General features: G+C 56.7%; 187 protein-coding genes, 5 tRNA genes and 1 other RNA gene (1 of these 193 cut by a window edge). 59 read left to right on the top strand and 134 right to left on the bottom strand.

Features of this window, described 5'->3' with window-relative positions; genetic code table 11:
• On the bottom strand, positions 1-744 hold the 5' portion of the coding sequence (udp, locus tag LC417_RS20055) for a uridine phosphorylase (protein WP_223566275.1). The gene continues 18 nt to the left of window position 1, outside the view; 744 of the gene's 762 nt are visible here — the first part of the coding sequence; its start codon is at positions 742-744; its stop codon lies off the left edge, out of view.
• A 303-nt stretch (positions 745-1,047) separates the two neighbouring features.
• Between udp and LC417_RS20050 the strand changes: the two genes are divergently transcribed.
• The gene (locus LC417_RS20050) at positions 1,048-1,881 is read left to right on the top strand and encodes a dienelactone hydrolase family protein (RefSeq protein ID WP_010671680.1); all 834 of its coding nucleotides are present in this window, start codon (positions 1,048-1,050) and stop codon (positions 1,879-1,881) included.
• 54 nt (positions 1,882-1,935) lie between these two features.
• Here LC417_RS20050 and metE read toward each other — a convergent pair whose 3' ends face one another.
• Positions 1,936-4,206 carry a 5-methyltetrahydropteroyltriglutamate--homocysteine S-methyltransferase gene (metE, locus tag LC417_RS20045; protein WP_223566274.1) on the bottom strand — a complete coding sequence of 757 codons (2,271 nt, stop codon included), beginning with the start codon at positions 4,204-4,206 and terminating at the stop codon, positions 1,936-1,938.
• A gap of 144 nt (positions 4,207-4,350) precedes the next feature.
• On the opposite strand from metE, the gene metR reads away from it, so the two are divergent.
• Both metR and LC417_RS20035 read left to right on the top strand, forming a co-directional pair.
• Positions 4,351-5,277: an HTH-type transcriptional regulator MetR gene (metR, locus tag LC417_RS20040; protein WP_010257274.1), complete on the top strand. Its 927-nt coding sequence runs from the start codon at positions 4,351-4,353 to the stop codon at positions 5,275-5,277.
• Positions 5,278-5,360: 83 nt separating this feature from the next.
• On the top strand, positions 5,361-5,840 hold the full coding sequence (locus tag LC417_RS20035; protein ID WP_010257278.1) for a DUF1456 family protein: 480 nt from the start codon (positions 5,361-5,363) through the stop codon (positions 5,838-5,840).
• A gap of 511 nt (positions 5,841-6,351) precedes the next feature.
• Here the strand turns inward: LC417_RS20035 and LC417_RS20030 are convergent.
• On the bottom strand, positions 6,352-7,215 hold the full coding sequence (locus tag LC417_RS20030; protein ID WP_033767564.1) for a carboxylate/amino acid/amine transporter: 864 nt from the start codon (positions 7,213-7,215) through the stop codon (positions 6,352-6,354).
• 374 nt (positions 7,216-7,589) lie between these two features.
• On the opposite strand from LC417_RS20030, the gene glpT reads away from it, so the two are divergent.
• A complete protein-coding gene (gene glpT, locus LC417_RS20025) occupies positions 7,590-8,930 on the top strand; it encodes a glycerol-3-phosphate transporter (protein ID WP_010257284.1) in 1,341 nt (446 codons plus the stop codon).
• Positions 8,931-8,979: 49 nt separating this feature from the next.
• Here the strand turns inward: glpT and yigL are convergent, their stop codons facing one another.
• Together yigL and pldB are read right to left on the bottom strand one after the other, a co-directional pair.
• On the bottom strand, positions 8,980-9,780 hold the full coding sequence (gene yigL / locus LC417_RS20020; protein WP_010257286.1) for a sugar/pyridoxal phosphate phosphatase YigL: 801 nt from the start codon (positions 9,778-9,780) through the stop codon (positions 8,980-8,982).
• Between the two features lie 52 nt (positions 9,781-9,832).
• Entirely contained in the window at positions 9,833-10,825 is a 993-nt protein-coding gene (gene pldB, locus LC417_RS20015; protein WP_010257288.1) for a lysophospholipase L2, read from the bottom strand.
• Between the two features lie 112 nt (positions 10,826-10,937).
• On the opposite strand from pldB, the gene rhtB reads away from it, so the two are divergent.
• A complete protein-coding gene (rhtB, locus tag LC417_RS20010) occupies positions 10,938-11,561 on the top strand; it encodes a homoserine/homoserine lactone efflux protein (RefSeq protein WP_010257290.1) in 624 nt (207 codons plus the stop codon).
• A gap of 53 nt (positions 11,562-11,614) precedes the next feature.
• Here rhtB and LC417_RS20005 read toward each other — a convergent pair whose 3' ends face one another.
• The 4 genes from LC417_RS20005 to pldA all read right to left on the bottom strand — a co-directional run bounded on the left by LC417_RS20005 (position 11,615) and on the right by pldA (position 16,016).
• On the bottom strand, positions 11,615-12,424 hold the full coding sequence (locus tag LC417_RS20005; RefSeq protein WP_223566282.1) for a DUF1460 domain-containing protein: 810 nt from the start codon (positions 12,422-12,424) through the stop codon (positions 11,615-11,617).
• Positions 12,425-12,647: 223 nt separating this feature from the next.
• Entirely contained in the window at positions 12,648-13,271 is a 624-nt protein-coding gene (gene rhtC / locus LC417_RS20000) for a threonine export protein RhtC (protein ID WP_010257296.1), read from the bottom strand.
• A gap of 12 nt (positions 13,272-13,283) precedes the next feature.
• A complete protein-coding gene (gene recQ, locus LC417_RS19995) occupies positions 13,284-15,113 on the bottom strand; it encodes an ATP-dependent DNA helicase RecQ (protein WP_010257299.1) in 1,830 nt (609 codons plus the stop codon).
• Between the two features lie 24 nt (positions 15,114-15,137).
• On the bottom strand, positions 15,138-16,016 hold the full coding sequence (gene pldA / locus LC417_RS19990; RefSeq protein WP_010257301.1) for a phospholipase A: 879 nt from the start codon (positions 16,014-16,016) through the stop codon (positions 15,138-15,140).
• 194 nt (positions 16,017-16,210) lie between these two features.
• Between pldA and LC417_RS19985 the strand changes: the two genes are divergently transcribed.
• Both LC417_RS19985 and rarD read left to right on the top strand, forming a co-directional pair.
• Complete coding sequence (locus tag LC417_RS19985) at positions 16,211-16,681, top strand: thioesterase family protein (protein ID WP_010257304.1); 471 nt, start codon at positions 16,211-16,213, stop codon at positions 16,679-16,681.
• Positions 16,682-16,704: 23 nt separating this feature from the next.
• A complete protein-coding gene (gene rarD / locus LC417_RS19980) occupies positions 16,705-17,604 on the top strand; it encodes an EamA family transporter RarD (RefSeq protein ID WP_010257306.1) in 900 nt (299 codons plus the stop codon).
• Here rarD and LC417_RS19975 read toward each other — a convergent pair.
• The 10 genes from LC417_RS19975 to LC417_RS19935 all read right to left on the bottom strand — a co-directional run bounded on the left by LC417_RS19975 (position 17,575) and on the right by LC417_RS19935 (position 28,371).
• Entirely contained in the window at positions 17,575-18,627 is a 1,053-nt protein-coding gene (locus LC417_RS19975; RefSeq protein ID WP_223566273.1) for an AbrB family transcriptional regulator, read from the bottom strand. The two genes, rarD and LC417_RS19975, sit on opposite strands and share 30 nt — an antisense overlap.
• 97 nt (positions 18,628-18,724) lie before the next feature.
• Complete coding sequence (corA, locus tag LC417_RS19970; RefSeq protein ID WP_223566272.1) at positions 18,725-19,678, bottom strand: magnesium/cobalt transporter CorA; 954 nt, start codon at positions 19,676-19,678, stop codon at positions 18,725-18,727.
• 176 nt (positions 19,679-19,854) lie between these two features.
• Positions 19,855-19,911, bottom strand: a complete 57-nt coding sequence (gene ysgD / locus LC417_RS22620; protein ID WP_353748370.1) for a YsgD/CorL family protein — start codon at positions 19,909-19,911, stop codon at positions 19,855-19,857.
• Between the two features lie 67 nt (positions 19,912-19,978).
• Positions 19,979-22,141 carry a DNA helicase II gene (gene uvrD, locus LC417_RS19965; RefSeq protein WP_010257313.1) on the bottom strand — a complete coding sequence of 721 codons (2,163 nt, stop codon included), beginning with the start codon at positions 22,139-22,141 and terminating at the stop codon, positions 19,979-19,981.
• A gap of 154 nt (positions 22,142-22,295) precedes the next feature.
• A complete protein-coding gene (yigB, locus tag LC417_RS19960) occupies positions 22,296-23,012 on the bottom strand; it encodes a 5-amino-6-(5-phospho-D-ribitylamino)uracil phosphatase YigB (protein WP_022624864.1) in 717 nt (238 codons plus the stop codon).
• Positions 23,009-23,914, bottom strand: a complete 906-nt coding sequence (gene xerC, locus LC417_RS19955) for a tyrosine recombinase XerC (RefSeq protein WP_050680557.1) — start codon at positions 23,912-23,914, stop codon at positions 23,009-23,011. The genes yigB and xerC overlap by 4 nt, the downstream gene beginning before the upstream one ends.
• Positions 23,911-24,615 (bottom strand): DUF484 domain-containing protein, encoded by a 705-nt coding sequence (locus tag LC417_RS19950; RefSeq protein WP_010257324.1) that lies wholly within the window; start codon positions 24,613-24,615, stop codon positions 23,911-23,913. Before LC417_RS19950 ends, xerC begins: the two co-directional genes overlap by 4 nt.
• Positions 24,612-25,436: a diaminopimelate epimerase gene (gene dapF / locus LC417_RS19945; protein ID WP_192033975.1), complete on the bottom strand. Its 825-nt coding sequence runs from the start codon at positions 25,434-25,436 to the stop codon at positions 24,612-24,614. Before dapF ends, LC417_RS19950 begins: the two co-directional genes overlap by 4 nt.
• A gap of 28 nt (positions 25,437-25,464) precedes the next feature.
• Positions 25,465-25,665: a lipoprotein gene (locus LC417_RS19940; RefSeq protein WP_010257328.1), complete on the bottom strand. Its 201-nt coding sequence runs from the start codon at positions 25,663-25,665 to the stop codon at positions 25,465-25,467.
• Positions 25,666-25,812: 147 nt separating this feature from the next.
• Entirely contained in the window at positions 25,813-28,371 is a 2,559-nt protein-coding gene (locus tag LC417_RS19935; protein WP_010257330.1) for a class I adenylate cyclase, read from the bottom strand.
• Positions 28,372-28,686: 315 nt separating this feature from the next.
• On the opposite strand from LC417_RS19935, the gene hemC reads away from it, so the two are divergent.
• The 4 genes from hemC to hemY are packed head-to-tail and all read left to right on the top strand — an operon-like array spanning position 28,687 to position 32,711.
• Positions 28,687-29,628, top strand: a complete 942-nt coding sequence (hemC, locus tag LC417_RS19930; protein ID WP_033780891.1) for a hydroxymethylbilane synthase — start codon at positions 28,687-28,689, stop codon at positions 29,626-29,628.
• Positions 29,625-30,353, top strand: a complete 729-nt coding sequence (gene hemD / locus LC417_RS19925) for a uroporphyrinogen-III synthase (protein WP_033767572.1) — start codon at positions 29,625-29,627, stop codon at positions 30,351-30,353. The genes hemC and hemD overlap by 4 nt, the downstream gene beginning before the upstream one ends.
• Before the next feature lie 25 nt (positions 30,354-30,378).
• Positions 30,379-31,512 (top strand): uroporphyrinogen-III C-methyltransferase, encoded by a 1,134-nt coding sequence (gene hemX / locus LC417_RS19920; RefSeq protein ID WP_010257336.1) that lies wholly within the window; start codon positions 30,379-30,381, stop codon positions 31,510-31,512.
• Positions 31,513-31,514: 2 nt separating this feature from the next.
• On the top strand, positions 31,515-32,711 hold the full coding sequence (gene hemY / locus LC417_RS19915) for a protoheme IX biogenesis protein HemY (RefSeq protein WP_223566271.1): 1,197 nt from the start codon (positions 31,515-31,517) through the stop codon (positions 32,709-32,711).
• Between the two features lie 1,111 nt (positions 32,712-33,822).
• Here the strand turns inward: hemY and LC417_RS19910 are convergent.
• The 19 genes from LC417_RS19910 to trxA form a co-directional block, all read right to left on the bottom strand.
• Positions 33,823-33,952: non-coding RNA, RtT sRNA (locus LC417_RS19910), on the bottom strand.
• 31 nt (positions 33,953-33,983) lie between these two features.
• Positions 33,984-34,060, bottom strand: a tRNA-Pro gene (locus tag LC417_RS19905).
• Positions 34,061-34,080: 20 nt separating this feature from the next.
• Positions 34,081-34,167 (bottom strand) — tRNA-Leu (locus LC417_RS19900).
• A 16-nt stretch (positions 34,168-34,183) separates the two neighbouring features.
• Positions 34,184-34,259 (bottom strand) — tRNA-His (locus tag LC417_RS19895).
• 98 nt (positions 34,260-34,357) lie between these two features.
• Positions 34,358-34,434, bottom strand: a tRNA-Arg gene (locus tag LC417_RS19890).
• Between the two features lie 158 nt (positions 34,435-34,592).
• Positions 34,593-35,333: a lipopolysaccharide N-acetylmannosaminouronosyltransferase gene (wecG, locus tag LC417_RS19885; RefSeq protein WP_010671671.1), complete on the bottom strand. Its 741-nt coding sequence runs from the start codon at positions 35,331-35,333 to the stop codon at positions 34,593-34,595.
• 25 nt (positions 35,334-35,358) lie between these two features.
• Positions 35,359-36,702: an ECA oligosaccharide polymerase gene (gene wzyE, locus LC417_RS19880; protein WP_033767575.1), complete on the bottom strand. Its 1,344-nt coding sequence runs from the start codon at positions 36,700-36,702 to the stop codon at positions 35,359-35,361.
• Positions 36,699-37,766 carry a TDP-N-acetylfucosamine:lipid II N-acetylfucosaminyltransferase gene (locus tag LC417_RS19875; RefSeq protein WP_154210636.1) on the bottom strand — a complete coding sequence of 356 codons (1,068 nt, stop codon included), beginning with the start codon at positions 37,764-37,766 and terminating at the stop codon, positions 36,699-36,701. The genes wzyE and LC417_RS19875 overlap by 4 nt, the downstream gene beginning before the upstream one ends.
• On the bottom strand, positions 37,763-39,013 hold the full coding sequence (gene wzxE / locus LC417_RS19870; RefSeq protein ID WP_062759456.1) for a lipid III flippase WzxE: 1,251 nt from the start codon (positions 39,011-39,013) through the stop codon (positions 37,763-37,765). Before wzxE ends, LC417_RS19875 begins: the two co-directional genes overlap by 4 nt.
• Positions 39,013-40,143, bottom strand: a complete 1,131-nt coding sequence (gene rffA, locus LC417_RS19865; RefSeq protein WP_010257349.1) for a dTDP-4-amino-4,6-dideoxygalactose transaminase — start codon at positions 40,141-40,143, stop codon at positions 39,013-39,015. The genes wzxE and rffA overlap by 1 nt, the downstream gene beginning before the upstream one ends.
• Positions 40,130-40,837 carry a dTDP-4-amino-4,6-dideoxy-D-galactose acyltransferase gene (rffC, locus tag LC417_RS19860; protein ID WP_111534681.1) on the bottom strand — a complete coding sequence of 236 codons (708 nt, stop codon included), beginning with the start codon at positions 40,835-40,837 and terminating at the stop codon, positions 40,130-40,132. The genes rffA and rffC overlap by 14 nt, the downstream gene beginning before the upstream one ends.
• Positions 40,815-41,696 carry a glucose-1-phosphate thymidylyltransferase RfbA gene (gene rfbA, locus LC417_RS19855; RefSeq protein ID WP_223566270.1) on the bottom strand — a complete coding sequence of 294 codons (882 nt, stop codon included), beginning with the start codon at positions 41,694-41,696 and terminating at the stop codon, positions 40,815-40,817. Before rfbA ends, rffC begins: the two co-directional genes overlap by 23 nt.
• 19 nt (positions 41,697-41,715) lie before the next feature.
• Complete coding sequence (gene rffG, locus LC417_RS19850) at positions 41,716-42,786, bottom strand: dTDP-glucose 4,6-dehydratase (protein ID WP_010257359.1); 1,071 nt, start codon at positions 42,784-42,786, stop codon at positions 41,716-41,718.
• Positions 42,783-44,042: a UDP-N-acetyl-D-mannosamine dehydrogenase gene (wecC, locus tag LC417_RS19845; protein ID WP_223566269.1), complete on the bottom strand. Its 1,260-nt coding sequence runs from the start codon at positions 44,040-44,042 to the stop codon at positions 42,783-42,785. Before wecC ends, rffG begins: the two co-directional genes overlap by 4 nt.
• Complete coding sequence (wecB, locus tag LC417_RS19840; protein WP_010257363.1) at positions 44,039-45,169, bottom strand: non-hydrolyzing UDP-N-acetylglucosamine 2-epimerase; 1,131 nt, start codon at positions 45,167-45,169, stop codon at positions 44,039-44,041. Before wecB ends, wecC begins: the two co-directional genes overlap by 4 nt.
• A gap of 10 nt (positions 45,170-45,179) precedes the next feature.
• Positions 45,180-46,229, bottom strand: coding sequence for an ECA polysaccharide chain length modulation protein (gene wzzE / locus LC417_RS19835; RefSeq protein ID WP_050680429.1), 1,050 nt, complete (start codon positions 46,227-46,229; stop codon positions 45,180-45,182).
• A gap of 27 nt (positions 46,230-46,256) precedes the next feature.
• Positions 46,257-47,342, bottom strand: coding sequence for a UDP-N-acetylglucosamine--undecaprenyl-phosphate N-acetylglucosaminephosphotransferase (wecA, locus tag LC417_RS19830; protein WP_022624853.1), 1,086 nt, complete (start codon positions 47,340-47,342; stop codon positions 46,257-46,259).
• A 280-nt stretch (positions 47,343-47,622) separates the two neighbouring features.
• Complete coding sequence (rho, locus tag LC417_RS19825) at positions 47,623-48,882, bottom strand: transcription termination factor Rho (RefSeq protein ID WP_010257369.1); 1,260 nt, start codon at positions 48,880-48,882, stop codon at positions 47,623-47,625.
• Between the two features lie 352 nt (positions 48,883-49,234).
• Positions 49,235-49,567, bottom strand: a complete 333-nt coding sequence (trxA, locus tag LC417_RS19820) for a thioredoxin TrxA (RefSeq protein WP_003851963.1) — start codon at positions 49,565-49,567, stop codon at positions 49,235-49,237.
• A gap of 117 nt (positions 49,568-49,684) precedes the next feature.
• On the opposite strand from trxA, the gene rhlB reads away from it, so the two are divergent.
• On the top strand, positions 49,685-50,977 hold the full coding sequence (gene rhlB / locus LC417_RS19815) for an ATP-dependent RNA helicase RhlB (protein WP_022624852.1): 1,293 nt from the start codon (positions 49,685-49,687) through the stop codon (positions 50,975-50,977).
• A gap of 7 nt (positions 50,978-50,984) precedes the next feature.
• The gene (gene gppA / locus LC417_RS19810) at positions 50,985-52,469 is read left to right on the top strand and encodes a guanosine-5'-triphosphate,3'-diphosphate diphosphatase (RefSeq protein WP_010671664.1); all 1,485 of its coding nucleotides are present in this window, start codon (positions 50,985-50,987) and stop codon (positions 52,467-52,469) included.
• 43 nt (positions 52,470-52,512) lie between these two features.
• On the opposite strand, the gene rep is transcribed toward gppA, so the two are convergent.
• On the bottom strand, positions 52,513-54,534 hold the full coding sequence (gene rep / locus LC417_RS19805) for a DNA helicase Rep (protein WP_010257384.1): 2,022 nt from the start codon (positions 54,532-54,534) through the stop codon (positions 52,513-52,515).
• Between the two features lie 75 nt (positions 54,535-54,609).
• Here rep and ppiC point away from each other — a divergent pair, with 75 nt between their 5' ends.
• Positions 54,610-54,891, top strand: a complete 282-nt coding sequence (ppiC, locus tag LC417_RS19800; protein ID WP_010671663.1) for a peptidylprolyl isomerase PpiC — start codon at positions 54,610-54,612, stop codon at positions 54,889-54,891.
• On the opposite strand, the gene LC417_RS19795 is transcribed toward ppiC, so the two are convergent.
• Positions 54,892-56,952: an AsmA family protein gene (locus LC417_RS19795; protein WP_223566268.1), complete on the bottom strand. Its 2,061-nt coding sequence runs from the start codon at positions 56,950-56,952 to the stop codon at positions 54,892-54,894.
• A gap of 284 nt (positions 56,953-57,236) precedes the next feature.
• Here LC417_RS19795 and LC417_RS19790 point away from each other — a divergent pair, with 284 nt between their 5' ends.
• Together LC417_RS19790 and LC417_RS19785 are read left to right on the top strand one after the other, a co-directional pair.
• Complete coding sequence (locus LC417_RS19790; protein ID WP_062759462.1) at positions 57,237-58,169, top strand: sugar kinase; 933 nt, start codon at positions 57,237-57,239, stop codon at positions 58,167-58,169.
• 523 nt (positions 58,170-58,692) lie between these two features.
• On the top strand, positions 58,693-59,565 hold the full coding sequence (locus tag LC417_RS19785; protein ID WP_010671660.1) for an alpha/beta hydrolase: 873 nt from the start codon (positions 58,693-58,695) through the stop codon (positions 59,563-59,565).
• 2 nt (positions 59,566-59,567) lie between these two features.
• Here the strand turns inward: LC417_RS19785 and LC417_RS19780 are convergent, their stop codons facing one another.
• The 8 genes from LC417_RS19780 to bcsR all read right to left on the bottom strand — a co-directional run bounded on the left by LC417_RS19780 (position 59,568) and on the right by bcsR (position 74,224).
• Positions 59,568-61,058: a pitrilysin family protein gene (locus tag LC417_RS19780; RefSeq protein ID WP_010257399.1), complete on the bottom strand. Its 1,491-nt coding sequence runs from the start codon at positions 61,056-61,058 to the stop codon at positions 59,568-59,570.
• A gap of 246 nt (positions 61,059-61,304) precedes the next feature.
• The gene (locus tag LC417_RS19775; protein ID WP_010257403.1) at positions 61,305-62,594 is read right to left on the bottom strand and encodes a dicarboxylate/amino acid:cation symporter; all 1,290 of its coding nucleotides are present in this window, start codon (positions 62,592-62,594) and stop codon (positions 61,305-61,307) included.
• A gap of 225 nt (positions 62,595-62,819) precedes the next feature.
• On the bottom strand, positions 62,820-64,826 hold the full coding sequence (gene hmsP / locus LC417_RS19770) for a biofilm formation regulator HmsP (protein ID WP_223566267.1): 2,007 nt from the start codon (positions 64,824-64,826) through the stop codon (positions 62,820-62,822).
• A gap of 116 nt (positions 64,827-64,942) precedes the next feature.
• Positions 64,943-68,410, bottom strand: a complete 3,468-nt coding sequence (bcsC, locus tag LC417_RS19765; RefSeq protein ID WP_223566266.1) for a cellulose synthase complex outer membrane protein BcsC — start codon at positions 68,408-68,410, stop codon at positions 64,943-64,945.
• The gene (gene bcsB / locus LC417_RS19760) at positions 68,403-70,691 is read right to left on the bottom strand and encodes a cellulose biosynthesis cyclic di-GMP-binding regulatory protein BcsB (RefSeq protein ID WP_223566265.1); all 2,289 of its coding nucleotides are present in this window, start codon (positions 70,689-70,691) and stop codon (positions 68,403-68,405) included. The genes bcsC and bcsB (LC417_RS19760) overlap by 8 nt, the downstream gene beginning before the upstream one ends.
• Positions 70,692-70,695: 4 nt before the next feature.
• Positions 70,696-73,299 carry a UDP-forming cellulose synthase catalytic subunit gene (gene bcsA, locus LC417_RS19755; protein WP_033780842.1) on the bottom strand — a complete coding sequence of 868 codons (2,604 nt, stop codon included), beginning with the start codon at positions 73,297-73,299 and terminating at the stop codon, positions 70,696-70,698.
• Positions 73,296-74,027: a cellulose biosynthesis protein BcsQ gene (gene bcsQ, locus LC417_RS19750; RefSeq protein WP_010257415.1), complete on the bottom strand. Its 732-nt coding sequence runs from the start codon at positions 74,025-74,027 to the stop codon at positions 73,296-73,298. The genes bcsA (LC417_RS19755) and bcsQ (LC417_RS19750) overlap by 4 nt, the downstream gene beginning before the upstream one ends.
• Positions 74,027-74,224 (bottom strand): cellulose biosynthesis protein BcsR, encoded by a 198-nt coding sequence (gene bcsR / locus LC417_RS19745; RefSeq protein WP_010257416.1) that lies wholly within the window; start codon positions 74,222-74,224, stop codon positions 74,027-74,029. Before bcsR ends, bcsQ (LC417_RS19750) begins: the two co-directional genes overlap by 1 nt.
• Before the next feature lie 200 nt (positions 74,225-74,424).
• On the opposite strand from bcsR, the gene bcsE reads away from it, so the two are divergent.
• From bcsE to bcsG, 3 genes are read left to right on the top strand one after another with little or no spacing between them, the layout of a single operon-like run.
• The gene (gene bcsE, locus LC417_RS19740) at positions 74,425-75,960 is read left to right on the top strand and encodes a cellulose biosynthesis protein BcsE (RefSeq protein WP_223566264.1); all 1,536 of its coding nucleotides are present in this window, start codon (positions 74,425-74,427) and stop codon (positions 75,958-75,960) included.
• Positions 75,960-76,148: a cellulose biosynthesis protein BcsF gene (gene bcsF, locus LC417_RS19735; RefSeq protein ID WP_010257418.1), complete on the top strand. Its 189-nt coding sequence runs from the start codon at positions 75,960-75,962 to the stop codon at positions 76,146-76,148. Before bcsE ends, bcsF begins: the two co-directional genes overlap by 1 nt.
• Entirely contained in the window at positions 76,148-77,809 is a 1,662-nt protein-coding gene (gene bcsG, locus LC417_RS19730) for a cellulose biosynthesis protein BcsG (RefSeq protein WP_045140902.1), read from the top strand. The genes bcsF and bcsG overlap by 1 nt, the downstream gene beginning before the upstream one ends.
• A 128-nt stretch (positions 77,810-77,937) precedes the next feature.
• On the opposite strand, the gene LC417_RS19725 is transcribed toward bcsG, so the two are convergent.
• From LC417_RS19725 to LC417_RS19650, 16 genes are all read right to left on the bottom strand, one after another.
• The gene (locus tag LC417_RS19725) at positions 77,938-78,945 is read right to left on the bottom strand and encodes a glycosyl hydrolase family 8 (RefSeq protein ID WP_031590334.1); all 1,008 of its coding nucleotides are present in this window, start codon (positions 78,943-78,945) and stop codon (positions 77,938-77,940) included.
• Between the two features lie 8 nt (positions 78,946-78,953).
• On the bottom strand, positions 78,954-79,397 hold the full coding sequence (bcsD, locus tag LC417_RS19720) for a cellulose biosynthesis protein BcsD (protein ID WP_052271852.1): 444 nt from the start codon (positions 79,395-79,397) through the stop codon (positions 78,954-78,956).
• A complete protein-coding gene (locus LC417_RS19715; protein ID WP_223566263.1) occupies positions 79,397-83,212 on the bottom strand; it encodes a cellulose biosynthesis protein BcsC in 3,816 nt (1,271 codons plus the stop codon). Before LC417_RS19715 ends, bcsD begins: the two co-directional genes overlap by 1 nt.
• 11 nt (positions 83,213-83,223) lie before the next feature.
• On the bottom strand, positions 83,224-86,238 hold the full coding sequence (gene bcsB / locus LC417_RS19710) for a cellulose biosynthesis cyclic di-GMP-binding regulatory protein BcsB (RefSeq protein ID WP_223566262.1): 3,015 nt from the start codon (positions 86,236-86,238) through the stop codon (positions 83,224-83,226).
• Positions 86,235-88,346, bottom strand: coding sequence for a UDP-forming cellulose synthase catalytic subunit (bcsA, locus tag LC417_RS19705; RefSeq protein WP_223566261.1), 2,112 nt, complete (start codon positions 88,344-88,346; stop codon positions 86,235-86,237). The genes bcsB (LC417_RS19710) and bcsA (LC417_RS19705) overlap by 4 nt, the downstream gene beginning before the upstream one ends.
• Before the next feature lie 49 nt (positions 88,347-88,395).
• A complete protein-coding gene (gene bcsQ / locus LC417_RS19700) occupies positions 88,396-89,199 on the bottom strand; it encodes a cellulose biosynthesis protein BcsQ (RefSeq protein ID WP_010671647.1) in 804 nt (267 codons plus the stop codon).
• Positions 89,190-89,780 carry a cellulose biosynthesis protein BcsO gene (gene bcsO / locus LC417_RS19695; protein WP_223566260.1) on the bottom strand — a complete coding sequence of 197 codons (591 nt, stop codon included), beginning with the start codon at positions 89,778-89,780 and terminating at the stop codon, positions 89,190-89,192. The genes bcsQ (LC417_RS19700) and bcsO overlap by 10 nt, the downstream gene beginning before the upstream one ends.
• 785 nt (positions 89,781-90,565) lie before the next feature.
• Positions 90,566-91,588 carry a dipeptide ABC transporter ATP-binding subunit DppF gene (gene dppF / locus LC417_RS19690; RefSeq protein WP_010671644.1) on the bottom strand — a complete coding sequence of 341 codons (1,023 nt, stop codon included), beginning with the start codon at positions 91,586-91,588 and terminating at the stop codon, positions 90,566-90,568.
• Entirely contained in the window at positions 91,578-92,564 is a 987-nt protein-coding gene (gene dppD, locus LC417_RS19685) for a dipeptide ABC transporter ATP-binding protein (RefSeq protein WP_010257423.1), read from the bottom strand. Before dppD ends, dppF begins: the two co-directional genes overlap by 11 nt.
• A 12-nt stretch (positions 92,565-92,576) precedes the next feature.
• Positions 92,577-93,479 (bottom strand): dipeptide ABC transporter permease DppC, encoded by a 903-nt coding sequence (gene dppC / locus LC417_RS19680; protein WP_010671643.1) that lies wholly within the window; start codon positions 93,477-93,479, stop codon positions 92,577-92,579.
• Between the two features lie 9 nt (positions 93,480-93,488).
• Positions 93,489-94,508, bottom strand: coding sequence for a dipeptide ABC transporter permease DppB (gene dppB / locus LC417_RS19675; protein WP_022624833.1), 1,020 nt, complete (start codon positions 94,506-94,508; stop codon positions 93,489-93,491).
• A gap of 171 nt (positions 94,509-94,679) precedes the next feature.
• Entirely contained in the window at positions 94,680-96,290 is a 1,611-nt protein-coding gene (gene dppA, locus LC417_RS19670) for a dipeptide ABC transporter periplasmic-binding protein DppA (protein WP_010671642.1), read from the bottom strand.
• A gap of 1,131 nt (positions 96,291-97,421) precedes the next feature.
• Positions 97,422-97,498, bottom strand: a tRNA-Pro gene (locus tag LC417_RS19665).
• A 125-nt stretch (positions 97,499-97,623) separates the two neighbouring features.
• Complete coding sequence (gene eptB / locus LC417_RS19660; protein WP_010257429.1) at positions 97,624-99,315, bottom strand: kdo(2)-lipid A phosphoethanolamine 7''-transferase; 1,692 nt, start codon at positions 99,313-99,315, stop codon at positions 97,624-97,626.
• A gap of 321 nt (positions 99,316-99,636) precedes the next feature.
• Complete coding sequence (locus tag LC417_RS19655) at positions 99,637-100,065, bottom strand: organic hydroperoxide resistance protein (RefSeq protein WP_010257431.1); 429 nt, start codon at positions 100,063-100,065, stop codon at positions 99,637-99,639.
• Positions 100,066-100,160: 95 nt separating this feature from the next.
• Positions 100,161-100,625 carry a MarR family winged helix-turn-helix transcriptional regulator gene (locus LC417_RS19650; protein WP_010671641.1) on the bottom strand — a complete coding sequence of 155 codons (465 nt, stop codon included), beginning with the start codon at positions 100,623-100,625 and terminating at the stop codon, positions 100,161-100,163.
• A 62-nt stretch (positions 100,626-100,687) separates the two neighbouring features.
• Between LC417_RS19650 and LC417_RS19645 the strand changes: the two genes are divergently transcribed.
• Positions 100,688-101,281 carry an HD domain-containing protein gene (locus LC417_RS19645; RefSeq protein ID WP_223566259.1) on the top strand — a complete coding sequence of 198 codons (594 nt, stop codon included), beginning with the start codon at positions 100,688-100,690 and terminating at the stop codon, positions 101,279-101,281.
• Between the two features lie 41 nt (positions 101,282-101,322).
• On the opposite strand, the gene LC417_RS19640 is transcribed toward LC417_RS19645, so the two are convergent.
• Positions 101,323-101,619 carry an HTH-type transcriptional regulator gene (locus LC417_RS19640; RefSeq protein ID WP_010257438.1) on the bottom strand — a complete coding sequence of 99 codons (297 nt, stop codon included), beginning with the start codon at positions 101,617-101,619 and terminating at the stop codon, positions 101,323-101,325.
• A 734-nt stretch (positions 101,620-102,353) separates the two neighbouring features.
• Between LC417_RS19640 and LC417_RS19635 the strand changes: the two genes are divergently transcribed.
• The 6 genes from LC417_RS19635 (at position 102,354) to LC417_RS19610 (ending at position 109,594) form a co-directional block, all read left to right on the top strand.
• Positions 102,354-103,952: a gamma-glutamyltransferase family protein gene (locus LC417_RS19635; RefSeq protein ID WP_010257440.1), complete on the top strand. Its 1,599-nt coding sequence runs from the start codon at positions 102,354-102,356 to the stop codon at positions 103,950-103,952.
• A 237-nt stretch (positions 103,953-104,189) separates the two neighbouring features.
• Complete coding sequence (locus tag LC417_RS19630; RefSeq protein WP_010257443.1) at positions 104,190-104,906, top strand: DUF3053 domain-containing protein; 717 nt, start codon at positions 104,190-104,192, stop codon at positions 104,904-104,906.
• Positions 104,907-105,338: 432 nt separating this feature from the next.
• Positions 105,339-107,273: a PTS mannitol transporter subunit IICBA gene (locus tag LC417_RS19625; RefSeq protein ID WP_010257448.1), complete on the top strand. Its 1,935-nt coding sequence runs from the start codon at positions 105,339-105,341 to the stop codon at positions 107,271-107,273.
• A gap of 96 nt (positions 107,274-107,369) precedes the next feature.
• Positions 107,370-108,518, top strand: a complete 1,149-nt coding sequence (mtlD, locus tag LC417_RS19620; RefSeq protein ID WP_223566258.1) for a mannitol-1-phosphate 5-dehydrogenase — start codon at positions 107,370-107,372, stop codon at positions 108,516-108,518.
• Positions 108,519-108,582: 64 nt separating this feature from the next.
• Positions 108,583-109,128, top strand: coding sequence for a mannitol operon repressor MtlR (gene mtlR / locus LC417_RS19615; protein ID WP_171820345.1), 546 nt, complete (start codon positions 108,583-108,585; stop codon positions 109,126-109,128).
• 103 nt (positions 109,129-109,231) lie between these two features.
• The gene (locus LC417_RS19610; protein ID WP_003848030.1) at positions 109,232-109,594 is read left to right on the top strand and encodes a YibL family ribosome-associated protein; all 363 of its coding nucleotides are present in this window, start codon (positions 109,232-109,234) and stop codon (positions 109,592-109,594) included.
• Between the two features lie 8 nt (positions 109,595-109,602).
• Here the strand turns inward: LC417_RS19610 and LC417_RS19605 are convergent, their stop codons facing one another.
• The 3 genes from LC417_RS19605 to LC417_RS19595 all read right to left on the bottom strand — a co-directional run bounded on the left by LC417_RS19605 (position 109,603) and on the right by LC417_RS19595 (position 113,024).
• Positions 109,603-110,571, bottom strand: a complete 969-nt coding sequence (locus LC417_RS19605; RefSeq protein WP_022624830.1) for a VirK/YbjX family protein — start codon at positions 110,569-110,571, stop codon at positions 109,603-109,605.
• 212 nt (positions 110,572-110,783) lie between these two features.
• Positions 110,784-111,401, bottom strand: a complete 618-nt coding sequence (gene sodA, locus LC417_RS19600; protein ID WP_008926407.1) for a superoxide dismutase [Mn] — start codon at positions 111,399-111,401, stop codon at positions 110,784-110,786.
• A gap of 282 nt (positions 111,402-111,683) precedes the next feature.
• Positions 111,684-113,024, bottom strand: a complete 1,341-nt coding sequence (locus LC417_RS19595; protein WP_223566257.1) for an aspartate aminotransferase family protein — start codon at positions 113,022-113,024, stop codon at positions 111,684-111,686.
• 207 nt (positions 113,025-113,231) lie between these two features.
• On the opposite strand from LC417_RS19595, the gene LC417_RS19590 reads away from it, so the two are divergent.
• A complete protein-coding gene (locus tag LC417_RS19590; protein WP_022624828.1) occupies positions 113,232-114,008 on the top strand; it encodes a DeoR/GlpR family DNA-binding transcription regulator in 777 nt (258 codons plus the stop codon).
• On the opposite strand, the gene fdhD is transcribed toward LC417_RS19590, so the two are convergent.
• Complete coding sequence (fdhD, locus tag LC417_RS19585; RefSeq protein WP_010257467.1) at positions 114,005-114,829, bottom strand: formate dehydrogenase accessory sulfurtransferase FdhD; 825 nt, start codon at positions 114,827-114,829, stop codon at positions 114,005-114,007. The genes LC417_RS19590 and fdhD overlap by 4 nt on opposite strands.
• Before the next feature lie 404 nt (positions 114,830-115,233).
• On the opposite strand from fdhD, the gene fdnG reads away from it, so the two are divergent.
• The 5 genes from fdnG to LC417_RS19560 are packed head-to-tail and all read left to right on the top strand — an operon-like array spanning position 115,234 to position 121,393.
• Complete coding sequence (gene fdnG / locus LC417_RS19580) at positions 115,234-118,284, top strand: formate dehydrogenase-N subunit alpha (RefSeq protein WP_223566256.1); 3,051 nt, start codon at positions 115,234-115,236, stop codon at positions 118,282-118,284.
• Positions 118,285-118,296: 12 nt separating this feature from the next.
• Complete coding sequence (fdxH, locus tag LC417_RS19575; RefSeq protein ID WP_010257476.1) at positions 118,297-119,196, top strand: formate dehydrogenase subunit beta; 900 nt, start codon at positions 118,297-118,299, stop codon at positions 119,194-119,196.
• Positions 119,196-119,837 carry a formate dehydrogenase cytochrome b556 subunit gene (gene fdoI, locus LC417_RS19570; protein ID WP_010257478.1) on the top strand — a complete coding sequence of 214 codons (642 nt, stop codon included), beginning with the start codon at positions 119,196-119,198 and terminating at the stop codon, positions 119,835-119,837. Before fdxH ends, fdoI begins: the two co-directional genes overlap by 1 nt.
• Positions 119,837-120,760: a formate dehydrogenase accessory protein FdhE gene (gene fdhE / locus LC417_RS19565; RefSeq protein ID WP_052270951.1), complete on the top strand. Its 924-nt coding sequence runs from the start codon at positions 119,837-119,839 to the stop codon at positions 120,758-120,760. The genes fdoI and fdhE overlap by 1 nt, the downstream gene beginning before the upstream one ends.
• Before the next feature lie 21 nt (positions 120,761-120,781).
• Positions 120,782-121,393 carry a glutathione S-transferase gene (locus tag LC417_RS19560; RefSeq protein WP_010257484.1) on the top strand — a complete coding sequence of 204 codons (612 nt, stop codon included), beginning with the start codon at positions 120,782-120,784 and terminating at the stop codon, positions 121,391-121,393.
• Positions 121,394-121,528: 135 nt separating this feature from the next.
• Here the strand turns inward: LC417_RS19560 and LC417_RS19555 are convergent, their stop codons facing one another.
• Entirely contained in the window at positions 121,529-121,828 is a 300-nt protein-coding gene (locus tag LC417_RS19555; RefSeq protein WP_010257487.1) for a type II toxin-antitoxin system RelE/ParE family toxin, read from the bottom strand.
• Positions 121,825-122,109 (bottom strand): damage-inducible protein J, encoded by a 285-nt coding sequence (locus LC417_RS19550; RefSeq protein ID WP_122459548.1) that lies wholly within the window; start codon positions 122,107-122,109, stop codon positions 121,825-121,827. The genes LC417_RS19555 and LC417_RS19550 overlap by 4 nt, the downstream gene beginning before the upstream one ends.
• A gap of 369 nt (positions 122,110-122,478) precedes the next feature.
• On the opposite strand from LC417_RS19550, the gene LC417_RS19545 reads away from it, so the two are divergent.
• Complete coding sequence (locus LC417_RS19545; RefSeq protein ID WP_064690451.1) at positions 122,479-122,712, top strand: SymE family type I addiction module toxin; 234 nt, start codon at positions 122,479-122,481, stop codon at positions 122,710-122,712.
• Positions 122,713-122,759: 47 nt separating this feature from the next.
• Here the strand turns inward: LC417_RS19545 and LC417_RS19540 are convergent, their stop codons facing one another.
• The 7 genes from LC417_RS19540 to glyQ all read right to left on the bottom strand — a co-directional run bounded on the left by LC417_RS19540 (position 122,760) and on the right by glyQ (position 141,269).
• The gene (locus LC417_RS19540) at positions 122,760-123,062 is read right to left on the bottom strand and encodes a lipase chaperone (protein WP_060681419.1); all 303 of its coding nucleotides are present in this window, start codon (positions 123,060-123,062) and stop codon (positions 122,760-122,762) included.
• Positions 123,049-124,827 carry a VENN motif pre-toxin domain-containing protein gene (locus tag LC417_RS22490; protein ID WP_374197803.1) on the bottom strand — a complete coding sequence of 593 codons (1,779 nt, stop codon included), beginning with the start codon at positions 124,825-124,827 and terminating at the stop codon, positions 123,049-123,051. The genes LC417_RS19540 and LC417_RS22490 overlap by 14 nt, the downstream gene beginning before the upstream one ends.
• Positions 124,828-125,004: 177 nt before the next feature.
• Positions 125,005-125,391, bottom strand: coding sequence for a hypothetical protein (locus LC417_RS19525; protein WP_223566255.1), 387 nt, complete (start codon positions 125,389-125,391; stop codon positions 125,005-125,007).
• A 298-nt stretch (positions 125,392-125,689) separates the two neighbouring features.
• Positions 125,690-136,111: a hemagglutinin repeat-containing protein gene (locus LC417_RS19520; RefSeq protein WP_223566254.1), complete on the bottom strand. Its 10,422-nt coding sequence runs from the start codon at positions 136,109-136,111 to the stop codon at positions 125,690-125,692.
• Positions 136,112-136,169: 58 nt separating this feature from the next.
• Entirely contained in the window at positions 136,170-137,900 is a 1,731-nt protein-coding gene (locus tag LC417_RS19515; protein ID WP_223566253.1) for a ShlB/FhaC/HecB family hemolysin secretion/activation protein, read from the bottom strand.
• 378 nt (positions 137,901-138,278) lie between these two features.
• Positions 138,279-140,348: a glycine--tRNA ligase subunit beta gene (gene glyS / locus LC417_RS19510; RefSeq protein ID WP_223566252.1), complete on the bottom strand. Its 2,070-nt coding sequence runs from the start codon at positions 140,346-140,348 to the stop codon at positions 138,279-138,281.
• Positions 140,349-140,357: 9 nt separating this feature from the next.
• The gene (gene glyQ, locus LC417_RS19505) at positions 140,358-141,269 is read right to left on the bottom strand and encodes a glycine--tRNA ligase subunit alpha (protein ID WP_010258942.1); all 912 of its coding nucleotides are present in this window, start codon (positions 141,267-141,269) and stop codon (positions 140,358-140,360) included.
• Positions 141,270-141,490: 221 nt separating this feature from the next.
• Between glyQ and LC417_RS19500 the strand changes: the two genes are divergently transcribed.
• Positions 141,491-142,486, top strand: a complete 996-nt coding sequence (locus LC417_RS19500; RefSeq protein WP_010671618.1) for an acyltransferase — start codon at positions 141,491-141,493, stop codon at positions 142,484-142,486.
• Here the strand turns inward: LC417_RS19500 and LC417_RS19495 are convergent.
• Both LC417_RS19495 and yieH read right to left on the bottom strand, forming a co-directional pair.
• On the bottom strand, positions 142,471-143,403 hold the full coding sequence (locus LC417_RS19495) for a GlxA family transcriptional regulator (protein WP_223566251.1): 933 nt from the start codon (positions 143,401-143,403) through the stop codon (positions 142,471-142,473). The genes LC417_RS19500 and LC417_RS19495 overlap by 16 nt on opposite strands.
• 11 nt (positions 143,404-143,414) lie before the next feature.
• Positions 143,415-144,074, bottom strand: a complete 660-nt coding sequence (gene yieH / locus LC417_RS19490; protein WP_010258939.1) for a 6-phosphogluconate phosphatase — start codon at positions 144,072-144,074, stop codon at positions 143,415-143,417.
• A 152-nt stretch (positions 144,075-144,226) separates the two neighbouring features.
• Between yieH and LC417_RS19485 the strand changes: the two genes are divergently transcribed.
• Positions 144,227-145,540 (top strand): NCS2 family permease, encoded by a 1,314-nt coding sequence (locus LC417_RS19485; RefSeq protein WP_010258938.1) that lies wholly within the window; start codon positions 144,227-144,229, stop codon positions 145,538-145,540.
• 36 nt (positions 145,541-145,576) lie between these two features.
• Here LC417_RS19485 and LC417_RS19480 read toward each other — a convergent pair whose 3' ends face one another.
• From LC417_RS19480 to rpmH, 7 genes are all read right to left on the bottom strand, one after another.
• On the bottom strand, positions 145,577-146,326 hold the full coding sequence (locus LC417_RS19480) for a 4'-phosphopantetheinyl transferase superfamily protein (protein ID WP_010258937.1): 750 nt from the start codon (positions 146,324-146,326) through the stop codon (positions 145,577-145,579).
• A gap of 169 nt (positions 146,327-146,495) precedes the next feature.
• Positions 146,496-147,086, bottom strand: a complete 591-nt coding sequence (locus LC417_RS19475; RefSeq protein ID WP_010258936.1) for a malonic semialdehyde reductase — start codon at positions 147,084-147,086, stop codon at positions 146,496-146,498.
• Between the two features lie 265 nt (positions 147,087-147,351).
• Positions 147,352-148,716, bottom strand: a complete 1,365-nt coding sequence (mnmE, locus tag LC417_RS19470) for a tRNA uridine-5-carboxymethylaminomethyl(34) synthesis GTPase MnmE (protein WP_010258935.1) — start codon at positions 148,714-148,716, stop codon at positions 147,352-147,354.
• A 92-nt stretch (positions 148,717-148,808) separates the two neighbouring features.
• Positions 148,809-150,455, bottom strand: coding sequence for a membrane protein insertase YidC (yidC, locus tag LC417_RS19465; RefSeq protein ID WP_010258933.1), 1,647 nt, complete (start codon positions 150,453-150,455; stop codon positions 148,809-148,811).
• A 2-nt stretch (positions 150,456-150,457) separates the two neighbouring features.
• On the bottom strand, positions 150,458-150,715 hold the full coding sequence (yidD, locus tag LC417_RS19460) for a membrane protein insertion efficiency factor YidD (RefSeq protein WP_008926397.1): 258 nt from the start codon (positions 150,713-150,715) through the stop codon (positions 150,458-150,460).
• Positions 150,679-151,038 (bottom strand): ribonuclease P protein component, encoded by a 360-nt coding sequence (gene rnpA / locus LC417_RS19455; RefSeq protein ID WP_008926396.1) that lies wholly within the window; start codon positions 151,036-151,038, stop codon positions 150,679-150,681. Before rnpA ends, yidD begins: the two co-directional genes overlap by 37 nt.
• 14 nt (positions 151,039-151,052) lie before the next feature.
• Positions 151,053-151,193, bottom strand: a complete 141-nt coding sequence (rpmH, locus tag LC417_RS19450; RefSeq protein ID WP_003849659.1) for a 50S ribosomal protein L34 — start codon at positions 151,191-151,193, stop codon at positions 151,053-151,055.
• A gap of 597 nt (positions 151,194-151,790) precedes the next feature.
• Here rpmH and dnaA point away from each other — a divergent pair.
• From dnaA to LC417_RS19415, 7 genes are all read left to right on the top strand, one after another.
• Entirely contained in the window at positions 151,791-153,206 is a 1,416-nt protein-coding gene (gene dnaA, locus LC417_RS19445; RefSeq protein ID WP_223566250.1) for a chromosomal replication initiator protein DnaA, read from the top strand.
• Between the two features lie 4 nt (positions 153,207-153,210).
• Complete coding sequence (gene dnaN, locus LC417_RS19440; protein WP_010258930.1) at positions 153,211-154,311, top strand: DNA polymerase III subunit beta; 1,101 nt, start codon at positions 153,211-153,213, stop codon at positions 154,309-154,311.
• 314 nt (positions 154,312-154,625) lie between these two features.
• A complete protein-coding gene (gene recF / locus LC417_RS19435) occupies positions 154,626-155,711 on the top strand; it encodes a DNA replication/repair protein RecF (RefSeq protein WP_010258927.1) in 1,086 nt (361 codons plus the stop codon).
• An 18-nt stretch (positions 155,712-155,729) separates the two neighbouring features.
• The gene (gyrB, locus tag LC417_RS19430; RefSeq protein ID WP_223566249.1) at positions 155,730-158,138 is read left to right on the top strand and encodes a DNA topoisomerase (ATP-hydrolyzing) subunit B; all 2,409 of its coding nucleotides are present in this window, start codon (positions 155,730-155,732) and stop codon (positions 158,136-158,138) included.
• Between the two features lie 192 nt (positions 158,139-158,330).
• A complete protein-coding gene (locus tag LC417_RS19425) occupies positions 158,331-158,810 on the top strand; it encodes a YhcH/YjgK/YiaL family protein (RefSeq protein ID WP_010258925.1) in 480 nt (159 codons plus the stop codon).
• Positions 158,811-158,909: 99 nt separating this feature from the next.
• Positions 158,910-159,719, top strand: coding sequence for a sugar-phosphatase (yidA, locus tag LC417_RS19420; protein WP_010258924.1), 810 nt, complete (start codon positions 158,910-158,912; stop codon positions 159,717-159,719).
• Positions 159,720-159,834: 115 nt separating this feature from the next.
• Entirely contained in the window at positions 159,835-161,094 is a 1,260-nt protein-coding gene (locus LC417_RS19415; RefSeq protein WP_223566248.1) for a DUF3748 domain-containing protein, read from the top strand.
• Here LC417_RS19415 and LC417_RS19410 read toward each other — a convergent pair.
• Positions 161,069-161,437 (bottom strand): YceK/YidQ family lipoprotein, encoded by a 369-nt coding sequence (locus tag LC417_RS19410; protein ID WP_223564587.1) that lies wholly within the window; start codon positions 161,435-161,437, stop codon positions 161,069-161,071. The two genes, LC417_RS19415 and LC417_RS19410, sit on opposite strands and share 26 nt — an antisense overlap.
• A 290-nt stretch (positions 161,438-161,727) precedes the next feature.
• Here LC417_RS19410 and ibpA point away from each other — a divergent pair, with 290 nt between their 5' ends.
• A complete protein-coding gene (ibpA, locus tag LC417_RS19405; protein ID WP_010258920.1) occupies positions 161,728-162,144 on the top strand; it encodes a small heat shock chaperone IbpA in 417 nt (138 codons plus the stop codon).
• A gap of 81 nt (positions 162,145-162,225) precedes the next feature.
• On the opposite strand, the gene LC417_RS19400 is transcribed toward ibpA, so the two are convergent.
• The 6 genes from LC417_RS19400 to LC417_RS19375 are packed head-to-tail and all read right to left on the bottom strand — an operon-like array spanning position 162,226 to position 167,948.
• Complete coding sequence (locus LC417_RS19400; RefSeq protein WP_223566247.1) at positions 162,226-163,137, bottom strand: EamA family transporter; 912 nt, start codon at positions 163,135-163,137, stop codon at positions 162,226-162,228.
• Positions 163,138-163,158: 21 nt separating this feature from the next.
• Positions 163,159-163,659 carry a YbaK/EbsC family protein gene (locus tag LC417_RS19395; RefSeq protein WP_010258916.1) on the bottom strand — a complete coding sequence of 167 codons (501 nt, stop codon included), beginning with the start codon at positions 163,657-163,659 and terminating at the stop codon, positions 163,159-163,161.
• 29 nt (positions 163,660-163,688) lie between these two features.
• Entirely contained in the window at positions 163,689-164,489 is an 801-nt protein-coding gene (locus LC417_RS19390; RefSeq protein ID WP_223566246.1) for a hypothetical protein, read from the bottom strand.
• 5 nt (positions 164,490-164,494) lie between these two features.
• Entirely contained in the window at positions 164,495-165,202 is a 708-nt protein-coding gene (locus tag LC417_RS19385; RefSeq protein ID WP_022624802.1) for a class II glutamine amidotransferase, read from the bottom strand.
• A complete protein-coding gene (locus LC417_RS19380; protein ID WP_187508262.1) occupies positions 165,190-166,464 on the bottom strand; it encodes an acetyl-CoA carboxylase biotin carboxylase subunit family protein in 1,275 nt (424 codons plus the stop codon). Before LC417_RS19380 ends, LC417_RS19385 begins: the two co-directional genes overlap by 13 nt.
• Before the next feature lie 17 nt (positions 166,465-166,481).
• Positions 166,482-167,948: a hypothetical protein gene (locus tag LC417_RS19375; protein ID WP_111534705.1), complete on the bottom strand. Its 1,467-nt coding sequence runs from the start codon at positions 167,946-167,948 to the stop codon at positions 166,482-166,484.
• A 167-nt stretch (positions 167,949-168,115) separates the two neighbouring features.
• On the opposite strand from LC417_RS19375, the gene LC417_RS19370 reads away from it, so the two are divergent.
• Positions 168,116-169,567: a PLP-dependent aminotransferase family protein gene (locus tag LC417_RS19370; RefSeq protein ID WP_010258912.1), complete on the top strand. Its 1,452-nt coding sequence runs from the start codon at positions 168,116-168,118 to the stop codon at positions 169,565-169,567.
• Here LC417_RS19370 and LC417_RS19365 read toward each other — a convergent pair.
• The 9 genes from LC417_RS19365 to LC417_RS19325 all read right to left on the bottom strand — a co-directional run bounded on the left by LC417_RS19365 (position 169,564) and on the right by LC417_RS19325 (position 178,668).
• Entirely contained in the window at positions 169,564-170,814 is a 1,251-nt protein-coding gene (locus tag LC417_RS19365) for a valine--pyruvate transaminase (protein ID WP_223566245.1), read from the bottom strand. The two genes, LC417_RS19370 and LC417_RS19365, sit on opposite strands and share 4 nt — an antisense overlap.
• 81 nt (positions 170,815-170,895) lie before the next feature.
• The gene (gene ghrB, locus LC417_RS19360) at positions 170,896-171,870 is read right to left on the bottom strand and encodes a glyoxylate/hydroxypyruvate reductase GhrB (protein ID WP_010671603.1); all 975 of its coding nucleotides are present in this window, start codon (positions 171,868-171,870) and stop codon (positions 170,896-170,898) included.
• 74 nt (positions 171,871-171,944) lie between these two features.
• Positions 171,945-173,225, bottom strand: a complete 1,281-nt coding sequence (locus LC417_RS19355) for an MFS transporter (protein WP_010258909.1) — start codon at positions 173,223-173,225, stop codon at positions 171,945-171,947.
• A gap of 32 nt (positions 173,226-173,257) precedes the next feature.
• On the bottom strand, positions 173,258-174,223 hold the full coding sequence (locus LC417_RS19350; protein WP_223566244.1) for a sugar kinase: 966 nt from the start codon (positions 174,221-174,223) through the stop codon (positions 173,258-173,260).
• Between the two features lie 9 nt (positions 174,224-174,232).
• Positions 174,233-174,982, bottom strand: coding sequence for a sugar phosphate isomerase/epimerase (locus tag LC417_RS19345; RefSeq protein WP_223566243.1), 750 nt, complete (start codon positions 174,980-174,982; stop codon positions 174,233-174,235).
• 139 nt (positions 174,983-175,121) lie between these two features.
• Positions 175,122-176,147, bottom strand: coding sequence for a LacI family DNA-binding transcriptional regulator (locus LC417_RS19340; RefSeq protein ID WP_010258906.1), 1,026 nt, complete (start codon positions 176,145-176,147; stop codon positions 175,122-175,124).
• A gap of 65 nt (positions 176,148-176,212) precedes the next feature.
• Positions 176,213-177,193 (bottom strand): LacI family DNA-binding transcriptional regulator, encoded by a 981-nt coding sequence (locus tag LC417_RS19335; RefSeq protein ID WP_129063207.1) that lies wholly within the window; start codon positions 177,191-177,193, stop codon positions 176,213-176,215.
• A 135-nt stretch (positions 177,194-177,328) separates the two neighbouring features.
• On the bottom strand, positions 177,329-177,991 hold the full coding sequence (locus LC417_RS19330) for an OmpA family lipoprotein (RefSeq protein WP_010258904.1): 663 nt from the start codon (positions 177,989-177,991) through the stop codon (positions 177,329-177,331).
• Positions 177,992-178,101: 110 nt separating this feature from the next.
• Positions 178,102-178,668, bottom strand: coding sequence for a DNA-3-methyladenine glycosylase I (locus LC417_RS19325; protein ID WP_033773192.1), 567 nt, complete (start codon positions 178,666-178,668; stop codon positions 178,102-178,104).
• Between the two features lie 153 nt (positions 178,669-178,821).
• On the opposite strand from LC417_RS19325, the gene LC417_RS19320 reads away from it, so the two are divergent.
• The 5 genes from LC417_RS19320 to LC417_RS19300 all read left to right on the top strand — a co-directional run bounded on the left by LC417_RS19320 (position 178,822) and on the right by LC417_RS19300 (position 183,091).
• Positions 178,822-179,508: an autotransporter gene (locus LC417_RS19320; protein WP_010258902.1), complete on the top strand. Its 687-nt coding sequence runs from the start codon at positions 178,822-178,824 to the stop codon at positions 179,506-179,508.
• A 75-nt stretch (positions 179,509-179,583) separates the two neighbouring features.
• Positions 179,584-180,264: a hypothetical protein gene (locus LC417_RS19315; protein WP_010671597.1), complete on the top strand. Its 681-nt coding sequence runs from the start codon at positions 179,584-179,586 to the stop codon at positions 180,262-180,264.
• A gap of 111 nt (positions 180,265-180,375) precedes the next feature.
• Positions 180,376-180,912, top strand: a complete 537-nt coding sequence (gene dnaT / locus LC417_RS19310; RefSeq protein WP_010258900.1) for a primosomal protein DnaT — start codon at positions 180,376-180,378, stop codon at positions 180,910-180,912.
• The gene (gene dnaC, locus LC417_RS19305; protein WP_010258898.1) at positions 180,912-181,652 is read left to right on the top strand and encodes a DNA replication protein DnaC; all 741 of its coding nucleotides are present in this window, start codon (positions 180,912-180,914) and stop codon (positions 181,650-181,652) included. Before dnaT ends, dnaC begins: the two co-directional genes overlap by 1 nt.
• A gap of 305 nt (positions 181,653-181,957) precedes the next feature.
• The gene (locus LC417_RS19300) at positions 181,958-183,091 is read left to right on the top strand and encodes an ROK family transcriptional regulator (protein WP_022624794.1); all 1,134 of its coding nucleotides are present in this window, start codon (positions 181,958-181,960) and stop codon (positions 183,089-183,091) included.
• Between the two features lie 58 nt (positions 183,092-183,149).
• On the opposite strand, the gene xylR is transcribed toward LC417_RS19300, so the two are convergent.
• The 4 genes from xylR to xylF form a co-directional block, all read right to left on the bottom strand.
• Positions 183,150-184,328, bottom strand: coding sequence for a D-xylose utilization transcriptional activator XylR (gene xylR / locus LC417_RS19295; RefSeq protein ID WP_010672192.1), 1,179 nt, complete (start codon positions 184,326-184,328; stop codon positions 183,150-183,152).
• Positions 184,329-184,421: 93 nt separating this feature from the next.
• Positions 184,422-185,606 (bottom strand): xylose ABC transporter permease XylH, encoded by a 1,185-nt coding sequence (gene xylH / locus LC417_RS19290; protein WP_052270968.1) that lies wholly within the window; start codon positions 185,604-185,606, stop codon positions 184,422-184,424.
• The gene (locus LC417_RS19285) at positions 185,599-187,119 is read right to left on the bottom strand and encodes a xylose ABC transporter ATP-binding protein (RefSeq protein ID WP_187505935.1); all 1,521 of its coding nucleotides are present in this window, start codon (positions 187,117-187,119) and stop codon (positions 185,599-185,601) included. Before LC417_RS19285 ends, xylH begins: the two co-directional genes overlap by 8 nt.
• A gap of 28 nt (positions 187,120-187,147) precedes the next feature.
• Positions 187,148-188,140, bottom strand: coding sequence for a D-xylose ABC transporter substrate-binding protein (xylF, locus tag LC417_RS19280; protein ID WP_010258888.1), 993 nt, complete (start codon positions 188,138-188,140; stop codon positions 187,148-187,150).
• A gap of 344 nt (positions 188,141-188,484) precedes the next feature.
• Here xylF and xylA point away from each other — a divergent pair, with 344 nt between their 5' ends.
• The gene (gene xylA / locus LC417_RS19275) at positions 188,485-189,807 is read left to right on the top strand and encodes a xylose isomerase (protein ID WP_010258886.1); all 1,323 of its coding nucleotides are present in this window, start codon (positions 188,485-188,487) and stop codon (positions 189,805-189,807) included.
• Between the two features lie 17 nt (positions 189,808-189,824).
• Entirely contained in the window at positions 189,825-191,267 is a 1,443-nt protein-coding gene (xylB, locus tag LC417_RS19270) for a xylulokinase (RefSeq protein ID WP_223566242.1), read from the top strand.
• Between the two features lie 166 nt (positions 191,268-191,433).
• Here xylB and LC417_RS19265 read toward each other — a convergent pair whose 3' ends face one another.
• From LC417_RS19265 to ravA, 24 genes are all read right to left on the bottom strand, one after another.
• Positions 191,434-192,672, bottom strand: coding sequence for an MFS transporter (locus tag LC417_RS19265; protein WP_187508256.1), 1,239 nt, complete (start codon positions 192,670-192,672; stop codon positions 191,434-191,436).
• A gap of 107 nt (positions 192,673-192,779) precedes the next feature.
• Positions 192,780-193,514, bottom strand: a complete 735-nt coding sequence (gene phoU, locus LC417_RS19260; protein ID WP_010258881.1) for a phosphate signaling complex protein PhoU — start codon at positions 193,512-193,514, stop codon at positions 192,780-192,782.
• A 17-nt stretch (positions 193,515-193,531) separates the two neighbouring features.
• The gene (gene pstB, locus LC417_RS19255; RefSeq protein WP_010258879.1) at positions 193,532-194,305 is read right to left on the bottom strand and encodes a phosphate ABC transporter ATP-binding protein PstB; all 774 of its coding nucleotides are present in this window, start codon (positions 194,303-194,305) and stop codon (positions 193,532-193,534) included.
• Between the two features lie 44 nt (positions 194,306-194,349).
• A complete protein-coding gene (pstA, locus tag LC417_RS19250; RefSeq protein ID WP_033759314.1) occupies positions 194,350-195,240 on the bottom strand; it encodes a phosphate ABC transporter permease PstA in 891 nt (296 codons plus the stop codon).
• A complete protein-coding gene (pstC, locus tag LC417_RS19245) occupies positions 195,237-196,199 on the bottom strand; it encodes a phosphate ABC transporter permease PstC (RefSeq protein ID WP_022624789.1) in 963 nt (320 codons plus the stop codon). The genes pstA and pstC overlap by 4 nt, the downstream gene beginning before the upstream one ends.
• A gap of 87 nt (positions 196,200-196,286) precedes the next feature.
• A complete protein-coding gene (pstS, locus tag LC417_RS19240; protein ID WP_010258875.1) occupies positions 196,287-197,330 on the bottom strand; it encodes a phosphate ABC transporter substrate-binding protein PstS in 1,044 nt (347 codons plus the stop codon).
• A 165-nt stretch (positions 197,331-197,495) separates the two neighbouring features.
• Complete coding sequence (gene glmS / locus LC417_RS19235; protein WP_010672188.1) at positions 197,496-199,325, bottom strand: glutamine--fructose-6-phosphate transaminase (isomerizing); 1,830 nt, start codon at positions 199,323-199,325, stop codon at positions 197,496-197,498.
• Positions 199,326-199,478: 153 nt separating this feature from the next.
• Entirely contained in the window at positions 199,479-200,849 is a 1,371-nt protein-coding gene (gene glmU, locus LC417_RS19230) for a bifunctional UDP-N-acetylglucosamine diphosphorylase/glucosamine-1-phosphate N-acetyltransferase GlmU (protein WP_010258872.1), read from the bottom strand.
• Between the two features lie 160 nt (positions 200,850-201,009).
• Complete coding sequence (locus LC417_RS19225) at positions 201,010-201,429, bottom strand: F0F1 ATP synthase subunit epsilon (RefSeq protein WP_010258871.1); 420 nt, start codon at positions 201,427-201,429, stop codon at positions 201,010-201,012.
• Positions 201,430-201,453: 24 nt separating this feature from the next.
• Entirely contained in the window at positions 201,454-202,851 is a 1,398-nt protein-coding gene (atpD, locus tag LC417_RS19220; RefSeq protein ID WP_010258870.1) for a F0F1 ATP synthase subunit beta, read from the bottom strand.
• Between the two features lie 30 nt (positions 202,852-202,881).
• Positions 202,882-203,748: a F0F1 ATP synthase subunit gamma gene (atpG, locus tag LC417_RS19215; RefSeq protein ID WP_010258869.1), complete on the bottom strand. Its 867-nt coding sequence runs from the start codon at positions 203,746-203,748 to the stop codon at positions 202,882-202,884.
• 52 nt (positions 203,749-203,800) lie between these two features.
• The gene (gene atpA / locus LC417_RS19210) at positions 203,801-205,342 is read right to left on the bottom strand and encodes a F0F1 ATP synthase subunit alpha (RefSeq protein WP_010258868.1); all 1,542 of its coding nucleotides are present in this window, start codon (positions 205,340-205,342) and stop codon (positions 203,801-203,803) included.
• Between the two features lie 14 nt (positions 205,343-205,356).
• The gene (gene atpH, locus LC417_RS19205) at positions 205,357-205,890 is read right to left on the bottom strand and encodes a F0F1 ATP synthase subunit delta (RefSeq protein ID WP_003849530.1); all 534 of its coding nucleotides are present in this window, start codon (positions 205,888-205,890) and stop codon (positions 205,357-205,359) included.
• 14 nt (positions 205,891-205,904) lie between these two features.
• Positions 205,905-206,375, bottom strand: coding sequence for a F0F1 ATP synthase subunit B (atpF, locus tag LC417_RS19200; protein WP_003849528.1), 471 nt, complete (start codon positions 206,373-206,375; stop codon positions 205,905-205,907).
• Between the two features lie 105 nt (positions 206,376-206,480).
• A complete protein-coding gene (gene atpE / locus LC417_RS19195) occupies positions 206,481-206,720 on the bottom strand; it encodes a F0F1 ATP synthase subunit C (protein ID WP_003849523.1) in 240 nt (79 codons plus the stop codon).
• Between the two features lie 105 nt (positions 206,721-206,825).
• Positions 206,826-207,644 carry a F0F1 ATP synthase subunit A gene (gene atpB, locus LC417_RS19190; protein WP_010258863.1) on the bottom strand — a complete coding sequence of 273 codons (819 nt, stop codon included), beginning with the start codon at positions 207,642-207,644 and terminating at the stop codon, positions 206,826-206,828.
• 8 nt (positions 207,645-207,652) lie between these two features.
• Positions 207,653-208,033, bottom strand: a complete 381-nt coding sequence (atpI, locus tag LC417_RS19185) for a F0F1 ATP synthase subunit I (protein WP_010258861.1) — start codon at positions 208,031-208,033, stop codon at positions 207,653-207,655.
• A 711-nt stretch (positions 208,034-208,744) separates the two neighbouring features.
• Positions 208,745-209,362, bottom strand: a complete 618-nt coding sequence (rsmG, locus tag LC417_RS19180; protein ID WP_010258859.1) for a 16S rRNA (guanine(527)-N(7))-methyltransferase RsmG — start codon at positions 209,360-209,362, stop codon at positions 208,745-208,747.
• 48 nt (positions 209,363-209,410) lie between these two features.
• Complete coding sequence (mnmG, locus tag LC417_RS19175) at positions 209,411-211,300, bottom strand: tRNA uridine-5-carboxymethylaminomethyl(34) synthesis enzyme MnmG (RefSeq protein ID WP_223566241.1); 1,890 nt, start codon at positions 211,298-211,300, stop codon at positions 209,411-209,413.
• Between the two features lie 432 nt (positions 211,301-211,732).
• Positions 211,733-212,173: an FMN-binding protein MioC gene (gene mioC, locus LC417_RS19170; RefSeq protein ID WP_010258855.1), complete on the bottom strand. Its 441-nt coding sequence runs from the start codon at positions 212,171-212,173 to the stop codon at positions 211,733-211,735.
• Between the two features lie 155 nt (positions 212,174-212,328).
• Positions 212,329-212,790, bottom strand: coding sequence for a transcriptional regulator AsnC (gene asnC, locus LC417_RS19165; protein WP_003849496.1), 462 nt, complete (start codon positions 212,788-212,790; stop codon positions 212,329-212,331).
• A 103-nt stretch (positions 212,791-212,893) separates the two neighbouring features.
• A complete protein-coding gene (ovoA, locus tag LC417_RS19160; protein ID WP_223566240.1) occupies positions 212,894-215,032 on the bottom strand; it encodes a 5-histidylcysteine sulfoxide synthase in 2,139 nt (712 codons plus the stop codon).
• 71 nt (positions 215,033-215,103) lie between these two features.
• The gene (gene viaA / locus LC417_RS19155; protein WP_033759308.1) at positions 215,104-216,564 is read right to left on the bottom strand and encodes an ATPase RavA stimulator ViaA; all 1,461 of its coding nucleotides are present in this window, start codon (positions 216,562-216,564) and stop codon (positions 215,104-215,106) included.
• Positions 216,561-218,057, bottom strand: coding sequence for an ATPase RavA (ravA, locus tag LC417_RS19150; protein ID WP_010258850.1), 1,497 nt, complete (start codon positions 218,055-218,057; stop codon positions 216,561-216,563). The genes viaA and ravA overlap by 4 nt, the downstream gene beginning before the upstream one ends.
• A gap of 291 nt (positions 218,058-218,348) precedes the next feature.
• On the opposite strand from ravA, the gene kup reads away from it, so the two are divergent.
• Positions 218,349-220,217: a low affinity potassium transporter Kup gene (kup, locus tag LC417_RS19145; protein WP_010258849.1), complete on the top strand. Its 1,869-nt coding sequence runs from the start codon at positions 218,349-218,351 to the stop codon at positions 220,215-220,217.
• A 15-nt stretch (positions 220,218-220,232) separates the two neighbouring features.
• On the opposite strand, the gene qseC is transcribed toward kup, so the two are convergent.
• On the bottom strand, positions 220,233-221,588 hold the full coding sequence (gene qseC, locus LC417_RS19140) for a quorum sensing histidine kinase QseC (RefSeq protein WP_223566239.1): 1,356 nt from the start codon (positions 221,586-221,588) through the stop codon (positions 220,233-220,235).
• Positions 221,576-222,247 (bottom strand): quorum sensing response regulator transcription factor QseB, encoded by a 672-nt coding sequence (qseB, locus tag LC417_RS19135; RefSeq protein WP_010258847.1) that lies wholly within the window; start codon positions 222,245-222,247, stop codon positions 221,576-221,578. The genes qseC and qseB overlap by 13 nt, the downstream gene beginning before the upstream one ends.
• Positions 222,248-222,409: 162 nt before the next feature.
• On the opposite strand from qseB, the gene LC417_RS19130 reads away from it, so the two are divergent.
• From LC417_RS19130 to rbsR, 7 genes are all read left to right on the top strand, one after another.
• Positions 222,410-222,817: a YgiW/YdeI family stress tolerance OB fold protein gene (locus LC417_RS19130; protein WP_010258845.1), complete on the top strand. Its 408-nt coding sequence runs from the start codon at positions 222,410-222,412 to the stop codon at positions 222,815-222,817.
• Between the two features lie 182 nt (positions 222,818-222,999).
• Positions 223,000-223,419: a D-ribose pyranase gene (gene rbsD / locus LC417_RS19125; protein ID WP_223566238.1), complete on the top strand. Its 420-nt coding sequence runs from the start codon at positions 223,000-223,002 to the stop codon at positions 223,417-223,419.
• 7 nt (positions 223,420-223,426) lie between these two features.
• Complete coding sequence (rbsA, locus tag LC417_RS19120; protein WP_223566237.1) at positions 223,427-224,935, top strand: ribose ABC transporter ATP-binding protein RbsA; 1,509 nt, start codon at positions 223,427-223,429, stop codon at positions 224,933-224,935.
• Positions 224,932-225,903 (top strand): ribose ABC transporter permease, encoded by a 972-nt coding sequence (gene rbsC, locus LC417_RS19115; RefSeq protein WP_010258841.1) that lies wholly within the window; start codon positions 224,932-224,934, stop codon positions 225,901-225,903. Before rbsA ends, rbsC begins: the two co-directional genes overlap by 4 nt.
• A 25-nt stretch (positions 225,904-225,928) precedes the next feature.
• A complete protein-coding gene (gene rbsB / locus LC417_RS19110; RefSeq protein ID WP_031590976.1) occupies positions 225,929-226,804 on the top strand; it encodes a ribose ABC transporter substrate-binding protein RbsB in 876 nt (291 codons plus the stop codon).
• Positions 226,805-226,866: 62 nt separating this feature from the next.
• Positions 226,867-227,796: a ribokinase gene (gene rbsK / locus LC417_RS19105; RefSeq protein WP_187484595.1), complete on the top strand. Its 930-nt coding sequence runs from the start codon at positions 226,867-226,869 to the stop codon at positions 227,794-227,796.
• A 13-nt stretch (positions 227,797-227,809) separates the two neighbouring features.
• Positions 227,810-228,793 (top strand): ribose operon transcriptional repressor RbsR, encoded by a 984-nt coding sequence (rbsR, locus tag LC417_RS19100; protein ID WP_033744275.1) that lies wholly within the window; start codon positions 227,810-227,812, stop codon positions 228,791-228,793.
• Here the strand turns inward: rbsR and mdtD are convergent.
• The gene (gene mdtD / locus LC417_RS19095; RefSeq protein WP_010258829.1) at positions 228,790-230,190 is read right to left on the bottom strand and encodes a multidrug transporter subunit MdtD; all 1,401 of its coding nucleotides are present in this window, start codon (positions 230,188-230,190) and stop codon (positions 228,790-228,792) included. The two genes, rbsR and mdtD, sit on opposite strands and share 4 nt — an antisense overlap.
• Positions 230,191-230,686: the final 496 nt, after the last annotated feature.

Raw genomic sequence — 230,686 nt, 5'->3', positions numbered from 1 at the left:
CGCTTCGACCACAATCTTCACTGCGTCACTTTCTGTCTGTTTCATGGTGACCGCATCCGGGATCTCTTTCTGAGTGCGGTTCACAATCACGCCCGCCACCATGCCGGCTCGCAGACCCTGGCTGGCGCACATGGTTAACAGTGTAGCGGATTCCATCTCATAGTTGAGAACGCCCATATCCTGCCACTCTTTCATCGATCCCCTGAAGCGACTGACTATGCGGCCCGAGACGGTGTCGTAGCGCTCCTGACCCGGATAGAAGGTGTCAGAAGAGGCCGTGATGCCAATATGTGTTTTCGCGCCACAGGCTTCTGCGGCGGCAACCAGCGCGGTGGTGCAGGCGAAATCAGCCACTGCCGGAAACTCCATCGGCGCAAAATGCAGGCTGGCCCCGTCCAGGCGAACGGATGCGGTGGTCACCAGCACATCGCCGACATTGATATGCGGCTGGATAGCGCCCGTGGTACCGACACGCAGGAAGGTACGTACGCCAAGCTGTGCCAGCTCTTCGACCGCAATCGAGGTCGACGGACCGCCAATGCCGGTTGAGCAGACCACGACCGGCTTACCATCAATTTTTGCCAGCCAGGAGGTAAATTCACGGTGTGAGGCGAGATGCGTGGCATCTTCCATCAGTCCGGCAATTTTCTTCACGCGCTCCGGATCGCCCGGCACAATCGCCAGGGTGGCGCCCTGCAGATCGGCTTTGGTCAGGCCAAGATGGAAAACGTCAGACTGTGTCATTTTCAGACTCCTGTTAAGGGAAGGTAGCGCGCCACTCTACGCCAGCACGCCCAATAAATATGTGACAACATTCACTTAAGAAAATGAAAGTTACATTTCCCGAAAGATAAATTGTGACGACAATCACACAATAGCATCTTCCTGGTGCGGATAGCTCTCGGTGGGGCTGTGTCAGGGTCTGCGCAATGTTAAAGAGAAGGATGATTTTATTCGCTGCTGATTCTGTGACCCGACACCTGGCGCATACGCTTTCCGGCCAGGCTATAGTTACGTGATTGCGCAAATGCTTGCACGGAGAGAATAATGAAACCCAGTGATAATATGGCACAAAAACCGGCGACGGGCGGCTTTGCCCCTGCCGTGCAGCCCACCGCCTCCACCACCATCATTACCGACAGCCCGGCGATTCACGCGGGTGAAACCTCAGTGCCCAGTCAGGGCGAAAACATGCCGGCATTCTTTGCAAAACCCCAGTCAGCGGAAGGCCCGTGGCCAGTCGTACTGGTCGTGCAGGAGATCTTTGGTGTGCATGAACACATCCGGGATATCTGCCGCCGCCTGGCGCTGGAAGGCTATCTGGCGATTGCGCCTGAGCTCTATTTCCGCGAGGGCGATCCCGCTGAGTATAACGATATCCCGACGCTGTTCAGCGAGCTGGTCAGCAAAGTGCCTGACAGCCAAGTGCTGGCCGATCTCGATCATGCCGCCAACTGGGCCGCACGCAACGGCGGCGATATTCGTCGCATGGGCATCACCGGTTTTTGCTGGGGTGGTCGCATTAGCTGGCTCTACGCCGCGCATAACCCGCAACTGCGCGCCGCCGTGGCGTGGTATGGACGACTGACCGGTGAGCGCACGCTGAAGCAGCAGAAGCATCCTATTGATATTGCGGTCGATCTGAATGCGCCAGTATTAGGTTTGTATGGTGGCCAGGATGAGGGTATCCCGCTGGAGAGCGTCGAGCAGATGCGTCAGGCACTGCATGCCGCCAATGCAACCGCAGAGATCATCGTCTATCCCGAAGCGGGCCATGCCTTTAATGCTGACTATCGTGCAAGCTACCATGCTGAATCTGCCAATGATGGCTGGCAGCGGATGCTGGCCTGGTTCAGGCAGTATGGTGTTGCATCGCAGTAAATGAAAAAGGGGCGCTTATGCGCCCCTGATTTTTCGTCCACCAGACCCGATTCCCTACGCCGTTTCTCCACGCAATTTCTTCGCCGCCGTCACCATGTTCGCCAGCGCCTGACGCGTTTCCGTCCAGCCCCGTGTTTTCAAACCGCAGTCCGGGTTCACCCACAGACGCGCTTCCGGAATACGTTTCGCCGCCTTAAGCAACAGTGCTTCTATCCACTCCACGCTGGGGACGTTAGGCGAATGGATGTCGTAGACGCCGGGGCCAATTTCATTCGGGTAGTCGAAGTTTTCAAACGCCTCCAGCAGGTCCATGTCAGATCGCGAGGTTTCGATGGTGATCACATCGGCATCCAGCGCCGCGATAGCGTCCATGATGTCGTTGAACTCGCAGTAACACATATGGGTGTGAATCTGGGTTTCATCCCGCGCCACCGCCGCATTCAGTCGGAAGGCCTCCACCGCCCAGTTCAGGTATGCGGCCCATTCAGACTGGTGCAGTGGCAGACCTTCACGCAGCGCAGGCTCATCAATCTGGATAATCCCGATGCCCGCATTCTCCAGGTCTTCGACTTCATCACGCAGCGCCAGCGCGATCTGTTTCGCGATGGTTTCACGTGACACATCTTCACGCGGGAATGACCAGCAGAGGATGGTTACCGGACCGGTCAGCATCCCTTTTACCGGCTTGTTGGTCAGCGACTGGGCATATCTGGCCCACTCAACGGTGATCGCCTCCGGACGACTGACATCGCCAATAATGACAGGCGGTTTCACACAGCGTGAACCGTAGCTCTGAACCCAGCCATTCTGTGTGAAGACAAACCCCTCCAGATGTTCGCCGAAGTACTCAACCATGTCGTTACGTTCCGCTTCACCGTGCACCAGCACATCCAGCCCCAGCCGCTCTTGTTCGAGAATCGCCTGCTTAATATGCTCCGCGATGCCGGTGCGGTAATGGTTGCTGTCGAGCCGGCCCTGTTTAAAGTCGAGGCGCAGGCCGCGAATTTCAGTGGTCTGTGGAAAAGAGCCGATGGTGGTGGTAGGCCAGGCTGGCAGATTGAAACGCTGACGCTGCAGGACCGCCCGCACCGGATAAGCGCTCTGGCGTTCACTGTGCTGTGAGGTAATGGCCTGCAGACGCTGGCCCACCGCCGCATTATGCACGCGGCGGGAGTGAGCGCGGGCGTGTACCGGTGCGCTCCAGGCTTCCAGCGCCGTCGCATCGTTGTTGTTGAGTGCCTGACTCAGCAGTGATAGCTCGGCACATTTCTGCAGCGCAAAGGCGAACCAGCTTTTGACTTCATCATCCAGACGGGTCTCGACGCTCAGGTCGATAGGGCTATGCAGCAGCGAGCAGGAGGAGCCGATCCACACCTGTTCACGCGCTCTGGTCAGCGGTTGCAAGCGGCTGAACCAGCGGCTCAGATCGGCGCGCCAGACGTTGCGTCCGTTGATCACGCCGAGCGACAGCAGCCAGCTGGCGGGCAGTTGCTGATTCAGTTGCTGAATATCATCACGGCCATGGACCAGATCGACATGCAGCCCCTGCACCGGCAGCGCACGAATCACATCAATGTTCTGGCCGATGCTGTCAAAATAGGTGGTCAGCAGCAGTTTGCTGTGACCCTGCAGTGCGTCATACGCCGGCTGGAAAGCTTCGCGCCACGTCTGCGGCAGCTCCAGTGCCAGAGCGGGTTCATCAATCTGTACCCATTCGATGCCGCGCTTTGCCAGTTCCGCCAGCACCTGCTGATAGACCGGCAGAATCCCCTCCAGCAGCGACAGACGTTCAAACGGCTCACCCTTCACTTTACCCAGCCACAGATACGTCACCGGCCCCAGCAGTACTGGCTTGATGTTGTGTCCCAGCGCCAGTGCCTCATCCACCTCGTCCAGCAGTTGGGTCCAGGTCAGTTTAAACGTCTGACCCTGGGTAAATTCCGGCACCATGTAGTGATAGTTGGTGTTAAACCATTTGGTCATTTCTGCCGCCGCCGCAGGCTCACCGGTCGGCGCACGACCGCGTCCCAGGCGGAACAGGGTGTCGAGATCCACTGTGCCGGCTTTGTTCTGATGACGCGCGGGCACGTTACCCAGCATCAGGCTGGTGGTCAGCACATGGTCATACCAGGCGAAATCGCCGACCGGCAGCAGATCGACGCCCGCCTCTTTCTGTTGTTGCCAGTGTCGTGCACGCAGCTCACGGCCCGTCGCCAGTAATGCCTGCTGCGTGCTGTCGCCAGCCCAGTAGCTCTCCAGCGCTTTTTTCAGTTCACGGCGCAGGCCAATACGGGGAAAGCCGAGGGTATGGTTCAGGATAGTCATGTGCTGTTCTCCAGATAATCTTTCACTTTGGCTTAAATGGGCAGCCAAAGATGTTTAGCCGTCCAGATGTTTACACTGCTATACTCTGCGGGTACTGTATATTGCTCAAGCGCAATATGTTCATTTTCGATGTGAAGGACTCTCATGATCGAACTCAAGCACCTGCGGACGCTTCAGGCTCTGCGCAATACGGGCTCGCTGGCGGCGGCGGCGGCCCAGCTTCATCAGACGCAATCGGCGTTGTCTCATCAGTTCAGCGATCTGGAGCAGCGGCTGGGATTCCGCCTGTTCGTGCGTAAAAGTCAGCCGCTGCGCTTTACGCCGCAGGGCGATATTCTGCTGCAGCTGGCAGAGCAGGTGCTGCCGCAGATTCAGCAGGCATTGCAGGCCTGCCATGAGCCGCATCAGACCACGCTGCGGGTGGCGATAGAGTGTCATAGCTGCATCCAGTGGCTGACTCCCGCGCTGGATAAATTCCGCCAGAGCTGGCCGCAGGTGGTGATGGATTTCAAATCGGGCGTAACCTTTGATCCTCAACCCGCCCTGCAACAGGGTGAGCTGGATGTGGTGCTGACCTCCGATATCCTGGCGCGCTCGGGTCTGTTCTACTCCCCGATGTTTGATTATGAAGTGCGGCTGGTGCTGGCAACGGATCACCCGCTGGCGAAGGTTGAGCAGATTTCGCCGGAAGATCTAGCCGATGAGGTGTTGATGATCTATCCGGTGCAGCGTCAGCGTCTGGATATCTGGCGTCACTTCCTGCAGCCCGCAGGCGTCAGTCCGGCACTGAAAAGTGTGGATAATACCCTGCTGATGATTCAGATGGTCTCGGCACGTATGGGGATTGCCGCGCTGCCGCACTGGGTGGTGGAGAGTTTTGAGAAGCAGGGTCTGGTGGTCACCCGCACGCTGGGCGATGGCCTGTGGAGCCGTCTTTATGCGGCCGTGCGCGAAGGGGAGCAACGTCAGCCGGTGCTGGAAGCGTTTATCCGCTTTGCCCGTCAGCACGCCTGTGAGCATCTGCCTTTTGTGCGCGACGCCGCGCTGCCCGGTGCGGTGTTGCAGCGATAATCTGGCGGGCACAAACCTGCGCGAAGGCGGGCAAAATCCCCTATAATGCGCAGCCTGTCGACTGACCACGAGAAGATTTCACCATGACTAACAATGATATTCTGCGCAGCGTGCGCTATATGCTCAACCTGAGCGATGCCAAAATGGTGGAGATTTTTGCGCTGGCGCAATGTGACGTGCCGCTGGCGGATATTCAGGCGTGGCTGAAAAAAGATGACGATGCTGCGTTCCGTCCCTGCCCCGATGTGCTGATGGGTTATTTCCTGAATGGCCTGATCTTCTACCGTCGCGGCAAAAGTGAAGATGCGCCCGCGCCGTCGATTGAGCGCAAGATGACCAATAACATCTTCATGAGAAAGCTGCGTATCGCTTTTGATCTGAAAACCACCGACATCCCTGATGTACTGAAACGCGTGAATTTTACCGTTTCACAGGCTGAGATTGGTGCGATTTTCCGCAAACCTGATCATAAGAACTATCGCGAATGCGGCGATCAGATTCTGCGTAACTTCCTGAAAGGGCTGGCGATGATTCAGCGTCCTAAGAGTGAAAAGCCTGCTTAACGTCTGTGGCTGATCGCTTCGGGTACCTGCGTGGTCAGAAGTGGCGCATCTGATCGCAAAGAAAGCCTGCATCCATGCAGCACGGCCTCGCCATCCCTGGCTCGGACGCTTTGCTCCTCAGTTGCGCCACCTCTTCCCTTAAGCTTCTTCATGGCTTTTTAATTAGCAACACCAGGCCAGCCCTGGGGAGTGAAAGCGGGTCATCGGTGGAGCGTTCGTCGCAGGGGAAAAAAGCGCCGGGAGCATTTCTGAACCATCCTGGAAGATTCCTTCGCGATCGCACACGCCAGCTCCATCGCGAATGCTCTACGTTTCAGCGCGCCATCCCCTCCTTCATATTCGCTCTGAGCCCTTGGTTCAACTGCGATGATGCTGTTAAGTCTCCAGGGCTGGCGCGTCTGAAGAGCGAAGCGTCCGGGCCAGGGATGGCCCGGCCGATCCACAGGGATGTGAGATTCCTTCGTGATCGGACGCGCCAGCCCGGGAGGCCGCTCCCATGCAACAGCCCTGTTTATGATCGGTCACCGCGCCCCACCACCCAGCGCTTATGCACCCACAACGAGGCGAGGATCACCATTGCGCCCGCTATAAAGCTTGGCCAGTGCGGTTTCTCCTGCCAGATAGCCAGATTCACCAGCAGCCCGGCAGGAACGTGCATGTTATTCATAATGCCCAGCGTGCCGGCATCGACCTGGGTCGCACCATAATTCCACATAAAATAGCCGAGACCGGAAGCCGCAATGCCCAGCCAGACCAGAATGCCCCACTGCAATGAGGTGGTCGGCAACTTCTGCGGATTGCCCCAGGCGCACCAGGCGATCACCGCAATCAACACCGCACCCAGATAGAACCAGGAGAAGGCGGTGTGCTGCGGCATCGGGCGGGTCTCCTGCAGACGCTTATAGCCCACCATTCCCGCCGCAAAGCAAATGTTTGCCAGTTGCACTAACAGCAGACCAAACCAGAAATGATCGCTGACTTTGTCATAGCGAATAATGGCCGCACCCGCCACAGCCAGCAGTGCACTGAAGATATAGCCGATGCGCAGTGGACGACGGCTGATCAGATCGTAAATCAGCGTCACATAAAGCGGCGTCATCACCGTAAACAGCAGGAATTCCGACACGCTAAGGTAGAGATAGGCTTCGAAACTCAGCAGATACATCACGCCCAGCTGCAGCATCCCGACCAGCATGTAAAGCAACAGCGTTGAAGGGCGATGACCACGCCAGCGCAGGAAAGGTAAAAATACCAGCGCAGCCAGCGCCAGTCGCATCAGTACAGAGAACCAGCTGTCCACCTGCCCGGCAAGGTATTCGCCAATCAGACTGAACGAAAAGGCCCACAGAATGGTGGTAATAATCAATAAAAACACGGTGACGACCCCGAAATTAACAGGCCGTCAGTGTAAACAATGTGCTGCCATCAGGCTGTGAAATCTGGTTGACATCTGATTACAAACCAGGCGATCAGAATGTCCATCGGTAAAGGACTCTCGCCTCCTGACATAACTGTCTGCATAAAGATCTTTCAGCCAGATAAAATGCGCGAAATGATCCATCGCATGATCACTTCCGCTCCAGAATGTAATAAAAGTGTAACAAATGTGTCATTCATCACAGTAACGTTGCGCAACTAACACTATTCTTTGCGCGAAATGGAACATTCTGCGTCCATTTTCTTCTGCTCTTTTCCTGCCCCAACCTGCTGGGAATTAAAAACCATAATGTGCCCTGGAGGGCCTCACTGATGCTGAGCATTTTTAAACCTGCACCACGTCAGCCGCAGGTGGCGGAGGATCACGTTGATCCGCTCTACCGTCGTCTGCGCTGGCAAATTTTCATCGGGATCTTCTTTGGTTACGCCGCCTACTATCTGGTCAGAAAAAACTTCGCACTCGCCATGCCCTACCTGGTAGAGCAGGGTTTTTCACGTGGCGATCTCGGTTTTGCCTTATCCGGCATATCCATCGCCTACGGCTTTTCAAAATTCATCATGGGATCGGTCTCTGACCGCTCAAACCCGCGCGTCTTCTTACCGGCAGGCCTGATTCTGGCCGCGACAGTGATGCTGATCATGGGATTCGTTCCCTGGGCCACCTCCAGCATTATGGTGATGTTCGTGCTGCTGTTTATCTGCGGCTGGTTCCAGGGCATGGGCTGGCCACCTTGTGGACGTACCATGGTTCACTGGTGGTCGCAGAAAGAGCGCGGCAGGATCGTTTCGGTCTGGAACTGCGCCCATAATGTCGGCGGCGGTATTCCGCCTCTGCTGTTCCTGCTCGGTATGGCGTGGTTCAACGACTGGAAAGCGGCACTCTATATGCCGGCATTTGGCGCCATCGCCATTGCGATTCTGGCCTTTGCGCTGATGCGTGATACGCCGCAATCCTGTGGTCTGCCACCGATTGAAGAGTACAAAAACGACTATCCGCCCGACTATGATGCCAGCCACGAAGAGGAGCTGACGGCTAAACAGATCTTCATGAAATATGTGCTGCCGAACAAGCTGCTGTGGTACATCGCGCTGGCCAACGTGTTTGTTTATCTGCTGCGCTACGGCATTCTCGACTGGTCGCCGACCTATCTCAGAGAAGTAAAACACTTCACGCTGGATAAATCGTCGTGGGCTTACTTCCTGTATGAGTATGCGGGGATCCCCGGAACGCTGCTGTGCGGCTGGATGTCGGACAAAGTGTTCCGCGGTAATCGCGGTGCGACCGGGGTGTTCTTTATGACGCTGGTAACCATCGCGACCGTGATCTACTGGCTTAACCCGGCGGGCAATCCTGGCGTCGATATGGCCTGTATGATTGTGATTGGCTTCCTGATCTACGGTCCGGTGATGCTGATTGGTCTGCACGCGCTGGAGCTGGCCCCGAAAAAAGCGGCGGGGACGGCGGCGGGCTTCACCGGCCTGTTCGGCTATCTGGGTGGATCGGTGGCGGCCAGCGCCATTGTCGGTTACACCGTCGATTACTTCGGCTGGGACGGCGGCTTCATGGTGATGATTGCTGGCTGTGTGCTGGCGGTTATCCTGCTGTTACTGACCATGGTCAGCGAACACAAACACAAAAAGACTCCTGCCTGACGGCAATAAAAAAGGGCCGGATATCCGGCCCTTTTTTTGCGCTGACGGCTTAAGCAAGATAGAGCGTGCGCAGCGTCTGCGGCACGGCATCATCGGCATTTGAACCGATCACATCCAGCTCCGGCAGCGTATCTTTCAACCGCTGATGGGCGTTCTGCATGATAAATCCCTTACCCGCCATGCTCAGCATCTCCACATCGTTCATGCCGTCGCCAAAGGCGATACAGCTTTCCAGTGAATGGCCCAGCGTTTTCGCGACCGCTTCCAGCGCATGCCCTTTCGACACGCCGCCCGCCATCACTTCCAGACAGGTAGGCAGTGAGAAACTGACGTTAACCCGATCGCCCCAGCGCGCTTCAATCGCCTGTTCCATCGGGATCAGATGCTCGGGATTTTCGCAGGTGAAAAAGACCTTGCTGATATTATCGGTTGGCAGCAGACCCGGCTCATAGACCTGATAGTTGAACACCGACTCGCGGAAATAGTCCTGCTCAGCCGGGCTTGAGCGGCTGACAAACCACTCATCGTCGCGGTAAACGTGGGTCAGGATATCGCTGTGATGATATTGCAGGCCAAACAGATCGCTGGCGATATCCTCATCCAGATTATGACTGAACACCAGTTCGCCCTCTGCGTTGTGCACGCGCGCGCCGTTTGAGGTGATCATATAGGCCGGAATCGCCAGGCTGTCGCGCATCTGTCCGACATCGATATGATGACGGCCGGTGGCGAATATAAAGTGAATATCTTTCGCGACCAGCTGCTGCAGCGTTTCACGCGCAAAAGGGGTCAGACGATGTTCGGGAGAAAGCAGCGTGCCATCCAGATCGGATGCAACGATGTGATACATGAAAACCTCGGGTATCTGGTTCTGCCGGCCTTAACCGGTCGGATAAATAACGTCAGTGGTGCGAGGAAAAGAAGTCGACCACTGCATTGAGTGCTTCGGCGCGCATCTCATCCTTTTCAAACAGGATCTCATGACGCGCACCGTCGATCACCCGTGGTTTATTGCCCTCACACGGATGACCCGCCGCCGCCATCGCAGCACAAAAAAGGTCCTGCGAACGATTGTCGACCACCCGATCATCGCTGGCCTGTAACAGCAGCAGTGGCGTGGTGATCTTATCGACCTGACTGATGATGTTGCGACCTGCATGGATGCCTTCACGTACCCAATGGTAGGTTGGCCCGCCAACGCGAATCGCCGGATCGTCCGCATAAAAGCGCAGATTTCGCCGGTAACGCTCGGTGCTGTGCGTCAGCCGGTTAATGCCAAACGGATGCGCACGCCAGCGGCCGGTGCCGAGCGCATAGCCATCGCGCATCGCCGGACGCTTCTCCGCCCAGTCCAGGATCCGATGGGCCAGAAAAGAGGGCAACGGTAAAGCAATGCCAAACATCGGCGCCACCAGCGCGACCGCATGAAACGCCTGCGGCTGACGCGCCAGAAACAGCGTTAAGATTGCGCCGCCCATGGAGTGAGCCAGCGCATAGCGCTGCTGGTAGTGACCGCTGATAATCTCTTTCAGATAGAGCGTTTCAAGGTCGTCGACATAATGGGTAAATTCCGCCACGTGACCGCGGTGTGAATCTTCCAGCAGGCGATCGGAACGCCCCTGACCGCGATGGTCAAGGATCACCACATCAAATCCGCAGTGAAACAGATCGTACGCCAGCTCAGGATATTTTATGTAACTCTCGATGCGTCCCGGCACAATCAGGATCACACGCTTGTGTTGCGGTGATGTGAAGCGGACGTAGCGCAGCGTCAGATTACCCACGCCGGTAAACTCAAGCTCTTCGCGGCTGTGCCAGAAATCGAGCAGTGGCCCGGTAGCGAAGGCAGCAAAGGCTTTTTCTCGTCGCAGCCAGCTGGCTTTGTGTTGATTCATTCGCCCTCCTGATGACCGGATAAAGAGTCCTGAATGCCATGCGCAGGCCGTAGCGCCGCGCTTATTTCTGGCGTATTGTGTCACAATTCCGCTACTAAAGAGAGCCTGACCCATGACCATCGAATGGTGGCTGACCTATCTGCTTACCACTACAATTCTCAGCCTGTCGCCCGGTTCCGGCGCAATCAACACCATGAGTACCGGTATCAGCCACGGCTATCGCGGCACGGTGGCCTCTATCTCCGGTTTGCAGGTCGGCCTGGCGCTGCATATCGTGCTGGTCGGCATCGGTCTGGGCGCGCTGTTTTCTCAGTCGCTGCTGGCGTTTGAGATTCTGAAATGGGCCGGTGCGGCCTATCTGGTCTGGCTGGGTATTCAGCAGTGGCGCTCAGCGGGTGGCATTGATCTGGATGCAGTCGCCAGAGCGATGCCGCGTCGTCGCCTGTTCAAACGCGCCGTGCTGGTTAACCTGACCAACCCGAAAAGTATCGTCTTTCTCGCCGCCCTGTTCCCGCAATTTATTCAGCCGCATCAGCCGCTATTTATGCAGTATCTGGTGCTGGGCGTCACCACCGTTGTGGTCGATATCATCGTGATGATTGGCTACGCCACGCTGGCAACGCGGATTGCGGGCTGGATTAAGGGACCAAAACAGATGAAGTTAATGAACCGCATTTTTGGCGGGCTGTTTATGGCAGTAGGCGCGCTGCTGGCCAGCGCCAGAAAAATCGCTTAACGTCTGACGCGCCGAATTCGGCGCGAAAGATTATCCCTTCTTCCCTGGCCCCGCTACGGCGCTGTCAGTGGAACCGCACGCAACACAATGATGCCCGGCTTCGAACGCATATATTCCCTGAACGGCGCATCGACAACTTTTCGATTAACGGCCAGCGAAGAGGCGTTCCTGAACCACAAGCGGCCATCATGCCGGACAGCAATCCCCACATGCGTAACATCCAGGCTCTGACTGGTGGCGTAAACCCCCACGTAATCGCCGGTCTGAATTTGCTTCAGCACCTGCGGTGTGATCGCCCGGGCCGGAATGTAAGTGACAGGACGTGCAATCACACCCAGACCGGGCACCTGTTCTGCTCCGCTGGCCTGACGATTCAGGTGCTTCACCACCGTCACCGTATCCGGGCTAAGAGTGCGGGTCACGTCATCGGCATTGCGCGGGCTATCGGCAAACCAGTCGGAAAAAAAGTGGCGACGATTCCGGTAGCTGACCTCACCGCCAGCGTAGCGGGTCCGAATCAGGTTAGCCTCAAAGCTGGCACGATCGTGGCTGCGGCTCAGCGCCTGCACGTAATCAAGCAGCGTGTAACAATCCACACCGTTGAAATTGATCACCAGCGCTTCCGGACGCGTGGGAGAACCGATCAGCGTATCCGCTTCATAGGGTGTTCCGAGAAACGTCGCAGAGATCCGGCTAATCCTTTCGCCCTGCATCTGATCGACATCGGACAGCGTCTGCATCAGGATCGAGGTGACCTCATCGGTCTGGCCCGGCTCTGGCGCAGGATTGCGGGCGGCATCAGGCGAGGCGCAGGCGCTGATACAGGCCGTCATCAACACCAGTAATATGAACTTCACTCTCATCATCCTCTCCATAAACGTTGCGCCTGCTTCCCGACTTTAATGGAGATATGGATATGAATGATTAATAAAGAGTGACGATTTATCTGCGGTTGCAACAGCAAAACTCCCTGAGCCCTGGAATGTGACATCCGTCACACAAGCGAACTCTCTGGAGGAAGCGACAGCAAGGGAGGTTTCTGCCGGAGGCGCAACGCGCACGCCGGCATAAGGGCTGAAACGGAGATTAACGCGAAAGAATCAGGTGGATACCAAAACCGGCAAACAGTACGCCGGCCATGCCATCGACCCATTTCGCCAGTCGCTGATACTTAGCGCGGATCCAAGGCAGCGCAAAAATCGCCGCCACCAGGGTAAACCAGGCAAAAGTTTCACCGACAATCAGCAGGAACAGACCCCAGCGCTCCGCCGAACCGACATCGTCGCCAACAAACAGCGAGAAGACGCTGCCGAAGTAGATAATGGCTTTAGGATTCGACAGGTTCGTCAGCAGGCCTTTGAGAAAGCTCATGCCGCGTTTCGGCAACGCAACCACCGGCTCATCCTGCTGCGGCTGTTTATGACGCTGACGTGCCGAGCACATCAGCTGCCAGCCCATCCACAACAGATAAAGTCCACCGCCGACCATGATGATCTGATGCAGCCAGGCCATTTTTTCCAGAATCAGATGCAGCCCCATCAGCGCCACACCCGCCCAGACCACAATGCCCAGCGTAATGCCCAGTACACCCATCATCGCCTCTTTGCGCGAGCGGCTGGCGGCAGTCTGTGACACGAAAAAGAAATCGGGGCCGGGGCTCATCAGCGCCACCAGATGCACCAGCGCCACAGTGGCGAATAACATCAGCATAATCAGTGTCCTTTACTCTTCATCATCAAGATGCTCTTTGATCATCACCAGGAAAGGTTTGCCAAAGCGCTCCAGTTTGCGGTGACCCACGCCGTTGACGCTGAGCATCTCGGACGCGCTGACCGGCATCTGTTCTGCCATCTCTATCAGTGTGGCGTCATTGAACACCACGTAAGGCGGAATATTCTCTTCATCGGCGATCGCTTTTCGCAGCTTACGCAGCTTGGCGAACAGTTTGCGATCGTAGTTGCCACCGTGAAACTTCGCCGGACTGCTGCTTTTTGTTTTTGCGGTGATTAAACGCGGCACCGCCAGCATCAGTGGCACTTCACCACGCAGCACCGGCCGCGCCGCTTCGGTGAGCTGCAGAGCCGAATGCATAGCGATGTTCTGCGTCACCAGCCCCAGATGGATTAGCTGACGTAACACGCTCACCCAATGTTCGTGGCTCTGATCTTTGCCCAGTCCATAGACCGGCAGTTTGTCATGACCCTGCTCACGGATACGCTGATTGTTGGACCCGCGCAGCACCTCAACGATATAGCCCATACCAAAACGCTGACCCACGCGGTAGATGCCGGAGAGGGCTTTTTGCGCTTCAACCAGGCCGTCATAACGTTTAGGTGGGTCAAGACAGATATCGCAGTTATCGCACGGCTGCTGGCGGCCCTCGCCAAAATAGTTCAGCAGCACCAGACGGCGGCAGGTCTGCGCTTCAGCAAACGCGCCCATGGCGTTGAGTTTGTGACGCTCAATATCCTGCAGCGGTCCGGGCACTTTCTCTTCCAGACATTTACGCAGCCAGGCCATATCGGCCGGGTCGTAAAGCATCATCGCTTCGGCAGGCAGACCATCACGTCCGGCCCGCCCGGTTTCCTGATAATAGGACTCAATGTTGCGCGGGATATCGAAGTGGACCACAAAACGGACGTTGGGCTTGTTGATGCCCATGCCAAAGGCCACCGTCGCCACCACGATTTGCAGATCGTCACGCTGAAACGCTTCCTGCACCCGGCCACGCTGCTCGCTGTCGATACCGGCGTGGTAGGCTCCAACGCTGAAGCCCCGGCTTTGCAGTCGCGCGGCGGTGTCTTCCACCTTCGCCCGGCTGTTGCAGTAGATAATGCCGCACTTGCCGCGCTGATCCTGAACGTAACGCAGTAGCTGATCGGTGGGTTTAAATTTCTCCACCAGCGTGTAGCGAATATTGGGGCGGTCAAAGCTGCTGATCTGGATCAGCGGATCCTGCATATGCAGCAGGTTAACGATGTCGTTGCGGGTGGTTTCATCTGCGGTCGCGGTCAGCGCCATTACCGGTAATTCCGGGAAGCGCTGACGCATCTTGCCGAGGGCGCCATATTCCGGGCGGAAATCGTGGCCCCACTGGGAAATACAGTGCGCTTCATCCACCGCCAGCATCGCCGGTTGCCAGTGCGCCAGACTGTCCAGGAAGTTATCCATCATCAGGCGTTCCGGGGCGATGTAGAGCAGCTTAACCCGACCGGTTCGGCAGTCGGCCATCACCGTCTGCTGCTGATCGCGCGTCATGGTGGAGTTGAGATACGCCGCCGCCACGCCGTTTGCCAGCAGCTGATCGACCTGATCTTTCATCAGCGAGATCAGCGGCGACACCACCAGCGTCAGCCCCTCGCGCACCAGCGCAGGGATCTGATAACAGAGCGATTTACCACCGCCGGTGGGCATCACCACCAGACAATCGCGCCCGCTCAGCGCCTCATTGATGATCGTCTGCTGACCGGGACGAAAATGCTGGTAGCCGAAGGTATCCTGCAATACCTGCTGCGCCAGCGCTTCCTGATTAAGAACTGCCGAGGTTGCCACGCGATTCCTGTCTTTCGTTATGGATTAGAACAAGTCGTTAAGTGTTACACCCACACCCAGACGCGTCTGGCGATGGTTGTAATCGATCAGTGATTCACCGTAACCGCTAAACACCTGAGTATAGAAGCGAACGTGCTCAGTGATAGGGTAGCTCCAGCCCAGGGTCGCGCCGCCATAACCGCTGTTCCAGTTATAGTTGCCCTCTACGCTGAAGATATTGTCGCCGAGCTTATAGCCCAGACGGGTGCGGTAGTAACCCATATATTTGGTGATATCAGGATTATCATCGCTGTTCGCCCCTTCAGGGATGCGATACCAGGGTTTGATTTCCGCCAGGAAGTTACCATTCTCTGCCATCAGACGCGCATAGACGCGGTTCCAGCTGCGCGAGGTGGGATCGCTTCGTCCATTGGATTGGTGATTCAGACCCACTTCGACATCACGCAGTGTCCAGCCCGCCAGCGAATAGTCGGTCGCCCAGCCCAGGAAAATCTGCGGCTCATAGTTGGTCTCACGGAATGGCGATGACTCAGCGCTATTCGACAGCTGCCACCAGGAACGCTGGGTGTAAGAGGCTGCCAGCACCGAGTTGTCGCCCAGAATACCGCGCCACAGCGGAAACGCCAGGCTGAGCTGGAATTTCACTTCATCTTTGCGGGCATTCTCTCCCCAGTTATAGGAGGAGATCGCCTCTTTATTGAGGTCGCTGGTATAGGTATAAAGCAGATAGTTGTTCTCGTAAGGATAGAGAACAAACGGGTTGTCATGCTTCTCCAGCAGGTTAGCAATAATGCTGCCCTGAACCTGTGGCGCGTCATGAACCTCTTTAATATGGGCTTCATCCGCCTGCGCCAGCGCAGGAAATATCAACATTGCCGCCAGCAAGGCGCGATGCTTACGCATAAAATTCTCCGGTGAGCAGCTGCGTATCAAAGTAACTGAAAGGGTGTCGTAAAAAGCAGGCCATTCTACACGCAAATGGCAGTGAGCATGAGTGCTGATTTCTTAAACTGGAAACACCCTCGCAGGCGGCATAGAATACACAACTCATTCATGTTCCGCGCCCCTCTGGCCCGATTTTTTCAGGACACATCATCATGTCATCACCCGTGCTGACACAGCAGGACGCTCGCCAGCTGGTCGGCGAAATTTTCGTTTATCACATGCCGTTTAATCAGGCACTGGGCCTGGAACTGATGCGCCTTGACGCAGACTACGCAGAGATCAGCTTCAATAACAAAACCATGCTGGTGGGCAACCAGGCGCAGCAGATTCTGCACGGCGGCGTTATCGCGTCGGTACTGGATGTGGCGGCGGGCATGGTCTGCGTCAGTAATGCGTTAACCCGTCAGGAAAGCATCAGCGAAGCGGATCTGCGCCAGCGTCTGTCACGCATGGGCACCATTGATATGCGCGTCGACTATCTGCGTCCCGGACGCGGCGAACGCTTCACCGCCACCAGCAGCCTGCTGCGCGCCGGTAACAAAGTCGCCGTGGCGCGCGTGGAACTGCACAATCAACAGGGCGATTATATCGCCACGGCTACCGCCACCTATCTTATCGGCTAACCACACCATTGAATGGATCGCATATGGATACGCAACAAACCCGCCAGGGCGTTGGCTTTGCACTGGGCGCTTACTTTATCTGGGGCATTGCGCCCGCTTATTTCAAACTGGTAAAGCAGGTTCCCGCCACGGAAATCATGACGCACCGGGTGATCTGGTCTGCACTGTTTATGCTGTTACTGATTACCCTGAGCCGCAGCTGGCCCGGCGTTCGCAGCGTGTTGCGCCAGCCTAAAAAAGTGCTGCTGCTGGCGCTGACGGCCGTGACTATCGGCGGCAACTGGCTGCTGTTTATCTGGGCAGTCAACAATCAGCATATGCTGGAAGCCAGCCTGGGCTACTTTATTAACCCGCTGATCAACGTGGTGTTCGGCATGCTGTTTTTGCGCGAACGGTTTCGCCGCTTGCAGTGGCTCGCCGTGCTGCTGGCCACCGTCGGCGTACTGGTGCAGCTGTGGCAGTTTGGCTCGTTACCGATTATCGCGCTGGGTCTGGCGCTGAGCTTCGCCCTGTATGGCCTGGTGCGCAAAAAGATTCAGGTCGATGCGCAGAGCGGCATGCTGATTGAAACTCTGTGGCTGTTTCCGCTGGCGGCGATTTACCTGTTTGGCTTTGCCGACAGTGCCACCAGCCACTTATCCGCCAACCCACTGAGTCTCAACCTGAAGCTGATAGCGGCGGGCATTGTAACCACCATTCCACTGATGCTGTTTGCGGCAGCCTGCAGCCGTCTGCGACTTTCCACCGTAGGCTTCTTTCAGTATCTCGGCCCGACGCTGATGTTTGTGCTGGCGGTCGCGTTTTACGGTGAGACCATCACGCCAGACAAGATGGTGACTTTTGGCTTTATCTGGCTGGCGCTGCTGGTATTTGTCTGCGATGCGGTGGCGTTTTCATTCCGTTCCCGTTCGCGCATAGCGTGAAATAAAGCGCGCTAAAGCCGGGCCGGTCAGCAGGATGGTAAACAGACGCAACGTCTGCAACGCCATTACAAACGCCATGTTGACCTGGGTTCCCGCCGCAATGATCGCCACCGTGTCCAGCCCGCCTGGACTGGTGGCGAGATAGGCCGTCATCAGATCGATATCCAGCATTCGCGTCAGCATCCACGCCAGCCCGCCACACAACAGCATCAGCCCGAAGATCGAGGCCAGCATCTGCGGCAGCGTGCGCAGTGCCAGCAGAAAAATCGGGCGGGTGAAACGTAATCCCACGCTCCAGCCAATCAGTGCATAGGCCACGGCCAGCAGCCATTCCGGCACCTGTAACACCGCGATGTCGCTACTGTGCAGTGCTGCGCCCGCCAGCGCAGGCAGCAGCAGCGCGCCAGAAGGAATGCGCAGTCGGGTGCCCAGCCACGCGCCCGTCAGCATCACCACCAGGGTGATAACAAAGCCATGATTCAGCGGTGGAAACCAGAGCAGCGAGACGCTGTGCGCCTCAACGCCCAGTCCGATGCGCGCCACCAGCGCGGCCGCCGAGGCGACAAACAGCACCCGCAGATACTGCATAAATGCGACCAGCCGCACGTCAGCGCCAAAGTCACCCGCCATCGCCACCATGGCCGATGCACCGCCCGGCGACGATCCCCATGCGCCGGTCGGGCCAGGCAGATGACTGAAGCGCACCAGCAGAAAACCTGACAGGCCGCTGGCCGCCAGCGTCAGCAGCAGCACCGTCAGCACGATCGGCCAGTCCTGAATCAGCGGTGCCAGAATCGAAGGCGACAGACTCTGCGCAATCATGCAGCCCAGTACGGCCTGAGCGAGCAGGAACAGCCGTTTATCAATTCGCAGCGTGGCACCCGACAGCCCCATCACTACACCCACAATCATCGGTCCCAGTAACAGCGCAGCGGGCACATGAAAATAGTGCAGCACCGCGCCAAGCAATACCGAGATCAGCAGCAGCAGCGTCCACTGCGCGCGCAACGAAAAAGCGTCCATAAGAAGTTAATAATTTGTAAAAACAGGAGGGTAAGATTACGCAGAAATGGAGACAGGAGCCAGCAGAACGGGCCATCTCAGATGGCCCGTTCTTATTTTAAAGCCAGTTTTTACGCTTGAAATAGAGATAAGGCGCCAGTCCGGCCAGAATCATCAGGCCGATCGCGGCCGGATAACCAAAGCTCCACTTCAGTTCCGGCATAAACTCAAAGTTCATCCCATAGCTGGAGGCCACCAGCGTCGGCGGCAGAAACACCACGGAGACCACCGAGAAGATCTTGATGATGCGGTTCTGCTCGATGTTGATGAAACCCATCGCCGCCTGCATCAGGAAGTTGACCTTCTGGAACAGTGATTCGTTATGTGGCAGCAGCGATTCGATATCGCGCAGAATTTCACGCGCCTGCTCCAGCTGATTGCCCGGCAAACGTGCTTTGCGTACCAGGAAGTTCAGGGCGCGCTGGGTATCCATCAGACAGAGACGCACCTTCCAGCCGATATCTTCCAGTTCCGCTAATCGCGACAGCGCCTGATCGTACTCTTCGCCCTGCTGACCTTCCATGATCACCCGGCTGAGTTTCTCCAGTGCGCTGTAGATGTTCTCGATTTCGTCCGCCAGCTGCTCGATTTTGGTTTCAAACAGGTCGAGCAGCAGCTCAAAGGCATTGCCGTCGATCAGGGTCTGATTACGGGCGCGCATGCGATAGAGACGGAACGCAGGCAGCTCACGTTCGCGCAGCGTGTAGAGACGGCCTTCACGGATGGTGAACGCCACGGTGGAGTTACCGGCGTGATCGTCAGCATCTTCATAGAAGAAGAAGGAGTGGATATGCAGACCATCTTCATCTTCGAAGAAGCGTGCCGAGGCCTCGATATCCTCCAGCTCAGGCCGTGTTGCCAGACTCTGGCCTAGCTCAAATTGCACGCGATCACGTTCGCCCTCTTCCGGCTCGATTAGATCGACCCAGACAGAGGTCGTCAGTTTGTCGTTTTCGTCTTCCAGCTCCAGTCGCGTCAGGCGGCTGTGATCCAGTTTAAATGCGCTCAGCATAGCAATACTCCCCATTGCAGACTAAATGGGACAAGGCAGTCCGCCGTTCCTCAACATGGAACGGGCAGCCTGAACACGGAAACAGAGTTTCAGAGATAAATCAGTGCTGACTCGCGACGGAATCATAAAGGGAGGTCGCTGATAACCGCTAAGGCTACCCGCGTAAAGAGGTAGCCTTAGATGTTATTCCTGGAATCCAGGTCATTGAGCCAGCATCGACTGGGCGTGTCCAAGGCATTGTCCTCTCATGATAATAGTGGGCGCATGTTACGCTGAGACGAAAAAGCCGTCAACCGCACGCTAAAGCGTTTCAAGCTTCGCGTAAGCCGCCACCAGCCACTTGATTCCCTGCCCCTGAAACGCCACCTGAAGACGGCTATGCTCGCCGCTGCCTTCCAGATTAATGATGGTGCCTTCGCCAAATTTTGCGTGATGAACACGCTGACCCAGCGCGAATCCACTGTCATTTTTGGTCACCGGGGCCCCCATCCGCTGATGGTTTACCGGACGGCTGACGCTGGCGCGCAGACGCACTTCTTCTATGCACGCTTCGGGCAGTTCGCCGATAAAACGGGACGGCCGGTGATACACTTCCTTACCATAGAGTCGGCGGGTCTCGGCGTAGGTCAGCGTCAGCTTGAGCATCGCACGGGTCACGCCGACATAAGCCAGACGACGTTCCTCCTCCAGCCGGCCACCTTCATCCAGTGACATCTGGCTCGGGAACATGCCCTCTTCCATGCCGACGATAAACACCTGGCTGAACTCCAGCCCTTTTGCCGAGTGGAGCGTCATCAGCTGAACCGCATCCTGCCATTTGTCTGCCTGGCCTTCGCCCGCTTCCAGCGCGGCGTGGGATAAAAAGGCCTGCAGTGGCATCAGATCTTCATCTTCATCCTGATAGCTGAACTGCCGCGTAGCGGTCACCAGCTCCTCAAGGTTTTCGATACGCGCCTGGCCCTTCTCACCTTTTTCCTGCTCATACATCAGCCACAGGCCAGAGTCTTTGATGACCCGGTCGGTCTGAACATGCAGCGGTAACTCGGCGGTTTCGGTTGCCAGTGAATCAACCAGTTCACAGAAGCGTTGCAGCGCAGACGCGGCCCGGCCAGCCAGCGCACGGCTTTGCAGCAGTTCACGCGTTGCCTGCCACAGCGTCATCTGACGTTCACGGGCCGTCTGACGCACCACGTCGAGCGTGCGATCGCCCACGCCGCGCGTCGGGGTATTCACCACGCGTTCAAATGCCGCGTCGTCATTGCGGTTCGCCATCAGACGCAGATAGGAGAGCGCATCTTTGATCTCCTGACGTTCGAAGAAGCGCATGCCGCCATAAATACGGTACGGCATGCTGCTTTGCAGCAGCGCCTCTTCCAGCACACGCGACTGGGCGTTGCTGCGATAGAGAATGGCGCAGTCGTTGAGCGCGCCGCCGTTCTCCATCCAGACTTTGATGCGGTTGACCACGAAGCGTGCTTCATCCAGCTCATTAAAGGCGCAGTAGATCGAGATCGGTTCGCCATCGCTGCCTTCGGTCCACAGCTCTTTACCCAGGCGACCATTGTTGTTAGCGATCAGGGCGTTGGCGGCTTTCAGGATGTTATTGGTTGAGCGGTAGTTCTGCTCCAGACGGATCGTTTCCGCGCCGGGGAAATCCTGCAGAAAGCGCTGAATATTCTCGACCTGTGCGCCGCGCCAGCCGTAGATCGACTGGTCATCATCGCCCACGATGATCACCCGGCCACTGTCGCCCGCCAGCATCCGAATCCAGGCATACTGAATGTTGTTGGTATCCTGGAACTCATCCACCAGCACGTTGGTAAAGCGTTCGCGGTAGTGATTAAGAATGTGTGGCTTGTTGAGCCATAACTCATGGGCGCGCAGCAACAGCTCGGCAAAGTCGACTAAACCGGCGCGATCACAGGCTTCCTGATAGGCCTGATAGATGCGCAGCCAGGTCTGCTCAATCGGATTGCCGTAGCTTTCGATATGCTTTGGTCGCAGGCCTTCATCTTTTTTACCATTGATGTACCACATGCCCTGACGCGCAGGCCACTGTTTGTCATCAAGGTTCATTGATTTGATCAGGCGCTTGAGCAGACGTAGCTGATCTTCGCTGTCGAGGATCTGAAAATCCTGTGGCAGACCGGCGTCAAGATGGTGGGCGCGCAGTAAGCGGTGCGCCAGACCGTGGAAGGTTCCGATCCACATTCCGCCCTGACTGGTGCCGATCAGATGCTCGATACGGTGACGCATCTCCGCTGCCGCTTTGTTGGTAAAGGTCACCGCCATAATCGAATAGGGTGAGCAGTTCTCCACCGACATCAGCCAGGCAATGCGATGCACCAGCACCCGCGTTTTACCACTGCCCGCGCCTGCCAGCACCAGCAGGTTACTGCGCGGTGCCGCAACGGCAGCGCGCTGATTGTCATTCAAACCATCGAGCAGTTCAGAAACGTCCATAAGCACCGATTACCAAAGAAAAAAACGCCATCGTCACACTGATTATTCCGCCTGCCGCAAGGCATTATCGCTGCCAGTCAGGCGGCGATACAGGTGCCGGATAAGGGACGGCGGCAAAACAAAAAGTGGAGACGACTGGATAAATTTACAGCCATTATAGCAGTGAGGTGAGTGATGCCAACCGCGAAATTTCGACATGCGGCAACAGGCGCGCATCCGGGATATGCATCAGGTTGCCCTGCCGCAGGTTAATCCAGCAGGCCTGCAGCCCGCAGCGCAGTGAGCCCGCCACGTCGGTGGTCAGGTCATCACCCACGTGCAGAATATGGTGTGGCGCGATATCAAGGCGTTGCGCGGCAAGCTGATACATATCCTGCCACGGCTTGGCGCGCCCGTCTGGCCCGGCCCGCAGCGTGAAGCGGAAGTATTCTGCAATGCCCATTTTTTCCGGGCAGGCGTTGCCGTTGGTGACCGCCACCAGCGGGATTTTCTCCGCCAGGGCTTTCAGCGTCTGGTGCGTCTCATCCGGCATCTCGACCTGACTCCGCCACTGATGGAAGACCGCCATCACTTCTGCCGCGCCCGCGGTGGCTTCAGCAGCAGAGAGGCCGATATTCAGCATCGCCAGCTCAACCGAACGGCGTCGCCACTCCGAAACATCATGATAGATATCAGGTTCGCGCTGCAGCAGCTCATCGCGCAACTGCTGATAATCCTGCGGCGTGAAGTCACGCAGCGCCGGATGAAAAGCCTGCAACGCGGCATGGGACTCCAGCGTGGTACGACGGATGACCGGGTAGTTATCGTAGAGTGTGTCATCAAGGTCGAAGGTCATGGCTTTTATGGCCGACAGCGGACGATAAAACTTCATTCGTTCTTTCCTCGTTTGGCGCGGGGATGCGCAGCGTCATACACCGAAGCCAGATGCTGGAAGTCGAGATGGGTGTAGATCTGGGTCGTCGACAGGTTTGCATGACCCAGCAACTCCTGCACGGCGCGCAGGTCACCGCTGGATTCCAGCAGATGCGTGGCAAAAGAGTGTCGTAGCTTATGCGGATGGATATGGCTGGCCACGCCCTGTCGGATGCCCCATTCGGCAAAGCGTTTCTGCACGTTGCGTGGCGAGATGCGGTTGCCGCGCGTGGAAAGAAACAGCGCATCATCCTGGCCGCCAAAGGTTTCACGCAGCGGCAGCCAGTGCTGGATCCAGGTGACTGCCGTGCGACCAATCGGTATCCGGCGCTCTTTGCTGCCCTTACCGACTACCCACACTTCGCCTGAATCGAGATCGACGTGGCGACAATCCATATTCACCAGTTCAGAGAGACGCAAACCGCCGCCATACATCACTTCCAGCATCGCCCGGTCGCGCACCGCCAGCGGATCGCTAAGGTCGATCTCCAGCAGCTGATTTACTTCATCAACATCAATGTTTTTAGGCAGATGGCGTGCTTTACGCGGCGTCATCACCCCTTTGGCCGGGTTGGCAGAAAGCAAACCCTGGCTCACCTGCCAGTCGAGAAAACTGCGCAGGGCGGAGAGCCGCAGCGCGAGGCTGCTGGCGGCCAGTCCGGCGCGACGGCTGCGCGCCGCCATGCTGCGCACCTGCGCCGGTTCCAGCTGCGCCCAGCTGCTCAGCTTCATCTCATCAGCAATCGCCACCAGCGCGGCAAGCTGGCGCGCATAGCTGCTCTGGGTTAACGGACTGAGCTGGCGCTCCACTTTCAGGTAGCGCAGAAATCCGTCGACGGCCTCCTGCAGCGCGCTGCTCATGCGCGTTCAACCCAGCGGGAGAGCAGATCAGGCATCATCTGCGACAGATGCTGCAACAGCAGTGTCCCCATGCCCGATTGATAGTGCTGGCTGTCACGACTGCTGAACACCAGCACGCCGAGATCGCCCTCCTCACCCATTAGCGACATGGCAACCGACCCGATCGCTTTGGCCTGCGGCAACAGCAGCAGCAGTTCCGGCCCATTAATGTTGCCAAGATAGTGATGCTGGTTACCGAAGCGCTGAATACGCAGCGGTTCAAACGCCTGACGCGAGAGGCTCAGCTGAAAGAAATCGGAGGGCGCGCCCAGCAGCCATTTATCACTGAACAGCCGCACATTGGCACCCGCCAGGCCCAGCTCACGCGCCCAGCGATGCAGACGGTTGAGCATATCCTGCAGCGAGTCAGCCGCGGCCAGATGGCTCTCCAGCGACAGCAGACGGTCAAACAGTTCGTGGTTAGCGCTGGCCTGCTCCATCAGCAGTGTGATCTCTTCTTCCAGCCGCTGAATATGGTTGCGTTGCCGCGCCATATGCCATTCGACCAGAGAGACGCTGCCACGCACCGGATGCGGCACGGCCATCTGTTCAACTGCACGGGCATTGCGGATAAAGAAATCGGGATTCTGCCGCAGATAATCACTGACGGCCTGATCGTCCAGCAGAACCGAACTGTCAGCCTGCTCTTCGATATTTTTCATAGATGAATAAACCCATCGTAGACGTGTGTCGCAGGCCCGGTCATATAGAGCGGCTGACCGGCGCCTTTCCAGGTGATGTGCAGCGTTCCGCCAGGCAGGTCGACACGCACTTTGCCTGCCAGAATGCCCTGCTGAATGCCACATGCAACGGCAGCACAGGCGCCGCTGCCGCACGCCTGCGTTTCACCCGCTCCGCGTTCGTAGACGCGCAGGCGGATATGTTCGGGATTGATGATCTCCATAAAACCGACATTGACGCGATCCGGGAAGCGTTCATGACTCTCCAGAATCGGACCCAGCAGTTCAACCTGCGCGGTTTTGACACTTTCGACCTGGATAACGCAGTGCGGGTTGCCCATCGACACCGCACCCAGCATCACCGTCTGTTCGGCCACGCGCAGCAGATAGAGATTTTCGGCTTTGTTGGCACGGAACGGCACCTGCTGAGGCTCAAAGTTTGGCTCGCCCATGTTCACGCGCACCTGGTCGTCAGGCGTGACGGTCAACACCATGCGGCCATTCTGCGTACTGACCCGGATGTCACTTTTGTTGGTCAGCCCTTTCAGCTGAACAAAGCGGGCAAAGCAGCGCGCACCGTTGCCGCACTGTGCGACTTCACTGCCGTCAGCGTTGAAAATGCGATAGTGGAAATCGAGATCGGGATCGTAAGGCGGTTCAACAATCAGCAGTTGATCAAAACCGATCCCCAGATGACGATCGGCCAGCCGGCGGATCAATTCCGGCGAAAAGAAGACGTTTTGTGTCACCGCATCCACAACCATAAAATCGTTGCCGAGACCGTGCATTTTGGAGAACTGCATTTTTTGCTCCGCCGGATAAGCCATCAGATTAGTTCGCTTTTACGCCTGAATTGCCGGTAACCAGCCCGCCGACATCGGCTTTAGAGGCATCCGCTTTCTGGCGGTCGGTTGGGGCTTGTTGTTTCTTCGGCTGATCCTTCGGCGGGAAGTAGAGCGGTCCTTTCAGACCACAACCTGCAAGGCTGATTACTGCCAGTGTCATGGCCAACAGGCTTATTACTTTCTTCATTCTTTATGCTCTTCATGTCCTTTACCTGGATGCTTATCATCGCAGTTGAAGGTGGAAAAGCAACAGGAAATGCCCGCAAATAGCGTGAAGCGGGTGACAAGCCGGGAAGATAGCGGCCACCTGCAGAGCGCAGGCAGCCCGTCAGCATCAGTGCACCTGATAGCGTGGCTGATAGTCGCTGTTGTCGTTGTCAGGCTGCGAGGTACACAGCTGCGTCAGCGTCTGGCTACGGAACGGAATCACCTGGAATCGCTCACCGGTGTTCACAATCTGGTAGAACTGCGGCAGGTTGAAGTTGATAAAGCTCGAACCATAGGTAAAGCGATCGTGCGATGAGGAGTAGAACCGGCTGACATCGCGCACCAGCTCCTCTTTACTGCCTTCACAGTGATGATAGACCTCAACCCGATTGGTCTCATCGAGGATGTAGATATTGAAGCCGCGCTCATCAGTGGTGTTTTCAAAGAAGAACTGAATAATGCCTTCGCTGGCATACCCATTGACCACCGGTGGCAGCGGCGTCTGATTCGTTTCGACTTTGATCGACAGTCCGTGCAGCTTGTTGTTGGAGATCGCGCCATAAAACTCAACCGCGTTTTCCAGCTTCTGCACTGAAACGCTCATGCGTTCAAAGAACAGGCCCCAGGTCTCGCCCGCCATACGCAGCGCTTTAAAGCGACCCGGCTCCTGACGTGTGCTGGAGAGGCGCAGCTCAATGCATTCTGAGACCAGCTGCTGTACCCGCGTCCGGATCAGACCGCGCAGATGCTGGCTGTAGCAGAACACTTCCACCGTATCGGGCGGTGCAGCATCCTGATGCATCTTGCCGAGAATGGTTTTCAGCCCTTCGATCATCGCCTGTTCGCCGCTGAAGTGCAGCGTACGCACCTCATTCCAGGAGTTGCGATAGAGCAGATCGATGCTGCCAATCAGGCACTGCTGCTGCTGACCAAAACTAAAGACATCCAGCTTACGGAAGTCGAAGTGCACCACCTGATTGCGGAAGGCCGCCGTCGGATCGTGTTCAAGGTTAACAATAATCGCAAGGTGCCGGATTTCGCATGGACTGTAGAGCGCTTTTGGCGTCGGCGAGGGCAGACGCAGCGGGAAGTGGCTGGAAACATCGTTAACCAGCTCCTGCAGACGCGCCAGATCGCAAACCTCATTGCCTTTAATATGCAGCCGGGTTTTACGGGTCAGCAGTCCATTGAACCACGCCCACGCCACCAGCTTGTTCAGGTAACGGTTATATTCCAGCGGCTGATGGCTGATAATCGAATCCATGTCCGGCGCCTGGTTATAGAGATACCAGCCGGAACGGTTGGCGCGGCCAGGCGGCACATGAATAAAGGTCAGATTGGGTTCGGAGAGATCGGGCGAAATCTGCGGATTCACCAGCGTCACTTTGCCCGGCAGCGCTTCAAACGCAGCATACAGTTTACGGGTCAACACACCGATATCCTGCGGGCTGGCGCTGACGCTTAAGTTATTGCGACGGGCAAAGCGGATCAGATTGCGATAACTCTGCATCATCGCATCCAGCAATTCATTATGGGCTTCGCGCACCCGCTCGATTTTCCACTCAGCGCGATTATCCAGAATGGCAATCTTCTCTTCGTTCCAGCCCCACTCTTTGACCAGCTGCGATAAAATTTCGCGACGCCAGCCGGTGCGGTGCTGATGATCTTCGGTGCTGAGCTTTTCACACACTTTGAGGTAGAAACAGCGACGCACCAGGTCAAGACGCGGCTGATCGTCAACGCTGGTCAGATAGTGCGTAACGCGCTCCAGCATCATGCAGTAAGGATCAAGCCCGAAGCAGATGATTTCACCGTCATGCAGGCGCTGTTTGATATCCATCGCCAGTAGCTGCGTATTCGGGTATTCCCAGCTGTAGGCTTCCAGCAGCAGCGTTTTCAGTACGGCTTTATACGGGGAGTCGATGCTTTTATAGAGCTGCCACAGGCTGGCGCCGAAATACTCTTCCGCCGACAGCGTGCCGAGGCCGCCAAGATCGAGCCACTCATTAGGGGTCAGCACGCCTTTGGCGTAGAGCGACATTACGTAGTCGTCGTAATTGTGCTCTTCTTCGCCCGGCACCATATTCCACAGGATGCGTTTACCCGCCATACGAACTGCCGTACGGTAGAACTCATCCAGCAGTAAAATGTGTTGTGTTGAACCGCAATCTTCACCGCCCAGACTGCCGCTTTCGTTGTGGCGGAAGCGGTTCTCATCAATCAGAAAGAAACTCACCTCTACGCCCATTGAAACGCACCACTTCTGCAGCAGCGTACATTTGCGCTGCAGATTCAGACGCTCTTCATTATCAAGCCAGGATTGATGGCAGACCCAGATATCGAGATCCGAGACGCTGTTCTGGCCGACAGATGAGGTGCTGCCCATAGAATAGATCGCCGTAATCGGCATTTCGCCTTTCGGCGCATCGGCATGACGCAGATCGCTGTCGCCGGTGAGATCGGCCAGCAGCTGACGCTGATTTTCATCAGGCGTGAAGAAGCTGATGCCATGTGGAACGCTACCTTCAAGGTAACCCGGCATCTGCGGATGTTGATAATGTAATAAGGTTGGCAGCAGACTGTAGACGCGCTGAAAAGCGGGTCCCATAGCAGCCAGCGCACGATCAACGCGCAGCTGGTTGATTGCATCCAGTCTCTGTTTCAGTGTCTCAATGTAGAGGTACAAGACGTTTCGCCTGATTGTCCCAGTGTTTAAGCACCCTGTTTCCACACTCTGCCGCTTATAAAGTAAAAAAGTGGGCAGATAATTGCTGGAAACGTGATCAATCTAACACCCTGCAGATTGACCGTAAAGAAAGTTGCGCTACCTGACAGTTTAGCACGTTCTTACCAGCTTCCCGCCTTTTCAGCTCTGGTTCCCACGTTATGGCTTAATAAACCGGCCTGAAACCGCACGCAGGCCGTTTTCAATCCGTTGAAACTGACAGTCTTCACCCAGAGATGATAGGATATTCAGTGAACGATAAAAATGGTTAACAGCATGTTAGACAAAATTTTCAGAATTGCTACAAGACAAAGCCCGCTCGCATTATGGCAGGCACATTATGTACAGCAACGACTCATGAGTGCCCATCCGGGACTGCGCGTTGAGCTGGTGCCTATGGTCACGAAAGGTGACATTATCCTTGATACGCCGCTGGCAAAAGTGGGTGGCAAAGGGCTGTTTGTCAAAGAGCTTGAGCTGGCGATGCAGGATGGCCGTGCCGATATGGCGGTGCACTCGATGAAGGATGTGCCGGTCAATTTCCCGGAAGGTCTGGGCCTGGTAACCATCTGCGAGCGCGACGATCCGCGCGATGCGTTCGTTTCTCATCATTATGACTCCATCGACGCGCTGCCACAGGGTGCCATTGTCGGCACGTCCAGCCTGCGCCGTCAGTGCCAGATTAGTGCGCGCCGTCCGGATCTGGTGATCCGCTCGCTGCGAGGCAATGTCGGCACCCGCCTCGGCAAGCTTGATGCCGGAGAGTATGACGCGATTATTCTTGCTGTCGCCGGGCTGAAACGCCTGGGGCTGGAAGATCGCATTCGTCAGGCGATGCCTGCCGAAGTTTCCCTGCCCGCCGTGGGTCAGGGTGCGGTCGGCATTGAATGCCGTCTGGACGACACCACCTTAATTGGCCTGTTGCAGGCGCTGAATCACGATGACACCGAAGTCTGTGTCCGAGCGGAGCGCGCCATGAATACCCGTTTAGAGGGTGGCTGCCAGGTGCCAATCGGCAGTTTCGCGGTGCTGGAAGGCGATGACCTCTGGCTGCGCGGCATGGTCGGCGCACCGGATGGCCGGGTCATGGTCAGCGGCGAACGCCGTGGTCCCCGCGCTCAGGCTGAACAGATGGGTATTTCACTGGCCGATGAACTGCTGAATGGCGGCGCGCGTGAAATCCTGAAAGAAGTTTACCAGGGGCAGCCGCCGGCATGACCATTCTGGTGACGCGCCCGGAACCCGCAGCGGCAGAGCTGGTGTCACGCCTGCATGCCCTTGGCAAACAGGCGTGGAGCCTGCCGCTGATAGAATTTGCGCCGGGCGCTGATCTCACCTCTCTGCCACAAAAGCTCGCAGCACTTCGCCCTGGCGACCTGGTTTTTATCCTTTCTCAGCAGGTTATACATTACGCACAACACACCGTCACAGCATGGCCCGCTGAGCTGGACTATTATGCAATTGGTCGCAGCACCGCCCTGGCGTTTCATACCGCCAGCGGACAGCAGGTGACCTGGCCTCATGCGCATGAAACCAGTGAAGAATTGATCCGGCTGAATACCCTTCAGCAGGTTGCCGGTAAACGTGCGCTGATCCTGCGTGGCGATCCCGGACGCGAGTTGCTGGCTCAGACGTTAACCCGGCGAGGTGCTGAGGTGTCGTTTGCAGCCTGTTATCAGCGCTGCCAGAAGTATTATGATGGACCCGTTGAAGGACGCCGCTGGCGCGATCGCGGTGTCTCCGTGCTGGTGGTGACCAGCGGTGAAATGTTACAACAGCTTTTTTCGCTGTTCCCCGCAGTTGATCGCGAGGAATGGCTGCTCAACTGCCGACTGGTTGTCGTCAGTGAACGTTTGGCTACCCTGGCCGCAGGATTGGGTTGGCAGGATATTCAGGTAGCCGATGGTGCCGATAACGATGCGCTGCTGCGCGCGTTACGCTGAACTTTAACAATGGGATGTGCCACATATGACGGAACAAAAAGACTCCTCCGCCATGGTTGAAGAAACCACCCCAGCGGTCGACCGCTCTCCTTCCAGCAACAGCACACCACCGCGTAATGCGAAAAATGGTGGCATGGTGCTGGGTGCAGTTGCGATTGTCATTGCGCTGGCGATTGGTGCGGGTTTATACCTTAACGGGAAACATCAGGCTGATTTACAGGCACAAACCAATCAGAAGCTGAGCGAACAATTAAGCGCGTTGCAACAGCAGGCCAGCAGCGACAAACAGCAGCTGACTCAGCAACTGAGCGGCGCTGAAACCGCGTTGCAGACAGCCCAGACACAGCAGAACGCGTCAGCAAAAGAGCTGGAAACCCTGCGTGAAAAAGTGGCCGTGATTTCTGGCAACGACGTGCGCAGCTGGTTGCTGGCACAGGCGGACTATCTGGTGAAACTGGCTGGCCGCAAACTCTGGAGCGACCAGGATGTCACCACCGCCGCTGCACTGCTGAAAAGCGCCGATGCCAGCCTGGCCGACATGAACGATCCCAGCGTCATGAATGTGCGTCGTGCGCTGACCCAGGATATCAGTAACCTCTCTTCGGTTACGCAGGTCGATTATGACGGCGTGATCCTCAAACTGAACCAGTTGTCGAACAACGTTGATAATCTGCGTCTGGCCGATAATGACAGCGATGATGCGCCGATGGACAGCGATGGCGGTGAACTGTCAGGTTCCGTGCGCGAATGGCGTCAGAATCTGGTGAAAAGCTGGCATAACTTTATGGATGATTTTATTACCATCCGCCGCCGCGATAACACCGCCCAGCCGCTGCTGGCACCTAATCAGGATGTTTACCTGCGTGAGAATATCCGCTCGCGTCTGCTGATTGCTGCTCAGGCGGTACCGCGTCATCAGGATGAGATTTATAAACAATCTATCGACACCGTGTCCGCGTGGGTTCGCGCCTGGTACGACACCAATGATGCCGCTACCAAAGCCTTCCTTGCCCAGCTGGATGAGCTGAGCCAGCAGAACATCAATATGGATCTGCCGGATAACCTGGAAAGTCAGCCGTTGCTGGAACAGCTGATGCAGACCCGCGTCCGGAACCTGTTAGCGCAACCTTCTGCCGCTGCTAATCAGCAGGGAGGCTAAGCATGCTTAAGGTATTTATCCTCTTTATCCTGCTGATTGCTGGCGTGGTGCTGGGACCGATGATTGCTGGTCATCAGGGTTACGTGCTGATTCAGACCGATAACTGGAACATCGAAACCAGCGTCACCGGCCTGGTCATTATCCTCATCCTCAGCCTGCTGGTGATTCTGGCCGTGGAATGGCTGCTGCGCCGCGTGCTGCACACCGGCGCGCGTACCCGTGGCTGGTTTACCGGACGTAAACGCCGTCGCGCCCAGCGTCATACTCAGTCGGCACTGATGAAGCTGGCAGAAGGCGATCACCGTCAGGTGGAAAAACTGCTTTCTAAAGATGCCGATCACGCTGATGTGCCAGTGGCGAACTACCTGCTGGCAGCAGAAGCTGCGCAACAGCGTGGTGATGAAGTCCGTGCCAATCAGCATCTTGAACGTGCTGCAGAGCTGTCGGAGAGCAACACTATTCCGGTAGAAATTGCCCGCGCACGTATTCAGCTGGCACGTAACGAAGATCATGCTGCGCGTCATAGCATTGACCGTCTGCTGGAAGTGGCACCGCGTCATCCTGAAGTGCTGCGCCTGGCCGAACAGGCGTATGTCCGTACTGGTGCCTGGAGTGCATTGCTGGATATTCTGCCCGCCATGCAGAAGGCGCAGGTCGGCGATGAGCTGCATCGTGATGCATTACAGCAGCAGGCCTGGCTGGGTCTGATGAATCAGGCGATGGCCGACCAGGGCAGCGATGGGCTGAAGCGCTGGTGGAACGATCTGAGCCGCAAAACCCGTCAGGAAACGACGCTGCAGGTGGCCATGGCGGATCATTTGATTGAATGCAACGATCACGACACCGCGCAATCGATCGTGCTGGAGGGCCTCAAGCGTCATTATGACGATCGTCTGGTACTGCTGATGCCTCGCATCAAAAGCGGTAATCCGGAAGCGCTGGAGAAAGTATTGCGCCAGCAAATCAAACAACACGGCGCAACACCGCTGCTGCTCAGTACGCTGGGGCAGTTGCTGATGCGTCATGGTGAATGGCAGCAGGCTGCTGAGGCACTGCAGCAGGCGCTGGCACAGCGTCCTGACGCGTTTGATTATGCATGGCTGGCGGATGTTTATGATCGTCTGCGTCGCCCGGAAGAAGCGGCGAAGATGCGTCGTGAAGGGTTGTTGCTCACCTTGAAGAACAATCCCAACGCCTGATCCTCTTTTCATACCTGATAAAGCCGGGCTTGCCCGGCTTTTTTGTGCCCGCAATCTGCCAGCACGCTTTCGCAGGCAAAAAAAAACACCTGCCAGTGGCAGGTGTAAGATCAGGTCGGTAAGACAACCGGGAGGTACCTGACTCAACGTGGTGTCTGTTAACCCTGTAAGGCTTTCGCGATACAGGCAGGCAGACAACAGGTACCTAAAATTGGCTCTGCATCATTCCCAGGTTTATGTAGCATCAGCAGACATAAGAGGTGGAATGAGCATCTACAGCAGAAGTATTGCACAAACCGTGCCAGGTTTATGATTATTTTTAAAATCACAATAAATCAGCAGGTTAAATAATTAGCTCAAAACTTCATTCAACAGGCCTTTCGGGAAATGTCGGTATCCAGCGACAGCTGGCATTTTCTCTGTCTCTGAATGGAGACAGCAAGGCAAATCTCTCTGTGAAATCAACAATAACAATGACTTATTTGTCGGCAATTCACGACGCTGTTGCTCCTGTTTAAGCAACTTTATCTGACAACTGGCGAAATCAAGGGTGAGCTGGCATCAAAGGATTAGCTAACAAGCAGCCCGCTCTCACTGCTGTGCGGGCTTCAGGGAGGCATACGCCTTACGCAAAGACGTCAAAAGACGCCATCCTCAGCGCGGGCGATTACGCACCTCATCCCTGAGGTGCGCCCGTAGTCGGGCCAACGCTTTGCGTTGTTCAAAAACGCTCCTGGCGTTTTTATCCGGGCGGCGCGATGCTTTGCTACAGGCGTATGCTCCCTTCGCTTCACGTATGGCAGACGCATCTGATACTTACAAGGACGCTTCAGACAAATGACAGATCTAAACCCGGATGCATCTGACCACAGCGCATAAGCTCAACGCGCAGGGAGCATGGTCAGAAGAGGAAAGCGTCCCACGCCAGGGACGGCGTGGGCCGAGCGGCCATGGATGGCTTAAGCGACTTTCCGATCTGACCATGTTCTCTTCGCAGGCTCGGATTTACAGCAAACTTATTTAGCTGTACCCACCTAAACCTCCTTCGGAGGTCCTCATCCTCTTTTCTGCAGACGAAAAAAAACCTGTCTTTTCAGACAGGTTTCTAAAATGGTCGGCGAGAGAGGATTACTCTGCTCTGCGAGCAGCGCCCTTCGGGCCGTTGCTGAAGCAACGTTGTCTCGCTACGCTCGGCTCAAACCTCCTTCGGAGGTCCTCATCCTCTTTTCTGCAGACGAAAAAAAACCTGTCTTTTCAGACAGGTTTCTAAAATGGTCGGCGAGAGAGGATTCGAACCTCCGACCCACTGGTCCCAAACCAGTTGCGCTACCAAGCTGCGCTACTCGCCGATTTTTTTAACTGTTTTGCCTGGTGCGAAGAGAGGGACTTGAACCCTCACGTCCGTTAAGACACTAACACCTGAAGCTAGCGCGTCTACCAATTCCGCCACCTTCGCGTTTCCCAGCAAAATCTGGGGTGGCTAATGGGACTCGAACCCACGACAACTGGAATCACAATCCAGGGCTCTACCAACTGAGCTATAGCCACCACAATACTTAATGTCACAAGTTAAAAACCTGCAGCATTTAAATCTCTACTGCCAACCGCGGTAAATCAACCACCGAAGCTCATGCGCACAAACGATATGGCGCGCCCGACAGGATTCGAACCTGAGACCTCTGCCTCCGGAGGGCAGCGCTCTATCCAGCTGAGCTACGGGCGCGTAGCGCCGTTGCGGATGTGCATACTAGAGATAAGCGCCCATCGTGTCTAGTGCTTTTTAAATAAAAAGACGCGTTTGATTACGCTTTGTGCATTTTGTCGACAAATAGTGCATTTCCACTCTCACAACGCGTAAAAATGCGGCATTTATCAGCAATATCAGAGATCGCCACGCCAGTGATAGCGCAAATATTTAAGCAGTTTTAATTGCCGGCGCAGGCGGCCAGGCTGCCGAATCAGACGATAGAGCCACTCCAGACCCAGCCGCTGCCAGATCTCAGGCGCTCGCTTCACATGGCCGGTGAAAACATCGTACGTTCCACCCACGCCCATATAGAGCGCATCAGGCCAGTGCGCACGGCACGCCAGCATCAATAGCTCCTGACGGGGCGACCCCAGCGCTACAGTCACCAGCTTCGCGCCGCTGGCCGCAATCCGGGCAAACAGCGCATCCTGATCGGCTGGCGCAAAATAGCCGTCCTGCGCCCCGACAATATTCACATTCCACTGACGACGTAGCTTATCGCAGGTTTCATCCAGCACCTGCTGACGACCGCCGATAAGAAATACAGGCGTCCCTTCCCGCCCGGCGCGTTCCATCAGCGCTTCCCATAAATCAGCACCCGCAATGCGCTGCACCGACGCGTGTGGATACTTTTTACGAATCGAGCGCACAATGCTGATGCCATCGGCGTACGCATACTCCGCCTGCGCTAACAGCGTGCGTAATCCCTCATCCCGCTCAGCGGTCAGGATCTTCTCCGCATTAATCGCCACTAAAATACCGCTGCGTACGCTGTGCGGCGGCATCAGAAAATTCACCGCCGACGGCATGTTTTCGAAGCCATACAACTCAACGCCGCGAATCCGGTACTGCGGCGTCTCAGTTAACTTTGTCATATCTTCCGTCAATCCCAGAGGCTACTCAGAGCGGGCTGTGCAACACCCGCCTGCTGCGGTCGCGAATCAAACCTGCGCGATCCAGTAACCAGAAAAGTAATTTAGCCATGCCCAGACAGGCAGCAAAAATGATGCAGAAAAACACCACGCGTGAACCGAACGCATCAAGGCCTTCGCGTGCCAGCACGATCATGTTAAAGACCGCGCCAAAACAGAAGCTTTGCAGGATGGCGCCGGTGTAACGGTTGGTCTCAAGACAGCCACGCTGATAGATCGCATCAAAGGCTTTTATAATCATCCCTACCGCGACCGCACCGATCGGAATCGCCCAGACGCCGCCCATTACCACCAGCGACCCTATCAGCGTGGGTGAAATCGCCAGGCCAGAATGGTTGTTCAGCACTTCCCAGGTGAAGTAGTTAGCACTGTTTAACACTGCCAGCGGCCGATCCGGCCAGAGCCAGGTCGGAATGAAAACGTAGAAATCACGCCACAGCGGTGCCAGCCCCTGAAACTCAATTCTGGCGTAGTTATCCAGCAGCAAGGCGAGATTCTCCCACGGCGAGAAGGTATCACGCGTCAGATACAGAAAGGTATAGAACGCTTCATCGCCCATAACGTCGAGGTTATAGCGGCGCAGTGCCAGCCAGAACATTCCTGCAATCGCCAGCACGCCCGCCGTCGCCAGCATCCACAAAGTGATCCAGCCACGGGTAATCCCGATAAACAGGAACAGGGCAAACGCAATAATGATATTGGCTCGGGTACCGCCCACCAGCGCGTAGGTCAGTAAACCAAAGGCAACGGTCACCACCAGGAACAGCAGCCAGTTGCGGCGCGTCGGGCTCAAAAAGTAGGGGATCAGCATCGCCGGAATAAAGAAATAGAAGAAGCGCTTAAGCGCTACACCCGACACTTCACTGGAAAAAATCTGGTTATAGGCGGTCAGGCGGAACAGCAGAAAACCGTTATGAATGAAGAACACCGTCACCGTACCCAGCGCCACCAGCGCCAGGATCACGCAGGTCAGATGGGTTTCGACGCGATTCATCTGCAGCCAGGGCTTCGCCGGAGACGCGCTGGCGGGTTTCAGTCGCACTTTATAGCTGACGTAATAAATGGCGTAAAACGCCGTGGCCGACAGCAGCGCCTCCAGCAGGTTCTCAACCGGCACCACTTCAACATTAAAGCGAAACACCAGCACGGAGGTCAGCGGGAAGCCGAAGTAAAAGGTCAGTAAGAACAGCAGCGTGAAGAACAGATGAAAGTTAAAACGGACGCGCTTAAACTCCCGCCAGGTCAGGGTCAGGATAAAAACCAGCGACAGCAGATAGACCACCAGCAGGCCGCCAAACTGCATAAGACTCATGACAACTCCCCTTCGCTGAGCTGTAACGCGGCCCGCCAGCCCGCCAGATAACCCGGCGCAAAAAAGGCGATAGCCTGTTTATCACAGCTCATCAGCTGACGACGTGCCTCGGCGATCACCGCAGGCGACAGCGTATCTTCACTGAACAATACCGGAAGCTGCTGCTCTGCCACATCACGCCAGAATGGATTTTTGCGGGTCAGGACAAACGGCACGTTGGCCTGAATCAGCAGGCAGAGTGTTCCCACCCCTTGCTGACGTTCAAACATAAAATAGCCGACATGGCAGCGCGCCAGCAGGGCTAAGTAATCATCAAACGCCAGGTTTTCACGCATCAGATTCACCTGCCCGTTTGGGAACAGCGCATCGGCAGCGGCCTGAATCTGGCTGATATAAGCCTCATTACCTGGCGGATAGCCCAAAGGGACCTCGATACGCACCTGCTCGCCAAACTGCGCGTGAATCGCTTTTAAACCTTCGATATGCCGGTTACTCGGATCGCCCGAGTTGCCCAGCAACAGCGTAAAAGGCTCCGACGGGACAGATTCAACGGCTGCGGCGGGCATTCTGGTGGGAAAATAGAGCAGTGAACCGGGTACGCGCCGATGGCGCTGCTGATAGTGATGCAGGTCGCCCCGGGTCGCAAAAACCTGTGCAACCCGCCCCTGCGCTATCCGGCGGACCAGATAGAACAGACGGAACTTCAGGCTGCGCGAATCTTCATAAAGATCGGCGCCCCAGACGTGCCAGAAGAGCTGTGAACGACGCAGCTTACCGCTGAGTAACGCCAGCCAGATCCACGGGTTAAACTGTCCGTGGCAGAAAAAACGCTGCTGACGATTTCTGGCCCGTTGCAGTACCGCCTGCGCCAGCACTTTCTTGCTGGTAAAGCACTCGATCTGCAACGCACTGAACGGCGCCAGGCTCTCGGGCTGCTGCGTCACCACCATAAAATGGCGTGGCGCAGCCGCAGGCTGCTCAACGCTGAGTACGTCGTTGAAAAAGCGCAGCACCGTAAGATTGTGGTGGGGAATGTCCGATCCCAAAACGTGAATTAAAGTCATTTTTTCCGGCAGTAAACAATAAAAGCGCCACAACACAGGGCAAAGTAAGCCATATAGGTAAACATATAGGCCTGCGCCGCACCCGTCGCGCCATGTAACGGGATCAACCAGCGTGAAAACAAGGTCAGCAACAGGAACTGGCTGATCTCAGTCAGAACATAAAAGCGCAGCGAGGCTTTGGCGATAACCAGATATCCGAAAACATAGGCGCCGACCTTAAAAACATCGCCGCACAGCTGCCAGACAAAGAGATCGCGCATCCCGCGAAACGCTTCAGAAAACAGCAGGCTGATGGCGAAATCGCGCAGTACCCAGACACCCAGGCTGGCAACCGCCACGGCGGGCAGGACAAAGCGCAGTGCACGGCCAATCTCGCGCGCGATGTCGCGTTTATTATCCAGCCGCGCCAGCGTCGGCAGCAGCCAGACGCTAAACGTCGCGGTAATAAATTGCAGATAGGCATCGGAAATGCTGGTGACGCCCTGCCACAATCCGACCTGTGCCCAGCCCTGCTGCGCCGCCAGCAGATTACGCATCAGCACCCAGGCGACCGGCAGGGTCACGGCGGTGATCAGCGCCATCAGCGTATATTTTGCCAGATTACGGGCCAGCTCAGGATGCCATTGCGGACGCAGCCAGCTAAGCGGCAGCGGCGCACGGCGCTTCAGCATCAGGAGTGCAGGCAGCAGCAGCAAAGCCGGCACCAGTGCCAGCCCGGTCAGCGCACCCTGATAGCCACCCAGCCACCAGCAGAGCAGATAGCCTGCCACGCCAATCAGGCTGCCGAGAATCAGCGCCAGCGCATTACCGCGCGCGTCGCGATAGCCCTTCAGCAGTGCAAGGGTAAAGTTGGCCCAGGCGATGCCGAGCTGAAGAAAGGCCACCACGCGGATGACGCCCTGATAGCGATCGTGACCAAACAGCGCGATGCTGATGGGTGCCGCCGCCAGCAGAAACAGCAGCGCCAGCACACCGGAAAAGCCCAGTACCATGGTTGATGCCGTGCCCACCATCGCCCGCAATTGCTCGGGCTGCTGCTGATACTGCGCCACATAGGTGGTGACGCCATTAAAGATGCCTGCGCCCGCCAGCACGCCCAGCACGGTGATCAACTGACGGAAGTTCCCCGCCTGGCCGACACCCTCGGGTCCGAAGCTGACCGCCAGCAGTTTGACGACCAGCAGGCCGGCCACAATTTTTACCAGCGTGGACGATGCGGTCCACACTGAGGCTCTGGCTAATGACATCAGGAAAAGAAGCTCAGCAGTGAGCTGATAACCGTGCTCTGATTGTTATCCGACAGGTTATAAAACAGCGGCAGACGCAGCAGGCGTTCACTTTCCCGCGTGGTAAAGCGATCGTCGCCGACAAACTGCGAGAACCGCTCACCGGCGGGCGAACTGTGCAGCGGAATATAGTGAAACACCGTCAGTATCTCGGCTTCTTTCATCCAGTTTATCAGCGCCTGACGATCGTCCTGATCGCGCAGTTTGATGTAGAACATGTGCGCATTGTGTTCACAGCTGGCGGGGATTACCGGCAGGCTGATGCGTCCCTGAGCCGCCAGCGGCTGCAGCGCATCGTAGTAACGCTGCCAGATGCGTAACCGCTGCTGGTTGATACCTTCAGCGGCTTCCAGCTGCGCCCAGAGATAGGCTGCCTGCAGATCGGCCATCAGATAGCTCGATCCCATATCGCGCCAGGTGTATTTATCGACCTGACCCCGGAAGAACTGGCTGCGGTTGGTGCCTTTTTCCCGCACGATCTCGGCGCGCTCGACCAGGCTGGCGTCGTTAATGAGCGTCGCGCCACCTTCGCCGCCGGCGGTGTAGTTCTTGGTTTCGTGGAAACTGAAGCAGCCAATATGACCGATGGTGCCGAGCGCACGACCTTTGTAGCGTGACATCACGCCCTGCGCCGCATCTTCAATCACAAACAGCTTATGCTTTGCCGCCAGCGCCATAATGGTGTCCATTTCACAGGCCACGCCTGCGTAATGCACCGGCACAATGGCGCGGGTTTTTTCAGTGATGGCCGCTTCGATCAGCGTTTCATCAATGTTCATGGTGTCCGGGCGCACATCGACAAACACAATGCGGGCGCCGCGCAGCACAAAGGCGTTGGCGGTAGAGACAAAGGTGTAGCTCGGCATAATCACTTCATCGCCGGGCTGCAGATCGATTAACAGCGCCGCCATCTCCAGCGAAGCGGTACAGGAGGGGGTCAGCAGCACTTTTTTGCTGCCAAACCGCTGCTCCATCCACTGCTGACAGCGACGGGTAAATCCACCATCGCCGCACAGCTTGCCGCTGTTCATCGCCGACTGCATATACTCAATTTCTGTGCCCACAATCGGGGGCGCATTAAATGGAATCATGACCTTTCCTGTAAAACCAGTACGCGGTGCTGTCGAGCCGGGCACCGCTGCGTAAATAGAGGCGCATTGCCGTGAGATTGCTGAGCTGGGTAGCAACCCGAAGCTGAGCCAGCTGTCGTACCCGCGCCCAGTCTGCCGCCGCCAGCATCAGTCGCTGACCCAGCCCCTGGCCCTGCGCGTCGGGCAGTACGCCCAGCAGGCCAATGCGGGCATCGCCATCCACCGCGCGCAGCGAAACAAATCCCTGCAGCTGACCCGCGGCATCGCTTGCCACCAGACACTGATCGTCAAACGCCCCGCGTACCGCATTTTCAATCCACTGCGCATAGAAGCGTCCGCTGGCGTCCGGCGCATACCAGGGCGCGCGAAAACGACTCTGGCTGAAGAGCTGTGAGGCAGCATCGCGCAGTAGCGGAATCTGGGCTTCGCGCGCGATGCGAATTCCCGCCTGCCGTTCAGTCTGTTTCACCGCCAGCGCCAGATCTGCCTCGCCTTCTGCCAGCCGGAACTGGTGCTGCTGCAGCGTATCAATCAGCGCCGTCTCGCTGGCAGCGACTTTCATCTGCATCAGCGCACAGGGATGACGCAGCGCCTGTTCCAGCGGGATGTCACCTTGCGGCTCCAGCCGCACGGTATCAACACCGAAGAATGCGCTCTCCCAGCTAAGGGGATTAATATTGACGTGGACGGGCATGTAATAAATCCAGCAGGTATTGGCCGTAGCCGGTTTTTGTCAGCGCTTCACCCGCGGCCCGCAGCTGGTCATCACTCAGCCAGCTGTTGCGCCAGGCAATCTCTTCCAGGCAGGCAATTTTAAAGCCCTGACGTTTTTCCACCGTCTGCACAAACATGCTGGCTTCCACCAGGCTGTCGTGCGTGCCGGTATCCAGCCAGGCAAAACCTCGTCCCAGCAGTTCGACCGTCAGCTCACCACGCTCCAGATACATCTGGTTAATGGCCGTGATTTCCAGCTCGCCCCGCGCTGAGGGTTTCACCTGTTTCGCGAATTCAATAACCTGATTGTCATAAAAATAGAGCCCGGTTACTGCCCAGCGCGATTTCGGCTGCTGTGGTTTCTCTTCAATCGAGATCGCCTTGAAGTTATCGTCAAACTCCACCACGCCGAAACGTTCCGGGTCCATGACCTGATAGCCGAACACCGTTGCGCCACGATTCTTTTCAACAACTTTGCGGAGCTTGGGGCTGAAGCCCTGGCCAAAATAGAGGTTATCACCCAGAACCAGGCAGCAATTATCCTCGCCGATAAAGGATTCGCCGATGATAAAGGCCTGCGCCAGCCCATCGGGACTTGGCTGCACCGCATAGCTGAGGCGTATCCCAAATTCACTGCCATCGCCCAGCAGCCGTTCAAACTGCGCCCGATCTTCCGGCGTGGTAATTAACAGGATGTCGCGAATACCCGCCAGCATCAGCACGGAGAGCGGATAGTAGATCATCGGTTTGTCGTAAACCGGCAGAAGTTGCTTTGATACTGCACGGGTTATCGGGTGTAACCGCGTGCCCGACCCTCCCGCTAAAATGATGCCTTTCATCGCTGCTCCTTACGCGGGTTTATTGCGATAAGCCAAGGCGTTCGCCCTGATAGCGGCCATCCAGAATAGCCTGCCACCAGGTGGGATTGGCCAGATACCATGCCACGGTTTTACGCATGCCGCTTTCAAAGGTTTCCTGCGGTACCCAGCCAAGTTCATGCGCGATTTTACTGGCATCAATGGCATAGCGCTGATCGTGACCGGGGCGGTCAGTGACATAGGTAATCAGGTCGCGGTAATGCGCCAGCCCGGCAGGTTTCTGCTCTGCGGCCAGCTCTTCAAGCAGGCTGCAGATAGTTTCAACCACCTCAATATTGCGTCGCTCGTTATGGCCGCCAATATTATAAGTTTCGCCTGGCTTGCCATGGCTGACCACCTGATAGAGTGCGCGGGCGTGATCTTCGACGTAGAGCCAGTCACGAATCTGCTGTCCGTTGCCGTAAACCGGTAAGGCTTTCCCGGCCAGCGCATTGATGATGGTCAGCGGGATCAGCTTCTCCGGGAAATGGCAGGGGCCGTAGTTATTTGAACAGTTGGTGACCAGCGTGGGCAGACCGTAAGTGCGCAGCCAGGCTCGCACTAAATGGTCGCTGCTGGCCTTGCTGGCGGCGTAAGGACTGCTTGGCGCATAGGGTGTGGTTTCGGTGAAGTAAGCCTGGCTGTCGTGCAGATCGCCAAAGACTTCATCTGTCGAGATATGGTGGAACAGAAAGGCGGTTTTGCGCGCGTTATCCAGGTTTTGCCAGTAAAAACGCGCGGCTTCCAGCAACTGATAAGTCCCGACAATATTGGTCTCGATAAAGGCTACCGGCCCGTCAATCGAACGATCCACATGGCTTTCAGCCGCAAGATGCATCACACAGTCTGGCTGATGACGGGTAAACACCTGATCAAGTGCCGGGCGATCGCAGATATCGACCTGCTCAAAATGAAAGCGGGGCGAGTCGGCAACGCTGGCGAGTGACGCCAGATTTCCGGCGTAGCTGAGTTTATCGACCACCACCACCTGATGTTCGGTTTCTGCGATCAGAAAGCGCACCAGTGCAGAACCGATAAACCCGGCACCGCCCGTGATCAGAAAACGCCTCATCGCCACACACCTTTGGTGTCGACAATCCAGTTCTGCTGAACGCTGGCGCCATCAATGGCGCGGAAGGCGCGGTGATCGACCAGCATCACCAGAATATCGGCCTGTTCCAGCGCCTGCCCGGCAGAGACCAGCACGGCTTTGTCGGCCAGTGCGTCAGCAAGCTGCTCAATATGGGGTTCAACCACCCAGGTGGTGCCGCTGTGCCACTCTGCAATTTTCTGTGCCACGCCCACCGCCGGGCTTTCGCGCAGGTCGTCAATATTGGGTTTAAAGGCCAGGCCAAAGCAGGCGATGGTGATATCGCTGGCGCGCTTGCCGGTCTGTGTCAGGCAGTCCGCCAGCGCGGTTTTCACCTGGTCCAGCACCCACTGAGGCTTGGCGTCATTGACCTCGCGCGCGGTGCGGATCAGGCGGGCTAATTCAGGATTCTGCGCCACGATGAACCAGGGATCGACGGCGATACAGTGACCGCCGACGCCTGGACCCGGCTGCAGAATGTTGACGCGCGGATGGCGATTCGCCAGCGCAATCAGCTCCCAGACGTTAATCCCCTGATCGGCACAAATCAGCGACAGCTCATTGGCAAAGGCGATATTCACGTCACGGAAGCTGTTTTCTGTCAGCTTACACATCTCGGCGGTTCGGGCGTTGGTTTCAACGCATTCGCCTTTTAAAAACAGCCGATAAAGCTCGCTGGCGCGGGCGGAACAGGCTGGCGTCATGCCGCCAATCACCCGGTCGTTGTTAATCAGCTCAACCATCACCTGACCAGGCAGCACGCGCTCCGGACAGTAGGCAACAAAAATATCGGGCGTATCGCCGTGCTGAGGAAAGCGCAGGTCGGGACGCGCCGCCGCCAGCCAGTCGGCCATCTGTTCGGTGCTGCCCACCGGTGAGGTCGACTCCAGAATCACCAGGTCGCCCTTTTTCAGTACCGGCGCAATCGACTCCGCCGCGGCTTTCACAAAGCGCAGATCGGGCTGATGCTCATCTTTAAAAGGGGTCGGTACGGCGATAAGAAAAGCGTCGGCGGCTTCCGGCTGCGTGGTGGCGCGCAGATCGCCACGCGTAACAGCCGCATGCACCACCTGATCTAAATCGGGTTCCACGATATGGATCGCGCCACGATTGATGGTTTCAACGGCGCGCGCATTGATATCCACGCCCACCACTTTTTTTCCCTTTAAGGCAAAAACGGCTGCCGTCGGCAGCCCAATGTATCCCAGTCCAATCACGGAGATGGTTTCAAAACTCATAATTCGGCTCGGTTATCTTTTAAGGCTTGTAAAATACGACCACAGGCTTTGCCATCGCCATACGGATTATGGGCGTGGCTCATCGCCTGCCAGGCAGCGTCGTCAGTCAGCAAGCTGCTGACCTCCGCCACGATTCGGGCGATATCGGTCCCCACCAGTTTGACGGTGCCGGCGTCGACCGCTTCAGGCCGCTCGGTGGTGTCACGCATCACCAGCACCGGTTTACCCAGCGAAGGCGCTTCCTCCTGAATGCCACCGGAGTCGGTAAGGATGAGCCAGGCGCGGTTCATCAGCCAGACAAAAGGCAGATACTCCTGCGGTTCAATCAGAATGATATTCTCAATGCCGCTGAGAATCCGGTTTACCGGCTCGCTGACATTGGGATTAAGGTGCACCGGATAGACAATCTGCGCCTCGGGATGCTGGCGGGCAATCTGCGCCAGCGCGCTGCAGATACGTTCAAAGCCGCCACCAAAGCTTTCGCGACGATGTCCGGTGACCAGCACCAGTTTCTTATCCGGGTCGAGAAACGGATAGCGCGCCGCCAGTTGTGCATTCAGATTGCTGTCATCCAGCACCCTGTCGCGAACCCACAGCAGCGCATCAATGACCGTATTGCCGGTCACGATAATGCGCGCATCGGGCAGATTTTCCTGCAACAGATTCTGACGCGATCGGGAGGTGGGGGTGAAATGCAGATGGGCAAGATGACCGGTAAGTTTACGGTTACCCTCTTCCGGCCATGGCGAGGCGAGATCGCCGGTACGCAGACCGGCCTCCACATGCCCGACCGGAATCTGATGATAAAATGCCGCCAGGCTCGCCGCCAGTGTGGTGGTGGTGTCACCATGCACCAGCACGATGTCCGGTTTGAAGTCGAGCAGGACGGTTTTCATGCCCTCTAAAATGCGGCAGGTGATCTCGGTCAGCCCCTGCTCGGGACGCATAATATTGAGATCATAGTCCGGCTGCAGCTTGAACAGGCGCAGCACCTGATCGAGCATTTCGCGATGCTGTGCGGTGACGCACAGTCGCGATTCGAAAGCGGGATCCTGCGCCAGCGCCTGAACCAGCGGTGCCATTTTGATCGCTTCGGGACGAGTACCAAATACCGTCAGAACTTTCACACTGTTTCTCTCACTCATGCGTGTCTGACATCAGACGCGGACGACGTGCCAGCGCCACTCCCGCGCCTGTTAATGCCCCAATGGCACCCCACATAATCATCATGAACAGACGTCGCGGGCTGTCACGTGATACCGGCTCTTCCGGCGTACGCAGATAACGGTAGGTCTGGAACTGGCTGTTCAGTTTTGGCCCGGTCTGCAGCGTGGTCAGCATTGCTCTGTTCTGATCATAGCTGATATCAAAATCCGGACCGGTAGCGCGCAGCGTATCCAGCTGTCCCTGTAAAACGGGCTGGCCCAGCAGAAACAGGTCGCTGTCTGCCAGATTTTCACCCGCTTCTCGCGTCTGTTTCTCATTGATGCCCTGCTGGCTGGCGATCTTCAGCGCCTGTTCCAGCCGATGCTGCTGGCGCTGAAACACCGCATTAGCCACATCTTCCTGACGTTTCACCTGCGCCTGCAACTGGTCGGTACGCGCCCGCCAGGCACCTTTTAGCTCATCATTCAGATGACGCGCGGCGCGCTCACTGGCATAGGCGATGTACTGACGCAGCAGATTATTGGCGTCGCCAGCGGTTTCCGCTTTGAGTTTGACGTTATCGGGCAGGTTATGTGCCGCGTCAGCGGGCGTGAACAGGATATTGCCGATCATATCGTCGAGCAGCGCGGCATCATTATGCGCATTGCCGGTTTTACGACTCTTGTAATAATCCGTTTGCTGCCAGAACTCACGACGCGTATCCCAGGAGGCAAGCTGCATGGTGAACTCCTGATAAACCTGATCCATCACCGTAGGTGAAGGTGCGGCCAGGGTTAAGGCGTTGTTGCGCACATCCAGATTGGTCAGGAATTGCTGCTGCGCATAGTAAGAACCCAGCATGTTCACCGTCGGACGATCGGTGATCGCCGTGGTGCTCCAGACCTGTTTCAGCAGCAGCGTGGCCAGCCAGGCGACCAGAGCAAACAGCAGCGCCAGCCCGATAATCCAGCGCTTGCCACGCCATAAACGGCAGCAAAAGCTGCGAATATCCAGTTCGTTGTCCACAACGTCAGAAGGCATGGCAGAGGTATCCTTTATCAGCTCTTTTCAGGGTAATTTGTTTTTTGCTTCGCGATGATGGCTCAGACGGCGCTTAATGCGGCGGACACGTCGCGCCACGCGCCACGCATGTTTGAGGCAGTAGCCGTAAACCATAAACGCGCCCAGGAACAGCAGCAGCATCACCCACTCCGGGATAAATGCCAGATATTCACCCAGCACACCGATACCGGCGAGAATGGCCGCCGCAACGGTAATCAGCACAAAGGCCTGACGTGAGGTAAAACCGGCACGCATAATCAGATGGTGGATGTGCTGACGATCAGCCGAGAACGGACTCATGCCTTTACGCAGGCGACGATACATAATCGCCACCATATCCATCAGGGGAATGGCGATAAGCCACAGTGCGGTAACGGGCGTAATGGGATGGCTCAGACCCTGCGTCGTTTCCAGCAGAATCCAGATAATGGTGAACCCGATCATGGTGCTGCCGGCATCGCCCATAAAAACTTTGAAGCGACGGCCAAGGAAGCCGAGGTTAAGCAGGATATAGGGCAGCGTGGCGGCAATCATCGCAAAACACCACATCGCGAGGCTGGTCTGGCCGTCGAAGTAGAGGATGATCCCCATGGCGGCAAAAGTGACCGAGGAGAGTCCGCCCAGCAGACCATCGATCCCATCCACCATATTAAAGGCGTTGATCGCGGCCCAGACGGCAAACAGCGTCAGCACATAACCGAAGGGCCCCACGATAAGCTCGAACGGGCCGACGATAAAGCCCAGGCTAAGCAGATAGAGTTTTGCGCCAAACATCATCACCAGTGCGACAATCGCCTGCACCACCGCGCGGATCTTGACGCTGATATCGAAACGGTCATCCAGTGCGCCAACCAGCACCAGAACACCGGCGCAGCCCAGATAGAGCAGCGCGTGAGGCAGATAGTAGTTGGTAATGGCAAACGTGAAGCAGATACCTGCGAACACAGAAATGCCGCCCACCAACGGAATCGCGCCATGATGGCGTTTACGTGAGTTAGGCTTATCAACTAAACCAATTTTTTTAGCTGCTTTTCGAGCAAAAAAGAGGAAAGCCAGGGAAAAGAGAAAAATTAAACCAAGCTCAGTACTCATAGTGAGTAAATTCACGTTAAACGCTCTCAGCTAACATCCCGCACAACAATACGCGAAAAAACGCGCCTATCGCTGTGTCGGATTCCGAATTCTGCATAAAGAGACAGACGAACGGTCAAAAGTTCGCCATCGCTACCACAGTCATTATAAATGCTCCTGCCAGTGTTCAATCCTATAGCTCACAAATGAAAAACGCCACGTTGAGACGTGGCGTGAGGTCGATTTTCTGCGCATCTGGACTAAAAAAGCCGAATCTGTGGTTCGGCCAGGCAGTATCGGATTAAGAACGCTTCATCATATCGAAGAATTCATCATTAGTTTTGGTCATCGCCAGCTTGTTGATGAGGAATTCCATTGCGTCGATTTCGCCCATTGGGTGAATAATCTTACGCAGGATCCACATCTTCTGCAGCTCTTCCTGAGAGGTGAGCAGCTCTTCTTTACGCGTACCAGAGCGGTTGTAATCAATCGCCGGGAAGACGCGTTTTTCAGCGATTTTACGGGCGAGATGCAGTTCCATGTTACCGGTACCTTTAAACTCTTCGTAAATCACTTCATCCATCTTCGAACCGGTATCAACCAGCGCGGTCGCGATGATGGTCAGGCTACCGCCCTCTTCCACGTTACGTGCAGCACCAAAGAAACGCTTTGGACGATGCAGGGCGTTGGCATCCACACCACCGGTCAGGACTTTACCTGAAGCAGGAACCACGGTGTTGTAAGCACGTGCCAGACGTGTAATGGAGTCGAGCAGGATGATGACATCTTTTTTGTGCTCAACCAGACGCTTGGCCTTCTCGATCACCATTTCAGCAACCTGAACGTGGCGTGAAGCTGGCTCATCGAAGGTTGAGGCGATAACTTCGCCTTTCACCAGACGCTGCATCTCGGTGACTTCTTCCGGGCGCTCATCGATCAGCAGTACCATCAGGGTACAGTCCGGATAGTTGTGCGCCAGGCTCTGCGCGATGTTCTGCAGCAGCATGGTTTTACCGGCTTTCGGTGGTGCAACAATCAGACCACGCTGGCCACGACCAATTGGCGATGCCAGATCCAGTACGCGAGCGGTTAAATCTTCCGTTGAGCCATTACCCCGCTCCATACGCAGACGTTTATTTGCGTGCAGCGGCGTGAGGTTTTCGAACAGAATCTTATTACGCGCATTTTCCGGCTTGTCGTAGTTAACTTCGTTAACTTTCAGCAGCGCAAAATAACGTTCACCCTCTTTCGGTGGACGGATTTTGCCAGAGATGGTGTCACCAGTGCGGAGGTTGAAGCGGCGGATTTGACTAGGGGAAACGTAGATATCATCAGGGCCGGCGAGGTAGGAGCTGTCTCCGGAACGGAGGAATCCAAATCCATCCTGAAGGATCTCCAGCACGCCATCACCGAAGATGTCTTCGCCGCTTTTCGCGTGCTGCTTCAGGATTGAAAAGATAATGTCCTGCTTGCGCATACGAGCCTGGTTTTCCAGTCCCATATTTTCGCCGAGAGTAACCAGCTCAGCAACCGGCGTATTCTTTAATTCGGTAAGATTCATAGTGATGGGTTCTTAAACTCGGGGTAATACTCGGAATGTTTGTCGTGAATGGTATGGCAACTAATCCATGCCGTTAATGGCTCTTTTCGGCTCTTCCTGACGATCATCGTATGGAATGGCGATCGGTATGCAGGGAGATGTCCGAATGTGATGCCAGAGTTGGAGCTAACCGTAAGATTGCTGAACCGTTCTATCTTTATAAGGTACAGGGCGACAGGGTTCAACAAGGGAAAACTTTTAGATGCTAACTACAAGGTAAGTTCGTAATGCAGTGCTGGTAAATTAGCACGCCTGAAAGCGAACGTCCAGCAGCAGGAGATAAATTCACCACTGCCGGACATTCAGCCCTGAATTACGCCAGGTTGGCGTTCAGGAACTCTTTCAGCTGGCCTTTAGACAGCGCGCCCACTTTGGTCGCGGCGACTTCGCCATTTTTAAACAGCAGCAGCGTCGGGATACCACGAATGCCATACTTCGGTGCCGTGCCTGGGTTATCATCAATATTCAGCTTAGCGATGGTCAGCTTGCCATCATACTCTTCTGCAACTTCATCAAGGATTGGCGCGATCATTTTGCAAGGACCGCACCATTCAGCCCAGAAATCTACCAGTGTAACGCCGTCGGCTTTCAGCACGTCGGTGTCGAAACTGTCATCAGTCAGATGAACGATTTTATCGCTGCTCATGTTTTACTCCACAAGATTATGCCTGGCGAATTGGCGTAAAATATACCAATGTTGGTTGACTTTATTTCATCGGATACGCTTTCGTAAAGCGATAGTAAGCTGATATTCTACCACACTATGAGCAAAACACACTTAACTGAACAGAAGTTTTCCGACTTCGCCCTGCACCCAAAAGTGGTGGAAGCCCTTGATACTAAAGGCTTTCAATACTGCACGCCGATTCAGGCGTTAGCTCTGCCTTTTACGCTTTCAGGGCGTGATGTTGCAGGCCAGGCGCAAACCGGTACCGGCAAAACGATGGCGTTTCTGACGTCAACGTTTCATCATCTTCTCTCTCATCCTGCGGCGGAAGGTCGTCAGGTTAACCAGCCACGGGCATTAATTCTTGCGCCGACGCGTGAACTTGCTGTGCAGATTCATGCAGATGCAGAACCCCTTACCGCCTCAACCGGCCTGAAACTGGGTCTCGCCTATGGCGGAGACGGTTATGACAAACAGCTTAAAGTGCTGGAGCAGGGCGTTGATATTCTGGTGGCTACCACCGGTCGCCTGATCGACTACGCGAAACAGAATCACGTCAACCTCGGTGCTATTCAGGTCATGGTGCTGGACGAAGCCGATCGTATGTTCGATCTCGGCTTTATTAAAGATATTCGCTGGCTGTTCCGTCGCATGCCGCCGGCGACTCAGCGTCTGAGCATGCTGTTCTCGGCGACCCTCTCCTACCGCGTCCGTGAACTGGCGTTTGAGCACATGAACAGTGCTGAATATGTGGAAGTGGAACCGGAACAGAAAACCGGCCATCGCATTCAGGAAGAGCTTTTCTATCCGTCTAACGAAGAGAAAATGCGCCTGTTGCAGACCCTGCTGGAAGAAGAGTGGCCCGATCGCGCCATTATTTTCGCCAACACCAAGCACCGCTGTGAAGATATCTGGGGCCACCTGGCTGCCGATGGACATCGTGTCGGCCTGCTGACCGGCGACGTTGCTCAGAAGAAGCGCCTGCGCATTCTGGATGACTTCACCAAAGGTGATGTGGATATTCTGGTCGCCACTGACGTGGCTGCTCGCGGTCTGCACATCCCGGCTGTTACCCACGTCTTTAACTACGATCTGCCAGACGACTGTGAAGATTACGTTCACCGTATTGGCCGTACCGGTCGTGCAGGCGCCAGCGGTCATTCAATCAGCCTGGCCTGTGAAGAGTACGCGCTGAATCTGCCTTCGATTGAAGAGTACATCGGCCACAGCATCCCGGTCAGCAAGTACAGCAGCGAAGCGTTGTTAACGGATTTACCACCGCCTAAGCGTCTGCAACGCAGCCGTTCCGGCAATGGCCCACGTCGCGGAGGGAATAACGCCAATCGTCGCGGTGCTCCACGCAACAACAACCGTAAACGTTCAGGTTAAGGCCACCATGCTAAGCGCATCGTCACTTTATGCAGCGATTGATTTAGGGTCTAACAGCTTTCATATGTTGGTGGTGCGCGAGGTTTCTGGCAGTATCCAGACCGTTGCAAAAATTAAGCGCAAGGTTCGCCTTGCTGCCGGTCTGGATAAAAATAACCTGTTGTCAGCCGACGCGATGTCGCGAGGCTGGCAATGCCTCAGACTGTTCTCTGAACAACTGCAGGATATTCCCCCCGATCAGATTCGCGTGGTGGCGACCGCCACGCTGCGTCTGGCTGCCAATGCGCAGACCTTCCTCGACACCGCCCAACAGATCCTTGGCTGTACCATCAACGTCATCAGCGGTGAAGAAGAGGCGCGCCTGATTTATCAGGGCGTGGCCCACACCACCGGCGGTTCCGACCAGCGTTTAGTGGTCGATATCGGCGGCGGCAGCACCGAGCTGGCCACCGGCGACGGATCGCACGCGTCGGTGTTGTTCAGTCTGTCGATGGGCTGTGTGACGTGGCTGGAGCGATTCTTCAGCGATCGTCATCTGGCAAAAGAGAACTTTGACCAGGCCGAGCTGGCGGCACGTGAGATGATCCAGCCCATTGCAGCGCAGCTGCGTGAGCAGGGCTGGCAGGCCTGTGTTGGTGCTTCAGGCACGGTTCAGGCGCTGCAGGAGATCATGGTGGCGCAGGGCATGGATGAGCGCATCACGCTGAATAAGCTGCAGCAGCTGAAGCAGCGCGCCATTCAGTGCGGCAAACTGGAAGAGCTGGAAATCGAAGGGCTGACGCTGGAGCGGGCGCTGGTGTTCCCCAGCGGCCTGTCGATTCTGATCGCCATCTTCCAGGAACTCAGTATCGATAGCATGACGCTGGCGGGCGGCGCACTGCGTGAAGGACTGGTCTACGGCATGCTGCATCTGCCCATCGACCGGGATATCCGTACCCGTACGCTACACAACGTCCAGCGCCGTTTCAGCATTGATGTCGAGCAGGCGGATCGCGTGCGTCAGCTGGCGGAGAGCTTTTTCCGTCAGGTTTCCACGTTGTGGAAGCTGGATCAGCGCTGTCGTGAGTTGCTGCTCAGCGCCTGCGCGATCCACGAAATCGGCCTGAGCGTTGACTTCCGTCATGCGCCGCAGCATGCGGCGTATCTGGTGCGTCACCTCGATCTTCCTGGTTTCACACCGGCGCAGAAGAAGCTGCTGGCCTGTTTACTGCAAAACCAGAGCGGCAGCATCGATCTGGCTTTGCTGACTCAGCAGAACGCCCTGCCGCCGCGGCTGGCGGAACGGATGTGCCGTCTGCTGCGGCTGGCGATTATTTTCTCCACCCGCCGTCGCGATGACACCCTGCCTGCGGTGCGGCTACAGGCAGACGATGATGCCCTGCATCTGACCCTGCCCGCGGGCTGGCTGGAGGCCCATCCGTTGCGCAGTGAGCTGCTGGAGCAGGAAAGCCATTATCAGTCTTACGTCCACTGGTTATTAACCCTGTCGTAATTGCCCTCGCGTGAGGCGAATCTCCTTCGCCTCCTGCACTGGTTTAACTCTTTTTCGCCTTATCCAGCATCGCTCTCAGACCGGCAACCCGGCTCTGACCGGTTTTCATCCGCTCCTCCGCACTGACCACTTTGCGCTCGGTCTCCCATTGCAGATCGTCCTGCGGCAGTTCCAGCAGAAAACGGCTCGGCTCCGGCCGGATTAATTCGCCATATTGCCGGCGTTCGCGACACAGGGTAAAGGTCAGCTCTTTCTGCGCCCGTGTGATCCCCACGTAGGCCAGGCGACGCTCCTCTTCGATATTATTCTCATCGATGCTGCTCTGATGCGGTAACAGCCCCTCCTCCATGCCCACCAGGAACACATAGGGGAACTCCAGCCCTTTGGAGGCGTGCAGCGTCATCAGCTGCACCTGATCCAGCTCTTCATCGCTTTCACCGCGCTCCATCATGTCGCGCAGTGTAAAGCGCGTCACCACCTGCGCCAGCGTCATCGGCTCATCAATATCGCTGCCCTCCAGCATTTCTGTCATCCACTGAAACAGCGTGTTGACGTTCTTCATCCGCATCTCTGCGGCTTTCGGGCTGCCGGAGGTTTCGAACAGCCAGCTTTCGTAGTCGATGCCGCGAATCAAATCACGCACCGCGTTCACCGGCTCACGTTCGGTCAGCTGGATAATCTCATTCAGCCAGTGGGTAAACCGCTGCAGATGCTCCAGACCGCGGCCACTCAGCGTCTGCCCCAGACCGACATCAAAACTGGCGTTAAACAGGCTCTTGCTGCGCAGGTTGGCCCACTCACCGAGCTTCTGCAGCGTAGCCGGGCCAATCTCACGGCGTGGCGTATTGACGATGCGCAGAAACGCGCTGTCATCCTCAGGATTGGTCAGCACGCGCAGATAGGCGAGCAGATCTTTGATCTCGGGCCGTGAGAAGAACGAGGTACCGCCAGAGATGCGATAAGGGATGCGGTTCTGCATCAGAAACTTTTCAAAGGTCCGGGACTGATGGTTGCCACGATAAAGAATGGCGTAATCTTTGTACTGCGTCCGGTTGATAAAGTGATGCGCGATGAGCTCGCCGGTGACCCGCTCCGCTTCATGCTCTTCACTGTTGGCAGTAAGCACCTTCAGCTCGCTGCCCTGCCCCAACTCCGAAAAGAGCCGCTTCTCAAAGACGTGCGGGTTATTGGCAATCAGGATATTTGCCGCTTTCAGTATGCGCTGCGAAGAGCGGTAGTTCTGCTCCAGCTTCACCACCTCCAGCGCCGGGAAATCCTGATTCAGCAGCACCAGATTCTGCGGGCGTGCGCCGCGCCAGGAGTAGATAGACTGATCATCATCGCCCACCACCGTGAAGCGCGCCCGCGCCCCCACCAGCAGCTTAACCAGTTCATACTGGCTGGTGTTGGTATCCTGATACTCATCCACCAGCAGATAGCGGATACGCTGCTGCCAGCGTTCACGCACCTCCTGATTACGCTGCAGCAGCAGCGTCGGCAGCAGAATCAAATCGTCGAAATCGAGCACGTTGCACGACTTAAGATGCTGGCTGTAGAGGGCGTAGCAGTGAGCAAAAATATTATCCTGCTGCGATCGCGCCAGCGCGGCGGCGCCCTGCGGATCGATCAGATCATTTTTCCAGTTCGAGATGGTGGAGATGAGCTGCTGTAGCAGCGTCTTATCCTCTTCCAGCCACTCTTTTGTTAGCTCTTTCAGCAGGGCGAGCTGATCCTGATCGTCGAACAGCGAGAAGTTTGACTTCATGCCCAGCGCCGCGGTTTCGCGTTTGATGATCTCCAGCCCCAGCGTATGGAAGGTGGAGATCAGCAGACCGCGCGCCTCTTTGCGGCCCAGCGTCTGCGCCACACGCTCTTTCATTTCGCGCGAAGCTTTATTGGTAAAGGTCACCGCGGCGATGTGGCGCGCCTGATAGCCGCATTCACGGATCAGATGGGCGATTTTATTGGTAATCACGCGGGTTTTGCCCGATCCCGCGCCCGCCAGCACCAGACAGGGACCGGTAACAAATTCGACGGCACGTTGTTGGCTGGGGTTTAAACGCATAGGAGAAATCGCCTGATTGAATCAAAAGAAAGGGGTTTATACTGGGCGGCAATTATACACAACCGAGATACCAACATGGCGAAAACCGCGGCGGCTTTACACATCCTGGTCAAAGAGGAAGCGCAGGCAAAAGAGATTCTGGCGAAACTGGCGAAGGGTGGCAATTTCCAGCAGCTGGCAAAGAAGCACTCAACCTGTCCTTCCGGCCGGAATGGCGGCGATCTGGGCGAGTTCCGGCAGGGACAGATGGTGCCGGCCTTTGATAAAGCGGTCTTTACCTGCCCGCTGCTGACGCCTTACGGGCCGGTAAAGACCGGCTTTGGTTATCACATTATCAAAGTACTCTATCGCAACTAGTTACTTCTTCTGCTTCATCTGCTGCAGGACGGTGCTGCACTGGTTGTCTTCGTTATCACTAGGAGAGATCAGTGCCAGCAGCGCCGCCGCCGGGCCGACTACTGCGCCCAGAGCCACTGCAGCAGCACCACGTGCCAGCAGTGGCCCCGTTTTCACGCCCGCATCAGGATTTTTAAAGGTACCACGCACATAGAGCGGGGAGCGCAGCGTTACGATGCGGACGCCCTTACTCTCCGGATTCACCGACAGATCCAGCCGCTCACTGGCGAAGTTCGCGTTGCCTGACACGTTGATAATCGCGTTCTCGGTATCAAACACAAACAGGTTAGGCGTCGCCACACCGTTCTGCAGTTTGAGATCGGTGGCGGCGCAGTTGATACGCACCTGGTCATCGCCAAACAGTTTGCCCACCACGTAGTTACCGACGTTGAGTCCGGCAATTTCCATCAGGCTGCGGCTGATCAGACCATCATTCATCAGCAGCTTAAGTTGCCCGTTGCTGGTCGCCAGCAGATCGGCTACGGAGTTACCGGTGCCGGTAAAGCTGGCATCGCCATTGAGCTGGCCACGGCTGTTCTTCATCGCCTCCACATTCGGGAAGAGCTGACGCAGCTGCAGCTTACGGACATGAAGATCAACCCGGCCACGCATCGGCGAGTGATCGCCCTCCAGCCGGATAGTGCTGTTGAGATTGCCGCCCGCCACACCAAAGCGCAGCGGGTCCAGCAGCAGATCACCGTTTTTCAGCTGTAAATGGGTATAGAGATCGCTTAACGGCAGTGAATTGCTGTGTTCGATCCGTTTGCCGCTGAACTTCACGTCGGCATCCATCACGTCCCAGTTTTTGGTTTCGAATTTATCGTGTGGTAGCACGCGGTCTGCGGGCTGATTCGATTTCTCCCCGCGCCGGGCTTTGGCCTGCGCAGTTTTTTCACTGCCTTTGCCAGAGTCGACGCCAATCAGCGGCCCCAGATCGGCCATGCGCAGTTGCTCAGAGGTCAGCTCGCCGCTGAGTGTCGGGCGGGGTTTAACCTGACTGTAGATCAGCGACCCATGAATATCGCTGTCGCCAATATGTCCGTTAAATTTCTCATAGCGGTAGACCGCACCCTTTTCGCCGCTGAATTTAGCAATCAGATGGCCGTCGGTTTCATAAGGTGGCGTGTCAGGCAGCAGGACGCCGGTCAGGCCATAGAGATTGGCCAGCGTATCGCCCGAGAAACGCAGTCGCACGTTAAGCCCGCCGAGGTTCATCGGATCCTGCAGACCGCCGGTCACCTGAACGCGGGTGCTGCCGTTGCGCAGATCGGCCTGAATCGGGAACGGGGTGTTCTGACTGCGCAGTGACAGCATGCCGCCAATCTTACCGTCGCCGCTGAGTGACTCATTGTTATAAGTGCCCTTCGCCTGCCAGCCAAAGACGAAGTCGCCTGCGCCCTTCTGCTGGTCATTGCCTCCGGCAATCTGCGTATACGGCACCGGTTTACCCAGCGGATTAACCTGCACCGTGACATCTGCGCGGTTAATGGCGTCGCGATAACGAATCTGGCCCTGATCGAACAGAATATTATCCAGACGGAATGACCAGGCCGATGGCGCAGCACTCTTCTCATCCTTGCCGCTATCGGCAAGGGTAAAGGTCCAGTTGTTCTTTTTATCCGCGGTCTGGATCAGACGCGCATCCGGCCGCTGCAATTTAATCCACGGGATGAACAGTTCTTTGTGCAGCAGCGACAGCGGTGACAATGTGGCATCGACCCGCTGCAGATGTACCATGGTGACGTCAGCAATGTCAGGCGGATTCCCCAGCATGATATCTTCCGCATGGATCTGCGGCCACGGCACCCAGCGCCGCCAGCCTGTTTCGTCGCGATTTCGTGCCCAGTCGATACCCAGATCCCCGCGTATCGCAAAGGGGCGGTTTAACTCGGTTGAAACTTTTTGATTGATGGTGGGCTTCAGGCGATTCCAGTCAAAGGTCGCGATGACGACGATAATCACCACGATCAACAACACCAGAATTCCTGCTACCCAGCTGACTATTTTCCCGGTACGCGACATTACGCTTTCTCCTTGCACATTCACGGTCTGCGTTAAAGATAGTCGAGACCGCGGGCAACAGCATCAGGGAAGCGGGATAGTAAGATGATTCAATTCAGAAAAAGGGGTTTCTCAGCCATTTCGTTAGCATAAGCGGTAAAAAAAGCCGACATTCCCGGCGTTTATCCCCGAGACCGGGACTAATGGCCACCTTAAAAGGTAAATTAAAACACCGTTTTAAAACCATTGACGTCTGCCATACCAGACGCGAGACTAAGGCGATATTTCACTACAGGTCTGAAACCATGACGCAGAAAAAAATCGCCATCATCGGCGAATGCATGATTGAGCTGTCCGAAAAGGGTGAGAACATTAAACGTGGCTTTGGTGGCGATACGCTCAATACGGCTGTTTATCTCGCCCGCCAGGTTGATGAGCAGCAGTTACGGGTCGATTATGTCACTGCGCTGGGTACGGATTCGTTCAGCGATCAAATGATCGCGGCCTGGCAGCAGGAGAAGGTCAATACCGACCTGATTCAGCGGCTCGATAATAAAATGCCGGGCCTGTATTTCATTGAAACCGATGCCGACGGTGAGCGCACCTTCTGGTACTGGCGCAGTGATGCCGCCGCGCGTTACTGGCTCGACAGTCCGCAATCAGCAGAGATAGCTGAACAGCTGTCGCACTACGATTATCTCTATCTTAGCGGCATCAGCCTGGCGATTCTGCCGCCTGCCAGTCGTGAAAAGCTGATGGTGCTGCTGGCGCGCTGCCGGGCTAATGGCGGCAAGGTGATTTTCGATAACAACTACCGCCCGCGTTTATGGGCCGATCGGGCCAGCACGCAGGCCGCTTATCGCGCCATGCTCAACTGCACCGATATCGCCTTCCTGACACTGGATGATGAACATCTGCTCTGGGGCGAAGAGCCGCTGGATGACGTTATCGCGCGTACCCGTCAGGCGGGTGCCAGCGAAATCGTGATTAAGCGCGGTGCAGACTCCTGCCTGGTGGTCACCGGCGACGCACCGCTGATTGATGTGCCTGCGGTACGTCTGGCGAAAAAGAAAGTGATCGATACCACCGCAGCCGGTGATTCGTTCAGTGCCGGTTATCTGGCTCGCCGTCTGACCGGCGCCTCTGCAGAGGTCGCCGCGCAGCGCGGACACCTGACTGCCAGCACCGTGATTCAGCATCGCGGCGCGATTATTCCGGCAGAGGCGATGCCTGACTGACAGAGCGCTAGCCAGCGTCGTTGATACAGGCACTGATCGTGCCGATGCCAGAAAATGCGCCCGAGGGCGCATTTTTTTAGGCTGCTGGTAACGTCTGGCTGCGTGACTGTAACCGATGCTATCCGTTCCCAGATGAGACTGGCACGTTAGCCCCTGCAGCGTGGCGGTGTGATCCTGACGCTAAAATCATTATGTCGCCTTAAGAACGCACAGCGTGATATCCGGTAAATTGCGGCTAATAAAGCGGGCCGTGCCAGCTATTTACCTTAAGCGGAAAAATTGTGGTTAATAACAGATCCCCTGCGGTCTCCCCCTTCAATCTCTCTTATAATTTATTGATTAAAATTAATAAGTTAAACAAACAGATCCACCACCAGGCATAGTCCGAATCTGGTCAGATCCCCCCTTTTCGGATGGACGACTGCCTGAAAAAAGACCATCTTTTAATCAAAAGACAGCAGGACGCTGTTCTCTCCGGCCGCGAACAAAACAATTAAAATATTCCCCGCATCAGGATCTATTTATGCACACAGAAATTATTAATATCTGGCCACACGGTGATGCGCCAGGCGCCAGCGATTCGCGCGCACAGCCGCAGATTGTCGACATGGCAAAAGAGTATGAGCCTTACGATCGGGCCGCTACCGGCGTGCGTTGCCCGGAGATGGCGATCTGGCATCCGGTCGAATCAAACGGGATTACCCTGCTGGTCGCACCGGGCGGTGGCTATCAGCGCGTGATGATCGATCGTGAAGGCAGCGCCCTGGCGACATTCTTTACCTCAATGGGTTACACCCTGGCGGTGATGACTTATCGCCTGCCCTATGATGGACATCACGAAGGCCCCGACGCGCCGCTGGCCGATGCTCAGCGCGCGGTACGCGTCCTGCGTGAACGGGCGCAGCGCGGCCTGAATGGTAAATATATCGTCATGATGGGCTTTTCGGCGGGTGGCCACGTGGCTGCCAGTCTGGGTACGCGTTTCGCAGAGAAACTCTATCCGGTGCAGGATGGCGCAGAAAACTTCTCGCCGCGTCCGGATGCGATGGTCCTGGTCTATCCGGTAATCAGCATGCGGGACGGCATCGCCCATGAAGGAGCCAGAACCCGCCTGCTGGGTGCCTGGCCCGATCAGAAAACCATTGACGCTTATTCAATGGAAACCCGGGTTCATCCGCTGGTGCCGCCAACGCTTTTGATCCACGCAGCCGACGATGATGATGTATCAGTGAATCACAGCATGGCGTTTTTTGGCGCACTGCGTGAGCATAAGGTCCCGGCAGAGGTGCATTTCTATCAGAAAGGCGGGCACGGATTTGGGATCCGCGGCGTGGCAGATTTGCCCCTCGCCAGCTGGCCGATGTTAGTGACCGAGTGGCTCAGGGCAAAAACCTGACTTTATGCGGCTGGCGGAACGTCTTTGACGTTGCTATCCGGCGGACTGGCTTCATTGCTGGTCGCCGGTGCCGCTGGCGGTGCCATCACTTTGTCCCAGTTGTTTTGCAGGCTCTTCACGTTGGTTTCCGCTTCGCCTTCCGGCTGAATCAGTACCATCATCAGTTCCTGCGTCAGCTGCTGACGCAGCTCCTGGTTTAACTGTTCGCGGGTCAGGCCGGCCAGGAAAGTCTGACGCAGCTTCTGATACTGCTCAGGTGCGATATCGACTACGGCGTTCTGCTGGGAGCGCAGGCGCTGGCTCATCAGCACATCCGTATCGGTGCGGGCATAGGTGGTAAACAGCTTGTTCAGCTCCAGCAGCTTCTGCGCCATCAGCGCATCGAACTCTTCCTGCGGCAAGCCTTTGTCACGCACGTTTGCCAGCTCACGCGCCACCAGATTCATATTCTGCGCCAGATTTTCGTTGCGTCCATCCAGGTTGATGGAGCACTGCGCACGCTGATAAAGCACACGGCAATCAAATCCCACCTGTATGCCCTGTGCCTTGCTGTCACTGAGCGCACGCTGGACATGCCAGAACAGCGCTTCACGTGCCAGATCGCCCTGCCAGTAACGCTGCAGATTCTGGGAGTCACGAATCGGTTGCCACGGCGTATCCCACACCAGCGAGAGACGATCCTGCGTCATGTTGCTGCTGACCAGATTTACCGGCTCGTGCGGCAGCGGCGACAGGGTGGGCAGTGGCGCAGGCGTTTCTCGTTTACCGGTTAACGCCGAGAAGGTTTTATTGATCTGCTCAGAGAGGTTGCGGCTGTCAACATTCCCTACCACGTAGAGCGTCATCGCATCCGGGGTGTACCACTGATGATAAAAATCATTGAGCTGGGTTAAATCAACCGGCGCGCGTGGTTGCGCTGCGGGGTCATGCGCCAGCAGCGCGGAGCCTTTCAGGCGGTAGCGCCACCAGACATCCTGGGTATCTTTCGGCCAGGTCGCCACCGGATCCGATGCCGCCAGCGCGGTATTGACCACCTGTTCGGTGATGGCCATATTGCCTGCCGTGGCCGCCAGCCAGTTCAGCGCTTCTTTCAGCAACTCGGGGCGGTTATTCGGCAGGCTCAGATTATATTGGGTGGAATCATAGGAGGTGATCACAGGTGGCAGCGGATGCTGAGGATCCATCGCCTGTTGCCATAGCGCGCGCTGCTGATGGTTATCAAGCGCGGTGTTGTGCACCATCGCCAGACGCGGCAGCAGATGGCTGAAGCCGGCCTGTTGCGCACTCTCTACCAGCGAGCCGGTATTCACCACCAGCCGCAGTTCAATACGGTCACTGGGGCGTTGCGGTGTGGCCAGTAACTGCCAGTTAAATCCATTATCCAGCTTGCCTTCCTGCCAGGCCGGATCCGGTTGCAGCGTTTCTGCCTGGAGACCAAAGCTGCTTGCCAGCACTAATCCACCAACCAAAAGCCGAATTCTGGTGCCCTGCATGTGAACCCCTACTCAAATAATTCAAATATCGTTATCACTGGCGCATATTGCCGCTGTTATTAACGAATCGGCTGGCGCCGAATCGCGCTGTTATCCAACAACAAAGTGTTTGACCACAGGAAGCTCAGGATGTCGCGTAACGAAGTGAAAAACGTCAAAAAAAACAAGTGGGGTTTATTATGCAAATGCCCGCTGTCAGGGCAAGCGACAGCGGGCATTTGTGGGGATTTAAGTGAAATTCAATGATTAAATTGAAGATTCAGACGCTTTATTCTCCTTATTCCGGCCTGCCAGCGTGTCGGTCAGCTGTTTATGATCCAGCTGATCGACCCACTTCGCCACCACCACGGTCGCCACACCGTTACCGATCAGATTGGTCAGCGCACGGGCTTCGGACATAAAGCGGTCGATACCGAGAATGAGCGCCAGACCCGCCACCGGCAGATGTCCCACCGCAGAGAGCGTCGCCGCCAGCACGATAAATCCGCTCCCGGTTACCCCCGCCGCGCCTTTGGAGGAGAGCAACAGCACCACCAGCAGCGTAATCTGATGGAAAATATCCATGTGCGCATTGGTCGCCTGAGCGATAAATACTGCCGCCATGGTCAGGTAAATCGAGGTGCCGTCCAGGTTAAAGGAGTAACCGGTGGGGATCACCAGCCCTACCACCGATTTCTTGCAGCCCAGCTTCTCCATCTTATCCAGCATGCGCGGCAGCGCAGACTCGGAAGAGGAAGTACCCAGCACAATCAGCAGCTCTTCTTTGATATAGGCGATGAACTTAAAGATGCTGAATCCGGCGAACAGGCGTGCAATCAGCCCCAGCACGATCACCACAAACAGAATACAGGTGATGTAGAAGCAGATAATCAGCTGGCCGAGCTGCACCAGTGAGCCCACGCCATACTTGCCGATAGTGAACGCCATCGCGCCAAATGCCCCTATCGGTGCCAGACGCATGATCATGTTGATGATGCCGAAAATCACTTTTGAGAAGCTTTCAATCACGTTGAAAATCAGCGTGCCAGTGTTACCCAGACGATGCAGGGCAAAACCAAACAGAATGGCAAACAGCAGCACCTGCAGAATATTGCCGCTGGCAAAGGCGCCAATCACGCTGTTGGGGATAACATCCAGCAGGAAAGCGACGATGCCCTGCTGTTCTGCCTGTTGCGCATAAATCGCCACGGCTTTGGCATCCAGCGTGGCAGGATCAACGTTCATCCCGGCACCTGGCTGCACCACGTTAACCACGATCAGGCCGATAATCAGCGCGATGGTGCTGACAATTTCAAAATAGAGCAGTGCAACCGCGCCGGTCCGTCCTACCGCTTTCATGCTTTCCATGCCAGCGATGCCGGTCACCACGGTACAGAAAATTACCGGGGCGATAATCATCTTGATTAACTTAACAAAGCCATCTCCCAGCGGCTTCATCTGGGTCCCTAACTCCGGGTAAAAATGGCCTAACAAAACGCCGATGCCAATCGCCATCAGCACCTGGAAATAAAGGCTTTTAAAAAGTGAGGTTTTCATAAACAGGTGTCCACTAACGCCGTGAGGTGATGTTGTCGGATTCGTTATTGTGACTGGCGGGCAACAGAGGTGGCGCCTGACAGTAACCCGAAAATAACACTCTGTTTACGTGATTAATACAGGGTGACAAACGCCCAGGAAACCCGGGGATCGTAATTCTGAACTGAAACGCTTCAGCAGGGGGTTTTGTAACTAAAATTCTCGCAAAATCAATGAATCAGGCAATTATTGCGGTAGTGAGGAGTTTTCGATCCATGCCTGATTGAATCGGGTCAGAGGCAGCGCTTCAGCATACAGATAGCCCTGTCCGATAGAGATGCCGCGCGCCAGCAGCCAGTCACGTTGTTCCGCTGTCTCCACGCCTTCGGCAATCACCTCCAGATGGATAATCTCGGCGATGGCCGCCACGATGCAGACCATGGTGTCGTCATGCGGCAGCGCCGCCACGAAGCTGCGATCCATCTTTAGCTTGTTAACCGGCAACGCTTTCAGCTGATGGAGGTAGTTAAGGTTGGAGTAGCCCATGCCGAAATCGTCCAGAGCCACGGCTACGCCGGTCTGCTGCAACATCCGCAGCATCGATATCGCCTGTTCAGCATCATCAAGCTGAGCCGTTTCTGTCACTTCCAGCACGAAGGTGCCAGGTGCGATGCGGTGGCGCGTCAGCAGGGATTGCAGATGAGAGACCACGCCCGTGTCACGCAGTTGCACAGCGGAAATATTCACACTCAGCGGCAGCATAATGCCCTGTCGCTGCCAGCCTGCCAGAATGCGGCACGCCTCTTCAAACACCCAGCGGCCAATCGCGCTAATCACGCCAATCTCTTCGGCACTGGCAATAAACTCTTCGGTCAGACCGTAGCTGCCGTCGGGCTGGCGCATACGCAGCAGCGCTTCCGCGCCGACTAACGTGCCAGTGCGCATATCGACCTGCGGTTGCAGATAGAGGGCGAACTGCTCATTGTGTAACCCCTGCAGAATGTCATGCTCCTGGGTCAGACGTTTTTGCGCGCGCTCGGTTAACGCGGCGTCAAAGAACAGGATCTGATTTTTGCCCTGATGACGGGCCGACATCATCGCTGAGGTCGCGCGGCCAAGCAGATCACTGGCGCTCAGCGGCTGATCATCGCGCAGCGCCAGACCAATGCTGACGTTAGGACGCAGTTGCAGCTGATAAAGGTTGACCGGCTGATTAAGGCGAAGCATCAGGTTACGGGCCAGACGCAGGGCGCGGAACGGATTGCTGGCACGCTTCATTAACAGGACAAAGTCGCTGGTCCCGGTCTGCGCCAGCAGAGTATGGTCATCCAGCGTATTACGGATCTTCTCCACCAGCGTCAGCATCAGCGTATCGCGCTGCTCATCGCTCAATACGCCGTTGGCTTCCTGCAGGGTTTCAATGCGGATCACCATCAGCCCCAGAGGCTGTTCCGGGCTGCTCATGAACTGCTCGACCAGCGCCAGAAACAGGGTACGGTTGGGCAGATCGGTCACGGGAAAATGGGTGGTCAACCGACTCATCTCATCATGTATCGACTCCAGCACCTGCTGATTGCGGTTGTAGCTGCGGATCAGCATGCCGATTTCATCATCGCGGTGGCTCTGCGGCAGTGACAGCTTATGCGTCAGAATCGACTGCGGCGGCAGCTCCTGCAGCTCCCGCGAGAGATTGCGCAGTGGATGCACCACCAGCCGGTTGATACACCAGCTGATCGCCACTGACAGGATCAGTGCCAGCAGCAGATAGGTAATAATCATGGTCGAGAGCGTGCTGAGAATAAACTGGTAGACGCGCGTCGAGTTAGCCTGCAGCACCAGATAGGCCAGCGGTTTCGGCATCCCGGTATTTTCCACTGAGTAGAGCGGCAGGGTAATCTGCACCGGCAGCTCAAACAGTCGCGCCACCAGACGCGGCACCGGTTTCTCCGTTTCGAAGTCGGCATGCAGAGCCTGAAACGCATTCGGCAGCACCACATCGGCGCGCGATAAAATACCGGCAGGTTTCAGTGAATGGAGAATGCGTTCGGCCTGAGAAATATCGGCGCGCAGTACCGCTTCCGACAGCGGCTGGCGGACGGTGTGTGCGATATTCTCCATCTGCTGGGCGTAGTCAATCCTGCGCTGCTGCACAAAATGAAACAGTTGGATGACGATAAAGATGCTGATGGTGATAACCGCAACCAGCGAAACTGTCGCCATCTGCTTTATCGTAAGTGACCGGCTTACGCGCAAAAATATTCTCCTGACGATGAAAAAAGCCCAGATAGCAGACAGTACAATGCCCGCCAGTATATCCCATAAACTGACTTTTTTACCGTCTGAAAAGTCCGGCTTTTTCCCGGCCGGGATTATTTGAAATCTGCGTAAGGGGTCAGCGGCTGTGGCGGCATATCCAGATCCCCTTCCCAGCCTGCGGCAGAGTAACGCACGTAGATAAGCCCGTGACTTGGGGTATAGTCTTTCGCCTGTTGAATATCGACGCCCACCCCGATAAACCAGTCGGGCGTGATACGACGTTCAACCACGCCCTGCAGCGTATACCCCGTGCCGCTGCCGGTGCTGCTGGCGGAAACGGGATTGCTGGCCAGGGTAAAGCCGGGATTGACCGGATAGCGCTGCTGCGCATCGGTTTTGGAATGTGACCAGGAAACCGAGCCGCCCAGGTCGAACGACCAGTTTTCTGTCCGCTGTCGCCAGGTGACCGGCACGGAAAAGGAGAGATACTGCTGCGGACTGTAGTAGCCGCCCTGACCGAAGGTGTAATCGCTGAGATCCTTCTGATAGTGCCAGAGCATACTGTTCAGCCCGACGGTGGCCCGGCGATTATCGCTATTAATGAGCTTGTAGTAGTAGCCGGCCATTAAGCGCTCGCGACTGTTATCCGCAACGTTTTTACCGGTGATCTGATGCGCGCTGATGTCGCCCCAGACACCGTGTGCGCCGCCCTGATCGTAACTCAGCCCGATGCTGCCACCCGTTGCCACTACGCCGCCCCAGCTTTTTCCACCGTTGGCTGATGGATCGCGCGCGCCCGCGTAGGAAAGCAGCGAACTGGCGATCGGCCGTCGCGAGGCGGTCAGCGTCACGCCAACATCCCTGACGTCAGTTTTCCAGCTCAGGCCGCCGGTCCAGTTGGTCACCTCAAAGCCCAGCGGCGTGGTACCCAGATCCGCTGACCAGCGGTCATTATGCCAGCCGACGCCCAGCGCAGTGCCCTCGGCGCGCTGACTGGCATCGCGGCTGCATCCGCCGGAACTGGCGTCGTCACAGCTACCAAACTGCTCGTCGAAGCTGCCGTTGCGGGTGGTAAAACTTCCTGCTGAGACGTCCACCCGGTCGAGCCGGAAAAAGCCGCGTCCGTCGGCAAACGGACTTTCCGCCTGCAGCATGGTGGTATGGGCAGTAAAGTCGGAGACCCCAGCCGTACCCTTATTACGTGAATAGTCCTGCTGCACCGTCAGCGTGGTCTCACGCTGACGATAGAGATCTGCGGTGTCGCTGCGAATACTGCGCTTCAGCCAGTCATCCTGTTCCTGAGAGCGTGTCGCGCGGCTGATACTTTCGCCGCTGCCGATACCGCTGGCCGTCATCGCCTGACGATAATCCGCCAGCGCGATCTCTGGCTGCTGCTGTGCGCGCTCCAGCCGTGCCGCATCACGAAACACCAGTGCCTTATCCTGCGAAGGCGGCAGTGACGCAGCGCGCTGCTTCAGGCTGGCAAAGCGCACGGCAGCCTGCGTGGTTTCGCCCACCGCCTGCCATGCCAGCGCGGCGCGGCGATCGGCATTAAGAGTGTTGGGCTGGGCTGGCTGCTGCTCAAGTGCCTGTCGTGCTTCGCTGTTGCGCTGGAGCGCGACCAGCGCTTCGATTCGTCCCAGCGCCGCATCGCCGCTATCCGGCTCGCGCGATAGCACCTGCTGATAGGTCTCCAGTGCCTGCTGCGCGTCCCCGCGAGCCAGCGCCCAGTCGGCCAGCGTCAGGTCGCGTCGGCTGGAAACCGGCTGCTGGTAAAGCAGCGTCACCGCTGCCCGCTCCTGCCCTGCCGCACGAAGCGCTTCGGCGCTGGCAAAAATTTTATCCTGCCCGAGCCGGTCAGCCAGCTCATGCATATTGCTGTTCCACTGCGTTTCAGGCAGGCGATGCAGCGTTGCCAGTGCGGCGTCATCATTATCCCGGCTGGAAAGGTAGAGCGCGGCGGCGTAGAGCGCGGTCGCATCGCCGGGATGCTGCTGTTGCAGCGTCGCGATCTGCGCATCCGCCTGTTGGATGGCCCCACCGTCGCGTAGCGCGCTCGCCAGCCGATAACTGAGCCAGACGTCATCCGGCTGCAGCGTCAGCGCCGCCCGATACTTCTCTGCCGCCTGCGGCCATTTATTCTGCCGGGCGAGCGCATCGGCCTCGGCGCGCAGACTGTCACTGCGCAGCGCGCGCAACGTTCCCGCCATCTCGCGCTGCTGCCCGGCGGGTAGCGTATTAATAAATTCCAACTCGCGGGCGGCCGAAACCGTTTGGTAAAGTCCCGCCAGTCGTCGCACAGCGGTGATATTCGTGCCATCCAGACGTCGCGCCTTTTGCCAGTACTGTTCAGCTGCCGCCCTATCTTTACGCGCCATCGCCACATCGCCCAGGCCAATCAGGGCATAGCTGTCGGTGCTATCAATTTTCTGTGCGGCGCGATAAGCGCGTTCGGCCCCCTCAACGTCATGTTGCGCCAGCGCCTTATCGCCCTGTTCGACCGCCAGCCAGTAATGGTTAGTCTGCAGCAGTGACTGCCATTTGCCGATCAGCGTGCTCTGCTTGCCCGCCTCAACGGCGCGTTCCAGCCAGAGCACCGCCGCGTCACGATGGCCGGCGCGTGCCTGAGTCTGCCCCATTGCACCCATCAATTCGGCGTCGTTGGGGTTATCCTTCAGTGCCCGGCTAAGCGCTGCCATCGCATTATTCACATCGCCCGCCTCGACCAGCGCCAGGCCACGCATCCGCTCGCGATAGGCGGGATCGGCGAGCTGCGCCTGCTGCTTCGCCAGCACTTCCGCGCCCTGCTGGTGCGCGTCGCCGTCGGTAAAAACAGCCAGATAATCCTTTAACTGCGCCACGCTGCTGTCGCTGACCGGCTGATCGTTGATCTGCTGCAGCCAGAGATCGGCGGCAGCGGCGCGTCCGCCATTGCTGTTTGCCAGCTTTTTCAACTGCGCTATCGCCTGCTCCGGCTGCTGTTGATCAAATGCCATGCGTGCAATTTGCAACTCAACCCCGATATTGCCTGGGTAGCGCTGCTCCAGCGCCTGCAGCTGCTGGTAAGCGACGCTCTCCTGACCGGGAGTGCGTGCCAGCAGCCGCCAGTATTCCAGCGCCGTGTTCGCATCCGGAAAAACCCCTCCGAACAATGCATCGTAAGCACTTTTCGCCTCCGACAGGCGCCCTGAGGTGGCGAGCAGGCGCGCCTGCTGCAGCTGCTGACGCCCATCCGACGACATCAGCGTCAGGCCGACGGCGGATTCACGCGTCGCGGCGGAGTCGGGCGCAACCTTTTTCAGCTGCTCCAGCAGCATCTGCGCTTTAGGGATATCGCCCTGACGCAGCGCCAGCCGCAGGCGAGCCGCCAGCACCTGCGGATTATCGGGATCGATCTTCTCAAGCCGGTAGAGCGATTGCTGCACCAGATCGTATTTGTTGGTCGACTCGCCGGTGCGTACCTGTGACAGCAACCATTCGACCGGCGACACCTCCGATCCGTCGACCGGTGCAGCCAGCCCCGGCAGCGCACTCAGTGCGCCGAGCAGCATGCCTGCCCGCAGCACCTGTGCGTTATTCATCTTCATCCAGTAAACGACGACGGGTAATAATTCGCATCAGACGCCAGGTCATCAGCGCAAACAGCACCACTACAAAGAGTGCGCAGAGTGCCAGCCAGAAGGGATGGACGGAGAGTAGCGACCAGAGACGCTCCCACCACGGCAGATGACCAACGTAGTAGCTCTCTCCCACGCGCAGACTGTTAACCCCTGACTCGCGGATCACCACGGTGGAGCCAGACATCGTGCCACGCTTGCCACTGTCACCCATCGCCTCGTTGAGCAACTGCCAGCTGCGCGGCGTGCCATCGGCGAGCAACGCGACAACGCTGCGCTGATCGTAAAAAGGTGACTGGAAGCCAATCACCGTTGCCAGCGGGCCGCGGGAGCTGATAGTCGTCGTGCTTTCTGCCGCCTGCTCGCGCTGACTTTGCGGGTTCACTTCCGGAGTGATTTGTCGCACAGGCTCTTTCAGCCAGCTGGCGGTGGCGTCGACCAGCGCCGGGATCCGCTGGTCATCCTGAAGATCTTTGGGGATGACACCGATCATCAGCAGATCCACATCCTGCTTCTTCGCCGTGGCCCAGTCATCGGTCAACTGAACGCGCAGCGCCGGATAGCCGGTTTGCGCACCCATATTGCCCAACGTATTCAGCAGCGTGCTGACCTGCTCTGCATCGGGTTTTGGCGGCATCAGTACCAGGGTTTGCGCCAGATCGGCGTAGCGGCTGAACGGAAAGCCCGCATTCGCCCAGGCGCGCAACGACGGCATTTCGATGTAGTGGCGATAGCCGGAAAAATCGATGCTGGAATTGTCGTCCACCACCACATGATGCGTTATCGGCGTTGCGGTTTCACAGCGTCCATCCGCGTTGCCGCTGATGGTGATGTTGGCGTAATCAAAATCAAAGCGCAGCTGATTCACCACCCCGAGGCGCAGCGCCGGAATCAGCAGCTCATGGCTCTTGTCCAGCATTCCCTGAATCAGCGGAATATGCAGCAGCTGCTGACCCGTCGTATTTTTCGGCGGCAGCGGATAATCCTGAATGAACTGATTATTCAGGTTGACCGCCAGCCGTGAGCCATCCGACTGGAAAGGCGCGGTATAGCGATAGCTCAGATCCATGTCGATACCGCGCGCGCGAACCAGGAAGAGATCGGGCGGCAGATTGAGGGTCAGGCTGACGGGATTAGGCTGCACCCCATCAGACTGCAACTGATTCTCATATTGCGTCAGTTCGGCGAAAGTGGTGCGGCGATCGGTCCGCACCCAGTTAGGGGCGTCATAAGCCTGGCGCGGGGAGAGCAGCTTCACGCTGTCGATGGTTGAGGTATCGCCGCGCAGCAGCAGCTCACCCTGGGCGATACCCTGAACCGCCGTCAGCAGGTCCTCATCGTTGCGTCCCAGAATCAGCAGCATTTTTTCATACGGATTATCGGGCTGGCTGACAATCTCTACTGTGGGTTTTGTCACCGGCGGCAGATCTTTCAGGAAATCCGGGCGCGCATCGTTGGTGGCAAACACCACCGCATGCTGCTGTTGCGGCAGCTGGTTATACAGCACCGGGAAACGCTGCCCGCGCCAGCCCGTTTTGCTGCCAAACCAGGAAGCAAGAATGGCGGCAGCCCGCTGCTGCGTGACATCCGGCTGGGCGCTGAACACCATCGGCAGGGTCAGCGGTCGCGTATCCCGCGAATCAAAAAAGGGTTCCGGGAAGTGGGAGAGGTCATTTTTCAGCGGCAGTTTTTGCAGCGTCAGATCGATGCCGCTCTGTTTGCCGATATCCAGCCAGATTGCGCTATTGGCAGGATTTTCACAGACGTTGGCGTAGTGGCCCACCAGCTCGAAACGCACGCGGTTAAAGTCGGCAATGTAGCGCGGATCGATCGACAGCTGCGTCTGGATCTCTTTACCCAGCTGTTCCGGCGTCAGGGTAATCAGACCGACCAGCTCATCATTGAGATAAATCTTCAGCTGCGACAGCGTTGGCAGCAGTGCGGGCGAAGGCCGAAAGCTGAGGTTCAGCAACGCGCGCGTCACCACCTCATCGCTGCGCACACCGAACTCAATCTGTCCGGTGGTGCGGGTGCCACGCAGCGTCATGCTGCCAGGCGGCGGTGCCAGTTGGGCAAAGCTCAGCTGGCTGTTCCGCAGCGGCGCGCCGCTATCCTGCGGTAAAGATTGCACAGGCGTTACACCAGCGATGTTTGCGGGCGCGTCCTCCTGCGCGGCGGCACAGCTTAACGTTGCACTGCCCAGCAGCAGAGCGGCAAACCACCTGTTTACTCTCGGTATCGTCATATCATCAACTCAATGCGTTTTTTGAAGCTGGCACACGTCCGATGCCTTGCGGCAACAGCGAAGCCAGCCAGCTCACCCCAACGGTAAGCAGGTTAAACAGCCGACGTAACTGCGGCGGGCCATATTCCGCCAGGCGCAGGTAACCTTTGAAACCGAGGATCATGATATCGGCGAGGCTCTGGACCGGTTTATCTTCCGGAAAACCGTCCTGCCACAGCGCCCAGGTATCGGCGCGGGCGAAGGTACACTGGATAAATTCAATATGCTGCTGAGTGGTCAGTTGATGGAGACGCACGCCAGCCCGGTGGCCAAAGACCCGCTGCACCTGGCACGGGAAGCTGAACTCCTGCTGTCCACGACGCAGCAGCAGCCACACTTTTTCATTCTCCCGCAGCGCATCCGGCTCGCGCATCTCCAGCCCGACGCCGCCGTCAGAGTAGTCACGCAGCGTACAGGGCAGCATATGACCATCTTCGCGTGCAATGGCGGCCGGCATGGCGATCTCCACCCGGTGCGCCTCACGGATCTGCCGTGCTTCAACCGAAACCGCTACCGCACCGCCAAGAATAATCATGTTGTAGAGCACCCAAATCAGGCTCACCCATACCGTCAGCACCTCATTGGCCGGACCGTGCTGCATGCGCCAGAACGCCATCAAAACCCCTGCGAGGTTGAGCAGCACCAGCAGCATATAGGGCTTGGTTATCACCCAGTCCAGATGCTCCTCCTCCACCAGCCCGCCTTTTGCGGTGACGTTAAACTTCCCTTTATGAGGATTGAACAGCGCCACGGTGGTAGGCCGGGCGATATACCAGGCCAGCACCGTCTCGTAGACCTCGCTCCAGAAAGAGTGTCGCCAGCGTCCCTGAATACGCGAGTTGGTGAGGCTGGTATGCAGCATATGGGGCAAAACATAAATGGCGATCGCCAGCGCAGGTGCGTAGATGATGTAGGCATGACAGAGCAGAAACGCCAGCGGCGCCAGCAGGAAGACCAGCCGCGGAATGCCAGAGAGAAAGTGCAGCATGGCGTTGGCATAACAGAGCCGCTGTACCCACTTCAGCCCCTTACCAAATAGCGGGTTATCAAGGCGGAAGATCTGCACCATACCGCGTGCCCAGCGGATGCGCTGTCCGATATGCGCTGACAGACTTTCGGTCGCCAGTCCGGCCGCCTGAGGAATGCGGATGTAGGCCGAAGTGTAGCCGCGCCGGTGCAGCCGCAGCGAGGTATGGGCATCTTCAGTAACGGTTTCCACCGCAATACCGCCAATTTCATCCAGTGCGCTGCGGCGCAGCACGGCGCAGGAGCCGCAGAAAAAGGTGGCATCCCAGGTATCATTACCGTCCTGCACCAGCCCATAAAAGAGCGAACCCTCATTGGGCGTACGACGAAACCGCCCGAGATTGCGCTCAAACGGATCAGGCGAGAAGAAGTGATGCGGCGTCTGCATCATCGCCAGCCGGGGATCTTTAATAAACCAGCCCATGGTCATCTGCAAAAAGGCGCGCGTCGGCACATGGTCACAGTCGAAAATCACCACAAATTCGCTGCGGCAGTACTTTTTCAGCGCGTGATTGATATTGCCGGCCTTGGCGTGCTCATGGGTGGGACGGACGACATAGTTGATACCCACGCTGGCGGCAAAGTCGCGGAATTCCGGCCGGTCGCCGTCGTCGAGCAGATAGATATTCAGGCGGTCTTTCGGCCAGTCGATGCCCATGGCAGCGTAGATGGTGGGTCTGACCACGCTGAGCGGTTCGTTGTAGGTTGGCACCAGCAGATCGATGCCTGGCCACTGATCCCGATCGACAGGCATCGATACTGGCTGACGATTAAGCGGCCAGAGCGTCTGAAAATAGCCCAGCACCAGCACCACCCAGGCGTAGGTCTCTGCCGCAATAAGCAGCAGACCAAACACCAGACTCAGCGGATCGTCCCAGTTCAGCGTCGAGGTATAGCGCCACCAGAGGTAGCGGCACGATACGGTCAGCGACAGCACAATCAGCATCATGGTCGGGAAACGCCCCGGGATGCGTCGTACCAGCATCGCCAGACTCCAGAGCAGTACCACAAAGATAAACTGCGTCATCAGGCCAAACGGCTGGCTGATACAGAGCAGCGCCAGCAACGTGGCAAACAGGGCAGTGACGGCGAAGAGGCTGCGTCGCACCAGCGGCGACAGCCGCTTCAGCCAGTGTTCGATGCGCACATCGATTCCCTGGGTCTGTGAGTGGGCAACGGCCTTGTCCAGCCAGCGGTAGCCATGGTGGCGCCAGCCAGACAGCGCACCGAGGCCACGGAAACCGCCACGAGCGCGATCGCTCTGCGGCAGGATCACCAAAAGCCACAGCGTCTGGATCAGATAACGCAGGATATCCAGCGGTCGCGGCCGCTCCGGCGAAATGTGCGGATAGAGCCGGCGGCGCTGCTGAATAATCCGCTGCCAGCCTGGTGTTTCGAAGCGAAGCAGCATCAGGCCCAGCACCGACCAGAACAGATGGAGCGCACTGGCGAAGCGGGACGCGCCATTGCCTCGCGCTGTGGTGTAGCCCCTGTGCAGCGATTGCCAGGCGGGCGCCGTTAACAGCCAGCACAACGGATTCAAGAGCTCACTCCATTCAGATTGAGCAGCAGCCAGCTTGCCAGCGTGATGATCTCTTCACTGACCAACGCATGTGGCCGGTATTCACCGACCGGCTGCTTCATCATCAGCGCTTCTGCCAGCGCCTCATCCCGGTGGATCAGCAGCGGTATCAGCGGATTCAGCGAGGCCATCCAGAGCTGATGCAGATCCTGCTGCAGACGACTGTTGGCATTAAACTGATTGATAATAAACCGGGTGCGCGCCGGAAACTGGCGCTGGCTAAGCCGTAAATGGCAATTCGCGTCTGGCTGAGTGACACACAACAGGCTGTCCAGCGTCGGATAGAGCGTTTCATGCCAGGGCAGGGTATCGGCAGGCAGATCGAAAATAATCCACTGATAGCGCGCCCGCAGGTCCGGTAATGCCTGGAGCAGCGGCGCGGCGATCGCCTCATTCTGTCTGGCAATAGTCAAAGCATGCTGATGGGACAGCACCCCGTGAGGCAGCAAATCAGGACCATCGGGATAGCGAAGCCCGCTGTGCTGCCAGTCACCGCCCTCACACAGTGCTTTCATCCAGCCATTATCCTGCTGAGCGGGCAGATTAAAATGCACGCCGAGCTGGCTGACCGGGGAGCCATCGATCAACAATACTCGTTCGCCGAGTGCCGCCAGCGCCCAGCCTAATCCGGCACAAAGAGAAGTCGTGCCGACGCCGCCCCGTACGCCCTGAAGCGCGATCTGTGGCATCAGCGATCGGTCTCAGACTGGCTGGCAAGGGTTTCCGCTAATAGCGGCCAGCGCGACACGATCGCTTTCAGGCGCTCTTCACGCGCAATGTCGACATAGCGGAAAGAGTGCAAAGAAAACGCATCGCGCAACGCGCTAATATCATCCTGACGATCGCCATCAGCGGCAACAGGGTTATAGAGATTGTGGTTTTTCATTACTGTTCGCCAAAAATAAAACAACGTCACACTCAGGATGACCGACTGCGCGTAAAGGAAAGTTGAAAAATATTTCCAGAAACGCGGCAATTGCAGAACAATGTGAGCCGGCCTGTGATTAGCAATGTTTAAATTTCTCAGGTTACATCCCGGCCTGTCTATAATAAGCTAGCCTGGACTGGAAAAATAACGAATTCAATATGAAAAATTCTTTTTCGCTGGGGCTGTTGCATGTTCAGCCTGAATTAACGGCATTGCAAACGCCTGGCTGTTATTGGGTGACCTGTGCGCGGCAGGATGACGCCCGCACTTTTATTCGACAGGTAATTTCACATCAGCAGGCCGTAACGCTGATCAGCGCTGACCAGCCGCCGCGTGATTTGCTGACGCCCGACCCACCTGGCGGACCCGATCGTATTCCGCTGTTTTCTCTTTCCAAAAGCAAAGGCAGTTTGTTGCAGCTGGAAAGTGATTTTCTGCGCACGCTCGGCAGTAAAAATGGGTTAGTGATATTTAATAGCAACGCAGCGCAATGGGATAAGCTTGATGACGCAGAATTATCCCGCTGGATAAAGGGCATGCGTCAGACGCTGCATAAAAGAAAGCTCACCCTTTTAATCGTGACCTCCGGCACCACAATAATAAATCTGAGTAATCATCTTCAGCGTTATTTTCGTCAGCTGGATGGCGTTGCGCATTTGAGCTTTCAGCAGGATAGCTGGCAGTATCAAATTAACTGGTGGTATGCCGCGGAACGCCTGCTTGCCGATCGGGCAATACGTCTGGGCTGTGAAAATGAACGCTTTTTTACCTTAAATGAAAAGCAGGAACCACTGAGCCTCAACGACGAGCAGCATTATCTTGCGGACAACATCGTGCTCGAGGGCGCGCCGCCGCTTTCACGCCAGTGGCAACTGTTCGAGGATAATGAGCAGGTCTGGTTGCGGGCGCAGCAGGCCAATGCCGCAACGGTGATTTTCAGCCTGACCCGCAGCGAATATATCAACGAACTGGCGAAGATGGTGCACAGCCTGCGTCGTACACGCGGCAACGGCCTGAAAATTGTGGTGCGCGAGATGGGTGCAAGCCTGCGTTATAGCGACGAACGTCTGCTGCTGGCCTGCGGTGTAAACGCCATCGTCCCGAGCAACGCCACAATGTCGCGCTTTCTGACCACGCTGGAGGGCCTTCAGGGACAGGTGTTTAACCGTCGCGTTCCCGCCAGTCTTGAGGCGTTAACCGCTTCGTTGCAGCCTCTGCATGAGAAAGGCTACCTGCGTCTCGATGCCTTCTGTCAGTCAGTCGGCCAGTTGATCAGCAATACCCTGCTGCCGGAAAATGATAAGGGCCTGCTGGTCGCGTTGCGGCCTGTGCCACAGCTTAAGCCTCAGCAAATCCTGACGCTCTGTAAACCGCGCCGCTTTGGCGACCTGGTCACGGTACTGGAAGATCGTGTCATCCTTTTCCTCTCTTCCTGCCGCTATAACGACCTTGATAAAGCATTGAAATATATCTTTTCTCTGCCTCACGACGAGCTGTTTGCTAACCGGATGGTCTGGTTTGAAGATAATCAGATCCTCGCGGAAGTCAGCAATATTAAGAAACTGACGCCGATGGCAATTCAGGATCTGGCTCCGGTATCAGAGACGGCCCGCGCCGCCGTTGAGAGCCGGCCTGAAACACATGAACGCTCTGCACCGCAGCCCATCACTTTACTGCCGGAGAACAAAGCCTGATGAATCTGATGGACTGGGTACAAATTGCGCTACTTATTCTGGTTATCCTGCTGTTTTTAAAGCCATTATATCAAAAATGGCTACCCCGTCGCTGGAACGGCATCATGAATCGTTTGTTGCCAGCGCGCGCGCTTAAATCGGAAGGTCACTGGCAGCGTCAATCCTCTGAAACGGATAGAAAAAATTAATGAATACTGATCAACCCGCGGCGGCCTCCTCTTCCCGCTTCTGGTCCTCCTGGCGCGGACTGGGCGGCTGGAATTTCTACTTTTTACTGAAGTTCGGCCTGCTGTGGTATGGCTATCTCAATTTTCACGCCCTGAGCAATCTGGTGTTTCTCGCCTGGCTGCTTTTTCCGTTACCCTCGGCGCGCCTGCATCGCATCCGCCAGTTGATCTCGATTCCGGTTGGCATCGCGCTGTTCTGGCACGACACCTGGCTGCCAGGGCTCAGCAGCATACTCAGCCAGGGCGATCAGCTGGCGGGCTTCTCTGCGGCCTATCTGCTCGACCTGGCCGATCGCTTTATTAACTGGCAAATGGTGGGAGCCGCCTTTGTGCTGCTGGTTCTCTATCTGTTTGTTTCACAATGGATTCGCATCACGGTGCTGGTTTCGCTGATGCTGATCTGGCTTAACGTGCTGACGATTGCTGGCCCGGCGATGTCGCTTCTGCCGACCCGGACGGCCACGCCACAGGTCGTATTGAATCAGACACCCAGCGGCGGCCAGCCAGCCGCCACGCCGGATGGACTGGAGCAGTCTGCGCCGCCGACCAGCGCGAATCTCACCGCCTGGCTGAACCGCTTTCATGAAAGTGAACGCCAGCGCGTGACGCATTTTCCCGACAATCTGCCTGCCGATTCGCAGCCTTTCGACATCCTGGTGATCAATATCTGTTCGCTCGCCTGGTCTGATATGGATGCTTCTCAGCTGCGTAACCATCCGCTGTGGCAGCATTTCGACATCATGCTGAGCAATTACAACGCCGCAACCAGCTACAGCGGACCGGCGGGTATCCGACTGCTGCGTGCCAGTTGTGGCCAGACCTCGCATAGCGATCTCTATAAACCTGCCGATCCGCGTTGCTATCTGTTCGACAATCTGGCGAAGCTGGGCTTTAAAGAGCAGTTGATGATGGATCACACTGGGGTATTCGGTAACTACCTGAAGGAGGTGCGCGAGGGCGGCGATATTCAGGCACCGCTGATGTCACAGGCGGGTATCGCACCAGAACTGACTTCATTCGACGGCTCGCCGGTATTCAACGATGCGCAACTGATGCAGCGCTGGCTGGACGACCGCAGCAAAAGCAGCGATGCACGCAGCGCCACCTTCTACAATCTGATCCCGCTGCACGACGGCACCCGTGAACTCGGCAGCACCAAAACGGCACCGTGGAAACCGCGCGCGCAACTACTATTCGATCAGCTTGATGCCTTTATGACGCAGCTGGAGAAGTCGGGCCGCCGCGTCATGGTACTGGTAGTGCCCGAGCACGGTGCCGCGCTGCAGGGAGACAAAATGCAGATGTCCGGCCTGCGCGATATTCCCAGCCCGGATATTACTCACGTACCGGTGGGCATTAAGTTTGTCGGGATGAAGGCGCCGCATCAGGCTCAGCCATTGAACATTGATGCGCCGACCAGCCTGCTGGCCTTGTCAGAGATTGTGTCGCGCGTCGTAGATGGGCAGGTATTTAATGCCCCGAATGTGAATATGTCGGTGCTGACTGACAAGCTGCCACAGACGCCGGTGGTGTCGGAAAATGACGGTGCAGTGGTGATAATGTATCAGGGCAAACCCTGGATCAGGCTGAACGGCGGCGACTGGGTCGCCTATCCGCAGTAACGCGTAACCGCCGGGTTGCAGAGCCGTGACCCGGCAGTTAAAGGCGGGTCAGGCGCGGCGCCTGCTCCCTGTTGAGCGCGTGGCTGTCGATGGCAGAATAGCGGCCAGTGCCGCCATTCTGCCAGTTATCAGCGCTTCTCCTGAAACGCCTGCCAGGTCAGCAACTGCAGACTGGCAGAAAAGTAGTTCTGATCCGCAGCCAGCTTATCGCTCAGATAGCCGGTTTCATTCAGCGTCAGGTCACGTACCGCCAGTAGTCCGCCCTCAAGATGGTAAGGTGCAGGGGCATTCGCCAGCACGTCGAACCAGGCGGGTGTCAGCATGCGGCTGTAACCCTGCCAGACGCGCTGAAACGGCACCAGTGCCAGACTGTGCGGGTCATACCACCAGATGTTCAGCGGCACGCGAATCGCATCGTAACTGAAGCGGTTCGAGTAGCCGACGGCCGGGGCAACCGAACCGTCGGCATTCAGTGCGACCCAGTCCATTGGCAGCCCGGTTTTGCCAAAGCTCAGCTTACCCAGCAGATCAAAGCCATCGTTAATCAGCTTATCCCAGACCTGAAGATGGCTATGTTCACCAAACTCGCGCCACGCCTGAAACAGGAAGTAAGAGGGATTGAGCACCACATAACTGACTTTGTTAAAGCCCTGCGCACCCGGCAGCATCACGGTGTGGCCGCCAAAGCTCGTGACATCCAGCCTGATAATGGCGCGCTGAATACGGTCAGATTCCTGCTGGTAGCTCTCCACCTGCCATTTCTGTGCAGCACGCTGTAGCGCCCAGGCCAGCAACACATCGCCATCCGCGGCGTTATTCTTGTCGGCGACCGGGTTGTCACTGCCCGGCACGTAGCGCCAGTAAAAAAGCTCGGTCTGCGGATTACGCAGCTGGCTGCGCGTCCACTGCCACAACCGATCGAAGGTGGCGCGATCGTCGTTGGCCACCGCCAGCAACATGCCATAACCCTGGCCTTCGGTATGACTGACGTTGTTATTGGCGGTGTCAGTGATCCGCCCTTCTGAGGTCACAAAGCGACTTTTAAAAGTCTCCCAGCCGCTGGCACTCGCCTGCGCGCTGCAGGCCAGCAGTAAAACAGAGCAGAGCCAGACCCGCCAGAGTGGATTACGTTTCATTTCCGATCCTATTGATATCGATAGTGCAGCGTGCTGCCATCGTTGAGTTCAAGCGTAACCGGCACAATGCTGCTGCCGCCCTGGCCCTGCAACCAGCCCGAAAAAAGTCCGGCCATCACCGCACCAAACGCCGCCTGCCAGTCAGCTGGAGAGTGGATGTTGTCGCCTGCCGGTAAGGCGTGACAGGCAATCAGCAGCGCCTTCTCTTCCGGCTGAAGCTGCACAAAGCCCCAGTTAAACCGCGCCAGTTGCAGATTGCACTCGCGCTCCAGATCCTGCACGGTACGCGACTCTGGCAAAGGATAGCGGGTCGCCAGCGATTCCCCCATCTTATAGAGAAAGGCTTCCGCCTCCTGATGACCGGCGTTGGCGATCATCCCGTCAATCAGCACGCTGACCAGATCAAACCAGCCCGGCTGATACGGATGCGATACCCCCGAATGCTCACTCATTACTTCTCTCCGAACAGGTAACGGACATAGAGCTGCGCGCTGCTTTCGTTGTAGTCACCAAAGGTGTCATAACCCAGCTGGCCGCCAATCGTCACATCTTTATTGAGTTTGTAGTCCGCCCCGGCGTGCAGGTTGTAGCCGATGCCGTTTTTACTGCCGCCGGAGTAGTAAGCGTCTTTCACGCTGCCGCTGGCGGCAAGGGATTCCAGCTCTGACTGCAGGCTGGCATCCGCCGGGAAGTACGCGCTCTTATCCTGACTGTAGGTCTGATAACCGGCTGCACCGCCAATATTCACTTTCAGATCGTCAAACTTGCGTGAGAACTCTATCGGGAACGAGACCGACGCGTAGTTCTGCGGGCTGAAGTAGCCGCCCTGACCGTAGCTGAAATAGCTGAGGTTTTTCGAGAAGTCCATCCACGACAGGCTCATGCCCACTTTCAGCTCGCGATCGTCAGTGTGGAACGGACGAACGTAGGCACCGGCAGTTGCCTGCAGGTTGTTGTTGCTGGCGACATTCTCGCCAAGATAGCTGTACGCGCCCGCACCAGCATAGAAGCCGGCATCGCCATTGTCGTAGCTTAACAGGGCGTTAGCGCCGTTCTTCGTGACGCGTCCCCAGCGTTTGCCACTGGTTTTATCTTCTGCGCCGACGTAAGAGAGCAGGCTGTCGGTAATCGCGCGGCGCTCACCGGTCAGGATCAGCGTCAGGAAGTCGGTGAGTTTCGGTGACCACTGTACGCCCCCGACCAGAGTACTGAGATCCTGGCCCAGCGGCGTACTGCCGATATCCACTTTATAGCTGTCGCCCTTCAGCGCCAGATTCAGCTCCACGCCCGAAGCGGTTTGCGAATCGGTGGTGGCGTTCGGCAGGTCATTCACCGTTGCACCGCCTGCAGCCACCACCCTGCCCTGACTCAGCGCATTGGTGCCGAAACGGCGCCAGGCATCGGCTGCGCCACTGCCCGCCGTAAGTGAGACCGGCGTGGCGGTAAAGTCGAGGCGCGCCGTTTCAAACGGCACGGTAGAGAAGGTCAGCGGCGCTTTGGCTTCCGTCAGCTTGCTCAGGCCCGACTCGCCATCACGCCCGCGCACCTGCACCATGCCCTGACTCCAGCTGCCGGTTTTTTCCTGCAGCGAATCTATCATGGTGTCGACGTCGTGCAGAATCTGTGACTGTTGAGCAACGGTTTCGCTGCCCGCGGCCGGTTCGCCCTGCGTTGTCACGCCAGCGGCAACGCCCGCCGGTGCCGCCTGCCACGGCAGCACGGTGCCGTAGCTGGATGGTGAACGTCCCACCGGCGAAGTATCACGGTTGATAAACGGATTATCCGCCAGCGCCAGTCCGCCCACGGTCGGCACGCTGCCAGGCTGCGCGCCCTGCAGGCCAATCATCTGACCGCGCGCTGAACGCAGATAAGCCATCGCCTGAGAATGCTCGCCATTGGCTTCCGCGACCCGCGCCAGCAGCAGCAGACGATCCGGTGTCTGAGTCGTACTGTTAAGGCCGCGACTCAGCTCATTAGCGCGCTGCACATTGTTCTGCGCCAGCGCGACGTTGATGGCCCCGACGCGCGCATCCTGCGTCGGCGTATCCTGGGTCATCAGGTAGTCATAGACCACGCCCGCATCCCGGTTCATCTTGCCGTCCTGGTAGAGACGGGCCATCGCGAACATCAGATCGCGGTTCTGCGGATCCTGCTGCAGTGCACCAATCAGCTTGTCATACGCCACCGCGTACTGACGCTGCTGCCGCAGACGATCCACTTCGTTAATCAGATAGCCATTGCGAATACCGGCCAGTTGCGTTGGTGTACTGCGCGCCTGCAGTTCCGGATTGCTGAGGAAGCGCTGCGCCTCACTGCCGAGGCCCGCCTGATTCAGTACCGTCATCTGCGCGGCATAATCGCCCGCATTGCCCTGCACGCCACGCTGCAGGTTAGTCCGCACCACCGAAACGGCGCTGGTGAGATCGCCCGCCTGCGCCAGCTTCTGCGCCAGGTTTCCGGCATCAACCGGGTTGGTGGGTGGATTAACCGTGAGCGCCTTCAGGGTATTGGCGGCGGCAGCCGTCGCGCCCTGCGCCAGATACTGGTCGGCCGTGCTCATCTGCAGATTGAAATTAACCCGCTGCGCCAGTTCACGCATCGCCGCCGTCTTCGCGTTAGCGGGAATACGCGAGAGCAACGTGCTGGCCTGCTGCCAGCCGCCGCTTTCGCTGGCGTTAAGCGCACCGGCATACAGTTCGCTGGTGCTGGCCCCGTTGCGCATCACCGGCTGCATCACGTTGGCCGCCAGCAGCGTGTCGCCCTGCTGACGATAGAGCCGGGCTAAATCGAGCCGCAGCCAGCCATCCGTGGGATAACGCTGAATACCCTGCTGCAGCGTCGCGATGGCAGCGGCATTGTTACCGGCCGCCAGTTGACGCTTCGCCTGCTGACGCAGCGCATCGGCTTCATTGGCCCGTGGCGTGACGCTCTGGCGTACGCTGTCCGGCAATGCACCCAGCAGCGTGTTAGCTTCGGTGCCCCGATTCTGCTGACGCAGAACGTAGAACAGCCCCTCTTTGGCGCTGCGGTTATCCGCATCGCTTTGCAGAATAGTGCGATAGAGTTGCTCCGCCTGCTGTGGCTGATTGGTGCGGCGCAGCACGTCGGCGCGGAACAGTCTGGCGGCCAGCCCTTTTTCGCCGTCAGCCTGCACCAGCGGTTCGCTTAATGTCAGCGCCTGCGCCGTGTCTCCGCTTTTCAGTGCCTGCTGGGCGCTGGCCAGCTGTGCATAAAAACGCGCATCGTCAGCCTGCTGCTGACGCGATGAACCCTGATCGCCGCCGAGCTGAGCAGACCGCTGCAGATAATCCGCCGCTTCCTGATAACGTCCGGCTCGCTGGGCCACATAGCCCATGCCCGCTAACGCATCGGCATCCTGCGGATTCGCACCCAGTACTTTTTCAAAGCTGGACTGCGCACCGCCGACGTCACCGCTGTTCAGCGCGCTGAATCCGGCCCCTTTTTCTGCGCCGCCGACGTTTTTACGGTAGTAGTCGATGACGGCGGAGTCCTGCGGATGACGTTGCTGCCAGGTCTGATAGAGCGCCGCATCTGACGGCTGCGGACCGAGCCACAGCAGCGCCTGACGCAGCGAGCGGTCGGCATCCTGATTACCGCTCGCCAGCGAACTCAGCACCTCAATGCCTTCGCGACGGGTCGGTTCCTGATAGGTCAGCGCTTTACCCAGCGCCAGCCGCGCGCCGGTGTCCTGCGGATGCTGAGCCGCAAACTGGCGCAGTGCCTCAACCGCCTGCGGCAGCAGCGTACGGTCGCCCGCCATAGTGAGATAATATTCTGCCGCGACGCTGGGTGGTGGCGCATTGCCGCTGAAGGTGTTGCGCCAGGTCTGTAACGCCGCCGGAATATTGCCGCTGCGCGCCTGCTGACGCGCCAGCGCAAGCTGCGCCTGCGGAATGGTCTGCATCTGGCGCGCGTTATCCAGCTCGCCAAGATGTGGATCGTTGGGGGAGACCTGGCTCAGCCGGGCGCGATACTGCGCCGCAGCCGCAGTGTCGCCACCCTGCTGTGAATAGAGCGCCAGCAGGTAGAGCGCCTGAGTGTTGTTGGGTTCAACCATCAGCACCTTTTGCAGTGAGGCTGTCGCCAGGTCGTCATGCGCTTTCTGATGCCAGTAAGAGGCCTGATCGAACAGCGCCTGCAACGCCGGATTGGCGCTTTCCGCCGCCAGCAGCGGCTGTGACAGGGCCAGCGCACTGCCCAGCAGCAACGCCTTACGGATACCGGCACTTAACAGATTTTTTTTCATTATTATTATCCTTACTTCCTGCCGGAATCACGGTCCTGCTTTGGGTTCAGACGTCGCCAGGCGTGACGCTTCAGCATCACCCAGGCCGCACTGCCCACCAGCGCGGAGAGCAGCATCGCCGCCACCGCCAGCAGCACCGAGTGCTGGTTGGCATACCACACCACCATCATGTACCAGGGCAACTCACCGCTGGGAAACTGCGCGCCGACGCGGAAACTGCGAATGCCGTTTTCATCGGTAATAATCGCGGTATCGCCACGAATGCCGGCGTTAATCTGCGCTGAACTCAAATCGTTATGCAGTCGCAACAGCTGATCGTCGCTGGTTGCCACCGTCATCACCACCAGCCGATCGCGGTTCCATGGCGATCGGTAGCTGAGGAAGCCTCGCCACGCTTCGTTGGAGGAGAAGTAACGATCGGCATCCAGCTGCTGACGGCTCCAGTCACCGGTCAGCCAGCCGCGTAATTTTTCCAGCGTGTCAGGCTCTTTCACCCCAAAAGTGCTGCTGGTGGCGTCATAAGGGGAAGCCGCCAGCATCGCCTGATTAAAGGCGCTGTTGCCGGTGGTGCTCACCGCCAGCAGATCGCTCTGCTGTATGCGCGCCAGATGGGTTCCGCCAGTCGGCAGGCCAAACAGTACCTGATTCTGTGTCAGCGCCAGACCGGTGGCTTTACCAGCCCGCGCCGCCAGATCCAGCAGCGTTGACAGTTCAGCATCGCTGGGCGTTTCCGGCAGCAGCAGCGTGGTCTGGCTGAAATCGGCCAGACGTGAGAACGGGAAAGAGGCACCCACAAAGTAAGAGAGGTTCGGCAGCATGCTGAAGTGACGGGTATGGCTCAGATCGATCCATGAATCCTCTTCAATCCGGCTCTTGATGTTGTTGTTCAGTAACACACCGCAGGGCGCATCAGCCCGCGGTTTGATATTGAAGTAGAGCGCCAGCTGGTTATCGCCATAGATCAGGTAGGGTTCGAGATTAAGCTGATACTGCTCCTGACGCGCATCACCGCCCAGACGGTGCCAGGCGTTCTCCAGCAGGCCGACTTTGTTCACCGTCAGATTGCGCAGAAAAGTGCCGTTGAGCATGACGTTAAGGAAGGAATTATCCTCATCGATCCAGCTTTCGGACGGGAAGCGATAGTGCAGATTGACCGGCACTGTGTCGCCATCCCACAGGAACAAATCAGGCGCGGCGCGGAAGTTAACACGCAGCGCATCATGCCAGATGCCGCTACTGGTCAGACTCTGATCTTTACGCAGCAGTTCGCTCAGTCGTACCGGGCGGTCAGTGTTAATCCAGCGCGGGGCATCGTAAGGTTTGCGGTTTGCAATAGTCTGTGCGGGGACCTGCAGATGACTCTCATCCGTCGTCAGTGGCTGCGTCGTCAGACGGTACGCCGCCTGACGCAACTGGTCCTCATTGTTGCCACTGACCAGCAGCAATTTGTAAACCGGATTATTGGGATTATCCACCACCTGCAACATCGGACCGTTACTGGCCGGGAAAGTCAGGGTGCCGATCCGGTCACCAGGATGACCAAACAGGATGCCGTTGTGTTCCGGCAGTTCGCCGCGCACCACCGGGAAACGGATGCCGCGATAATCACTCTGAATGCCAAGCCAGGATGTCACCAGTGCCGCCGCGCTGACAGCATCGGCTGAAACATGACTGGCAAAGCCCACCGTCACGGTGGACGCCGTCATCCGCTGAGGATCCAGGAAGGGGCGCGGGAAATTACGCAGGCTGGTGCCGATATTGAGCTTCTGACCCTCAAGGTGCAGCGATGTGTTCGGCAGAATGGTGACCTGATACTGCTGTGCGCTCTCTCTTTCACACAGCAACTTGTCCGCATCATTGATTTTAAAACTCAGATTGTTCGCCGACACCACCATCGCCGCCGGAATATCCAGCTCATAGTCGCTGACATCGCTGTCCGTCGCACCCAGCGGCAGCGTGCCGAGCGGCTGACCATTCAGCATCAGTTGTAGCGACGTATTGCGTGCCGCCAGCGCAGCTGAGACGCGCAGCGTCAGATTAAGTCGCGCATTGGTGATGACTTCATCGCCGGGCAGGGTAAAGGTGATGCCCGACTGAAGCTGGCCGCCGGTCAGCGTGATGCCGCGCGACTGGCCCATCTGGGCCACTGAAATAACACTACTGATTGGCTGATTGATGGCAGCCGCGATCGGCGGCTGCGCTTCTGCAACCGGCGCAGCTACCTGACCTGGCGCGTAGGGCAGCGCACTGGCGGCCGCTTCCAGCGCGGGATCGGCACTGCTCAGGCCCTGCGGCAGGGGCACCGCGGACAGCGCGCTGCTGTCCTGGGTCACCGCGCCGGTGGCGGCCATCGGCGCGGTGGTCTGGGCAGAAGCCGCCGCCTCACCGGTCGATGACGCGGTCTGATGCGTTGAGGCCGCGTCACCGGTCACTGAAGATGGCTGAGTTTGTGATGTCGCCTCGCTACCTGGGGCGTAAGAGGCGTTCACCGGGGGTGCCATGGCATTGGGTGATGCACTCTGAAGCGCCGATGCTGGTGCAGATTCTGCGGACGGTGTCGCAGATGGCGCATTTGCCGCTGGTGACACTGACGGCATTGCAGACTCTCCACCGCTGACCGGGACCGCTACCTGGTCTGAACCTGCCGTCTGGGTGGAACCATTATTCATGGGTGCCACAGATGCCGCATCGCTGACCGGAGCCAGATTTGTCGCGGGTGCACTGACGGTGGCATCGGCAGGCTGCGTGGCGGAAACGGCATCAGACGGCATCGGAGCCGGATTGTTTACCGGCGCACTGGCAGGCTGCGTGGTGGAAGCAGCATCAGGCGGCATCGGAGCCGGACTGTTTACCGGCGCACTGGCAGGCTGCGTGGTGGAAGCAGCATCAGGCGGCGTCGGGGCTGAACTGTTTACCGGCGCAGCACTGCTGTTATCAGCAGTAACCGGCGTTTCCGCGCCAGCGGGCGTCAGCCATAACGCTGCGGTCAGTGAACTGACCAGCAAAGTTTGCGTCAGGATCTTCATGCCGCCCCATCCTCTTTCGCCGCCGCGGCAACCGGGTCGACATTTTTACGTTTATCGTGGCGGCCTTTCCAGGTCAGCCAGAACAGCTCAAAGACGGTACGGATAATAGTGCCCAGCGAAATCAGCGGGTTGTCCTGCTTATACTCCGGCTGAATCCAGGCATCAGCACGAGCCAGCACCACACGGACCAGTTCGCGACGACGCGCCAGCGGCATCGCCTCAAAGCGCAGACGGATGCTCTCATCATCGCCGGAAATCTGACTGACCGGGATAGTGATCGCGCCGGATTTCAGCAGCAGATTAATCTCTTCAATCTCATCAGTTTCATGACGTCCATCGGGTGCATCAAGCTGCGCGCCGCCCATCGAAAGGTTGCTGGTCTGGGTGCGCGATGAAATGCCGCTGGCGTAATGAATAATCGCCGGGATTTGCACTTCAACACGGATGGTTTTACGCACCTGCTTGGTTTCGCGCGCCACGGCAATTGCCGCCATCAGAATGATCAGGCTGAAGATCGCCCAGCCGACGTTGAGCGCGATAACGTAAGGATCGACACCAAAATAGTCATGCATCACGGCACGCACCACGCCGGCTACAATGCCAATGCCCAGCAGCAGCGCCACAATCACATGCGGACGCACGATGTGGAAATCGAAGAAGCCCTGATCCAGCACGCCGCCTTTATCGGTCACGTTAAACTTGCCATGTTTTGGCGACAGCAGGGTCAGAATCGTCGGGATCACCAGATGGAAGCACATCACCGTCTCATAAATCTCACCCCAGAAGGTGTAACGGAAACGGCCATTCATCCGTGAGTTAACGTAGAGGGACATCACCAGATGGGGCAGCACATAGGCAAAGATCAGCGAGGCCGATGAGTGAATAATATTCAGGTTAAACAGCAGGTAAGCCAGCGGTGCGGTCAGGAAGGCAACGCGTGGCAGGCCAAACTGGAAATGCAGCATGGCGTTGAGATAGCAAAGACGCTGCTGCCACTTCAGGCCACGGCCAAACAGCGGGTTATCGACGCGGAAAATCTGTGTCATGCCACGCGCCCAGCGGGTACGCTGAATGATATGCAGGCCCAGACGTTCTGTTGCCAGACCGGCAGCCAGCGGGATCGACAAAAAGGCTGAGCCCCAGCCCAGTCGCTGCATTTTCAGGGCGGTGTGTGCATCTTCGGTCACGGTTTCAACGGCAAAACCGCCAATCTCTTCCAGCGCTGAACGACGGATAACCGCACAGGAGCCACAGAAGAAGGTGGCATTCCAGTTATCATTACCCTGCTGCACCGGGCCATAAAACAGCGAGCCTTCGTTTGGAATGCTGCGTGCTGCGCGCAGGTTACGCTCAAAGGGATCGGGAGAATAGAAGTAGTGCGGCGTCTGTAGCAGCGCCAGCTTCGGATCTTTCAGGAACGGTCCGACCGTCGCCTGCAGGAAGGTGCGCGTCGCCACGTGGTCGCAGTCGAAGATGCAAATCAGCTCACCTTTGGTGATTTTCATCGCATGGTTGAGGTTCCCGGCTTTGGCATGTTTATTGTCGTCACGGGTGATATAACCCACGCCGACATCCGCCGCAAAGCGGGCAAACTCGCTGCGCTTGCCATCATCCAGCAGATAGACCCTGATTTTGTCACGCGGGTAGTCGATACACTGCGCTGCGAGTACGGTGTCGCGCACCACATCAAGACTTTCATTGTAGGAAGGCACATAAATATCGACCGTCGGCCACAGGCTGGTGTCGTCCGGTAAGGGTTCGATGGTGCGTTTTAATGGCCAGGTGGTTTGCAGGAAGCCAAGAATTAAGATCAGCCAGACGTACAGCTCCGCCAGATATAAGCCAATGCCTAAGATAGCTTCAACTTCGGAATTAAAGTGCAGCGTCTCGGTGGTCCGCCACCAGATATAGCGGCTGGACATCAGCGCAGAGAGAACCACCATCACCACCGTTATTTTGCGGCTCTTGCTGAAACCCAATAAAAACATCATGCCGATGCTGATCAGACCAAAAATATACTGTTTCTGGCTGTCCATTGGCGTAATGATGATCACCGCCGCAACGGGTGCAAGCACCAGCAGCAGCAGGTAAAACCCGATTTTACTCATGATTCACCCTGAGAAGAGCTGTGTAAGTCAGTCGCCTGGCAGAAGCCGACTAAAAGTGGTTTGTGCGGATGGGAGCCTGAACTTCGCCATTACCCACGGTGATATTCAGAATGCTGCTGACCCTTTTCGCGATCAGTTCAATATCAAATGCCGCTGCCGAGGCGGGACTGAAATCATAAACAGACTGCTGCGAAGCATTGGCTTCACCTACACTTTCATCACGGTGAACCACGCCCAGTAAATTATCGCCCAGGCGCTGCTGCATAAACGCGGTGACATCGCGATTGATATTCCGGCGGTTGTCACACTGGTTAAGGATGAAATAGTGACCCTGCTTATTATTGAGAGGCTTACCGATCATCCGGTTCTCTTCAATCTGCGGTAATAACGATACTGATGCGGTATCGGCTAACATCACCACTAAATGCATATCGGCCAGCGCCGTCATTGCTTTAAGGGCGGGGCCCGGGCCCGGCGGGAAATCAGCCACGATCACCAGACCAGGATAATTGAGCACCGTATCCAGACCGCGCTTAATAAAGTGGGGATCTTTCATCAGGTTCTCTTCGAACCGTTCGCGCTGCGGCTCCGTGACGTCGCCATAGGGCAGCACAAAGATATTGCCGCCAGTGGTAAGAATCGACTGGCTCCAGTCCGCCTGCTCTTCTGAGCGCGCCACAAATCCGCGGCCATCATGAAGCGGCACGCCAAAGTGAAGACGCAGTGCATTCTGCACATCAAAATCAATCGCCAGAACTTTGCTACCGGAACGCGCCAGACTCCAGGCCAGATTCGCCGCCAGCGTGGTTTTCCCCACACCCCCCTTCGGCGAGCACACACAAACTAATGGCATAGCGCAATCTTCTCCAGTAACGGTTTGAGTAAGGTTTCTTTCGGCAGATTAATCTCGCGCGAGCGGAACAGCGCACCAAATCGCCCTGGCTCAGAATGGGTGGCGGTAGGTGCGACGACGGGCTGAAGCTCCGCCACGGTGGCAGGCCGGACCGACTCAGCACGCAGCATGGTCGCAGGCTCAGCCACGGCCACTTTTTGCAGTGGCGGCGGTGGCGGAAAGAGTGATGAAGGACCGCGTGCAGTCGTGCTGGTTGCTGGCAGGTTACTGCCTGACAGGCTATCGAGAATCGAGGTGCGGGCTGCCATTGCCAGTTGCGCAGTAAGTGCGGCATGTCGTGCCGGAGCCCCAGGCGGTGGAGCCGTAAACTCATCACCACGCAGCGGCTGAGGTTGCGGCAGGTCAATACGCTCGCCGCCGCCAAACGGTGTCTGATGTTCTTCTTTCGCCAGCTGGCGAATCAATGCCCATTTACTGTGTTCCGCCGCTTCCTGCGTCTGGCCAGACATATCTTTAAAGTCGATGTCGAGCGTTTGCGTTTTCTCTTTAAAACGCTGCAAATCATCGTAATTATTCTTCATTGGCCATGGCCTGCAACAAGGTGGGAATTTTCCTGGAATATAACACATCCCTTTAATATCAGTCAGAAAAACCTGATTACAAAAAAAGCAATTTCAATCAAATTGTTTAATCATAAAGATTCAATAGTGGCGGAAGAAAGCCTTTTCTGAGTCATTGCCGCTGATAATTAATAAGTAATACTTAAGTTAAATTCATTAGCACTGTTTTAATAATTTTTCTGAAAATACCGCTCTTACAACCTCTGGCACTGCCAGGCTGACTCCTGTAAACAGCCTTTCAAAGAGCGTTCAGGCTGCCGCAGGCGCAAAAAAATCGCATTTCTGCCATAAGTGATTGAGGCTATTTATCTTTTTTCATTGCAAATATCGCCAGAATAAAAACAGGTTAAAACTGATAACGGAAAAAGAGGAGGAATAACCAGAAAGTGCTCGCTGACCTGCCAGCAGTGCGGCTTGCAGCTGAGTTGAGATAAAAAAAGGCTCCAGAAAGGAGCCTTCGGCTGGGGAGTTAAGATCGCGAACAGGCTCAGCGCGGACGATTACGCACCTCATCCCTGAGGGGCACCCGTAGCCGGGCCAACGCGTTGCGTTGTTCAAAAACGCTCCCGGCGTTTTTAGTACGCACCTCATCCCTGAGGGGCGCCAGTAGCCGGGCCAACGCGTTGCGTTGTTCAAAAACGCTCCCGGCGTTTTTGTCCGGGGGGCGCAAAGTTTTGCTACAGGCCTGTGCTCCCATCGCTTTCAATTTTGTGCGGTCTGTAAACACCAGAATGCGCTGCCAATCCTCAGCTGACCTTTTCTGCCACGCCGACCGGTTGATTCTCATCCTGATCAACCGCGAAGCAGGCAATCTCCTGTCCGCCATAGTTTTTCAGCTTCGGCTGCAACTGCACGCAGGTGCCAAAACGTCGGTGGCAGCGCGCATTAAAGGCGCAGCCCGGCGGCGGATTAAGCGGGCTGGGCAGCTCGCCGGTCAGCTTAATGCGCTCACGACGGTCGTCAGGATTCAGACGCGGCGTCGCTGACAGCAAAGCCTGAGTATAAGGATGGCGCGGGTTGGCAAAAATCGCCTCTTTGCTGCCCTTCTCAACGCACCGGCCGAGATACATCACCATCACCTCATCGGCAATATGTTCCACCACCGACAAATCGTGCGAGATAAAGACATACGAAAGCCCCATATCCTGCTGCAGATCCATCATCAGGTTAAGCACCTGGGCACGCACCGACACGTCGAGCGCCGAAACCGGCTCATCGGCAATCAGGACGTCCGGATCGAGCATCAGCCCACGTGCGATGGCGATACGCTGACGCTGCCCGCCTGAGAACATGTGCGGGTAGCGGTCGTAGTGCTCGGTTTTCAGGCCGACTTTTGCCATCATCTCCAGCGTCTTCTCGCGGCGTTCCGCGCGGGTCAGCTGGGTATTAATCACCAGCGGCTCTTCCAGAATCTGGCTTACTTTTTTGCGTGGATTGAGTGAGCCGTACGGGTTCTGGAACACGATCTGGATTTTCTGGCGACGCAGCTTCTGCGCCTGGGGATCATGTTTCAGCAGATCCTGACCGTGCCAGTAAAGCTGCCCTTCGGTCGGGGTTTCAATCATCGTCAGCAGGCGGCCCAGCGTGGATTTACCACAGCCTGACTCGCCTACCACCGCCAGCGTTTTGCCGCGTTCCAGATTAAAAGAGACGCCATCCAGCGCTTTGACCAGACGCTCCTGACCAAACAGCCCCTTCTTCACCGGGTAGTGCTTCTTCAGATCAATCGCCTGCAGCAGGAACTGATCTTTAGTGGTTTCATGACTCATAAGTTGGTCTCCCGGCATCGTCCAGCGGATAGTGACACTTGGACTGGCGTCCTGGAATGGTGCGCAGTTCAGGTTCTTCCTGACGACAAAGGTCAGTCGCATAGGGGCAGCGTGGATTAAGCAGACAGCCAATCGGGCGGTCATACTTGCCCGGTACCACGCCAGGCAGCGAGGCCAGGCGTGCTTTATCGGCCGCGAACTCCGGCAGCGCACGCAGCAGCGCCTGCGTATAAGGATGGCGCGGCGCCTTAAAGATATCGGTCGCTTTCCCGCTCTCCACCACCTGACCGGCATACATCACGATAATGTGGTGCGCCGCTTCTGCCACTAACGCCAGATCGTGAGTAATCAGGATCAGCGCCATGTTCTCCTGCCGCTGCAACTCCAGCAGCAGTTCGATGATCTGCGCCTGAATGGTCACGTCGAGCGCCGTGGTCGGCTCATCGGCGATTAACAGCTTAGGCCGACAGGCGATCGCCATGGCAATCATCACACGCTGGCTCATGCCGCCCGACAGCTGGTGCGGATAGACATCGAGCCGTGACGCGGGATCGGGAATACCAACCTGATTCAGCAGGTCGATCGCCCGCTGACGCCGGGTGCGTTTATTGCCGCCCTGATGCACCTTGATCGCTTCCATGATCTGGAAACCTACGGTGTAGCAGGGATTCAGGCTGGTCATCGGGTCCTGAAAAATCATCGCCACTTCTGCGCCCACCAGCTGGCGGCGCTCACGTTCGGAGATGTTCTGCAGGTCGCGCTGGTTAAACTCCAGCTTCTCAGCCATCACCTTGCCGGGGAAATCGATCAGCCCCATGATCGCCAGGGAACTCACCGATTTACCGGAGCCGGACTCACCCACGATACCCACGACCTGGCCCTGCTCAACCTGATAACTGATGCGGTCAACAGCGCGGAACGGTGCTTTATCGTCGCCGAAATGCACCGATAGTTTGTCTACATTTAATAACGCCATCTCGGTGCCTCTTTACTGCTTGAGTTTCGGGTCGAGTGCATCACGCAAACCATCGCCCATCAGGTTAAATGCCAGCACGGTAAGCAGAATGACCAATCCAGGGAAGGTCACTACCCACCAGGCACTTTGCGCATACTGCAGGACGTCGGAGAGCATCGTGCCCCACTCCGGCGTTGGCGGTTGCGCACCCATACCGAGAAAGCCCAACGCCGCCATATCGAGAATGGCGTTGGAGAAACCTAATGAAGCCTGCACGATCAGCGGTGCAAGGCAGTTAGGCAGAATATTCACAAACATCTGGCGCAGCATACCGGCGCCGGCCACGCCGGAGGCGGTCACATAGTCGCGGTTCACTTCCACCAGCACCGCCGCGCGGGTCAGACGGATATAGTGCGGCAGCGCCACAAAGGTCAGCGCGATAGAGGCGTTAACGATCGAAGGGCCAAAGATGGCGACCAGCACCAGCGCCAGCAGCAGGCTGGGCAGCGCCAGCATGATATCGACGACACGCATGATGATGGCATCGACCACGCCGCCGAGATAACCGGCCAGCAGGCCAAATATCACGCCAAAAATCAGTGACAGCACCACCACCAGGCAGCCCACCAGCAGCGACAGGCGCGCGCCGTACATCAGACGCGACAGCACATCGCGGCCTACATCGTCGGTGCCCAGAATGTAGCTCCAGCTGCCGCCTTCCTGCCAGACCGGCGGATGCAGCAGCGCATCGCGGAACTGTTCAGCAGGGGCATGCGGGGCCAGCACATCGGCAAAAATGGCACACAGCAACACAATGATGATGTAGACCAGGCCCACAACGGCGCCCTTGTTACGTTTAAAGTAGTGCCAGAATTCCTGAAACGGGGTCATCGGCTTGGGTGCAACGGTAACGCTGCCGGGATCAACAACAGACATGATGCCCCCTTATTTCTTATGACGTATGCGCGGGTTAACCACGCCATACAGCAGGTCAACCAGCAGGTTGACCACAATAATCAGTACTGCTGTCAGCAGCACCCCGCCCTGCACCACCGGATAGTCACGGCGCTGCAACGCTTCAATCAGCCAGCGACCCAGGCCCGGCCACGAGAAGATGGTTTCGGTCAGAATCGCCCCGGCCAGCAAGGTGCCGACCTGCAGGCCGATCACCGTAACCACCGGCAGCATGGCGTTTCGCAGCGCATGCACTACGATCACGCGCATCCGCGTCAGGCCTTTGGCACGCGCAGTACGGATGTAATCTTCACCCAGCACTTCGAGCATCGCCGATCGCGTCATTCGCACAATCACCGCCAGCGGAATGGTGCCGAGCACGATGGCAGGCAGAATCATGTGCATCACCGCATCGTGGAAGTCGCCCGGCTCACCCCAGAAGAAGGTATCGATCAGCATAAAGCCGGTCAGCGGCATGGTGTCATCCAGGAATACGGTGTCGCCGACCCGCCCGGAAACCGGCGTCAGGTTGAGCTGTACCGAGACCAGCATGATCAGCATGATGCCCCACCAGAAGATCGGCATGGAGTAGCCGGTCAGTGAGATCCCCACGGCGGTGTGATCGAAAATCGACCCCCGCTTCACGGCGGCCATGACCCCAACCGGGATACCAATGGCCACGGCAAATATCATGGCGCAGAAGCCGAGTTCCAGCGTCGCTTTGAAGCGCGGAACAAACTCATCCCAGACCGGGATGCGGCTCTTGAGTGAAATGCCCAGGTCGCCATGTAATACGCCGTTAATGTAGTTCAGGTACTGTTTCCACAGCGGCTGATCCAGACCTAACAGCGCCATTAACTGTGCATGGCGTTCAGGAGAAATACCGCGTTCGCCCGCCATGATCAGTACCGGATCGCCGGGGATCATGTGAACAAATGCGAAGGTGAGTAATGTAATACCGATAAACGTTGGGATGACAAGGCCCAGACGTCGGAGTATGAACTGCAGCATAATCCGGGTTCTCTCTTGTCCGCGCGACCGTCGCCGCGAGGGTAGTTATTGCTTACATCTGACGATCGGGTAGGCCCGACCGCGACGCAGACAGGCTGCGCCTCTACCGTTTCCAGTAAAACAGGGAGATAAAGCCGGGGCGACGCGCAGCCGCCCCGGAAAAGGCGACAATTATTCTTTAATGTCTACCTGAGCAAAGTAGTGTCCGCCCAGCGGATCGACTTTGTACCCGGAGACTTTCTTGCTGACCGGTTCGTATACCGTTGAGTGCGCGATCATCAGCGCCGGTACCTGGTCATGCATCACAACCTGTGCCTGCTTGTAGTACTCGATGCGCTTCGCCTGATCGGCGGTGGCGCGAGCTGGCTGAATCTGATCCTCAAAGGATTTATCACACCAGCGCGAGTAGTTAGAGCCATCTTTTGCCGCTGAACAGCTGAACAGGGTGGCCAGGAAGTTATCCGGATCCCCATTGTCGCCGGTCCAGCCCATCATGACGGTCTGGTGCTCGCCTGCTTTGGCGCGCTTCAGATATTCGCCCCACTCGTAGGTGACGATTTTGGCTTTGACGCCAATCTTCGCCCAGTCGCTCTGGATCATCTCAGCCATGCGGCGCGCATTCGGGTTGTAAGGACGCTGAACCGGCATTGCCCACAGGTCGATTGAGAAGCCGTCTGCCATGCCCGCTTCTTTCAGCAACGCTTTGGCTTTCTCAGGATCGTAGGCGTAGTCTTTTACGTCGTCGTTATAGCCCCACATCGTTGGTGGGATCAGGTTTTTAGCAGGCTGACCTGCACCCTGATAAACGGCTTCGATAATCGCCTTTTTGTTGACCGCCATGGTCAGTGCCTGACGCACTTTCAGGTTATCCAGCGGTTTTTTCTCAACGTTGTACGACAGATAGCCGACGTTCAGGCCAGCCTGCTCATACAGGTTGATGTTTTTGTCCTGCTTCATACGCGCGATGTCAGCCGGGTTTGGATAGGGCATGACCTGACATTCGCCCTTCTGCAGCTTGGCGTAACGCACTGAAGCATCCGGGGTAATGGAGAAGACTAAGCGATCGATTTTCGGCTTGGTGCCCCAGTAATCCGGGTTAGCTTTGTAAAGGATGCGCGAATCTTTCTGGTACTGCAGCAGCTGGAACGGACCGGTACCGACCGGATTCAGGTCGACGTTTTGCGGGGTGCCCGCTTTCAGCATGTTGTCAGCGTACTCTTTCGACAGAATCGAGGCGAAGTCCATGCCGAGGTCAGCAAGGAACGGCGATTCAGGACGCGTCAGCACAAAGCGCACGGTGTTCTCGTCCACTTTTTCAATTTTGCTGATCAGCTTCGGCATGTCCATGCCTTCGAAATATTCGTAGCTGCCGCCGGAGACGCCGTGATAGGCGTTGTTTTTATCCAGCTGGCGCTCAAAGGTGAACACCACATCATCCGCATTAAAGTCGCGCGTCGGTTTGAAATCTTTGGTGGTCTGCCACTTCACGCCTTTGCGCAGGTGGAAGGTGTAAGTTTTACCGTCTTCACTGACATCCCACTTCTCTGCCAGCGCAGCGTGCAGTTCGGTGGTGCCGATAGTGAACTCAACCAGTCGGTTGTAGATCTGACGTGAGCTGGCATCGTAGGTGGTGCCCGAGGTGAACAACTGCGGGTTAAAGCCTTCCGGAGAACCTTCAGAACAGTAGACCAGGGTTTTTGCCTGAACACCGGCGGCGACAGTCATAGCAATCAGGCTCAGACCGACCTTCAGCATCCCGGATTTAGCCAGGGAGTTGATCATGCTTTTGCTCCATTGTGATGTGATGTTGTGTGTATTGCCCGACCTCTGATTTTTTTATGCGGTTCAGGCGTACCACCGAACAGGTGGTTAAAGCACGCTACGTTTTTTTTGTTTTTTCTAATGCAGATGGTGCATTCAGAAAATTCCGTAACTGCGCGTTTATTGACGCATCAATTTGTCAACAGTTGCAAAGAACGTCAATACAACGGTTACTTATTTACACAGAGTGTGAGGGATAGCATGCAACGGTAATAAAAACCCTTTCGGCCTAAAAGCCATACAATGCACAGCGCTGCTGGTCTGATTTCCGTGCATTGTGCTGGATGGTTGTTCTATCGCTAGTGATTCTCACCGCTAAAAAACTTAAAACTTTTACCGGCAAATGTTGAATAACTGAACGATTCACCGTGCGTTATGACGTTCATCCAGCGGAATATGCTGGTAAAGAAGCATAAGAAATCAGCATGTTGCCGCTTTCGGTCATAAGAAGAATGTGTCGCGAATTATGATCGCATCTCTTATATGGCAAGGCCTGCCAGCGGGTAAGTGATGATAACAAAGGCTGGTAAACAGAATGCGCGGTGGATGGGGTTTACTGGAACTTTCTGGAAGGTGACAGCTGAGGTTTGGATCTGTCAGCCGTCTGAGGCTCCCAAATAAGTACCTGATGCGTCTGCCAGACGTGAAGCGAAGGGAGCATACGCCTGGAGCAAAGCATCGCGGGCCAGGGATGGCCTGCGTTGAGCCTGCCAGGGATGGCGTTTTTGCGTCTTTGCGGAAGGCGTATGCTCCCTGAAGCCCACTCAGCGGTAATAATGTGAATGCTTAGCGGTCAGATCGAGACTGCTTCGGGAACACGGTCAGATCGGAAAGGCGCTTAAACCATCCATGGACGCTCGGCCCACGCCGTCCATGGCGTGGGACGCTTTCCTCCTCTGCCCCTGTTCCCTTCGCCTTGAGATTGTTCATTGCTGTCAGCGTCACTCGGGTTTGGATCTGTTAGCCGTCTGAGGCTCCCAGCGTCTGCCTGGCGTATGCTCCCTGAAGCCCGCTCAACGGTAAATCCGTACCTTTCATCCTCTTTTCTTCAGACGAAAAAAAACCTGTCTTTTCAGACAGGTTTCTTAAATATGGTCGGCGAGAGAGGATTCGAACCTCCGACCCACTGGTCCCAAACCAGTTGCGCTACCAAGCTGCGCTACTCGCCGATGGGGGCGCATGTTACTGCTACCCCCGATCAGCGTCAACCGCTTTTTATGCTTTTGTCGCCAATCGCCTGGAAAGCACGCGGTTACCGGGAATCAGCCGCCTGCTTTACCCTTTTCGACCACTATTACAGCGGTTTAGCCTGACCATTACCCGGTGCCTGACACCAGTTGTTGGCCGGGTTAATACCGCCATCTGGCGAGGTGTAACCCAGACAACCCAGGATGGTATCGAACAGCTCAACGTGGCGATGGGTCCGGCCCACACGCTGCTGCGCCTGCAGACGCTCAAAGTTGCTGCGGTTCTGACTGTCTTCCAGATACTTATCTGACGCCCAGACCATCATCGGCACCCGGAACTGCTCAGGCGGAGCCATCTCACGCGGCGTGCCGTGCAGGTGCATATTCTCGCTAATCGACTCACCATGGTCGGCGGCATAGAAGACAATCGCCTTCTTATCACGCAGCTGATCCAGCACGCTATCCAGCATGCTATCGACATACAGCACCGAGTTGTCATAAGCGTTGATCAACTGCGCTTTGCTGCAGGTCTCATCCACGCCCATACACTCCGGCTGATATTTCGCGAAGCTGCGCGGATAACGCTGTGAATAGAGGTAGTGCGAACCTTTGGTGTGCAACACAATCAGATGCTTACCTTTCGGGAAACGATCCAGTGACGCTTTCATCTCCGGCACCAGCAGCATGTCATCCACCGCTTTGCCCTGATTACGCTTCTCTGAACCAATCTGCTCACGGAAGGCAAAATTGTTGGCATTGATGTTGTCGTAGAACCAGACTTCGCTCTGCATCGCAAACAGCTCAGAGGTGAAGCCCAGCTCTTTCATCACCGCAAACACATTCTGCTCTTTCAGCGTGCGGCCCGGATTATCCATAGTGCCGCCTTCGCGCACGAACATGCAGCGCAGTGACAGCTTGGTCGCGGTATCACAGGACTCGCCCCGGAATGCCACCAGGTTCTTCTCTTTCGACAGCTTCGGCGTAGTGTCACGCTCATAGCCCAGCATCCCCATGTGATCCCAGCGCGTGGTTTCGCCAATCACAAACACCACATAGGTATCATCAAGCCCGGCAGGCGCGACGTAGGTAAACTTCTTCGCCGGATCCAGCAGTTCCTGGCTGTTCAGCGACTCATCCACACGGGTCCAGGCAAACAGGCCCACAGCCGCCAGCCAGTTCGAAGGAAGATAAGAGTGCGCCACCACACCGCCGTAACTCGGCAGATCGATGTTAGTGATCTCTTCGTTATGCTTCTGCAGCTTGTCGAAAAACCGAATCGGCAGCCAGACCAGCGCCACGCAGAGCAGCATGATCAGGGTGGGTTTCAGGCGCTGTCCCGGCGTACGCAGCTGTTCGTTCAGCGTCATGCTCAGCTTATTGCGCCAGATCATCAGCAGTGGCAGCGCGCTGACCAGCACCATCCACAGGATGAAATGGTAACCAATCACCTCTTTAGAGAGATCGGTGTCAGTCGTCATCACCGAAGCCACAATGCCGTAGCCGATCACCACGTTAAAAAACGCCATGTAATAGGCGGCGGCAACCGAAATCAGCACAATCAGCGTGGCCAGCACGCGATAAAACCACTTTCCTCCCAGCGACAGCAGACGCATCAGGAAGAAAGTCAGCACCACAATGGCCACTACCTCGGTGACGGCAGTCAGCCAGTTCGTAACCGTAGAGTGCCTGAGAAAACCGTCAAAACGACGATAGAAAATCGGCAAATTCAATAAGATACCGAGATAGAGCGCCAGCAAGAGCGATAACTTCTGCTGAGTCAGGGTTTTAATGTAATTCATGAAAAAAGGTGTTTCTCCGGTGTGAAGCGCTTGACCAAATCTTTTATGTGACTGCCGAAACGCGGCAGAGTTCGCTGAATAAGCGGACCGGACAAGATGAAGGAAAATTCTGAACGGATTTACAGGCTATAACGCGAGGTGGCTCAGTAAAACATGGTCGCGTTTGATAGACCAGAAAATAATCGTTGTCGACCTGATTAGCACATTTTTTGTACACATCGAACAGGAACGGCCGGGTGGGCTGTTGCAGACAGCTGCAGGAGAGTGAAAATGACAGAGGAAAAAAAGTGCGGGCCTGATAATTTCAGGCCCGCAGCACGCTTAGCGAATAATGTTCAGCGTGACATCGATGTTGTTGCGGGTGGCGTTTGAGTAAGGACAAACGATGTGTGCCGCATCAACCAGCTTCTGCGCTTCTGCTTCATCCATCTCTGGCAGATGAATGTTCAGGGTCGCTTCAATACCAAAACCATCAGGGATAGGGCCGATACCCACTTCACCTTCGATCCAGGCGTCTTTTGGCATGGTGATTTTGTCACGGCCTGCCACAAACTTCATCGCGCCCAGGAAGCAGGCAGAATAGCCCGCAGCAAACAGCTGCTCCGGGTTAGTCACTTCGCCGCCTGCACCGCCCATCTCTTTTGGCACACCCAGTTTCACGTCCAGTACACCGTCAGAAGAGGTTGCACGACCATCACGACCACCGGTTGCTTTGGCTTTGGCGCGGTAAACCACTTGTTCTAAAGACATGACATTTCTCCATTACGCTATTTAATCGCCCACTACTTATACAGCCGTAATCAGGCGGTGAGGTTTAACGGGTGCCGCGCACCCGTCAGCAATATTTATCGTGACTTATTCAGGTTATCTCGCAACCCATCCAGCTGTAATTTCAGCGCCAGCAAAGCGTCATCATCACAGGCTGTGGCACACTTGACCGCTTCAGGAATGGCTTCAGCCCTGGCCCGTAACGCCTGCCCGGCTTCGGTCAGCGTCACCGCAACCTGGCGTTCATCCTGACGGGTTCGCTGCCGGTTAATCAGGCCTGCACTTTCCAGTCGCTTCAGAAGTGGCGTTAATGTTGCCGAGTCTAAAAAAAGCTGCTCGCCAATCTCTGACACCGTGACATCATCTTTCTGCCACAACACCAGCATGACCAGATATTGAGGATAGGTGATGTCGAGCTGGCTCAGCAACTGACGATAGACTTTATTCATCGCCAGGTTGGCAGAATAAAGCGCAAAGCAGAGGTGCTGATCGACCAACAGTGGCATCGTTTTCACTTTTTTGTCATCTTGATCACAGTTCATGGTTAATAATATAGATAGCGCGCTAGATAATTGCAAGCAAACTTTTTGTCAGGGGGAAAGGCATGCAGGATTCACTGGAAGAACAGGCGCGTCGCTTCGCCACCGAGGCACATGCCAGTGCCGGTCAGCGCCGCAAATATACCGATGAGCCTTATATTGTTCATCCGGCAGCGGTGGTGGAACTGGTGCGCAGCGTCAGCCATGACGACGCGTTGTTAGCGGCAGCCTGGCTGCACGATACCGTAGAAGATACCGCAACCACACAGAGCGATATCGAAACGCACTTTGGTACGCGCGTGGCAAGCCTGGTAGAGATGCTGACCAACAGCGCACCCGCTGGGGCAAAAAATCGCACGGCCCGTAAACTGGCGCACTTCCGCCATACAGCCAGCGCCAGTTCTGAGGCACAAACCATCAAACTGGCTGACATCATCGATAACACCCGCGCGATTGTGCGTTTTGATCCCGACTTTGCGCGGGTCTACCTGGTTGAAAAGCAGATACAGATTGAGTTGCTGAAGCAGGGAGATGCGCAGTTATGGCAGCAGGCTTCAATGATTATCGAAAGCGGACTCGCACAGTTGCGGGAGCCGCCCTATAGCGTGCCGGAGAGCTGGTTTGCCAGACAGGCGGCTAAATACAGCGAATTACGCTAATAAAAAACCCGCCAGCGGCGGGTTCTTTTCGTGATATCAGTTTATTCAAGCAACTGCCGTCCCAGATAGGGATTGGCATGTAATAACTTCATCAATTTCTGCGCTGTCGCGGAAGGACGGGTACGCCGGGCTTCCCAGCTTTTCACGGAAGAAACGCTCACGCCCATTACTTTTGCAAACTCATCAACCTGCATGCCGGTCATTTCACGCAGACGCTGCGGCTCTGGCTGGGCGGGTTGCTGACGCTGAATAAGTAACTCGGCGGCGCGATCATCACGTGTCAAAACAATCTGCTCAAGGCTGCTGAGCAATTCAAACATCGGGTCTTTTAATTCCATAGAGAACTCCTTAAAAACTCGCTATGAAGCACGTGAAAGTAGAGAGGTACGAGCCTGAAGTCAGGACTCTGAAACCGGGCCTGTTTCAGGCTGGATCCCGCAAGGGTTTATTTTTGTTATGAGAGAAACCATTACGGGACACAGCCTGCGGTGCACTGCTTTAAAGATGTCAGGTCAATGCAACAAATGCCGGGAGACTAAGTATGGATAGAGACCTGACTATTTGCCGCGCAATTTATAATTATTTTTTTAACTATGGTTTGCCGGAAAAGTTCCAGCGCCTCTAACCCGCTGAGGCAGTTGAGTTTTGTGCCTTCGGTGTGGGCAGAAAAATCAAATGGTGTTTGCTATTTATGTGGATGCCATCAAGCTTTTTGCTGGCATATTCTCATTTCTGTGAGGCAATACACCTCTTCAGGTAGTGATTGCAAAATATACGCCAATGGTTTACTTCCTGAACACATATATTCACTGATCTTATTAAATTAAGAATAGTCCTGGTTGGGGCCTGAGGCCTGGCGCGCGGCGGCTCACAGTGCAGAGCGGGTAAATCTTTTATTCTTAACGGCGCTCTGTCGCCAGATTAATCAACAGTCGTCTTAACGAAACGGCTGGCGCCTCATGCCGGTGCAGTTACCCGGCAACTATCGACCTGATGCGCGGTAAAAGTGCAGCCCCGTGATAACGCACTGACGACGGGCAAAACCCATACCTGACCTCTGTAAGGAAAAGCGATGCGAGAAACAGATTTTAACGTCGGATACCCTTCTCATCGTGTACCGATGATGGGTCGTAATGCCGTCGCAACCTCTCAACCGCTGGCGGCGCAGGCGGGTTTACGGATGCTGCAACAGGGTGGAAACGCCGTGGATGCGGCTATCGCCACCGCCATCGCCTTAACCGTGCTGGAGCCAACCGGAAACGGCATCGGTAGCGATGCGTTTGCCATTGTCTGGGATGGCAGCGAGCTGCATGGGTTAAACGCCTCAGGCCGATCGCCAGCCGCGTGGCATCCCGAACGCTTTGCCGATTTTAGTGCGATGCCTGAAACCGGCTGGGAATCCGTCACTGTGCCAGGGGCCGTCTCGGCATGGGTCACACTGGCACAGCGCTTTGGCACCTTACCGCTGACCACCCTCGCACAACCGGCAATTGACTATGCGCGCCATGGTTTTCCGGTTTCACCGCTGATTGGTCAGCTGTGGCAGCGCGGCTATGACAAGCTGCGGGATCAACCTGGCTTTAGCGACTGCTTTGCGCCGCAGGGTCGTCCGCCTCGTGCTGGCGAGCTGTTCCGCAATCCGGCTCAGGCCCGCACCTTGCAGGAAATCGCTGAGACTCAGGGCGAAAGCTTTTACCGCGGCGCACTGGCGCAAAAGATGACAGCCTTCGCCCGTGAGCATGGCGCGGCCCTGACGCTGGAGGATTTGAAAAACCATCGTGCCGACTGGGTTACCCTGCTGTCGCGTCCGTTTGCCGGAGGATCGGTGCAGGAGCTGCCGCCGAATGGTCAGGGCATTGCGACCTTAATTGCACTTGGCATTCTGGAAGAGTGGGAAATCAACCGCTATGCACCGGATTCGCCGCAGTGGCTGCATCTCTCCATCGAGGCGATGAAACTGGCGCTGGTTGATCTGGACCGTTATGTCACCGATGAAGATCATCTCGAATTTCCGGCGGAACACCTGCTCAGCAACGACTATATTCGCCAGCGGGCAGCGTTAATTGATCCTGACAAGGCGGGAGATTTCCGCTTTGGATCACCTCAGCAAAGCGGCACAGTGTATGTCGCCGCCGGTGATGCCAGCGGCATGATGGTCTCATTCATTCAGTCTAACTACATGGGATTTGGCTCCGGCGTGGTGGTACCCGATACCGGCATCAGCCTGCAGAACCGGGGCGCGGGCTTTTCACTCGATCCAGACCATCCCAACGTCGTGGCGGGCGGTAAGCGGCCGTTTCATACCATCATTCCAGCCTTTGCGCGGGATCAGCAGGGCCAGCCGCTGATGGCATTTGGCGTGATGGGCGGCCCGATGCAGGCGCAGGGGCACCTCCAGCTGGCGCTGCGCATTATGCTGCACCAGCAGAATCCGCAGGCCGCGATTGATGCGCCGCGCTGGCGCGTGGTGCAGGGACGCGAGGTGGTATTTGAATCAACCCTCGATCGCAATACCCTGAGCACACTGCGCCGTATGGGCCACAACGTGGTACTGGAAGATCCCCTGAGTAATTACAATTTTGGTGGCGCGCAGGCGATAGTGCGCGATCCGCAGGGCTTCTACATTGCGGCCAGTGAGAGTCGCAAAGATGGTCAGGCGGTGGTGTTTTAAGGTCGCGGCAGTGAGAGTCAGACTGCTCAGCCCCTCCTTCATCCCTGCGCGCTGAAGCCTGCGATGGCAGGGAATGCAGCACGCCCTGAGGCGCAGGCGGTCCCATTCTGTAACCGGCGTTTCAGAAAGCATCTGTTTCACAGGTGGTTTCACGTTGTGCCGTGGCTCGGGTTTGTTCTATTCTTTAGGCCATTCCTACCTGGACATCTGACAGTATCACCGACAGGAGTTGACCCTATGGCTTCAGGACTTACACGCCTTATGGCACGTGGCGGCATTATGCTCGCTGGCGCGCTGATCGTGCTGCAACTCACCGCATGCGGTGATAAAGAAGGCGAGCAGCGCAAAGCATTTATCGATTTTCTCCAGAACACTGTGATGCGCAGCGGCGAGCATCTGCCCAGCCTCAGCGAAAACCAGAAGCAGAGCTTTGGCAACTTCGCCAGCGATTACGCCATTATGTATGGCTTCTCGCAGCAGGCAAACAAAGCGGTTGAACAGGGTATGCGTCCGGTGGTGGATGAGCTTTCTGCTATTCGCGTTCCGCAGGATTATCTCAGCCGTCGTGATTCCCTGCGTCAGGCAACCAGCGCACTGGTGATCGTCACCCAGCAGATTGAAAGCGCCAAAATGCAGGCGGACAGCAGCAAGGCGACCCTGAAGCAGCCGGATGACCTGAAAAAAGTCTACGACACCGCCTATAACAAAGTGGTGACGGTGCCCGCCAATCAGCTGATTCCTCTGCTGCCAAAACTCCAGGCGCTGAGCCAGGGTGCAGTGCAGACCGGCGATTTCCTGCAAACGCAGGGAACCCGTGTCAGCTTCAATGATGGCGGCGTACAGTTCCCGACTCAGGATCAGGCTTCGCAATATAACGCGCTGATGAGCACTTTATCCGCCAATTCGCAGGCGCTTGCTCAGGCACAGGCTGCCGTCCAGGGTGGTCTGCAGTAAACCCGCCTTACGGGCAGATGCTAATCGTCTGCCCGTCCCACTCTCTTTTCTCCTCCCACCCAATCACCCGCTGAATGAAGTGTGATCTGGCGCATTTTCGACCAAAAATAGTTTGTGATCTAAGTCACAGATATATAACAAATCAACGTCAAACAAGTGTGATTCACCTCACAGATAACCGGCCACCCCGTCTAAAAATCAGCCAAATGAGCCTGAGCTACGCCTTAAAGTGTGATCAAAATCACGCTAATCACCCCTGCCACCACCCTTAATCAGTGATGTAGATCACACTTACCCCGCACGCTACGCAGCGTCAAATTCGCGTGATAGAGTCCGCGTGCATACAGTAATACCACCGGCTTTGGGTCGGGGTGGCTAAACAAAAACAAGCGCGCTCTCCTATTGCAGCGCGTCTCAATAAGGGGTGGGTTTATGTCCTCATCAGTGAAGGTCAAAGTACAAAGCTTTGGTCGCTTTCTGAGTAATATGGTGATGCCAAACATCGGGGCGTTTATCGCCTGGGGTATCATCACCGCACTGTTTATTCCAACTGGCTGGATCCCTAACGAAACGCTGGCCAAACTGGTTGGCCCGATGATTACCTACCTGCTGCCACTGCTGATCGGTTTCACCGGTGGGCGTCTGGTGGGCGGCGATCGCGGCGGCGTGGTCGGTGCCATTACCACCATGGGTGTGATTGTCGGTGCGGATATGCCGATGTTCCTCGGTGCGATGATTGCCGGTCCGCTGGGCGGCTGGGCAATCAAGTCGTTTGACCGGGCGATTGACGGCAAAATCAAAAGCGGCTTCGAGATGCTGGTCAACAACTTCTCGGCCGGTATTATCGGGATGATACTGGCACTGCTGGCGTTCCTGGCGATCGGTCCGCTGGTAGAAGGTCTGTCACACATTCTCGCCGCGGGCGTGAATCTGATGGTGCAGAACAACCTGCTGCCACTGACCTCAATCTTCGTCGAACCCGCGAAAATCCTGTTCCTGAACAACGCCATTAACCACGGTATCTTCTCGCCGCTCGGTATCCAGCAGGCTAGTGAAGCCGGCAAATCCATTTTCTTCCTGATCGAAGCCAACCCGGGTCCGGGTATGGGCGTGCTGATGGCCTATATGTTCTTTGGTCGTGGCAGTGCTAAACAGTCTGCGGGCGGTGCGGCAATCATCCACTTCCTTGGCGGCATCCATGAGATCTACTTCCCGTATGTGCTGATGGCTCCTCGCCTGCTGCTGGCGGTTATCCTTGGCGGTATGACCGGCGTCTTCACGCTGACGGTGCTGAACGGTGGCCTGGTCTCTCCTGCCTCACCGGGTTCAATCCTGGCGGTACTGGCAATGACGCCAAAAGGGGCCTACTTCGCGAACATCGCTGCTATCGCTGCCGCCTTCGCCGTCTCCTTCGTGGTGTCCGCTATCCTGCTGAAAACCAGCAAAGTCAAAGAAGATGACGATATCGAAGCCGCGACCCAGCGCATGCATGAGATGAAAGCGCAGTCTAAAGGCCAGAGCGGCGCGGGTGCGCCAGTCGCCAGCGATGCCATGAGCGTTGAACTGCATCACGTGCGTAAAATCATCGTCGCCTGTGATGCCGGTATGGGTTCCAGCGCGATGGGTGCAGGCGTACTGCGTAAGAAAGTGCAGGACGCCGGGCTGAGCAATGTATCGGTGACCAATACCGCGATCAACGCCCTGCCGGGTGATGTCGATCTGGTGATTACCCATCGTGATCTGACTGAACGCGCCATCCGCCAGGCTCCGCATGCGCAGCATATCTCGCTGAACAACTTCCTCGACAGCGCGCTCTACAGCACTCTGACCGAGCGTCTGGTGGCGGCTAACCGCAGCGACGTGCATCGTCAAACGGTGAATACCGCGCTCTCTGACAGCTACGATGAAGGCAACGCACACCTGTTTAAACTGGGTGCGGATAACGTCTTCCTCGGCCTGACCGCCAGTAACAAAGAGCAGGCGATTCGCTTTGCGGGTGAACAGCTGGTGAAAGGCGGTTACGTTGAGCCTGAATACGTTGAGGCGATGCTGGCGCGTGAAAAACTGACACCGACCTATCTCGGTGAGTCGATTGCCGTGCCGCACGGTACGGTCGAAGCGAAAGATCGCGTGCTGAAAACCGGCGTGGTGTTCTGTCAGTATCCGGCAGGCGTCCTGTTCGGTGAAGAGCCGGACGATGTGGCGCGCCTGGTGATTGGTATTGCTGCCCGTAACAACGAGCACATCCAGGTGATCACCAGCCTGACCAATGCGCTGGATGATGACAGCGTGATTGAGAAGCTGGCGAACACCACCAGCGTGCAGGAAGTGCTGGATCTGCTGTCAGGTAAGCCTGCAATCGCGTAATTTATAGCAATTATTTTCCCTGGGGCGGTCATGCCCGTCCCGATTTCCTGGGGCGGGTTTGCCCGCCCCATCGTCATTTGATATGGGTCAAAAATTATGAAAGCGTTACATTTCGGAGCAGGAAACATTGGTCGCGGCTTTATCGGCAAGTTACTGGCTGATGCAGGTATCGAACTGGTTTTTGCTGATGTGAATCAGACGGTGCTGGATGCACTGAACGCGCGTCATGAGTATCCCGTTCATGTGGTTGGCGAGCAGGCCAAAACAGAAACCGTTAAAGGCGTCAGTGCGGTAAACAGCACCAGCGATGAGATCATCACCCTGGTTTCTGAAGTCGATCTCGTTACCACCGCCGTGGGCCCGCAGATTCTGGAGCGTATTGCCGGCAGTGTGGCTAAAGGGCTGGCAAAACGCAGCGACAACGGCAATACCCGCCCGCTAAATATTATCGCCTGTGAGAATATGGTGCGCGGCACCAGCCAGCTGAAACAGCATGTGCTGAAGGCGCTGCCGGAGCAGTATCACGCCTGGCTGGAGCAGCATGTCGGCTTTGTGGATTCCGCTGTCGATCGCATCGTGCCACCGTCTGAAGCGGGCAGCACCGATCCGCTGGAAGTGACCGTTGAAACCTTCAGCGAATGGATCGTCGATAAAACTCAGTTTAAAGGCGACCTGCCTGCGATTCCGGGTATGGAACTGACCGATAACCTGATGGCATTTGTTGAGCGTAAACTCTTTACCCTGAACACCGGTCACGCGATTACCGCCTATCTTGGCCAGTTGGCCGGCCACCAGACCATTCGTGACGCCATCCTCGATGAAAAAATCCGGGCCGTGGTGAAAGGGGCGATGGAAGAGAGCGGTGCGGTGCTGATTAAGCGCTACGGTTTTGAGGCGGATAAACATGCGGCCTACATCCAGAAAATTCTTGGCCGTTTTGAGAACCCTTATCTGAAAGATGATGTTGAGCGTGTGGGTCGTCAGCCGCTGCGTAAACTCAGCGCGGGCGATCGCCTGATCAAGCCGACGCTGGGCACGCTGGAGTATGGTTTACCGCACGCCAGCCTGGTGCAGGGCATTGCCGCCGCGATGCACTATCGCAGCGACCAGGACCCACAGGCGCAGGAGCTGGCTACGCTGCTGGCAGAAAAAGGCCCACAGGCGACGCTGGTTGAGGTTTCAGGTCTGGATGCTAACAGCGAAGTGGTGGCTTCGGTGGTGAGCGCCTGGCACGCTATGGCATAATGCGCGCGTGTTAGTGACGCAAGCCGGGCGCAGTTCGCCTGCGCCCAACGGCGGTATTGAACCCATGCAGGCAATAATGGAAGAGAAGCAGGCTTTTGAAAACCGGGTGCTTGAGCGCCTGAACGCCGGTCGTTCGGTGAGAAGCTTTCTGATCGCCGCCGTTGAGCTATTGGCTGAAGCCGTCAATCTGCTGGTGCTGCAGGTCTTCCGTAAAGATGACTACGCGGTGAAATATGCCGTAGAACCGCTGCTGCTGGGCGATGGTCCTTTGGGCGAACTCTCGGTTCGTCTGAAGCTGATTTACGGTCTTGGCGTTATCAGCCGGCACGAATATGAAGATGGTGAACTGCTGCTGGCGCTGCGCGAAGAGCTGAATCACGACAGCGGTGATTATCGTTTTACCGACGATGAGATCCTTGGTCCGTTTGGTGAACTGCACTGCGTCACCGCCTGGCCACCCGCGCCGGTGTTTCACACCGAAGATGCAGAGCTGCGCAGCATGCAGCAGCAGCGCTATCTGCAGATGGTGCGATCCACCATGGTCCTGTCGCTAACCGAGCTGATCGCCCGCATCAGTATGAAGCAGGCGTTTAAAAAGTCCGGCAGCTAATCCTGTCAGGCGCCATCACGGCGCCTTTTTCGTCTTAACCTGAGCGGGAATATGCGCCAGATTTGGTGTATCCTTGGCCTGTTTTCCTCAACGAGTTGTTGTCATGAAAGAGCAAGAAAAGAACGAAATCAAACTTCTCAGCGATAAGCTGGACGCATTGAACCGCAAAGAGCCGCAGTTACTGGAATCGGGTGATGTCGAGAAACTGGGCGCGTTGCTGAAAGAGAAAGAAGCGCTGGTCATTGAGATTGAGCGTCTGCGCGGTCAGCGGGTTGAAAAACTCAGTGCCGAGGCGCAGAAGCTGCAAAAAATGGGCTTCAGCCGCGAAATTACTAAGAAAGAGCAGGCAAATCTGGGCGCGCTGAAGAAAAGCGTGCGCGGCCTGGTCGTGGTGCATCCAATGACCGCGCTGGGACGTGAGATGGGGCTGACAGCAATGACCGGCTTCGCCAAAACCGCATTCTGACGGGTCGATCAGGCAGCAGCCTGATCGACATCGGCTTTGCGTTCGCCGGCGGCGGCATAGACCTGCTCCGCCAGCGCATCCAGCAATTCATAGCGGCGACGATATTCAGCCCGCTTCTTACTGGCAATCTCCTCCAGCGTTTTGCGCGGCAGGCTCAGCGGCAGGATAAACATCCCATCCCTGCGCGCCTCGCCACTCAGCGACAACCAGAATTCACTGTAGCTGGCAAAGAACTTATCCCCCTTGCTGTGGCGATAACGCAGGCTGCGGAAGACATGAGTCTCATCGCCTACCGCCAGAATATTCTCCACGCCGCACTGCTTCGCCACAATAAATACCGCTTCCATTAACAGGCGTTTCGGAAAGAGACCCTGCGCCGCTTTGGTCGCCTCGCGGATCACCTCATTATTGATATGTTTCCGCGGACCCTGTAATCCGCCAATTAATAATGTGCGCTGGTTATTTTCATTGAGAATTGAAAATGAAAGTGAAGCAATAATTTCGTCGTTATAACGTAATACCAGCGTCACTTCCCCTTCCCGATCGAAATAACCGGAACTGCAGGAAAGTAAAAAGGATTCGCCATTTTTACCGGTCAGCGTAGCCAGCGGATTATCCGTGGCGCTTTGCAGCAGCTGACGCAGCGCAGGGTTTTCCAGATTATTCATCAGGCTGTAATGATCAAGTATCGCCTGCGCGCGCGCAGCAATGCTCAACCCTGAGCGCAGATAGGGCCGGTGCAGCTTGGCTGGCAGCAATCCCTGAGTACTCATCAACAGAGGGAGTTGCGGTAAATGCGACAGCTCATCCAGATAACGCAGCGTAGTCAGCGGCGATATTAAGGTTCTTAACACAAATTTCAGCCGGAAACGTTTACTTATCCAGAGTTTATTCGGAACGTATTTTCCGCTAATTAACTGAAAAAAAAGCGATGCAGAAGAATCGGTCGTGGTTTCGTGAGTAGTTATAATTGACATAGTCATCGACACACAGTGAGCAGGAATGTCACTGAGCATAAAACAACGAGTATCAACGGCGTGTTAATGTGGCAGAAGGTTAAAAGCGCGGCGGTTAAAAAGCGAGATCCGTTTATTTTTGGTTTAATCTGGGACGACAGAATTTAAAGATAAAAAAAACCGGCGAAATAAATTCCACCGGTTTATCGTTATCACGTTAACACTGGGTTAACTTACTGGGCAGCTGCGAAGCGGGCTGCTGCTTCGTCCCAGTTGACCACGTTCCAGAATGCTTTGATGTAGTCAGGACGTTTGTTCTGATACTTCAGGTAGTAGGCGTGTTCCCACACGTCCAGACCGATGATTGGGAAGCCAGAAACGCCAGCAACCGCTTCACCCATCAGCGGGTTGTCCTGGTTTGCGGTAGATACCACAGCCAGTTTGTCACCTTTTTTAACCAGCCACGCCCAGCCTGAGCCGAAACGGGTCGCAGCCGCTTTCTCGAACTCTTCCTGGAATTTTTCCACGCTACCGAAATCTTTCTCGATAGCCGCTTTCAGGTCGCCCTGCAGCGTGGTGCCGGTTTTCAGGCCTTTCCAGAACAGGCTGTGGTTAGCGTGGCCGCCTGCGTTATTACGCAGTGGGCCTTTTTTGTCTGCTGGCAGCTGATCCAGTTTGGTGATCAGCTCTTCTACCGGCAGATTGGCAAATTCAGTGCCTTCCAGCGCCGCGTTAGCGTTGTTCACGTAGGTCTGGTGATGTTTGGTGTGATGGATTTCCATCGTCTGCTTGTCGAAATGCGGTTCCAGTGCGTCGTATGCGTAAGGCAGGGATGGCAGTGAATAACTCATGTTCTTCCTCTCCATTTAGTTTGAGCAGCACGACGAATTCGGGACGTGCCGCGTAAGCAGTCGAATCATTATAGTTAAATTCATGTAGCGTAAAAGGGTAATCAATGCCCTATTAACCATAAGGATTTGAGAAATCTGGCAAAAGCAACCCGTTGTTTTTACAGCATGCTGCTGCTGACTCCGCCTTTTCAGCTTTATCAGACAGGGAGAGCGAAGCACTCTGCCAGCACCACCAGCAGGCACTCATCCCGCCCGAACGCCGCATCTGCCCTGCCCTGCGCGTTACCTGCCCAGTTCGCGCAGCCCGCTGTCGAGCGCGCCGACCAGCCAGTCGATATCCTCTTCCTGGAACGCCAGTGGCGGACGCAGTTTCAGCACATTCCCATACGGGCCGGCGACCGAGGTCAGCACGCGATGTTCACGCAGCTTCTCGATTAAATCCAGCGCCAGCGTTTTGTCCGGCGTTTTGCTGTGACGATCGGTGACCAGCTCAAAACCGATAAACAGTCCGGCACCGCGCACATCCCCCACGCACTCATAGCGATCCATCAGGGTTCGCAGCTCCGCCAGCAGCTTCGCACCGACCACGCGGCTGTGTTCCTGTAACCCCTCTTCGGTGATCACTTTCAGTACCGCCTGCGCCGCCGCCATCGCGACCGGATTACCACCAAAGGTATTGAAGTAGGGAATTGAGTCGCTGAAGGCGGCCAGCACTTCACTTTTTGCCAGCAGGCCGGAAACCGGAATGCCATTGCCCATTGGCTTACCGGTGGTAATGATATCAGGCACCACATCGTGGCGGCCAAAGCCCCAGAACGCGTCGCCGGTACGGCCAAAACCAGGCTGCACTTCATCGGCAATAAAGATGCCGCCGTTGGCATGCACCACCTCGACCGCTTTTTTCAGGAAGCCGCGCGGATCGGGCAACACGCCGTCCGAGGAGAAGATTGAGTCCGCCAGGAAGCCGGCAAATTTAATGCCGTGCGCCGCCATATCATCAATCTGCTGCTGAATCTGGTCAGCGAACCAGTCGCCCAGGTCAGGCGCGTCCACACGATACGCATCCGGTGGCATCACCAGCCGCGTGGTGGGCGCCAGCGGCTGTCCACTGCCCAGCGCCGGAGAAGCGCCGGATGTCAGCTCACTGGTGCCGTGATAGGCCTCTTTACTGACAATAATCCCGCTGCCGCCGCTAAAGGCGCGCGCCACGCGAATCGCCAGGTCGTTAGCTTCCGATCCGGTGCACATATACATCGCGCGATCGATCGCCGGGGGTGTGGTCGCCAGCAGCGCTTCGCTGTAGTCCAGAATATTTTCATGCAGGTAACGGGTGTGGGTATTCAGCATTTTCATCTGCTGCGTCACCGCCTCAGTCACGGCCGGATGACAGTGCCCGATGCTCGCCACGTTGTTGTAGACGTCGAGATATTTATCGCCCGCCGCATCCCACAGATATTGCCCTTCACCCCGCACCAGATGCACCGGTTTGCGATAGAACAGGCGATAAGATTCGCCAAGCACTTTGCTGCGTTTATCGGTCAGTTTGCGCGTATCGCTGTCGAGCGCATCGGCATGTTCGGCACGGAAACTGTTGGTATCCATAATGGTGGAACGCGTGGCCATAATGACTCCCGTTACAAGGATGAAGGAGGAAGAGCTGACGCCTTTATCATGCCTGCCTGAATCTAAAATGCAACCAAATACACAAATGCAATAAAATACACATGACGCAGGCAGATCGCCACGCTAAGCTTGCTCCCTGATTCAGACGGAATCTTTCGCTTCACTGGCGTATCATCCGTGATCTTCGCGCTTTAAAAGGAAACCTCTATGCTGCAGGAAACGCGCCTTCATCGCATCCGTGCCTTACTGACCCGGCTTAACCAGGTGAGTACCGAGCGCATTATCAGGGAGCTGGGGGTCTCACGCGAAACCGCGCGCCGCGATATCATTGAGCTGGAAGCGCTGGGTCTGGCACGCCGCGTTCACGGCGGGCTGGTGGCGATTGAAACGCGGGCTGAACCGCCGCTGACGGAACGCCGCAGTACCCAGACCCGGGAGAAGCGCGCCATCGCCCGCGCCGCTGCGCAGTTGCTGCAGCCCGGACAGACGCTGTTTCTGGATGCGGGCAGCACCACCACGCTGCTGGCAGAGGAGTTGCACGCCCTTTCCGGCCTGACGATTGTGACCAACAGCCTGCAGGCCGCGCTGGCGCTGAGCGCCGGAGAAGAAGATCAGCCGCTGAATAATCAGATCATTTTGCTGGGCGGGATAATGTCGGCGGGTGCGCAACAGACGCGTGGCGAAATCACTGTAGGTGAGATTATCCGCTATCGCGCCGATGTGGCGCTGCTGTCGCCGGTCGGCATTGAGGCGGGTTGCGGTGCCAGCAGTTTTCATCCGCACGAAGCGGCCATCGCCAGGGCGATGGTGCAGCAATCCACTTCCTGCTATCTGCTGGCCGATCACACCAAACTGGGGGTAGTCAGCCGCACGGTTTACGCGCCGTCACCGGCGATCAACCTGCTGATTACGGATAGTGGCGGCGACAACAGTGCCGCCCTTGAGGCGTTGCAGCAGACGCTGCCAGAGGTGATGGTAGTTTAACGCAGCCGCTGAGGATGGCTGTAAACCGTAGCGCGTCCAGGTTTACTGAACCCGACCAGCGTCAGATTGCAGCGCTCAGCCACCTCAACCGCCAGGCGGGTCGCTGCCGAGACTGCGAACAGGATCTCAACCCCGCACATGGCGGACTTCTGCACCATTTCATAGCTGGCGCGGCTGGAGACCAGCACCGCGCCTGGCCCCCACTCAGCCTGGCTGCGATAGCCCAGCAGCTTATCCAGTGCCACATGGCGACCCACATCTTCACAGCCACCGGCCAGCTGACCATCAGGCTGGATCCACGCGGCAGCATGGGTGCAGCCGGTTTTCTGTCCGACCGGCTGATACGCTTTCAGCTGGCCCAGCGCCCGATCCAGCTGATCCAGCGCAAAGGTCTGGGTAAACGGCAGCGGAGAGAGCGGCTTGCCAATCTGGTCCAGCTGTTCAACGCCACACACGCCGCAGCCGGTACGGCCTGCCAGCGCACGACGCTGCTCTTTCAGCGCCATAAAACGACGGCTGGAAAGCTCAATCTGAACCTCAATGCCGTGACAGCCCGGCACGATGTCCATACCGAAAATGTCGCCTGGCGCGTCGATAATGCCCTCTGACAGCGAAAAACCCAGCGCAAACGCCTCCAGATCTTTGGGCGTGGTCATCATCACCACGTGAGAGATGCCGTTGTAAACCAGCGCCACCGGCACCTCGTCCGCCAGCCAGTCAGACTCTGCTGCGGTCAAATCGGCACGCTGCCATACCTGCGTTCTGCTGACGCCGGCCTGAATTGTTAAATCTTCGCCTGAGTCAGGCTGGATAGCTTTCAAAAAGTACGACCTGTTGTTAATAAATAATGAAATGCGACAGTCAGTACGGCTGCACAGCGGTGATCAGACGCAGACTAATTTTGCCTTCTGGCCCGGTGCGGCGCAAATAAACAGCGGGGCAATTCATGCGGTTTTCTCATCGGGAAAGGCGCAGCCACGCCTGCTGGCGGGCAGAATGAGAATGGGTATCTTTCAGGCTTTAACATCGGTAAGCATAAAACAACAGTAATTATCTGCCGCTACGGGAAATCTGCTTGCGCCGGGGATTGGTTGCCGAGGATTTTTAACAAAATTTAGAAAAAGAATTACTAATGACTAACCTGTTGACCCTGGTCAACTTACAGGCAGATAGGGCTGCTATTTTGCAAGGCTTCGCAATGGAGCCAATAAAGAAGAACGATAAAATGCAAATTAACAGACGGAGTTTTTTCAAAATCTGTGCTGGCGGGTTGGCGGGCACCAGCGCGGCGTTACTCGGTTTTGCCCCCACCACAGCCTTAGCCAGCGTCAGAGAGTTCAAACTCATTCGCGCCAGAGAGACGCGTAATAACTGCACCTACTGCTCAGTCGGCTGCGGCATGCTGATTTACAGCCTGGGTGATGGCGCTAAAAATGCCCGCGCCTCGATTTACCATATTGAAGGCGATCCTGACCATCCGGTCAGTCGTGGATCGCTCTGCCCCAAAGGCGCGGGCGTGCTCGACTTTATTCACAGTGAACAGCGCCTGAAATACCCGGAATACCGCGCGCCAGGCTCGGATAAATGGCAGCGCATCAGCTGGGATGAGGCATTTGACCGCATAGCCCGCCTGATGAAGCAGGATCGCGATGCCAATTTCCAGGCCACCAACGCCGCTGGCGTGACGGTAAACCGCTGGCCGACCACCGCCATGCTCTGCTCTTCCGCCGCCAGTAATGAAACCGGCCTGCTCGATCAGAAATTTGCCCGCTCGCTGGGTATTCTGGCGCTGGAAAACCAGGCGCGCCTGTGTCACGGCCCGACCGTGGCCGCGCTGGCCCCCAGCTTTGGTCGTGGTGCAATGACCAATAACTGGAACGACATCAAAAACGCCAATGTGGTGATGATCATGGGCGGCAACCCCGCCGAGGCGCATCCGGTTGGCTTTAAATGGGTGATTGAAGCCAAAACCCATAACAATGCGCAGGTCATCGTGGTCGATCCACGCTTTAACCGCTCTGCGGCGGTCGCCGATCTCTACGCGCCACTGCGTGCCGGCAGCGATGTGGTTTTCCTGATGGGGGTGATCAACTATCTGCTGCAACACAATCAGATTCAGCAGGAGTATGTTCGCGCCTTCACCAATGCTGCCCTGATTGTCAGCGAAGGCTTCAGCTTCAGCGACGGGTTGTTCAGCGGTTACGATGCTGAAACCCGTCAGTACGATCGAACCAGCTGGCACTATGAGCTGGATGAAAACGGCCATGCGAAACGCGATGAGAGCTTCACTCACCCGCGTTGCGTGCTGAACCTGCTGAAAACCCATGCCAGCCGTTACACCCCGGAAATGGTGACGCGCCTGTGCGGGACCTCGCAGGAATCCTTTATTGCGGTGTGCAGGCAGCTGGCCTCCACCTGTGTGCCGAATCGCACCGCGACTATTCTCTATGCGCTGGGCTGGACTCATCACACCAACGGTTCGCAGATTATCCGCACGGCGGCGATGATTCAGCTGCTGCTGGGTAATATCGGGATGCCAGGCGGCGGTATTAACGCGCTGCGCGGCCACTCCAACGTGCAGGGCTATACCGATCTCGGCCTGCTGGCGCAGAGTCTGCCGGGCTATCTGCCACTGCCCTCCGAGAAGATGACCACCCTGGCAACCTACCTGCAGCAGGCCACGCCGGTTGCGACACTGCCGGATCAGGTCAACTACTGGCAGAACACCGACAAATTTTTCGTCAGCCTGATGAAGAGTTTCTATGGCGATAAGGCCACAGCGGAAAACCAGTGGGGCTACGACTGGCTACCGAAGTGGGATAAGAGCTACGACTGCATGGCGCAGGCGGAGATGATGGAACAGGGCGCGCTGAACGGCTGTCTGATTCAGGGCTTCAACCTGTTGGCCGCCTTCCCGGACAAAAATAAAGCGGTCCGGGCACTGTCCCGCCTCAAATATATGGTGGTGATCGATCCGCTTCGCACCGAAACCGCCAGCTTCTGGCAGCATCACGACGAGTTCAACGATGTCGATCCGTCGAAAATCCAGACCGAAGTGTTCCGTCTGCCCTCTTCCTGCTTCGCTGAAGAGTCGGGATCGGTGGCCAACTCGTCGCGCTGGCTGCAGTGGCACTGGGCGGCCGCGGAGCCGCCCGCTGAAGCGCTGCACGACGGTAAAATCCTCGGCAACCTGTTCATGCGCCTGCGCGCGCTCTATCGACTGGAAGGCGGCGCAAACCCAGAGCCGCTGATGGCAATGCGCTGGGACTACCGCGATCCATCGAATCCTGAGCCGGAAGAGGTGGCGCAGGAGAACAATGGTCAGGCGCTGGCCGACATTTACGACGCCAGCGGCAAGCTGTTGCTGAAAAAAGGCCAGCAGCTCAACGGCTTCTCAGAGCTGCGTAACGACGGCACCACCGCCAGCGCCTGCTGGATCTACAGCGGCAGCTGGACGCCGGAAGGCAACCAGATGGCACGACGCGACAACGCCGACCCATCGGGGCTGGGCGCGGTCTCCGGCTGGGCCTGGGCGTGGCCGGCTAACCGCCGCATTCTCTACAACCGCGCCTCCGCGGATGCGCAGGGTAAAGCCTGGGATCCGAGTCGCCGCCTGATTGAGTGGGATGGCACTCGCTGGCACGGCATTGACGTGCCGGATTATCCGGTAACGCTGTCGCCGCAGCAGCAGGCCGGTCCGTTTATCATGCAGCCCGATGGTCTTGGCCACCTGTTTGCGCTCGATAAGATGGCCGACGGCCCCTTCCCGGAACATTACGAACCGATGGAAAGCCCGCTCGCCGACAATCCTATGAATCCGCAGCAGCGTCATAGTCCGGTCGTCCGACTGTTCAGCAGCGACGCCGCGCAACTGGGCGAGGCCGCTGACTATCCCTGCGTCGCCACCACCTACTCCATCACCGAACTGTTCCGGCACTGGACCAAACATGCCCTGCTGAACGCGATTGCGCAGCCGGAGCAGTTTGTTGAAATCGGCACCGAACTGGCAGAGGAGAAAGGCATCAAGGCCGGAGACAGCGTCAAAGTCTCGTCGCGCCGTGGCTATATCAAAGCCAAAGCGGTGGTAACACGTCGTCTGCAGCGTCTGATGATTGACGGCAAGCCGGTTGATACCGTGGGTATTCCCTGTCACTGGGGCTTTGAAGGCACCACGCGTAAAGGCTTCCTCGCCAATACGCTGACGCCGTCGGTTGGCGATGCCAACTCGCAGACCCCGGAGTACAAGGGATTTTTAGTGAAAGTGGAAAAAGCGTAACGGTAGATGACAATGGCTTATCAATCACAAGATATTATCCGTCGCTCAGCGACCAACGGCTTTACCCCACCGCCACAGGCGCGCGATCACCAGCGTGAAGTTGCGAAGCTCATTGACGTCACTACCTGTATTGGCTGCAAAGGCTGTCAGGTCGCCTGCTCCGAATGGAACGACATCCGCGATGAAGTCGGTCATAACATCGGGGTGTATGACAACCCTACCGATTTGACCGCAAAATCCTGGACGGTGATGCGCTTCTCGGAAGTTGAAGAGAACGGCAAGCTGGCCTGGCTGATTCGCAAAGATGGCTGCATGCACTGCGCCGATCCCGGCTGCCTGAAAGCCTGTCCGTCGGCAGGTGCCATTATTCAGTACGCCAACGGCATCGTCGATTTCCAGTCTGAGCAGTGTATCGGCTGCGGCTACTGCATTGCGGGTTGCCCGTTCAACGTGCCGCGGCTCAACAAAGAGGATAACCGCGCCTACAAATGCACCCTGTGCGTGGATCGCGTCAGCGTCGGCCAGGAGCCTGCCTGTGTGAAGACCTGTCCGACCGGCGCCATTCATTTCGGCAGCAAAAGCGACATGCTGACGCTGGCGGAGGAACGCGTGGCGGAGCTGAAGTCGCGCGGGTTTGCGCAGGCTGGCCTCTACAACCCGGAAGGCGTGGGCGGCACCCACGTGATGTATGTGCTGCATCATGCCGACAAGCCTCAGCTCTATCACGGGCTGCCTGCTAACCCGGGCATCAGCCCGACGGTGACCTTCTGGAAGGGGATCTGGAAACCGCTGGCGGCGGTGGGTTTTGCCGCTACGTTCGCCGCCTCTATTTTTCACTATGTTGGCGTTGGCCCGAATCGCGTCACTGAAGAGCACGACGACAACGACGATCACCCTGAGGAGCGCAAATAATGAAAAAGCCCGATCATCTGGTGCGTTACCGCGCACCCGAACGCATCAATCACTGGATTGTCGCGATTTGCTTTGTCATGGCCGCGTTAAGCGGATTAGGGTTTTTCTTTCCGTCGTTCAACTGGCTGATGCAGATATTTGGCACACCACAGCTGGCGCGTATTCTGCATCCTTTTGTCGGCGTGGTGATGTTCGTTGCTTTTATGCTGATGTTTTTGCGTTACTGGAAACACAACCTGATTAATCGCGATGACCTTTACTGGGCCAGAAACATTCACCGGATTGCGCTGAATGAAGAGGTGGGTGATACCGGTAAATATAACTTTGGTCAGAAGTGTGTGTTCTGGGCTGCTATTATCAGCTTAGTGTTGCTGCTTGCCAGTGGCATCGTGATCTGGCGACCTTACTTTGCCGATGCCTTCGCCATTCCGCTGATTCGTCTGGCGTTGGTGGTGCATTCGGTGTCAGCGGTGGCGCTGATCATCGTCATTATGGTGCACATTTATGCTGCGTTGTGGGTCAAAGGCACACTGACCGCGATGGTGGAAGGCTGGGTCAGCGCCGAATGGGCCAGGCAGCACCATCCTCGCTGGTATCGCGAGCAGCGTAATCCGCCAATAAAACAGGAAAAACGCCCCTGATGAGTATTCGCATAATCCCGCAAGATCAGCTGGAGAAAGGCGAAAAGACAACGGCGGAGATGATTCCGCCGTTACTTTTTCCACGGCTGAAAAATTTATACAGCCGTCGTGCTGCGCGACTGCGTGACCTGGCGGCGAAAAACCCACTCGGCGACTACCTGCGCTTTGCGGCGGTGATCGCTGAAGCGCAGGAGATTGTGCTGTATGACCATCCGCTGCACATCGACCTGCATGCCCGCCTGACGCAGAGCGCCAGCGAGGGCAAGCCGCCGCTGAATATTCATACCCTGCCGCGCGATCCCCACTGGCAGCGACTGCTGCATTCACTGATTGCCGAGCTGAAGCCAGAGATGAGCGGTCAGGCACTGGCGGTGCTGGAGAATCTGGAGAAGGCGTCCGCCACCGAGCTGGAAACGCTGGCCAGCGCGCTGTTTACCGGCGAGTATGCGCTGGTCAGCAGCGACAAAGCACCCTTTATCTGGGCGGCGCTTTCGCTCTACTGGGCGCAGATGGCGGCCCTGATCCCAGGCAAAGCACGCGCTGAGATGGGCGATCAGCGTCAGTTCTGTCCGGTCTGCGCCAGTATGCCGGTCGCCAGCGTGGTGCATATGGGCAGTCATGAAGGCGCGCGCTATCTGCACTGTAATCTGTGCGAAAGTGAATGGCATGTGGTGCGCAGCAAATGTACCCAGTGCGAACAGTCCCGTGATCTGCATTACTGGTCGATCGACAGCGAACGGGCGGCGGTGAAAGCAGAGAGCTGTGGCGACTGCGGCACTTACCTGAAGATGCTCTATCAGGAGAAAGATCCGGCCATTGAACCGGTGGCAGATGACCTGGCATCGCTGATACTGGATGCCAAAATGGAGCAGGAAGGCTTCGCACGCAGCAGTCTCAATCCCTTTATGTTTCCTGGCGAATAGTCACTGACTCTGGAGAACCCGATGAAACTGATTGGCAGCTATACCAGCCCGTTTGTGCGTAAGATTTCGATTATCATGCTGGAAAAAGGCATTACTTTTGAATTCGTTAACGCATCGCCTTACAGCGATGACAGCCACGTGCCGCACTACAATCCGCTGGGCAAAGTTCCGGCGCTGGTCGCTGACGATAAGCAAATCTGGTTCGATTCCAGCATCATTGCGGAGTTTCTGGAACTGCGTGGCGTGGAGCCTGCTCTGCTGCCTGCCGATCCGCTTGAATCGCTTAACATCCGTCAGCTGGAGAAGCTGGCGGATGGCGTCAGCGATGCCGCGCTGGTGATCGTGCGCGAGCAGATGCGTCCGGGGGATTTGCAGTCGGAAGAGGTGCTGCTGCGCAATCGTGAAAAGATTCAGCGCAGCCTCGACATGCTGGAAGCGAAGGCGGCAGAGGGGAAATGGCTTAACAACGGCCAGCTCAATCTGGCGGATATCGCCACCGGTTGCATGATCGGCTACCTCAATTTCCGTCGCGTAGTGCCGAACTGGTGTGTTGAACGACCGGCGCTGGTGAAACTGGCGGAAACACTGTTTCAGCGTGAGAGCTTTGCGCGGACGACGCCGCCTGCGGCGTGATGGGTGCTGTGGCTGGCAGGTGAAAAATTAAAAGGTGCGGTTTGGGTGCTAATTTTCTAATCCAGCTCTGAAGCGTGCCGTTCTGTCTGACGACGTCCTTATGCCTGACAATCTGATGCTGGATGAACAGGCTAACTATCTTTGATAGCGGCCTGATATTTTCCGGGATGTATGAAGTACCCGCAGGATGCGAACGCCATCTGTTTCGGCAACATAGACGATGATGAACGGAAAGCGTGGCACCACCAGTTTATATTGTTTTTCTGTGCCGACTTTTGTTCCGGCCCGCGGGTTTTCGCTAAGCAGACTGGCCATACGGGTAAACTTATCGTCTGTTGCACTGGCTACCAGCAGGCCAGCCTCACGATACAGATAACGAAATATCGTCTCCCTGTCTGCCTGCGCCTGTTTTTCCCATTGAACGGCTGATATCACAACGTTCCCCGCGCGGCCTGCGCTTTCAGTTCTTCCATGCGGGTATTCATTTCATCGTTACTGATGAACTCGCTATCACCGGCATCATAACGACTGAATGCCGTCACTATCTGCTCTTCCAGCCATGCATCATGTTTACTGTCCTGATATTGCCGCTCTTCGGCAGCCAGCTCTTCCGCTCGCTGACGCATAACCTCTGTCAGCGTCATCTTCTGGCGCTCTGCTGCCCGCATCGCCAGTCGTTTAACGTCCTCATCAATCCTGAAGTGGATAGTACTCATAACCTGCCTCTCGCGTGGTGTCATTTGTGGTGTCATGATGCCTGTCATCCTTTTCTCTGTCATCTTCATTTCACTCTTATGCGATGCCGGAAATCGCCACACCCATAGGAACAAATGGCCGGCTGCAGATGCTGAAGAGAGTATTGAGAAGAGGATGTAAACGAAATAGTAAATGGAAAAAACAATCCGTTTTTCAGAGACGACTCGCAGTTTATTACTTAGCTTTCAGCGAGTTTACAAAGCGGGCGGTGTATATTTGAACAGGAGAAAACAGAAAAGGAAGAACGTAACGAGAGATTTTTAACGCGAGCTGAAGGTGGTGGAACACCAACAGCCCGCTGACCACAACTAACTGAACTGGAGTTAATTATGGCTGAGGCACATCATAAGTCAGAGACCCACACGCCCACAACCGCCGCAAGCGGATCGCAGGCACATTATTACAAAGTGGGATACCGGCCTAATAAAGGCCAGCCGAACCCGCTGCCACAGCTCACCATTAAAGGGCGCTGGCTGGAAGCGCTGGGCTTTACGACCGGGCAGAAGATCGAGGTGATCCCCGGGCCGGGACAGCTGGTTATCCGGCTGGCGACTGAAGGGTAACTGACCGATAAAAGTAAAATCCCAGCCGGTTGGCTGGGATTTTACTTTTATTTCAACGTTCTTAATAACTTACCTATTAGTTCAGAAGCATCTTGTTTATAGTCTGATAGCCAGCGAGTTTGCCAGTCTGCGGGACGGCCTTCAATTTCCCACTCAGATAAGGCAAGTGCGTTAATAATTTCTAGCTCAAACCATATTTGCTGATAATTATCCTTATCATGTTCCCCTTCAAACAGATCGTTTAGCTGAGGTAAATCTTCCGCATAATTAACGAACCTCGCAAAGCTGACGACATCATTTAGTGAACTAAGCGCATATTCACAGATGTCATTCTTCTTATTTATCGCCATATTTAACCGTGACCACCCTACCAGATTCGTTCGTAACTACGGATACCTTACTTTCAGGATCATAATGTACTATTGTTCCACCTCGACTAGGTGTTGATTTACCATTTTTAATCGTATTTTCAACTACAGAAGGGGTTATTCCTCGATCCTGCATTCTGTCTAAAGCATGCCCGGAATATTCTCGATTACTGATCGTACTCGGCTGATTTCTTACAGGTTGATAAGATGGATTACTTGGCTGATTCATCGGATTGCGCTTACTTCCCATTGGGAGAGTTGCAGACACTTCGTCACTGGCCTTATTAATCAGCTTCGACGCTTCAGCCACGTCGCCTTTTTTCAGCGCCGTTTCTGCTGCCCTGATGACCTTGCCTGCCGCATCTCCCGCGCCAGGAATGATACCGATTGCAGCCACAAGGTAATCAAGCGCCGACTGCGCTTCCGCAAAGCTTTTGATATCACCCACAACAGGTACGAAGTCAGCACCCAGCGAAGCCATATCTTTCAGCGCTTCACGCCGCTCTTCATACATCTTCACCGAGCAGGCTTCGGCGCTCATGCCGCCGCAGTTTGCCTTCTTATAGCGTTCGTTTTCCGCCTCAACGTACTCACCGGCCTTCTGTTCCGGCGTCTTACCTTCAGACTGCGCCTGCGCAATATCACTCAGTGCGTTATTTTCCAGCGACGTTTTCCCCGCCTGCGCCCCCGCCACCGCATCCGCCGTGCTGTCACCCACGACGCCGCCCGCAAGACCCGCCGCCAGCGTACCCAGCGCGCTTATCGTCTGCCGCTGCTCCTCAGACAGGTCTTCACGTTTAACGCCCGGATACATCTGCTGCGCGATGTACTCACCCATCACCGCGCCCGAGGCTCCGGCCAGCGCAGCATTGCCCGCCGCGTACGAGGTTACCGCACCCAGCACCGCGTGCGCCATCAGGTTCGCCTGGATATTAACCTTACCGTTCGCGTCCGTCGTCAGTTCATGTATCTTTTCCGCCAGGTACGGTGCCGACGCGCCGCTTATCGCCTGCGCCAGGTTCCCGCCCGACAGACCCTGCACCGCCGCCGTCACTGCGCTGATGCCCTGCTGCAGCGACGAACCCGTGCCGAACGGCTTCATCGCCGTATCATAAGCCTGCTTCGCTATTTCATCTGCCGTCGGGTTCAGCTTCCCTTTTTTGGCCAGCTCTTCCCTCGCCGCCTGAAGCGCCGCCGGGTCCTGCTGCGCCTTCAGGCCCGCTATCTGGCCCTGCGTCCGTGCAATATCTCCCGCCTGAGCCCCGATTTCCCCGATAAGCTGCGCCGCCTTCAGCCGGTTCTGCTCCTTCTCCTTATCAAAGATGACGTCCAGCCCCGGGTTCGCGTTCGCTACGTCGCGGCTCAGCCCTGCCACGTCCTGCGCCTGCTGTTCCTTATCGCGGATAACGATGGTGCCCTCACTCACCGCCGCCTTCGTGGTGGAGTCCGCGCTGCCGCTGTCGTTCAGCCCCGCCAGCATGCCGTTCGCCATGTTCCCGGCGAACTGACCGCCCACGCTGCCGCCCGTGCTAATGCCCGCGCTCTGGTGCTCCACCCTGTAGTCCGCGTGGTTCTCTATGTCGCCGAAGCCCAGCGTGCCGGTGTCGAGCCGGTTCTTATCGGCGGAGGCCGTTGAGCTGATGACCGCGCCGTTCAGCTGCGTGTGCTCACCTACCGTGACGTCAAAGCCGCCCTTTCCGGCAAATATCCCGGTCTGTTCCGCCACGCTCTGCCAGGTGCTGTGCATCTTATCCCGGCTCACGTTCACGTTTGCCGACCCGGTCATCGAGCCGAAGGTGAAGCTGCCGCCCGCGCTGCTGCTGGTGCTGTCGGTGACAGTGATGAGGTTTATTGAGTAGCGGCCATTATCGGGTAACTCACTGGTTATAAAGTAAAAACCCAGCCGTGAAAACTGGGCTTTCTATTAACAAGGTGTTATTGTTGGACTAACAGAAGACAGTACTTCAATAACATCATCGCCTGTAACTATTAAGTAATGATTTATAGTACCCCCATCATGGATGTTGGCGCTTTGCTTATTAAACCATGATAAATAATGAGATCCTTCTACTGTATAAATTCCTGTAATCATCTGACCATTCAGATCATCTTGCATTTTTAGCAAGTCACCTTCATCTGTTACACGAAAGGAGTGTATCCATTCAAAAGTAACCATAACATTACTTTTAAAATCCTCATCAAATAAGTAAAAAGTCAGATCAAGCGCCCCAGAAAAATACTTAATATCCTTTAGCTGAATATTTTTAAAGGAATGAACACCGATATCAATACTTAAAATTCTCTCAGTCATATGGCATCACTCATCATATCTAAACTTAACCCTATTTTTAACAGACTGCATTAACTTTTTGTTTTATTCAAATTTCTTTTTCTATACGGTAAATAATAAGATAGCCATAAAATGATACCCAATAAAAACCCCACTCCTGCCATATTTAATGCAACATTTAAATTTTTCTCCGCAAAAACCCCCTCCCCTACTGGAGACGGCTGCCATAGAAAAAATAGACTCAATAAAAACATAAACACAGGAATAGTGGTGCATGAGTATATGAATAAAATTATTAACTTCCATTTAGTTATACGGATCATTTTTTCTCTCCCGAATTATTGCCATTCGGTGAATTAAGTAAACCTGATGTGAGAGAGTCTGCGACATTACCCGCCACAGATGGCACTGAGCTTTGAGGGACCGGTTTTGATATTGTCCAAACTCCGCTCGACACCCATTCATATTGCTTTGACACAGGATTGAAGACCTTATCAAAAGGTACTTTTAAAATATTTCCTGCTTTATATCCTGCCCCAGAACTAGTAGTACTCATAAGTGCAGCCATAATCGGATCATCTCCACTTATTTCTGCCTGATAATACCCACCTGCTGCATTCCATGTAACCGTTGGGTTATAACCTTTACCCGCAGTAATCCCACCAACAATTACAGATCCAATTACATCAGACAGTTTTACCTCACCTGTCGTGCCATATTGAATACCTACATTTGCAGCCCCAGCAACTCCAACAGCAATTAATTGCTCCTTGCTGTTATTCACAATATTCGTAATAATTGCTTTCCCACCCATTATCACTACCGGCCAGGAAGTTGGGTTCATTACCACATCCATAAACCGATCACTTTTCGTGATATTATCCTTAAGGAATTTAAGATCAGACCCGTTAAGATATTTAACTATCGCAGCTGCATCCGGATCTTTCAGTTTATCACCCAGCCTTACCTGATGTTTATCAGCATCCAGAGCAATGTTAGTTTCCGCCTGAACCAGTTCTTCCCAGCTTACACAGGCAACACCTCCTCCGGTGCAGGCTTCCGCCAGTTCTTTACTGTTTTTATTGCTGATATCAATATATTTGTTAATTACGGCCTGACAGTCACCGCCCGACGCTTTACAGTCCGAGAGTTCTTTATCAAGCGCCCTGGCTTCTGCGGTGTGCAAATGATTATTCTCAACCGCATTTTTACCCGCCTGAGCCCCCGCCACCGCATCCGCCGTGCTGTCACCCACAACGCCGCCCGCAAGACCCGCCGCCAGCGTACCCAGCGCGCTTATCGTCTGCCGCTGCTCCTCAGACAGGTCACTGCGCTTAACCCCCGGATACAGCTGCTGCGCGATGTACTCGCCCATCACCGCGCCCGAGGCTCCGGCCAGCGCAGCATTGCCCGCCGCGTACGAGGTTACCGCACCCAGCACCGCGTGCGCCATCAGGTTCGCCTGGACATTTACCTTACCGTTCGCGTCCGTCGTCAGTTCATGTATCTTTTCCGCCAGGTACGGTGCCGACGCGCCGCTTATCGCCTGCGCCAGGTTCCCGCCCGACAGGCCCTGCACCGCCGCCGTCACTGCGCTGATGCCCTGCTGCAGCGACGAACCCGTGCCGAACGGCTTCATCGCATTGTCATACGCCCGCTGCGATATATCGGCTTCCGTATAAGGCTTACCGCTTGCCGCCAGCTGCTCACGCGCCGCCTGAAGAGCCGCCGGGTCCTGCTGCGCCTTCATGCCCGCTATCTGACCCTGCGTCCGTGCGATATCTCCCGCCTGAGCCCCGATTTCCCCGATAAGCTGCGCCGCCTTCAGCCGGTTCTGCTCCTTCTCCTTGTCGAAGATGACGTCCAGCCCCGGATTCGCGTTCGCCACGTCGCGGCTGAGGTCCGCCACGTTCTGCTTCTGCTTCGACGGGTCGCGGATGACGATAGTGCCTTCGCTCACCGCCGCCTTCGTGGTGGAGTCCGCGCTGCCGCTGTCGTTCAGCCCCGCCAGCATGCCGTTCGCCATGTTCCCGGCGAACTGACCGCCCACGCTGCCGCCCGTGCTCATGCCCGCACTCTGATGCTCCACCTCATATTCCGCGTGGTTCTCAATATTGCCGAAGCCCAGCGTGCCGGTGTCGAGCTTATTCAGGCTGGCATCTGCCGTACTCGCAATAACCGCGCCGTTCAGCTGCGTATGCTCACCCACCGTGACGTCAAAGCCGCCCTTGCCCGCAAAAATCCCGGTCTGCTCGGCCACGCTCTGCCAGGTGCTGTGCATCTTATCCCGGCTCACGTTCACGTTCGCCGACCCGGTCATTGAGCCGAAGGTGAAGCTGCCGCCCGCGCTGGCGCTCTGCTGCTTCGAGTCATAGCGGTCGCTGTCCTGCTCTGAGGTCAGCGTCAGGTTGCGGCCCGTGTCCACCTTCACGCTCTCACCGCTGGCCTGCGCGCCCGTGAGCGTCGTGTCGCGCCCGCTGGTCAGGCTGAGCCGGTTGCCCGCGTCCAGCGTGGTCTCGCTGTGCGCCAGCCCGTTGCCTTTTTCGCTGCCCTTCGCCGCGTTGACGCTCGCCGACACGCTGATGCCGTAGCCGCCTGACCCGACGCCGATACCGACCCCGACGCTGCCGCCCTTGCTGCTGTTCTTACTGTCGGTACTCTGCGTGTTCTGCGCCGACTGCAGCAGGATGTCCCGCGACGCATCCAGGCTCAGATCGCCGCCCGCCTTCAGCTGGCTGCCGGCGATGCTGATGTCGCCGCTCTGCGCCGTACCGTTTTTGCCGGTTGCCGTGACGGTCAGATTCCGGCCCGCCGTCAGCGTGCTGCCCTGCGACTGACTGCTCTCAGTTCGCGTTTCGCTTTTCGACGACTGACTGCCGTACGAGGCGCTGACGCCGATGGTGTTGGTCGATCCCGCCTGATAGCCGTCCTGCCCGGGCTTCAGGTCGCCGGCTGCATTGTGCGCGTCCGCGGCGGCAGTGTTCAGCCCGTCCATCTGAGCCGCCTGCGCCGCCTGCACCCCGTTCAGCGCCGCCTGGGTGTTCTGCAGCGCGCTGACCCGCCCGTCGCCCGACTTCCTCGCCTGCTGCGCGGTGCTCACCGCCGTGTTGAGCGCGCTGCCTGCCGTGCCTGACAGGGCGATGCTCAGACCGCTCTGTTTCTGTTCGAAGGTTTCCTTACGGCTGCGTGAATCAAAGCCCGGGTCGATAGTTACGCTGTCGCCCGTCAGGTTCATGTCTTTACCCGCCACCAGGTCTGCGCCGCCGACGTGCAGCCGGTTGCCCGCCGTGATGTCCACGCTGCCCTGGCTGCTGCCGATGGTGCTGACGCTCTGGCTCTGGGTGGTGCCTTTTTCATCAATTTCGTGCCGCGTGGACTGCTTGCCGATGGTGAAACCGATGCCACCGCTGCCCAGCAGCCCGCTCTTTTTGTTCTCCTGCAGCTGGTAGTGACTGTCGGTCTCGGTCGCCGCGCCGATCTCCACGTCGCGTCCGGCCCGCAGACTGACGTCCTGGTCTGCGGCCACCGCCGAGCCGGTCACCGTCAGGTCGCGCCCGGCAATGACCGTGACACTTTCGCCGCTCAGCAGGCTGCCGTTCTCGCGCGTGCTGCCGTCCTGCGTAATAGTGTGGCTGCTGCTCTTTTTCAGGAAGCCTTTTCTCTCAGAACGTTCTTCACTAAAGTCCAACGCCCGTTCGGTGGCGGTATTGAGGGTCACATCCTGTTTCGCCTGCAGTGCAACGGCCCCCAGCTCACTGTGCAGAGTGCTGGCCGTGGCGGTGATGCTGCCGTCCTGCGCTACCACCGTGACGCCATCACGTCCACTGAGTGTGCTCCCCACCACGTTCTCACTCAGCATTTCCTCTGAGCGTTCACCTTTGGTTTTCCGGCCGCGACTTTTTTCTTCTGAGACGCGGTGCTCGCTGTCTGTCGTGTGGCTGAGGATGACATCCTTTTTCGCCTGCAGCGCAACAGCACCCTGTCCGCTGTGCAGCGTGCTGCCGGTGACCGTCACGTTACCCTCACGCCCGATGACCGTTACACCCTGTTCTCCGCTGAAGGTGCTTCCCATGCTGCCCTCGCGAATCGTCTCCTCGTCACGATGACTGCGGGTATTACCCAGCCGCCTGTTCTCGCTGTCCAGGTCCTGCGTGTGGGTACGCGCGTCCTTGATGGTAACGCTCTGCGCGCTGACGCCAATGCGGCCCTCTGTACTGTCAACCTGCGCGCCTTCGGCCAGCAGGTTATTACCCGCCACCAGCGTCACGCCCTGGTCACCGCTCAGGGTGCTGAGCACCAGGCGATCTTCCGTGCGGCTGTTGCTGACCGATGAAGTCCGGCTGCCAGCCTCAAGATGGGTGGCATTGGTGGTGGTTTCAGCGCCGATGTGAATGTCGCCGCCAGCCTGAACCCGGGCAGAGCCGGAGGCGCTGGCCTGGCTACCGGTCAGCGTCAGGTCACGACCGGCCGAGAGCAGAAGATTGCCACCGGCGTTAAGCTCGCTGCCCTTTGCCTGCTGCCACTCGCCGCTGACCTGCGCCATGCGCCTGCCCGCTTCTTCTATGCCGCTGCTGGTGCGGTTACCCATCGCCCCGGAGATAACGTTCAGGCTGCCGCTGTGACTGCTTTTCGCGGCACCGATCTCCAGGTTGTTGCGCGCGCTCAGACTGAGGTTATTGGTGGCATTGAGTTTCGCGCCCTGCAGCCGGATATCGGTGCCGCTGAGGCTGATATTCTCAGCACTCATCGTCGCCTGACGCAGGGCATTCTGCAGATCGGTGCTGATCGTCAGCGTCTCCGCCTTCACATCAATGCTGCCCGCCTTGATATCGCCACCCAGGTGCTGAAACTGCCCGCTGTCGATGGAGAGCGCCTGGTCCGCAAAGAGGTTACCGGCATTAGTCACGCTGTCTGCCGAGAGCTGCAGATTACCGCCGCCAATCACCGCGCCCGCGCCAGTCAGGCGCAGCGTGGTCTGTGCCAGATAAACTTTCGGCACCCACACCGTCTGAGGGCCGTCTGCCGTATCAACCGTTTCGCTGACCAGCCAGACGATATCCTGTTGCAGCGCCGCAATCTGCTGCGGCGTCAACGCCACGCCCGGCACCAGATGGAAATCCTGCGCTACTTTAGAGCCGTTGTTCATTAGCTCCTGATACTGCGCCATCGCATCCCAGCCGTTAACGGAAGGCCTGCCGGTCAGCTTCAGGACCTGCTCGCGTACCAGACGCTGCTCATAAAAACCGTCGCCCAGGCGTTTATGCACCTGTGACGGGTCGTAACCCACCCGTTCAAGCAGATAGTCGCTGCTGATAAATTTGCTCTGACTGGTAAAGCGCTCATCAGTCACAATCAGGAACGGACTGCCCGCCGCGGTATGCTGGCTGAACAGACCATTATTGGGGATGGTTGTGGCGACTTTCTCCAGCTGTTGTAGCGCCGTCAGGGCCAGTTCGGCCGGTAACAGTGGGCGACCCGATGTGTTAGCACCCGTCGTAAGTTCTGTGTCGCCGTCATGGCGGGCGACCCCGTCCACGGCAAAGGCCAGTGGGTTACGTTCATACTCAGCGCGCTCAGCGTCCACTGCCTGCAGCGCCGCTTCAAGCTGGCTTATCTGCGCCTGATTAACGGTGGTATTGCTGATGCTGGCCCCGTTAATGCTGACGTTGCCGTTGCCGGTAATGATGCCGTCAACGGTTGCCAGGGCGGTGGTCTCATCGGAATTGAAGGTCGGATACCAGTGATGGGTATCCTTGTCATAGTGGTCGACAATCACTTCCTGCCGTCGCTCATTAACCGAGTAGCCCCGGTTATCAATGCTACCACCGCCATCCAGTGTCAGATTGCCGTTAGCCGTGATCACGCTGGCATCGTTGAGTAACGCTCCGGTGATGCGCAGGATCATGTTGCCGCCCGCCAGAATACGGGCACCCATGCCTTCGCTGACCAGCCGATCACGCGTTATGGTGCCAGTTGCAGTTCGTTCACGGAAATTGTTGTAATCAGTAACGAACGGCGCATTGTCGATGTCGATATGTTTTTCGGGATCCCATTGCTCCAGACGTCCACGATCATGTTCACGCCACACCGTATTTTGATAGGGAGTCGGTACGTTATTTTGCCGGAATCCGCGGGTTTCATAGAACGTCATGGCATACGTGCCATCGGCGCTGGGGTTCAGTGCCAGATAGTTAACCCAAAGATCGGTCAGCACGCCCTGATTGTTCATGACCCGTACCTGAGCGCGTTTGCCCACTGCGTCAATTGCCAGCAGGGTGCCGTAAGGATTGCTCTGCGCCGCGGCCTCATCCTGGAAAGTCAGTTGCTGAGTCGTTGACGCCATGGTGCTGAGATCCGTGCTCACTGCTGAGCCGTAAGATCGCCAGTAGTAGTTATAACGATGCCACTTGTAGTCGCTGGTCTCAGCCTCACGCTCTATCACCAGCCCTTCGCGCAGGTTGTCTAGCCGCCGCGCTTCCAGCGTCATATCACCGTCCGCTTCAATAAAGCTCGCCCGGTTCTCGATCAGGTCATCGCTATGCAATGACAGGCGATTGCCGCTATAGAGCAGCGCGCCATCTGTGTTGCTCAGCCGCTCACGGGCCTGCAGGGTCAGGTTTTGAGTTGCCGCGATGACCGCAGGCTGTCCATGGTTGTCGATCACCCGGGAACGCACGGTGACTTCATCACCTATCAACGCGGCACGGTTATCCAGCGAGTCGACATTCAGCGTCAGGTCGTCGGCTTCAAGACGCCCGCTGTTCAGCAGCGCACCGGTCGTGAGCTGAACTGTTTTGCCCACCAGCATCGCCGGGTTGGTTATGCCTGCCGCATTCAGCACCAGATTACCCGGCAGCAGCCAGTCCACCAGGTTAGTAAACGCCCCGCTCAGAGAGACAGTCACCGTGCCGTTACTGCTGATGGTTTCGCTCGCCTGGCGGGTGTAGTCCTGTTGCGCGGTCAGCGTCAGAGCTTGCAGGCCCAGCAGCGTGCCGCCCTGATTATCAAAAGAGTGTGCATGGATGCTCAATGCGCCAGCACTCTCCAGCCTTCCGCTCTGATTGAGCAGCACCAGCGGTGAATCAGTCGGTGAGAGATCACCGTTGAGGGTGAGATCGCCATTCGCCAGCACCCGTCCCTGCCGGTTGTCCAGCTGTGCAACACCGCGCAGCATGAGCGTTCCGGCGCTCTGCAGCCGTCCGGCGCTGTTATCGATATCACGGGCAGTAATGTCGCTGTAGGTGGTGCCGAGTAACAGACCGCCGTCGCGGTTGATAAGGCGATCGGCCTGCAGTGAGAGCCCCGCCTGACTGCTGATCACACCCTGGGTACTGTTATCGATCGCCGTGGCGTTCAGCACTAAATCTTGCGTGGCCACCAGCTGGCCGCCCTGATTGTTCAGTTGTGCGGCTTCAAGGGTCAGCGCCGCGCCGCTGTGGACTTTGCCCTGCTGGTTGTTGAGCGTGCCGACGTGATAACTTCCCGCGCCCTGGCTAATCAGTGTGCCGCTGGCATTCTCCAGCTGCCCGGTGGTCAGATTAATCGCTTCACGGCTGCTGAACACGCCCTGACGGTTGTTGATCGCTGCGGCATTGATCTGCTGCCCGCCATTACTGCGTACCGCGCCGCCCTTGTTATCAAACTGCCCTGACAGCTGAAGTGTCAGCTGTTGCTGGCTGTCGATATTGCCGCCTGTGTTGTTCAGCGTCTGCGCATCCAGCTGGAACGCTTCGCCGCTCTGGATCTTACCGGCCTGGTTATGCACATCCCCGGCCAGATTCAGCTTCAACTGCCGCTGACTGTAGAGCAGACCGCCCTGGGTGTTATCGAGTCGCGCAGCGGTAATAGTCAGCCCCTCACCAGCCAGCCACTGGCCATCCGCATTGTTAATGTTACCGGTGCGGCTGCCTTCGGTCTGACCCTGAACGGTAAGCTGCTGCTGAGCAGAGACTTTACCGGCCAGGTTGTTGATATCCTGCGCAATGCGTAACGCCATGCCAGCAGCCGATTGCAACACGCCGCTGGCGTTACTAAGCCAGTTCGCCGAGAGTTCAGCCTGCTGCTGACTTTGTACGCTGCCCGCCGTGTTATCGAAACCGGCAGTCGTGGCAGTCCAGCTTCCCTGGCTGCCCATCCAGCCCTGCGTATTGCTCATCTCCTGCGCCTGAAGCGTCTGGCTTAACCGGCTGAAGATGCGGCCATTGCTGTTATCCAGACGACCAGCAACCTGCATATCCAGCGTATCCAGCGCATTGATCGCGCCCTGAGCATTTAACAGATTTGCGGCGCTGGCCTGCGTGCGGCCATTACCGGTCAGGGTGCCACCCTGATTGTCCCAGTCGCCCGCCAGGTTCAGCGTCAGTGCCTGCTGGCTGAGAATCTGCCCTGACTGGCGATTGTTCAGTGCGCCGCCCTGCAGCAGCAGATCGCCGCCGCTTTGCAGCGATCCGCCATCGTTATCAAATAGCGTCGCTGCGGTGCCATGGACCGCGAGGGCATTTTTCGCCGTGAGTTTGCCGCTCTGGTTGAGGATATCGCCACGGCTGGTCAGCTCCAGATCACCGCCAGACTGCAACCGGCCGCTGGCGTTATTGAGCTGATCTGTCGTCGCCGTGACTCGCTCACCGCCCTGTGCCGTTCCGTCGCGGTTCTGCCAGAGTCCGCCGCTGTTGAGTGAGAGATGATGACCCGCTTCGATCCAGCCATCGCTGTTATCCAGGCCCTGTAGTGTCGTCAGATCGAGATCGCGCTGGCTGACGATCTCGCCCTGCACATTATTCAGATGCTGCGTGGTCAGCGACAGCTGACCGCCGTTCAGGGTGCCAGCGTGATTATCGAGATCACCGCCCGCGCTGAGCGTCAGCGCATCACCGGCCAGCAGCTTACCCTGACTGTTGTTAACCACGTCGCGGGCATTAATAGCCAGCGCGGCCTGGGTTTTAACGGTGCCACCCTGGTTAGTCAGGCTGCCTGTCTCAAGCGTCAGATCGCCGTTGTTACCCAGCTCACCCGCGGTATTGTCGAGCAGACCGTCAATCCGCCATTTTTGGGCGGCGTTGTCGAGTGCGACCATGCGTCCACGCTGGTTATTCAGCGAGGCGGCCCGGAAGCTGAGTTGCCGGCTCTCAATCGCTCCGTCGCTGTTATCCAGCCCACCACTCAACGTGAAGCGGCTTTCGCCACTTCCGGTCTGCGACCATCCGGCCTGCTGGCTGAACAGGCTGCGTCCATCGATCTGCCAGCGCCCGGCACTAATCTGCGCCTGCTGCGCCTCGATATCACCTGCCGTATTAATCACCAGCTCATAGCCATTGATCACCGCCTGCCGCACGGCAACACCACCCTCCTGAGCCGTCAGCGTTGCGCGGCTGGCGGCGACCTGAGCGCCACTGAGATCGACCCGGCGTCCGCGCGCGCTGACCTCTTTTTTGCTCAGCAGGCTGCCGCTGGCCCGAATGGTATCCTGGCTCTCCAGCTGCAGATTAGCTTCCTGTACAACCTGGCTACTGGCATCGCTGCCTGCCAGCAGGTGTCCGCTGCTCTGGATGCTGCGGGCCGCCGTCAGCCGCACATCACCTGCCGCCGCCAGGGTGCCGGACTGAGTGATTCCGCCTTCGCGGCTCCGGACCGTCAGCTGACCGCCACTGTGGAGTTTGCCCTGATAGTCAATATCCTCTCTGGCCGCCAGGCTGATGTCGCCTCCGGCCTGCGTCACGCCATCCTGCGCCGCCAACTGCCAGACAAGCTTACCTTCGCTGCTCACCACCAGCGTTTTGCCCGCCTGCACCTGAGCGTTCTGATTTCGCACGCCGACGCCCGCTTCAGTGCCTATCATGCGGATCTGGCCGCTGTACATGCCGCCCATCTGCCCCATGTCGATCGCCAGTTCAGGTCTGGCGCTGCCGTCATCAGCCAGCGGTGTGAACGTCTGTGCGTCTGCGCTTACGCGATTGCGACCGGCCACCACCGCCAGCTCTTTTTTGGCCCAGACGCCCGCATTGATCTCCACCGCGCGGGCCAGTACGTCAACATACTCAGTATCATGACGCGGATCGCCGTTGAGTCCGCCGCCTTCAATGCGCACCACGCCGCGTTCGACCTGATAACCCGCCAGACTGCCGTCAGCGTTGAGCTGTGGTTTGCCGGTGGTCAGCGTCATCCGTCCGGCGTTGATGGTGCCGCATCCGTTACAGACAATCCCGGCCGGGTTGGCAACGATCACCTGCGCCCGTCCGCCCGCCACTTCCATATAACCGCGCAGCTGGCTGGGATTATTGCTGTTTACTTCGTTGATGATCACCCGCGCCGCTGGGGTGTCTGGGTTGAGATTCGGGTTGCCCTGAATCATTCCGGCCAGTTGTGTTGAGGTCATCACTGCGGAGTTATTCAGGATGGCGCCGTTCTGCGCGACATCGAATTGCTGATACTGGTTATGCGAGATACCCGCCTGATTGGGGGCGGTGATATTAACCTGCGGAAGCCCATTCTGGGTGGCGATGACGTCCGGCCGCTGTCCTGGCGTAGCATTGCTATCCGCCACAATGCCGTTCGCCATTGCAGGCCTGGCAAACAGGGCCATTCCCAGCAGCCACGCCGCGCGGCGTAAAGTGACCCAGAGACGCGGCGCGCCGTTGCCACGGCTCTGGCCGGGTTCCGTGCTGCAACTGCGGGCAAGTTCTGACACCACCCGGAGTTCCCCATGGGTGCGGCTGAAGATAATGCGATAGCAATGTTTATTCATGTGTCACATCCATGTGAAAGTCACTCTGTTCAGATAGCGGGATCGCCCGCTTTGGTGGTCAGATTTCCAGGTTAACGCTGAAACCCGCCGTCGCGCCTGAGGTATGAAAACCCGCGGGTTTATAGAGCGGAATGCCCGCAAACAGGTCGTAGCTGAAGCGCCCCCAGAGCGCGCCGCGTACCCCTATTGCACTGCCTGCCAACTGATGCCCGACAAGATCGCGAGTCGCAGGCCCGCTTACCCGGCCATAATCGGCAGCCAGATAGAGCTCATGCCCGCGCGAGAAAAGATTCCAGCCAATTTCGTTGCGCCACAGCAGTCCTTTTTCCCCCGACAACATCTGTTCACCGTCGAAGCCGCGTACCGTATAACGGCCGGCAATCGCCATGCGCTCCTGTGGCGTCAGGGCATTTGGACTCCATTGTCCCCGCACACTGCTGTAGACCCGCCAGGGCTGCTCGCCCACGGCGAAAGGATGGTTGATGCCGAGGTCGCCCAGCAATATGCCGGTACGCGCGCTGCCCTGATGACGCGACTCTTCTGGTGCAGGAAGCGCATTAAACGCCCCGGTACCGCGCCGCCAGGCGATACTGGCGTCCAGCGTGCTGCTGCCCAGATAGCTATGCTGATTCAGGCCCAGTTCCCAGCCCGCGGTGCGCCGCTTTTGCTGCACAATGTCGATATCGTTGACGGCGTTGGTGGAATGTTTGCGGTAGCCAAGCAGATTAAGCGTGGTTTTGTTCGACTGATCGCGGTAGAGCAACCGGGAGACCATGAGCTGGAAATTATCGCTCTTGCCGCTGTAGCGCAGCACCTCATTGGCATTGGGGATGTTCTGGTGATAGGTGTAGTCGTTGTAGTTGGCGGAAACGGCCCAGTAGCCTATCGGGAAAAAGTAATTCAGGGTGTGCGAGCGGTTACCGAACGGCCCATGCTCAAACAGATTTTTGCCAATATTGGCGTAAAACAGATCGTTCTGCGCAAAGGGCGCATCCACTGCGAGGGTGGCGGAACCGAGGTAGCGCCCGGTACTTCTGGAGCCGCTGTCATCCAGTCCCAGACTGAGCCGCACCGGTCTGCCTTCGCGCCAGTTGACCTGCAGATCGCTGGTGGCTTCCTGCTCGCCCGGCACGATTTTAATGTCGGCACTGGCACTGGGCACCCGCTTGAAGTTTTCCAGCCCCTGCTCAATATCCCGCAGATTTAATATCTCGCCCGATGACGCCGGAATCGCATTCCACAGCCGTCCACGCCAGGAAACCGGTTCATCAAAACGGATCCTGCTGATACGGCCCGGCTGTAACGTCAGCGTTAATACGCCTTTAGTCAGATCCTGCTCCTGTGCCATGACGCGGGTGGTGACATAGCCTTTGGCGAGAATTGCATTCTGCACTTTGTTAATGACCAGCACGATGCCCTGTCCGCCCAGGCAGCGGCCGGTGGCATCCGCGGCGGCGTCGAGCGCCCACTGAAAACGGCTGGCTTCGTCGCCAGTCAGGGCGATCTGATTGATGGTAAAGCAGGGCTGCTCACTGACAGGATAACCGGGCAGACGACTATCAGGACGGGGAAGATTTTCATTCGCCTGCGGCGCATTCTGCTGTTGCAGCACGCGCTCGCGCGTCTGCTGACGCAGTTGCTCGCGGGCATCAATCGCCTGGCCTTCTTCGCGGGGATTATCGGCTGGCGGGGCTGCCATCAGCGGGAAAGCAGAGCAGAGCAGCGCGCCTGCCACCATGGTGAGCAGACGCACTGGCGGATGCCAGAGCGATAAACAAATCCTTTTCATGAAAATTCCATCTCACTAAATGTAACCGGGTGTAAATTCTGGCGAATTATCCATCAGGCGAGGGGAAAAACAAGAGGGCTGGCTATTTTTAGGGCGGTTTCTTAACCACCGGATTGATGAAAAACCTTAGAGTATGACAGGAGAAAAATTAGCTATTAACCTTTTGATATATAGACATAATATTTACCACCTGGCGCATCACAACAGCCGATTTCTGATGACCGGCAATGGCAGTTTAGGCACTTTAGCGTATTCATTTGCATCCTAAAAAATGGCCGCCATAGCGGTCACACTCAGGTATGAGTTGAAGACATCAGGCCAAAAAATCCCATAAAAAAAGGGACGATTACTCGTCCCTTTTTCGCACAACAAATAGCATTACTGTAGCAGCGAGATATCCGCGACCTGCAGGAACAGCTCACGCAGTTTTGACAGCAGCGTCAGGCGATTAACCCGCACCGCCTGATCGTCGGCGTTAACCATCACTTTATCGAAGAAGTTGTCTACCGCAGTACGCAGCTGTGCCAGTTCGACCAGCGCGTCCTGATAACGACCTTCAGCGAAGTAAGGCTGCAGCTTGCTGCTCAGCGCAGTGACAAAGGTCGCCAGCTGGATCTCTTCGTTCTCTTTCAGCAGCGACGCCTGCACGCTCTCATTCAGCGTTTCAGTCGATTTTGCCAGAATGTTAGAGACGCGCTTGTTCGCCGCCGCCAGTGCTGCGGCTGCTTCCAGCGTACGGAAGTGAGACACCGCTTTCATGCGTGCATCAAAGTCAGCCGGACGGGTCGGACGACGCGCCAGAACCGCCTGCAGCGTGTCGATGCTGTGACCCTCTTCCTGATACCAGGCGCGGAAGCGACCCAGCATAAAGTCGATCACATCATCCACCACGCGGGCGTTGCTCAGCTTGCTGCCATACAGGCGCACCGCTTCTTCGGTCAGAGTCTGCAGATCGAGCGGCAGGTTCTTCTCAACGATGATACGCAGCACGCCCAGCGCCGCACGACGCAGTGCGAACGGATCTTTGTCGCCTTTTGGATGCTGACCAATGCCGAAAATACCGGCCAGCGTATCCATTTTATCGGCAATCGCCAGTGCACAGGCGACAGGGCTGGACGGCAGAGCGTCACCGGCAAAGCGCGGCTGATACTGCTCATTCAGCGCCACCGCCACATCTTCGGCTTCGCCGTCGTGACGCGCGTAGTGCATGCCCATAACGCCCTGGGTGTCGGTGAACTCGAAGACCATGTTGGTCATCAGGTCACACTTCGACAGCAGGCCCGCGCGGGTGGCGTAATTCACATCTGCGCCAATTTCACCGGCAATCCAGCCCGCGAGGGCCTGAATGCGATCGGTTTTATCACGCAGCGTGCCCAGCTCTTTCTGGAACAGCACCGTCTCCAGACGCGGCAGGTGATCTTCCAGACGCTTTTTGCGGTCGGTATTAAAGAAGAACTCCGCATCGGCCAGGCGTGGACGTACCACTTTTTCGTTGCCGGAGATAATCTGGCGCGGATCGCTGGATTCGATGTTGGTGACGAAAATGAAGTTCGGCATCAGGTTGCCGTCATTGTCATACACCGGGAAATACTTCTGATCGCCTTTCATGGTGTAGACCAGCGCTTCCGCAGGTACCTTGAGGAATTTCTCTTCAAAGGTCGCGGTCAGGACCACCGGCCACTCCACCAGCGATGTCACCTCTTCCAGCAGGCTGTCGCTGATATCAGCGTTGCCGCCTAAACGGCGTGCTGCTGCTTCAGCATCGGCTTTAATCATCGCTTTGCGGACCTGATAGTCGGCAATGACCTGGCCGCGTTTTTCCAGCACATCAGGGTACTGATCGGCGTTGTCGAGCGTGATTTCGCTTTCACCCATAAAGCGGTGACCACGAATAACCCGATCTGACTTAATGCCCAGAATGGTGCCAGGGATCAGCTCATCGCCCAGCAGCATCGTCACGGTGTGAACCGGACGGACGAACTGCACATCGCTGTTGCCCCAGCGCATCAGTTTTGGCACCGGCAGCTTGCTGAGCGCGGTAGCGATCATTGCGGGCAGCAGCGCCTGGGCCGCTTCGCCTTTGACCTGAGCGCGATAAACCAGCCATTCGCCTTTATCGGTGGCGAGACGTTCAGCCTGATCGACGGTAATGCCGTTGCCACGCGCCCAGCCTTCAGCGGCTTTGGTCGCGTTGCCGTCAGCGTCAAACGCAGCAGAGATCGCCGGTCCGCGCTTCTCTACTTCCCGATCGGGTTGTGAGGCGCTCAGGTTTGCGACTTTCAGCGCCAGACGACGCGGCGCAGCAAACCAGTTGACCTCGCCGTGGCTCAGGTTAGCGGCATCCAGTTCAGCAGTGACCTGCGCGGCAAAGGCTTCTGCCAGGCTGCGCAGGGCTTTTGGTGGCAGCTCTTCGGTGCCGATCTCCACCAGGAAGGTTTGTTCAGTCATGGCTGCCTCTTACTTTTTGTTATTGCACATCGGGAAGCCCATAGCCTCGCGAGAGGCGTAGTAAGCTTCAGCCACGGCTTTGGTCAGGGTACGAATGCGCAGAATATAGCGCTGACGCTCTGTTACCGAGATCGCTTTGCGGGCATCCAGCAGGTTGAAGCTGTGTGCCGCTTTAAGAATGCGTTCGTAGGCGGGCAGTGGCAGCGGTTTTTCCAGCGCCAGCAGATGCTGCGCCTCTTTCTCATACTGCTCGAAGCAGGTAAAGAGGAAATCAACGTCGGCGTATTCGAAGTTATAGGTGGATTGCTCCACTTCGTTCTGATGGAACACGTCGCCGTAGGTGGTTTTGCCCAGCGGACCGTCGCTCCACACCAGATCGTAAACGCTGTCGACGCCCTGGATGTACATCGCCAGACGCTCCAGACCGTAGGTGATCTCGCCGGTCACCGGCTTACACTCCATGCCGCCAACCTGCTGGAAGTAGGTGAACTGCGTCACTTCCATGCCGTTGAGCCACACTTCCCAGCCGAGTCCCCAGGCACCCAGCGTCGGGTTTTCCCAGTTATCTTCCACGAAGCGAATGTCATGCACCGTCGGGTCCATACCCAGCTCTTTCAGCGAGCCAAGATAGAGCTCCTGAATGTTATCCGGTGAGGGTTTGATGATCACCTGGAACTGGTAATAGTGTTGCAGGCGGTTCGGGTTTTCACCGTAGCGGCCATCGGTAGGACGGCGTGATGGCTGCACGTAAGCGGCGGCGATCGGCTCCGGGCCGAGTGCGCGCAGGCAGGTCATCGGGTGTGAAGTGCCAGCGCCCACTTCCATGTCCAGCGGTTGGACAATGGTGCAGCCCTGACGCGCCCAGTAATCCTGCAAGGTCAGGATCAGCCCCTGAAAGGTTTTGGTATCAAACTTTTGCATGTTGAGTGTGCACGCGCTTCGGTTAGATTAAAAAAAGAGGCCGACAGTATACCCTTTGACCGCGCGATGTGCAGCCGTAAATCCCAGGCGCTACCGGCGCGTTTTCGCGGTGATTCAGGGCGCTGGCATACAGATGGCTCCGAATCCTGCTGGCAGCAGTTGTTGCTCTGGTCGCATTTGGCTACCCTTTTGCGCACGGACGCGATGCGCAAGAGGATGCCATGCCGCAAAAGATTTACTGGATCGATAATTTACGCGCGGTTGCCTGCCTGATGGTGATCGTGATTCATACCACCACCTGGTATATCACCGGGCCGATGGCGGTGACTGGCATCACCTGGGATGCGGCTAATCTGCTGAACTCAGCATCACGCGTCTGTGTTCCGCTGTTCTTTATGATCTCCGGCTATCTGTTTTTTGGCGAACGCAGCGCCCAGCCGCGCCATATGCTCCGGCTGGTGCTCTGTCTGTTGTTCTACAGCGCGGTATCGCTGGCCTATATCACCTGGCTGACCCCCATCAGCGAAGGGCGATCAATCCTGAAGATGCTGCAGAAGCCGGTGTTTTATCACCTGTGGTTCTTCTTTGCGCTGATCGGCATCTATCTGCTGTCGCCCCTGATCCAGGTAAAAACCGTGCAGGCGCGCTACGTGGCGCTGCTGGTGCTGGTGCTGGCGGTGCTCGCCAATCCCAATACGGTCAGCCAGTCGCTGGGGCCGTTTCACTTTCTGCCGGTTAATCTCTATGTCAGCGGTGACAGTATCTACTACCTGCTCTATGCGCTGCTGGGACGGGCTATCGGCACGATGGAGACGACCCGGCGCGGCCTGACGCCGCTGGCTGCCGGGCTGTTTATCGCCTGTGTGATTGGCATTACGTTAGGGACGAAACAGGCGTTGATCGTCAACGGGGCGTTTAATGACACCTGGTATCTCTACTGCGGACCGCTGGTGTTTATCGCCGCGATCAGCCTGCTGATCGTGTTTAAAAACAGCCTGAACCAGCGCACGCTGCCGGGTTTAACGGTGATTGCACGCTATTCACTGCCGATCTACGGCTTTCATGCGCTGTTCATTCACTACCTGCGAACGCATCATTACGATGATATGTCACGTCCGTGGCTCGACCTGCCCTGGGTGTTCGGGCTGACGCTGGGCGGCAGCCTGCTGCTGGGTATGGCACTGAAACGCGTCGATACCCGTCACTTTGTCAGCTGATCGGCTTCACGCTGGCGGGCGCGCCGTAGCTGGCGCGCAGATGAAAACCCCGCCGCCAGCGCCGCTTTTTCGGCAGATTCACCCTGCTGCTGACGCTGGCGTGCCACGCCAACCCGCAGCTGCTCATGGTATTCACGCACGCTAATCCCCAGATGCTGGCGAAACAGCCGCGCCAGATGGCGGCTGCTGACATGCGTGCGTCCAGCCAGCTCGGTCAGGGTCCAGCCGTGCTCAGGATGGGCAGTCATCAGATCCTGCGCCCGGTGAATGGCCGGATGCATGTGGTTGCGGTAACGCAGCCACGGCGAAAGTTGCGGATCGTCACCGGCACGGCGGAACCAGACCACCATCTCCCGCGCTACCGCCAGCGCGGTTTGCGTATCACAGAGCTGATTAATCAGATGCAGCGCCAGATCGATTCCCGCCGTGATGCCTGCGCTGGTCCAGATATTCTCATGCCCGACAAACACCCGGTTCTCCTGCACCCGTGCGCGCGGGGCCGCGGCTTTCAGACGGGCAATCACATCATGATGAGTGGTGCAGAGCACGTCATCCAGCATGCCTGCCTGCGCCGCCAGCAGCGCCCCCGAGCAGACGCAGACCAGCATAAAGGTCTGCGCGCGCAGCGCGGCGTGCTGGCGCATCAGCCAGTCGCGAGCCTCTCCGGCCTGCGGCGTGGCGTAACAGAGCTGCGAGTCATAGACGCCAGGCACCACCAGCAGACTCCCGGCGGGCAACTGATCAGGTAACGGTTCGATGCCGCCAATGGTCATGCCGGTGGAGCAGACCACCTCCGGCTGCGGGCCGATGTAGCGCAGCGTAAAGTGATCGCCCGCCAGCTTCAGCGTCTCGGCCGGTCCGGTGAGATCCAGCGCCATCACGCCGGGCAGGGTTAAAAACCAGACGGTGTGTGTCATGCTGGCCCGCGCTACACCAGATCCCAGCCACGGGCGCGCCACAGCGCAGGCAGTTGCGCCATATCGTCGAAGCGCGTCACCAGCGGGTGATCCAGTTCAGGGTTGTGCGGATCAGCGCAGTAGTAGTAGACCGGAATGCCAGCGGCGATACCGGCGCGGGCGCCCGCTTCGGAGTCATCCACCAGAATGCAGCGCTCAATCGGCACCTGCATCTGTTCTGCCGCGTGGTACATCAGTTCCGGATCAGGCTTCCAGTGCAGAATGTCATAGCCGCTGTAGAGGTGCTCCGCAAACAGCGGCAGCATGCCGGTTAAGCCCAGCGAGTGCTGCATCTTTTTTACCGTCCCGTTTGAAACCACGCACATCGGTACCTTGATCTGCTCAACCAGCGCTTTCGCGCCCGGGATGGGCTGCAGTTGCTGATCAAACAGCCGCGCGACCTCTGCGCGATAGGCGGTCTCCACCTCTTCCATCGGCAGCGTCACCTGATGCGCGTCGCCGACGTCACGAATAATGTCGTAGAGTTTGACGCCCTTATACTTCTCAAACATCTGCTGCAGCGACAGTTCCAGGCCGTAACGGGCAAAGGTGTTGACGTAGGCCTGGGTACAGAGCAACTCACTGTCCACCAGCGTGCCATCGCAATCAAAAAAGACGCATTCTACTGACATCAGACTCTATCCTTCGATTCAGGGGTGTGCTCCACACTCTACCGCACTCAGCGCAGATTGCGAGACTGGCAATCGGTTGCGAAAAATCATTGTATTGCCCCGGTAAAATCGCCAGGATACGCGCCGATGATTTTTTCTTCTGGATGGATGGCATGAGCAAGCAAGGCGTTTTGCAGCGCATCTTCAGGCTGCAGGAACATGGCACCACGGTGCGCACCGAAGTGATCGCGGGTATCACCACCTTTCTGACGATGGTCTACATCGTCTTCGTCAATCCGCAGATCCTCGGCGTCGCCGGCATGGATACCCAGGCGGTGTTTGTGACCACCTGTCTGATTGCCGCCTTTGGCAGCATTCTGATGGGACTGTTTGCCAATCTGCCGGTGGCGCTGGCGCCCGCAATGGGGCTGAACGCCTTTTTCGCCTTTGTGGTGGTTGGCGCGATGGGCTATTCGTGGCAGGTGGGTATGGGCGCGATCTTCTGGGGTGCGGTCGGCCTGCTGATCCTGACGCTACTGCGGGTTCGCTACTGGATGATTGCCAATATCCCGCTGAGCCTGCGTGTCGGCATTACCGCCGGTATCGGCCTGTTTATCGCCATGATGGGGCTGAAGAATGCCGGTATTATCGTGCCGAATCCCGATACCCTGGTGGCCGTGGGGAACCTGACCTCGCACAGCGTACTGCTGGGCGCGCTGGGCTTCTTTATCATCGCTATTCTGGCATCACGCAATATCCACGCGGCAGTGCTGATCTCGATGGTGGTTACCACCGCTATCGGCTGGATGCTGGGCGACGTGAAGTTTGTCGGCCTGTTTTCTGCGCCGCCTTCCATTACTTCTGTGGTTGGCCAGGTGGATATCAAAGGCGCCTTCAACATCGGCATGGCAGGCGTAATCTTCTCCTTTATGCTGGTCAACCTGTTCGACTCCTCCGGCACGCTGATCGGCGTCACCGACAAAGCGGGACTGACTGATGAAACCGGCACTTTCCCGCGCATGCAGCAGGCGCTCTATGTCGACAGCATCAGTTCAGTGAGTGGCGCGCTGGCAGGCACCTCATCCGTGACCGCCTATATCGAAAGCACCTCGGGCGTGGCGATTGGTGGCCGTACCGGCCTGATGGCCGTGGTCACCGGCCTGCTGTTCCTGCTGGTGACCTTCCTGTCACCGCTGGCCGCGATGGTGCCGTCCTACGCCGCTGCGGGCGCGCTGATTTACGTTGGGGTGTTAATGACCGCCAGCCTGTCGCGCGTTCGCTGGGATGATTTGACCGAAGCCGTTCCGGCGTTTGTGACCGCCGCCATGATGCCCTTCAGCTTTTCCATCACCGAAGGCATTGCGCTGGGATTCATCGCTTACTGCGTCATGAAGCTGGGTACTGGCCGCTGGCGTGAAATCAGCCCCTGCGTAGTGATTGTTGCTCTGCTGTTTGTGCTGAAGATTGTTTTTGTAGACGCGCACTAAGCGCATTCAGGGCCGCAACCTCCGGGTTGCGGCTTTTTACATTTCAGGATGCAGGCTGCGCTCGCTGGGCAGGCTGGTCAGCCGCAGAGCATGAGGCCCGATGTTGGGCTTACCCATCTCTATTTCGCGTAATGCGTGCCACTGAAAGGCGTTATCCATCTCCCACAGATGCAGACGCTGAGTCGCAGACGACAGCGCACACGACCAGACCAGCATGGGCTCCGCATCACACACCACCTGAATATCGGGATAGAGTGAAGATCGCAGCCGACCCGCACCGGGCAACAGGCGCAGCGAATCCAGTCCCCGATCGCCCTCTCCCGTCAGCTTGAGAATGCTCTGGCGTAATGTCCAGATCTGCGTCACCGCCTCCATGGCATCCTGCTGGGCATTGATCCAGGCGATCTCGCCCGAGGTTAATCCCTGAATCAGCTGCTCCTGAGTCTGACGGCTTCTGGCATGCACAATCTCCATATCCAGACCGGCACGTCCACCCTCTTCGGCCAGCAGCACACCCACCGTATTACCCGCATAGGCGATGCTGAAATCGGGCAGATCGCTGTCAGCAAAAACGGGGCGTCCGTTGCTCTGGATAAGCAGGCGCGGCAGTTCGCCAATGCCATAAACCCGTAGCATCAGTTGTGCCAGCAGGGTACGGGCGGCAAGAAATCGCCCACGGCGTTTGTCAGCAAACTGCTGTGCCGTGTCGGTGATAGCCTGGGGAATGCGTAAATCATTAGCCGGGAAGCCGGGATCGCCCGTCCAGCGTACAAAATGACCAGCCATCTGTCGCTCCGTGAAAATGGTCAGATAATCATCAGAAGCATTGTAGGAATTTTCTTACCTTAATGCACCTGGCAACGCACAGATTGGGATAAATTCGGATTAGGATGAGCAGAGTCGCGGGGATCGACCAGAGATAAGCGTCGCGATTCGAATCGCGACGCGGGCAGCATCAGGCGAAACGGCTCGCCTGCTCAAAGCTCAGTCGCGGCAGGCGCGGATGCAGTTTTGATGCGTCACCATAGCCAAGGTTAATCAGCAGGTTAACCTGATACTGACCGTCGGGGAAAAAGGCGTCATTGACTTTGGCCGGATCAAAACCGGACATCGGACCGGCATCCAGACCCAGCGAACGCGCCGCCAGAATCAGGTAGCCCGCCTGCAGGCTGCTGTTACGGAAAGCGGTCTCTTTTGCCGCTTCTGGGCTGCCGGTAAACCAGCTGCGCGCATCAGCATGCGGGAACAGGGCGGGCAGCTGCTCATAGAACTCGCGGTCCCAGGCCACAATCACCGTGACCGGCGCGCTCATGGTTTTTTCCAGATTGCCGGAAGAGAGTGCCGGTTTCAGCTTCTCTTTGCCTTCCGCCGAGGTCACGAAAACAAATCGCGCAGGCGAGCAGTTCGCCGAGGTCGGGCCCAGTGCCGTTAAAGCATAGAGCTGCTCCAGCAGGGCGTTATCGACGGGCTTAGCCTGCCAGTAACTGTGGGTGCGGGCGTCATTAAACAGCGTGTCCAGTGCGGCAGTGTCGAGCGGTGTACTCATGCAACTCTCCTGTTTCAGGCGAAAAAGTTCGCCCAACGGTGTTCACGTAGTGGGTTTGCGTCCGGTCCGGCGCGGCGGGATGAGGCGGGGATCACTCACCGCAATCCGTCGCCGCACGTCAGATCGGCGCTTCAACCGTTATACGGCAATGCCGTGCCGCCGCAAAATAACATATCAGCAAGAATCAACGCAGAGGCGGGAATAACAGGGAGGCAGCGTGGCAGGAAATCTGGCCTGACAGCAGGACGCTATCAGGCCAGCACGGTTATTTACCGATACAGAAGCTGGAGAAGATGCGACCCAGCAGATCGTCAGAAGTGAACTCGCCGGTGATCTCGCTTAACGCCTGCTGGGCAAGACGTAACTCTTCCGCCAGTAGCTCACCGGCCCAGGCACCGAGCAGCTGCGCTTTACCCTGCTGTAAGTGCGTTGCCGCCAGCTCCAGCGCCTGCAGATGACGGCGACGCGCCAGGAAGCCGCCTTCCATATTGCCGGCGAAGCCCATGCTCTGCTTCAGGTGATCGCGCAGCTCGTCCACGCCCGCGCTGGTGCGTGCCGACAGGCGAATCAGTGAGTGACCATTTACTTCTGTCAGACCGAGAGACTCACCGGTGACATCCGCCTTGTTGCGGACCACGGTAATCGGCAGTTCGGGCGGCAGACGGGAGACGAAATCGGGCCAGATCGCCGCCGCTTCGGTGGCATCGGTCGTCGTGCCGTCCACCATAAACAGCACGCGATCAGCCTGTTCGATCTCCTGCCAGGCGCGCTCAATCCCTATGCGCTCCACTTCGTCGCTGGCTTCACGCAGACCGGCGGTGTCGATGATATGCAGCGGCATGCCATCAATATGAATATGCTCACGCAGTACGTCACGGGTGGTGCCTGCGATATCCGTGACGATGGCGGCGTCACGGCCCGCCAGCGCATTCAGCAGGCTCGATTTGCCCGCATTAGGCCGGCCCGCAATCACCACTTTCATCCCTTCACGCAGCAGGCTGCCCTGACGTGCTTCGGCACGGACGGCATCCAGGTCGCCGATCACCGTATTCAGCTGCGCTTCGATTCTGCCGTCAGAGAGGAAATCGATCTCCTCATCCGGGAAGTCGATAGCGGCTTCGACATAGATCCGCAGGTGAGTGAGTGCTTCCACAAGATGATTGATACGGGTGGAGAAGACGCCCTGCAGGGAGTTCACTGCCGAACGCGCCGCCTGCTCAGAGCTGGCATCAATCAGGTCAGCAATCGCTTCGGCCTGCGCCAGATCGAGCTTGTCATTCAGAAACGCACGTTCTGAAAACTCACCCGGCTGAGCGATACGCACGCCAGGCAGCGCCACGATGCGCTTCAGTAGCAGGTCCAGGATCACCGGGCCGCCGTGGCCCTGCAGCTCCAGCACATCTTCACCAGTAAAGGAGTTAGGACCAGGAAACCACAGCGCAATGCCCTGATCCAGCACGCGGCCATCGCTATCGGTGAACGGCAGATAATCGGCGTAACGCGGCTTAGGCAGTTTGCCCAGTAGCTGGCGGGCGACCTCTGCCGCCTGGGCGCCAGAGACGCGCAGAATGCCTACGCCGCCGCGTCCGGGCGGCGTCGCCTGGGCAACAATGGTATCGCTGTGGCTCATAAATTTTCTCTCGCTACAAAAAACACAGGCGGTCGCTTTGACCGCCTGAGAATAGACTATTTTAGGGCGGGATTGCTCCCGCTCTGGATCGCTTACGCTTTCTTCTTGTCGCGGCTATGCAGACCACGTTTTTCCAGGCCGCGATAAATCAGCTGCTGCTGGAGAATGGTGACCAGGTTGCTGACGATGTAGTACAGCACCAGACCTGACGGGAACCACAGGAAGAACACGGTGAAAATCACCGGCATGTACGTCATGATCTTCTGCTGCATCGGATCGGTCACGGTGGTCGGTGACATCTTCTGAATGAAGAACATGGTGATGCCCATCAGAATCGGCAGGATGTAGTACGGGTCCTGCGCTGACAGGTCATGGATCCACAGAATAAATGGCGCATGACGCAGTTCAACCGAGCCTGACAGCATGTAGTAAAGCGCCAGGAAGATTGGCATCTGAATCACCAGCGGCAGACAGCCACCCAGCGGATTCACTTTCTCTGCTTTATACAGCGCCATCATTTCCTGGCTCTGCTTCTGCTTGTCATCACCCAGACGCTCACGCATCGCCTGAATTTTCGGCTGCAGCATGCGCATCTTCGCCATCGAGGTGTACTGCGCTTTGGTCAGCGGGTACATGATGCCGCGCACGATGAAGGTGATCACGATAATGGAGAAGCCCCAGTTACCGATGAAGCTGTGGATAAATTTCAGCAGTTTGAACAGTGGCTGAGAGATAAACCACAACCAGCCGTAATCCACGGTCAGATCAAGGTGCGGCGCAATCGCAGCCATCTTGTCCTGAATTTCCGGGCCGACCCACAGCGTTGCACCCAGATTCTGCTGTGCGCCCGCGGCAATGGTGACCGGTGCAGATTTATAGCCAATCGCCGCCACGCCATTACCCAGGTTGCTGGTGTAAAGGGTGTTGGTGCCTTCGGTACGCGGAACCCATGCCGTTGCAAAGTACTGCTGCAGCATCGCAACCCAGCCATTGCTGGTGGTGGCGTTCAGGTTCTCGTTATCCGCGATGGTGTCGAATTTATACTTCTCATATTTCGACTCGCTGGTGGAGTAGGCCGCGCCACGGAAGGTGTGCAGAGCAAAGTTGTTGCTGCCGGTATCACGATGCTTAGGCAGATCGATAGTCTGCTTCAGCTGGCCAAACAGCGACACTTCCAGCGGCTGCTGGGTGGTGTTGTTGACATGATAATCGACATTAACGGCATATTCGCCACGCTTGAAGATGAAGGTTTTGGTGTAAACCACGCCATTTTCAGCGGTGTAGGTCATCGGCACACGCAGTTCGGACTGGCCATCAGCCATCTCGAAGTGATCCTGCGCAGCGTTGAACAGCGGACGCGCGCCGTTGTTCGGATTATCCGGGCCATTACGACCGGTCAAACCACTCTGTGCCTGATAAAGGAACGCTGGCGTTGTTTCAAGCAGCTGGAACGGCTGGTTAGAACCCAGTTTGTCCGGGAAAGTCAGCAGCTGTGCTTGTTCAACATCACCGCCTCGGGTGTTGATATTCAATGACAGGACATCAGTCTTAACGGTGATCGTCTGGCCCTGACCGCTGGCCGGTACACCCTGACTGGCGGTATCACCCGCTACGCTGTTTGTGCCTTGTGTGGTCTGCGTCTGCTGTGGCTGCGGAGCGTGGTCCGTCTGCCAGGCTTGCCAGATCATAAAGGTCACGAACAGAAAAGCGATGAGAAAGAGATTGCGTTGCGAATCCATCGTTAATGTTCTCTGGTATCAAAGGTTTTTGGCGGCACAGGATCGTCACCACCCGGGTTCAAGGGGTGGCATTTTAATACGCGTTTTAATGTCAACCAACTGCCTTTTATCAGGCCGAACCTGCGTAATGCCTCAATTCCGTAATGAGAGCAGGTCGGGTGAAACCGACAGTGTGGTCCCAGTAATGGACTGATGCCGCGTTGATAGACGCGTATCAGGACGATCAGGAGCCGCGCGCCAGGCGACAGTGACGACGCCATAATTTCTCCAACGCTTCCGCCAGCATACGGTTATCCAGATCGGCAACCCCCTTCTTCGCGACCACCACGAAGTCCATCGACGGCAGTTCATGTTGACGCAGACGAAAGCTTTCGCGGGTCAATCGCTTGATCCGGTTGCGTTCATGAGCGCGTTTCACATGTTTTTTAGCGACGGTGAGACCGATGCGGGGATGCCCCAGCGCGTTAAGGCGGCCGAGAATAGTAATTTGCGGCGTGCCAGCCCGTTGTGGCTGCTGGAAGACGAAAGTGAAATGAGTGGGAGTTAACAAACGTAACTCCCTGGGAAATGCGAGCTTACCCATCAGGGCTTGCTTTATTACTTAGAAACGGTCAGACGAGAACGGCCTTTAGCACGACGACGTGCCAGAACCTGACGACCATTTTTTGTTGCCATACGAGCACGGAAACCGTGTGAACGGTTGCGCTTCAGTACGGACGGTTGAAAAGTGCGTTTCATGGCGGTTTCTACCTAAACTTGAAAATTTTCACTGGGTGACGCGTTTCGGGCCAGAAAATCGACCTACGCCTCAATGTGTCTTTAATAAAGAGGCGGGATTGTAATAATTGTACAGTCCCGAGTCAATTTACTTCGCGTGTCATAGTGCCTGAAAACCCGCATACAGCCCGCAGAGTCCCGACTTTGCGCCTGATGGCTCAATGTCGGGTGGAGAATTATACGGGCTCCGCACTAAAGCGCAAGGATCGCACGGGATCTTATTGCGATCGGCTTGCCGGATCCTGGGGATAAAATGAGATGTCGCCCGAAATTTTAATGGATTGCGTCAGATCCCTGCTGGTTTTTCCCGCAACTGGCGTAAACTTCTTTGCGCGCCTCTGGCCTGTGGATAAAAAGGATCAAAACTGTGTAGAAAGGGAAGATCTCTGCCTCGCTTTGCGCTATGATCCGCCCTTCCGCTGACGATCCTCCGGTGATTGCAGGACGGAAAACCGCTGATAGCGGTCGCAGGCGCTTTCTTAGCGTCTGTGTCAAAAATGAACGTTTCTTAGAGTAACGCCTACTATTCTTTTCGAATTTGTACGAGTGGAGTCCGCCGTGTCACTTACGCTTTGGCAACAGTGTCTTGCCCGTTTGCAGGATGAGCTTCCTGCCACCGAATTCAGCATGTGGATCCGTCCACTACAGGCTGAGTTAAACGACAATACGCTTGCCTTGTATGCTCCAAATCGCTTCGTACTCGACTGGGTTCGGGACAAATACCTTCATAGTATCAATGCACTGCTGAATGAATTCTGCGGTCCAAACGTGCCCACGCTGCGTTTTGAAGTGGGAACGCGCCCGGTTCAGCAGCAGGCGGCAGCGGTCAGCCAGCCTGTAATGGCCAGCGTCAGCGCGCCCGTGATGCCCGTACAGAGCCATATTCGTCCGGCCCCGACGCAGATCATGCGTCCCAGCTGGGATAATGTCCCGGCTCCGGCCGACGTCACCTATCGCTCAAATGTGAACAACCGTCATAACTTCGATAACTTCGTCGAGGGTAAATCTAACCAGCTGGCGCGCGCGGCGGCACGTCAGGTGGCGGATAATCCAGGCGGCGCTTACAACCCGCTGTTTCTGTATGGCGGCACCGGTCTCGGTAAAACGCACCTGTTGCATGCGGTGGGCAACGGCATCATTGCCCGAAAACCCAATGCAAAAGTGGTTTATATGCACTCCGAGCGCTTCGTGCAGGACATGGTTAAAGCACTACAGAACAATGCGATTGAAGAGTTCAAACGCTACTACCGTTCGGTAGATGCGCTGCTGATCGATGACATTCAGTTCTTTGCTAATAAAGAGCGATCGCAGGAAGAGTTCTTCCACACCTTTAATGCCTTATTAGAGGGCAATCAGCAGATCATCCTCACCTCGGATCGCTATCCAAAAGAGATCAACGGGGTGGAAGATCGTCTTAAATCACGTTTCGGCTGGGGTTTAACGGTGGCGATCGAGCCGCCTGAGCTGGAAACGCGTGTGGCGATCCTGATGAAAAAAGCGGATGAGAACGACATCCGTCTGCCTGGTGAAGTCGCCTTCTTTATTGCCAAGCGGTTACGCTCTAACGTGCGTGAGCTGGAAGGCGCGCTGAATCGCGTGATCGCCAATGCCAACTTTACTGGCCGGGCGATTACCATCGACTTCGTGCGCGAAGCGCTGCGCGATCTGCTGGCGCTGCAGGAAAAGCTGGTCACCATCGATAATATTCAGAAGACCGTGGCTGAGTACTACAAAATTAAGGTAGCGGATCTGCTTTCCAAGCGCCGTTCGCGCTCGGTGGCACGTCCGCGCCAGATGGCGATGGCGATGGCGAAAGAGTTAACCAACCATAGCCTGCCAGAAATTGGCGATGCTTTTGGGGGTCGCGACCATACAACGGTGCTTCATGCCTGCCGCAAGATTGAGCAGCTGCGTGAAGAGAGCCACGATATCAAAGAAGATTTCTCTAATCTCATCAGAACATTATCTTCCTGACGCTATGAAATTTATTGTTGAACGTGAGCAGCTGCTGAAGCCGCTGCAACAAGTAAGTGGTCCCCTGGGTGGTCGTCCGACGCTGCCGATCCTTGGAAACCTGCTGCTGCAGGTAACTGAAGGTTCGCTGTTGCTGACCGGTACCGATCTGGAAATGGAGATGGTCGCACGCGTGGCGCTGACTCAGGCACATGAGCCTGGATCCACCACCGTTCCGGCGCGCAAATTCCTCGATATCTGTCGCGGATTGCCGGATGGCGCAGAAATTACTCTGGCACTGGAAGGCGATCGCATGCTGGTGCGCTCTGGCCGCAGCCGTTTTTCGCTGTCGACCCTGCCCGCCAGTGACTTCCCGAATCTTGACGACTGGCAGAGTGAAGTTGAATTTACCCTGCCGCAGGCAACGCTGAAACGGCTGATAGAAGCGACCCAGTTTTCGATGGCGCATCAGGATGTGCGTTACTACCTCAACGGCATGATGTTTGAAACCGAAGGGGAAGAGCTGCGCACCGTGGCCACTGACGGTCACCGTCTGGCCGTCTGCTCCATGCCGATTGGTCAGGCGCTGCCGAGTCATTCGGTGATTGTGCCGCGTAAAGGCGTGATTGAACTGCTGCGTCTGCTGGATGGCGGCGATACCCCGCTGCAGGTTCAGATTGGCGGCAGCAATATCCGTGCGCATGTCGGCGACTACATCTTTACCTCTAAGCTGGTTGATGGCCGTTTCCCCGATTATCGTCGCGTATTGCCGAAGAATCCCGACAAAGCGCTGGAAGCGGGCTGCGATCTGCTCAAACAGGCCTTTGCCCGCGCCGCTATCCTCTCTAACGAGAAGTTCCGCGGTGTTCGCCTCTATATCACCGAAAATCAGCTGAAGATCACCGCCAATAACCCTGAACAGGAAGAAGCGGAAGAGATGCTGGATGTCAGCTATAACGGCACGGAACTGGAGATTGGCTTCAACGTCAGTTACGTGCTGGATGTGCTCAACGCGCTGAAGTGCGAAAACGTCCGTCTGCTGCTGACCGATTCGGTATCGAGCGTGCAGATTGAGGATGTGGCGAGTCCGGCAGCGGCCTATGTCGTCATGCCCATGCGCTTGTAGAATATATCGGCCTGGCTTACTTGCCATTCTGATTCCGGGCAGTGCTCGCCCCTGGTCACATATTTCAGTATGCTCCCAGGGCCTGCGCGCTTCTTGTAGAATATATCGGCCTGGCTTACTTGCTACGTTGTGCCCCGGCAGTGCTCGCCATCCTCACGTACTTCAGTACGCTCCGGTGGCTGTGCGCTGGCGGGGCGCAACGTAGCTGCGACGCCGACGGCCTGGTGACTGAGGTATCGGGCAAACCTGCTTTGCCGTTGACGCCCTGGATCGCCAGGCCCAAAACTTTATTGCCCTTCACGCTGGACTGATTCATGGCTTTAACCCGCCTTCTTATCAAAGATTTTCGTAATATTGAGCAGGCTGACCTGCAGCTGGCACCCGGCTTTAATTTCCTGGTCGGCGCCAACGGCAGTGGTAAAACCAGCGTTTTAGAGGCGATTCATACTCTGGGGCATGGCCGTTCGTTTCGCAGCCTGCAGGCGGGACGCGTGATTCGTCACGATGAGGCGGCGTTTGTGCTGCATGGGCGTCTGGAAAACAAAGAGCGGGAAATTTCAGTCGGGCTGACCAAAAACCGTGCCGGTGACAGCAAAGTGCGCATTGATGGCAGCGATGGTCACAAGGTCGCGGAGCTGGCGCAGCTGTTGCCGATGCAGTTAATCACCCCTGAAGGCTTTAGTTTGCTGAATGGCGGCCCCAAATATCGCAGAGCCTATGTCGACTGGGGCTGCTTTCATAACACCCCCGGCTTTTTTAACGCCTGGAACAACATGCGCCGCCTGCTTAAACAGCGGAACGCGGCGCTGCGCCAGGTCTCACGTTACAGCCAGATTCGTCCCTGGGATCAGGAGCTGGTTCCGCTGGCTGAACAGATCAGCCAGTGGCGGGCGGAATACAGTGCGGCGATTTCAGCGGAGATCACCGCCACCTGTGGCCAGTTTCTGCCGGAATTTGAGCTGCGCTTCTCATTCCAGCGTGGCTGGGACAAAGAGAGCGACTACGCCGAACTGCTGGAACGTAACTTCGAGCGCGATCGCGCACTGACCTATACCGCCAGCGGCCCCCATAAAGCGGATTTTCGTATTCGGGCTGAAGGGACGCCGGTAGAAGATTTACTCTCACGCGGGCAGTTAAAACTGCTGATGTGTGCATTGCGTCTGGCACAGGGCGAGTTCCTGACAAGCCAGAGCGGACGCCGCTGTATTTACCTCATTGATGACTTTGCTTCTGAGCTGGATGAGAGCCGCCGACGCCTGTTGGCGGAACGGTTAAAAGCCACTCAGGCTCAGGTGTTTGTCAGCGCAATTTCTGCCGGACATGTAATCGACATGACCGACGAAAAGGGCAAGATGTTCCGCGTGGAACAGGGTAAAATAGCGGTTCAACCTGAAGATTAAAATGAGCGAGAAACGTTGATGTCGAATTCTTATGACTCCTCAAGTATTAAAGTCCTGAAAGGACTTGATGCGGTACGCAAACGCCCGGGCATGTATATCGGCGATACCGATGACGGTACCGGTCTGCATCACATGGTATTCGAGGTCGTGGATAACGCAATCGACGAAGCGCTCGCTGGTCACTGTAGTGACATTGTGGTCACCATCCATGCCGATAACTCCGTATCGGTGCAGGATGATGGACGCGGCATTCCTACCGGTATTCACGAAGAAGAGGGCATCTCTGCCGCTGAAGTGATCATGACCGTGCTGCATGCTGGCGGTAAGTTCGATGATAACTCCTATAAAGTCTCCGGCGGCCTGCACGGCGTGGGCGTCTCCGTGGTTAACGCCCTGTCGCAGAAGCTGGAGCTGACCATTCGTCGCGAAGGCAAAGTGCATCAGCAGATTTACGTCCATGGCGTACCGCAGGCACCGCTGGCGGTGACGGGTGAGACCGACATTACCGGGACCCGTGTGCGTTTCTGGCCGAGCCACGAAACCTTTACCAACGTGCGCGATTTTGAGTATGACATCCTGGCGAAACGCCTGCGTGAACTCTCATTCCTGAACTCCGGCGTGTCGATTCGTCTGGATGATAAGCGTGATGGCAAAAGCGATCACTTCCACTATGAAGGCGGCATCCGGGCGTTTGTTGAGTACCTCAACAAAAACAAAACCCCGATTCACCCTACCGTGTTCTATTTCTCTACCGAGAAAGATGGCATTGGTGTGGAAGTGGCGCTGCAGTGGAACGACGGCTTCCAGGAAAATATCTACTGCTTTACCAACAACATCCCACAGCGCGACGGCGGTACACACCTCGCCGGTTTCCGTTCAGCGATGACCCGTACCCTGAATGCCTACATGGAAAAAGAGGGTTACAGCAAGAAGGCCAAAGTCAGCGCCACCGGTGATGATGCCCGTGAAGGTCTGATCGCTGTGGTTTCGGTGAAAGTGCCGGATCCTAAATTCTCCTCGCAGACCAAAGATAAACTGGTCTCCTCCGAGGTGAAAACAGCGGTTGAGCAGCAGATGAATGAACTGCTGGCTGAATACCTGCTGGAAAACCCTTCAGACGCCAAAATTGTAGTCGGCAAAATCATCGACGCTGCCCGTGCCCGTGAAGCGGCACGCCGCGCCCGTGAAATGACCCGCCGTAAAGGCGCGCTGGACCTGGCGGGTCTGCCAGGCAAACTGGCGGATTGCCAGGAGCGCGACCCGGCGCTGTCTGAAATCTACCTGGTGGAGGGTGACTCCGCAGGCGGCTCGGCCAAACAGGGCCGTAACCGTAAAAACCAGGCGATTCTGCCGCTGAAAGGTAAGATTCTTAACGTTGAGAAAGCGCGTTTCGACAAGATGCTCGCCTCCCAGGAAGTGGCCACGCTGATCACCGCGCTGGGCTGCGGTATTGGTCGCGACGAGTACAACCCGGACAAGCTGCGCTATCACAGCATCATCATCATGACCGATGCCGACGTCGATGGTTCGCACATCCGTACCCTGCTGCTGACCTTCTTCTATCGTCAGATGCCTGAAATCATTGAGCGCGGCCACGTTTATATCGCCCAGCCGCCACTCTACAAAGTGAAGAAAGGCAAGCAGGAGCAGTACATCAAAGATGATGAAGCGATGGATCAATACCAGATCGCTATCGCGCTTGATGGCGCGACGCTGCACACCAATGCCAGCGCGCCGGCGCTGGGCGGTGAGCCGCTGGAGACGCTGGTCACTGACTTCAACAGCACCCAGAAGATGATCAAGCGTATGGAGCGCCGTTATCCGATGGCCATGCTGCGTGCGATGATTTATCACGACACGCTGAGCTACCTGACCAGCGAAGCAGAGGTTACAACCTGGCTGAATGGTCTGGTGAGCTATCTGACTGAACGCGAAGCGCATGGCAGCACCTATCTGGCACAGGTGCGTGAAAACCGCGAATCAAACCTGTTCGAGCCGGTACTGCGCGTCCGTACCCACGGTGTAGATACTGACTATCCGCTGGATGCTGATTTCATTCAGGGTCCTGAGTACCGCAAAATCTGCGCTCTGGGCAGCAAACTGCGTGGTCTGCTGGAAGAGGATGCTTACATCGAGCGTGGCGAGCGTCGTCAGCCAGTGGCAAGCTTCGAACAGGCGATTGAGTGGCTGATTAAAGAGTCGCGTCGCGGCCTCTCGGTCCAGCGCTACAAAGGTCTGGGCGAGATGAACCCGGAGCAGCTGTGGGAAACCACCATGGATCCAGACAGCCGTCGCATGCTGCGCGTCACCATTAAAGATGCGATTGGCGCTGATCAGCTGTTCACTACCCTGATGGGCGATGCGGTTGAACCGCGCCGCGCCTTCATCGAAGAAAATGCGCTGAAAGCCGCCAATATCGATATTTAACCGGCATCAGAGATGAAAGGCCATCACCCAGGTGATGGCCTTTTTTTTGTGCCGTCCGGGCGGAAAACCCGCCAGGGCGTGCCTTCCTGCCCGTATGCTGCGATCCCGATCACGTTTTAACCCGGTCAGCTCCCTTACTCTTGCCCCTCTTTGCGCATTTACCGCGCACTATTCCACACAGGGAGTTACACCATGATTGTTTGCGATCGTCACGACTGGGACAGAGAACGTCACGCCTTTCATCCGGTAGTCGATCAGGCGATAAGCTGGATTGCCAGCACAGATTTCAGCCAGCTGGAAACCGGCAAATATGAGATCCTGCCCGACAACAAAATGTTCTGTCTGGTGCAGGAGATGATGACCGAACCGGCCAGCGCACGCAAAGCGGAGTCCCACTTCAACTACATCGATATTCAGTATCTGCTGGCAGGCACCGAAAATATTGGCGTGGCCCGTGCCCATCCCGACCAGCACATCACCGAAGATTTTGCCCAGCAGCGAGACGTCGTTTTTTATCAGAAGATATTGAATGAGTCTGTGATTACGCTGATGCCCGGCATGTTCGCGCTCTTTTTCCCGCACGATATCCATCGCCCCTGCTGCGCCCCTGGCGAACCCGCAACAATCCGAAAAGCCGTGATTAAAATCCACCGCGATCTCTTTACCGCCTGAAACTGGTGATCAGCTGGCCGTTCTCGCCTGCCACGAAACTGGTCAATGTGCGCTGAATCGCGCTAGCATTGAACAAAACCCAGACGCTACGAGGACTCTATGGCTATTAAATTGATCGCTATCGACATGGATGGCACCCTGCTCAACCCGCAACATGAGATCACACCGGCGGTGAAATCCGCCCTGGATCGCGCCCGTCAGCAAGGGGTGTCGATTGTGCTGACCACCGGCCGGCCGTTTGTAGGTATCCAGCGCTATCTCATGGAACTGGATATGCAGACGCCCGGCCAGTACGCGATCAGCAACAACGGTGCGCTGGTTCATCAGGCCGAAGATGGTGAGTGCGTGGCGGAAGTGACGCTGACCTTTGACGACTACCTCTACATCGAGAACCTGGCACGTGAGCTTGGCGTACATTTCCAGGCATTCGACAAAACCCATCTCTATACCCCTAACAAAGACATCAGCGAATACACCATCCATGAAGCGAGCCTGACCGGCATTCCGGTGCGCTACCGCGCGGTGGAGGAGATGGATCGTGCCATGCGCTTCCCGAAACTGATGATGATCGACCGGCCTGCCCTGCTAGACGCGGCGATTGCCCGCCTGCCCGGGCATGCTCAGCAGACCTACACCATCCTGAAGAGCGCGCCTTATTACCTCGAAATCCTCGATCGTCGGGTGAATAAAGGCCAGGGCGTCAAAATGCTGGCTGAGAAGCTCGGCCTGAAGCAGGAAGAAGTGATGGCGATTGGCGATCAGGAGAATGACCTGGCGATGATCGAATACGCAGGAACGGGTGTCGCAATGGGGAATGCCATTGACTCTGTTAAGAAAATTGCTCAGTTCATCACCAAAACCAATATGGAAGATGGCGTCGCGCATGCCATCGAAGAGTTAGTGCTGTAACGGCCTGTTCTCTGCCGGGCCGCTTCGGCCCGGATCCGCTAACCCGGCAAAAATGCTGCACCGCAAAACAGAATCGCGTAATTTGTCGGGCAACTCTTTCTCCGTGGGTTTCATCATGTCAGAAAAACAGATCACCTTTGCTGCCCGTCAGCATCAGCTCACCAATATTAATGTCTGGACTGCCGACAGCCAGTGGCTGGCGTTTGACGTTCGTCCATCGGGCGCATCGTTTACCAGTCAGACCATTGAGCGGGTCAATGTGATGACCGGTGAGGTGGAGGTGCTCTATCAGGCCCGGCATGGTGCCCATGTCGGCGTCGTGACGGTCAGTCCCGACCTGCCACCGCGCTACGTCTGCATTCATGGCCCGGAACATCCCGATGCCAGCTGGCAGTATGACTTCCACCACCGGCGCGGGGTGATCGTTCAGAACGGTGCGGCGGTGAATCTGGATGCCTGCGATATCACGCCGCCGTTTACCCCTGGCGCGCTGCGTGGCGGCTCGCATGTACATGTCTTCAGTCCCGATGGTTCTCGCCTGAGCTTTACCTACAATGACCACGTGATGCACGAACTGGATAGCCGGCTCGATCTGCGCAACGTCGGCATCGCGGTGCCCCTTTGCGCTGTAACGCCCGAAAAGCAACATCCGCGCGAATATGACGGCACCTGGTTTTGCCTGCTGGTGAGCCAGACGCATGCGGAACCGCTGCCAGGCAGTGACCAGATTAATCGTGCCTGTGAGGAGTGCTGGGTCGGTGAGCGTGGCTACCAGAAGCCGGACGGCAGCTGGCAGCGCTGGGCGATCGCCTTTATTGGCGACACGCTGACGGCGCAGGGCGAAAAACGGCCTGAAGTTTATATTGTTGATCTGCCTGATGCGCTGGAGGATTACGCCCGCGCCGGAGAGATGCCGCTGGAGGGCAGCAGCCAGCAGTTACCTGCGCCACCGGCTGGCGTGCAGCAGCGTCGCCTGACGCACAGCCGTGGTGTGGCTCTGCAACCACGCCACTGGCTGCGCGCCGCACCGGATGGCAGCCAGATAGCGTTTCTGATGGCGGATGCCGCAGAGGTGATCCAGCTCTGGACGGTCTCCCCCAACGGCGGCGAACCGCGTCAGATTACCCGACTCAGCCACAGCATTCAGTCCGCCTTTAGCTGGCATCCTGACGGCCAGGCGATCGCTTTTGTCTGCGATAACAGCGTGATGCGATGTGACGTTGAGAGCGGCGCGTGTCAGCGTCTGACCCGCAGAACAGAAGAGGCGCCATCAGGTGACGCGGTGGTCTGGTCACCTGATGGTACACAGATTGCTTATATGCGTGAGGTGAATGGCTGGCGGCAACTCTTTACGGTTGCGGCAGTGACCGCATAGGAGGCATAGGCTGCGCCTGCGCCAGGCTTTCCTGCGTATGCGCCAGCCTTTCGCTCTGCAGGATGCGTTCACGTGGAGAGTCGAGAGATTTATCTTTGTCGCTGCGGTAGTAGTCCCACGGCAGCAGCAGCGTATCCAGCACAGCAGAGAAAGGAAGATCGATTAACGCCAGCGGCTTCAGCGCCCAGCTGGTATCACCATCTGACAGCATATCAGCGCTGGCACGGGTGCCTGGATAGTAGCCCTGACTCGCACCTGTGTGAGACATCACGCTGGAACAGCCGGTTGTTGCCATTGCGCAGCACACCACTCCAGCCAGAGGTAAGGTCTTCATCAATTTCATCATCATCATCCCTTCAGTCATGGCATAAGCCTGGCTGAGTTTGCTTGCCAGACAACGTCAACACTCTGGGGCGAAGTCCGTCTGGGTCTGGCAAATGTAGTCCTGAGTGTATGTCATTTCCTCAAATTGGCGAAAAAAATTGCATTTCACCCTCTTGAAAATGGTCTTGTGGCACCCATTTTTAGTTTACGGACGCACTCACCGTTGCCGCAAGGGACAGTGGGGTGCCGTATACAGCCTGTCCAGTAGTGGAAGGTTGCCAAAACTTGCTGAAATTCAGGAGTCTTAATATGCGTAATTTTGATCTCACCCCACTTTATCGCTCTGCTATCGGTTTTGATCGCCTGTTTAACCTGCTCGAATCTAATCAGAATCAGAGCAATGGCGGCTATCCTCCCTATAACGTTGAACTGGTCGATGAAAATCACTATCGCATTACTATTGCGGTGGCCGGTTTTGCTCAGAGCGAACTGGATATCACGGCGCACGATAACGTGCTGATCGTGCGGGGTGCCCATCCTGAAGAGCAGACCGAGCGTAAATACCTGTATCAGGGTATCGCCGAGCGTAACTTCGAGCGTAAATTCCAGCTCGCCGACCACATTGTGGTGCGCGATGCCCGTCTCGAGAATGGTCTGCTGAGCATCGATCTTGAACGTCTGGTGCCGGAAGAGGCGAAACCACGCCGTATTGAGATTCTGAAGTAATATTGAGGTTCTGAAACAGTCATTAAAAACGCCGCGTTAGCGGCGTTTTTTTTGCCCTTATATCTGAAGGCAGACTTGTCCTTACGGCTGCGTTCGCATCGCTAAGCGCTGACCCAGCACGCCACCAAACACGTTGACCAGCAGCCCCAGTATAATCACCACCGCACCCAGCATCTGCTGCCCGGAGAGATGCTCATCCAGCACCAGCGCGGCGGTAATAATCCCCACCACCGGCACCAGCAGCGACAGCGGCGCGACGCGCCAGGTTTCGTAGCGACTCAGCAGATTCCCCCAGATAGCGTAACCCACAATGGTGGCGGCAAATGCCAGATAGAACAGCGCCAGCACGGTCTGCAGGCCGATATGCAGCAGGCTATAAACGATGGCGGCCTGACCATCAAACAGCAGCGAACAGGCAAAGAAAGGAACGATCGGCACCAGCGCACTCCAGACCACCAGTGACATGATCGGCACGCTGCGGTTCCGCATAATAATCTTATTGGTGATATTACCCAGTCCCCAGGAGAGCGCCGCCGACAGCGTCAGCATCATGGTGGTCAGCGTAATACCGGCGCTGGTCTGCCCTTCCATGCCTGCCGTTGCCAGCAAAAACATCCCCAGCGTAGCGATGATAATCCCGACGATATGATTCCAGCGCAGCTTCTCCGCCAGCAACAGCGCGCCCAGCAACAGGGTAAAGAATGCCTGCGCCTGCAGCACCAGCGAGGCCAGACCGGCAGGCATGCCGAGCTTGATCGCCAGGAACAGAAAGGCGAACTGACCAAAACTGATGGTCATGCCATACACCACCAGCCAGCGCAGCGGAATCGGCGGGCGACGCACAAAGAAAATGGCGGGAAAGGCGACCAGGGTAAAACGCAGCCCGGCGAGCAAAAAAGGCGGCATACCCTGCAGCCCCAGCTTGATCACCACAAAATTGACGCCCCACGCCACCACCACGCACAGCGCTAACAGCATATCTTTTACCGACATCAGAAACTCCTTGTCCTGCCGTCAGGCGGTGACCGCAATCGGGGTCGCGATATCGGCACAGCAGCCTTCACCCACGATGCGAAAATAATCATCTACAGCCAGCGCGATCGACTTATCCAGTTCGCCCGCGTTAAACCATAACGTTCCGACCTGTTGCAGTCGGGTATCCACCCGCAGCGCCAGCCGGTCATCAAAACTAAACGGCGGTACCGCGCCCATCACACAGCCCGTCAGCGCCTGCGCCAGCTCCGGAGCGGCGAAAGAGGATTTTTTGCCGCCGATGGCGCGCGCCGCACTTTTGAAATTGATCCGGCAGTCGCCCGGCACTATCGCCAGCAGCTGACGCGATGGCGCACCGTCCGGCATGCTGACCTCCAGCACCATCGCTTTGGCCGCCTGGCCCAGCAGGTTACCGCGTATCTGGCTGATCTGTTCGGTCTGCCCTATCGCCTCATGTTCCACCACGCGGTAGCTGGCCTGCTGCTGATCCAGCAGCGCAGTGATTTTTTCAAACGTCGTCATTCCCTTCTCCTGTTCTGGCACGACCCGGCTTAGCTCCAGGCGATAGCGTGCTTCATTTTTTTATCGGTCAGCCCGAAAAAGAAACCCATGGTGATACGGGTATCGCCTTCGACCCGATCGATCTCATGATAAAACGCAGGATTAAACAGATAGATATCGCCACTGCGTGGTGAAAATTCGCAGATCTCGCTGTTTTCAATCACCCCACTGCGATAACCCAGCTCCCCGGCGGTTTTGAACTGCTCATCCTCTGGCGACCACTTTTTGTTGTAGATACGCAGTGCTCCGCCCGCGTTGCACTCCTGCAGGCAGACCACGCAGCTGAGCTGATGCAGGATTTGCGTCACCACCAGCGAAGTCTCTGCGGCGTCGCGCAAGATATTGTCGTTATGCAGCGGGTTCGCGACGCCATTGGCATGAAAGCGCACGATAGAACCGGCGTAGTCTCCACAACCCGGTTCGTGGGCGATGCGTAAACTTTCCAGCCGCAGCGCATGCTGAACCCAGCGGTAAATCTGTTCGCGCAGCGTATTCAGTGAGGGCGGCAACGCCGGCTGGATATCGCGCAGCTCAGTAAAGTAGTTATCGGGAGCCGCAGTATGACGCGCCAGATAGGGGCCGAGCGTGGTCAGCGCGCCATTGGGATAGTGGGAGACACGGATCTTTTCCCGGCAGCTCTGCAGGTCAGTCACCACCGCTTCCCGCACCTCTGGCGTCAGGAAATTACGCAGCACCAGCAGCGGCACCCGTGCGGTGACGATGTCATCCAGCCAGGTCGATTCCACAAACATGTTGGGATTAATCACGCGGAACTGATTGAAAATTGCCATGTTTATCACTCCCTAAACGGTATTTCATAGAGTTCATGATTGTTCATTCGCCGCCAGTTGCCAGCGCTGCCTGGTATTGCCACGGGTTCAGAGGCGATCAGCGTGCAACCATCCTGTTGCTGAAAATGCATCGTAAAATAGTCGGGCCAGGGCGTGTCGTGCGGATACCACTGCCACGCCCAGGCTTTGTCACGGGTGACGAAAATGGCATTCCCTGCGCTGCCGCCCGGCTCTACCTGCGCCATCTTTGCGCGCAGATAGTCGCGGGTGAAATCGGCAGGCGTGGTCTGATCTACCAGATAACGCAGATACTCTTCTGAATCGAAGCGCGATTCGGCCAGACCGAGCTGACGGTAAATCGTCGGCAGAAAGCCGTTATGCATCATGTACCACTGATGTCCGGCGCTGTTGCGCCACAGCGGATGAGAAAACGCCAGTCCCTGATTTTTACTCAGCGTGGCGTGCCGCACATGCACCGCCAGAAACCGGCTGCGCAGGCGATCCACATCGATACCCGGCAGCGCTTCTGCGAACGCGCCGGTGCCGTGCAGGGTACGAATCTCGCCCTCTTCGAGCCACAGACAGCCCCAGCCGTTAGGGTGTGATTTGATCGGGCCATCGTGTTCGGCGCTTTCACCGCAGCTCATGGCGCGCGCCGCCTCCAGAATCTCTGCGCTGTCGAACCGGCCATGCGCCAGAATCATCCTGCACATACTTTATCTCTCCCGGCCGCCACCGGCTGCGCGGTAATCACCTGCTGAAAAGTGGTCATAATCGGCTCACGCGCTGTGGCCGTCAGGCTGAAAGTGGCCAGAATGCCCGCGTGACGCGTCAGGTCGGCATAGAGCGATGAGCGTGACGAAACCTGTAACGCAGGCAATCTGAGTGGCGGTAACAGCGCGCCCTGCTGATGCTGATCGATCCAGCGTTCGGCAGCCTGCAGCTGCGCCGGTTGCCGCAACCGCAGCTGGCCGACCGCACCGGGTGTGGTGAAGGCAAAGACAGGTAACGCGCCACCCGCCTCCAGCCGGAAGGTGACTTCCGCCCAGTTGATGCCGGTCGCCTCCTGCACCAGCGTCGCCACACCCATGCCGGAGAGCCGGAACCCCATCTCCAGGAAATGCGGCACGCCGTTGACCACAATAAAATCGATATGAAATGCACCCTGACGGTAGCCAAAGGTTTCGCAACAGAAGGTCATCAGGCTGCTGAACGAGACCGGCAGGGCCGCTGCCGCCATCGCCACATGCCCCGACTCATAAAAGCTGACGCAGCCCTCAGCATCCCGGTGCTGCTCAATCACCTTCTGGCAGCAGGTCAGCGCCTGGGGATGTCCCTGATGCACCACGCCCTGTAATGAAAACTCATCGCCGATCAGCGCGCTTTCCACAATAAAGCCGCTGAAGCCGCGTCCGCCGTAATTCATGGTCTGCACCAGCTGTTTCACTACGCTATGCAGCTGATCGGCATGCTCAATCAGCCAGATGCCCAGGCCGCCGCCGCCATCCACCGGCTTCACGACGCAGGGATAGATCAGCGCCTGTCCGGCATCCAGAATGCTGAGCGGCGAGGCGAAAAAGCGGAACTCCGGCTGCGGGAAGCGCGGCCAGGCTTTTTTCAGCGCCATGCGCTGCGCATATTTATCCAGCGGAATAAAGGCAGCGGGCGCATCCGGCCCGGCCAGCATCTCGCGCAGTCGTCCGGCGCTGGCGTTGTAAGCTTCAAAGCCCGCCAGCACCACCAGCGGATGCGCCAGTAAACCGGCGTGCAGATAGGCCTGCATCACCTCCCAGGGATTCTCAGGGCGATCGAGGCGAATGATCAGATCAAACGGCAGAGCCAGGCTTAACGACTGGTAATCGACGAAATCACCCATTTCAGCCAGCACGGTAAAATAGCCGTCGCGCTTCGCCACCGCGCAGTAAGGATTTTGCCCGTCGCGGGTGGCGCCAATTTGCAGAAAAATCTTTTTCATCGCCTCGCCTTACCGGGTTAACGCCCGGAAATGATTTCTGTCACGATGTCATTCAGTACACCGTTATTGACCTGAATCACCGCTTTGTGGGGATCAAAACGCAGCACGCGCGATAGCGGATCGGCGCTTTTGCCCTCCAGCAGCGAACTGACCGGCTTGCTCTGCCAGCAGTGCCGCATCTGCGTCAGCGTCATGCCAGAGAGCCGGGTTAACTGCTGTGCCAGCGCGCGATCTTCACTGCGTTGCTCAAGCAGATCGCGGATGGCCGCCTCATCCAGCGTAATCTGCTGCTGCACCAGCCAGTGTCCGAGCTGCTCTCCCTGCGCCAGGAACGGGGAGTAGATCATGCAGATCAGCTGATCTTCGCTGAGGTCAAACGCCTGTATGGCGAAGTCCGCCGCGCGCTGCCGCTGTCGCTGGATCGCGGCGTCATCCTGATAGCGCGCCGCCATCTCATCGATTAGCGCGGGCGGAAAATCTTTCTTCACCATCAGTCCCAGCGCAAAGCGCACATATTCGCGGATCCCTTCGGCATAGTGGCGCTGCAGCAGCGTTTCTGCCCGCAATCCGCGCAGGTGTGCCATCAGCGTCGGATTACCGCAGTCGGATTCGGAGAAGCTGAACATCAGCGCATCAAAACGGAAGCGCATAAATTCGCTGAGCAGTGCCCAGTGCGCGCCCGCTTCATAGGCGGTGTCCTGATAGATGTTGAAGAACAGTGGATTGCGCGCCAGCTGGTGGGTGATGCGGTGCGCAGGCGTCAGCTGCTCGGCGCCATAAACATCGCTGAAGTAGCGCTCTGCCACGCCATCCAGCGTCTGCAGAAACCCGCTGAAGCCCCTGCTTTTGTCCACCACCGGCGCATCAAACAGCCGTGAGAGGTGCCGCGCCCAGGCGACATAGGCGGCCTGCTCCTGTGGCGAGTCGCCGGTAACAATCAGATCCACGCCACCGTTGTAGTCTGCCGCCAGGCCAAAGGAGTTCACCATGCTGAGATTACAGGCGTTGCAGAAGGTCGAGCGCGCGTCGGCGCGAAACCGGTGGCCATTCATCAGCACGTCATTGCGGTTCTGCTGCCGCACGCTGTCCGGCATCGGCAGGTCGCGGTCAAACGGCCGGATCAGCAGGCCATCCACCACCAGACACTCCACCCGTTCATCGTCATGCATCGCCAGCGACTGATAAACGCGGTGGATATTCTCCATTACGCTCTGATTCATCGCCGTATGACGGTTGGTGCTGATCCGCAGATGAAAGGTGCTGCCCTGCTGCTGCCAGATCAGTCCCTGAATGTAACGCACGTAAGCCACCATGTAGCTGCTGTCTTTTCCCCCGCCATAGGCGAGCAGCACACGGTTATTCTCCAGCAGCTGCTGATCCGGCAACGCTGCCAGCAGGCGAAGAGAACAGCGCTGAGCGGACTCAATGATGGCGGGTGACAGATACGCTTCCATCTCCTTCATCATGGCGGACAGATTATTCATTTCTCACGTTTTCCTCAGGTGAAAAGAATCACTTTATGGTCTGAAGCCCGGGGCTGACGGGGTCGCCGGGCCGTTTAGCGTTATGAATAATTAAGAGATGCAGCCTAAAGTACTTTGAATGTACTCTGTTGAATATGCACAGATCAGCGCGATATGGGGTGGAACAGATGGCCGATATTATCGGGGAACAGGAGAGTCAGAGCAGTCGTTACCGCCAGATCGCAGAACAGATCAAGCAGGCCATTCATGCCGGTTCGCTGGCACCTGACAGCCGTCTGCCGTCGGTGCGCACGCTGGCGACGCAGTACAATGTCAGCCTTACCACCGCCCTGAAGACACTGCGCACGCTGGAAGATGAGCGCTACGCTGTTGCCCGCCCCAAATCGGGCTTTTTTGTTGCCCCGCAGCGGCCCTCTTCGCGTCAGCTGCCCGCCGTCAGTGAACAGCCGCGCGCCATCGCGCCGCTTGATGAGCAGACAGAACTCCATCTGGCGATGCTTGGCTCAGACTGCCGGGTGCGTCTCGATCTGGCCAACGGTGACAGTGCGCTCTATCCGGTCAAGCGCATCGGCCTGCTGATGCGTCAGATGGGCTACAGCAAACCGGCCCTGCTCGGGAATACGGTGAAGGGCACCGGCTATGCGCCGCTGAAAACAGAGATTGCCCGCCGGGCAGTGGGTTACGGCTGCAATATCAGCGCTGACGATATTCTGATCACCAACGGCTGCATTGAGGCGATCTCGCTGTCGCTGCGCGCCACGACCCAGCCGGGCGATGTGGTCGCCGTGGAATCACCCTGCTATTTCGTGCTGCTGCAGATGCTGCATAACCTCAATTTACGGGTGATTGAAGTGGAAGCCGGGCCGGAAGGGTATGTCGATGTCGCGAAGCTCACCGGGCTGTTTCAGCGCAAGGCGGTGCGGGTCTTTCTCACTCTGTGCAACGTCAACAATCCGCTGGGAAAAAGCATTCCCAACGAGCATAAGGCCTATATTGCGCGGCAGGCGGATGAAAACGACGTGGTGATTATTGAGGATGATATTTTTGGCGATACTGCCTTTGGTGAACGCCGCCCTTTCCCGATGCGCGCCTTCAGCCCCAACGCCATTCTCTGCAGCGGCTTCTCTAAAACCGTGGCGCCAGGCATTCGTATTGGCTGGGTTCACAGCGTCAACTACATGCGTAAAATCGCCTCACTGAAATATACCTCAACCATGGGCACCTCGGTGCTGTCGCAGGCGGCGGTGGCGGAACTGCTGCGCAGCGGCGGCTATGATGCTCATCTGCGTAAGCTGCGGCGTGAGCTGGCACGACAAATCCGTGAAATGCGTCAGTCAGTGTTACGGGAATTTCCGGCGGGAACCCGGGTGTCCGATCCGGAAGGAGGCTATGTGCTGTGGGTTGAGATGCCCCGACAGGCGCTGAACGTGCGCGAGCTGTTTCTGAAAGCGCGCAACGCGGGCATCGGCATTGCGCCGGGCCACATTTTTGCCACCGACCAGCGCTACGATCACTGTTTCCGGCTGAATGCCGGTTTTGGCTGGAATGCAGAGGTGGAACAGGCGATTCAGCAGCTGGCACAGTGGTGCCAGCTGTCGTTAACCGATACGCAGGATTAGCTGTCGCGCCAGGCGTTCTCAACCTCTTCCGCCAGAATCTGCACCGCCCGCTCAATATTCTCTGCATCCGGCACGTAATTCATCCGCATACATTGATGGGTGTGCGGCCACGCCTGTTCCAGTCCCGGGAAGAAGAAGTGGCCCGGCACCATCAGCACGCCGCGCGCTTTCAGCCGCTGATAAAGCAATTCGGTGGTGATCGGCAGATCGCGGAACCAGAGCCAGAGGAAAATCGCCCCTTCCGGCTTGTGGATCAGGCAACGGTCTTCCGGCAGATAGCGCCGCAGGATCGCAATGGTCTGCTGCACCTTCTGCTGATAGAACGGCTTAATCACCTCTTCGGAGAGCCGCAACAGATCGCCGCGACGGATCATCTCATTGGCAATGGCCGGACCGATACTGCCGGGTGCCAGACTGATGATGCCGTTCATATTGCTCAGCGCGGTGATGGTCTTCTCGTCAGCGATAATGATGCCGCAACGCGCACCCGGCAGGCCGAGCTTCGACAGACTCATGCAGAGAATGATGTTGGGGTTCCACAGCGGGCGCACCTCGCTGAAGATGATGCCGGGGAACGGCACGCCATAGGCATTGTCGATCAGCAGCGGCACGTCATGCTGCTGTGCCAGCGCATCGAGCTGCATCAGTTCATCATCGGTGATCACGTTGCCGGTGGGGTTGGTCGGGCGCGATACGCAGATCAGCCCGACCTCTTCATTCATCGGCAGATGCTCAAAATCGACATGATATTTAAACTGACCTTCAGGCAGCAGCTCAATGTTCGGCTTCGCCGACACAAACAGCCCCTCTTCCAGGCCGGCATCCGCATAGCCAAGATACTCAGGCGCCAGCGGGAACAGCACCCGCTTTTTGCTGCCATCGGCCCGACGACCGGCGAACAGATTGAACAGATAGAAGAAAGCGCTCTGGCTGCCGTTAGTCAGCGCAATGTTCTGTGCGGTGATGGGCCAGCCAAGCTCATCGCTCAGCAGCCCGGCCAGCGACGCCAGCAGCGTCGCTTTTCCGCGCGGGCCGTCGTAATTGCACAGCGACTCGCTGAGTTTGCCTTCCTCATGCATCTGCTGCAGCAGTTGCTGAAAGTAGTCGTTCATGGCCGGGATCTGCGCCGGATTACCGCCGCCCAGCATGATGGTGCCGGGCGTTCGCAGGCCCGCGCCCATATCTTCCATCAGACGTGAGATGCCGGAATGTTGGGTAAATTTGTCGCCGAACTGAGAAAAAGACATAGCGGTTAAATATTTGTGATAGCGAATCGGGGGTCCACCATAACGCCCGCCATGGGCGGGCGCAATGGAAAGGCGAGGGGATTACTTCAGCGCCTGCGGGTTCACGCAGTTTTTCTCGACGCTTCCACCGAGTGCAGCGAGGAGATTCTCTACCGCATCCTGCATCATGCCGTAGCGGGTTTCGTGGGTGGCCGAACCGATATGCGGCAGCGTCACCACATTGGGCAGCGACAGCAGCGGAGAGTCGGCAGAGACCGGCTCCTGCTCAAACACATCCAGCCCGGCGGCATGCAGTTTGCCCGCCTGCAACGCGGCGATCAGCGCATTCTCATCCACCACCGGCCCGCGACCAGCGTTGATCAGCACCGCATCCGGCTTCATCAGTTCAAGCTCGGCGGCACCGATCAGATGGTGCGTCTCTTCAGTCAGCGGCAAACTGATGCAGACGAAATCACTCTGCTTCAGCAGCGCCTCCCGTTCACAGCGCTGTGCGCCAAAGCGCGACTGCGCCTCTTCATGCTCGCGGCGGGCGTTGTAGAGGATTTTCATACCGAAGCCAAAGTGGGCGCGCTGCGCCAGCGCCATCCCGATACGTCCCATGCCGAGAATACCCAGCGTTTTATGGTGCACGTCGATGCCGAACTGTGCCGGACCGATGCTCTTCTGCCAGTTGCCCGCTTTGACCCAGGCATCCAGTTCCGGCACCCGACGGGCGGTACTCAGTACCAGCGCCATCATGGTGTCCGCCACGGTTTCGGTCAGCACGGTCGGCGTGTGCATCAGCACCACGTGACGCTGATTCAGCGCATCCACATCAAAATTGTCATAGCCTACAGAGACGCTGGAGCAGACGCGCAGATTGGGCATCTTCGCCAGCAGCTCACCATTCACTTTACCGCCCGATCCCAGCAGACCTTCTGCCTGCTGAAACGCCGCAGCATGTTCCTGCTGGCTTTCCGGCGAGAGATCGCTGATTTCCGTCACGTCACACTGTTCAGCCAGGCGAGCATAAAGATCGTCGGGCAGTTTTTTATAGAGAATTACAGCGGGTTTCATTCGGTGGCTCCCGGTCAATAAGTAGCGGGCGGCTTGCAGGCCGCCCGGAGAAATAGAGGCTAACGTTTACGCTTTCAGGCGGGTTTTGCACCCTGCAGCGGCGGCGCTTTGTTCTGCGCCGGTTTCACAATCAGCGTCAGCCACACCGAAACCAGCAGGGCCGATCCCATAAAGATGTAGGACGCGGACGGGCTGCCGGTGGCTCCATTAAGATAGCCGACAATCCATGAACCGATAAACGACCCCAGCGCACCCATACTGTTAATCAGCGCCATTGCGCCACCGGCGACATTGCGTGGCAGCATCTCAGGAATAATGGCGAAGAACGGCCCGTAAGGCGCATACATCGCGGCACCGGCAATCACTAACAGGGTGTAGGACATCCAGAAATTGTTCGATCCCACCAGATAAGAGCCCAGGAACGCCAGCGCGCCCACCAGCAGCAGCGGCCAGACGAACAGCTTACGGTTCTGGGTTTTATCCGACGCCCAGGAGACCACCACCATCGCAATGGTCGCCGCCAGATAAGGCACCGCAGAGAGCCAGCCCGCCTCTACCATACCCATCTGCGTGCCATTACGCAGAATCGACGGCAGCCACAGCACAAAGCCATAGACGCCGATGCTCCAGGCAAAATATTGCAGGCAGAGAATGATCACGTTGCGGTTGCGGAACGCTTCGCTGTAGTTGCGCACTGCTTTAATATTTTCCTGCTCTTTCTGCAGTTCAGCCTGCAATGCCGCTTTCTCGGCATCGCTCATCCAGCGCGCCTGCGCCGGCTTATCCTGCACCAGGAACCACCAGGCGATCGCCCAGACCACCGCCGGAATCCCTTCGAAGATAAACATCTCACGCCAGCCAAACGATTCGATCAGATAGCCTGACACGACCGACATCCACAACACCGTGACCGGATTACCCAGGATCAGGAAGGTGTTGGCGCGTGAACGTTCCGACTTGGTAAACCAGTTGCTGATGTAGATCAGCATCGCGGGCATCACCGCGGCTTCCACCACGCCCAGAATAAAGCGAATGGCCGCCAGCATCGGAATGTTGCTGACCACGCCGGTCAGTGAGGCACAGCCGCCCCACAGGATCAGGCACCAGAAGATCAGTTTCTTGACGCTGCGGCGTTCGGCGTAAATTGCACCCGGGATCTGGAAAAAGAAGTAACCCAGGAAGAACAGCGCACCCAGCAGCGAGGACATGCCTTTGGTGATGCCGAGATCGTCATTAATCCCGGCAGCAGAAGCGAAGCTAAAATTTGCACGATCGAGATACGCCAGGCTGTAGGTGATAAACACGATGGGCATGATGAACCACCAGCGTTTTGGCGCGATTGTCTGCTTTTTCATCGGGAACTCCTGTGACTGTAGAGGGGCGCGAACTACACGTCGCCCAGTTGCTGACGCGTCGGCAGACCTTCGCTGTCACCAATGACCTGAATCGCCATCGAACCAATTTTGTTGCCGCGACGAATCGCCTGCGGCAACGACTGACCTTCCAGCAGGGCGCTGATGACGCCAACGGCAAAGCCGTCTCCGGCGCCTACCGTATCCACCACGTTGTCGACTTTTATCGCCTCAACCTGGCCCTGCTCGCCCTGCGCCGTTTTATACCAGGCACCGTCACAACCGGTTTTAATCACGACCGCTTTCACACCCTTATCGAGATAGAAATCCGCAATCGCTTCTGGCTGACGATAGCCGGTCAGAATCAGCCCCTCTTTTTCGCCCGGCAGTACCCAGTCGGCATACTCCGCCAGCAGATTGAGCTGCTTACGCATCTCCTCTTCGCTGCGCCACAGCACCGGCCGCAGGTTAGGATCAAACGAGATAGTTTTACCGCGCGCACGCATCTCTTTGGCGGTGTGCTTCAGCAGCTCCAGCGAACTCTCTGAAAGCGCCGCCGCCACACCGCTCAGGTGCAGATGACGCGCCGAACCAAAATAGTCCGCGTCAAAATCGTCGACCGACAGATGGCTGGCCGCCGAGCCTTTACGAAAATATTCCACCAGCGGATCAGAGCCGTCATCGACTTTGGACTTGAGCTGAAAACCGGTGGGATAGCGCTTATCGACCGTCACCCGGGCGTGGTCGATACCCTCTTTTTCCAGCTGCTGGCAGATAAACCGGCCAAAAGCGTCATCGCCAATACGACTGACCCATCCCACTTTCAGGCCAAGACGAGCCAGGCCGGTCGCCACATTGAGTTCAGCGCCCGCCGCGCGTTTAACAAAGGTCTCTGCTGCGGCCAGGTCGCCGGTTTCACGGGCGATGAACATCGCCATCGCTTCACCGATAGTGACAACATCAAGCGGACCGTTTTGATGCATAGTGTGATGCGTGGTCATCTTCACTCCTTACACGTTACGCAGCAGCGACACGTAGTGGCGTGTCACCGCAGTCAGATCGTCGCCTTCCAGCGGAAATTCAATACCGCGCGGTGCCTGTGCGGGCAACTGTTGCAGCAGTGTGCGCCAGTGGTCATCAGCCTCATCCAGCGCAATCGCGCGGTAGCTATCCTGGTGCGCCACGGCGGCTTTGACATGCACATAGCCCACCTGCGCAGCCAGCTGTTGCGCCGCCTGATCGGCATCCTCACCAGTCCAGCACCAGTTACCCATATCAAAGGTCATGCTGATCGGCAGATCCGCTTCCCTGACCGCCGTGAAAAAGGCGACTGACGGAGCCAGTCGGCCATGCTCAGTCTGGTCGTTTTCTACCGTCAGCTGAAATGGCAGATCCGCCAGCAGCGCCTGCAACGCTTCGCGAGGCAGCGCACCGGTGAACTCTCCCAGCGCCACTTTCAGCCGCTGAGCGTTTAACTGGCGTGCTTCTTCAACGTAGTGGGTTATACGGGGATTGATTTCGCCGCCGTCACAAAACAGCGTATCGGGCACCGAATAGCTGCTGTGCAGCTGATGCTGCGCCACCGCCCGGGCCAGTGCCGGCAGATCGGCCAGTGCCGCGTCATCAAGCAGTTCGCGGCGGATTTCGACCCCGTCTGCGCCCGCCTGCTGGATAATCGGCAGCAGCGCACGCTGACTGCCGAGAGCGGCGATTTGTGCGTGGCCATATGCGGCGGTCACCACGATGATGTCAGGTTTCATGTTCTACTCCATGGCAGGGTTCTGCCCATAACGAATACAAAAACCCTAAATGGAACCGGTTCCAAAGCAAAGCAGCAAACTGTGAAATTATGATCGTGCTCACGAAGCGAGCACGTAAACGGAAGGTTAAATCTGAAATTCAGTTAAGAGGCTGGCTGGAGCCGCGAACGATAAGTTCGCCAGAAAAGACCTGCTCGGCAACCGGCAATCCGCTGCCTTCGATGCGCGTAATCAGTCGTTCCAGCGCACTGTAGCCAATCTGCCAGGTGGGCTGTTTCAGCGTGGTGATACCGACACCGGCCAGCGCCGCCCACTCCAGTTCGTCAAAACCGAGCAGGCCGATATCGCGGCCCCAGTGCAGATTGAGTCGCTGTAGCGATCGCGCTACCTGCAGGGTCAGCGCCCCGTTGGCGACCATCACTGCGCAACGTTTGCCGGTGTGACGCTGATGAAAGGCCAGCAGCGCCTGATCCAGCGCGGCGGGCTGATGCAGCGCCACTTCCGTATTCTCATGCTCAACCTGCGGATGCTCTGCCAGTAGCTGGCGGAAGGCCTGCAGGCGCTCACGGCGCGTGTTGACGCTGCCCAGCGGCTCGCTAAGAAACAGCAGCGCATCATAGCCATTGTCGACCAGATGCCGCGTTGCCGTTTCAGCTGCCTCGGCGTTATTCAGGCCCACCACATCGCAGGGAAAATCGGGGATTTTACGGTCAATCAGCACCATCGGCAGCAGGGATTGTTGCAGATGGTTCAGCACCTCTTCGCGCATCCCGACGGCGTTAACCACAATGCCCTCAACCTGATAGCTGCTCAGCAATTGCAGATAGTGTTGCTCCAGATCCACTTCGTTATTGGTGTTACACATCAGCAGCGTGAAGCCCTGTTCGCGGCAGGCGGCTTCAATACCGCTCATGACATCAACAGAATAGGGATTGGTGATATCGGCGATAATCAGCCCGATCAGGCGGGTACGTCCGCGCTTCAGGCCACGCGCCATCTGACTCGGGCGATAGCTGAGATCAGCAATAGCCTGTTCGATCCGCGCTTTCAGACCGGCAGAGAGCAGATGCAGTTCACCATTGAGATAGCGTGAAACGCTGGTTTTACCGGTTCGTGCCGCGTGAGCAACATCGCTGATGGTGGCGCGAGGCGGCCTGATTTTCATGAGATATCCTGCGTAATAAGAAACCCGGCAGAGACTAGCACAAGCAAAGCCCGGCGCAAAAAGCGCTACGCCGGTAATTGCAGCCAGGGTTGCCACAGAGTCTGTAACGTCTCCGGCGGTGCGCCATCAATCAGCCGGATGACCATTTCAGCCACCTGTTCACCGGCCTGATGCGGCGTCGCCTGACGAATGGCGACAATGGGATGATCGAGAATCGCATCTCGCGGCAATCCTTCCCAGCCCGCCAGCAGAATGGCACCCTCGCCCGCTGCACGCCCGGCCAGTTGCAGCGCCAGAGCCGCGCCTTCAGCCAGCGCAGCGCAGTCGGTGATGATCACTTCCGGTACTGGCCCCTCTGCCAGCCACTCCCGGGTTTGCTGATAGCCGGCGCGACGCGACGGCGCCACCGCCGCCATCGCATAAGGCGTAACCTCCCCCAGCGCCGTCAGATAACCCTGACGCCGGTCACGCACCCGCGTACTGTTTTCATTGCTGCCAAGCCAGGCTATCCGCTGCCGTCCCTGCGCCAGCGACCAGCCCACCGCCAGCTGTGAACCGGCAAGGTGATCAACATCAAACCACGCATAGGTCGATGGCAGATCGCTGCGGCCCAGCGCCAGAAAACGAAAATTGGTCTGGAGCAGAGCATGAAGCCGACTGTCTTCTGGCGTGGTGTGGCCGACGATCAGGGCATCAACGGCGCCACTGCGCAGCAGGCGTGTCAGCGTCGCCTGACTCTGCTGCTTATCCGCCAGCAACAGCAGGTTAATGTCATAACGGGCAAGGTGATGCTCCAGCGCCAGCAGCATGTCGCTGAAGTCGCTGCCATTCAGGGGAGAGGCACCGATCGGGTAGACGAACCCCACCGCATTAGCACGGCCGGTTTTCAGACGCCGGGCCGCCGCATTAGGCCGGTAGCCACGCCGCTGCGCTTCCTCTTCGATGCGTTTACGCGTCTCCGGAGCGACATCCTGATAACCGTTGAGGGCGCGGCTGACGGTCGTTACGGAAAGACCTAAAACCGCAGCGATGGCTTTAAGAGACATGGGAAGGCGTCCATTGATCAATTTTTGATCAGACTACCATAAAGCCTCTGCTGGCTCTATTCGCAGAAACATTACTGATACTTTTAACGCGATGCTTTACAGAAAAAAGGCGCCCCCGGGCGGGGGCGACCGCGTTTATCCCAGCGGGCTGAGCGTGATCTCAACACGACGATTTTGCGCTTTGCCTGCTTCGGTGCTGTTGCTGGCAACCGGGTTATCCGGGCCTGCACCTTGGGTGCGCAGGCGATCGCTGGCAACACCCTGCACGATCAACGCGCTGGCGACGCTTTCAGCACGCTGCTGTGACAGACGCATGTTCAGCGCGCGGGTGCCGGTGCTGTCGGTATAACCCACTACGTTTACCGCGGTTTTCGGATACTCTTTCAGCACCATTGAAACACCTGTCAGGGTGTTCGCGCCGGCAGGTTTCAGATTGCTGCTGCTGGAGTCGAAGGTGACATTGTTTGGCATATTCAGGACGATGTTATCGCCATTACGGGTCACGCTGACGCCCGTTCCACGCATCTTGTCGCGCAGTTTCGCTTCCTGCACATCCATGTAGTAGCCCACGCCACCGCCCAGTGCGGCTCCGCCTGCAGCACCAATCAGCGCACCTTTACGGCGATCTTTCTTCGACGAGGAGAGTACGCCGACACCGGCACCCACTAACGCACCCAGGCCTGCGCCCACACCTGACTTACCCGCCTGAGATTCGCCGGTGTAAGGATTGGTGGTACAACCTGGCAGGGCCAGACTGCCGCTTAATAACAAGGTGATGGCGATTAATTTCTTCTGCATTTTTGTTCCCTTACATTCGACACACAGGGGAAAACCTTTCCCATAAGTGGCACGATTATGCCGCCTGGTGGCCGGGAATGTAGTGAGGAAAAATCCTGATTTAGCGGGAATTACGCCTTTTGGTTGTCAGGATGGCAAAAACAGTTGCTCTGATGATCGTTTATCAGCCCGCAGGCCTGCATAAAGGAGTAGCAGATTGTGGGGCCGATGAATTTGAAACCACGCTGCTTTAGCGCCTTCGAGAGCGCAATGGCCTGCTCTGAGGTGGTGGGAGCCTGACTATAGTCAGGATAATGGTGGACGATTTGCGCGTTATCGACAAATTGCCAGACGAAGTGGCTGAAATCCTCTCCTTGCGCTTCCATCTGGAGATAAGCGCGGGCGTTGGCGATAATCGCCGCGATTTTACCGGCGTGGCGGATAATGCCGCTGTTGAGCATCAGTGTGTCGATCTCTGCCGCATCCATCTGTGCAATCGCCTGCGGATCAAACTGGTGAAACGCCGCCCGATAGTTTTCGCGCTTTTTCAGCACGGTTATCCAGGATAACCCCGCCTGCTGTCCTTCCAGACAGAGCATCTCAAACAGCGCACGCTTGTCTCTCTGTGCCACACCCCACTCCCTGTCGTGATAAGCCAGATAGAGGGGATCCTGCGTTACCCAACCACATCGTTGCATCGCATTGTTCCTTTATAACGAGAATATTTTAGCGGTCCGCTTGATCTTAGAATTAATCGGTTGATAGTTAAACGATCACCGGTTAAATAACAGAGACGGGCCGAAATTTAATTTAAACGCCGGATAATAACTTCAGCCTTGCCTGGAGAAGCGATGTTGCCGAGAAGCGGTTGGAAAGGTCTGCGGATCTGCTGTGCTGTATGGCTGTTAATCTTAACGCAACCGACTTTTGCGCGCGGCGGCATCTCTGCGCCTCAACATCCCGACTTTCTGCCCGACTACGATACGATTCTGGCGGAGAAGATCGCCCTGACGCCACTCGCCTTCAGCGATGAGAGCCGCGCCCTGTTTGAAGCCGCCATCAACTCTCCCACCGCGTCACCCATCGCCGTCCACAGTGAAACCGGCAGCGTAGGCACTACCCCGCTGGGAAAACGCTATCGGGCTGGGGTTGACCTGCCCATTGCCCCGTCATTTACCACCGGGCCGGTGGCGCAGTATGCCGTTGATCCGCAGCAGATGAACTGTCTGCAATGTGACTACAGCGATCAACAGAGTCGTGAGCAGAGCGCCAGCGTCGGCTGGCGCATCGATTCACAGCAGGGATGGATATCGCCCTGGGCGCAGCTGAGTTATCACTATCTGCTGGCAGACACGCCGCAGAATCCCCGGCGTGAGGCGACGAACGGCACCGATCAGTCCGAAGGCATCGATCTGAGCATCGGTGCACAAGTGCCTCTGAACGATAATCTGGCGGCTTTCGCCGCGTTTTCACAAAGCGAAGCGCTGAATAACCAGGAGCAGCAACTTTATACCTTTGGCTTCAGCGCCAGCTTCTGACCGGGGCATGAAAAGAGAAAGGGAATCGGGCGTTTAAAATATAATGAGTCCGCTAATCATTATACTGGTAACACTATGCGCAACGATTTGACAATTATTGGCCGTGAAATGACGGTCTTCATACTGGCAGCACTCTTTCTCGCTCTGATGATATTGCCCATCTATATTGATGTGGCCTGGATGAATGATGCGCTGCACGAAACTTCTTTTACTGAAACCACCCAGGAAATCATGCTGGCGGTGATTGCCGCCCTGTTCTTTATTGCGGCCCAGCGCCGTCCGGCTCAGCGCGGCGCGCTGACCTTAGTGGCGGGCTTCTATAGCTGTATGCTGATCCGTGAGCTCGACTTTGTGTTTGATGCCATCCAGCATGGCAGCTGGATCTGGTTCGCCCTGGCGGTGACGGCCGGTTGTCTGGCCGTCGCGCTGCGAACGCCGAAAAAAACCCTGCATGCGCTGGCCAGGCTGCTGCAGCACCGCAGCTGGCCGGTGATGGCCTCCGGCTTTTTAGTGGTGCTGGTCTTCTCACGACTGTTTGGTATTCATGCGTTGTGGCAGCACCTGATGCTGGGAGATTACAACCGCGTGGTGAAAAACATGGCCGAAGAGGGCACCGAACTGCTGGGTTACGGCCTGTGCTGGCTGGCCTCGGTTCGCTATTTATGGCAGACCCGTCCGGCCGCCGCTGCCGTCAGCGTGCACGCCACCGAATCTGCACCGGCCCGTCACGCCACTTCTCCGGTCACCTCGCACTGATCCGCACTCTTGCTTTTTAAGCGATCCGCATCATTAAAAAAGGTACAATAAACACTTCTGCGTCGGCGACGGGTTCCCGGCGCAAGGTGTTCGTTAACCTCAGGTCTTTTCATGTCAGCTAAAATCTTAACTTCAACGCTCATTGGCCTGGATGCCTTCCGACAGGATCCGCTGACTGCCCTGCAGCAGGCGGAAAAGGGCACGCTGGCGGTGTTAGATAATTATGCGCCGGTGATGTACGCCATCACACCTAAGCGTCTGGCTGAGCTGCTGGCGCTGGAAGCCGCCGCCCGGCAGCCGAATGATGTGGCGCTGGATGACAGCCTGTATGACGATTCTCCCGCCGCGATCCATACGCCGGCTGGTAAGTTCGCCATGTATCAGGGCTGGCAGCCGGATGCCGACTTTACGCGCCAGGCCGCGATCTGGGGTGTGTCGCTGGGCGAACCGGTGACCCCCAGCGAGCTGGCGGCCTTTGTGGCTTACTGGCAGGCGGAAGGCCGGATGTTCCATCATGTACAGTGGCAACAGAAACTGGCACGCAGCATTCAGATGAACCGTGCCGCAAACGGCGGGCAACCGAAGCGTGATATCACGCAGTTGCCCGATCCTGACCGTACCATTCCCGATGGTTTCCGAGGTGAATGATGAAAACGCCAAACGATCTCTTTAACCGTCTGAAAAAAATGATGCCCGCAGGCACCCGTCCTAAATTTGCCAATGGCGAAGAGCTACTGGCGTGGAATCAGGAGCAGGGTCGTCTGCGATCAGAGGCGATTGTGCGTGAGAATCGCGCAATGAAAATGCAGCGCGTAATGGGCCGTTCCGGCATTCGCGAGCTGCATATGAACTGCTCATTTGATAATTACCGGGTAGAGAATGAGGGACAGCGCAAGGCGCTGGAACTGGCGCGTCAGTATGCCGCTGAATTTGATGGCAGCATCGCCAGTTTTGTCTTTTCAGGCCGTCCCGGCACCGGTAAAAACCATCTGGCCGCCGCGATTGGCAACGACCTGATCCTGCGCGGTAAAAGCGTGCTGATCGTGACGGTTGCTGATTTGATGTCGAGCATGAAGGGCACCTTCAGTGGCAGCAGCGGCATTACCGAAGAGCGGCTGATTCAGGATCTCAGCAGTGTTGATCTGCTGGTGATTGATGAGATCGGTATGCAGAGCGAATCGCGCTACGAAAAAGTGATTATTAACCAGATTGTCGATCGCCGATCCTCCTCGAAACGCCCGACCGGCATGTTATCTAACCTCGACCATGCGGGCATGAATACGCTGCTGGGCGAACGTGTCATGGACCGTATGCGCCTTGGCAACAGCCTGTGGGTGCGCTTCGACTGGGAAAGCTATCGCAGTCGGGTACGCGGCGACGAATATTAAACAGTGACCCGGCAGCGCCGGGTCACTGCGCTCATCGGGCCTGAAGCCCCTCTTCATAACGACGCGCTATACCGCCTTTGCCCTTCCGCCCATGCCCGGCGCAGCCGGACGCGCTGAGTCAGGATCATTCCGACGTCCGGCCACTGGTGCAGCAGAAAACCCGGCATTAATCCCACGATCTGATCGCGGTCACGATCTTAGCCACAGGCGATCGGGTTGTGTGAAACCGCCCGCAAAAGTGTGGGATGTGGAATACGTATGGGCTGATACACTCAATTCTTACTCCTCTGTTGAGTGAACCCGTAATGAAAACGAACGGCAAAGGCCCTGCACTACTGCGACTGAATAACCAGAAACGGGTGATGACTCAGCTGCGTAAGCTGCGCGTGACGTCGCGTCAGGATCTGGCGGAGGCGCTGACACTCAGCAAAAATACCGTCTCATTAATCATTGATGACCTGCTGGAGCAGGGTCTGATAGAGGAGCTGGGGCCGGTCAGCGTCGCGTCCGCCGGACGGCCTAAAATCGGGATTACCCTGCGACCGGAAAAGCTCAAGAGCGCAGGCATCATGGTGGAACGCAACGTTATCCACTGGCGGGTCTGCGACTATTTTTCACAGGTGCTGGCTGAAAAGACGCTGCGCACCGATACCAGTAACCCGACCCGACTGCTGGCTGAGCTGGCGATGCTGTGCCGGGAACTGATGAAAAGCTATCCTGATTTGCTCGGCATTGGCCTGGGTTTTCCCGGTATCGTCGATCCCCGGCGCGGCTGGATGCATATTTCATTGCCTCTCGAATGGCAGGATGTTGACCTGCTGGGCGCGCTGAGTAAGCACGTCAGTCTCCCCATCCGCATTATGAATAATGTCAAAGCCGCTGCGCTGCTGGCGGTACAGCTGCGTGGATTATCAGTGGAGAGCGGTCACTTTTATCTGCGTATTTCCGAGGGAATTGGCGGTGCACTGGTACAGCATGGCGAAGTATTTACCGGGCACAGCTGGACGGCGGGCGAGGCGGGACATCTGGTTGTCCAGCCCGACGGCCCGCGTTGCAGTTGCGGCCGCCGCGGTTGCCTGGAAGCGCTGGTCAGCCAGCCTGCGGTTAAACAGCAGCTGGCGCAGCGTCAGCCTGGCCTGAGCTGGCAGAACCGCGACAGCGCGCCACGGGTGGTGGATGAGGTGATGGCGCAGGCGGGTGGCTATCTGGGTGCGGCGCTGAGTCAGATTATGCTGCTGCTCAATCCCGCCACCATCATCATTGATTGTCCGTGGAACGCCAGTGAAGTCTTCTGCAAGGCGGTGCGCACTACCGCACACGGCAACGCGCTGGCCTTTACCGCCGCACATACCCTGCTGCACTTTCCTGAGCAGCGGATCGATCCGGCCAACGGGCTGGCGCTGGCGGTGCTGGAGCAGAGTGAGCAGCGGATGATCTAGTGGATCAAGCCGCCCTGATTCATCCGGTATCCATCCACCTCAGACTGAACGCTTCCTGCTACAACACATTCTCCCCAAAATGCTGGCGATACTCTTTTGGCGTGGTGTCGTAGCTTTTGCGGAAGACCGAATAGAAGTATTGCAGCGAAGGATAGCCGCACATCTGCGAGATCTCGTTGATGTTGAGCGATGAAGAGGCCAGCAGTTCGCGCGCTTTTTCCAGTTTTTCACGATGGATCATCGCATGGAGGGTGTCGCCGGTCTCATCCCGAAAGCGTTTTTCCAGATTAGAACGCGACAGCCCGACTGCATCCAGCACCTGCTCCACTTTAATCCCCTTACAGGCGTTGAAGCGGATGTAGTGCATCGCCTGTATCACCGCCGGATCGCGCAGCGAGCGGAAGTCGGTAGAGCGCCGGGCGATGACTTTCACCGGCGGCACCAGGATGCGCTGAAGCGGTAAGGGCTGCTTATCCAGCAGCCGATGCAGCAGTTTGGCCGCCTGATAGCCCATCTGTCGCGAGCCCTGCGCCACAGAAGAGAGCGCCACGCGTGACAGATAGCGGGTCAGCTCCTCATTATCAATCCCGATCACCGTAAGCTTCTCCGGCACCGGTATTTTCAGGTGTTCGCACGCCTGCAGCAGGTGTCGCGCCCGTGAATCCGTGACGGCGATAATGCCGGTTTGCGGCGGCAGTGTCTGCAGCCAGTCGGCGAGACGGTTCTGGGCGTGCTGCCAGTTTTCCGGCGCGGTTTCCATGCCCTGATAGACCACGCCCTGATAGCGCTCACGTCCCACCAGCTGGCGAAACGCCTGTTCACGCTCCTGTGCCCAGCGCTTGCCGCTGGAGACCGGTAAACCATAAAAGGCGAAGCGGTTAATGCCCTTCTCTTTCAGATGCAGAAAGGCTTTCTCCACCAGCGCGGCGTTGTCAGTGGCAATGTAGTGCACCGGCGGATAATCCTCCTGCCGGTGGTAAGAGCCGCCAACGCCGACAATCGGCACGGAGACATTCGACAGCAGGGTTTCGATAGAGCGATCGTCGTAATCGGCGATCACCCCATCGCCCAGCCACTCCCGGATGTTGTCGATGCGGCAGCGGAAATCTTCTTCGATGAAGATATCCCAGTCAGTCTGCGACGCCTGCAGATACTCACCGACGCCCTCCACAACCTGACGGTCATACACTTTGTTGGCGTTAAACAGCAGGGTAATGCGATAGCGTTTCTCATGCATGATGGCGCGTTCCCTTAAATCCTCAGCGCATTGCATAACACGGCTGAAAGGGCCAAAAAAATTGTTTGCGCCACAATGTGATCGCCCGCGCGATTACACCCGACGCCGCGTTGCCGTATCCATCCACACCGCCAGCAGCAGAATCGCGCCTTTGACGATGTACTGCCAGAAAGTCGGCACATCCATCATGCTCATGCCGTTATCCAGCGAGGCCATAATAAACGCCCCCATTACCGCGCCCGCAACCGAACCTACGCCACCCGCCAGGCTGGTGCCGCCGATGACACAGGCGGCGATAGCGTCGAGTTCCGCAATATTACCCGCCGACGGCGAACCTGCGCCCAGCCGTGAACTGAGGATCAGCCCGGCAATCGCCACCATCACACCGTTGATGGCAAACACCGCCAGCTTGGTACGCGCCACGTTAATGCCAGACAGGCGCGCAGCATCAATGTTGCCGCCGATGGCGTAGATACGACGGCCAAACGCGGTGCGGGTTGCCATAAACATGCCCGCCAGCAACAGCACGGCCAGCAGTAACACCGGGGTCGGCACGCCGCGATAGTCGTTGAGCAACCAGATGGCACCCAGCACTAAGATGGCGGTGATCGCCTGACGCCCGACGGTGCCGCTGGCTGCGCCCTGCGCCAGTCCGAGCTGCTGACGACGCAGCCGCAGCCGCCACTGCCACAACATAAACAACGCCAGACCGGCAAAGCCAAAGCCGAAACCGACGCCGCCCGGCAGATAACTCTGACCAATCTGCGACATGCCCGGCGTGATCGGCGCAACCGTAGTGCCATCGGTAATCCCGACCAGAACACCGCGGAAAGCCAGCATTCCCGCCAACGTCACGATAAACGAAGGCACTTTACGGTAGGCCACCCACCAGCCATTCCACGTGCCAAGCAGCAATCCCATCACCAGCGTCACCACGATGGTCAGCGGCAACGGCCAGCCGAGCCAGACGTCGAATATCGCCGCCGCGCCACCCAGCAGGCCCATCATGGAACCTACTGACAGGTCGATCTCCGCCGAGATAATTACGAACACCATACCCACGGCCAGAATGCCGGTAATGGCGGTCTGACGCAGCAGGTTGGAGACGTTACGCGCACTGAGCCACGCGCCGTCTGTGGTCCAGGTAAAGAACAGGGCAATCAGCACAATTGCGCCCAGCATCACCAGAACCTGTAGATTAGGCAGTGTGAACCTGCCCGGTGACGGTTTGCCCGGCGTGCCGGAGAGGCGGCTTTGGGTACTTTCACTTTTAAGCATAATGTTCACTCCGCAGGGCAGCTTCCATCACCTGCTCCTGAGTCAGGTTATCGTTAATCAAATCGGCTTTGATCTGCCCTTCATGCATCACCAGCACCCGATCGCTCAGGCCCAGCACTTCCGGCAGCTCAGAGGAAATCACAATCACCGCGATACCCTGCTGAACCAGTGCATTGATCAGCAGATAGATCTCCTGACGTGCGCCCACATCAATGCCGCGCGTCGGTTCATCGAGGATCAGGATTTTTGGATTGAGCAGCAGACATTTCGCCAGAATCGCTTTCTGCTGGTTGCCGCCGCTCAAACGGCCAATCGGCAGTTCTGATGAGGAGGTTTTCACCCGCAGCCGACCGATCGCGTCGTTGATCGCCTGCTGCTCCTGCGCTTCATCCAGCGTTGAGAGCCGGTGGCTGAACTGGTCCAGCGCCGCCAGGGTAATATTTTTGCCCACCGCCATCAGCGGCACGATGCCATCTTTTTTACGATCTTCCGGCACCATAGCGATGCCGTGCGCAATGGCGGCGCGGCAATCGGTGATGTTGACCTGTTTGCCATTGATCCAGATATCGCCCTGCCAGCGTCCTGGCCAGACGCCAAACAGACACTGCACCGTTTCCGTCCTGCCTGCGCCTACCAGCCCGGCGATGCCAAGGATTTCACCGCGTCTGAGCGAGAACGAAACATTGTTAACGCGGCGGATGTGGCGGTTAACCGGATGCCAGGCGGTGAGGTTTTCAACTTTCAGTATCACGTCGCCAATCTGATGCGGCGCGTGGGGATAGAGCGCGGTCAGCTCGCGTCCTACCATCATGGTGATGATGTCATCTTCGCTCAGGCCCGCTGCCGGACGGGTAGCAATATGCTGGCCGTCACGAATCACGCAGATGGTATCGGAGATCGCCTTAACCTCATTCAGCTTGTGCGAGATGTAGATGCAGGCAATGCCGTGTTCACGCAGATTGCGGATGATGCCGAGCAGCACGTCCGTTTCCTGCTCCGTCAGGGAAGAGGTCGGCTCATCCAGAATCAGCAACCGGACCTGTTTGTTAAGGGCGCGGGCAATCTCCACCAGTTGCTGCTGCCCAAGGCCTAACTCACCGACCCGGGTGGCGGGAGAAACGTTCAGCCCGACCCGCGCCAGCAGTTGCTGGCAGCGCAGGGTCATGGTTTCATCATCCACCATGCCGAAACGGCACAGTTCGGCACCGAGGAAAATGTTCTCCATCACCGTCAGTTGCCGCACCAGCGCCAGCTCCTGATGAATAATCACAATGCCTTTACGCTCGGTATCGCGAATGGTCTGCGCCTGAATGTCGTCGCCAGAGAAGTGAATCTGCCCTTCAAAATCACCGTGCGGATAGAGTCCGCACAGGATTTTCATCAGCGTCGATTTGCCCGATCCATTCTCACCACACAGCGACATCACTTCGCCCGCCTCAAGTTGCAGGCTGACATCATTCAGCGCCTTCACGGCACCGAAACGCTTGGTGATATTTTTCATTTCCAGCAGCATCGACTGTTCTCCCTCACGCTATGCGCAGTCAGAGTTCGCTCTGTTTGTGGAAACCGTCTTTCACCACGGTGCTTTCAATATTGTCTTTGTTGACCGGAATCGGCTTCAGCAGCCGTGACGGAACCTCTTTCAGACCATTGTTAAGCGTGCTGTTGCTGGCAGGTGTTTTGCCCTCGCCCAGTTCGACGGCAATTTTCGCCGCTTCGGTGGCGAGCTCAGTGATCGGTTTGTAAACCGTCATGGTCTGGGTGCCCGCTTTGATACGCTTAATGGCTGCCAGATCGGCATCCTGACCGGAGATCGCCACTTTTCCTGCCAGCCCCTGCGCGCTCAGCGCCTGAATCGCGCCGCCTGCGGTGGCATCGTTAGAGGCCACGACCGCATCGATATGGTTGCCGTTGGCGGTCAGGGCATTTTCCATAATTTTCAGGGCATTTTCCGGCAGCCAGGCATCGACCCACTGGTCGCCAACAATTTTAATGCTGCCGTTATCGATATAGGGTTTTAACACTTTCATCTGTCCGGCACGGAACAGGCGTGCGTTATTATCCACAGGCGATCCGCCCATTAAAAAATAGTTGCCCTTAGGCACCTGTTTCACAATGCTCTCGGCCTGCAGTTCGCCCACTTTTTCATTATCGAAAGAGATATAAAAGTCGATATCGGCATTATTTATCATTCGGTCATACGCCAGCACTTTAATGCCTTCCCGTTTCGCTTCAGCGACAACATTACTCAATACCTGACCGTTGTAGGGAATAATCACCAGCACATCCACACCGCGATTGATCATATTTTCAATCTGCGACATCTGTGTCTCTTCGTTGCCGTTGGCTGACTGAACAAACACCTTCGCGCCCAGCGTCTCAGCCTGTTTTACGAAAATATCGCGGTCTTTCTGCCAGCGCTCGAGTCGCAAATCGTCAATCGCCATGCCGATCTTCACTTCTTTTGCCACGCTGGTCTGGCTGAACAGCGCCAGCGCCGCACAGGCGGCGAGCAGTGCATGTTTCATCTTCATTGTGATCATCCTGTAGGTTGAGGCTATTGTCGTTTCAGGCCTATAAACCAGGCGGATGAATTGTTGCCCTTATTTTCCTGTTACAGCAATTACTGATTTTTATCCGGCTATTACGTTTTTTGGTTTATTTCATTTTTTATGAGCGCGATCGAGGTTTCATCTTTTTCGGACAAGAGAGCGATAACGATAAACCATCCCGTAAATAACATTATTATGCGAGCCAGCGCACAAATAATAATTATCTGACACCCGTAGTGAAATATCGTAATTGTGATGAGACAGCAGCCAATATCAAATATTGCTTCAACGCAGGCCATTCGGGTACTGATGCTAAGGAGCAAACCATGCACGCTTATTTCGATCAGATCGATCGGGTTCGTTATGAAGGCACCCAGTCGACTCATCCTCTCGCTTTCCGCCACTACAATCCCGATGAGGTGATCCTCGGCAAGACCATGGCGGAGCATCTGCGCTTTGCCGCCTGTTACTGGCACACCTTCTGCTGGAATGGCGCGGATATGTTTGGTGTCGGCGCTTTTGATCGTCCGTGGCAGAAAAGCGGAGATGCGCTGCAGCTGGCAAAACTGAAAGCGGATGTGGCCTTTGAGTTTTTCCACAAGCTGAATGTGCCGTGGTACTGCTTCCATGACGTTGATGTGTCACCAGAAGGCGATTCGCTGCACAGCTACAAAGAGAATTTTGCCGCCATGACCGATAAACTGCTGGAGAAACAGCAGGAGACCGGCGTGAAACTGCTGTGGGGCACGGCCAACTGCTTTACCCATCCGCGCTACGGAGCCGGGGCTGCCACCAATCCCGATCCTGAAGTTTTTGCCTGGGCAGCGACGCAGGTCTGCAGCGCCATGCAGGCGACCAAAACCCTGGGCGGTGAAAACTATGTGTTGTGGGGCGGACGCGAAGGGTACGAAACTCTGCTGAATACCGATCTGCGCCAGGAGCGCGAGCAGATTGGCCGCTTTATGCAGATGGTGGTCGAGCACAAACACAAAATTGGCTTCCAGGGAACGCTGCTGATCGAACCGAAACCGCAGGAGCCGACCAAACATCAGTATGACTATGATGTCGCGACGGTTTATGGCTTCCTGAAACAGTTCGGACTGGAGAAAGAGATCAAGGTTAACGTTGAGGCGAACCACGCCACGCTGGCGGGTCACTCTTTCCATCATGAAATTGCGACGGCCATTGCGCTGGGCATTTTTGGTTCAGTGGATGCCAATCGCGGCGATCCGCAGTGCGGCTGGGATACCGATCAGTTCCCGGTCAGCGTGGAAGAGAATGCGCTGGTGATGTACGAAATTCTCAAAGCGGGCGGCTTTACCACAGGCGGCTTAAACTTTGATGCCAAAGTGCGTCGTCAGAGCACTGATAAATACGATCTGTTCTACGGTCATATTGGCGCGATGGATACCATGGCGCTGGCGCTGAAAGTCGCCGCTCGCATGATCAGCGACGGTGAACTCGATAAGCGTGTGGCACAGCGCTACAGCGGCTGGAATGGTGAGTTCGGCCAGCAAATTTTGAAAGGTGAGTTTTCACTGGAGGCACTGGCGGCGCATGCTCAGCAGCAGCAGCTCAATCCGCAGCATCAGAGCGGACGTCAGGAGCAGCTGGAAAATCTGGTGAATCACTACCTGTTTGATTTCTAACCCTTCAGGAGCAGAGCATGTTTATCGGGATCGATTTAGGCACCTCTGGCGTCAAAGTGGTGCTGATGGATGCACAAGGCAACGTGGTGGCGACGGAAACAGCGCCGCTGCAGGTTTCGCGTCCGCAGCCATTGTGGAGCGAGCAGGATCCCGAAAGCTGGTGGCAGGCGCTGGATTTGGCCATGCAGGCGCTGAGCGCGCAGCAGGATCTGCGCGCGGTGCAGGCCATCGGGCTGAGCGGACAGATGCATGGTGCAATGCTGCTCGACAGTGCAAACCAGGTATTACGACCGGCCATGCTCTGGAATGATGGGCGCAGCGAGGCGCAGTGCCGTGAGCTGGAACAAAAGGTGCCGGATTCGCGGGCGATCACCGGCAACCTGATGATGCCCGGCTTCACGGCTCCCAAGCTGCTGTGGGTTCAGCAACATGAACCGGCAATATTCAGTCAGATCGCTCACGTGCTGTTGCCCAAAGATTACCTGCGCTGGCGATTGAGTGGCGACTTCGCTACTGATATGTCAGATGCAGCAGGCACGATGTGGCTGGATGTGGCGCGGCGTGACTGGAGCGATGCGATGCTGCGCGCCTGCGACCTCAGCCGCGATCAGATGCCGCAACTCTATGAGGGCAATGCCCTGACCGGCCGCTTATATGCCGAACTGGCCACACGCTGGAGGATGAACGCCGTGCCGCTGGCGGCGGGCGGTGGCGACAATGCTGCGGGTGCGATTGGTGTCGGCATGACCGAACCGGGTCAGGGCATGCTGTCGCTGGGTACGTCGGGCGTCTACTTCGTGGTGAGCGACGGCTATCTCAGCAATCCGCAGCGCGCGGTACACAGCTTCTGTCATGCGTTACCCCAGCGCTGGCATCTGATGTCGGTAATGCTCAGCGCAGCCTCCTGTCTGGACTGGGCTGCGACGCTGACCGGTTGCAGAGACGTTCCTGAGCTGCTGGCTGAAGCTGAACGCGCACGCGATGACCTGCCCGGCCTGTGGTTTCTGCCCTATCTTTCCGGTGAGCGCACGCCGCACAATAACCCGAATGCCTGCGGTGCTTTCTTTGGCTTTACCCATCAGCATAGCCGTCCCGAGCTGGCGAGAGCGGTGCTGGAAGGCGTCGGGTTTGCGCTGGCGGAGGGCATGGACGCGCTACACGACTGTGGCGTTCAGCCAAAGAGCATTATGTTGATCGGCGGCGGCGCACGCAGTGCACTGTGGCGTCAGATGCTGGCAGACATCAGCGGCCAGACGCTGGATTACTGCCATGGCGGGGAGGTTGGCCCGGCGCTGGGGGCCGCCAGGCTGGCACAGCAGGCGCTGGATGCAGAGGTCACTGTGCCGACCCCGGTTCTGGTGCAGCGACACCAGCCGGATCCGGCCCGGGTAGCGCACTACCAGCCACGTCGTGAGACCTTTGCGACGCTGTATCAACAGCTCCTGCCGCTCATGAAGTAAACCTGCGAGAACGCTCTGCCTGTTATGAATTTAAATCGCCTGTTAACGGATCCCCCTGCCATGTAATGCCAGGGGGTAATGAAGGCAGAACAGGTGATCGTGAGCCATATTACTGACCCGGAATGGCCGGAATGATACTTACTCCAGCCATACCATCACGGCAGCATCAGCCGATCGCGCCCAGCGTATCTTCCTGACCCTGTTTCTTCGGCAGCAGGAACAGCGTCGCCGCAATATCCAGCAGATAAATCAGCGCCAGCAGGGTAATCGCCGCCGTAAACGAGAACTGGCTCGCCAGCAGACCAATCACCACCGGGCCGAAGCCGCCCACACCGCGACCAAGGTTGAACAGGACGTTTTGCGCGGTGGCACGCACCTGCGGCGGAAAGGTATCGGAAATCAGCGCGCCATAACCGCCAATCATGCCGTTAACAAACATCCCCATGATCGCGCCGGTAAATAGCATGATGTTCGGGTCGCGCAGCTGAGCATAAACCACCACCATCACTACTGCGCCAAACTGATAGAGCAGGAAGATTTTCCAGCGAGCGAAGCGGTCGGCCAGTACACCAAACAGCCAGATGCCAAAGGTCATCCCGACCACGGTCACCGCGGTCCAGAGGCCCGACTTCGTCAGGCTGAAGCCAAAGCTGGAGGAGAGGTAACTCGGCATCCAGATCATCAGCCCGTAGTAACCAAAGTTCTGTACTGAACAGAGGATAAAAATGCCCAGGCTGGCTTTGGCGGTGGCGCGATCGCGCACCAGCAGTTTCAGGCGCGCCGGAAAAGAGAGTGACGGCACATGTTTAACCTGTCGATGATACGCCTCCGGTTCACCCATGCCGCGACGAATGGCAAACGAGACCAGCGCAGGCAACAAGCCGACCAGAAACATGCCGCGCCAGCCGATGATAGTCAGCAGCGGCGGTGTGATAAAGGCCGCCATCAGCACCCCGAGTTGCCAGCCGATGCCAACCCACGCTGATGCGCGATTACGCTTCTCCGCAGGCCAGGCTTCGGCAATCAGCGCCATGCCGATACCAAATTCGCCACCCAGACCGACACCCGCCAGCGTTCGCCAGGCGAGCAGATCCCAGTAGCCCTGCGCCACCGCGCACAGCCCGGTAAAGACCGAAAAGACCAGAATCGTGACGGTGAGCATGCGGATGCGACCATAGCGGTCGCTGAGATGACCAAATACGATGCCACCGATAACCGCGCCAATCAGCGTCCAGGTCACCAGCGATCCCGCCTGTGATGGGTTGAGCGCCAGCGAAACACTGATAGCCGGCAGCATAAAGCCGAGTATCAGCAGGTCAAATCCATCCATGGCATAACCGCTGACCGCAGCCAGCATCGCTTTGCCTGGCGTTACGCCGGGCTTAGATTGGGGAGAAGGGGACATCGTTGCGCACCTCATAAAGAAAAGTGCCGCAATTATAGAGAGAGTTCAGGATGTGACCAATTGAAAAGGCTTATCCCTGCGCCGATCAGGCGCAGGAAGAAGATTTATCAGGAAGGTCTGTTGCTGCCGTCATCGCCCGACAGTAATTCATCGAGCCGGTCACCGCCAACGTGACGGAAATCCTGACCTTTGACGAAATAGAAGATGATTTCGCAGATATTCTGGCAACGATCGCCGATACGCTCAATGGCGCGGGCACAGAACAGCGCCGTCAGCACGCTGGGAATGGTGCGCGGATCTTCCATCATGTAGGTCATCAGCTGGCGCACAATGCCTTCGTACTCTTTATCCACCTTTTTATCTTCACGGTAGATAGTGATCGCTTCGTTGAGATCCATGCGTGCAAAAGCGTCCAGCACATCATGCAGCATCTGCACGGTGTGACGACCCAGTGACTCAAGGCTGACCAGCAGCGGCAAATGCTGCTGACCAAACTTCTCCAGCGCCGTGCGGCTGATCTTCTCCGCCACGTCGCCAATGCGCTCCAGCTCAGAAATGGCTTTGATGATCGCCATCACCAGTCGCAAATCGATCGCGGTTGGCTGACGTTTGGCGATGATGCGCACACAGGCTTCATCAATCTCCACTTCCATCATATTGACCTTCTGGTCGCCGTCGATCACCCGCTGCGCCAGTTCGCCATCCAGATTATGCATGGCGGTAATTGCATCGGTCAGCTGCTGCTCGACCATACCGCCCATGATCATCACCTGGGTACGGATATGCTCCAGCTCGGCATTGAACTGACCGGAGATGTGCTTATTCAGATTAAGATTATCCATGTCGATCTCCTGTCAGATCAGCCGTATCGGCCAGTTATATAATCTTCGGTTTGCTTCTGGGCGGGTTTAGTGAACAGCGTGTCGGTATCGCTGAACTCAATCAGTTCGCCCAGATACATGAAAGCCGTATGGTCAGAGCAGCGTGCAGCCTGTTGCATGTTGTGCGTCACGATCACCACGGTGTAATCCTGTTTCAGCTCGGTGATCAGCTCCTCAATACGGCCAGTAGAGATGGGATCAAGCGCGGAGCAGGGCTCATCCAGCAACAAGACTTCCGGGCGAATCGCGATACCGCGGGCAATGCACAGACGCTGCTGCTGGCCGCCGGAGAGACTGTAACCGCTCTGATGCAGCTTGTCTTTGGTTTCATTCCACAGCGCGGCTTTGGTCAGCGCCCACTGTACGCGCGCATCCATATCGGCACGCGACAGCTTTTCAAACAGGCGAACGCCAAAGGCGATGTTGTCATAGATCGACATCGGGAACGGCGTAGGCTTCTGAAACACCATGCCGACCCGGGCGCGCAGCAGCGCGATATCCTGCTGAGTCGCCAGAATGTTTTCGCCATCCAGCAGAATGTCCCCTTCAGCCCGCTGATCCGGATAGAGCGAGTACATTTTGTTGAAGGTCCGCAGCAGGGTCGACTTACCACAGCCCGATGGCCCGATAAACGCAGTCACCTGATTCTTAGCGATATCCAGATTGATGTTCTTCAGCGCATGATATTTGCCGTAATAGAAGTTCAGATTACGGACCTGAATTTTATCGGCTGATGCTGTCGCGATACTCATAATTCATCTCTCTTATACGGCGCCGCACAGGGCCGCGCCGGAAATTAACCGTGTTTACCTTTGGCGAAAATCACCCGCGCCACGATGTTCAGCACCAGCACGCACAGGGTGATAATCAGCACGCCCGCCCAGGCCAGGCTCTGCCATTCGGCGAACGGGCTCATGGCGAACTTAAAGATGGTGACCGGCAGGTTCGCCAGCGGCTGCATCATGTCGGTGCTCCAGAACTGGTTCGAGAGCGCCGTGAACAGCAGCGGTGCCGTTTCACCTGCAATGCGGGCAATCGCCAGCAGCACACCCGTGATGATGCCGGAGACCGACGCTTTCAGGGTGATAGACGCGATCATCTTCCACTTGGGCGTACCCAGCGCGTAAGCCGCTTCACGCATGCTGTCTGGCACCAGTCGCATCATGTTTTCGGTGGTACGAATCACAATCGGCACCTGCAGCAGCGCCAGCGCAATCACCCCGGCCCAGCCGGAGAAGTGCTGCATCTGCGATACCACAAGGGTGTAGACGAACAGGCCGACCACAATCGAGGGGGCCGAAAGCAGAATGTCGTTAATAAAGCGGATCACTTCTGCCAGTGGCGACTTGCGCCCATATTCCGCCAGATAGATACCCGCCATGATGCCCAGCGGTGTGCCGAAGAAGGTAGACCAGAAAATCAGTAATCCGCTGCCTGCCAGGGCGTTAGCCAGCCCGCCGCCCGTGGTATTGGGTGGTGGCGTTGATTCGGTGAACAGGGACCAGGAGAGCCCATCCACGCCGCGCGATACGGTGGTGAACAGGATCCACACCAGCCAGAACAGGCCAAAAGCCATGGTCAGCAGCGACAGCGTCAGCGCAATTTTATTTTTAGTGCTGCGCCAGGACTGCATTTTACGGCGTGATGCGTCCAGTTCAGCGCGCGCCTGAATTTCAATTGTGGTCATGAGCGCGCTCCTTCACTTTTCGCCAGCCGCATAATCATCAGCTTTGAAATCGCCAGCACGATAAAGGTAATCACAAACAGGATCAGTCCCAGCTCCATCAGCGCGGCGACGTGCACGCCCGATTCCGCTTCAGCGAACTCGTTGGCCAGCGCCGAGGTGATGCTGTTACCCGGCATAAACAGTGACGGGCTGTCGAGCTGGTAGGTGTTGCCGATAATAAAAGTCACCGCCATGGTTTCACCCAGCGCACGACCCAGTCCGAGCATCACACCGCCAATCACGCCATTTTTGGTAAAGGGCAGTACGATGCGCCAGATCACTTCCCAGGTGGTGCAGCCGATGCCGTAGGCTGACTCTTTCATCATCACCGGGGTCTGCTCAAAGACGTCGCGCATGACCGAGGCGATGTAAGGGATGATCATGATCGCCAGAATCACACCCGCCGCGAGGATGCCGATACCGAAAGCGGGGCCGGAGAAAAGCTCGCCGACAATCGGAATGCCCGATAGCACGTCATTGACCGGTGTCTGGAAGTATTCGGCAAACAGCGGCGCGAAAACAAACAGACCCCACATGCCATAAACAATACTGGGAATGGCCGCCAGCAGCTCAATGGCGGTGCCCAGCGGGCGACGCAGCCAGCCTGGCGCGAGTTCGGTCAGGAACAGCGCGATACCAAAACTCACCGGTACTGCGATAATCAGGGCAATAATGGAGGTCACAAGGGTGCCGTAGATCGGTACCAGTGCACCAAATTGTTCGTTGGGCGCATCCCAGGTTTTGGTCCACAAAAAGGCGAAACCAAACTTCTGGATGCTGGGCCACGAGGAGATGATCAGGGAGACAATAATGCCGCCCATCAGTAACAGGACAATCAGCGCAGCCAGCCTGACCAGCGCGCCAAAAATTCTGTCACCTTGTTTGCCTGGGGCTTTGAATGCCGGCTTCGTTGCAGCCATAGAAGTCTCAGTCTTCAGAAGTTATCAGGACGGCATGACGCCGCCCGTTGAGTCTGACCGGACTGCTGTCCGGTCAGGGTCGGTCAATTACTGATAAAGCGCTTTACCAGAACTGTCTTTGATGTTGGCTTTCCAGGCGGCGCGAATCTGTTCAGTCACGCTCTCTGGCAGCGCAGCATAATCCAGCGCTGTGGCGGTTTTGCTGCCGCTTTTGTAAGCCCAGTCGAAGAATTTCAGTACTTCAGCGCCTTTGGCCGCATTAGCCTGATCTTTGTAGATCAGAATAAAGGTGGTTGACGAGATTGGCCAGGCATCAGCGCCCTTCTGGAAGGTCAGATCCTGCGCGAACGATTTGCTCCAGTCAGCGCCTTTCGCGGCATTACTGAAGCTGGTTTCGCTTGGGGCGACCGCTTTACCATCGGCATCGATCAGTTTGGTGTAGGTCAGGTTATTCTGTTTGGCGTAGGCGTACTCCACGTAGCCGATTGAACCCGGCAGACGCTGAACAAACGCGGCGACGCCGTCGTTGCCTTTGCCGCCCAGACCGACCGGCCAGTTGACGGTGTTACCTTTACCAATTTTGCTGTTCCAGTCCGGGTTCACTTTCGCCAGATAGCTGGTGAACACGAACGAGGTGCCTGAACCGTCAGCGCGACGTACCACGTTGATGTTGGTCTCTGGCAGTTTCACGCCTGGGTTAAGTTTAGCAATCGCCGGGTCGTTCCACTTTTTGATGGTGCCGAGGTAGATATCACCGACGGTTTTGCCATCCAGCGTCAGCTGACCTGACTTGATACCCGGCAGGTTAACCGCCAGTACCACGCCACCGATCACGGTAGGGAACTGGAACAGGCCATTTTTCTGCAGATCTTCATCTTTCATTGGCGCATCGGACGCACCGAAATCGACGGTTTTGGCGATGATCTGTTTCACGCCGCCAGATGAACCGATACCCTGGTAGTTAACTTTGCTACCGGTGGCTTTTTGATATTCTGCTGCCCACTTGGCATAAACCGGCGCCGGGAACGTCCCGCCTGCGCCAGTGAGATCGGTTGCCGCAAAAGCAGATACCGCGCTTACGGCGAAGGTGGTGGCGAGGATTCGGGCTACGGTGCTACGCATCAGTGTCATATTCCCTCCAGGGGAGAAAAGTCAGGCTTGGGGCCGTTTTAGTAAGAATCTGTGATTGCTGCAGGAGGGAAAATAGGACAGTTTGATGACAGTGAAATGTACGAAATATGACAGTTATATGACAGAGGGCCAGAGCAAAGTGGGCCCGCGACGGGGCCCACCCGGTTATTCCACAGTAACCGATTTTGCCAGGTTACGTGGCTGATCGACGTCGGTCCCTTTGATCAGGGCGACGTGATAGGAGAGTAACTGTAGCGGCACCGTGTAGAAGATGGGCGCAATGACCTCTTCGACATGCGGCAACGGGATGATCTTCATGCCGTCACTGTCGCTGAAGCCCGCATCCTGATCGGCAAAGACATAGAGCAGGCCGCCGCGTGCGCGTACCTCTTCGATGTTGGATTTGAGCTTCTCCAGCAGTTCGTTGTTAGGTGCCACCACGATTACCGGCATATCCGCATCAATCAGCGCCAGCGGGCCATGTTTCAGCTCGCCTGCGGCGTAGGCTTCCGCATGAATGTAGGAGATCTCCTTGAGCTTCAGCGCCCCTTCCATGGCAATCGGATATTGATCGCCACGCCCCAGGAACAGCGCGTGATGCTTGTCAGAGAAGCCTTCCGCCAGATTCTCAATCAGCTTATCCTGCGCCAGCATCTGCTCAATCCGGTTCGGCAACGCCTGCAGTGCATGAACGATCTCATGCTCAGTCTCGGCTGACATCCCTTTCAGACGGCCCAGTTTCGCTACCAGCATCAGCAGCACCGCTAACTGGGTGGTGAACGCTTTGGTAGAGGCGACGCCAATTTCGGTGCCCGCTTTGGTCATCAGTGCCAGGTCAGATTCCCGCACCAGTGACGAACCGGCCACGTTGCAGACCGCCAGCGATCCCAGGTAGCCCAGCTCTTTAGAGAGACGCAGCGCCGCCAGGGTATCTGCCGTTTCACCCGACTGCGACAGGGTGATCAGCAGGCTGTTTTTGCGAACGGCTGATTTGCGGTAGCGGAATTCCGAGGCAATCTCGACATCACAGGGCAGGTTTGCCAGCGACTCAAACCAGTAGCGTGACACCATGCCGGAGTTGTACGAGGTGCCACAGGCGATAATCTGGATATGCTCAACCTGGCTCAGCAGCGCTTCTGCGCCCGCGCCCAGTTCGCTGAGATCAACCTGACCCTGGCTGAACCGACCGCTCAGGGTGCTTTTCAGCGCCATGGGCTGTTCGTAGATCTCTTTCTGCATGTAGTGACGGTAAATGCCTTTGTCACCGGCATCATATTGCAGGTTCGACTCGATCTCGGCACGGGTCACGGTGTTGCCTTCACGGTCGATCACCGTGACATCGCGACGGCTGATTTCGGCGATATCACCCTCTTCCAGATAGATGAACCGACGGGTCACCGGCAGCAGGGCCAGCTGATCCGAGGCGATAAAGTTTTCGCCCATGCCACGACCAATCACCAGCGGGCTGCCGGAACGGGCCGCCACCAGCAGTGACGGATCGCGGCTGTCCATGATCACCATGCCATAGGCACCGCGCAGTTGCGGAATCACACGCAGCACCACTTCACGCAGCGAACCGCCCTGCTTCTGCTCCCAGTGAACCAGATGCGCCACCACTTCGGTGTCCGTTTCAGAGGCAAACACATAACCGCGCGCGATCAGTTCAGCGCGCAATGGCTCATGATTTTCAATGATGCCGTTGTGCACGATGATGATGTGCTCTGAGACGTGCGGATGCGCGTTCGCTTCCGACGGCTCGCCATGGGTTGCCCAGCGCGTGTGCGCGATGCCGGTGCCACCAATCAGCGGTTGCTGCTCAGCGGCTTCCGCCAGTTTCTGCACTTTTCCTAAACGCCGCAGGCGCGTGACGTGCCCCTGACGATCGACCACGGCCAGACCGGCCGAATCATATCCGCGATATTCAAGACGACGCAGACCTTCCAGCAGAATCTCTGCGATATCACGTTGCGCTACTGCACCAACAATTCCACACATAATGATGTTTTCCTGACTACATGGCTTTTCGCCACTTCTGTTGTCATGCGACCTGATATCCGGCTTTGCCGGTTCCCCGAGCCTTGTAGAGAGTGGGGATTATAGTTTTGGCACTGCACTGCATCGGCCCGCATTAAAGCGGGCCGTTAAAATTTATTTTTTCTTCACCGGACGCTGCCAGTCCGCTTTGTGATTCTGCTCTTTACGGTTATAGACCAGACCGGCCTGGGTCACATCTTTCATGATGGTCGTGCCCGCCGCAATGGTGGTCCCTGCCGCGATGCTGACCGGCGCCACCAGCTGGGTATCTGAGCCCACAAATACGTCATCGCCAATTACGGTTTTGAATTTGTTCGCACCGTCGTAGTTGCAGGTAATGGTGCCTGCACCGATATTTACGTTGTCGCCAATCTCCGCATCACCGAGATAGGAGAGGTGCCCCGCTTTCGATCCTCTGCCCAGACGCGCTTTCTTCATTTCGACGAAGTTGCCCACGTGGGCAGCATCGGCCAGTTCGCTGCCAGGACGCAGACGGGCAAAAGGTCCGACGGTGCAGGCAGTGGCGAGATTCGCATCCTCGATCACCGAATAGGGGCTGATTTCACAGTCATCGCCAATCACGCTGTTTTTGATAATGCAGCCCGCGCCGATTCTGACGCGTGCGCCCAGCGTGACCTGGCCTTCAATAATGACGTTGGTGTCAATTTCAACATCCCGCCCGTGCGTCAGCGTCCCGCGCAGGTCAAAACGGGCCGGATCGCGCAGCATCACGCCAGCCAGCAGTAGTTTTTCCGCCTGTTCGGCCTGGTAAGTGCGCTCTAATGTCGCCAGCTGCAGCCGGTTGTTGACGCCATCGGTTTCACTGATGCGTGCCGGATGAACCGCGTTGATCACCCGACCTTCCTGATGCGCCAGCGCGATAATATCGGTGATGTAATACTCACCCTGCGCATTATTGTTGGTGAGCTGCGCCAGCCAGCGTTTTAAATCGCCGCCGTTGGCGATCAGAATGCCGGTGTTGATCTCTTTAATGGTGAGCTGCGCCGGGCTGGCATCTTTCTGTTCGATAATGCCGGTGATGGTGTCGTTCTCACGCACAATGCGGCCATAGCCGGTTGGGTCATCCAGTACCACGGTGAGTAAGCCAATGCCGCCCTGCGGTTTTGCTTCGCGCAGCCGCTGTAGTGTCGCCTGAGAGATGAGCGGCACGTCACCGTAAAGCATCATGATATCTTCATCATCCGCGAATGCAGGCGCTGCCTGCTGCATCGCATGGCCAGTGCCGAGCTGCTCGGCCTGCAGCACCCAGTTGAGCGAGCTGTCAGTGAGGGTCGCCTTCAGGCGATCGCCGCCGTGACCATAAACCAGATGGACCTGCTGTGCGCCCAGCCCTTTAGCCGCGTCAATCACATGCTGAACCATGGGTTTGCCTGCCAGTGTATGCAGAACTTTAGGCAGATCGGAATACATACGGGTGCCCTTGCCAGCAGCAAGGATCACCACACTCATCGCACTGTTAGACATAACTATCCTGAGTGAATTTTTACGGGTGAAAGTAAAACGGTTTGGGATTGAGATTACTACATTTTTCTCAGGCCGAAATTAGGCGGACAGGCAGATCAGGCGCAGCAGACAAAAAAAATGCCAGCCCGAGGGCTGGCATTTCATGACGCATAAAGCTGGATTACATCGCTTTTTTGGTCAGTTCGATCACGCGCAGTTTAGCAATGGCTTTCGCCAGCTCGGCAGAGGCCTGAGCATAGTCCACGTCGCCGTGGCTGCTGTTCATATGGTCTTCTGCTTTGCGTTTTGCTTCCAGAGCGCGTGCTTCATCCAGATCGGTACCGCGGATAGCGGTATCGGCCAGAACGGTGCTGCTGCCCGGTTGCACTTCCAGCACGCCGCCAGAGAGGTAGATAAACTCCTCTTCGCCGTGCTGTTTCACGATACGGATCATTCCAGGCTTAATGGCAGTCAGCAGCGGCGCATGGCCAGGGAAAATCCCCAGTTCACCTTCGCTACCTGACACCTGAATTTTCTGTACCAGACCAGAGAACAACTGCTCCTCTGCGCTGACCACATCCAGGTGATAAGTCATAGCCATAATCTTCCTCCCGGGAAACCGTTATTACAGTTTCTTCGCTTTTTCCACGGCTTCTTCGATGGCGCCAACCATGTAGAAGGCCTGCTCTGGCAGGTGGTCAAACTCACCTTCCATGATGCCTTTAAAGCCACGGATAGTGTCTTTCAGCGTCACGTATTTGCCCGGTGAACCGGTGAATACTTCTGCAACGAAGAACGGCTGAGACAGGAAGCGCTGAATCTTACGCGCACGTGCCACCAGCAGTTTGTCTTCTTCAGACAGCTCATCCATACCGAGGATGGCGATGATGTCTTTCAGTTCCTGATAACGCTGCAGCAGTGACTGAACGCCACGTGCAACATCATAGTGCTCCTGACCGACAACCAGCGGATCCAGCTGACGGCTGGTAGAATCCAGCGGGTCAACGGCCGGGTAGATACCCAGAGAGGCGATCTGACGGCTCAGCGTTACCGTTGAGTCTAAGTGCGCAAAGGTAGTTGCTGGTGATGGGTCAGTCAGGTCATCCGCAGGGACGTAAACGGCCTGTACGGAGGTGATTGAACCGGTCTTGGTGGAGGTAATACGCTCCTGCAACACACCCATCTCTTCTGCCAGCGTTGGCTGGTAACCTACCGCAGATGGCATACGACCCAGCAGTGCAGAAACTTCTGTACCGGCCAGGGTATAACGGTAGATGTTATCGATGAACAGCAGAACGTCGCGGCCTTCATCACGGAATTTTTCCGCCATGGTCAGACCGGTCAGTGCTACGCGCAGACGGTTACCCGGCGGCTCGTTCATCTGGCCATAGACCAGTGCAACTTTATCGATAACGTTAGAGTCAGTCATTTCGTGGTAGAAGTCGTTACCCTCACGAGTACGCTCACCCACACCGGCAAACACTGAGTAACCTGAGTGTTCAGCCGCGATGTTACGGATCAGTTCCATCATGTTGACGGTTTTACCTACACCCGCACCACCGAACAGACCGACTTTACCGCCTTTAGCAAACGGACACATCAGGTCGATAACCTTGATGCCGGTTTCCAGCAGTTCCTGCGAGTTAGACTGATCTTCATAAGAAGGGGCTGCGCGGTGAATAGAGGCGATCTCTACTGCGCTGCCATCTTCTTCTTTCAGCTCGCCTTTCATATCGATTGGCTCGCCGAGAACGTTCATGATACGGCCCAGGGTCGCTTTACCGACGGGTACCTGAATCGGTTTCTGCAGGTCGTTGACGCTCAGACCACGCTTCAGGCCGTCAGACGTACCCATTGCGATGGTACGTACTACGCCGCCGCCGAGCTGCTGCTGAACTTCCAGCACCAGACGCGCATCACCATTCATAACCTCGAGGGCGCTGTACACTTGCGGTACCGCGTCCTGAGGGAATTCGACGTCAACAACGGCGCCGATAATCTGGACAATCTTTCCAGTTGCCATCTTGAATCCTCTACCTAATTCCAAACCTGGTTAAACCGCGGAGGCTCCACCGACAATCTCGGTAAGTTCCTGGGTGATGCTGGCCTGACGAGCTTTGTTGTACACCAACTGCAGCTCTTTGATCAGATTTCCGCCGTTATCGGTTGCGGCTTTCATCGCTACCATACGTGCGGCCTGCTCACTGGCCAGATTTTCCACCACACCCTGATAAACCTGCGATTCGACATAACGACGCAGCAGGGTATCCAGCAGCGCTTTCGGATCGGGCTCATACAGGTAATCCCAGGTCTTCGCCTTCATCTCTTCTTCACCTTCCGCTGGCGGTAACGGCAGCAGTTGGGTGATGGTCGGAGTCTGAGACATGGTGTTATTGAATTTGTTATTGACGATCATCAGCTTGTCGATGCGGCCTTCATCATAAGCCTGCAACATCACTTTTACCGGGCCAATCAGGTCAGACAGGGTAGGTTTATCGCCCATGCCGCTGACTTGCGCCACAATGTTGCCACCCACAGCATTAAAGAATGACGCCCCTTTAGAACCGATAATCGACAGATCGCTCTGCACGCCTTTATCGGACCAGGACTTCATATCCGCCAGTAACTTTTTGAACAGGTTAATGTTCAAACCACCACAAAGCCCGCGGTCAGTTGAAACGACCAGGTAGCCGACGCGCTTCACGTCGCGCTCTTCCAGGTAAGGGTGCTTGTATTCCAGATTACCCAACGCAAGGTGACCAATCACTTTGCGCATGGTTTCTGCATACGGACGGCTGGCCGCCATGCGTTCCTGCGTTTTACGCATCTTGGAGGCGGCGACCATTTCCATCGCTTTGGTGATCTTCTGCGTGTTTTTCACGCTTCCAATCTTGCTTCGTATCTCTTTTGCGCCGGCCATTAGCTTCTCCTCAAAGCCTTGCGGCCTGCCTTTTCAGACAAGCCGCCAGACATTACCAGGACTGGGTTGCTTTAAACGTCTCGACCAGGCCTTTCAGCTTGGCTTCGATATCGTTATTAAAGTTACCCGACTGGTTGATTTCAGCCATCAGCTCAGCGTGGTCGCGATCGGCGAAGGCCAGCAGTGCAGCTTCGAAGCTGCCAATTTTTGCCAGTTCAACGTCGTTCAGATAGCCACGCTCTGCAGCGAACAGAACCAGACCCTGCTGTGCGACAGACATCGGCGCATACTGTTTCTGCTTCAGCAGCTCGGTCACTTTCTGACCGTGGCTCAGCTGTTTGCGGGTTGCATCATCCAGATCAGAGGCGAACTGCGAGAACGCCGCCAGTTCACGATACTGTGCCAGCGCGGTACGGATACCACCGGACAGTTTCTTGATGATCTTGGTCTGTGCAGCACCACCTACGCGGGATACCGAAATACCTGGGTTAACGGCCGGACGAATACCGGAGTTGAACAGGTTCGATTCCAGGAAGATCTGACCATCAGTAATCGAGATTACGTTGGTCGGAACGAACGCAGAAACGTCGCCCGCCTGGGTTTCGATGATCGGCAGCGCGGTCAGTGAACCGGTTTTACCTGTCACTGCGCCATTGGTGAAACGCTCTACATAATCAGCGCTTACGCGTGATGCACGTTCCAGCAGACGGGAGTGGAGATAGAACACGTCGCCAGGGAATGCTTCACGACCTGGTGGACGGCGCAGCAGCAGAGAAATCTGACGGTACGCGACAGCCTGCTTAGAAAGGTCATCGTAAACGATCAGCGCGTCTTCACCACGGTCACGGAAGTATTCGCCCATCGCACAGCCAGCGTACGGAGAGAGATACTGCAGTGCAGCAGATTCAGAAGCAGACGCCACAACAACGATGGTGTTCTGCAGTGCGCCATGCTCTTCCAGCTTACGAACCACGTTAGAGATGGTTGAGGCTTTCTGACCAATCGCAACGTAGACACACTTGATGCCTGAGTCGCGCTGGTTGATGATCGCATCGATCGCCATTGCGGTTTTACCGGTCTGACGGTCACCGATGATCAGCTCACGCTGGCCACGGCCGATTGGAATCATCGCATCGACCGACTTATAACCGGTCTGAACCGGCTGGTCGACTGACTGACGGTCGATAACGCCAGGTGCAATGACTTCAACCGGTGAGAAACCGTCGTTGTCGATTGCGCCTTTACCGTCGATAGGAGCACCCAGGGTGTTCACTACGCGGCCCAGCAGGCCACGGCCTACCGGTACTTCAAGAATACGGCCAGTACACTTAACCTTCATGCCTTCGGCGAGGTCAGCGTAAGGGCCCATCACCACTGCACCAACCGAGTCACGCTCGAGGTTCAGGGCGATAGCGTAACGGTTGCCCGGCAGGGCAATCATCTCACCCTGCATGACATCGGCCAGGCCGTGTACGCGGATGATACCGTCACTTACAGAAACAATCGTACCTTCGTTGTGAGCTTCACTCACGACATTGAACTGAGCAATGCGCTGCTTGATCAGTTCGCTGATTTCGGTGGAATTCAGTTGCATATGCTCCAGTCCCCTTAAGACTGCAAGACGTCAGCCAGACGGTCAAGACGGCCGCGTACGCTGCCATCAATAACCAGATCACCCGAACGGATGATCACGCCTGCCATCACAGACTTATCAATTTTGCAATTCAGCTTAACTTTGCGTGACAGACGTTTTTCCATCGCGGCGCTGATTTTATTCAGCTGGTCGTCACTCAGCGTACTGGCGGAGATAACATCAACTTCAGCGGTGGCTTCATGAGCGTCACGCAGTTCGATGTATTGGGCCAGTACAGCCGGAAGCGCTGTCAAACGTCCGTTTTCCGCCATCACCTTAATCAGGTTCTGCGCGGGTTCATCCAGTTGATCACCACAGACTGCGTTAAACGACGCTGCCAGCGCTTCGGGTGCTAATGCACCTGAGAGAAGATCAGCCATCTGTTCATTGCGAGCCACTTCTGCGGCAAACGCCAGCATCTGTTGCCAGCGTTCAATACTTTGATGCTCAACAGCAAAGTCAAAAGCTGCTTTGGCGTAGGGGCGAGCTACAGTAATCAGATCAGACATCAGCCCCTCCCTCCTTACAGTTCAGCGACCAGTTTATCAACGATGTCGCTGTTAGCAGCTTCATCCACGGAGCGTTCGATGATCTTCTCGGCGCCAGCCATAGCCAGCAACGCGACCTGCTTACGCAGTTCTTCACGCGCACGTTTGCGTTCAGCGTCAATTTCAGCCTGCGCTTGTGTCACGATGCGATTACGTTCGTTTTCAGCTTCGGTTTTGGCTTCGTCCAGAATCTGCGCGCGACGCTTGTTCGCTTGCTCGATAATGACCTGAGCGTCTTCTTTGGCTTTTTTCAGCTGGTCGGTCGCATTAGCCTGCGCGAGATCCAAATCTTTCTTTGCACGTTCAGCAGAAGCAAGGCCTTCAGCAATTTCTTTCTGGCGCTTTTCGATAGCAGCCATGAGCGGCGGCCATACGTACTTCATGCAGAACGCGACAAACAGGATGAACGCGATAGCCTGGCCGAGGATTGTTGCATTAATGTTCACAGCACAATGCCTCTAGATTGAGTATTTAACTTTTCTGCCGTTATCAACGATAAGCGGCAGAATCCGTTCACCCTTGCACATTGTGCGCTGAGTGAACACAGGGCTTTAGGCGACAGCAAACATCACGTACAGACCCAGACCAACAGCGATCATCGGGATTGCATCCACCAGACCCATTACAACAAAGAACTGCGTACGCAGCAGAGGAATCAGGTCAGGCTGACGAGCAGCGCCTTCCAGGAATTTTCCTCCGAGGATGCCGATACCGATCGCAGCACCGATTGCCGCCAGGCCCATCATCACAGCGGCAGCCATGTACAGCAGATCCATATTCAGGTTTTCCATGACAGTCTCCAGTTTGTTTCAGTTAAATGCTCCCTTCATCTTCCGGGCTTCAGCGGTGTGCGCTGCAACCCGAAATCAAGAGGGAAAGTAGTGTTGAGAAAAAAATCAATGTTCTTCAGATGCCATCGACAGATAGACAATCGTGAGGACCATGAAAATGAAAGCCTGTAGCGAAATGATCAGGATGTGGAAAATGGCCCACGGCACATTCAGCACCCACTGCGACCACCACGGCAACAGACCGGCAATAAGGATAAAGATCAGTTCACCCGCATACATGTTACCGAACAGTCGTAAACCCAGTGATACAGGCTTAGACAGCAGGCTCACACCTTCCAGAATCAGGTTGATCGGGATGAAGATCGGGTGGTTAAAAGGCTGCAGCGTCAGCTCTTTAGTGAAGCCGCCAATGCCTTTCATTTTGATGCTGTAGAACAGAATCAAAATAAATACGCCCAACGCCATAGATAGCGTGATGTTCACGTCTGCAGATGGTACGACGCGCAGCGCCGGTAACCCCAATACGTGCTCGCCAATATATGGCAGCAAGTCGATTGGCAGCAGATCCATGAAGTTCATCAGGAAGACCCAGACAAAGATTGTCAGAGCCAGCGGGGCGATAAGTTTGCTCTTACCGTGATACATGTCGCGCACGTTACTATCGACGAAACCGACAACCAGTTCGATAGCCGCCTGCATTTTCCCTGGCACACCGCTGGTGGCAGATTTTGCCACGCTACGGAACAACACCAGGAAGATGATTCCCAGCACCATAGAGAAAAACATGGAATCGATATTTAATACCCAGAACGTCGCGGGAGCGTCGTGCGGATTCACTATCTCGAAGGTACGCAGGTCCAACTGAAGATGAGTCAGGTGGTGACCAATGTACTCTTGCGGAGTAGAGATTTCTCCTGCAGCCATGATGCCTCTTACCCTTTGTTGTTAATTACCGCCGGTGCCAGCATTTGTACCACCAGCACCGATAACCAGGTTATTCCGACCGGCCAGAAAACCGCTCCGAATAGACCCAACGCCACAATGAGCAAAATGATGGTCGCAAACACTTTGGCTATTTCACCCAAAGCGAAGCTCCACGCGACTCGCCCCGAAGCTGGGGTTTGCCCCTGCAGGCGCCAGGCTAAAAACAAAAACAATACGTTTGGCAGCCAGGCTGCCGCACCGCCAGCAAGAGCAGAGAGACCCCAGATGACATCTTTAAGAGCAAAGAGTGCACCGATGATGACTATCGTCACCAGCTGAATCATCAGCACCGTTCGGGCGTATTTTACACTGTAAAGAGACACTGACATGACGCTGATACTCTCCTGCCCCGTTAGGGGTATGTCGCGTGTCGTATAAGACTGCCTTTGCGCAGTTGAGTCAAGCAGCAAAAGCCGTGCAAATTATACGGGCCGCACCTGCGATTTCAATCGGTAAGTAGCGAAAAGGTGAACAATTATTTAAATTTCTTTCCGGAGGGCTATTTTTCCAAAGATTACCCTGCAGAGATTCACCCTAATCTGACTGAAAATTCTCTCGCAACTTGCTTTTAAAGCGTGCTTTAGATCACATAATAAGCACTTTCACTACACTGAGTTTTATCTTCGCGCTATTTAAGAACAATCTGCATTACAAATTAACTCAATAAAATCAAATCATTGAAATTATAAAAATGCATCTGCAAGACTATTTTCACAGAAAACACGCTATTGACATCGAACTGTGCTTAAGAATCGTGTAATTGATATTACGCACGCAAAGTTATTACCGCGATATATTTTCTGCCGTGACTACTTTTATTCAGCGACCCGCCTATACAAGTGATATTTCTGATAACTGAATGTGAATTAAACGTTAAATGTAACAGAGCTTTTCGGATAATTTCCGTCAGCGTTTTAACCTTCGGTCAGCCAGGGCTTAATCAAAATCTTTTATTGATAGCGCATCATCTGCACTTTTTTCATCCCGCAACTGACGAAAATCACTGGCAGATAAACGCTAAATCTCTGCCAGTCGAAAGCCTATTGGTGACGAAGAATGACCAGGTGGCGATCACCTTCCAGCTGCGGTACCTGCAACTTAATCACAGCATCAGAGACGTAGCCTGCCGGTAACTCCGCAATTTCATCGTCCGGACGCACGCCTTTCAGCGCGAAGAAGCGCCCTTCTCTTCCCGGCAGATGATGACACCAGTTCACCATGTCGGTCAGCGAGGCAAATGCACGACTGATCACGCCATCAAAGGGCGGCTCAGCCGGGAACGCCTCAACCCGGCTCTGCACCGGAGTAATGTTAGTGAGTCCTAACTCATGCTGAACCTGACGCAGGAAACGCACCCGCTTGCCCAGGCTGTCGAGCAACGTAAAGTGCGCATCAGGCATCACGATAGCCAGCGGAATGCCAGGCAGTCCTGGTCCGGTTCCCACATCAATGAAACGTGAGCCTTGCAGATGCGGCGCCACCACGATGCTGTCGAGGATATGGCGTACCAGCATCTGCTGCGGATCGCGCACTGATGTCAGATTGTAGGCTTTGTTCCACTTATCCAGCAGGCCGACATAGGCAACCAGCTGCTGTTTTTGTTGATCGGAGAGGGAAATACCGGCTGCCTGTAGCAGCGACGTGAGTGTGTTGATCACAGCATAAGTCCATTCAGCGGGGGCGAGTCTCCTCGCCCCGTTTTCAGATCAGGCGCTTTTACGCAGCAGACCCTGTTTTTTCAGAAAGATAAGCAGAATTGAGATGGCCGCCGGCGTAATACCGGAGATACGCGTCGCCTGACCAATCGAACTCGGTTTGTGATCGTTCAGCTTGGCGATAACCTCATTTGAGAGGCCGTTCACCTGGCGATAGTCGAGCTCCACCGGTAACAGTGTGTTCTCGTTACGCAGCTGGCGATCGATCTCTTCCTGCTGACGCGCGATATAACCTTCATATTTGACCTGAATCTCAACCTGCTCAGCGGCCTGCTCATCAGCCAGTGCCGGACCAAAGGCATCCAGCGTCATCAGCTTCAGATAGGTCAGCTCAGGACGGCGCAGCAGATCTTCGCCGCTCGCTTCTTTGGTCAGCGGCGCACTGAGTACCGTATTCACTTCCGTCACGTGCTCTGACTTCGGATGGACCCAGATATCGCGCAGGCGCTGACGCTCCTGTTCAATTGCTTCCAGCTTCTGATTGAAACGTGCCCAGCGCGCATCATCCACCAGACCCAGTTCACGACCGGTTTCGGTCAGACGCAGATCGGCATTGTCTTCGCGCAGCATCAGACGATATTCAGCACGGGAGGTAAACATCCGGTACGGCTCTTTGGTACCGAGCGTGCAGAGGTCATCAACCAGTACGCCCAGATAAGCCTGGTCACGACGTGGTGCCCAGCCCTCTTTGTCCGCAGACTGACGGGCGGCGTTCAGCCCCGCCAGCATCCCCTGTGCAGCGGCTTCTTCGTAGCCGGTTGTGCCGTTGATCTGGCCGGCAAAGAACAGGCCGTGAATAAATTTGCTCTCCAGCGTCAGTTTGAGATCGCGTGGATCGAAGAAGTCATACTCGATGGCATAGCCCGGACGCACGATCTTCGCATTCTCCATGCCCTGCATGGAGCGAACGATCTGAATCTGCACATCAAATGGCAGACTGGTTGAGATGCCATTCGGGTAGATCTCATTGCTGGTCAGCCCTTCCGGCTCCAGGAAGATCTGATGCGAGTTACGATCGGCAAAGCGCATCACTTTGTCTTCGATAGACGGGCAGTAGCGTGGACCGATCCCCTCGATGATCCCGGCATACATCGGGCTGCGATCCAGATTATTGCGGATCACCTCATGGGTTTTCTCATTGGTGTGAGTGATCCAGCATGGTACCTGCTGCGGATGCTGAGACGCATTGCCCATAAACGAGAACACCGGCATCGGGTTATCGCCGTGCTGCGGGCTGAGCACTGAAAAATCGATGGTGCGCGCATCGATACGCGGTGGCGTACCAGTCTTGAGGCGGTCTACCCGCAGCGGCAGCGCACGCAGTCGTTTTGCCAGCGGAATGGATGGGGGATCACCTGCGCGACCGCCACTGTAATTATCCAGACCGATATGAATTTTGCCGTCAAGAAACGTGCCGACGGTGAGGACGACGGTTTTCGCGCGGAACTTCAGTCCCATCTGGGTGACTGCACCCACCACACGATCGTTTTCCACGATAAGATCGTCGACCGCCTGCTGGAAGATCATCAGATTGGGCTGGTTCTCCAGGGCCGTACGCACTGCCTGGCGATAGAGCACGCGATCCGCCTGAGCACGGGTTGCCCGCACTGCCGGACCTTTGCTGGCGTTTAGTATCCTAAACTGGATACCCGCCTGGTCAATCGCACTGGCCATCAGACCACCCAGGGCATCCACTTCCTTCACCAAATGTCCTTTGCCAATCCCACCAATCGCCGGGTTACAGGACATTTGTCCAAGCGTATCAATGTTATGGGTGAGTAACAGGGTTTGCTGACCCATTCGGGCTGCCGCCATTGCGGCTTCGGTGCCCGCATGACCACCACCAATTACGATGACGTCAAAAGGATCCTGATAAAACATGAAGTGGTACCTCGGTTGATGAACTTGCAGGATCGTCGTCCTGGGGCGTGGATTCTACTCAAATTCCGTCTGGGGTGAAAGCCGCGGGATCGTCCGGTTTTAAAAGAAAGGATCTTAGATCTGTATATGATCTTTCTGTTAGATCTCTTATTAGGATCCCGCTTTTCTGTGGATATGTGCCAGAAGCACAGCAGAAACAACAGGATGAAGAGGATCACTACCTGTTAGTGATCGGTGATCCTGATCCGTATAAGCTGGGATCAAAATGGCATGTTATCCACAGCTCAAAATTCATTCTACGGTTGTTCTTTGGATAACTACCGGTTATACGCAGTAAAAGAGGGTAGTTATCCACAAAATAAACGAGCGGAAAAGGATAAAATCAGCATCTTCCACTGGGGATCGTCACTATTTCGCGATCCCCAGCCCCCTTCAGATCGCCTTTTTCCAGCTTTCCAGCCAGGCTTCTGCGGGATCTTCAGGGATCTCATGCTCCAGCACATCAATCTCCAGACGATCGCCGATCTGGCGGGCACCCTGAGCAATTAACAGGGCTTCAATCTGGCGGATCGCGCCACAAAAGAGATCATATTCATGATTGCCGAGTCCGATGGCACCAAACCGGACCTGCGAGAGATCGGGCTGGCTTTCCGTGATGGCTTCGAACAGCGGCAGCAGGTTATCGGGAATATCGCCTGCACCGTGAGTTGAACAGACCACCAGCCAGATACCCTCATGTGGCACTTCATCCAGCTCCGGGCCATGCAGCATCTGCGTTGAGAAGCCCGCTTCCTGTAATTTTTCTTCCAGATGTTCAGCCACATACTCTGCGCTACCCAGAGTACTGCCACTGATTAAGGTAATATCGGCCATCTTGCTCTCCCGGACATTAAGGCGAGCATTGTACGCTGTGATCAAGCGGTGATCCACCTGTGGACAACAGGGTTAATAGATTAAGAGAAGCGAACGCAGCCGTTGTCAGCCGCCACATTCGTCAGGGATAAGATTATGCACAAGGCGGAGAAGGATCAGGGCTTGATAGTGCGCATGATCGGGTTTTGCAGTGAGATCAGCGTTTCCGTCGACTGAATTTCATCTATGGTCTGGATCTTGTTGATCAGCACCTGTTGCAGGGCATCAATAGACCGGCACATCACTTTAATAAAGATGCTGTAGTGGCCGGTGGTGTACCAGGCTTCAACTACTTCATCCAGCGCATCCAGTTTGCTCAGCGCCGCCGGATAGTCACGCGCGCTCTTAAGGATAATGCCGATAAAACAGCAGACATCAAACCCCAGCTGGCGCGGATCGATATCAACCCGGGTGCCCAGGATAATGCCCGCCTGCTTCATCTTCTCCACGCGGACATGAATGGTGCCGGGGCTGACGTTAAACTGTTTTGCCAGCTCGGCGTAAGCAGTGCGCGCGTTGTCGAGCAGGGCATTCAGAATGCCGCGATCCAGGTTATCGAGCTGCAGATGTTCGGCCATGGCCATCCTCGTTATTGGTCTGCTTAAGTAAACAAGGATGAATGTGCAGCAAAATAGTGGTTCAGGCAACTCCCGGCAGCGACGGGCGTCGCTGCCGGTTCACTTAGCGTTTGCGCCAGACGGTGACCTGCGCCAGCGTGTGCTGGAACTTGCGGGCCGTTTCGCGGATCACAAACGGTTTATCCTGCGGTTCATCGACCAGGTCGAAGTCGGCCGCCAGCAGACGTTGCAGTGCCTGCAGCGTCGTCAGTGCCTCACCGTTTTCACGCACGCCGCCCAGCCAGTTCTCCTTCGGCGTGAAATCCTCCAGCCAGGTATAGGGCGATGAGAGCACCAGAATGCCGCCCTGACGCAGCATCGGCGTGACATCCCGCAGGAAGCGTGCGGGCTGACGCAGGCGATCGATCAGGTTGGATGCAAGTACCAGATCGTAACGGGCGGGTTGCGGCTTAAGGTTACAGGCGTCGCCCTGAACAAACTGAATCCGCTGTGCCAGTTCGCTCTCCAGCGCGAAATCTTTCAGGCGAACCTGGCGATACTCCACCAGATCGCCTTCCTGTGGCAGGAGATAACGGAAGTCTTCGCCGCTGGCCAGCTGAAGCGCCACATCGATGAAGCGCGCCGAGTAGTCCATGCCGGTGACACGTTCAAAGTGGCGGGCCAGTTCAAAACTGGCGCGTCCGGTGGCACAGCCGATATCCAGTGCCTCGCCGCGTGCTGTGGTGTAGTTCAGCGCCAGGTTTACCAGGCTTTCGGCATAGTTATCCACGCCGAAATAGCGCGGGCCATACTGGAAGTCGAGGTATTGCGACACCATGGCGTCAGATTCATACGGGTTCAGCGCCATGGTTTCCTGATGGCTGGAAACCACGTAGCGGAAACCGGCATGCTGGAAGAAGTGGCGGCGGAACGCATAGCGTGCCGATTTCAGCGCTTCGTTGCCGGTCGATATCCAGCTACCGCCTTTGATCAGCGAATGTTTACCATCAAAGGTCGGGGTAGAGAAATCATCGTAAAGCGGGTGGACTTTAAAACCTTCAAAGCCGTTGGTCGGCGTGGTCGTCCACTGCCAGACGTTACCGACGATATCGAAGAAGTCGCCCTGGGCGAAGAGATCGACCGGTGAAGAGGAAGCCCAGTACGCCAGGTTAATGTTGCCCGGTGCCCGATCCCAATCCGGCTGATCGCCCGCGACCTGTTCGCGCAGCTGAGCCCACTCCGCTTCGCAGGGGAGCTGAACACTCATTCCCGTCTGATCCGCTTTCCAGCGGCAGAAGGCCGCCGCTTCCAGCTGGTTAACCTCGGCTGGCCAGTCCCACGGCATCGCGACTTCTTCACACATCAGACGCAGTTTAAGCTGATCGGGTATCGCAGGCGTGCCGACCCAGAAGGTGGGCATTTCCGCTTTTGCAAACTGACACCAGCCCCAGCCTTCGTCATCCCACCAGCGAGCGTCCTGATAACCCCCCGCCTCAACGAACGCCAGGAATTCCGCGTTGCTGACCAGCATTTTGCTCGCCCTGAACGGCTGCAGCGCGATCTGCTGGCGGCCATATTCGACATCCCAGCCATAGGTCTCGTCGGTTTTACCCAGCGTGACGGTGCCGCCGGGCATCGGCAGCAGGGTATTGGCCGGAACAGCCTCGCGCTGGTGGCGCGCCATCGGGCAGACCGGCCACGCAGGCTGGGGTTTCACCCACCCGACCGGTAACTGGCGTATCAGTACGCTGGACGTTTCCAGATGAATACGCTCATGCTCAATGCCCATCAGGATCACCCAGGCCGGACTCTCCCAGGTGATCGGCAGAGTCAGCGGCAGGGTCTGGATCAGATCGCTGACCAGCGCTTTAACGCGCCCGCGGTATTCGCGGACTTCTTCGACAGTGGGCCAGTCATAGTGGCTGTCGTTGAGATCATCCCAGCTCATCTCATCCACACCAATCGCCATCATCGCTTCGATACGATCGTCCAGACGCGCGTCGATAAGGCGTCCGGCCATCAGCTTATTAATGTAGAAGGTAGCGGTGTGGCCAAAATAGAAGATTAAAGGATGGCGCAGCGGAATGGCTTTGGTAAACCAGGCCCTGGAATCGGCCAGACAGGTAAACAGACTTTCATACTGTTCCCAGGTCTGGTGGAAATAGGCCAGCAATTCGGCACGTTTTTGTTCAATGTTATGGCCGGAGAGCAGTAGCGTTCGCGTCGGCGCAGGCAGATCGCGATGAGGTTGAGCAAGCGTCACAGGAAGCTCCAGATTGCTGAGTAAGTGAAACGGTAATTTACTATAGCAAATATGCATTTCTGCCCGATGACTTAACGCCGCCAGTGACGCAGCAGACGGCTTTTCATGCCGGTATCGAAACGCCAGATATGGTCGAAGATGCGCAGAATGCCTGGTTTCCCGTGGGCCGACATAGCCACGGCGTGAAAACGTTGCTGATTATTTCGCTGACGCGTTTTAATGGTCCCGATCACCTCTTCCGGCAGACGCTGGGCAATAAAATCGGAGACGATCACCGCATCGGCTTCCTGCCACAGTGCACCTTCCATCCGGGTCACAACGGAAGAGAGGCAGGCTGCCAGATCGGTGCCGCCGCGAAAGCGCTGACTGAGAAAGCGAATCGCCTGTTCCAGCCCGTCATCACCGGTCAGTTCATAGCCGATCACCTCATGCGCAAACAGCATGATGTAGCAGCGACGGCGATCGGCCAGCGCGACTTTCAGCAGCGCCAGACAAAACGCTTTGGCGCAGCGCTCATTGAAGCCACCCATCGAACCCGAGGTATCGACGCAGACGATGAAAGGCCCGCGTGGCTGCTCTTCATGCTGCTGGTGGCTGGCCGGACGCATCGTGACCTTTTCATGCCAGGCATCGCCCTGCAGCTTGTAGGTCAGCAGCCGTTTCTCTACCAGCCGCCGGTAAAACTCCAGCTCCAGTTCACTGATACTCAGCGCAGCTAACTCCGGCGGCAGCAGACGCAGCACGTCATCGCTCTGGTGAATGCCGCTGACCTCCTCCGGCACGGCCGCAGGTTCCTGCACCATATGGTGAAAGGCCTCCATAGGGGCATCCTGCGACGGCACCGATTTTGCCTCGCGGCTGCGACCCAACTGCTGGGCCAGTTTCAGCAGCTCCGGCTGCTGCGCCAGAAAGTCGCCATATTGCAGCATCAGCTGATAGTCGCCAGGCTGCAGTGACGCTTTGCTCATGTCCCACAGCCGGCCAGCGGCGGCTTCGTCATCGTCGCCGAGAATCGGTGCCAGCTGACCGCTCAGCGCCATACGCTGCTGCAGTTCCGCCAGCAGGCGTTCGCGCTGCTGCTCCAGCAACGTCTGATTCAGCGTCAGGGTCTGTAAGGTCAGGCTCAGCCGCCAGCGCTGTAGAAAAAGCTGGTGCTGCGCGCTGCTGAGATGGCTGATATCGGTGTGCTGCAGCAGCCGGTTGGCTTCATCCAGAAAAGGGGAAGGCAGGCTTTCAAGCGCCTGAAGCGTGGCATTCAGCTGGTGGCTGAATTCACGATCGCTGAGGAGTTGTACCCGCTGGAACAGCTGAAACTCTTCGGCCAGCGTGGCCGGAACCGGCGTGGCTTTGAGCTCAGCGTTGATCTCCGCTCGCCAGCGTGGCACATCGCGCAACAGTGCTTTTTTCAGCCCGGGAAACTTTTCAAAAAACAGCGCCAGCTGTGGAGACGCCAGCAGGGCAATAATCAGCTCTTCAATCAGTTCGGTTTCACCCACGGAGAGCAGTGTGCTGAGCGTCTCCAGTGGGATCATTTACGCGCCTGTTTCAACTGTTCCGCCACATCCTGCAGGCTGGTTTCAACGCGCGCCAGCCAGTCATCACTGATAAACAGGCAGCGCTGGTGCTGGCTGAACAGATGACGCTGCGACCGCAGTTCACTCTCCAGTGCATCCAGCGCTTCGGTGATCTCACCGGGCAGCGGCTCGCTGTTGCTGACGCCAGGCAGTGTCAGACGCGACGATTGCAGGCTGACATCACGGATAGCCAGGCAGTGCTGCGCATCCACCTGTAAATCCAGACTCTGCGCAAAGCCAATTCCATTGAGCTTGCCGCGAACCTCGCCCCCTTTCTGCAGCCACTGATTCAGTGCATCACGCGCGATCACCAGATGTGTCACCTGCATGTCATGCAGCATCAGCGGCTTTTGCAGCATCAGCGTCAGTTGCTCATCAGTGAAGCTTTCCGGCAGATCGTAATGGGGTTTGCGACTGAACATCCCACTGTGTTTTTCCAGGGTGATCGCCTGTGCGATGCTCTGTTGCTGTTGCAGAGCCATGCGACGCGCTTTTATCTGATGCAGTTTCAGCAGCATCGGCTGCTGCTGCCAGGCGTGCTGTGTCATCAGCTGATCGATTTCGCGCTCCAGCAGCTGCATGGACGCGACGTCGTGCCAGAGGCAATCTTTCAGCAGGATCAGGTCTATCGGCGCAATGGCGCTGCGGCCACTGTAAAAGGCGCTGGCCTGCAGCAGATGAATGGCTTTTTTCCAGCGACGATCGGAAATATAGGGCGCGGCGGGCTGGCTTTCCAGTTGCTGGCGCAGCTGATAAATCAGCTCGAACACCGCATCCGGGAGGCTGACCTGACTGATGCCGAGCTGCCACTGCGCATACTCCTCATCACTGATGCGCAGGGATTCCGCGACCGGATTGGTGTGCTCATCCTGCTGATGGGTCAGCATACTGCGAAAGTTCTGCTTCTCATGCACATTATCCAGCCACAGGCGGATTAGCATCCGGTCATAGAGCGCTTCAAGGCCGCTGTCCGCTTCCGGCATTTCATTGGAGGCGGTGACCAGCAGACGCATCGGAATGGCCTCTTCGCTGTCGCCATTGCGGAAGCGGCGTTCGTTGATAGCGGTCAGCAGGGTATTCAGAATCGCCGGGCCGGCTTTCCAGATCTCATCCAGAAAAACAATCTCCGCGTCGGGCAGATAACCTTTAGTGAGGCGCTGATAGCGCCCTTCATCCTTCAGTGCCTGAATAGATAGCGGGCCAAACACCTCTTCCGGTGTGGAGAAACGGGTCATCAGATATTCAAAGGCGCGGGCGTGCTGAAAGGCATATTTCAGGCGGCGGGCAATCAGGCTCTTGGCGATGCCGGGCGGTCCCAGCAGGAACACGCTTTCACCGCTCAGCGCTGCCAGCAGGCAAAGGCGGATGGCATGATGTCGCTCATACAATCCTTTTTCTAACGCATTGCTAAGGCGAGAAATTCTTTCTGCCAAAAGATGGGGTTGAGCCATAATCACTTCAATGTCCTTACGATCGTCGGGCCGCCGCGCTTCAGCAAGCGCCTTACTCTATAGATCATCATGCGTGAAAGCGTTGATAGCTGTCAGCTTTTTTGTTTCATAAGGTTTGCCTGCTTTGAAAGCGGCGCTGATTAACGCTTTAATGCCTGAAACCACCCCGTTACCCTGGCAGACAGGCGAAGCGGGTATAGGAATTTTCGGCAAACCGTGCATACTGTGCGCTTTTTGATGGCCTGAGCGAGGGGTTGTTGCGCCTCTTAGACTCCAACAAAAGATAACTCTATGAGCTCGGATAATAAGCAGTCACTTCGCGGATTAACGCTGGCCGCTATTGGTGTTGTTTACGGGGATATCGGCACCAGTCCGCTGTATACCTTGCGTGAATGTCTCTCCGGACAGTTCGGCTTCGGCGTTGAGCGGGAAGCGGTGTTTGGCTTTTTGTCGCTGATTTTCTGGCTGCTGGTGCTGGTGGTATCACTGAAGTACATCAGTTATGTGATGCGCGCCGACAATGCCGGTGAAGGCGGTATTCTGACACTGATGTCGCTGGCGGGCCGCCATACGGGTGCACGCGCCACGGCAGTGCTGGTGATCATGGGCCTGATTGGCGGCAGCTTCTTCTATGGGGAAGTGGTGATTACGCCGGCCATTTCGGTGATGTCAGCCATTGAAGGCCTGGAGATTGCCGCGCCGTCGCTGGATCCCTTTATTGTGCCGATGTCGATTGCGGTGCTGACGCTGCTGTTTGCGATTCAGAAACATGGCACCGGCATGGTGGGCAAACTTTTCGCGCCGGTGATGCTGGTGTGGTTCCTGGTGCTGGCGATCCTGGGGGTCAGCGGCATCATGAAAAACCCGGAAGTGCTGCATGCGCTGAATCCTGCCTACGCGGTCGAGTTCTTCCTGCACTATAAATCTGTCTCATTCTTCGCGCTTGGCGCTGTGGTACTGGCGATTACCGGGGTTGAAGCGCTGTATGCCGATATGGGTCACTTCGGTAAAGTGCCGATCCGACTGGCCTGGTTCTCGGTGGTGCTGCCGTCGCTGGTCCTGAACTACTTTGGTCAGGGCGCGCTGTTACTCAGCGATCCCAAAGCGATTAAAAATCCCTTCTTCCTGCTGGCGCCGGACTGGGCGCTGATCCCGATGCTGATTCTGGCGACGCTGGCCACGGTGATTGCCTCACAGGCGGTGATCTCCGGCGTCTTCTCGCTGACGCGCCAGGCGGTGCGACTGGGCTATCTGCCGGGGATGCGTATCATCCACACCTCTGAGCGCGAATCGGGCCAGATCTATATTCCGGTGATTAACTGGGTACTCTACTTCGCCGTGCTGATTGTGATTATCAGCTTTGAGCATTCAAGTAATCTGGCTGCGGCCTACGGTATCGCCGTCACCGGCACCATGGTGCTGACCGCGATGCTCTCCTGTACCGTGGCGGTTAAAAACTGGCACTGGAATAAGCTGGCGGTTGCCGTCATCCTGGTACTGATGCTCTGTATCGATGTGCCGCTGTTTACCGCCAACCTGGTGAAAATCTTCTCCGGTGGCTGGCTGCCGCTCTGTCTCGGCCTGGTGATGTTTATCATTATGACGACGTGGAAAAGCGAACGTTTCCGCCTGCTGCGCCGCATGCACGAGCATGGCAACTCACTGGAGGCGATGATCGCGTCACTGGAGAAGTCGCCGCCGGTTCGCGTGCCGGGCACCGCGGTCTATATGTCGCGTGCGCTGAATGTGATTCCGTTTGCCATGCTGCATAACCTCAAACACAACAAAGTGTTGCATGAGCGGGTGGTGCTGCTGACGTTGCGGACGGAAGATGCGCCTTACGTGCATAACGTGCGTCGCGTGACGATTGAGCAGCTGTCGCCCACCTTCTGGCGGGTGGTGGCCAGCTACGGCTGGCGCGAAACGCCAAACGTCGAGGAGATTTTCCACCGCTGCGGGCTGGAAGGGCTCAACTGCCGCATGATGGAGACATCGTTCTTCATGTCGCATGAGTCGCTGATTATCGGCAAACGACCGTGGTATCTGCGCCTGCGTGGCAAACTCTTCCTGGCGCTGCAGCGCAATGCGCTCCGTGCGCCAGACCAGTTTGAGATCCCGCCAAACCGGGTGATTGAGCTGGGCACCCAGGTCGAGATTTGATCTGCAGCGCCCGCCTTACGGGGCGGGCGCTGACCAGCGCAGCATAACGCATAATCCGCCGCCCGAGCGCTGGCTGAAGCTGACCTGCATCCCGTGCAACTGGGCGATATTGCGGACTATCGATAATCCCAGCCCGCTTCCGCTTTTCTCCTGACCTGGCGGTCGCCAGAAACGTTCACCAAGCCGTTGCAGATCGGCTGCACTCAGACCTTCGCCGTTATCCTCTACCGACAGGCTATTCGCCTGAATCCGCACATCAACTTCGCTGCCCGCTGGCGTATAGCGAATGGCATTATCCAGCAGATTACGCACCAGCAGTGACAGTAACAGCGGATGCCCCTGAATCTGCGGATCGGCGTCAGCATGCAGCCGCAGCGTGACACCCGTTTTATCCGCCAGCGGCAGCTGTGCAGCCAGCGTCTCCTGGACCGTGCGTTTCAGCGCCACCGTTTCGAAGGCGCTGCGTGCATCATCAGCTTCAACCCGTGAGAGCGTCAGCAGCTGATCCACCAGCCGGGTTGCGCGGATAATGCCGGCATCCAGTTGCTGCAGCGCATGGGTTCGCATCACTTCATCATCTGCAGTCAGCTGGATCACCTCGCTTTGCACCTGCAGCGCGGCCAGCGGACTGCGCAGCTCATGTGCGGCATCAGAGGTAAAGCGCCGTTCACGCTGCATCATTGCGCTGATGCGGCTGAACAGACCATTGAGCGCGACCATCAGCGGTTGCACCTCTTTCGGCACGCGGTCTGCCTGCAGCGGCGTATCATCATCGGGTGCGCGCTGCGCCAGCTGCTGTGCCAGCGTCTTCAGGGGGCGCAGTTCAGACCAGACCAGACCGATCAGCAGCAGCAACATAAAGGGCAGCGCGATCAGCCAGGGCAGCATGCTGGCTTTCATCAGATCCCGCGTCATGTCGTCACGGTATTCGGACTCCTGACCCACCACCACCCGGAACTGCTGGTCGGGCGTAGTCAGCCAGACAAACCGCCAGCGATCGTCATCATTGGTGAGCTGGCCCTCATGAAATCCCTGATACTCCGCCTCAAACGGCAGGTAGCGGCCATTGTCACTATCATTCATCACCTGCCGGCCGTCACGCGTGAAGACGGCAAAGGCCAGGGCGTCGTCATCCTGATCGCCGCGATGGTGGCGCAGTATCTCTTTGGTTTTAGGCAGAGTGGCGTTGTCCAGCGAGGAGAAATCCAGCGTCAGCAGACGCTTTGCCAGCAGCATCTGCTGGGTATCGAAGAGCTCATCAAGGGTTTCACGTGTCTGATGCCAGGCACTCAGGCTGGCGCTGGCCCAGCAGATCCCGAGCAGCAGCACAAAACCGATACCCAGCCGCAGAAACAGGCTCATTGATCGCATTCAGCCGCTCCCAGGGTATAACCGACGCCGTGCAGCGTGCGGATAAACTGGCTGCCCAGTTTTTTACGCAGATGATGAATGTGAACCTCTACCGCATTGCTGGAGACATCGGCGTCCCAGTTGTAGAGCTTCTCCTCCAGCTGGCTGCGTGTCAGCACCCGGCCCGGGTTTCGCATAAACAGTTCCAGCAGCGCCAGTTCACGGCTTTTCAGCGCAATCGCCTCACCTTCGCGCATCACACTATGGCTGCCGGGGATCAGCACCACATTACCGTGCCGGAGTTCGGGCTGCAGCTGGCCATGACGGCGGCGGATCAGCGCCTGTAAGCGAGCAGCCACTTCGGTTAAGGCAAAGGGTTTACACAGATAGTCGTCGGCTCCCAGTTGCAGGCCTTCGACCCGCTGATCGAGCGCATCGCGTGCGGTCAGTATCAGTACCGGTACATCTTTCCCCTGCTGTCGCCACTGCCGCAGAATATCGAGCCCATCCCGCTCGGGCAGTGAGAGATCCAGGATCACCGCATCCCAGGGCGCGGCCTCCAGCGCGTTAAACCCCGCCTCACCAGAGGTAAACCAGTCAACGCTGAAACCCAGTTTACTCAGCCCCGCCTTGATACCGTCGCCAATTAAACGATCATCTTCAATCAGTAAAATACGCATCACGTCTCCCTGTTCCGATAGCGCTTTATACGAAGCAACTTCCTGCTTGTACAGCTGATTTCGGCGAAAATAGCTTATTTTTGCCTCTTAAGAAGCTGTTAAGAACTTTATGGTCAACTAAGCTCAACAAGACGAACCACATCATGGAAAAGAGGTGACAAAATGAAAAAGCACGCTGCAATTCTGGCCGTCGTAATGCTGGCTTCCGCCCCGGTTTTCGCTGCACAGCAGGGTGGATTTGTTGATCCCAGTGCGCCAGCCGCACAGACGCAGGCAGCAGCCGGTCAGGGTGGTTTCAGTGCCGATCACACCAGTGTGGTGACCGTAAAGCAGGCTGAAGAGATGAAAGATGACAGCTGGGTCACCGTGCGCGGTAAGCTGGAGAAACAGATCGGCAACGAAGATTATCTGTTCCGCGACCAGACCGGCACCATGAAAGTCGAAATCGACCACAAGCACTGGAACGGCCAGACTATCTCACCTAAAGACAACGTCGAGCTGACAGGTGAACTGGATAAAGATTTCAACAGCATTGAGATGGACGTTAAGCAGGTTAAGAAACTGCCTTAATCCTCTCCTCCGGGGCCGCGTTCGCGGCCCTTTTTTCAGCCCGTCCCCCGACTTAATACAAATTTCTCCCCGCGTGAGCGAAACGTTTCGATAGCGATCACAGATTTCTTCTTTGCCGGTTGAGTTGATGGCGGCTTTTCATACACTCCTGACAGCGAAACGTTTCGCTGTGGAGTGAAAAGATGAAAAAAGGTCGCTTGTTAAACGCTGAACTCTCTCATGTGATTGCCCGCCTGGGACACACGGATATGCTGACGATTGCTGATGCAGGCTTGCCGATTCCGGCCGGACCGCAGCGCATCGATTTAGCGCTTACGCCGGGTACGCCCGATTTTATGCAGGTGGTTAATGCTGTCGCACTGGAGATGCAGGTAGAGAGCGCCCTGATCGCGGAAGAGATTAAGCAGCATAATCCGCAACTTCATAGCGCGCTTGTCGCCGTGCTCGAAGCCTTGCAACAGCACCAGGGGAATATCATCACCATCAGCTACACCAGTCATGAACAATTCAAACAACAAACGCAGCGTAGTCAGGCGGTCATTCGCAGCGGAGAGTGCTCTCCGTTTGCGAATGTCATCCTCAGCGCCGGTGTGACCTTCTGAGGCCGCTATGCAACCTTTACTGCAACTCGACGGCATTGAAAAATCTTTTCCGGGTGTGAAAGCCCTCAAGGGGGCGTCGCTGAATGTCCGGGCAGGACGCGTGATGGCGCTGGTGGGCGAGAACGGCGCAGGCAAGTCCACCATGATGAAAGTGCTGACCGGCATCTATCAATATGATGCCGGTACGCTGCGCTGGCTGGGCAAAGAGACCCGTTTCAGCGGGCCGAAAGCGTCTCAGGAAGCGGGTATTGGCATCATTCATCAGGAACTGAACCTGATCCCTCAATTAACCGTGGCGGAGAATATTTTTCTCGGCCGCGAATATGTCAGCCGTTTTGGCCGTATCCAGTGGCCGCGCATGTATGCCGAAGCCGATGCGCTGCTTAAACGGCTTAATCTGCGCTTCAACAGCCACAAGCTGGTGGGGGATTTGTCGATTGGCGATCAGCAGATGGTCGAAATCGCCAAAGTTCTGAGCTTTGAGTCGCAGGTGATCATCATGGATGAGCCGACCGATGCGCTGACCGATACCGAAACGCTGTCGCTGTTCCGGGTGATCAACGAACTGAAAGCGCAGGGCTGCGGCATCGTCTATATCTCGCATCGCATGAAAGAGATCTTTGAGATCTGCGATGACGTCACGGTGTTCCGCGACGGTCAGTTTATTGCTGAACGCCCGGTCAGCGAACTGACTGAAGAGAGCCTGATCGAGATGATGGTCGGCCGTAAGCTGGAAGATCAATATCCCCATATTGATCAGGCACCAGGCGACGTGCGGCTGAAAGTGGAGAACGTCAGCGGACCGGGCGTGGATAACGTCAGTTTCAGCCTGCGCAAAGGTGAAATCCTTGGGGTTTCCGGCTTAATGGGCGCGGGCCGTACCGAACTGATGAAGGTGCTTTACGGCGCCCTGCCGCGTCGCGAAGGCACACTGTGGCTCAATGGTCGGGAAGTGGTGACGCGCTCACCGCAGGATGGGCTGGCTAATGGCATCGTCTATATCTCCGAAGATCGTAAGCGCGATGGCCTGGTGCTGGGCATGTCAGTAAAAGAGAACATGTCGCTGACAGCGTTAGGCTATTTCAGTCACGGCAGCGGCACGCTGAAACATGCGGCAGAGCAGCTGGCCGTGGGCGACTTTATCCGGCTGTTTAACGTTAAAACGCCTTCAATGGAGCAGCCCATTGGTCTGCTTTCGGGCGGCAACCAGCAGAAAGTGGCTATTGCCCGCGGTTTGATGACCCGGCCTAACGTACTGATTCTGGATGAACCGACACGCGGTGTAGATGTCGGCGCGAAGAAAGAGATCTATCAACTGGTTAACCAGTTTAAAGCCGAAGGGCTGAGCATCATTCTGGTCTCCTCGGAAATGCCGGAAGTGCTGGGCATGAGCGATCGGATTCTGGTGATGCATGAAGGCCGTATCAGCGGCGAATTTACCCGAGAAGAAGCCACTCAGGAGAGCCTGATGGCAGCCGCCGTAGGCAAGCAACACAGCGAGGATTTAGTGGTATGACGACCCAAACTTTACCTGCCAGCCGTCGCTGGTTTAGCAAAAGCTGGCTACTGGAACAGAAGTCGCTGATTGCGCTGATGGTGCTGATCGCCGTGGTGGCCAGCCAGAGCCCGAACTTCTTTACCGTGGCGAACCTGTTCAACATTCTGCAGCAGACCTCGGTTAACGCCATTATGGCGGTCGGGATGACGCTGGTGATCCTGACTTCTGGTATCGACCTCTCTGTAGGATCGCTGCTGGCCCTGACTGGCGCGGTGGGTGCATCGCTGGTGGGTATGGAGGTCAATGCCCTGGTCGCGGTGGCGGCGTCGCTGGCGCTGGGAGCGGCAATCGGTGCCCTGACCGGCACCATTGTGGCGCGCGGCAAAGTGCAGGCGTTTATCGCCACGCTGGTCATGATGCTGCTGCTGCGTGGTGTCACCATGGTCTACACCGATGGCAGTCCGGTAAACACGGGTTTTAATGCCAATGCCGATCTGCTGGGCTGGTTTGGTATCGGTCGTCCGCTGGGTATCCCTGCGCCGGTCTGGCTGATGGCGCTGGTCTTTATTGCTGCCTGGTACATGCTGCAGCACACCCGCCTGGGCCGCTATATCTATGCGCTTGGCGGTAATGAAGCGGCAACGCGTCTCTCCGGCATCAATGTGAATCGCGTCAAAATCATCGTCTATTCACTGAGTGGCATGCTGGCAGCGCTGGCAGGCACCATTGAAGTGGCGCGCCTTTCTTCGGCACAGCCGACAGCGGGTACCGGCTATGAGCTGGATGCGATTGCTGCGGTCGTGCTGGGCGGAACCAGCCTGGCAGGCGGTAAGGGCCGTATTTTCGGCACCCTGATTGGCGCGCTGATCCTCGGCTTCCTGAACAACGGCCTGAACCTGATGGGCGTCTCTTCGTACTACCAGATGATCGTTAAGGCGGTAGTAATCCTGCTGGCGGTGCTGGTAGATAATAAAAGCAGTAAATAACTCTGACCTTACACAGGATGACATGATGAAAAAGTTAACCGCACTGGCCGTGATCCTTGGCGCAACGCTCAGTACCAGCGCTATGGCTAAAGATACTATCGCGCTGGTGGTTTCAACCCTGAATAACCCGTTCTTTGTTTCGCTGAAAGAGGGCGCGCAGAAAGAAGCGGACAAACTGGGCTACAACCTGGTGGTGCTGGATTCACAGAACAACCCGGCGAAAGAGCTGGCTAACGTGCAGGATCTGACGGTTCGCGGCACCAAACTGCTGCTGATCAACCCAACCGACTCTGATGCTGTGGGCAATGCGGTGAAGATGGCTAACCAGGCGAACATCCCGGTTATCACGCTGGATCGCGTTGCGGCACAGGGCACCGTTGTCAGCCACGTCGCCTCCGATAACCGTTTCGGCGGTAAAATGGCCGGCGACTTCATCGCCAAAAAAGTCGGCGAAAACGCCAGAATTATCGAACTGCAGGGCATTGCCGGGACTTCTGCCGCCCGTGAGCGTGGCGAAGGCTTCAAACAGGCCGCTGATGCGCATAAATTCCAGATCCTCGCCAGCCAGCCAGCCGATTTTGACCGTACCAAAGGTCTGAACGTCATGCAGAACCTGCTTCAGGCACACCCGGACGTTCAGGCCGTATTCGCTCAGAACGACGAAATGGCGCTGGGTGCACTGCGTGCGCTGCAGACCGCCGGTAAAACTGGTGTGATCGTCGTTGGTTTTGACGGTACTGCTGATGGCGTTAAAGCGGTAGAAGGTGGCAAACTGTCCGCGACTGTGGCACAGATGCCAGACAAAATTGGCATGATCGGCGTAGATACCGCTGATAAAGTGCTGAAGGGTGAAAAAGTGAAGGCGATCAACCCGGTCGACCTGAAGCTGGTCACTCAATAACTCAAAGAAAAGCAGGGCACTGCGCCACCCTCCTGGTGGCGCACTTATTCCGGACTCCCCTAATGAGCAAAAACGCAAAACTGGCCGTTCTTGGCAGCATTAACGCTGACCACATCCTTAATCTGGCGCACTTTCCTCGTCCCGGTGAAACGGTGATCGGGCAGAATTATCAGATTGCGTTTGGCGGTAAGGGTGCGAATCAGGCTGTCGCCGCCGGTCGTGCTGGTGCCGATATCGCATTTATCGCCTGTGTGGGCGCTGACGACATTGGTGAACGTGTTCGTCAGCAACTGGCCCAGGACAATATTGATACTACGCCGGTCGAAGTGGTCGAGGGTGAATCAACCGGCGTGGCGATGATTTTCGTCAATGGTGACGGTGAGAACAACATCGGCATCTACTCCGGTGCAAACGCGGCGTTAACACCCGCCTGCGTGACGCGCCATCAGCAGGTTATCGCCGACGCCGATGCACTATTAATGCAGCTGGAATCACCGCTGGAAAGTGTGCTGGCCGCCGCGACGCTTGCCCGACAGCATCAGACGCAGGTTATTCTCAATCCTGCACCCGCCACCCAGCTTTCAGATGAACTGCTGGCGTTGATCGACATTATTACCCCGAATGAAACCGAAGCCGAGAGTCTGACCGGCATTGCGGTCAGCAACGATGAAGATGCCGCCCGCGCTGCGGCAGTACTGCATGCGAAAGGCATCGGCACGGTACTGATTACTCTGGGTCGCCGCGGTGTCTGGCTGAGCGAGCAGGGAGATGGTCAGCGTATTGCTGGCTTCAGCGTTAAAGCTATCGACACCATCGCGGCGGGCGACACCTTTAATGGCGCCTTTATTACCGCGCGGCTGGAGCAGAAAACGATGTATGACGCGGTGCGGTTTGCCCATGCCGCCGCTGCTATCGCCGTTACCCGCTCGGGTGCGCAGCCCTCCGTGCCGTGGCGCGCGGAGATCGATGAATTTTTGCAGCAGCAGGGCTAAGCATTTGAGCACCATGAAAGATGTCGCTCGCCTGGCGGGCGTCTCTACCTCCACTGTCTCGCACGTTATCAATAACAATCGCTTTGTTAGTGAAGGCGTGCGCGAAAAAGTTGAGCAGGCCATCCGCCATCTGAATTACGCCCCCTCTGCGCTGGCGCGCAGTCTGAAAATCAATCAGACGCACACGATCGGTATGCTGCTGACCACCAGTAGTAACCCATTTTATGCCGAAGTGGTGCGGGGTGTGGAGGAGAGCTGCTATCAGCGTGGCTACAGCCTGATTCTCTGTAACACGGCAGGTGATGAAGAGCGGATGAACCGCAGCCTGGAAACGCTGATGCAGAAGCGCGTCGACGGTTTATTGATCATGTGTACGGAAAGTCACCTGCCCTCGGCCGACATTCTGAACCGTTATCCCTCTATACCTGCCGTTATGATGGACTGGGCGCCGTTTGAAGGCCGTGGTGACATTATTCAGGATAACGCGCTGCTGGGCGGGGAGCTGGCGACTCAGCATCTTATCGACAGTGGTTATACCCGCATCGCCTGTATCGCCGGTCCACAGGATAAAACCCCGGCTCGTATGCGCCTGGAAGGTTATCGCAACGCCATGACAAAGAGTGGCCTGGCGATTCTGCCCGGCTATGTGGTGAATGGTGACTTTGAATTCCAGGGAGGCTACAACGGGATGGTCGAACTGCTGGCGCTGGAAACGCCGCCGGAAGCGGTTTTCACCAGCAACGATGCCATGGCGGTGGGCGTTTATCACGCACTCTATCAGGCCGGCCTGCAGGTTCCGCAGCAGATGGCGGTAATGGGATATGACGATATCGAACTGGCGCGCTATCTCACTCCGCCACTGAGTACCATCCATCAGCCGAAAGATGCGCTGGGTGAACTGGCGATAGATACCCTGCTCCATCGTCTCAGCAATCCCGACGCCAGTCAGCAAACGCTGGTGCTGACGCCGGAACTGGTGGTGCGTGGATCGGTTTAGCGCTTTTTCTTTTTGTCGCGATTACTGATCAGATTACGGCCATCACCGTTTTTCAGCAGCATAAAGGTCAGCGCCGACAGTACTGTTACCACGCCCATGGTCATAAACGTGGCGTGGAACTGTGAAATGGTGCTGGTTTCAAACTCCTGGTAGAAGCGCAGCACCGCGGCGCTGACGGCCACACCAAAACTGATCGCTAGCTGCTGAGTCACGGCCAGCACGCTGTTACCACCGCTGGCGTTATCATCATTCAGATCGGCCAGGGTGATGGTATTCATGGCGGTAAACTGCGTAGACATGGCCATGCCGAGAATAAACAGCGGAAGTAAGAGCACGATGATGCTTTCAGCGGGCGACTGCAGAGAGAAGCTGGCGATCAGAATGCCAATAATGGCGGTAATGCCAACCAGCAGGCGGCGGTAACCCAGCCAGCGCAGCAGTTGCGTCACCGTCGACTTCGCCAGTATTGAACCAATGGCGATAGGTGCCATCATGCAGCCCGCGATAATCGCTGAATAGCCAAAGCCGACCTGCAACATGAGCGGCATCAAAAAGGGCACACAACCGGTGCCAAGACGTGACGCGATGTTGCCACCGATGCCCACTGAGAACGTCCGGGTTTTAAACATCGGCAGATTGATCAGTGGCGAAGGGTGATTTCGGGCATGCACTATATAAAGAAGCAAAAGCACAATCCCGCTGAGTAATATCCCGCCCGCCAGCCAGGCGGAAACAATCCGCTCGCCAAACAGCTCAATCCCAATCGAGATCATCACCAGTCCAGCCCCGAACAATAAGAAGCCGAAAAAGTCGAAGCGGCGCTTCGGCGTGGTGAAGTCCGGCATATATTTGCGTGCGTAGATAATGCCGAGAATGCCAATCGGGATATTAATCAGGAAAATCCAGTGCCAGGTCGCGTAGGTCACCAGCACGCCGCCCAGCATTGGCCCCAGTATCGGGCCAACTAATCCCGGCATGGTGACAAAGTTGAGCACCGGCAAGAGCTCACTGCGCGGATAGGCGCGTAACAGCGCCAGTCGCGCGACCGGCATCATCATTGCGCCACCGACGCCCTGTATGATGCGCGAGATGACCAGTACCTGGAGTGTGGGAGAAAGTGCACAAGCCAGCGAGCCGAGGGTGAACAGCGAAACGGCAACGATAAATACCTTGCGCGTGCCGTAGCGATCGGCGAGCCAGCCGCTGACCGGAATCAACATAGCGACAGTCAGGGTGTAACTGATGACGGCGGATTGCATGGCCAGAGGAGAACGGTCGAGGCTGGTGGCGATAGCGGGCAGGGCAGTATTCAGTATGGTGGCGTCGAGTGACTGCATGAAAAAGGCCATGGCAGCTATCCATGGCAAACCAGCCATGCTGCGCGCGGATTTTATCATTGAGTATCCTTCCTGGGGTTATCCTGCGAGAAGAAGCAAAATAATAGCACCCGCATTAAGCAACGGCAGGTCTCTTTACAACGTTTAATGGCGATTTTTGTGTGTTATTCCGTCATGAAACGTCTCTTTTTAAGCCGTTCGTTTAAAAAAGATGCGCTCAGCAAATTAATTCAAAGAAACGCTTGTCAGCCCGCGGAAACTCCCTATAATGCGCCTCCATCAACACGGAACACCGGCAACGGAAAACGGGTTGAGAGGCACAGGAGACTGCGCCGCCGGAGAAAAACTTCTGAGAAAGAGGTTGACTCTGCAGGAGGAAAGCGTAATATACGCCACCTCGCGACAGGACGCTAACGCACTGTTCGCACTGCTCTTTAACAATTTATCAGACAATCTGTGTGGGCACTCGCAGGATTGATATCAGCGTCTCCGGACGTAAAAAAATATCAAGCCTCACGAGTGAACACATAATGAAATTCATTATGACGTTTTACAG

The sequence above is a fragment of the Pantoea sp. OVA07A genome, assembly GCF_019969975.1.
In the GTDB taxonomy this organism is placed as follows: domain Bacteria; phylum Pseudomonadota; class Gammaproteobacteria; order Enterobacterales; family Enterobacteriaceae; genus Pantoea; species Pantoea agglomerans.
Note: the sequence above shows the minus strand (reverse complement) of the source record. Positions and strands in the feature narration are given on the sequence as shown.

Bases quoted from the DNA above. Each gene is read 5' to 3' on its own strand.
- LC417_RS20050 (WP_010671680.1), top strand. From the start codon at position 1,048: ATGAAACCCAGTGATAATATGGCACAAAAACCGGCGACGGGCGGCTTT.
- metE (WP_223566274.1), bottom strand. From the start codon at position 4,206: ATGACTATCCTGAACCATACCCTCGGCTTTCCCCGTATTGGCCTGCGC.
- metR (WP_010257274.1), top strand. From the start codon at position 4,351: ATGATCGAACTCAAGCACCTGCGGACGCTTCAGGCTCTGCGCAATACG.
- LC417_RS20035 (WP_010257278.1), top strand. From the start codon at position 5,361: ATGACTAACAATGATATTCTGCGCAGCGTGCGCTATATGCTCAACCTG.
- glpT (WP_010257284.1), top strand. From the start codon at position 7,590: ATGCTGAGCATTTTTAAACCTGCACCACGTCAGCCGCAGGTGGCGGAG.
- yigL (WP_010257286.1), bottom strand. From the start codon at position 9,780: ATGTATCACATCGTTGCATCCGATCTGGATGGCACGCTGCTTTCTCCC.
- pldB (WP_010257288.1), bottom strand. From the start codon at position 10,825: ATGAATCAACACAAAGCCAGCTGGCTGCGACGAGAAAAAGCCTTTGCT.
- rhtB (WP_010257290.1), top strand. From the start codon at position 10,938: ATGACCATCGAATGGTGGCTGACCTATCTGCTTACCACTACAATTCTC.
- LC417_RS20005 (WP_223566282.1), bottom strand. From the start codon at position 12,424: ATGAGAGTGAAGTTCATATTACTGGTGTTGATGACGGCCTGTATCAGC.
- rhtC (WP_010257296.1), bottom strand. From the start codon at position 13,271: ATGCTGATGTTATTCGCCACTGTGGCGCTGGTGCATCTGGTGGCGCTG.
- pldA (WP_010257301.1), bottom strand. From the start codon at position 16,016: ATGCGTAAGCATCGCGCCTTGCTGGCGGCAATGTTGATATTTCCTGCG.
- LC417_RS19985 (WP_010257304.1), top strand. From the start codon at position 16,211: ATGTCATCACCCGTGCTGACACAGCAGGACGCTCGCCAGCTGGTCGGC.
- rarD (WP_010257306.1), top strand. From the start codon at position 16,705: ATGGATACGCAACAAACCCGCCAGGGCGTTGGCTTTGCACTGGGCGCT.
- LC417_RS19975 (WP_223566273.1), bottom strand. From the start codon at position 18,627: ATGGACGCTTTTTCGTTGCGCGCGCAGTGGACGCTGCTGCTGCTGATC.
- corA (WP_223566272.1), bottom strand. From the start codon at position 19,678: ATGCTGAGCGCATTTAAACTGGATCACAGCCGCCTGACGCGACTGGAG.
- uvrD (WP_010257313.1), bottom strand. From the start codon at position 22,141: ATGGACGTTTCTGAACTGCTCGATGGTTTGAATGACAATCAGCGCGCT.
- yigB (WP_022624864.1), bottom strand. From the start codon at position 23,012: ATGAAGTTTTATCGTCCGCTGTCGGCCATAAAAGCCATGACCTTCGAC.
- xerC (WP_050680557.1), bottom strand. From the start codon at position 23,914: ATGAGCAGCGCGCTGCAGGAGGCCGTCGACGGATTTCTGCGCTACCTG.
- LC417_RS19950 (WP_010257324.1), bottom strand. From the start codon at position 24,615: ATGAAAAATATCGAAGAGCAGGCTGACAGTTCGGTTCTGCTGGACGAT.
- dapF (WP_192033975.1), bottom strand. From the start codon at position 25,436: ATGCAGTTCTCCAAAATGCACGGTCTCGGCAACGATTTTATGGTTGTG.
- LC417_RS19940 (WP_010257328.1), bottom strand. From the start codon at position 25,665: ATGAAGAAAGTAATAAGCCTGTTGGCCATGACACTGGCAGTAATCAGC.
- hemC (WP_033780891.1), top strand. From the start codon at position 28,687: ATGTTAGACAAAATTTTCAGAATTGCTACAAGACAAAGCCCGCTCGCA.
- hemD (WP_033767572.1), top strand. From the start codon at position 29,625: ATGACCATTCTGGTGACGCGCCCGGAACCCGCAGCGGCAGAGCTGGTG.
- hemX (WP_010257336.1), top strand. From the start codon at position 30,379: ATGACGGAACAAAAAGACTCCTCCGCCATGGTTGAAGAAACCACCCCA.
- hemY (WP_223566271.1), top strand. From the start codon at position 31,515: ATGCTTAAGGTATTTATCCTCTTTATCCTGCTGATTGCTGGCGTGGTG.
- wecG (WP_010671671.1), bottom strand. From the start codon at position 35,333: ATGACAAAGTTAACTGAGACGCCGCAGTACCGGATTCGCGGCGTTGAG.
- wzyE (WP_033767575.1), bottom strand. From the start codon at position 36,702: ATGAGTCTTATGCAGTTTGGCGGCCTGCTGGTGGTCTATCTGCTGTCG.
- LC417_RS19875 (WP_154210636.1), bottom strand. From the start codon at position 37,766: ATGACTTTAATTCACGTTTTGGGATCGGACATTCCCCACCACAATCTT.
- wzxE (WP_062759456.1), bottom strand. From the start codon at position 39,013: ATGTCATTAGCCAGAGCCTCAGTGTGGACCGCATCGTCCACGCTGGTA.
- rffA (WP_010257349.1), bottom strand. From the start codon at position 40,143: ATGATTCCATTTAATGCGCCCCCGATTGTGGGCACAGAAATTGAGTAT.
- rffC (WP_111534681.1), bottom strand. From the start codon at position 40,837: ATGCCCGTCCACGTCAATATTAATCCCCTTAGCTGGGAGAGCGCATTC.
- rfbA (WP_223566270.1), bottom strand. From the start codon at position 41,696: ATGAAAGGCATCATTTTAGCGGGAGGGTCGGGCACGCGGTTACACCCG.
- rffG (WP_010257359.1), bottom strand. From the start codon at position 42,786: ATGAGGCGTTTTCTGATCACGGGCGGTGCCGGGTTTATCGGTTCTGCA.
- wecC (WP_223566269.1), bottom strand. From the start codon at position 44,042: ATGAGTTTTGAAACCATCTCCGTGATTGGACTGGGATACATTGGGCTG.
- wzzE (WP_050680429.1), bottom strand. From the start codon at position 46,229: ATGCCTTCTGACGTTGTGGACAACGAACTGGATATTCGCAGCTTTTGC.
- wecA (WP_022624853.1), bottom strand. From the start codon at position 47,342: ATGAGTACTGAGCTTGGTTTAATTTTTCTCTTTTCCCTGGCTTTCCTC.
- rho (WP_010257369.1), bottom strand. From the start codon at position 48,882: ATGAATCTTACCGAATTAAAGAATACGCCGGTTGCTGAGCTGGTTACT.
- trxA (WP_003851963.1), bottom strand. From the start codon at position 49,567: ATGAGCAGCGATAAAATCGTTCATCTGACTGATGACAGTTTCGACACC.
- rhlB (WP_022624852.1), top strand. From the start codon at position 49,685: ATGAGCAAAACACACTTAACTGAACAGAAGTTTTCCGACTTCGCCCTG.
- gppA (WP_010671664.1), top strand. From the start codon at position 50,985: ATGCTAAGCGCATCGTCACTTTATGCAGCGATTGATTTAGGGTCTAAC.
- rep (WP_010257384.1), bottom strand. From the start codon at position 54,534: ATGCGTTTAAACCCCAGCCAACAACGTGCCGTCGAATTTGTTACCGGT.
- ppiC (WP_010671663.1), top strand. From the start codon at position 54,610: ATGGCGAAAACCGCGGCGGCTTTACACATCCTGGTCAAAGAGGAAGCG.
- LC417_RS19795 (WP_223566268.1), bottom strand. From the start codon at position 56,952: ATGTCGCGTACCGGGAAAATAGTCAGCTGGGTAGCAGGAATTCTGGTG.
- LC417_RS19790 (WP_062759462.1), top strand. From the start codon at position 57,237: ATGACGCAGAAAAAAATCGCCATCATCGGCGAATGCATGATTGAGCTG.
- LC417_RS19785 (WP_010671660.1), top strand. From the start codon at position 58,693: ATGCACACAGAAATTATTAATATCTGGCCACACGGTGATGCGCCAGGC.
- LC417_RS19780 (WP_010257399.1), bottom strand. From the start codon at position 61,058: ATGCAGGGCACCAGAATTCGGCTTTTGGTTGGTGGATTAGTGCTGGCA.
- LC417_RS19775 (WP_010257403.1), bottom strand. From the start codon at position 62,594: ATGAAAACCTCACTTTTTAAAAGCCTTTATTTCCAGGTGCTGATGGCG.
- bcsC (WP_223566266.1), bottom strand. From the start codon at position 68,410: ATGAATAACGCACAGGTGCTGCGGGCAGGCATGCTGCTCGGCGCACTG.
- bcsB (WP_223566265.1), bottom strand. From the start codon at position 70,691: ATGACGATACCGAGAGTAAACAGGTGGTTTGCCGCTCTGCTGCTGGGC.
- bcsQ (WP_010257415.1), bottom strand. From the start codon at position 74,027: ATGCCACAGATCGCGCTTCAGGGCGTACGGGGCGGCGTCGGCACGACT.
- bcsR (WP_010257416.1), bottom strand. From the start codon at position 74,224: ATGAAAAACCACAATCTCTATAACCCTGTTGCCGCTGATGGCGATCGT.
- bcsE (WP_223566264.1), top strand. From the start codon at position 74,425: ATGAAAAATTCTTTTTCGCTGGGGCTGTTGCATGTTCAGCCTGAATTA.
- bcsF (WP_010257418.1), top strand. From the start codon at position 75,960: ATGAATCTGATGGACTGGGTACAAATTGCGCTACTTATTCTGGTTATC.
- bcsG (WP_045140902.1), top strand. From the start codon at position 76,148: ATGAATACTGATCAACCCGCGGCGGCCTCCTCTTCCCGCTTCTGGTCC.
- LC417_RS19725 (WP_031590334.1), bottom strand. From the start codon at position 78,945: ATGAAACGTAATCCACTCTGGCGGGTCTGGCTCTGCTCTGTTTTACTG.
- bcsD (WP_052271852.1), bottom strand. From the start codon at position 79,397: ATGAGTGAGCATTCGGGGGTATCGCATCCGTATCAGCCGGGCTGGTTT.
- LC417_RS19715 (WP_223566263.1), bottom strand. From the start codon at position 83,212: ATGAAAAAAAATCTGTTAAGTGCCGGTATCCGTAAGGCGTTGCTGCTG.
- bcsB (WP_223566262.1), bottom strand. From the start codon at position 86,238: ATGAAGATCCTGACGCAAACTTTGCTGGTCAGTTCACTGACCGCAGCG.
- bcsA (WP_223566261.1), bottom strand. From the start codon at position 88,346: ATGAGTAAAATCGGGTTTTACCTGCTGCTGCTGGTGCTTGCACCCGTT.
- bcsQ (WP_010671647.1), bottom strand. From the start codon at position 89,199: ATGCCATTAGTTTGTGTGTGCTCGCCGAAGGGGGGTGTGGGGAAAACC.
- bcsO (WP_223566260.1), bottom strand. From the start codon at position 89,780: ATGAAGAATAATTACGATGATTTGCAGCGTTTTAAAGAGAAAACGCAA.
- dppF (WP_010671644.1), bottom strand. From the start codon at position 91,588: ATGAGTCATGAAACCACTAAAGATCAGTTCCTGCTGCAGGCGATTGAT.
- dppD (WP_010257423.1), bottom strand. From the start codon at position 92,564: ATGGCGTTATTAAATGTAGACAAACTATCGGTGCATTTCGGCGACGAT.
- dppC (WP_010671643.1), bottom strand. From the start codon at position 93,479: ATGTCTGTTGTTGATCCCGGCAGCGTTACCGTTGCACCCAAGCCGATG.
- dppB (WP_022624833.1), bottom strand. From the start codon at position 94,508: ATGCTGCAGTTCATACTCCGACGTCTGGGCCTTGTCATCCCAACGTTT.
- dppA (WP_010671642.1), bottom strand. From the start codon at position 96,290: ATGATCAACTCCCTGGCTAAATCCGGGATGCTGAAGGTCGGTCTGAGC.
- eptB (WP_010257429.1), bottom strand. From the start codon at position 99,315: ATGAATTACATTAAAACCCTGACTCAGCAGAAGTTATCGCTCTTGCTG.
- LC417_RS19655 (WP_010257431.1), bottom strand. From the start codon at position 100,065: ATGTCTTTAGAACAAGTGGTTTACCGCGCCAAAGCCAAAGCAACCGGT.
- LC417_RS19650 (WP_010671641.1), bottom strand. From the start codon at position 100,625: ATGAACTGTGATCAAGATGACAAAAAAGTGAAAACGATGCCACTGTTG.
- LC417_RS19645 (WP_223566259.1), top strand. From the start codon at position 100,688: ATGCAGGATTCACTGGAAGAACAGGCGCGTCGCTTCGCCACCGAGGCA.
- LC417_RS19640 (WP_010257438.1), bottom strand. From the start codon at position 101,619: ATGGAATTAAAAGACCCGATGTTTGAATTGCTCAGCAGCCTTGAGCAG.
- LC417_RS19635 (WP_010257440.1), top strand. From the start codon at position 102,354: ATGCGAGAAACAGATTTTAACGTCGGATACCCTTCTCATCGTGTACCG.
- LC417_RS19630 (WP_010257443.1), top strand. From the start codon at position 104,190: ATGGCTTCAGGACTTACACGCCTTATGGCACGTGGCGGCATTATGCTC.
- LC417_RS19625 (WP_010257448.1), top strand. From the start codon at position 105,339: ATGTCCTCATCAGTGAAGGTCAAAGTACAAAGCTTTGGTCGCTTTCTG.
- mtlD (WP_223566258.1), top strand. From the start codon at position 107,370: ATGAAAGCGTTACATTTCGGAGCAGGAAACATTGGTCGCGGCTTTATC.
- mtlR (WP_171820345.1), top strand. From the start codon at position 108,583: ATGCAGGCAATAATGGAAGAGAAGCAGGCTTTTGAAAACCGGGTGCTT.
- LC417_RS19610 (WP_003848030.1), top strand. From the start codon at position 109,232: ATGAAAGAGCAAGAAAAGAACGAAATCAAACTTCTCAGCGATAAGCTG.
- LC417_RS19605 (WP_022624830.1), bottom strand. From the start codon at position 110,571: ATGTCAATTATAACTACTCACGAAACCACGACCGATTCTTCTGCATCG.
- sodA (WP_008926407.1), bottom strand. From the start codon at position 111,401: ATGAGTTATTCACTGCCATCCCTGCCTTACGCATACGACGCACTGGAA.
- LC417_RS19595 (WP_223566257.1), bottom strand. From the start codon at position 113,024: ATGGCCACGCGTTCCACCATTATGGATACCAACAGTTTCCGTGCCGAA.
- LC417_RS19590 (WP_022624828.1), top strand. From the start codon at position 113,232: ATGCTGCAGGAAACGCGCCTTCATCGCATCCGTGCCTTACTGACCCGG.
- fdnG (WP_223566256.1), top strand. From the start codon at position 115,234: ATGCAAATTAACAGACGGAGTTTTTTCAAAATCTGTGCTGGCGGGTTG.
- fdxH (WP_010257476.1), top strand. From the start codon at position 118,297: ATGGCTTATCAATCACAAGATATTATCCGTCGCTCAGCGACCAACGGC.
- fdoI (WP_010257478.1), top strand. From the start codon at position 119,196: ATGAAAAAGCCCGATCATCTGGTGCGTTACCGCGCACCCGAACGCATC.
- fdhE (WP_052270951.1), top strand. From the start codon at position 119,837: ATGAGTATTCGCATAATCCCGCAAGATCAGCTGGAGAAAGGCGAAAAG.
- LC417_RS19560 (WP_010257484.1), top strand. From the start codon at position 120,782: ATGAAACTGATTGGCAGCTATACCAGCCCGTTTGTGCGTAAGATTTCG.
- LC417_RS19550 (WP_122459548.1), bottom strand. From the start codon at position 122,109: ATGAGTACTATCCACTTCAGGATTGATGAGGACGTTAAACGACTGGCG.
- LC417_RS19545 (WP_064690451.1), top strand. From the start codon at position 122,479: ATGGCTGAGGCACATCATAAGTCAGAGACCCACACGCCCACAACCGCC.
- LC417_RS19540 (WP_060681419.1), bottom strand. From the start codon at position 123,062: ATGGCGATAAATAAGAAGAATGACATCTGTGAATATGCGCTTAGTTCA.
- LC417_RS22490 (WP_374197803.1), bottom strand. From the start codon at position 124,827: ATGCACAGCACCTGGCAGAGCGTGGCGGAACAGACCGGGATATTTGCC.
- LC417_RS19525 (WP_223566255.1), bottom strand. From the start codon at position 125,391: ATGACTGAGAGAATTTTAAGTATTGATATCGGTGTTCATTCCTTTAAA.
- LC417_RS19520 (WP_223566254.1), bottom strand. From the start codon at position 136,111: ATGAATAAACATTGCTATCGCATTATCTTCAGCCGCACCCATGGGGAA.
- LC417_RS19515 (WP_223566253.1), bottom strand. From the start codon at position 137,900: ATGAAAAGGATTTGTTTATCGCTCTGGCATCCGCCAGTGCGTCTGCTC.
- glyS (WP_223566252.1), bottom strand. From the start codon at position 140,348: ATGACTGAACAAACCTTCCTGGTGGAGATCGGCACCGAAGAGCTGCCA.
- glyQ (WP_010258942.1), bottom strand. From the start codon at position 141,269: ATGCAAAAGTTTGATACCAAAACCTTTCAGGGGCTGATCCTGACCTTG.
- LC417_RS19500 (WP_010671618.1), top strand. From the start codon at position 141,491: ATGCCGCAAAAGATTTACTGGATCGATAATTTACGCGCGGTTGCCTGC.
- LC417_RS19495 (WP_223566251.1), bottom strand. From the start codon at position 143,403: ATGACACACACCGTCTGGTTTTTAACCCTGCCCGGCGTGATGGCGCTG.
- yieH (WP_010258939.1), bottom strand. From the start codon at position 144,074: ATGTCAGTAGAATGCGTCTTTTTTGATTGCGATGGCACGCTGGTGGAC.
- LC417_RS19485 (WP_010258938.1), top strand. From the start codon at position 144,227: ATGAGCAAGCAAGGCGTTTTGCAGCGCATCTTCAGGCTGCAGGAACAT.
- LC417_RS19480 (WP_010258937.1), bottom strand. From the start codon at position 146,326: ATGGCTGGTCATTTTGTACGCTGGACGGGCGATCCCGGCTTCCCGGCT.
- LC417_RS19475 (WP_010258936.1), bottom strand. From the start codon at position 147,086: ATGAGTACACCGCTCGACACTGCCGCACTGGACACGCTGTTTAATGAC.
- mnmE (WP_010258935.1), bottom strand. From the start codon at position 148,716: ATGAGCCACAGCGATACCATTGTTGCCCAGGCGACGCCGCCCGGACGC.
- yidC (WP_010258933.1), bottom strand. From the start codon at position 150,455: ATGGATTCGCAACGCAATCTCTTTCTCATCGCTTTTCTGTTCGTGACC.
- yidD (WP_008926397.1), bottom strand. From the start codon at position 150,715: ATGGCGTCGTCACTGTCGCCTGGCGCGCGGCTCCTGATCGTCCTGATA.
- rnpA (WP_008926396.1), bottom strand. From the start codon at position 151,038: ATGGGTAAGCTCGCATTTCCCAGGGAGTTACGTTTGTTAACTCCCACT.
- rpmH (WP_003849659.1), bottom strand. From the start codon at position 151,193: ATGAAACGCACTTTTCAACCGTCCGTACTGAAGCGCAACCGTTCACAC.
- dnaN (WP_010258930.1), top strand. From the start codon at position 153,211: ATGAAATTTATTGTTGAACGTGAGCAGCTGCTGAAGCCGCTGCAACAA.
- recF (WP_010258927.1), top strand. From the start codon at position 154,626: ATGGCTTTAACCCGCCTTCTTATCAAAGATTTTCGTAATATTGAGCAG.
- gyrB (WP_223566249.1), top strand. From the start codon at position 155,730: ATGTCGAATTCTTATGACTCCTCAAGTATTAAAGTCCTGAAAGGACTT.
- LC417_RS19425 (WP_010258925.1), top strand. From the start codon at position 158,331: ATGATTGTTTGCGATCGTCACGACTGGGACAGAGAACGTCACGCCTTT.
- yidA (WP_010258924.1), top strand. From the start codon at position 158,910: ATGGCTATTAAATTGATCGCTATCGACATGGATGGCACCCTGCTCAAC.
- LC417_RS19415 (WP_223566248.1), top strand. From the start codon at position 159,835: ATGTCAGAAAAACAGATCACCTTTGCTGCCCGTCAGCATCAGCTCACC.
- LC417_RS19410 (WP_223564587.1), bottom strand. From the start codon at position 161,437: ATGAAATTGATGAAGACCTTACCTCTGGCTGGAGTGGTGTGCTGCGCA.
- ibpA (WP_010258920.1), top strand. From the start codon at position 161,728: ATGCGTAATTTTGATCTCACCCCACTTTATCGCTCTGCTATCGGTTTT.
- LC417_RS19400 (WP_223566247.1), bottom strand. From the start codon at position 163,137: ATGTCGGTAAAAGATATGCTGTTAGCGCTGTGCGTGGTGGTGGCGTGG.
- LC417_RS19395 (WP_010258916.1), bottom strand. From the start codon at position 163,659: ATGACGACGTTTGAAAAAATCACTGCGCTGCTGGATCAGCAGCAGGCC.
- LC417_RS19390 (WP_223566246.1), bottom strand. From the start codon at position 164,489: ATGGCAATTTTCAATCAGTTCCGCGTGATTAATCCCAACATGTTTGTG.
- LC417_RS19385 (WP_022624802.1), bottom strand. From the start codon at position 165,202: ATGTGCAGGATGATTCTGGCGCATGGCCGGTTCGACAGCGCAGAGATT.
- LC417_RS19380 (WP_187508262.1), bottom strand. From the start codon at position 166,464: ATGAAAAAGATTTTTCTGCAAATTGGCGCCACCCGCGACGGGCAAAAT.
- LC417_RS19375 (WP_111534705.1), bottom strand. From the start codon at position 167,948: ATGAATAATCTGTCCGCCATGATGAAGGAGATGGAAGCGTATCTGTCA.
- LC417_RS19370 (WP_010258912.1), top strand. From the start codon at position 168,116: ATGGCCGATATTATCGGGGAACAGGAGAGTCAGAGCAGTCGTTACCGC.
- LC417_RS19365 (WP_223566245.1), bottom strand. From the start codon at position 170,814: ATGTCTTTTTCTCAGTTCGGCGACAAATTTACCCAACATTCCGGCATC.
- ghrB (WP_010671603.1), bottom strand. From the start codon at position 171,870: ATGAAACCCGCTGTAATTCTCTATAAAAAACTGCCCGACGATCTTTAT.
- LC417_RS19355 (WP_010258909.1), bottom strand. From the start codon at position 173,225: ATGAAAAAGCAGACAATCGCGCCAAAACGCTGGTGGTTCATCATGCCC.
- LC417_RS19350 (WP_223566244.1), bottom strand. From the start codon at position 174,223: ATGACCACGCATCACACTATGCATCAAAACGGTCCGCTTGATGTTGTC.
- LC417_RS19345 (WP_223566243.1), bottom strand. From the start codon at position 174,982: ATGAAACCTGACATCATCGTGGTGACCGCCGCATATGGCCACGCACAA.
- LC417_RS19340 (WP_010258906.1), bottom strand. From the start codon at position 176,147: ATGAAAATCAGGCCGCCTCGCGCCACCATCAGCGATGTTGCTCACGCG.
- LC417_RS19335 (WP_129063207.1), bottom strand. From the start codon at position 177,193: ATGTCTCTTAAAGCCATCGCTGCGGTTTTAGGTCTTTCCGTAACGACC.
- LC417_RS19330 (WP_010258904.1), bottom strand. From the start codon at position 177,991: ATGCAGAAGAAATTAATCGCCATCACCTTGTTATTAAGCGGCAGTCTG.
- LC417_RS19325 (WP_033773192.1), bottom strand. From the start codon at position 178,668: ATGCAACGATGTGGTTGGGTAACGCAGGATCCCCTCTATCTGGCTTAT.
- LC417_RS19320 (WP_010258902.1), top strand. From the start codon at position 178,822: ATGTTGCCGAGAAGCGGTTGGAAAGGTCTGCGGATCTGCTGTGCTGTA.
- LC417_RS19315 (WP_010671597.1), top strand. From the start codon at position 179,584: ATGCGCAACGATTTGACAATTATTGGCCGTGAAATGACGGTCTTCATA.
- dnaT (WP_010258900.1), top strand. From the start codon at position 180,376: ATGTCAGCTAAAATCTTAACTTCAACGCTCATTGGCCTGGATGCCTTC.
- dnaC (WP_010258898.1), top strand. From the start codon at position 180,912: ATGAAAACGCCAAACGATCTCTTTAACCGTCTGAAAAAAATGATGCCC.
- LC417_RS19300 (WP_022624794.1), top strand. From the start codon at position 181,958: ATGAAAACGAACGGCAAAGGCCCTGCACTACTGCGACTGAATAACCAG.
- xylR (WP_010672192.1), bottom strand. From the start codon at position 184,328: ATGCATGAGAAACGCTATCGCATTACCCTGCTGTTTAACGCCAACAAA.
- xylH (WP_052270968.1), bottom strand. From the start codon at position 185,606: ATGCTTAAAAGTGAAAGTACCCAAAGCCGCCTCTCCGGCACGCCGGGC.
- LC417_RS19285 (WP_187505935.1), bottom strand. From the start codon at position 187,119: ATGCTGCTGGAAATGAAAAATATCACCAAGCGTTTCGGTGCCGTGAAG.
- xylF (WP_010258888.1), bottom strand. From the start codon at position 188,140: ATGAAGATGAAACATGCACTGCTCGCCGCCTGTGCGGCGCTGGCGCTG.
- xylA (WP_010258886.1), top strand. From the start codon at position 188,485: ATGCACGCTTATTTCGATCAGATCGATCGGGTTCGTTATGAAGGCACC.
- xylB (WP_223566242.1), top strand. From the start codon at position 189,825: ATGTTTATCGGGATCGATTTAGGCACCTCTGGCGTCAAAGTGGTGCTG.
- LC417_RS19265 (WP_187508256.1), bottom strand. From the start codon at position 192,672: ATGTCCCCTTCTCCCCAATCTAAGCCCGGCGTAACGCCAGGCAAAGCG.
- phoU (WP_010258881.1), bottom strand. From the start codon at position 193,514: ATGGATAATCTTAATCTGAATAAGCACATCTCCGGTCAGTTCAATGCC.
- pstB (WP_010258879.1), bottom strand. From the start codon at position 194,305: ATGAGTATCGCGACAGCATCAGCCGATAAAATTCAGGTCCGTAATCTG.
- pstA (WP_033759314.1), bottom strand. From the start codon at position 195,240: ATGACCACAATTGAAATTCAGGCGCGCGCTGAACTGGACGCATCACGC.
- pstC (WP_022624789.1), bottom strand. From the start codon at position 196,199: ATGGCTGCAACGAAGCCGGCATTCAAAGCCCCAGGCAAACAAGGTGAC.
- pstS (WP_010258875.1), bottom strand. From the start codon at position 197,330: ATGACACTGATGCGTAGCACCGTAGCCCGAATCCTCGCCACCACCTTC.
- glmS (WP_010672188.1), bottom strand. From the start codon at position 199,325: ATGTGTGGAATTGTTGGTGCAGTAGCGCAACGTGATATCGCAGAGATT.
- glmU (WP_010258872.1), bottom strand. From the start codon at position 200,849: ATGTCTAACAGTGCGATGAGTGTGGTGATCCTTGCTGCTGGCAAGGGC.
- LC417_RS19225 (WP_010258871.1), bottom strand. From the start codon at position 201,429: ATGGCTATGACTTATCACCTGGATGTGGTCAGCGCAGAGGAGCAGTTG.
- atpD (WP_010258870.1), bottom strand. From the start codon at position 202,851: ATGGCAACTGGAAAGATTGTCCAGATTATCGGCGCCGTTGTTGACGTC.
- atpG (WP_010258869.1), bottom strand. From the start codon at position 203,748: ATGGCCGGCGCAAAAGAGATACGAAGCAAGATTGGAAGCGTGAAAAAC.
- atpA (WP_010258868.1), bottom strand. From the start codon at position 205,342: ATGCAACTGAATTCCACCGAAATCAGCGAACTGATCAAGCAGCGCATT.
- atpH (WP_003849530.1), bottom strand. From the start codon at position 205,890: ATGTCTGATCTGATTACTGTAGCTCGCCCCTACGCCAAAGCAGCTTTT.
- atpE (WP_003849523.1), bottom strand. From the start codon at position 206,720: ATGGAAAACCTGAATATGGATCTGCTGTACATGGCTGCCGCTGTGATG.
- atpB (WP_010258863.1), bottom strand. From the start codon at position 207,644: ATGGCTGCAGGAGAAATCTCTACTCCGCAAGAGTACATTGGTCACCAC.
- atpI (WP_010258861.1), bottom strand. From the start codon at position 208,033: ATGTCAGTGTCTCTTTACAGTGTAAAATACGCCCGAACGGTGCTGATG.
- mnmG (WP_223566241.1), bottom strand. From the start codon at position 211,300: ATGTTTTATCAGGATCCTTTTGACGTCATCGTAATTGGTGGTGGTCAT.
- mioC (WP_010258855.1), bottom strand. From the start codon at position 212,173: ATGGCCGATATTACCTTAATCAGTGGCAGTACTCTGGGTAGCGCAGAG.
- asnC (WP_003849496.1), bottom strand. From the start codon at position 212,790: ATGGCCGAACATCTGCAGCTCGATAACCTGGATCGCGGCATTCTGAAT.
- viaA (WP_033759308.1), bottom strand. From the start codon at position 216,564: ATGATCCCACTGGAGACGCTCAGCACACTGCTCTCCGTGGGTGAAACC.
- ravA (WP_010258850.1), bottom strand. From the start codon at position 218,057: ATGGCTCAACCCCATCTTTTGGCAGAAAGAATTTCTCGCCTTAGCAAT.
- kup (WP_010258849.1), top strand. From the start codon at position 218,349: ATGAGCTCGGATAATAAGCAGTCACTTCGCGGATTAACGCTGGCCGCT.
- qseC (WP_223566239.1), bottom strand. From the start codon at position 221,588: ATGCGATCAATGAGCCTGTTTCTGCGGCTGGGTATCGGTTTTGTGCTG.
- qseB (WP_010258847.1), bottom strand. From the start codon at position 222,247: ATGCGTATTTTACTGATTGAAGATGATCGTTTAATTGGCGACGGTATC.
- LC417_RS19130 (WP_010258845.1), top strand. From the start codon at position 222,410: ATGAAAAAGCACGCTGCAATTCTGGCCGTCGTAATGCTGGCTTCCGCC.
- rbsD (WP_223566238.1), top strand. From the start codon at position 223,000: ATGAAAAAAGGTCGCTTGTTAAACGCTGAACTCTCTCATGTGATTGCC.
- rbsA (WP_223566237.1), top strand. From the start codon at position 223,427: ATGCAACCTTTACTGCAACTCGACGGCATTGAAAAATCTTTTCCGGGT.
- rbsC (WP_010258841.1), top strand. From the start codon at position 224,932: ATGACGACCCAAACTTTACCTGCCAGCCGTCGCTGGTTTAGCAAAAGC.
- rbsB (WP_031590976.1), top strand. From the start codon at position 225,929: ATGAAAAAGTTAACCGCACTGGCCGTGATCCTTGGCGCAACGCTCAGT.
- rbsK (WP_187484595.1), top strand. From the start codon at position 226,867: ATGAGCAAAAACGCAAAACTGGCCGTTCTTGGCAGCATTAACGCTGAC.
- rbsR (WP_033744275.1), top strand. From the start codon at position 227,810: ATGAAAGATGTCGCTCGCCTGGCGGGCGTCTCTACCTCCACTGTCTCG.
- mdtD (WP_010258829.1), bottom strand. From the start codon at position 230,190: ATGATAAAATCCGCGCGCAGCATGGCTGGTTTGCCATGGATAGCTGCC.